Source organism: Brachybacterium horti, assembly GCF_054777615.1.
Window position 1 is genome coordinate 730,333 of the sequence record NZ_BAAHAM010000002.1, and the last position, 186,030, is coordinate 916,362.

A 186,030-nucleotide genomic window follows, 5' to 3' on the forward strand; every position below is an offset into this window, starting at 1 on the left:
CGTCTGGCCGAGGCGCAGACCGAGCGCGGGGTCGCGCATCTCGTCGTCACCGGCGGGACCGTCGGCGTGCGCGCCGCCGGGGCCCTGCCCGCGGCGCTCGAGGCCGCGGGCGTGGACCTCTCGACCCTCCACCTGTGGTGGGGCGACGAGCGCTTCGTCGGCCCGGACGACGACGACCGCAACGCGGTGCAGGTCCGCGAGGGCCTGCTCGAGCCGCTCGAGGCGGCGGGGCTGCCCGAGCGCAACGTGCACCTCGTGCCCTCCACGCAGGACGGCATGTCCCTCGCGGAGGCCGCCGCCTGGTACGGCCAGCAGCTCGACTCCGCGGGCGGCGACGAGCCGTTCCGCACCCGCGGTCGCGCGTTCTTCGACGTGCTGTGGCTCGGGGTCGGTCCGGACGCCCATGTGGCCTCGCTGTTCCCGGGCCACCCGGCGCAGCGGGTCACGAGCGCGAGCGCGATCCCGGTGGAGGACTCCCCCAAGCCCCCGCCGCTGCGGGTGTCGCTCTCCTGGCCCGTGCTGAACTCGGCGCGCCACGTGGCGCTGCTCGTGGCCGGCGCGGAGAAGGCGGAGGCCGTCGTGAAGGCCCATGGCGACATCGACCCGCTGCAGGTGCCGGCGTCCTCGGTGCGCGGGCTCGAGTCGACGACCTGGTTCCTCGACGAGGCGGCCGCCGGGAAGCTCTGACCGCTCCCTGACACGAGAGAGCCCGTCCTCCTGCCGAGCAGGGGGACGGGCTCTTCGTCTACGGTACGGCGCCGCACGCGGCGGGTGGTGCCGGGCGCCGGCGGCCGGGTCAGAGCATGCGCTCGAGGATGCCGAGGCCCACGCAGCACGCGCCCCAGAGGATCGCCACGGTCACCGTGAGGCGGTTGAGGTTGCGCTCCGCGACGCCCGAGGCGCTCGCGGAGGAGGAGACGCCGCCGCCGAACATGTCGGAGAGACCGCCGCCGCGCCCCTTGTGCAGGAGGACGAGCAGCACCAGGAGCAGGCTCGTCACGGCGAGCAGCACCAGGAGGATGGTCTTGATGAGGCTGAGATCCACGAGGGAGTGCACCTTCCACAGGGGTCGGACGTACCGGTCAAGGATACGGCACGGTGCGCGGACGGGCCGGACCCCGCAGGGTCCGGCCCGTCACAGCGTCGAGGTCGCCGGGGCGCCGGCGACCGGGGGAACGATCGCTCAGGCGTCCTGGTACCGGACGATCTTCGCGAACTCGTCCGCCTTGAGCGAGGCGCCGCCCACGAGAGCGCCGTCCACGTCCGGGCGCTGCATGAGCTCGGCGACGTTCGAGGACTTCACCGAGCCGCCGTAGAGGACGCGCACGGCGTCCGCCGCGGTGTCGCCGTGGACGGTCCGGACCCACTCGCGGATCGCGGCGCAGACCTCCTGCGCGTCGTCCGGGGTGGCGACCTCACCGGTGCCGATGGCCCACACGGGCTCGTAGGCGATGACGGTCCTCGCGACCTGCTCGGCGTCGAGGCCCTCGAGGCCGCCCTCGACCTGCGCGAGGGTGAACTCGACCTGCTTGCCGGCCTTGCGCTCGTCGAGCGCCTCGCCCACGCACAGGATCGGCGTGAGGCCCGCCGCGAAGGCGGCCTTCACCTTGGCGTTCGTGATCTGCTCGGTCTCGCCGTGGTACTGGCGGCGCTCCGAGTGGCCGACGGCGACGTAGGTCGCGCCGAGGGCGGTCAGCATCGCACCGGAGATCTCGCCGGTGTAGGCGCCGGACTCGTGCTCGGAGATGTCCTGGGCGCCGTAGGCGATCGGGAGCTTCCCGGCGTCCACGGCGGTCTGCACGGTGCGCAGGTCCACCGCGGGCGGCAGCACGACGGCCTCGACGGCCGAGGTGTCCAGGCCCTTGAGCGCGTCGCCCAGGTCCTCGACGAGGGCGAGGCCCTGCTTCCAGTCGAGGTTCATCTTCCAGTTGCCCGCCATGAGCGGGGTGCGGGTGGTCATGCCTTGCCCTCCTCGAGGATCGCGATGCCCGGCAGCTCCTTGCCCTCGATGAGCTCGAGGCTCGCACCGCCGCCGGTGGAGATGTGCGAGAAACGGTCCTCGGCCACGCCGAGGGTGCGCACGGCCGCGGCGGAGTCGCCGCCGCCGACCACGGTGTAGCCCGGGGCCGAGGCGAGGGACTCCGCGACCGCCGCGGTGCCCTTCGCGAAGGACGGGAACTCGAAGACGCCCATGGGGCCGTTCCAGAACACGGTGGCGGCGTCCGCCATCTTGTCCCCGAACAGCTTCGCGGTCTCCGGGCCGATGTCCATGCCCTCCTGGTCCGCGGGGATCGAGTCCGCGGCGACGACCGTCGGCGTGGCGTCGGCGGAGAACTCGGGGGCCACGACGGTGTCCACCGGGAGGACGAGCTCGACGCCGTTCGCGGCCGCGCGGTCGAGGTACTCCTTGACCACCTCGACCTTCGACTCGTCCAGCAGCGACTTGCCGACCTCGAGGCCCTGGGCCTTCTGGAAGGTGTAGGCCATGCCGCCGCCGATGAGGATGCGGTCGGCCTTGCCCAGCAGGTTGTCGATCACGCCGAGCTTGTCGGCGATCTTCGCGCCGCCGAGGACGACCACGAAGGGTCGCTCCGGCTCGTCGGTCACCTTCCGCAGCGCCTCGACCTCGCGGAGCACGAGCTCGCCGGCCGCGGCCGGGAGCAGCGTCGCGAGCTCGTAGACGGAGGCCTGCTTGCGGTGGACCACGCCGAAGCCGTCGGAGACGAAGGCGTCGCCGAGGGCCGCGAGCTTCTCCGCGAAGGCGAGGCGCTCGGCGTCGTCCTTCGCGGTCTCGCCCGCGTTGAAGCGAAGGTTCTCGAGGACGGCCACGCGGCCCTCCTCGAGCGCGCCGACGGTCGCGGTGGCCGCGTCGCCCACGGTGTCCTCGGCGAAGGCGACCTCCTGGCCGAGCAGCTCGCCCAGGCGGGAGACGACCGGTCGCAGGGAGTACTTCTCCTCCGGCGCGCCCTTGGGGCGGCCTAGGTGGGAGACGACGACGACCTTCGCGCCGGCCTCGACGAGGCGCGTGAGGGTCGGCAGCGCCGCACGGATGCGGCCGTCGTCGGTGATGGTGGTGCCGTCCAGCGGCACGTTGAGGTCGGCGCGCACGATGACGCGCTGGCCGCGCAGGTCACCGAGGGAATCGATGGTCTTCAGCACGAGAGCTCCTCGCAGGGTGGGGTGGACAGGGCGGAGCCCGCCCGGACGCCGGGTCGCCGGGGGCGACTCAGCTCCGGACGGGCTCCGTCGATGATCCGGGGAGGATCAGAGGGACTTGCCGACGAGCTGCGAGAGCTCGACGAGGCGGTTGGAGAAGCCCCACTCGTTGTCGTACCAGGTGAAGACCTTGACGAGGTTGCCGTTGACCTTGGTCAGCTGCGCATCGAAGATCGACGAGTGCGGGTCGCCCTCGATGTCCTTCGAGACGATCGGGTCCTCGGTGTAGCGCAGGATGCCCTTGAGGGGACCCTCGGCGGCCTTCTTGATCGCGGCGTTGATCTCCTCGGCGGTGACCTCGCGGCTCGCCTCGAAGGTCAGGTCGGTGATCGAGCCGGTGGGGACCGGGACGCGCAGGGAGTAGCCGTCCAGCTTGCCCTTGAGCTCCGGCAGCACCAGGGCGACGGCCTTGGCCGCACCGGTGGTGGTGGGGACGATGTTCAGGGCGGCGGCGCGTGCACGGCGCGGGTCCTTGTGGGGACCGTCCTGGAGGACCTGGTCCGAGGTGTACGCGTGGATCGTCGTCATGAGGCCCTTGACGATGCCGAACTCGTCGTTGAGCACCTTCGCCACCGGCGCGAGGCTGTTCGTGGTGCAGGAGGCGTTCGAGACGATGGTGTGCGCGGCGGGGTCGTAGTCGCCCTCGTTCACACCGATGACGAAGGTCGCGTCCTCGTTCTTCGCCGGCGCGGAGATGATGACCTTCTTGGCGCCGGCCTCGAGGTGGGCCTTGGCCTTCTCGGCGTCGGTGAAAATGCCGGTGGACTCGATGACGACGTCCGCGCCGATCTCGCCCCAGGGGATGTTCTTCGGGTCGCGCTCGGCGTACGCCTTGAACGTCAGGTCACCGACGGTGATGGAGTCCTCGTCGTGCGAGACGTCGAACGGCAGGACGCCGCCGATGGAGTCGTACTTGATGAGGTTCGCGAGGGTCGCGTTGTCGGTGAGGTCGTTGACGCCGACGATCTGGATGTCGGCCTCCTGCTTGAGAGCAGCGCGCAGGAAGTTGCGCCCGATGCGACCGAATCCGTTGATTCCGACCTTAATGGTCACGGTTCCTCCTCGTTCCGCAGGGTGTCTGCGGGTGTGGACTGATGGCGCGCACCCCGTCGTACGCTCGAGAGGACGCCGGTTGGGCCGACGACCGCCGTGATCCTATCAATGAGGAGGGTCATCCACATCACTGTCCGTCCGAGGAGCGGGACGGCGTGCACACTCCGTGGGACGGACCGGCGCCCGGGCACCCGGAGCGGGACCTCGGTCCCGCGCCGCCCGGCCTGCGGCGGTGCCGCGGGGCGGCGGGCTCGGGACGCTCAGCGCTCCTGGTCGGGTGAGGGCGGCAGATGCTCCTCGTCCACGCCGTCCTCGGTGCCCGGGATCCCCAGGTCCTCGGCGCGCTTGTCCGCCATCGCGAGCAGTCGGCGGATGCGGCCGGCGACGGCGTCCTTCGTCATCGGCGGTTCCGCGAGCCGTCCCAGCTCCTCGAGGCTCGCCTGCCGGTGCTCCAGGCGCAGGTCCCCCGCCGTGCGCAGGTGCTCGGGGACATCGTCGCCGAGGATCTCGAGCGCGCGCTGGACCCGCTGCCCCGCGGCGACCGCCGCCCGGGCGGAGCGGCGCAGGTTCGCGTCGTCGAAGTTCGCGAGCCGATGCGCCGTCGCCTTCACCTCGCGGCGGGTGCGCCGCTCCTCCCAGACGACGACCGTCTGCTGGGCGCCCATCCGGGCGAGCAGCGCGGAGATCGCGTCGCCGTCGCGCAGCACCACCCGATCAGCGCCCCGCGCCTCCCGGGCCTTCGAGGCCACGCCGAGGCGACGGGCCGCGCCGACCATCGCGAGCGCCACCTCCGGGCCCGGGCAGGACAGCTCGAGCGCGGAGGACCGCCCCGGCTCGGTGAGCGTGCCGCGGGCGAGGAAGGCGCCGCGCCAGGCGGCCTCGGCGTCCACCGCGGCCCCGCCCACGACGGTCGGCGGCATGCCCCGCACGGGACGACCGCCGGCGTCGATGAGACCCGTCTGGCGGGCCAGCTGACCGCCCTCCCGCTCGACGCGGACGATGTAGCGGGTCGAGCGTCGGATGCCTGAGGGCTGCAGCACGCCCAGCTCGGCGCGGTGGCCGTACATCTCCGCGATCGTGCGGTGCAGCCGGCGGGCGACCGCCGCGGAGTCCAGCTCCGCCTCGACCACCACCTGACCTCCGACGAGGTGCAGTCCCCCCGCGAAGCGCAGCATCGCGGCGGCCTCCGCCTTGCGGGCCGAGGGCCGGGTCACCTCCAGGTGGCTCAGCTCCTCCTTGGCGTCAGCGGTCAGCGCCATGGGCGTGCTCCTCGGGATCGGTGGGATCGGACGGTCCGTCGACGTCGCCGTAGACGTCGGCGAAGACGTCACGGTACGCAGCGGCGAGCCGGACGGGATCGTGCTGCGGGGTGCCGTCGCCGGTCGAGACCTGCCGCAGCAGCGTACGGATCCCTCTGGACTCGGCGACGGAGGCCAGCTCGAGGGCGTCCTCGAGCGCGGTCGGGTCCGCGACGAGGGCGTCGAACCGGAGGCCCGGCGCATGATGGAGCAGGACGTCGAGCATGTCGAGGCTCGACATGCCCTCCGACTCCTGCTGCCCCACGGAGAGGTTCGTGGTCACGCACAGCCGGGCGGAGGTGGAGCGCAGCGCCTCGGCGATCTCGGGGATCATGAGGTGCGGCAGCACCGAGGTGTACCAGGAGCCGGGCCCCACGATCACCCAGTGGGCCCGCTCGATGGCCTCGACGACGTCCGCGGGGACGCGGGGGCGCGGCGGGTCCAGCCGCACCTGCTCCACGCGCCCCTCCGCGGTCGCGACCTGCCACTGCCCGCGGATCGTGCGCAGCTCACCGCCCGCTTCACGGACGTCCGCCTCGATGTGGAGCGGGTCCAGGGCCATCGGGAGCACGCGGCCGCGCGCGCCGAGCAGCTCCCCCATCTGGTCGAGCCCCTCGATGGGGTCCTCGAGGATCTGCCACAGGGCGACGATCAGCAGGTTGCCGAGGGCATGGCCGTCGAGCTCCCCGGTCGTCGCGAAGCGGTGCTGGATGACCTCGCCCCAGATGGACCCCCACTCGGAGTCCTCGCACAGCGCCGCGAGGGCCATGCGGAGATCGCCGGGCGGCAGCACGGGCATCTCCGTGCGCAGGCGGCCCGAGGAGCCGCCGTTGTCCGCGACGGTGACGATCGCGGTGATGTCGTCGGCGAGCAGGCGCAGGGCCCTCAGGTTCGCGGCGAGGCCGTGCCCGCCGCCCAGGGCGACCACCCGCAGCGGCTCGCCCTCCCCGCGGCGGCGCCGGGCCGCGCGCGCGGAGGCGGCACGGGAGGAGACGGAGGGGCGCCGGCCCCCGGAGCGGTGCGCGATGCTCATTCGCGCCCCAGGTCCCGGTGCCGGATCCGCACCGCGTGGCCGGCGCGGCGCAGCTCCTCGCCGATCCGCTCGGCGACGGCCACGGAGCGGTGCTTGCCGCCCGTGCAGCCGATCGCGAGGGTCGTGAAGTGCTTGTTCTCCGAGACGTACCCCCGCAGCGCCGGGGTGATCATCTCGAGGTACTTCTCGACGAACTCGCCCGCGTTGGCGTCCCGCAGCACGAAGTCGGAGACCGGCTGGTCGGTGCCGCGCAGGGCGCGCAGCTCGGGCACCCAGTACGGGTTGGGGATGAAGCGCACGTCGCTCACGTGGTCCGCCTCGAGCGGGATGCCGTACTTGAAGCCGAAGGACAGCATGGTCACCGTGAGCCGCGTCTCCGCGCTCGTGCCGAAGGCGGCGCGCATCTTCATCGTCAGCTGGTGGACGTTCAGCGGCGAGGTGTCGATGACCAGGTCCGCCATGCGCCGGTAGGCGGCGAGCATCTCCCGCTCCCGGCGGATGCCTTCGAGCACGCCCTCCTCCCCCTGCAGGGGGTGGGGTCGGCGCACCGAGTCGAAGCGGCGCACGAGGGTGGCCTCGTCGGCCGTGAGGAACACCAGGCGCAGCCGGTGCTGGGACCGGCGCAGCTCGGCGACGACGTCGGAGAGCTCCGCGAAGAAGGGGCCCGAGCGGGGGTCGACGACCACGGCCACGCGGTAGTCCCGGCCCTCCGCCGAGGCATGCAGCTCCACGAGGCGCGGGATCAGCTGCGGGACGATGTTGTAGACGACGTACCAACCCATGTCCTCGAGGGCGTGGGCGGCCGTCTCGCGACCGGATCCGGCGAGGCCGGTGATGATGACGACGTCGCCGCGGGACGCGGGTCCCGCGGGCTCGTCGAGGGCGCCGGGCTCGGCGGTGGCGTCATCGGCGCGATCGGCACGATCAGCGGTCACCGAGGGCTCCTTCGGGGTCGGGGCGGGGATCCTGCGCGTCCCCGCCGGGGCCGGGGTCCAGGATCTCGCCGGTGGCCATGTCGATGCTGAGGCCGATGGCCTCGGGTTCAGCGGCGCCGTCGGCCTCCGCCGGCGCGCTCCCCTGATCGGATCGTAGCGCGGCGCTGATCCTGGCGGCGAGCGCGGGGCCGATGCCGTCGACCTCCTCGAGCTGCTCGGGCTCCGCCTCGCGGATCGCGGAGACGGTGACGAAGCGGTCCAGCAGCGCCCGCCGGCGTGCGGCGCCGAGCCCGGCGATGCCGTCGAGGGCGCTCGCCTGCATGGCCCGGCCGCGCTTGGAGCGGTGATAGGTGATCGCGAAGCGGTGCGCCTCGTCCCGAAGACGCTGCACGAGGAACAGCGCCTCGCTCGTCCGCGGGAGGATCACGGGGTACTCCTCCCCCGGGAGCCAGATCTCCTCGAGGCGCTTCGCGATGCCGGCGAGGGCCACGTCCGTGATGCCGAGATCGTCGAGGGCGCGCTGCGCGGCGGCGACCTGGGGCGGACCGCCGTCCACGAGCAGCAGCGAGGGCGGGTAGGCGAAGCGCCGGGGCGCGCCCTGCTCGTCCACCGCCGGCTCGGGCGGGTCCAGATGGTGCTTCATCCGGCGCAGGATGACGTCGTACATCGACGCGGTGTCGTCCCGGGCGGCGGCGCCCTGGACGGAGTAGCGGCGGTACTCGCTCTTGCGGGGCAGGCCGTCCTCGAAGACGACCTGCGAGCCCACGACGTTGGTGCCCTGCGAGTGGGAGATGTCGTAGCACTCGATGCGCAGCGGCGGCTCGGCGAGGTCGAGCGCCTCGCCGAGGTCCTCGAGCGCCTTGGTGCGGGAGGTGAGGTCCCCCGTGCGCCGCAGCCGGTGCAGGCGCAGCGCCTCCTCGGCGTTCTTCGTGACGGTCGCGAGGAGGTCCTTCTTCTCCCCTCGGCGCGGGACCCGCAGGTCCACACCGGCGCCGAGCATGACGCGCACCTGCTCCACGTCCCGCGGGAGCACGGGGACGAGCACCTCGCGGGGTGCGGAGCCCTCCGCGTAGAGCGTCGTGAGCGCGCGCTCGATGAGGTCCTCGGGCTCGGACTCGTCGAGGATCTCCGCCGTCCATCCGCGCTGGCCGCGGATCCGCCCCCCGCGCACGTGGAACACCTGGACGGAGGCCTCGAGCTCGTCCTGGACGAGGCCAAGCAGGTCCGCGTCGGTCGCGTCGGAGAGGACCACGGAGTTCTTCTCCATGACCTTGTTCAGCGCCTGCAGGTCGTCGCGCAGGGACGCAGCGGTCTCGTAGTCCATCGCAGCGGCGGCCTCCCGCATGCGCCGCTCGATGTCCTTGGTGTAGGCGGCGGTGTTGCCGGCCATGAAGTCGCAGAAGCGCTCGGCGAGCCGGCGGTGGTCCTCCTCCGAGATGTCACCCACGCAGGGCGCCGAGCACTTGCCGATGAATCCGAGCAGGCAGGGCCGGCCCGAGCGCTCGGCGCGGCGGTAGACGCCGGCGCTGCAGGAGCGCACCGGGAACACCCGCAGCATGAGGTCGAGCGTCTCGCGGATCGCCCCCACCTGCGGGTAGGGCCCGAAGGTCCGGTCGCCCTTCGCGCGCGGGCGCCGCGTGATGTGCACCCGGGGGACCTTCTCCCCCATCGTCACGGCGAGGAAGGGGTAGGACTTGTCGTCGCGGAACTTGACGTTGAACCGCGGGTCGTACTCCTTGATCCAGGTGTACTCGAGGGTGAGCGCCTCGACCTCCGTGCCGACGACGGTCCACTCGACCCGCGCGGCCGTCGTGACCATCCGCCGGGTGCGCTCGTGGAGGACCGAGAGGTCCTGGAAGTAGTTGGACAGGCGCTGGCGGAGGTTCTTCGCCTTGCCCACGTAGATCACGCGCTCGTCCGCGTCGCGGAAGCGGTAGACCCCCGGCGAGGTGGGGATGGTCCCCGCCGGGGGACGGTAGGTCGAGGGGTCCGCCACGCGGATCAGCCCCGTCCCGCGCGGCCCGCCCCGAGCATCGGGGCGAGGAAGTGCCCGGTCCAGGAGCCCTCGACCTTCGCGACCTGCTCGGGGGTGCCGGTCGCGACGATCCGGCCGCCGCCGGATCCGCCCTCGGGACCCAGGTCGATGATGTGGTCGGCGCTCTTGATGACGTCGAGGTTGTGCTCGATGACGATGACGGTGTTGCCCTTGTCCACGAGCCCGTTCAGCACCTCGAGCAGCTTGCGCACGTCCTCGAAGTGGAGGCCCGTCGTGGGCTCGTCGAGCACGTAGATCGAGCGCCCGTTGGAGCGCTTGTGCAGCTCCGAGGACAGCTTCACGCGCTGCGCCTCGCCGCCGGAGAGGGTCGTCGCGCTCTGGCCGAGGCGCACGTAGCCGAGGCCCACGTCCACGAGGGTCTGCATCTGGCGGCGGATCGCGGGCACCGCATCGAAGAACTCGAGCGCCTCGGCGATCGACATCTCGAGCACCTCCGCGACGTTCTTGTCCTTGAAGTGCACCTCGAGGGTCTCGCGGTTGTAGCGCTTGCCGTGGCAGACCTCGCACTGGACGTAGACGTCCGGCAGGAAGTTCATCTCGATCTTCAGCGTGCCGTCGCCCGAGCAGGCCTCGCAGCGGCCGCCCTTGACGTTGAAGGAGAAGCGCCCGGCCGTGTAGCCGCGCACCTTGGCCTCGGCGGTCTGCGCGAACAGGGTGCGCACCCGGTCCCAGACGCCCGTGTAGGTCGCGGGGTTCGAGCGGGGCGTGCGGCCGATCGGCGACTGGTCCACGTGCACGACCTTGTCGAGGTGCTCGAGGCCCGTGACGCGCTTGTGCTTGCCGGGCACCACGCGGGCGCGGTTGAGCTCCTTGGCGAGCACCGAGTAGAGGATGTCGTTGACGAGGGAGGACTTCCCCGAGCCGGAGACGCCCGTGACGGCCGTGAGCACGCCGAGCGGGAAGGAGACGTCCTCGCCGCGCAGGTTGTTCGCCGCGGGGGCGACGACCTTCAGCATGCGGCCCTTGTCCACGCGGCGGCGGCTCTCCGGGAGCGGGATCTCGAGATCCCCGGAGAGGTAGCGCCCGGTGAGGCTGCGCGCGTTGCTGCGCAGGTCCTCGACGGTGCCGGAGTGGACGACCTCGCCGCCGTGCTCGCCCGCGAGCGGGCCGATGTCGACGACCCAGTCGGCCGCGTTGAGGGTGTCCTCGTCGTGCTCGACGACGATGAGGGTGTTGCCGAGGTCGCGCAGCCGCGTCAGGGTGCCGATGAGGCGCTCGTTGTCGCGCTGATGCAGGCCGATCGAGGGCTCGTCGAGCACGTAGAGCACGCCCACGAGGCCCGAGCCGATCTGCGTGGCGAGGCGGATGCGCTGGGCCTCGCCGCCGGAGAGGGTGCCGGCCGCGCGGGAGAGCGAGAGGTAGTCCAGGCCCACGTCGAGCAGGAAGCCGAGCCGCGAGCGCACCTCGCGGAGGACCTCGTCGGCGATGGCGGCCTCGCGCACGCCCAGCTCGAGGCCCGTCGCGTAGTCGAGGGCCTCGCGGATCGACAGGTCGCAGACCTCGGCGATCGAGCGGCCGCCCACGGTGACCGCGAGGACCTCGGGGCGCAGGCGGGTGCCGTGGCAGGCGGGGCAGGGCACCTCGCGCATGAACTGCTCGTAGCGGTCCTTGGCCCAGTCGGACTCGGTGTCGGAGTGGCGGCGCTCGAGGAAGTGCATGACGCCCTCGAAGCCGGTGGAGTAGGTGCGCTCGCGGCCGAAGCGGTTGCGGTAGCGCACGTGGACCTCGAAGTCCTTGCCGTGCAGGAGCGCCTCGCGGGCCCGCTCGGGGAGCGCGCGCCACGGCGTGTCCAGGGAGAAGGAGAGCTCCTTGCCGAGCGCCGCCATCATCTCCTGGTGGTGGTCGCTGCTGCCCATGGCCCAGGGGGCGATCGCGCCCTCGGCGAGGGTGAGGTCCTCGTCGGGGATGACGAGCTCGGGGTCCACCTCGAGGCGGGAGCCGAGGCCCGTGCACTCGGGGCAGGCGCCGTAGGGGGCGTTGAAGGAGAAGGTGCGGGGCTCGATGTCGTCGATCTCGATCGGGTGCCCGTTGGGGCACGCGCGCTTCTCGGAGAACTTGCGGGTGCGCTGGGGATCGTCCTCGTCGCGGTCCACGAAGTCGGCGAGCAGCAGCCCCTCCGCGAGGCGCAGCGCGGTCTCCACGGAGTCGGTGAGCCGGCGCCGGGCGTCGGGCTTCGCCGCGAGGCGGTCCACGATCACCTCGATCGTGTGCTTGTACTTCTTGTCGAGGCTGAGGTCATCGTCGAGACGGCGCACCTCGCCGTCGATCCGGGCGCGGGCGTAGCCCTGCGAGCGGAGCGAGCTGAGGAGATCCGCGTGCTCCCCCTTGCGGCCCTGGACGACGGGCGCCATGAGCTGGAAACGGGTGCCGGGCTCGAGCTCGAGCAGGATGTCCACGATCTGCTCGGCGGAGGTCGAGGAGACCCGCTCCCCGCACTTCGGGCAGTGCTGCACGCCGGTGCGGGAGAACAGCAGGCGCAGGTAGTCGTAGATCTCGGTGATCGTGCCGACGGTCGAGCGGGGGTTGCGGTTCGTGGACTTCTGGTCGATCGACACCGCCGGGGAGAGGCCCTCGATGAGGTCCACGCTCGGCTTGTCCATCTGGCCCAGGAACTGGCGCGCGTAGGCGGAGAGCGACTCCACGTAGCGGCGCTGGCCCTCGGCGAAGATGGTGTCGAAGGCCAGGGAGCTCTTGCCGGAGCCGGACAGGCCGGAGAACACCACGAGCTTGTCGCGGGGGATCTCGATGTCGATGTTCTTGAGGTTGTGCTCGCGTGCACCGCGGACGACGAGGGAATCAGTCACCCGCCCATCCTACGAGCGCACCCCCGACTTCGAACAACTGTTCGTCGAGAGGATCACCAGCGTCGACATGCGCGACACTGGTCCCATGACCACCCGCAGCGAGAACAACGACCCCTCGACCCCTCTCCCCCACGGCGCCGATGCGGTCCATGCGCTGGGCCCGCTCACCCTGCGCACCGCCTCCGTGGGCCCGATGGACAACAACGCCTACCTGCTCACCTGCACGGCGACCGGGGAGCAGCTCCTGATCGACGCCGCGGCCGAGCCGGAGCGGCTGCGGGCGCTGATCGCCGAGGGCGCCGGCGCGGCCGACGGCGACGCGGCGGGCGGCGCGTGGCCACGGCTCGACCAGGTGGTCACCACGCACCGTCATCACGATCACATCGGGGCGTTCGCGGAGGTCGTCGTCGCGACCGGCGCCCGCACGGCCGCCGGGGCGGAGGACGCCGACGCGATCCAGGAGCAGACGGGTACGGCGATCGACGTGCCGCTCGCGCACGGCGACCGCGTGCGGGTCGGGGAGGCGGAGCTCGAGGTGATCGCGCTGCGCGGGCACACCCCGGGCTCGATCGCGCTGCTCTGGCGCGGCGGCGAGCACGGCGACCACCTGTTCACGGGCGATTCCCTGTTCCCGGGCGGCGTCGGCAACACCGATCACGACCCGGTGCGCTTCGGGCAGCTCATCGACGACGTCGAGGAGCGGGTCTTCGCCGTGCTCCCCGATGCCACGCGGGTGCACCCCGGGCACGGGGACGGCACCACGCTGGGCGTGGAGCGTCCCTCGCTGCCGCAGTGGCGCGAGCGCGGCTGGTGAGCTGACCCCCGGCGGCGCTCAGGCGCCCCCGGCGCGGCCCGGCTCGTCGGCGTCCTCGCCGTCCTCGACCCGGTCCTCGAGCAGGGTCAGCCCTGTCATGAGGACGCCCGAGAGGACGCCGATGATCAGCCGGGGAGCGGGGGCCCCGCGGCGCCGCAGCGTCTCCTCGACCCAGCGGTCCGCGCGGATCCCCGCGGCGCTCGCCGCGCCGACGAGCCCGCCGAACGCGAGCGGCATGAGCACCACCATCGCCAGCGGCGGGCGGGTCCACGCCTCGAGCTCCTCGGCAGCCCCCGTCGCGGGGTCTGCCTCCGCCTCGACCGGTCGGCCGTCGGCGACCACATCGGTGTCGGCCGGGACGGTCTCCGCGGGGCCCCGCAGCAGCGCCCGCGCCATCACCCCGGCCGTCAGCACGGCCGGACCCCAGACCATCGCCGCGCGGAGGGGGCGCGGCGCGCGATGCAGGGGAAGGGTGCCGAGGGCGGCCGAGGCCACGGCCTGGACCGCGAGATCACGGGGTCGGGAGCGGCGGTTCCGGGTCATGAGTGGTCCTTCCGGGTCAGGGGCCCGGACGGTCGGAGCGCGGACCGGGCCGGTCCCCCACGACGCCAGGCGGCGCCGCTCCCCCACGGCCCCCGACCATGGTCGGCGTCCGGGCGACCCAGGTCGTCGGCGTCCGCCGGGGCTCAGGAGGAGCGCTGGATCGCCTTGAGCTCCTTCTTCATCCCCTGCACCTCGTCGCGGAGCTTCGCCGCCACCTCGAACTGCAGCGACTCCGCCGCCTGGTGCATCTGGGCGGTGAGCTCGTCGATCATCGCCGTCAGCGCGCCGACGGGGTCGTCACCGAGGTCCACCGTGCGGGCCGTGACCGCATCGACCGCCTGCGACCTCGCGCGGTCGCGCTGCACGCGCTCCTTGCCGGAGCGGTAGTCGGTCGCGAGCAGGGTCTCGGTGTCGATGTCCTCGCGGGCGAGCATGTCGGTGACGTCGGCGATCCGCTTGCGCAGCGGGGTCGGGTCGATCCCGTGCTCCTCGTTGTAGGCGATCTGCTTCGCCCGGCGGCGGTTGGTCTCGTCGATCGCCTCCTCCATGGAGTCGGTGATCCTGTCCGCGTACATGTGCACCTGGCCGGAGACGTTGCGGGCCGCACGGCCGATCGTCTGGATGAGCGAGGTGCGCGAGCGGAGGAAGCCCTCCTTGTCCGCGTCGAGGATCGCGACGAGCGAGACCTCCGGCAGGTCCAGGCCCTCGCGGAGCAGGTTGATGCCCACGAGCACGTCGAACTCGCCCGTGCGCAGCGAGCGCAGGAGCTCGACGCGGCGCAGGGTGTCGACGTCGGAATGCAGGTACTGGACCTTCACGCCGTTCTCGAGCAGGTAGTCGGTGAGGTCCTCCGCCATCCGCTTGGTGAGGGTCGTGACGAGCACGCGCTCGTCCTTCTCGACGCGCTCGTGGATCTGCTCGAGGAGGTCGTCGATCTGGCCCTTGACAGGCTTGACGATCACCTCGGGGTCCACGAGGCCCGTGGGGCGGATGATCTGCTCGACGACGCCGTCGGACCGGTCGAGCTCGTACTGCGCCGGGGTCGCGGAGAGGTAGACCGTCTGCCCGGTGCGCTCGGTGAACTCCCCGAAGGTGAGCGGCCGGTTGTCGAGCGCGGAGGGCAGGCGGAACCCGAAGTCCACGAGAGTGCGCTTGCGGGAGCGGTCCCCCTCGTACATCGCGCCGATCTGCGGGACCGTCACGTGCGACTCGTCGATGACGAGCAGGAAGTCCTCCGGGAAGTAGTCCATGAGCGTGTTCGGCGGGGTGCCGGGGCCGCGGCCGTCGAGATGGCGGGAGTAGTTCTCCACACCGTTGGTGGAGCCCGTCTGCCGCAGCATCTCGAGGTCATGGCTCGTGCGCATCCGCAGCCGCTGGGCCTCGAGCAGCTTGTTCTGCCCCTCGAGCTCCTCGAGCCGCTCCTCGAGCTCGGTCTCGATCGTGCCGATCGCGCGGGCGAGGCGCTCCGGGCCGGCGACGTAGTGGGAGGCGGGGAAGATGTGGATGTGGTCCTCCTCGCGGATGACCTCCCCCGTCATCGGGTGCAGCGTGTAGAGCGCGTCGATCTCGTCCCCGAAGAACTCGATGCGGATCGCGAGCTCCTCGTACATCGGGATGATCTCGACGGTGTCGCCGCGCACGCGGAAGGTGCCGCGCTCGAAGGCGACGTCGTTGCGGTCGTACTGCATGTCCACGAAGCGGCGCAGCAGCTCGTCGCGGTCCACCTGGTCGCCCCGGCTCAGCTGCACCATCCGGTCCACGTACTCCTGCGGCGTGCCCAGGCCGTAGATGCAGGAGACGGAGGAGACCACGACGACGTCGCGGCGGGTGAGCAGCGAGTTGGTCGCGCTGTGCCGGAGCCGCTCGACCTCCGCGTTCACCGAGGAGTCCTTCTCGATGTAGGTGTCCGACTGCGGGACGTACGCCTCGGGCTGGTAGTAGTCGTAGTAGGAGACGAAGTACTCGACCGCGTTGTTGGGCAGCAGGTCGCGGAACTCGCTCGCGAGCTGCGCGGCGAGGGTCTTGTTGTGCGCCATCACCAGGGTGGGCCGCTGGAGCTTCTCGATCAGCCAGGCGGTCGTCGCTGACTTGCCGGTGCCGGTCGCGCCGAGCAGCACGACATCCTGCTCGCCGCTCTCGATGCGGCGCGCGAGCTCGTCGATCGCGGCGGGCTGGTCGCCCGAGGGCGTGTACTCGGAGACGACCTCGAAGGGATGCTCGGAACGGACGAGATCGGTGACGGGACGCATGGGTCGAGCCTACGTCGCAGGGCCGACGCGCGGCAGGCCGCAGGCCGGTGTTCCGCCGCCGGCGGACGCCCGTCCCGCGCCCGGTGCGGGCGCGGCTCAGCTCGGGAGCGGCAGGCCGAGCCCCGCGAGCACCGCCTCGAGGGCGTGCAGCGCCCGCCCTCGCAGCACCTGCTCGTCCCCCGTGTTCAGCACCAGACGGTCGGCCCGGCGGATCCGCTCGAGGTCGCTCGCCTGGGCCGCCATGACCGACTCCGCGTAGCCCCGGTCCCGCCCCCGGTCGCGGACCACCCGGTCGATGCGGTCCTCGCGCCGCGCGAGCACGGCGACGACGGCGGCGTAGCGGTCCCCCGCGTCGTGACGCTTCTCGAGCAGCAGCGGGCTGTCGTGCACGACGACCCCCTCCCCCGCCTCGCGCGCCTGCTCCTCCTCCGCGGCGACGGCCTCGTCGACGCGGCCCAGCACGATCGCCTCGAGGTCCGCGCGGGCGTCGGGGTCGGCGAAGACGAGGCGGGCGAGCGCCGCACGGTCCACGGTCCCGGAGTCCTGCCTGTACTCCTCGCCGAAGCGGGCGATCGCCTCCTCGACCCCGGCGCCGGGCACGTCGAGCACCGCCCGGGAGTGCGCGTCGAGGTCGATCACGCGCAGGCCCCGCTCCCGCCAGATCGCGGCGACGCTGGACTTCCCGGCGCCGATGCCGCCCGTCAGGCCGAGACGGACGAGGGACCCCTCGCGGGTGGCGGTGCGCTCCATGGCTCCGATGCTACGGGGCGCGTCCCCCGCCGTCCCACCGGCGGAGTGGTGCCCGGCACCTCTCACCGACGACCACGGGCGCGCCCGCCCCCGGGCGACTACCGTCGGGCCCGTGGATCCTCTGCAGCTCCTGGTCTCCAACGACCTCCTGCGCGCCCTGGACCTGCTCGGCGTGTTCATCATGGGCGTCGCGGCGGGCGCCCTCGCCGCGCGCCTGAACTTCGACGCCGTGGGCTTCGCGATCATCGGGATCGTCGCGGCCCTGGGCGGCGGGATCGTGCGCGACCTCGTGCTGGACTACGGCACGCCCGCGGCGTTCTCCGGTGCCGGCTACCTCACGTGCGCTCTCGCGGGCTCCGCGGTCACCTTCCTGCTCTCCCCCGAGGGCGCCTGGTGGCGCCACCTCGTGACGGTGCTGGACATCATGGCGATGGCGCTGTGGGCCGCGACCGGCACCGCGAAGGCCATCGGCTACGGCCTGGACCCGCTGCCGGCGATCCTGCTCGGCGTGACGAGCGCGGTGGGCGGCGGGGTGATCCGGGACGTGCTCGTGGGGCGGATCCCGGCGATCTTCGGCGGCGGCCCGCTCTACGCGACGGGCGCCCTGCTCACCGCCGTGGGCACGTGGGGCGTCGTGGCGCTGCACGTGCCGGCCACATGGGTGCTCGTCGCGGTCGCCGCAGGGGCCCTGCTCGCCGGGCTCGCCGCCTGGCGGCGCTGGACGCTCCCCGCGCACGGCGGCTGGCAGGTGACGATGTCCGCGGCGCAGATGAAGGCGTTCGTGCGACGGGTGCGGCGCAGCGAGCGGTCCCGCGTCGCCGCGGAGACCGGCACGATCCCCGTGGTCGGCGTCGGCAACGACGACCTCGCGGACGACGTCACGATCGACGACGACGACGCCGCCGCGTTCGAGGACCGGGTGCTCGGCCAGGACGTCGCTCTCGACGGCATCAACCCGTTCCGGGACCCCACCGATCCCGAGCGGCGCTGATCCCGTCCCCGCTCCCCTGTCGGGACCCGGGGCTCAGGGACGCAGCAGGTCCAGGAGACGGGAGACGTCCTCGGCATCCAGCTGACCGGGGGCCGAGGCCTCGCCCGCGCTCGCGAAGGTCGCCGCGCTGCCGAAGGTCTCCGCGGCGACCCGGCTCACCACGCCGAGCGACCCCATGGAGATCGCGAGGTGCGGCCCCGCCGCGTCGGCCGCGACCGTGAGGCTCGCCCCGAGCAGCGCGAGCACGTCCCGCGGATCGCGCGGGGTCACGGCGACCTTGGGGAGGTCCGCTCCGAGCAACCGCTGACCGCGCAGGATCTCGACGATCCGCGCCTCCTCCGGGGTGCCGGCGAAGTCGTGGAAGGAGCCGACGACGGCCACCACGCGCGCACGGGCCGCCTCGGCCACGGCGCGCACGGCGCCCGCGTCCCGCGCGGTCTCCACGTCGACGAGGTCCACGAGCGGCGCGCCGTCCGGGGCGGAGGCCCGGATCGCGCCGATGAGCAGGGCCGCGAGATCCTCGTCGGCGATCTCCCGGTCCCCGCCCTCGGCGCTCGTGCGCAGCGTGAGCAGGAGCGCGCGCTCCTGTCCCAGCGCCTCCCGCACCCCGGGCAGCGCCGCGAGCACGGCCGCCCGGTGCTCGGCGGTGCCGGCCCCACGGGCGAAGCGGTCGGTGCGCCATTCGACGATCCGCGCCGGCACCCGCCGGGCGGCCGCGAGGTGGCCGTGCAGCGCGGCCTCGTCGTCCCCCGCGACGGGCACGATGATCTCGGGCCGTCCGGCGCCGAGCTCGACGCCGCGGACGGTGAGGGTCGGGGAGGACACGGCGGTCAGTCCGCGGTGACGGCCGCGTAGGCGGCGAGCAGGAGGGCCGGGTCCGGACCCTCGAGGCGGCTGACGGTCCCGATGCGGTCCAGGACCACGAAGCGCAGCACGCCCGCGCGGGTCTTCTTGTCCCGCTTCATGGCATCCTCGAGCTTCGGCCACTGGCGGTCGCGGTAGGTCGTCGGCAGTCCGAGGGAGGTGAGCACGGCGCGGTGGCGGTCCACGTCCGCCTCGGAGAGCTTCCCCGCGAGGTGCGAGAGCTCCGCGGCGAACATCATGCCCACCGCGACGGCGGCGCCGTGGCGCCACTGGTAGCGCTCGTTGCGCTCGATCGCATGGCCGAGGGTGTGGCCGTAGTTGAGGATCTCGCGGTTCCCCTGCTCGGTGAGGTCCTCGGAGACCACGCGGGCCTTGATCCGGATCTTGCGCTCGACGACCTCCCGGAAGGCGTCGGAGGTGACGTCGAGGACGGCCTGCGGGTCCTCCTCGATGATCTCGAGGATCCGCTCGTCGGCGATGAAGCCCCCCTTGACCACCTCGGCGAGCCCCGCGGCGACGTCGTTCGCGCCGAGGCCCGCGAGCACGTCGAGGTCCTCGACGACGGCGATCGGGGGGTGGAAGGCGCCCACGAGGTTCTTGCCCTCGGAGGTGTTGATCCCGGTCTTCCCGCCGACGGCGGCGTCGACCATCGCGGCGACCGTGGTGGGCACCTGGAGCACCGCGATGCCCCGCAGCCAGGACGCGGCGACGAAGCCCGCGAGGTCCGTCGCGGCGCCGCCGCCGAGACCGATCACGAGATCCTGGCGGCCGATCTCGGCCTGCCCGCACACGCCCCACAGGAACCCGGCGACCTGGGCGGTCTTCGCCTCCTCGCCGTCGGGGACCTCCGCGGCGAAGGCCTCCCGGCCGGAGCCGACGAGGCTCTCGCGGATCTGCTCGGCGACCTCCCGCAGCGGCGGCTGGTGCACGATGAGCACGCGACGGGTCGCCTCGGGCACGAGCGCCGGGATCTCGGCGAGGAGACCGCGGCCCACGAGCACGTCGTAGCCGCCGGTCGGTGTGGTCACGGGGATCGTGGTGGTGCTCATGCGTTCTCCTCCTCGGCGCCGGGAGCCGACAACCCCAGCGTGCTGATGATCATGCGGGCAACGTGCCCGGGGCTGCCGCGGCCGGCGTCGACCCGGTGCGCGGCGAGGTCGCGGTACACGGGGCCGCGCTCCTCCATGAGGCGCCGCCAGCGCTCGAGCGGGTCGTCCCCCGCGAGCATCGGCCGGCCCGCGCCGCGGCCCAGGCGTCGCGCCGCCGCCTGCTCGTCGATCTCGAGCAGCACCACGGGCCGGCCGCGGAGCCGCTCCCCGGACTCCGGGCGGAGCGGGGCACCGCCGCCCAGGGCGAGCACCCCGGGCCGCTCCTCGAGGGCGCGGGCGAGGACCTCCGCCTCGAGCGCGCGGAACCCCTCCTCCCCACGATCCTCGAAGATCTCCGGGATGCCGCGGCCGGCGGCGGCGACGATCAGCTCGTCGAGATCGGCGAAGGGGACGCCGAGCCGTGCGGCGAGGGAGCGCCCCACGCTCGTCTTCCCCGCCGCCATCGGCCCCATGAGGATGACGAGCGGCCCGGTCACGGGCCCGTCGCTCACGAGGCCGGATCCGGGCGCCGTGCGCTCAGGTGCTCCTGCAGCTCCGCGGTGCCCGCGAGGTGCGCGCGGATCTCCGGGACGCTGTCACCACCGGCCTTCTCGAGGAGGGCGTCGGCGAGGGTCAGCGCGACGACGGCCTCGGCGATCACGGCGGCGGGGGCGACGGCGCACACGTCCGAGCGCTGGTGGTTCGCGGTGGCCTCGCCGCCGGTGGCGACGTCGACGGTGCGCAGCGCGCGCGGGACGGTCGAGATCGGCTTGAGGGCGCCGCGCACGCGGATCACCTGGCCGTTGCTCATGCCGCCCTCGAGACCGCCGGCGCGGTTCGTGACGCGGCCGAAGCCGTCCTCCTGCGGGACGAGGATCTCGTCGTGCGCGGCGGAGCCGCGACGGGCGGCGGTCGCGAATCCGTCGCCGATCTCCACGCCCTTCATCGCCTGGATCGACATGACGGCCTGGGCGAGGCGGCCGTCGAGCTTGCGGTCCCACTGCGTGTGCGAGCCGAGGCCGACGGGCACGCCGTAGGCGAGGACCTCGACGACGCCGCCCAGGGTGTCGCCGTCCTCCTTCGCAGCGTCGACCTCGGCGACCATCGCCGCGGAGGTCTCCGCGTGGAAGCAGCGCAGCGGGTCCTCGTCCAGGCGCGCGGCGTCCTCCGGCGCGGGCAGCGGGGCGTCCTCGGGGACGCGCACGGCGCCCACGGAGAGCGTGTGGGAGACGAGGCGGATGCCCGCGGCCTGCTCGAGGAGGGCGGCGGCGACCCGGCCGGCGACCACGCGCGCGGCGGTCTCGCGGGCGCTCGCGCGCTCGAGCACGGGACGGGCGTCCTCGAAGCCGTACTTGAGCATGCCGGAGAGGTCGGCGTGACCGGGGCGGGGGCGCGTGAGCGGCCGGTTCCGGGCGATCTCCCGCTCGTCGCCGGTGCCGGCGTCCACGACGAGATCCTCGCGCGGCACCGGGTCCGCACTCATGACCTTCTCCCACTTGGGCCACTCGGAGTTCGCGATCTCGATCGCGAGCGGGGAGCCGATCGTGAGCCCGTGGCGGAGACCGCCGTGGATCGTGAGCACGTCCTGCTCGAACTTCTGACGGCTCCCGCGGCCATGGCCGAGGCGACGCCGGGCGAGCGCCGCCCGCAGGTCGTCGCCGGTCAGCTCGATCCCGGCGGGGACGCCGTCGAGCAGGGAGATGAGGGAGGGGCCGTGGGATTCCCCGGCCGTGAGCCAGCGCAGCATGGCCCCGATTCTCTCACGTCGCCGCAGGCCCCGGCCCCCTCGTCCAGAGCGCCGGGGGCGGCACGGCGGCCGGACCCCGGAGCGCCGGGAGCGCTCGTCTCCCCGGCGCCGGGCCCGGACCGGGTCAGTCCTCCCCCAGCTCCTCGGAGATCCCGGGGGTGAGCTGCTCGACGAGCGGGACGACGTCGGCGATGCCGTCCAGCACGACGGTGGGCCGGTAGGGGTACTGCTCGATCTGGTCGGCGCGCGTCGAGCCGGTCATCACGAGGATCGAGCGCATGCCCGCCTCGAGGCCGGACTTCACATCGGTGTCCATCCTGTCGCCGATCATCACCGAGGTCTCCGAGTGCGCCCCGATCCGGTTCAGCGCGGTGCGCATCATGAGCGGGTTCGGCTTGCCCACGTAGTACGGGGAGATCCCCGTCGCGGCGGTGATCATCGCGGCGACGGAGCCGGTGGCCGGCAGCGGGCCCTCGGCGCTCGGCCCGGTCACGTCGGGGTTCGTGGCGATGAACTTCGCGCCCTGGCCCACGAGGCGGATCGCACGGGTGATCGCCTCGAAGGAGTAGGTGCGGGTCTCGCCGAGCACCACGAAGTCGACGTCGGTGTCGGAGAGGATGAAGCCCTCCTGGTGCATGGCGCTCGTGAGCCCGGCCTCGCCGATCACGTAGGCGCTCGCCCCGGGCTCCTGCTCCGCGAGGAAGCGGGCGGTCGCCAGCGCGCTCGTCCAGATCGACTCCTCGGGCAGCTCGATGCCGGCGCGGGAGAGGCGCGCCGCGAGATCACGCGGGGTGAAGATCGAGTTGTTCGTCAGCACGAGGAAGGGCCGACCGCAGCGCTGGAGCTCGGCGATGAACTCTGCCGCGCCGGGGAGGGCGGACTGCTCGTGGACGAGCACGCCGTCCATGTCGGTGAGCCAGCTGTGGATCGGGGACTCGTCGAAACCGGTGTTCATGCCCCTAGTGTGCACGCCCGCGAGGACTCGCGGCGACCTGCCCCTCCCCCGGGACGCGGAACGGCCCGACCCCCTTCCGGGGATCGGGCCGTTCCTCAGGCGCACCCGCCGGAGCGGGCGCTGATCAGAGGATCAGTTGCCGGTGAGCTTCGCGCGGAGCGCCGCCAGCGCCTCGTCGGAGGCGAGGGTGCCCTCGTCCGACGACGCCGACTGGTAGGACGCCTGCGCCGGGGCCGCGGGGGCCGAGGAGGACGAGGAGCTCGAGGCGCTCGCCGCCGGGGCGTTCGCGGACTCCTCGTCAGCCTTGATGGCCTCGGCGACCTGGGCCTTGTGCGCGGTCCAGCGCTCGTAGGCGGCCGCGTACTGGGCCTCCCACTCCTCGCGCTGGGCGTCGTAGCCCTCGAGCCACTCGTTGGTCTCCGGGTCGAAGCCGTCGGGGTACTTGTACTCCCCGTTGGCGTCGTACTCGGCGGCCATGCCGTAGAGCGCGGGATCGAAGGTCGAGTCGTCGCCCTCCGGGTCCACACCCTCGTTGGCCTGCTTGAGGGACAGCGAGATCCGGCGACGCTCGAGGTCGATGTCGATGACCTTGACGAAGACGTCCTGGTCGACGGTGACGACCTGCTCGGGCAGATCCACGTGACGCTGGGCCAGCTCGGAGATGTGCACGAGGCCCTCGATGCCGTCCTCGACGCGGACGAACGCGCCGAAGGGGACCAGCTTGGTGACCTTGCCGGGCACGACCTCGCCGATGGCGTGGGTGCGGGCGAAGAGCTGCCAGGGGTCCTCCTGGGTCGCCTTCAGCGACAGGGAGACGCGCTCGCGGTCCATGTCGACGTCCAGGACCTCGACCTTGACCTTCTGACCGACCTCGACGACCTCGGACGGGTGGTCGATGTGCTTCCAGGACAGCTCGGAGACGTGCACGAGGCCGTCCACGCCGCCCAGGTCGACGAACGCGCCGAAGTTGACGATCGAGGACACGGCGCCCTCGCGGACCTGGCCCTTCTGGAGGGTCTGCAGGAAGTCGGAGCGGACCGCGGACTGGGTCTCCTCCAGGTAGGCGCGGCGCGACAGGACCACGTTGTTGCGGTTCTTGTCGAGCTCGATGATCTTCGCCTCGATCTCCTGGCCGACGTACGGCTGGAGGTCACGGACGCGACGCATCTCGACGAGGGAGGCGGGGAGGAAGCCGCGCAGACCGATGTCGACGATGAGGCCGCCCTTGACGACCTCGATGACGCGACCGGTGACGACGCCCTCGTCTTCCTTGATCTGCTCGATCGTGCCCCAGGCGCGCTCGTACTGGGCGCGCTTCTTGGACAGGATCAGCCGGCCTTCCTTGTCCTCCTTCTGGAGGACGAGGGCCTCGATCTCGTCGCCGACGCCGACGACCTCGCCGGGGTCGACGTCGTGCTTGATGGACAGCTCGCGCGAGGGGATGACGCCCTCGGTCTTGTAGCCGATGTCCAGGAGGACCTCGTCGTGATCGACCTTCACCACGGTGCCCTCGACGATGTCGCCATCGTTGAAGTACTTGATGGTGGCATCGATGGCGGCCATGAGCTCGTCGGCGCCGCCGATGTCGTTGATGGCGATCTGGGGGGTCGTGGTCTCGGTCATGTAGTCAGGAACTCCGTCGGGACAGGAATGAGTAGGTACGGTGGACGTGCAGTGCCCGGTCGGGACCACCCTGATCCGTGCTCGGGCTGAGCCGTGCTCGGGGGTGATCCGTGGGGGCGGATCGATGCGCGAAGGCGCACAGACCCCCATCACCTTACCAGCCGCGCCCGCTCCGTGCGAGGACGCAGCCCTCCCCTGCGAGGATGCGGACTGTGACCTCCTGCACGCGGTCCGGGCCGCCCACGGGATCAGTGGGCGGCGGCGAGCCAGTCCTCGCCCACGCCGATGCCCACCTCGAGCGGCACCGAGAGCGTGTACGCGGAGCCCATCCCCTCGGCGACGAGCTCGCGCAGCTGCTGCTCCTCGCCCTCGGCGACGTCGAGCACGAGCTCGTCGTGCACCTGGAGCAGCACCCGTGAGGTGAGGCCCTCCTCCCGCAGCAGCGCGTCCACCCTCAGCATGGCGAGCTTGATGATGTCCGCCGCGCTGCCCTGGATCGGGGAGTTCAGCGCGACGCGCTCGGCGTTCTCGCGGCGCTGGCGGTTGTCGCTCGTGAGGTCCGGGAGGTAGCGGCGGCGGCCGAGGATCGTCTCGGTGTAGCCGGTCGCGCGGGCCTTCTCGACGCTCTCGCGGAGGTAGTCGCGCACACCGCCGAAGCGCTCGAAGTAGCCGTCGCGCAGCGCCGTCGCCTCGCCCTGGGAGATGCGCAGCTGCCGGGCGAGGCCGAAGGCGGAGAGCCCGTAGGCGAGGCCGTAGCTCACGGCCTTGGTCTTCGAGCGCATGGCGCCGTCGACCTCCTCCGGCTCCACGGAGAACACGCGCGAGGCGACGAAGCGGTGGAGGTCCTCCCCCGAGTTGAAGGCCTCGATGAGCCCCTCGTCCTCGGAGAGGTGGGCCATGATCCGCATCTCGATCTGCGAGTAGTCCGCCGTCATGAGCGAGACGTAGCCGTCGGAGCGGCGGAAGGCCGAGCGGATCCGGCGCCCCTCCTCGGTGCGGGCCGGGATGTTCTGGAGGTTCGGGTTGTTCGAGGAGAGCCGGCCGGTCGCCGCGATGTTCTGGTGGAAGGTCGTGTGGATGCGCGAGTCCGGCGCGATGAACCGCCGCAGGGTATCGATGATCTGCCGCATCTTCGTCACGTCGCGGTGCGCGAGCAGGTCCACCAGGAAGGGGTGCTGCGTCTTGTCGAGGAGGTCCGCGAGGGTCTCCGCGTTCGTGCTGTAGCCCGTCTTCGTGCGGCGCCCCTTGGGCAGGCCCAGGCGCTCGTAGAGCACCTCCTGGAGCTGCTTGGGCGAGCCCAGGTTGATGCGATCGCCGTCGAGGTGGGAGAAGGCCGACTCGGCGACCTCCGCCTGCCGGGTCTCGTGCTCGGCGTCGAGCTCCGCGAGCACCGTGTCCTCGACCGCGATCCCGGTGGCCTCCATGACCCGGATCACCTGGGACAGCGGCAGCTCGAGGTCGTCGTGCAGGGAGGTCGCCCCGCGCTCCTCGAGCTCGGCCCGCAGAAGCTCCGCGAGCCGTCGGACGGCGTCCGCCGTGCGGCCGAGCTGCTCGGCGTCGCGGGCGGCGGCGTCCTCGTCGCCCGCCCCGAGGTCGAGCTCCTGCTGCGCGGCCGCGGTCGTCACCTGGAGGTCCTCCTGGAGGTGGCGCAGCGCGAGCGCGGCGACGTCCACAGGGCGCTGGTCGGGACGGCACAGGAACTCGGCGATCGCGAGGTCCGTCGCCCAGCCGGCGACGGCGAGCCCGCGCCCTGCCAGCTGGTGGGTCGCGAGCTTCGTGTCGTGCGCGGACTTCGGGATGCCGGCGTCCGCGAGCCAGGCGGCGAGGGCCCGCTCGGCGGTGTCGTCCAGGCCGGAGAGGTCGATCACGGCGATCGACTCCTCGGTGGCGAGCGCCAGCTGGTGGGCATCGCCCTCGCCGAGCTCCCAGCGGCCCTCCACGACGAGCGCGGCGCCGCCGGCGAGCTCACCCTCGAGCAGGGCGGGCAGCTCCTCGGAGCCGGGGCGGGAGATCGGCGGCAGCTCGCGTGCGGCCTCAGCGGCCGCGTCGTCCGCGGTGCTCGCGTCGAGCAGCACCGCCGGGAGGTCCTTGCGGATGGTCGGACCGAACGCGAGCTCGTCGAAGACGGCGCTCACGGCCGCGGCGTCGCCGCGGCCCAGCACGCAGCCCTCGAGCGGGGGGAGGTCGAGATCGGTGACAGCGGCGTTCATCCGGCGGTTGCGCTCGACGTCCTCGACGTGGTCGCGCAGGGACTGGCCCGCCTTGCCCTTGATCTCCTCGGCATGCGCGAGGATGCCCGGGAGGTCGCCGTACTGCACGATCCACTTCGCCGCGGTCTTGGGGCCCACGCCCGGCACGCCGGGGAGGTTGTCCGCCTGCTCGCCGACGAGGGCGGCGAGGTCCGGGTAGCGCTCCGGCGGGATGCCGTACTTCTCCTCGACCGCCGCCGGGGTCATGCGCTTCATCTCGGTGACGCCCTTGACGGGCTGGAGCAGGGTGACCCGCTCCCCCACGAGCTGGATCGCGTCGCGGTCGCTCGAGACGATCGAGACCTCGATGCCCTCCGCGGCGTTGCGCGTGGCGAGGGTGGCGATGATGTCGTCCGCCTCGTAGTCCGGCACGGTGTGCCAGGCGACGCCGAGCGCGTCGAGCACCTGCTGGATGAGGCCGATCTGCCCCTTGAACTCCTGTGGGGTCTCGTCGCGGCCGGCCTTGTACTGGTCGTAGATCCGGTCGCGGAAGGTGCCGCCGGGCAGGTCGAAGGCCACGACCACGTGGGTGGGGCGCTCCGACTGGACGACGTTGAAGATCATGCGGGTGAACCCGTAGACGGCGTTCGTCGCCTGCCCGCGGCCGTCGCTGAAGCCGTCCGCCGGCAGCGCGAAGAAGGCGCGGAAGGCCATCGCATGGCCGTCGATGAGGAGGATGCGCCGCTCCTCGGGGTCGGTGGTCCCGGGGACGTCGGTGATGTCGCTCGCGCTCATGGCGAGCATCCTCCCACGCCCGGGCGACATCCGCCCGTCCGCCGCGGCCGGCTCCGCCCGCGCGGGCGGGTCGGTTGTGGCACCCTCGGGACATGGACGAACAGCTCCCCCGCCCTGCCGCCGAACGTGATCCCGGCACCCCGCTCGCCGCGATGCCCGAGGCCCTCCGCACCCAGCTCGAGGAGTCCACGCGCGGCACGCTCGTGGAGCGCCTGGGCATGCGCCTGGTCTCGCTCGGCGCCGACGGCGGCGTCATGACGATGCCGGTCGCGGGGAACACCCAGCCCGCCGGCCTGCTCCACGGCGGCGCCACGATCGCGCTCGCGGAGTCCGTCGCGTCGTTCGCGGCGATCCTGCGGGCCCGCGAGGTGCACGGCGAGGGGGCGCAGGCCGTGGGGACCTCCGTCTCCGCGCTCCACCACCGCTCGGGGAGGTCGGGCGAGGTGCGTGCCGTGTGCACCGTGCGCCACGCCGGCCGGCAGACGGCCAGCTACCTCGTGGACGTGCACGACGAGGCCGGTGCGCTCCTGAGCACGATCACCGTGCAGACCATGCTCCTGCCGCCGCGCTGAGTCGACGGCCCCGGCACCGGCGCCGGCACCGGTCACCACTGCTCAGGCGGGGATCTCGAAGCCCGTCGTGGAAGGCGCCTCGAGCGCCCCGGTCCCGGTGAAGGAGTACGTGCGCAGCTGCCCCGTGCGGGCGTCGCGATCCGCCCCGAGCTCGATCGCGCCGGACCGCCCCTGGTAGGAGACGGTGGTCGTGCCGCCCGCGATCAGCGCGTCGCGCAGCGCCGAGCGGCACGTCCCGTAGTCCTCGCACTCCTCGGCGCCCGTGAGCACCACGGGCACCTGGGCGGCGATCGCCGTGCCCTCCACGGACAGCGCCTGGTACGCGGCGAGGCAGAGGATCACGACCGCGTCGTAGGCCTGCTGGGAGTAGGCGTAGCCGCTCTTCTGGAGGGTCGAGTCCGCATTGAGCATCATGTTCACGTGGACCTCGGTGAGATCGCCGCCGGGCTCGTAGCCGGTGGCGCGGGTCATCGCCTCGGCGACCAGCCCCGCCTCGGACTGGTCCACGGTGCCGCCCGGGGAGAGGCGCACGGGCAGCTGGAGGTCCGAGCGACCGTTCTCCGTCGTGGCGTCCTGGAGGGCGGAGAGCAGCGCCCCGGACTCCGGGCCGCCGTGGACCACGAGCAGGGCGGGCTTCTTCTCGATGATCTGCCCCGCGAGCTTCCCCACGTCGCCGAGCTTCCCCGGCTCGTGGAAGGACTCCAGGACGATCGAGCCGGACATCGGGTCCAGGATCAGCTTCATCTCGTCGCGGAGGCTGTGGCCCTGCGCGGTGTCCTCGGAGACGATCGCGACGGTCCCGGGGCGGCCCCCGCGGTCGCTCGACCCGGACCACGCCTCCTCGGCGTAGAGCCCGGCGATCGCCCGTGTGCTCGGTGCGAGGCGGAACAGCAGGCCCGCGTCCTGCACCGCGTCGTCCCGCACGCTCATCCCCGCCGTCGCGACGTCGATGACCACCATCCCGGCCTCGGCGAACAGCGGCATCGCGGCGACGAGCGCGTCCTCGTCCAGCGAGCTGACGACGGCGGTGACACCCTGCTCCTGCCAGTCGGCGACCACCCCGGCGAGGTCCTCGCCCGCCGTCTCCTGGACGTGGCGCTCCGGACCGGTGACCTCCTGGCCGAAGAGCCCGTCCCAGCGGGCGTCGACGTCCGTGAGCGCCTCCTGCACCGCGAGGGAGATCGCGCGCTCCCACTGCGCGGTGCGTCCGTGGGAGGCGCCGATCGAGGCGATCACGAGCGGGGTCTCCGGCTCGCCGAGGGCGACACCGGTGGGCGGCGGGGTGGTCGCCTGACGGCGACCGCGACCGCGGGAGGGCAGTTGGTCGCAGGCGGAGAACGCCCCGACCCCGAGCGCCCCGATCCCGAGCCCGCGCATGAGGCGGCGACGTGAGATGGCCATGGTCCCCCTGCTCCCCCGCTCCTCGTGGTGCGCCGCTCCCCCCGCGGCACGACGGGAGGGCCGTCCCGCCCTCAGGGTGCGGACGGCCCTCGCGTCACTCCTTGGACTGCCCGCCGAGCTGGTCGACGACCGCGTCGGCGACCTCGCGCATCGTGAGACGACGGTCCATGGACGTCTTCTGGATCCAGCGGAAGGCCTCGGGCTCCGAGAGGCCCATGTTGGTCTGCAGCAGGCCCTTCGCGCGGTCCACGCGCTTGCGGGTCTCGAACCGCTCGCCGAGGTCCGCGATCTCGGACTCGAGCTGCACGATCTGCTGGTAGCGGGAGATCGCGATCTCCACGGCCGGGAGCAGGTCCGCCGGGGTGAAGGGCTTGACCACGTAGGCCATGGCGCCGGCGTCACGGGCCCGCTCGACGAGCTCGGTCTGGGAGAAGGCCGTCAGCATGACGACCGGCGCGAGGTTCTCCTCGCCGATCCTCGCCGCGGCGGTCACGCCGTCGGTCTGCGGCATCTTCACGTCCATGACGACGACGTCGGGGCGCAGCTCGCGGGTCTTCTCCACGGCGCTCTCGCCGTCGCCCACGGCGGCCAGCACCTCGAAGCCCGCCTCGGTCAGGGTCTCGACGATGTCCATGCGGATGAGGCTCTCGTCCTCCGCGACCACCGCCGTGCGGCGGGCGGCCGCGTCCTCGGTGCCGGTCTGCTCCGGGGCGTCGTCGGGAAGCGTGGTGGTGTCGTCGTTCATGTCACCCTGTGTCTCGGGAAAGGGTCCCGCACCTGCCGCGGGAGCGGTGCTCCGCACTGCACGTCGGCAGCGCGCGGCCGCGCTCGGCGGTGCACGGGACGGATGGTCATCGGCGCTATCCTAGTCCAGCCCCGTTTCCGGGGTGGACGAGCCGGATTGGCGGAATGGTAGACGCGGCGCACTCAAAATGCGCTGTCCGTGAGGGCGTGCGGGTTCGAGTCCCGCATCCGGTACCGCGGCGAGGGGCGCCTGCCCCCGCCGAGGACCCGACGACGACGCCCCCGGAGGGCCCTCGCGGGCCCTCCGGGGGCGTCGTCCGTGTCAGTTGTCCAGACCGGAGGCGATGCGGTCCGCCTCGATGCGGGCGGACTCGGTGCCGTCGAGGTCACCGATGCGGTGCACACGCAGCGTGTTCGTCGAGCCGTGGACCCCGGGGGGCGAGCCGGCCGCGACGATGACGAGATCGTTCTTCTGCAGGCCCTTCTGCTCGCGCAGCAGCTCGTCCACGACGGAGACCATCGCGTCGGTGTCCTTCTGCATCGGGACGAGGTGCGTCTCGGTGCCCCAGGACAGCTCGAGCTGACGCGCGACCTCGGGGTACGGGGTCAGCGCGATGAGGGGGATCGTCGGGCGCAGACGCGCCAGACGACGGGCCGTGTCACCGGACTCCGTGAAGGTCACCAGGTACTGCGCGGAGAGCTGGTCGCCGATCTCCGCCGCCGCACGGGTGATGGCGCCGCCGCGGGTGTGCGGGATCGTGCCGAGCGGGAGGATGCGGTCCGCCCCGTTCTCCTCGGTGTTCGTGATGATGCGGGCCATGGTCCGCACCGCCTCGAAGGGGTACTTGCCGACGCTGGTCTCGCCGGAGAGCATGACGGCGTCCGCGCCATCGAGGATGGCGTTGGCGCAGTCGGAGGCCTCGGCGCGGGTGGGGCGCGGGCTCTCGATCATCGACTCGAGCACCTGGGTCGCGACGATGACCGGCTTGGCGTTGCGGCGGGCCAGCTCGATCGCGCGCTTCTGCACGAGCGGGACCTGCTCGAAGGGGAGCTCGACGCCGAGGTCGCCGCGGGCGACCATGATGCCGTCGAAGGCACCCACGATCGAGCGCAGCGCACGCACGGCCTGGGGCTTCTCGATCTTCGCGATGACCGGGACGCGGCGCCCCTCCTCCTGCATGATCCGCAGCACGTCGTCCATGTCGTGCGCATCGCGCACGAAGGACAGCGCGATGAGGTCTGCACCGAGGTTCAGGCCCCAGCGGAGGTCGTCGATGTCCTTCTCGCTCATGGCGGGGACGGACACGGCGACGCCGGGGAGGTTGATGCCCTTGTTGTTGGACACGGGCCCGGGGACCTCGACGACCGTGGTGACGTCGGTGTCGGAGACGTCGGTGACGCGCACCGAGACCTTGCCGTCGTCGATCAGGAGCACGTCGCCGGGGCGGCAGTCGCCCGGGAGGCCCTTGAAGGTCGTCGAGACGCGGTCCCTGGTGCCGACGACGTCGTCGACCGTGATCGTGAAGGTGTCACCCACCTCGAGGAAGTGCGGGCCGTCCTCGAACTTCCCCAGACGGATCTTGGGGCCCTGCAGATCGACGAGGATCGCCACGTTCTGGCCGAGGTCCTCGGCCGCGCGCCGGATGTTCGCGTACACCTGCTCGTGGTCCGCGTGAGAGCCGTGGCTGAGGTTCATCCGGGCGACGTTCATCCCGGACTCGATCAGGGTACGGATCTGCTCATACGTGTTCGTCGCCGGACCGAGTGTGCAGACGATCTTCGCTTTTCGCATGTCAACCCATCTGTTGTTCCTGTAGGGGCCGCGGGCCAAGGCGGAGTGGGGACGCTCCGCCTCGAGGGACGCAGCATCGCGTGATCAGAGCCTAGTCTTTCACACCGTGAGTGCGGTCTCCCCGGCGTGGACAGGCGCCGGGAGGGAGCTCGCGCCCATGAGGTGACGGTCCACCGCGGCGGCCGCGCTGCGACCCTCCGCGATGGCCCAGACGATGAGGCTCTGACCGCGCGCGCAGTCGCCCGCGGTGAAGACGCCGGGGACGCTCGTCTCCCAGCTGTCGTCGTGCTCGATGTTGCCGCGGGAGGTGGTCGCGAGACCGAGCTGCTCGACCAGCCCCTCCTGCTGCGGGCCGGTGAAGCCCATGGCCACGAGGACGAGCGTCGCCGGGAGCACCTGGTCGGTGCCCGGGGTCGGGAGCCGCTTGCCGTCGCGGTACTGGGTCCGCGCCACGCGCAGGCCCGTGACGGCGCCGTCCTCGTCGACCTCGAAGCCGGTCGTGGAGGCGAGGAAGGAGCGGTCGCCGCCCTCCTCGTGCGCGGTCGTCACCTCGAAGAGCACGGGGTGCGTGGGCCACGGGTGCGACTCGTCGCGCTCGACCGGCGGCTGGGTGCCGATCGCGAGCGTGGTCACCGAGCGCGCGCCCTGGCGCAGCGCGGTGCCCAGGCAGTCGGCGCCGGTGTCGCCGCCGCCGATGATGACGACGTCCTTGCCCTCCGCGGAGATCGGCGCCTCGAGCGTGTCCCCCTCCACGAGCCGGTTGGCCTGGGTGAGGTACTCCATCGCCGGGAAGATGCCCGCGGCCTCGCGGCCGGGGACGGGCAGGTCGCGCGGCGCGGAGGAGCCCGTCGCCACGAGCACCGCGTCGAAGCGGCTGCGCAGCTCCTCGACGCTCATCGCGCCCTCGCCGCTGCCGCCCACGTCCACACCCGTGCGGAAGCGCGTGCCCTCGGCCCGAATCTGCTTCAGCCGGCGGTCCACGTGGCGCTTCTCGAGCTTGAACTCCGGGATGCCGTAGCGCAGGAGGCCGCCGATGCGGTCGTCGCGCTCGAGCACCACGACCGAGTGGCCCGCCCGGGTCAGCTGCTGCGCGGCCGCGAGGCCCGCGGGCCCGGAGCCGATCACGGCGACCGAGCGACCCGTCTGGCGGCTCGCCTCGACGGGCTGGACCCAGCCCTCGTCGAAGGCGCGGTCGATGATCGACACCTCGACGTTTTTGATCGTCACCGCGGGCTGGTTGATGCCGAGCACGCAGCTGGACTCGCAGGGCGCGGGGCAGGCGCGACCGGTGAACTCCGGGAAGTTGTTCGTCGCGTGGAGCCGCTCGGCGGCCTCCTGCCAGTCGCCCCGGTACACGAGGTCGTTCCACTCGGGGATGAGGTTGCCCAGCGGGCAGCCCTGGTGGCAGAACGGGATGCCGCAGTTCATGCAGCGTCCGGCCTGCCGGGACACGACGTCGAGGGTGCCCTTTTCGCGGGCCTCGTAGACCTCGCGCCAGTCCATGAGGCGCACGGGGACCGGGCGACGCTCGGGGAGCTCACGCTCGCGGTACCGCAGGAATCCGCGGGGATCAGCCATGGGTGGCCTCCATGATGGTGTTCCAGACTTCGTTCGAATCGGGGTCGATCCCGGCGGCGAGGGCGTCCTCGCGGATGCCGGTGATCTCGAGGAACGCGCGCGGCGCGATCTCGGTGAGGCGCGCGAACAGCTCGTCCTCGTCCGCGAGCAGCGAGGCCGCGCGGTCGGAGCCCGTGCGCCGGGCGTGCTCGCGGATCGCGGAGACCACGAACTCCCGGTGGTCCTCGCGGACCGGGGAGATCTCGAAGGTCGCGGCGTCCGCGGGGTTCAGGTCGTTCTCGTCGAGGTCGAGCACGAAGAGCGTGCCGCCGCTCATGCCCGCGCCGAGGTTGCGGCCGGTGGGACCGAGCACCAGGACGACGCCGCCGGTCATGTACTCGGCGCCGTGGTCGCCGATGCCCTCGACCACGAGCGTCGCGCCGGAGTTGCGCACACCGAAGCGCTCGCCCGCGGCGCCCGCGAGGAACAGCTTCCCGCTCGTGGCGCCGTAGGCGCAGGTGTTGCCCGCGATCGCGGCGGAGGTCAGCGAGCCGGTCGTCCCGCGGCCGTGGCCCACGGCGACGATGCCGCCCGAGAGTCCCTTGCCCACGTAGTCGTTCGTGTCGCCGGTGAGCTCGAGGGTCACGCCCGCCGGGAGGAAGGCGCCGAGGCTCTGGCCGCCGGTGCCGTCGAGGTCGAGCACGATCGCGTCCTCCGCGAGGCCCGCACCGCCCGTGCGGCGGGTGACCTCGTGGCCCAGCAGGGTGCCCGTCGTGCGCTGCACGTTGCGGATGGAGCCGGTGATGCGCACGGACTCCTGCTCCCCCTCGATGACGGGGAGCGCCTGCTCGATCCACGGATGGTCCGCGGCGAGGTCGAGGTGGTGGTCCTGCCCGCGACGGCGGCGCGGGAAGTCGCCCTCCATGATCGTGGGTGCCGCGAGGATCGCCTCGAGGTCGAGCCCGCGGTGCTTGGCGCGGGCGAGCTCGCTGCGGGAGCGGTCGTCCTCGGCGAGGCCCAGCAGGTCGGTGCGGCCCACCGCCTCGTCGAGGGAGCGCAGCCCCAGCGCCGCGAGGTGCTCGCGCACCTGCTCGGCGATGAACTGGAAGAAGGTCACGACGTGGTCGGCGTGCCCGGTGTAGCGGGCGCGCAGCTCGGGGTTCTGGGTCGCGACGCCCACGGGGCACGTGTCCAGGTGGCACACGCGCATCATGACGCAGCCGGAGACGACGAGCGGGGCGGTCGCGAAGCCGTACTCCTCGGCGCCCAGCAGTGCGGCGATGACGACGTCGCGCCCGGTCTTCATCTGACCGTCGACCTGGACGGTGATGCGGTCCCGCAGACCGTTCAGGAGCAGGGTCTGCTGGGTCTCGGCGAGGCCCAGCTCCCAGGGCGTGCCCGCGTGCTTGAGCGAGTTCATCGGGCTCGCGCCGGTGCCGCCGTCGTGCCCCGAGATGAGGACGACGTCCGCATGCGCCTTCGAGACGCCCGTCGCGACCGTGCCCACCCCGAAGCGGGAGACGAGCTTGACGTGGACGCGGGCCGCGGGGTTCGCGGACTTCGCGTCGTGGATCAGCTGGGCGAGGTCCTCGATCGAGTAGATGTCGTGGTGCGGCGGCGGGGAGATGAGACCGATCCCGGGGGTCGAGTGACGGGTCCGCGCGATCCACGGGTAGACCTTCTCCGGCGGGAGCTGGCCGCCCTCGCCGGGCTTCGCGCCCTGCGCGATCTTGATCTGGATGTCCTTGGCGAAGCTGAGGTACTCGCTCGTCACGCCGAAGCGGCCCGAGGCGATCTGCTTGATCGCGCTGCTGCGCTCGGGATCGTGCAGGCGCTCCTGGTCCTCGCCGCCCTCACCGCTGTTGGACATGCCGCCGAGGCGGTTCATCGCGATCGCGAGGGTCTCGTGCGCCTCCTGCGAGATCGAGCCGTAGCTCATCGCACCGGTCATGAAGCGCTTGGTGATCGACTCGACCGGCTCGACCTCCTCGATCGGCACCGGGTTCAGCTGGCCGGTGCGCAGGCGCAGCAGGCCGCGGATGGTCATGAGCCGCTCGTGCTGGTCGTCCACGGCGTCCGTGTACTTCCGGAACTCGTCGTAGCGGCGGCTGCGGGTCGAGTGCTGGAGGCGGAAGACGGTCTCCGGGGTGAACAGGTGCGGCTCGCCCTCGCGACGCCACTGGTACTCGCCGCCCACGGGGAGGCGGCGGTGCGCGAGCTGGTCGCCCTCGACGGGGTACGCGAGCGCGTGGCGCGCCGCGTTCTCCTTCGCGACGACCTCGAGGTCGATGCCGCCGATCCGGGTCGTGGTGCCGGGGAACCAGGTCTCCGCGAAGTCCTCGGCGAGGCCCACGGCCTCGAAGATCTGCGCGCCGCGGTAGGAGGCGACCGTCGCGATGCCCATCTTCGACATGATCTTCAGGACGCCCTTGCCGAGCGCGTAGTTGAGGTTCGCGACGGCCTTCTCCGGGGTCACGTCGCCGAGCACGCCGCGGCGCACGAGGTCCTCGACGCTCTCCATCGCGAGGTACGGGTTCACGGCGCTCGCGCCGTAGCCGATGAGCAGCGCCGCGTGGTGCACCTCGCGCACGTCGCCCGCCTCGACCACGAGCGCGGCGCGGGTGCGGCGACCGGTGCGCACGAGGTGGTGCTGCACGGCCGAGGTCATGAGCAGCGAGGGGATCGGGGCGAGCAGCGCGTTGGCGTCGCGGTCGGTGAGCACGAGGAAGGTCGCGCCCGCGTCGATCGCGGCGACGGCCTCCTCGCAGATCTCGTGGAGCCGCTCCTCGAGCGCCCGCGCTCCGCCGGCCACGTGGTACAGCCCCTTGAGGCGCGCGGCGCGGAAGTCCGCGGTGCCCTCGAGCGTGTGGACGCCGTAGATCGTGGCGAGCTCGTCGTTGTCGATGATCGGGAAGTCGAGCGAGAGCTGGCGCGCGTGCTCCGGCGTCTCGTCGAGCAGGTTGCCCGAGGCGCCGATGGTGATGCCGAGGCTGGTGACGATCTCCTCGCGCAGCGAGTCGAGGGGCGGGTTCGTCACCTGCGCGAACATCTGCGTGAAGTAGTCGAACAGGAGCCGCGGGCGGTCCGAGAGCACCGCGATCGGGGTGTCGGTGCCCATCGCGCCGAGCGGCTCCGCGCCCTTGGCGGCCATGGGGGCGAGCAGCACCCGCAGCTCCTCCTCCGTGTAGCCGAAGGTCTGCTGGCGGCGCACGACCGAGGAGCGGGAGTGGACGATGTGCTCGCGGCGCGGGAGGTCCGCGAGGCGCACCTTCTGCTCGGCGACCCACTGCCCGTAGGGCTGAGCGGTCGCGATCTCGTGCTTGACCTCGTCGCTCGGGACGACCTCGCCGCGCTCGAGGTCCACGAGGAAGATCTCGCCGGGGGCGACGCGGCCGGTGCGGGCGATCCGCTCGCGGGGCACGTCGAGCAGGCCGGTCTCGGAGCCGAGGACGACGAGGTCGTCCTCGGTGATCCAGTAGCGCAGGGGGCGCAGTCCGTTGCGGTCCAGACGGGCGCCCACCTGGGTGCCGTCGGTGAAGACGAGCGAGGCGGGGCCGTCCCACGGCTCCTGGAGCGCCGCGTGGTACTCGTAGAAGGCGCGCAGCTCGGGGTCCATGTGGGGGTCGTTCTCCCACGGCTCCGGCACGAGCATCATGAGCGCGTGCGGGAGGGAGCGGCCCGAGAGGTGGAGCAGCTCGAGGACCTCGTCGAGGCTCGCGGAGTCGGAGGCGCCCTCGCTGTTCACGGGCAGCAGCCGCGAGAAGTCCTCCCCGAACACGTCGGTGGACATGACGCCCTCGGCCGCGCGCACGCGGTTGCGGTTGCCGATGACCGTGTTGATCTCGCCGTTGTGGGCGAGCACGCGGAAGGGGTGCGCGAGCGGCCAGGCGGGGAAGGTGTTCGTCGAGAAGCGCGAGTGGACGACCGCGAGCTCGGTGGTCATCCGCGGGTCGGCGAGGTCCGGGTAGAAGTCCGCGAGCTGCTGCGGGGTGAGCATGCCCTTGTAGACCATGACCCGGGTGGAGAGCGAGGGGAAGTACGCGCCGGTCGTGTGCTCGAACCGGCGGCGCACCGCGAAGGCGGCGCGCTCGAGGGCGAGGCCGGTGCGCTCCCCCGCCGCGTCGACGAGGAAGACCTGCTCGAAGCGGGGCTGGACGGCGGCCGCCGAGGGGCCCACGAGGCCCTCGACGATCGGGACCTCGCGCCGGCCGAGGACGCTCAGGCCCTCCTCCCGGGCGATCGTGTCCAGGGCCGCGAGGGCCTCGCCGCGGGCGGCGTCCTCGCGGGGAAGGAAGCCGATGCCGGCCGCGTAGGCGCCGCGCTCGGGGAGCTCGAGGCCGGAGACCTCGCGGAGGAAGGCGTCGGGCATCTGCAGCAGGATGCCCGCGCCGTCGCCCGTGTTCTCCTCGGCGCCCACGGCGCCGCGGTGGTCGAGGTTGAGCAGGGCGGTGAGCCCGGCCTCGACGATGTCGTGCCCGGGGGTGCCGCGGAGGGTGGCGACCATGGCCACGCCGCAGGAGTCGACCTCGCTCTCGGGCCGGTAGAGGCCCTGCGCGGGAGGGAGGCTGGAGAAGCGGGAGTCGAGGGGGATCATGCGGGACCCTTCAGGGTTCGGCCGACGGCCAGGGCGCGTCGGGAGGGACGGGTTCCGGACGTGGCCTGGCGCCTGCCGCGCGGTGGCGCGGGGGCCCGGTCCTACGATCCGGTGCGGGGCTCGTCCTGGTCGGAGGGCGGGGTGCCGGAGGTGGCGACGGCGGTCTCGTCGGGCCCGTTCCCCGGGTTCTGGGGGGAGAGCTCGAAGGCGCCGTCGGCGGCGACGGTCTCACCGCCGCGGCGACGCCGGCGGACCGTCAGGACGCAGAACATACCCACTGCGACCACGACCATGGCAAGGGCGACCACGGTGTGGATGCGCAGCGGTCCCACCATGAGGACGGGCTCGGTGCGGATCGCGTCGATCCAGGCGCGCCCGGCGGAGTAGATGCCGACGTAGGCCCAGAACACGCGGCCGCCCGCGAGGTGGAGGCGGCGGGAGATCGCGAGCAGGACGATCACGCCGAGGAGGTTCCAGACCTGCTCGTAGAGGAAGGTCGGGTGGTAGCCGCCGGGGGTGCAGCCGGCGATGGTCTCGCCGTTGGTGACGCAGGTGACCTGCCAGGCCCAGGGGAGGTCCGTCGGGGGGCCGTACAGCTCCTGGTTGAACCAGTTGCCGAAGCGGCCGATCGCCTGGGCGACCATCAGCGTGGGGGCGATCGTGTCCGCGAGCGCGGCGAAGGAGACCTTCTTGATCCGCGACATGACGTACACGGCGATCGCGCCGCCGGCCACGCCGCCGTAGATCGCGAGGCCGCCCTGCCAGATGTAGAGCACCGCGACGGGGTTCCCGCCGGGGCCGAAGAACGGCGCCGGGGAGGTGAGGACGTGCCAGACCCGGGCGCCGACGATGCCGGCGATGATCCCCGCGAAGGCGATGTCGAAGAGGTCGTCGCCGTCCCCGCCGCGGGCCACCCAGCGCTTCGTGGCCCACCACAGGGCGACGCCCATCCCCAGCAGGATGCAGATCGCGTAGAAGTGGATCGTCAGCGGTCCGAGGTGGATCGCGGAGATCGGGGAGCTGGGGATCATGGCCGTGCCCCGGCGCCGCGTGCCCGGTCCACGCCGGCGCGGAGGTCGTCGGCGACGGCGGCGAGCGGCGCGAGGTCGCCCTCGGGGCTCTCGATCAGCGCGCGCACGAAGGCGGAGCCGACGATCACGCCGTCGGCGTAGGAGCCCACCTGCGCGGCCTGGGCGCCGTCGGAGACGCCGAGGCCCACGCACACGTTGCGGGCGCCCGCGGCGCGGGTGCGCTCGACGAGGCCCTCGGTCGCGGCGGAGACGCTCGCGCGGGTGCCGGTGACGCCCATCGTGGAGGCGGCGTAGACGAAGCCGCGGCTGTGCCCGGCGACGTAGGCGAGGCGGTCGGCCGGGGAGCTCGGGGCGACGAGGAAGACGCGGTCCACCCCGTGCTCCTCGCTCGCGGCGATCCAGTCGGCGCCCTCGTCGGGGATGAGGTCCGGGGTGATGACCCCCGCGCCGCCGGCGCCGGCGAGGTCCCGGGCGAAGGCGTCCGGGCCGTAGGCCAGGATCGGGTTCCAGTAGGACATGACGAGGATCGCGGCGCCGCGGCCGGAGAGCGCCTCGACGGCCTCGAGCACGTGGCGGGTGCGGGTCCCGGCGGCGAGGGCCGCGCTCGCGGCCTGCTGGATCACGGCGCCGTCCATGACGGGGTCGGAGTAGGGCAGGCCCAGCTCGATCATGTCCGCGCCGTGGTCGATGAGCGTGCGGGCGGCGTCGATCGAGCCCTGCACGGACGGGAAGCCGACGGGCAGGTAGCCGATCAGGGCGGGGCGGCCCTCGGCGCGGGCGGCGTCGATCGCATGGCCGGCGCGCAGCCGGTCGGTGCCGCTCGCGGCGACGGAGCGGGGCGCGGTCATCGCGTGGCCTCCTGGGCAGGGGTGTCGAGGGTGCCGCGGGCGAGCTCGCGCAGGTGCTCGAGATCGCCGGGGACGCCCGGGAAGGTGCCCTGCTCGGCGGGGCGGTCCTGGTCGTCGACGAGGCCGAACCAGCGCGAGGCCGTGTCGACGTCCTTGTCACCGCGGCCGGAGAGGCTCACGAGGATCGTGGACCCCTCCCCCAGCTCGCGGCCCAGCTCGAGCGCTCCCGCGAGGGCGTGGGCGGACTCGACGGCCGGCATGATGCCCTCGGTCATGGAGAGCAGGGCGAAGGCGTCCATCGCGGGTCCGTCGTCGATCGCGCGGTACTCGGCGCGGCCGGTCGCCGCGAGCCAGGCGTGCTCGGGGCCGACGCTCGGGTAGTCGAGCCCCGCGGAGACGGAGTGCGAGGGGATGGTCTGGCCGTCCTCGTCCTGCATGACGAAGCTGCGCGCCCCGTGGAGCACGCCGGGCGTCCCGCCGGTGAGGGTCGCGCTGTGGCGTCCGGTCGCGATCCCGTCGCCGCCTGCCTCGCAGCCGACGAGCCGCACGAGCGGGTCGGTGTCGTCGAGGAAGGCGTGGAAGATGCCCATGGCGTTGGAGCCGCCGCCCACGCACGCGACGACCGCGTCGGGCAGGGCGCCGGTGCGCTCGAGGACCTGGGAGCGGGCCTCCTCGCCGATGATCCGGTGGAAGTCGCGGACCATCGTCGGGAAGGGGTGGGGGCCGGCGACCGTGCCCAGCAGGTAATGGGTGGTCTCCACGTTGGCGACCCAGTCGCGGAAGGCCTCGTTGATGGCGTCCTTGAGCGTGCGGGACCCCTGGGACACGGCGACGACGTCCGCCCCGAGCAGGCGCATCCGGGCGACGTTCAGCGCTTGCCGCTCGGTGTCCTCCTCACCCATGTAGATCGTGCACTCGAGGCCGAACAGGGCCGCGGCGGTCGCGGTCGCGACGCCGTGCTGGCCGGCGCCGGTCTCCGCGATGACGCGGGTCTTGCCCATGCGCCGCGTGAGGAGCGCCTGGCCCAGCACGTTGTTGATCTTGTGGCTGCCGGTGTGGTTGAGGTCCTCGCGCTTGAGCAGGATCCGCGCGCCGCCGGCGAGCCTCGAGAACCGCGGCGCCTCGCTGAGCAGGGAGGGGCGGCCGGTGTACTCGGCGCACAGCCGGCGGTACTCGGCGAGGAACTCCGGGTCCACGAGGGCCTTCTCGTAGACCTCGGTGAGCTCGTCGAGGGCGGGCACGAGCGCCTCGGGCAGGAAGCGCCCGCCGAAGTCGCCGAAGTAGGGGCCGGTGACGGCGCGCAGCGGCGTCGTGGGGCGGGTGAGCTCGGGCAGCACGGGGCCGTCCTGGGGAGCGGTGTCGGTCATCGGCTCTCTCCGTCCTGCTGGGGCCGGCCGCGGCGGGTGACCGCGCGGAAGGCGGCGGCCTCGCGGGCCGGGTCGTCGGTGGTCACGAGGGCCTCGCCCACGAGCACGGCGTCGGCGCCGGCGGCCGCGTAGGCCTCGACGTCCGCGACGCCTGCGACGGCGGACTCGCCGATCGCGAGGGGGCCGGCGGGGATCCGCCGCAGCAGCGCAGCGGCGCGGTCGAGGTTCACGTCGAGGGTGCGCAGGTTGCGGGCGTTGACGCCGACGATGTCGGCGCCGAGGGCGAGGGCGCGCTCGACCTCCTCCTCGGTGTGGGTCTCCACGAGGGCCTGCATGCCGAGGCCCGTGATCTGGTCGTGCAGGTCCCGCAGGAGCGCGTCGTCGAGCGCGGCCACGATGAGCAGCACGAGATCCGCTCCGTGCGCCCGCGCCTCGGTCACCTGGTAGGGGTCCACGACGAAGTCCTTGCGCAGCACGGGCACCTCGACCCGGGCCCGCACGGCGTCGAGGTCCGCGAGGGTGCCGCCGAAGCGGCGCTCCTCCGTGAGCACGCTGATCGCGCTCGCCCCGGCGCCCGCGTAGGCAGCCGCGAGGACGGCGGGCTCGGGGATCTCGGAGAGCGCGCCCTTGGAGGGGCTGCGGCGCTTGACCTCCGCGATCAGACCCATGGTCGTGCCGTCGCCCTCGAGGGAGGCGCGGGCGTCCCGTGCCGGGGCGGTCGCCGCGGCGCGCTCCTCGACCGCGGCGAGGGGGACCTCGGCGCGGCGGGCGGCGAGGTCCTCGCGGACGCCGACGATGATCTCGTCGAGGACGGTTCCGGTGAGGGTCACGGGTGCACTCCTGCAGGGGTCGGGCCGATCACGGCGGGGCCGGATCAGGCGCCGATCAGGGACGTCGGGGCGATGAACCAGAAGGCCGGGATGTTGCGGAGCACCGCGAACACGAGGGCCAGCACGGCGAGGAGGACGACCACGACCTGCGGCGGCGGGCCGAGGGTGCGTCCCTGCACTCGCCGTACCGCCCAGAGTACGAGTCCCCCGGCGACGACGGGCAGGGCGACCACGATGAGGACGTTGTTGCGCAGCGCGAGCAGCGGATCGCCGTCGAGCAGCGCGTGCACGGCGCGGGTGGCGCCGCAGCCGGGGCAGTACAGCCCGGTGAGGTGGTACACCGCGCACAGCGGGACGTCCGTGCGGAAGGGGTCGAACACCTGCTGCACGAGGAGGGCGAGGCCGGCGCCGCCGAGGGCGATGCCGAGCGGGAGCAGGGCGCGGTGCGGGCCGCGGGGGCGCGGGGCCTCCGGCGCGGGGAGGCCGTCCCCGGCCCGCACCGCGGAGCTCACGAGGTGGCGGCCGAGCGGGCGGGGCGCTTCTTCCCGAGGCCGACGACGGACATGACGACGCCGGCGACGACGGAGAGCGCCGCGACGACGATGCCGACGACGAGCAGCGCCGGCATCGCGATGACCATGCCGAGCGCCGCGAGCGTGATGCCGATCACGACGCCGAGGCTGAGCGTCCAGGCTGCGGGGGTCTTGCCCTCGTTGTGCGGCGGGGGCGGCGGCACCGTGTAGGTCTTGGTCATCGTCCAGCTCCGATCGAAGGCGTGGGGTACGGGGTCATTGTGCCACGCCAGCGGGCGGATCCTCGCGGTCCGCGGGGCGTGCGGCGGGTCCTGACGCGGCGCTGTGACGCGGGTCATCGGACGTCGCGGGGACCTGCTCGTCCGCTGCGTCGGCATCGGGGTCGGCGTCGTCGTCCGGGGGCTCGGTGGGGTCCTCGCCCCGGGTGAGGGCGTCCCAGGCGGCGGCCGGGTCCTGCTCCGGGTCCACGACGCGGCGCGGGGCGAGCGTCGCCCGCGAGTAGCGGCTGCTCCCGCGGGGCCAGCGGCCGCCCACGACGAGCACGAGGACGCCCAGCAGGGCGAGCAGCGCGCCGCCGACGATCGCGGCGACGGGCCAGGCGCTCGCGGTCGCGTGCAGCTCGACGCCGGAGATGCCCGTCGCGTCGGCGACCGCACCGGCCGAGGCCGCCGTGGGGTCCCCGAGCATGCCGGCGGCGGCCACGACGGTGCCGATGCCCGAGAGCGCCAGCACGGGGCCGGTCACCCAGCGCACCCAGCGCGAGGAGAGCGAGGTCGCGGCCGCGGCCGCGAGGGCCACGAGCGACAGGGCGAGCACGGCCGGGGCGGCGTCCGCACCGGTCACGGGATAGGTCTGCACGGCCCCGGTGATGTCCGGAGCGGTCGCGGTCGCCCAGCTGGTGCGGGTGCTGCCGGCGACGAGGCCCGCGATCACGAGCCCGCCCAGGACCGCACCCCGACGGCCCGGTCCGCGGCGGCGGCCCGTCGGCCCGTCCGGGGCGCCGGTCGTGCGTGCCCCGACAGCGCTGTCTGCGCTGTCGGTGCGCTCGGGCAGCGGCGCCGGGGTGGTGTCGTCGGCGCTCATGCGGGCCGCAGGGTCTCGGCGGAGGCGACGGCTCGCAGGGCGGCGGCCGCCTTGGACTGGGTCTCGCGATGCTCCATGGTGGGGACCGAGTCCGCCACCACTCCCCCGCCGGCCTGCACGTGCGCGGTGCCGTCCTTGAGCACGGCGGTGCGGATCGCGATCGCCATGTCCATGTCCCCGGCGAAGTCGATGTAGCCGACCGTGCCGCCGTAGACGCCGCGGCGCACCGGCTCGAGCCGGTCGATGATCGCCATCGCGGAGGGCTTCGGGGCACCCGAGAGCGTCCCCGCGGGGAAGGTCGAGCGCAGCGCATCGTAGGCGCGGGCGTCCTCACGGAGACGGCCCGTGACCGTGGAGACGATGTGCTGGATGTGCGAGAACCGCTCGATGTGCATGAAGTCGCGCACCACCACGGTGCCCGGCTCGCAGAAGCGCTGCAGGTCGTTGCGGGAGAGGTCCACGAGCATGAGGTGCTCGGAGCGCTCCTTGGGATCGGCGAGCAGCTCCTCCGCGAGGGCCTGGTCCTCCTCCGGGGTCGCGCCGCGGGGGCGGGAACCGGCGATCGGGTGGGTGGTCGCGGTGCGGCCGCGCACGGTCACGAGCGACTCGGGGCTCGCGCCGACCACGTCGATCGGGGCGCCGTCGGCATCGGTCGTGCGCAGCAGGAACATGTAGGGGCTCGGGTTCATGCGCCGCAGCACCCGGTACACGTCCAGCGGGTCCGTCGCGGTGGGGAGCGAGAACCGCTGCGAGGGCACGACCTGGAAGATCTCGCCGTCGACGATGTCGCGCACCGCCTCCTGCACCGCGGCCTCGTACTCGAGCTGGGCGGTGCGGGACTTCGGCTCGACCTCGCGCACGCCGGTGTAGGAGACCGCGCCGTCGCCGCCCGGACCGCGGAGCTTCCCGCGCAGCGCGTCGAGGCGGGCCACGGCCGCGTCGTAGGCGGCGTCGACGTTGTCCGGGGAGCCGTCGATGTTCAGGGCGTTCGCGACGAGCAGCACGGTCGCGTCGTGCGCATCGTGGACGAGCACGTCCTCGGCGAGCAGCATCGAGAGATCGGGCAGACCGATCTCGTCCGGCGGGGAGTCGGGCAGGCGCTCCCAGTAGCGCACCGCGTCGTAGGCGAGGTAGCCGACCATCCCGCCGGTGAACGGGGGCAGGTGCGGCAGCCGCGCGGCGCGGAAGGCGGAGGTGATCTCCTGCAGCGCCTCGACGGGGGTCCCGCCCTCGGCGAGGCCCGCGGGCACGTCGCCGATCCAGCGGGCGCGGCCGCCGGACTCGGTGAGCACGGCGCGGGCGCGGGCGCCGATGATCGACCAGCGGGAGTCCTCGCCCTCCCCGGCGGACTCCAGCAGGAACGTGCCCCGCGCGTCGGTGCCGCGGGTGATCCGGCGGTACAGGGAGATCGGGGTGTCCTCGTCGGCGAGCAGCCGCAGGGTCACCGGGACGATCCGCTGGCGGGCGGCGAGGGCGCGGAAGGTCTCGCGGTCGGGCTGGACGACGCCGAGGGCGTCCCCCTCGATCCCGCCCACGAGCTCGGGGTAGGACTCGGTGCTCATGCGGTGCGCTCCTCCGGGTGCAGGACCACGGCCTCCAGCTCCCCGCCGTCGAAGCAGGTGTCGGTGTCGCGGTGGCAGGCCGGGCCGATCTGGTCCACCTCGAGCAGCAGCGTGTCGCCGTCGCAGTCCAGGGACGCGGAGCGCACGTACTGGACGTGCCCGCTGGTCTCCCCCTTGACCCACAGCTCCTGGCGGGAGCGGGACCAGTAGGTCGCGCGGCCCGTGGTGAGCGTGCGGTGCAGGGCCTCGTCGTCCATCCAGCCGACCATGAGCACGCGACGGCTGCTCGCGTCCTGGACGACGGCGGTCACGAGCCCCTGCGGGTCACGCTTGAGCCGGGCGGCGAGGGCGGGGTCGAGCCCGGGGGCCGCCGGTGAGGAGGCGGTGGGGGCCGCGGCGTCCGCGGCGCTCACAGGGCGCGCTCCAGCTCGGCGACCCGATCGGTGCGCTCCCAGGTGAACTCGGGCAGCTCGCGGCCGAAGTGGCCGTGCACGGAGGTGCGGGCGTAGATCGGGCGCAGCAGGTCCAGCGCGTCGATGATCGCGGCGGGGCGCAGGTCGAAGACCTTCTCGACGGCGCGGGCGATGAGGTGGTCGGCGACCTTCCCGGTGCCGAAGGTCTCGACGTACAGGCCGACGGGGGCCGCGACGCCGATCGCGTACGCGACCTGCACCTCGCAGCGGTCCGCGAGGCCGGCGGCGACGACGTTCTTCGCGACCCAGCGCATCGCGTACGCGGCGGAGCGGTCGACCTTGCTCGGGTCCTTGCCGGAGAAGGCGCCGCCGCCGTGGCGCGCCATGCCGCCGTAGGTGTCGACGATGATCTTGCGGCCCGTGAGGCCCGCGTCCCCCTTGGGACCGCCGATGACGAAGCGGCCCGAGGGGTTCACGTGGAAGGTGACGTCCTCGACGTCCAGGCCGATGCCCGCGAGCTCCTCGAGCACGGGGGCGATGACGACGCGGCGCAGGCCCGGGTCGAGCTGCTCGCGCACGTCGACGTCGTCGTCGTGCTGGGAGGAGACGACGACGGCCTCGACGCTGCGGGCGACGCCGTCGGCGTCGTAGCCGATCGAGACCTGGGTCTTGCCGTCCGGGCGGAGGAAGGGCAGCACGCCGCTTCGTCGCGCCTCGGAGAGGTTCTCGGAGAGCTTGTGCGCGGCGTGCACGGGCAGCGGCATGAGCTCGGGGGTGTCGTTGCAGGCGTAGCCGAACATGAGGCCCTGGTCCCCCGCGCCGAGGTTCGCGAAGGCCTCCGTGGAGCCGCCGTCGCGGCGCTCCCAGGACTCGTCGACGCCCGCGGCGATGTCGGGGCTCTGCGCACCGATCGAGACCTCGACGCCGCACGAGTCGGCGTCGAAGCCCTTCGCGGAGGAGTCGTAGCCGATCTCGCGGATGACGTCACGCACGATGCGCGCCACGTCGCTGTAGCCGGTGGTGCGCACCTCGCCCGCGACGTGCACGAGTCCGGTGGTCACCATCGTCTCGACGGCGACGCGGGCGCCGGGGTCCTGCGCGAGCATGTCGTCGAGGATGGCGTCGGAGATCTGGTCGCAGATCTTGTCGGGGTGCCCTTCGGTGACCGATTCGGACGTGAAGGTGCGCAGGTCGCTGGACGTCATGCGTCCCAGGGTAGGACAGGCAGGCGCGGGACGAGCGCGTCGAGCACGGCGTGGGCGACCGTGACCTTGCTCCCGCTCGCCTCGCCGCGGATCTCCCCCTGGGCGTCGAGGATCCGCACCGCGTTGTCCTCGGCCCCGAAGACGCCCGTGGAGACGTCGTTGAGGACGAGCAGGTCCGCGCCCTTGCGCCGCGCCTTCTGAGCCCCGAGCTCGAGGGCGGTGCCGCCCTCTCCCCCGGTCTCCGCGGCGAAGCCGACGATCGCCGGCCGCGCCGGGTGGGAGGAGACGGAGCGCACCTCGACGCTGTGACGCAGGATGTCGCGGGTGCGGGCGAGCGCGAGCACGGGCACGGAGTCCGGCTGCGACTCGTCCTTCTTGATCTTGTCCCCGGAGCGCGAGGCCGCGGTGAAGTCCGCGACGGCGGCGGCCATGACGAGGGCGTCCGCGGCGTCGAGACGGGCCTCGACGGCCTCGGCGAGCTCGGCGGCGCTGCCCACGTCCACGCGCTCGGCGCCGGGAGGGGTCTCGAGGTCGACGTTGGCCGCGAGCAGCTGCACCCGAGCACCGCGGGCGAGGGCGGCATGGGCGAGCGCCCAGCCCTGCTTGCCGGAGGAGTGGTTCCCGAGGTAGCGGACGGGATCGAGCTCCTCGCGCGTGCCGCCGGCGGTGACGAGCACGGTGCGCCCGGCGAGGTCGTGGCGCACGGCGCCGTCCTCGGCGCGGGGTGCGGCGAGCACGGCGCGGGCGGCGGCGAGGATCGCCTCGGGCTCGGGCAGGCGGCCCGCGCCGGAGTCCGGGCCCGTCAGGCGGCCCACGGCCGGCTCGAGCACGATCGTCCCGCGCTCGCGCAGCACGGCGACGTTCTCACGGGTGGCGGGGTGCTCCCACATCTCGGTGTGCATCGCCGGGGCGACGACGACCGGCCCGCGGGTCACGAGCAGCGAGGCGGTGAGCATGTCGTCCGCCCGGCCGGCCCGCATCCGAGCGAGCAGATCGGCGGTGGCGGGGGCGACGATCGTCAGATCGGCCTCCTGGCCGTGACGCACGTGCGCGACCTCGTCGACCTGCTCGAAGACGCTCGTGAGCACCGGATGGTGGCTCAGCGCCTCCCAGGTGGCACGGCCCACGAACTCGAGGGACGCGGCGGTGGGGACCACGCGCACCTCGGCCCCTGCGCCGACAAGGCCGCGCACCAGGTGCGCGGCCTTGTACGCGGCGATGCCGCCGCCGATGCCGACCAGGACCCGTGCACCGCTCAGATCGGCGGCGCGTCCCGGAGGTGTCATCTCAGAGCGTGAAGTCCGTGGCCGGCGCCTCGGGGGCGTCGTCGCCGAGGACGAGCGGGGCGGGGGCGTCGGGATCCGGGGCGGCGGCCGCGGCGAGCTCCTCCTCGTCCACCTCGCGGACGGTCAGCAGGCCCTCGTCGATCTCGCGCAGCGCGATCGAGAGGGGCTTCTCCTGGTTCTCGACGTCCACCAGCGGGCCGACGAACTCGAGCAGGCCCTCGGAGAGCTGCGAGTAGTAGGCGTTGATCTGGCGGGCGCGCTGGGACGCGTAGAGCACCAGGGCGTACTTCGAGTCGACGGTCTCCAGGAGACGGTCGATCGGCGGGTTCGTGATGCCCTCGGGCTGGGCGACGGTTCCGGCCACGGAAGTCCCTTCATCGAAAGTGTGCGTGCGACGGTCCAGGATACGCCCTGGAGCAGTCCGAGCGCGAGGCGGTCCGGGGCGGAGGCGGGTGAGACTGCGCACTCCCCCGCCCCGGGCCCGGCCCGGCGCTCCGTGCGGGTGGTCAGCGGCGGACGCCGAGGAGCGCGGCGAGCTCGTCCGCCGCGCGGTCCACCTCGTCGTTGACGATGGTGACGTCGAACTCGCTCTCGGCGGCGAGCTCGACCTTCGCGGTCTCGAGCCGGCGGGCCCGCTCCTCCTCGTCCTCCGTGCCGCGGCCCACGAGCCGCTCCACGAGCGTGTCCCAGTCCGGCGGGGCGAGGAAGACGAAGTGCGCCTCGGGCATGGTCTCCCGCACCTGGCGGGCGCCGGCGAGGTCGATCTCGAGGAGCACGGGCCGTCCGGCCGCGTGCATCTCCTCGACGGGGCCGCGCGGGGTCCCGTACTTGTTGCGGCCGTGGACCACGGCCCACTCGAGCATCTGGCCCTCGTCGACGAGACGGGTGAACTCCTCCTCGCTCACGAAGCGGTAGTGCACGCCGTCGACCTCACCGGGCCGCGGGGCCCGCGTGGTCGCGGAGACGGACAGCCAGATCTCTGGGTAGCGGGCGCGGATCGCGGCGGAGACCGTGCCCTTGCCGACCGCGGTGGGGCCGGCGAGCACCGTCACGGGGGCCGGTGCCGTGGCGGCACCGGCCCCGTCGAGCGGCGTCACTCCGAGAAGTGCGAGACGAGCTTCTCCGCCTGATGGGAGCCGAGGCCCCGGATCTTGCGGGAGGGGGAGATCCCGATCTCCTCCATGATCTGCTGCGCCTTGACCTTGCCGACGCCCGGGAGGGCCTCGAGCAGCGCCGCGACGCGGAGGCGACCGATCACCTCGTTGGTCTCGGCCTCCTCGAGGACCTTCTGGATCTCCTCGCTGCGACGACCGGCGCTGTCCTTGAGGCGGGCCTTGATGGCGGCGCGCTCGCGGCGGGCCTCAGCGGCCTTCTTGAGGGCCTCGGCCCGCTGCTCGGGGGTGAGGGGAGGGAGAGCCACGGTTCTAACCTCTTCTGTCGCTGGTGGTACGCAGGAACCGGAAGGCCCCCGCACGTGGGAAGAGCGTAACCCCATCGACGTGTCGGAGCACACTGATCGCCCGAGGTGTCGCAGATCAGGGGCATGTGCACCCCCGGGCGAGGCCTCCGGGACACCGACGGGGCGGGCCCGGGGAGCGGTGATCCGCCCCGGTCCCGCCCCGTCGCCGCGGCTCAGCTGTAGTCGGCCTGCAGGTCCTTCGCGCGCGCCCGCAGGTCCTCGACCGACGGGCCCGCGGCGAGAAGCCCGCGGGACACCGAGACCAGCACGTGACCTGCGGATTCACCGAAGACGTCGGCGAGCTCCGCGGTGCCCGCGCCCTGGGCGCCGAAGCCCGGGGCGAGGAGCGGCACGCTCGGTGCGGCCGCGTCCAGGCCGAGGCGTCGGTAGGCGTCCCCCACCGTCGCGCCGACCACGAGCCCGACCGAGCCCCAGACGGATCCGTCGCCGCCGCCGCGCTCCTCGGCGTGTCGCGCCACGCCGAGCGCGACGCTCGTGCCGTCGGCCGCGATCGCGTGCTGCACGCCGTGCCCCTCGGGGTTCGAGGTCAGCGCGAGCAGGAACACGCCCTTGCCGTGCTCGAGCGCGAGGTCCACGGCGGGGTCCAGGGACCCGGCACCGAGGAACGGGCTCGCCGTGATGGCATCGGCCTCGAGCGGGGCGCCGGGGCGCAGGTACGCCTCGGCGTAGGCGCCCATCGTGGAGCCGATGTCCCCGCGCTTGACGTCGAGGATCGTGAGGATGCCGCGCTCCCGGGCACCGGCGAGCAGCTCCTCGAGCACCGCCAGACCGCGGGAGCCGTGGCGCTCGTAGAACGCCGACTGCGGCTTGATCGCGGCGACCTGCCCGTCCACGGCGTCGAGCACCGCCCGGGAGAAAGTGGCCAGCCCGGCCGAGGAGTCCGGCAGCTCCCACTGCGCGAGCAGCCCCGCGTGGGGGTCCACGCCGGCGAGCAGCGGGCCGTGCTCCGCGACGGCGGCCTGCAGCCGTGCGCCGAAGCCCACCGGCCCGGTCGCCCCGGCCGTGCTGCTCACGCCGTCACCGTCCGCGCGGCCACGAGTCGCGCGGTGTGCTCCTGGAGGCTGAGCACCGAGAACGGCTCCTCCGGGAGCGCCTCGATCGCCTGCACGGCCGCCTGGAACTCCTGCAGCGTGGTGATGATCGGGACGTCCATGCTCGTCGCCGCCGCACGGATCGCGTAGCCGTCCGCGCGGGCGTCGGAGCCCGAGGGGGTGTTGAGCACGAGCGCGATCTGCTCGGACTCGATCATCTCGATGACGCTGTCGCCCTCGCCGGCCTCGGAGGCCTTGCGCAGGACCCGGCACGGGATGCCGGAACGGCGCAGCACACGGCCTGTGCCCGCGGTGGAGAGGATCTCGAAGCCGAGGGCCGCGAGCCGCGCGACGGGCAGCACCACACCGCGCTTGTCGCCGTCGGCCACGGAGACGAACACCGCCCCGGAGGTGGGCAGGCCCTGGCCGGAGACCGCCAGCTGCGACTTCGCGAAGGCGAGCGGGAAGGTCGTGTCCAGGCCCATCACCTCGCCGGTCGAGCGCATCTCGGGGCCCAGCAGGGAGTCCACCGCGCGGCCCTCGGCGGTGCGGAACCGCTTGAAGGGCAGGACGGCCTCCTTGACCGCGATCGGCGCGTCGTCCGGGAGCGAGGTGCCGTCGCCCTCCGCGGGCAGCACACCCGCGGCCCGCAGCTGCGCGACGCTCTCCCCCGCCATGACGCGGGCGGCGGCCTGGGCGAGCTGAACGCCCGTCGCCTTGGAGACGAAGGGCACCGTGCGGGAGGCGCGCGGGTTCGCCTCGAGGACGTAGAGGATGTCCTGCGCGAGCGCGTACTGCACGTTCAGCAGTCCGCGCACGCCCACACCGCGCGCGATCGCGAGGGTCGACTCGCGGATCCGCTCGAGCACGCCGTCGCCGAGGGTCACCGGGGGCAGGGTGCAGGCCGAGTCGCCCGAGTGGATCCCGGCCTCCTCGATGTGCTCCATGATCCCGCCCATGTAGAGCTCCTCGCCGTCGTACAGGGCGTCGACGTCGATCTCGGTCGCGGTGTCGAGGAAGCGGTCGATGAGGATCGGCGCCTCGGCGCGGCCGCCCGCGGGGAGGTTCCGGCCCACGTAGTCCGTCAGCTGCGCCTCGTCGTAGACGATCTCCATGCCGCGGCCGCCGAGCACGTAGCTGGGGCGCACGAGCACGGGGTACCCCACCTCACGCGCCACCTCGAGCGCATCGCCGAGGCCCCAGGCGGTGCCGTAGGGCGGGGCGGGGAGGGACGCGTCGGCGAGGACGGCGCCGAAGTGGCCGCGGTCCTCGGCGAGGTCGATCGCCGCGGGGCTCGTGCCGATGATCGGCAGGCCCGCGGCCTCGAGCCGGCGTGCGAGGGCGAGCGGGGTCTGGCCGCCGAGCTGCACGATGACCCCGGCGACGGGTCCCACGGCCTTCTCCGCCTCGTAGACCTCGACGACGTCCTCGAAGGTGAGGGGCTCGAAGTAGAGGCGGTCGGCGACGTCGTAGTCCGTCGAGACGGTCTCGGGGTTGCAGTTGACCATGACGGTCTCGAAGCCGCCGCCGGGGAGGTCCCGGTCGCCGAGCGCGAGCACCGCGTGGACGCACGAGTAGTCGAACTCGATGCCCTGGCCGATCCGGTTCGGGCCCGAGCCGAGGATGAGCACGGCCGGCCGCTCGCGCGGCTCGATCTCCGTCTCCTGGTCGTAGCTCGAGTAGTGGTACGGCGTGCTCGAGGCGAACTCGGCGGCGCAGGTGTCCACGGTCTTGAAGACGGGGTTGATGCCGAGCGCCTCGCGCACGCCCTTGACGACGTCGCCGCCCTGGCCGCGCAGCTCGCCGATCTGGTCGTCGGAGAGGCCGTGGCGCTTGGCCAGCCGCATGAGCTCCGCATCGAGCACGGAGGCCGAGCGGATCTCGGCGGCGATCTCCGCGACCAGCAGCATCTGGTCCAGGAACCACGGGTCGATCGCGGTGGCCTCGTGGACCCGCTCGAGCGTCTCGTCGACGTCCACGACGCCCTCCGCGGCGGACCACAGCACGCGGGCCAGCGCACCCAGACGACCGTCGGTGGGGATCCGGGAGGCATCGATGAGCTCGGTGACCTCGGCGGGGCTCGGCGGGCGGCCCGCGTAGGAGACCGCTGCGCCCTTGACGTCCAGGGAGCGCTGCGCCTTGCCGAGCGCCTCGGTGAAGCTGCGGCCCAGGGCCATCGCCTCGCCCACGCTCTTCATGGTCGTGGTGAGCGTCGGGTCCGCCGCGGGGAACTTCTCGAAGGCGAAGCGCGGCACCTTGACGACGACGTAGTCGAGGGTGGGCTCGAAGCTCGCCGGGGTGGTGCCGGTGATGTCGTTGCGGATCTCGTCGAGCGTGTAGCCGATCGCGAGGCGTGCGGCGATCTTCGCGATCGGGAAGCCCGTCGCCTTGGAGGCGAGCGCCGAGGAGCGGGAGACGCGCGGGTTCATCTCGATGACGACCACGCGCCCCGTCGCGGGGTCCACGGCGAACTGGACGTTGCAGCCGCCCGTGTCGACGCCGACCTCGCGGATGATGCCGATGCCGAGGTCGCGGAGCTTCTGCAGCTCGACGTCGGTGAGGGTCAGCGCGGGGGCGACGGTCACCGAGTCGCCGGTGTGCACGCCCACGGGGTCGACGTTCTCGATCGAGCAGATGACCACGCAGTTGTCGGCGCGGTCGCGCATGAGCTCGAGCTCGAACTCCTTCCAGCCGAGGATCGACTCCTCCAGGAGCACCTCGGTGGTCGGCGAGTAGTGCAGGCCGTCGCCGCCGATGCGGCGCAGGTCCGCCTCGTCGTAGGCCATGCCGGAGCCCAGGCCGCCCATGGTGAAGCTCGGGCGCACGACCATCGGGTAGCCGAGCTCGTCGGCGGCCTCGAGCAGGTCCTCGATGCTGTGGCAGATCCGGGAGCGGGCGGACTCCCCGCCCACGCGCTCGACGACGCCCTTGAACAGCTGGCGGTCCTCGGCCTTCTGGATCGCGTCGAGGCTCGCGCCGATCATCTCGACGCCGAACTCCTCCAGGGTGCCGTTCTCGGCGAGGGCGACGGCGGCGTTGAGCGCCGTCTGCCCGCCGAGGGTCGGCAGGATCGCGTCGGGGCGCTCGGCGGCGATGATCGAGCGGATGACGTCGGGGTCGATCGGTTCGACGTAGGTGGCGTCGGCGATCTCCGGGTCGGTCATGATCGTCGCGGGGTTCGAGTTCACGAGGATCACCCGCAGGCCCTCCTCGCGGAGCACGCGGCAGGCCTGGGTGCCGGAGTAGTCGAACTCGGCGGCCTGGCCGATGACGATCGGGCCGGAGCCGATGACGAGGACGGACGAGATGTCGGTGCGGCGGGGCATCAGGACTCCTTGCTCTGGTCGCCGGCGCGGCGGGCGCGCACGAGGTCGACGAGGCGGTCGAAGAGGTACGAGGCGTCGTGGGGTCCCGCGGCGGCCTCGGGGTGGTACTGGACCGAGAAGGCCGGCAGGTCGAGGCAGCGCAGACCCTCGACCACGTCGTCGTTGAGGCCGACGTGGGAGACGACGACCTTCCCGTAGCGGCCGCCGTCGTGGGGGGCGGTGTGCTCGCCCTCGAGCGGGACGTCCACCGCGAAGCCGTGGTTGTGGGCCGTGATCTCGACGGTGCCCGTCTCGCGGTCGAGCACCGGCTGGTTGATGCCGCGGTGCCCGTACTTGAGCTTGTAGGTCTCGAAGCCGAGGGCGCGGCCCAGCAGCTGGTTGCCGAAGCAGATGCCGAAGAACGGCAGCCCGGCGTCGAGCACGCCGCGCAGGAGCTCGACCTGCGCGTCGGCGGTCGCCGGGTCGCCCGGGCCGTTGGAGAAGAAGACGGCGTCCGCGCCGGTGGAGCGGAGCTCCTCGAGGGTCGTCGTCGCGGGCAGCAGGTGCACGCGCAGCCCGCGCTCGAGCATCGCGCGCGGGGTCGCGCCCTTGATGCCGAGGTCCACGGCGGCGACCGTGCCGATCGCCTCGCCCTCGGGCTCGAGCAGCAGCGGCTGGGCGATGGTGACCTCGTCGACGAAGCTCGCACCCTCCATGGAGGGCTGCTCGCGGACCTGCTCGAGCAGGGCCGCCTCGCCCGCGGCGAGGGCGTCGCCGGAGAAGACGCCGCCGCGCAGGGAGCCGGTCTCGCGCAGCACGCGGGTGAGCATGCGGGTGTCGATGCCGGCGATGCCGACGACGCCCTGGCTCTCGAGCAGCTCGTCGAGGGTCTGCTCGGAGCGCCAGTTCGAGGCGACGCGGCTGGCCTCGCGCACGGCGTAGCCGCGCACCCACACCCGGGAGGACTCCATGTCCTGGGCGTTCGCCCCGGTGTTGCCGATGTGCGGGGCGGTCTGCACGACGATCTGACCGGCATAGGAGGGGTCGGTGAGGGTCTCCTGGTAGCCGGTCATGCCGGTGGAGAAGACGACCTCGCCGAGGCGGGAGCCGCGGGCGCCGTAGGCGCTGCCGCGCAGGACGGTGCCGTCCTCGAGGATCAGCAGGGCGGGCTCGGTGCGCGAGGCGCCTCGGCGCTCCCGAGCGGGGGTGGGGGCGGTCATGGGTGCTCCTTCCGGGAGAGCAGCAGGTCGTGGTCGGCGCGCGCGCCGAGTCGGAGGCCGGTGTCGAGGTCCTGGTCGCCGAGGCGCCAGCGGATGACGAGGAGTCCGTCGCCGCCCACGAACTTCCCGGCCATGCCGGGGGCGGAGGCGACGTCGAGGACGGCGGCGGCGGGGATGGTCAGGGACGGGGCTCCCTGACGGAGGATCCGCCAGGAGCCGCCGTCGCCGCGGCTCACGCGCGCCGTGGAGCGTGCGCCGAGGCCGTGGGCGACGACCCGCTCGAGGGGACGGTCGGCGAGGACGGTGTCGACGTAGATCGCGTCGACGGGCCCCACCTCGGTCTCCTCGCCGAGGTCGGCGAGCTCGCTGCGGCGGTCCGGGGCGGGCAGGCCGGCCTGACGCCGGCCTCGCAGACGCCAGCCGAGCACCATGAGGCCGAGCGCCGCGAGGAACACCACCGCGAGCACGAGCACGGGGAGAAGGCGGTCCATCGCGCCTCAGCCCTCGACGAGGGCGCCGTCGCGCACGGTGACGCGGCCGCGGTGGACGGTGAGGCGGTTGCGGCCCGGCAGCTCACGGCCCGTGAACGGGCTGTTCGTGCTGCGCGAGGCGTGCACGGCCGGGTCCACGACGGTCGTGGGGCGCGGGTCCCAGACGAGCACGTTCGCGGGGCTGCCGGCCTCGAGGGGACGCCCCTGGTCCTCGTCGCGGCCGATCCTCGCCGGGGTCTCGGACATGACGCGGGCGACGTCGCGCCAGCTGAGCGCCTCACGGTCCACCATCGTGGACTGCACGATGGACAGCGCGGTCTCGAGGCCGGTCATGCCCATCGCCGCCTGGTCCCATTCGCGGTCCTTGGCGTCGGCGGGGTGCGGGGCGTGGTCGGTCGCGACGATGTCGATCGTGCCGTCGGCGAGGCCCTCGCGGACCGCCTCGACGTCCGCCTGGGTGCGCAGCGGCGGGTTCACCTTGTAGCGGGCGTCGAAGCCGCGCACGGACTCGTCGGTCAGCAGCAGGTGGTGTGGCGTGACCTCGGCGGTCACGGCGATGCCGCGCTGCTTGGCCCAGCGGATGATGTCGACGCTGCCCGCGGTGGACAGGTGGCAGACGTGCAGGCGGGAGCCGACGTGGTGGGCGAGCAGCACGTCGCGGGCGATGACGGACTCCTCGGCGACGGCGGGCCAGCCGGCGAGGCCGAGCTGCGCGGAGACCTCGCCCTCGTGCATCTGGGCGCCCTCGGTGAGGCGCGGGTCCTGCGCGTGCTGGGCGATGACGCCGTCGAAGGACTTCACGTACTCCAGCGCGCGGCGCATGAGGACGGGGTCGTGCACGCACTTCCCGTCGTCGCTGAACACGCGCACGCGGGCCCGGGAGCTCGCCATCGCGTCGAGCTCGGCGAGCCGCTCCCCCGCGAGGCCCACGGTCACCGCGCCGACGGGCCGCACGGTGCACCAGCCGGCGCTCTCGCCCGCGCGGGCGATCTGCTCGACCACGCCCGCGGTGTCCGCGGTGGGGGTCGTGTTGGCCATCGCGTGGACGGCCGTGTAGCCGCCGCGGGCGGCGGCGCGGGTGCCGGTCTCGACGGTCTCCGCCTCCTCGCCGCCCGGCTCCCGCAGGTGCGTGTGGAGGTCGACGAGGCCCGGGAGGACCACGCAGCCGTCCACGTCGATCACCTCGGCGCCCGCGGGCGCCTCGAGGTTTGTGCCGACGGCGGCGATCTCGCCGCCCTCGAGGAGGAGGTCCGCGACGGTCTCGCCGTAGAGCAGACCCCCGTGCAGCAGGAGGGTGGGTGCGGTGGTCATCGGGCGTCCTCCCGGGAGTCGGTGGCGAGCAGGTGGTAGAGCACGGCCATCCGGACGAACACGCCGGAGGAGACCTGCTCGACGATGACGCTGCGGGGGCCGTCGGCCACGTCACCGGCGATCTCGAAGCCGCGGTTCATGGGGCCGGGGTGCATGACGCGCGTGTGCTCGGGAAGCGCCGCGGCGCGGGCGGTGGAGAGGCCGTAGCGGCGCGAGTACTCCCCCGCGGTCGGGAAGAACCCGCCGCCGACCATCCGCTCGCGCTGGACGCGGAGCATCATGACGGCATCCGGGCCCTGCTCGAGCGCCTCGTCGAGGTCGTAGGTGATCTCGCACGGCCAGGCGCTCGCGCCGACGGGGACGAGGGCGGGCGGGGCGACGAGCGTGACGCGTGCGCCGAGCAGGGTCAGCAGGAGCACGTTGGAGCGGGCGACGCGCGAGTGCAGCACGTCGCCGACGATGACGACGTGAGCGCCGTCGAGCCCGGCCTCCGGCTCCCCCGGCCGCAGGTGGCGGCGCAGGGTGAAGGCGTCGAGCAGGGCCTGCGTGGGGTGCTCGTGCGCCCCGTCACCGGCGTTGACGATCGGCTGGTCGATCCAGCCCGCGTGGGCCAGCAGGTGCGCGGCACCCGAGGAGCCGGAGCGGACGACGACGGCGTCCGCCCCCATCGCCTGCAGGGTGAGGGCCGTGTCCTTGAGCGACTCGCCCTTGGAGACGCTCGAGCCCTTCGCGGAGAAGTTGATGACGTCGGCGGAGAGCCGCTTGGCGGCGGCCTCGAAGCTGATCCGGGTGCGCGTGGAGTCCTCGAAGAAGAGGTTCACGACCGTGGTGCCCACGAGGGTGGGCAGCTTGCGGATCGAGCGGGACTGGGTCTGCGCCATGTGCTCGGCGGTCGCGAGGACGGCGATCGCCTCCTCGCGGGAGAGGTCCGCGATCGAGATCATGTGCTTCATCGGGCCTCCTCCTCGCGGGCGGGGCGGGCGAGCACGACCGCGTCCTCGCCGTCGGTCTCGGCGAGCTCGACGTGGACGCGCTCCCCGCGAGAGGTGGGGAGGTTCTTGCCGACGTGGTCCGCGCGGATCGGCAGCTCGCGGTGGCCGCGGTCCACGAGCACCGCGAGGCGCACCGCGGAGGGGCGGCCGATCGCGCCGAGGGCGTCGAGGGCGGCGCGCACGGTGCGGCCGGAGAAGAGGACGTCGTCGACGAGGACGACGGTGCGGCCGTCGATGCCGCCGCGCGGGATGCGGGTGGGGCTCGGTGCCCGGGTGGGATGCTGCCGCAGGTCGTCGCGGTACATCGTCACGTCGAGGGAGCCGGCGAGGTCCTCGACGGGGCGATCGATGCCCTCGGCGGCGAGGATCTGCGCGGCGAGCCGCTCGGCGAGGGGCACGCCGCGGTGCGGGATGCCCAGCAGGACGAGGTCGTCGGCGCCGTGGCCGCTCTCGAGGATCTCGTGCGCGATGCGCACCAGGGCTCGTCGGATCTCCTCGGGTCCCAGGATCCTGACGCGGTCCGGGACGGGGGTCGTGCTCTCGGTCATGTCTCTCCCTTCCACGCCTCACAGGACGTGTCGTTAAAGGGTGGATCGGTCCGTGCGGACCGGGGCCGAGTCTACGCGAGACCCGGCCGGGGCCACGCCGGCGCCCATCCCGTGGGACGGCGCCGGCGGGCCGTGGCGGGCTCAGCCCAGCAGGCCCCGCACGTCGACCAGACGCTGCAGGAGCCCGTTGACGAAGCGGGGCGAGTCGTCTGTGGACAGCGCCTCCGCGATCTTCGTGTACTCGCCGATCACGGGGCCGCGGTCCGCCGCCTCGGTGTCGAAGAGCACCTCCGCGGCGCCGAGGCGCAGGATCGCGCGGTCCACGGCCGGCATGCGGTGCAGCGGCCAGTCGCGCGAGTGGGTCTCGAGCTGGTCGTCGACCTCCTCGGCGTGCTCCGCGTACCCCTCGACGAGCTCGCGGGCCCGCTCCGGGACCGGGGTCTGCGCGGCCGTCACCCGGAGACGCTGCGCGAGCACCTCGAGGACGGGCAGGCGGCGGGCGTCGGCCTCGAAGAGCACGTCGAGCGCACGGATGCGCTGACGGGTCAGGGTGTGCAGCCGGTCCGTGCGGGCCGGGAGGGTGCGCTCGAACTCGATCTCCTCCCCGTCCCGTGCGGGCAGGGGCAGACCCGGCCCCTTGCGCGGGGCCGAGGGGGTGGAGGACGCCGAGGGATCGGTCACTTCACGCGCTCGAGGTAGCTGCCGGAGCGGGTGTCGACCTTGACCTTGTCCCCCTGGTTGAGGAACAGCGGGACCTGGATCTCGCGGCCGGTCTCGAGGGTCGCGGGCTTGGTGCCGCCGTTGGAGCGGTCGCCCTGCAGGCCCGGCTCGGTGAAGCTGATCGTGAGGACCACGGAGGCCGGGAGCTCGACGAACAGCGCCTCGCCCTCGTGGAAGGCGATGATGACGTCCTGTCCCTCGAGCATGAAGTCCTTGGCGTCGCCGACGGTCTCCGCGGTGACGTTGGTCTGCTCCCAGTTGCTGGGGTCCATGAAGACGTACAGCTCGCCGTCGAGGTACGAGTACTGCATGTCGCGGCGGTCGACGGTCGCGGTCTCGACCTTGACACCCGCGTTGAAGGTCTTGTCCACGGTCTTGCCGGACAGGACGTTCTTGAGCTTGGTGCGCACGAAGGCCGGGCCCTTGCCGGGCTTGACGTGCTGGAACTCGGTGACGGTCCAGAGGCCGTTGTCCTGCTTGAGGACCATCCCGTTCTTGAGGTCGTTCGTCGTCGCCATGTGTCTCCTCGGGTTCCCGCCGGGCACGTGGGACCCCGCGGCGATGTGGATGAGTGTCGGCGCCGCCGGGTCGTCCGCGGCTCGCGCGCGATTCAGGATAGCGTGCCGCGGCGCCGCTCCCCCGCGCACGCCGCGACGGTCAGGGCCTCGACGTGAGCTCGATCATGGACAGCAGGCGCACGACGAGCGGCACGGCGGCGCTCTCCTCGCGCCAGCCGCTCGTCTTCACGGCCCGCGAGACCGTCTGCTGGGTGATGCCGAGGAGGGCGGCGAGCTCGCGCTGGGTCGCCCCCGGGTGCTCACGCAGCGCGTGCACGGCGCGCCACTGGCCGCGGTTCCGGGTGGCGATCATCCACCCGACGAGGCGGAGGACCGCCTCGGCATCGGCGGCGGTCGCCTCGTGGCGCGGATCGGCGGCGCGCACGGACAGCGGCACCTGGCCGGTCGCGCGGGAGGCCCGCAGGGCGAGGGTCGCGGCGGCGACGGCGGGGCCGCCCACCGCGCGGGTCTCCTCGGGGAGCGGCTGCTCGACGGGGCCGACACCGATCCCGATCTCCCAGTCGCCGGTCTCCGCGGCGATGCGCACGGCGTCGACGGCCGTCTCCGCGCGGTCCGCGAGGGCGATCGCGGCGCTGCCCACGGTCCGCTCCGGGGCACGGCGCAGGGCGAGCGGGGCGAGCGCCTCCTGGAGGGCGGGCAGCGGGTCGGGACCGCGGTGGCCGCGCGGCGGGGAGAGGACGATGACGAGCATGGCCCGGACGCTACCAGCCGGCGACCGCCGAACAGCGCTTATCCGCTGAGTCCCGAGGGACAGCCGGGATCACCGGATCCCGCCGTCGGCGAGCGCAGGCTCATGCGAGCTGGATGAGCTCCTCGTAGGAGGCGTTCCAGAGGTCCTCGACGGCGTCGGGCATGAGCAGCACGCGCTCCGGGGACAGCGCCTGCACGGCGCCCGGGTCGTGGGAGACCAGGACGACGGCCCCCTCGAAGGCGGCGAGGGCCCCGAGGATCTCCTCGCGGCTCGCCGGGTCGAGGTTGTTCGTCGGCTCGTCGAGCAGGAGCACGTTCGCGCTCGAGACGACGAGGGTCGCGAGCGCCAGGCGGGTCTTCTCGCCGCCGGAGAGCACCTTCGCCGGCTTGTGCACGTCATCGCCCGTGAAGAGGAAGGATCCCAGGATCTTCCGGGCCTCGACCTCGGGCAGGTCGAGGGAGGCCGTCATCATGTTCTCGAGGACCGTGCGCTCCCCGTCGAGGGTCTCGTGCTCCTGCGCGTAGTAGCCCACGCGGAGCCCGTGCCCGGGGATGATCCCGCCCGTGTCCGGCTGGTCCACGCCCGCGAGGATCCGCAGCAGGGTCGTCTTGCCGGCACCGTTGAAGCCGAGGATGACCACGCGCGAGCCGCGGTCGATCGCGAGGTCCACGCCGGTGAAGATCTCGAGGCTGCCGTAGGACTTCGAAAGGTCCTCCGCCATGAGCGGCGTCTTCCCACAGGGGGCGGGCTTGGGGAAGCGCAGGGACGCGACGCGGTCCTTCTGCCGCTCCCCCTCGACGCCGTCGAGCATCCGCTCGGCGCGCTTGAGCATGTTCTGCGCGGCGACGGCCTTGGTGGCCTTCGCGCGCATCTTCTCCGCCTGGGCGGTGAGCGCGCCGGCCTTCTTCTCCGCGTTCTGGCGCTCGCGCCTGCGCCGCTTCTCGTCGTCCTCGCGCTGGCGCAGGTAGTTCTTCCACCCCATGTTGTAGACGTCGATCTGCTGACGGTTCGCGTCGAGGTAGAACACCTTGTTGACGACCTGCTCGACGAGCTGCACGTCGTGGGAGATGACGATGAGACCGCCGCGGTACGTCAGCAGGTACTCCCGCAGCCAGATCACGGAGTCCGCATCGAGGTGGTTCGTGGGCTCGTCGAGGATCATCGTGTCCGCCTGGGAGAACAGGATCCGGGCGAGCTCGACGCGGCGGCGCTGGCCGCCGGAGAGCGTGCCGAGCTCCTGCTCGAGGATCCGGCTGGGCAGGCCCAGGTTCGCCGCCATGCGCTTCGCCTCGGCCTCCGCCGCGTACCCGCCGCGCGAGTCGAGCTCCGCCTCGAGGCGCGGGTAGCGGTCCATCGCCTTCATGCGCTTGGCCTCGCTGAGGTCCATGTCGCCCATCTCGTGCTCGGCCCTGCGCAGGCGCGAGAAGATGTCGTCGAGGCCGCGGGCGGAGAGGATCCGCGCGAGCACCAGCTCCGTGTCCTCGCCCGTGTGCGTGTCCTGCGGGAGGTAGCCGAGCTCGCCGGTGATCTCGACGCTGCCCTCGGTGGGCGCAAGGGTCCCCGAGAGCACCTTGGTGAGGGTCGTCTTGCCGGCGCCGTTGCGGCCCACGAGGCCCACCCGGTCCCCGGCGGTCACCTGGAAGCTGACGTCGCTCATGAGGAGGCGGGCGCCCACCCGGATGGCGAGGTCGTGCACGGTGATCACGGAAGGAGCTCCTCAGGAGGGACGGTCAGGGGGCCGGACGGCCCCGTGAAGTCTAGGTCCGCGGGCGGCGGGAGGTCCCCCGCATATCGCCCGCGGTGCCCAGCGCCACACGGCCGCCGGGTCGCCCCGCGCGGGGTGGCGGATCACAGCACGGTCTCGGCGGACGACGGGGTGCGCCGTTCCCGCCCGCGGCGGGCACCCTCGATGCGAAGCTGGTGCCGGTCCGGCGAGGAGGCCGGGCCACGCGACGAGCGAAGGACGAGGAGCATCTTCATGCGCATCGGCATCCCCCGGGAGATCAAGGACAACGAGAACCGGGTGGGCCTCGCGGCCGCCGGTGTCCACGAGCTCGTGGCGCGCGGCCACGAGGTGCTGGTCGAGGCCGGCGCGGGCGTCGGCGCCCGGATCACCGACGAGGACTACGCGGCCGCAGGAGCGACCATCGTGACCGAGGCGGACGAGGTCTGGGCCCGCGCGGAGATGGTCGTCAAGGTCAAGGAGCCGCTGCCCGCGGAGTACCACCGCCTGCGGCGCGGGCTCGTGCTGTTCACCTACCTGCACCTGGCCGCGGACCGCGCCCTCACCGACGCCCTGATCGACTCGGGCGCGACCGCGATCGCCTATGAGACGGTCCAGCTCCCGGACCGCTCGCTGCCGTTGCTCGCCCCGATGAGCGCGATCGCGGGTCGTCTCGCGACCCAGGTCGCCGCCTACCACCTCATGGCGCCGCTCGGCGGCTCCGGCGTGCTCATGGGCGGCGTGCCCGGCACCTCCGAGGCGAAGGTGACCGTGCTGGGCGGCGGGGTCGTCGGCGAGCAGGCGGCGATGATGGCGCTGGGTCTGCACGCGCAGGTCACCGTGATGGACGTGAACGTCCCGCGGCTCTCCCAGATCGCGACGACGCACGACGGCGGGATCCTCACCCGCTACTCGACCACCCTCGATGTCGCCGCGCAGGTCGCGGAGTCCGACGTCGTCATCGGCTCGGTGCTCATCCCCGGCAAGCGTGCCCCGAAGCTCGTGACCGACGAGATGGTCGCCTCGATGAAGCCCGGCTCCGTGCTCGTCGACGTCGCGATCGACCAGGGCGGCTGCTTCGAGAACTCCCGCCCCACCACCCATGCGGACCCGACCTTCACCGTGCACGACGCGATCTACTACTGCGTCGCGAACATGCCCGGCTCGGTGCCCGTCACGGCGACGGCGGCGCTCACCAACGCGACGCTCCCCTACGTGCTGCGCCTCGCCGGCCAGGGCTGGCAGGACGCGCTGCGCGCCGACGCCGCCCTCGCCGCGGGCCTGCACACCCATGAGGGCGTGCTCACCCACGAGGGCACCGGTGAGGCGCACGGCCTCGACGTCACCGACCCCGCGAACGTCCTCGACTGACCCCGTCCGGCCGGCACCCCGGCGCTGCACGAACGGCCGGGCGACGCCTGCTTCCCATCCGCGGAAGCACACGTCGCTCGACCCCCGCACAGCACGGACCCCCTGTCCCGCACGAGGCGGGGCAGGGGGTCCCGGGGCGAGGTCGATCAGAGGTTGAAGCCGATCGCGCGCAGCTGCTCGCGGCCGTCCTCGGTGATCTTCTCCATGCCCCACGGGGGCATCCACACCCAGTTGATGCGGTGGGTCTCGGTGATCGGGTCGAGCGCCGCGAAGGTCTGCTCCTCGAGCAGATCCGTGAGCGGGCACGCGGCCGAGGTCAGCGTCATGTCGATCACGGCGTTGCCGTCCTCGACGGTGACCCCGTAGACGAGGCCCAGGTCGACGACGTTGATGCCGAGCTCGGGATCGATGACGTCCTTGAGCGCCTCGGTCACCTGCTCGACGGTCACGGTCGCCGTCGGGAGCTGGTCGGTCATGGTGTCCTCCTGATGAGGGGCGGCGGGTTCAGTTCGCGGCCGCGAGGAAGCGGTCGTAGCCCTCGTTCTCGAGGCGCTCGGCGAGCTCCGGTCCGCCCTGCTCGGCGATCCGGCCGTTGACGAAGACGTGCACGAAGTCGGGCTTCACGTAGTTGAGGATGCGCGTGTAGTGCGTGATGAGCATGATGCCCACCTCGGTGTTCTCCTTGGCGCGGTTCACGCCCTCGGAGACGATGCGCAGGGCGTCGACGTCGAGGCCGGAGTCGGTCTCGTCGAGGATCGCGATCGAGGGCTTGAGCAGCTGCATCTGCAGGATCTCGTGGCGCTTCTTCTCGCCGCCCGAGAAGCCCTCGTTGACGTTGCGCTCGGCGAAGACGGGGTCCATGCGGAGGTCGTCCATGGCGCCCTTGACGTCCTTCACCCAGGTGCGCAGCGAGGGGGCCTCGCCGTCGACCGCGGTCTTCGCGGTGCGCAGGAAGTTCGAGACGGTCACGCCGGGGACCTCGACGGGGTACTGCATCGCGAGGAACACGCCGGCGCGAGCACGCTCGTCGACGCTCATCTCGAGGACGTCCTCGCCGTCCAGGGTCACCGAGCCCTCGGTGATCTGGTACTTGGGGTGGCCGGCCAGCGCGTAGGCGAGGGTCGACTTGCCCGAGCCGTTGGGGCCCATGATCGCGTGCGTCTCGCCGCCGCGGATGGTGAGGTCGACGCCCTTGAGGATCTCCTTGGTCCCCTCGGGGGTGTCGACGGTGGCGTGGAGGTTCGTGATCTCCAGGACAGACATGGTGGGTTTCTCCTTGACCGGTATCCCTCGCGGGACGGTGGAAGTGTTCAGGGGTGGGAGGCGTCGCCGGCGGGATCGACGTGGATCGTCCCGGCGGCCTCGTCGATCCGCACGGGCAGCACCCGGACGGGGCGGACGGCGGGGAGCTGGAGCGGGCGGCCGGTGTTCAGATCGAACTGGCTCCCGTGCTTCCAGCACTCGATGGTGCAGCCCTCGACGTCGCCGTCGCTCAGCGCGATCTCGTCGTGCGAGCAGCGGTCCTCGAGGGCGTGGACGCCTCCGGCCTCGTCGCGCACGAGGGCGATCTCAAGCCCTCCTGCGACGACGTCGAGCGCGGTGCCCGGCGCGAGGTCCTCGAGCCGGGCGACCTGCACGAAGCGGTCGGAGACGTCCTGCATCAGTTCATGCTCCGGGTGAGCTCCGCCTCGATGGACTCGAAGAGGTGCTCGCGGATCTCCGGCACGTCGATCTTCTGGATGAGCTCCGCGAAGAAGCCGCGCACCACCAGGCGGCGGGCCTCCTTCTCGGGGATGCCGCGAGCGCGCAGGTAGAACAGCTGCTCGTCGTCGAAGCGTCCGGTGGCGGCGGCGTGGCCGGCGCCCTCGATCTCGCCCGTCTCGATCTCCAGGTTGGGGACGGAGTCGGCGCGCGCGCCCTCGGTGAGCACGAGGTTGCGGTTCAGCTCGTAGGTGCTGGTCCCCTCGGCCTCCTTGCGGATGAGGACGTCGCCCACCCACACGGAGCGGGCCTTCTGCCCCTGCAGCGCGCCCTTGTAGGCGACGTCGGAGGTGCAGTTCGGGGCGGCGTGGTCCACGAAGAGACGGTGCTCGAGGAACTGGTTCTCGTCCGCGAAGTAGAGGCCCAGGTTCTCGAGCTCGCCGCCCGGGGCGGCGAACTCGCCGATCACGTTGACGCGCACGGCGCTGCCGCCGAGCGAGACGACGATGTGCTTGAGCTTCGCGTCGCGGCCGAGCCGTGCATGGTGCGTGGCGACGTGGAGCGCGTCGTCGTCCCAGTCCTGCAGGGAGATGACGGTCATCCGCGAGTTGTCGCCCACGACCATCTCGACGTTCTGCGCGTACTGCGCGGAGCCGGTGTGGTTGAGCACGAAGGTCGCGGTGGAGGACTCCTGGGTCTCCAGCACGATGTGCGCGTTGCCCCGGCGGTCCGCACCGCGGCCGGTGATCTCCGTGCGGAACGGAGCGGCGAGATCCTGGCCGCGGGGGGCGACGAGGTGCAGGGCCTGCTCGGTGCGGGCCGAGGCGATCGCGGCGGTGAGGTCCTCGGGCACGAGGGCGGTGCCGCGGGGGGCCTCGCCCGGGGCGAGGTTGGCGATCTCGGGTGCGCCGTCCGGGAGGGTGACGTCGTACTCGAGGGCGGGGTCGCCCTCGCGGTCGTCGGTCGCCACGTCCTGGAAGAGCGGCGTGAAGCGGCGCAGCGGGGTGAAGCGCCACTCCTCGATCTTCGAGGTGGGCACGGGGTGGTCACCGAGCTCGAACGAGCGCAGCCGCGCGGCGCGGCTGGTCGCCGCGTGCTTCGCGGGGGCGTCGCCGGGCAGGGCCAGGCCCTCCCCCTCGAGCGTCGGGGCCGACGCGCCGAGGCCGTCGATGGTCCCCTGCGCGGCGACGGGCGCGGCGCCGGCGGCGCCGCCCACGATCTCCCCGTCGTGACGCTCCTGGGTGATCTCCGCACCCTCCGTGGTGGACGTGGTCATCAACCGACTGCTCCTTCCATCTGCAGCTCGATCAGGCGGTTCAACTCGAGGGCGTACTCCATCGGGAGCTCGCGCGCGATGGGCTCGATGAACCCGCGCACGATCATCGCCATGGCCTCCGTCTCCTCGAGGCCGCGGCTCATGAGGTAGAACAGCTGCTCCTCGGAGACCTTGGAGACCGTGGCCTCATGACCCATCTGGACGTCGTCGACGCGCACGTCGACGTAGGGGTAGGTGTCCGTGCGGGAGACCGTGTCCACGAGCAGCGCGTCGCACAGCACGGTCGAGGCGGAGTGCTCCGCCCCGGGCATGACCTGCACGAGGCCGCGGTAGGAGGTCCGCCCACCGGCCCGGGAGACCGACTTCGAGACGATCGAGCTCGAGGTGTGCGGCGCCATGTGCACCATCTTCGAGCCGGTGTCCTGGTGCTGGTTCTCGCCCGCGAAGGCGATCGACAGCGTCTCGCCGCGGGCGTGCTCGCCCATCAGCCACACGGCCGGGTACTTCATGGTGACCTTGGAGCCGATGTTGCCGTCGACCCACTCCATGGTGCCGCCCTGCTCCACCGTGGTGCGCTTGGTGACCAGGTTGTACACGTTGTTCGACCAGTTCTGGATCGTCGTGTAGCGGACGCGGGCGTCCTTCTTCACGACGATCTCGACGACGGCGCTGTGCAGCGAGTCCGACTTGTAGATCGGCGCCGTGCAGCCCTCGACGTAGTGCACGTAGGAGCCCTCGTCGGCGATGATCAGGGTCCGCTCGAACTGGCCCATGTTCTCAGTGTTGATGCGGAAGTAGGCCTGGAGCGGGATCTCGACGTGGACGCCCGGGGGGACGTACACGAAGGAGCCGCCGGACCACACCGCGGTGTTCAGCGCGGAGAACTTGTTGTCACCCGAGGGGATGACGGTGCCGAAGTACTCCTCGAAGAGCTCGGGGTAGTCGCGCAGACCCGTGTCGGTGTCCACGAAGATGACGCCCTGCTCCTCGAGGTCCTCACGGATCTGGTGGTAGACGACCTCGGACTCGTACTGGGCGGCGACGCCGGCCACGAGGCGCTGCTTCTCCGCCTCGGGGATGCCGAGGCGGTCGTAGGTCTCGCGGATGTCCGCCGGGAGCTCCTCCCAGCTGGAGGCCTGGCCCTCGGTGGAGCGGACGAAGTACTTGATGGTGTCGAAGTCGATCCCGGAGAGATCGGGGCCCCAGGTGGGCATCGGCTTCTTGTCGAAGATGCCGAGGGCCTTGAGGCGACGCTCGAGCATCCACTCGGGCTCGTCCTTGCGGCGGGAGATGTCGCGGACGACGTCCTCGTCCAGACCACGGCGGGCGCTCGCGCCGGCCGTGTCCTCGTCGTGCCAGCCAAAGGCGTAGTTGCCGATGGAGTCGATGATCTCGTCCTGGCTGAGCTGCTCTGGTGCGCTCGTCATGGTGTCCTTCCCTCGGTGAGCGGAATGTGGGTCGTGCACACGTGGGCGCCCTGGGCGAGGGTCGCCAGGCGCTGGACGGGTGCTCCGATGATGCGCGCGATGATGCGGGTCTCGGCCTCGCACAGCTCCGGATGGTCCGCGGCCACGTCGAGGACGGGGCAGTGACCATGGCAGAGCTGCGCCGTGACGAGCGTACGCGTCCCCGTGCCGGATCGCGCACCGGCGGCGGGGAGGGGGACGTTCAGGGGGCGCACGGTCGTGGCGTAGCCGCGCTCGGTGAGGAGCTCGGCCAGGAGCTCGAGCTTACGGGCGAGGGAGACGTGCTCCCCCGCCGCCTCGCGCTCGGCGGTGCGACGGGCGACCTCGCGCTCCCAGTCCTCGACGCGGCGGTCCGCGAGGCGGGCCACCGCCTCGTCGCCGCCCAGGGCGGAGATCTCCTGGAGGGCGAGGACGGCGAGCTCGTCGTACCCGCCCGGGAGCGCCTCGTGCGCGGACTGCGAGAGCACGAAGGCCTTGCTGGGCCGGCCGCGGCCGCGGTGGGCCACGATGATCTCGTGCTCGGCGATGACGCCGTCGGCCTCGAGGGCCGCGAGGTGCCGCCGGACGGCGGCGCTCGTGAGCCCGAACCGCTCGGCGAGCTGCCGGGCGGTGATGGGTCCGTGGGCGGAGATCGTCTCGATGAGCCGCTCGCGGGTGTCGCGGTGCTCGGCGCCCCGAGCGGGTTCGCAGGGGATGTCGCCAGGCGCTCCTGCGGCGGGCGGGGCTCCGGTGCCCGTGCTGTCGACGGTGCCGGCGCTCGTGCTCATGCGCCCCTCCTTCCGGTGCGTTCGGGTCCCGTGATGACGGGCCTCGCGATGACGGGGACGCGCGGTCGGCGCCGCAGGTCCCGGGACCATCATCGGTCCAAGATTTTACAATGTCCAGCTTGCATATTGTCGACCCCGGACCACCCCATGAGAAGCGTCACCTGCGGGACGATCGGGGGGGTCGACACCCTCGACTGATCGTACGGTTTTCAACTACTCTGGCAGGGTCCGAGCGATGACCCTGCACCGAGGAGACCTCATGAGCACGTCCGACGAGAACGACCAGACGGGCAGCTACGTCCACGCCGGGAAGCCCTTCGACCGCGACATGACCTACATCCCCGACCGCATCACCGTCGATGCGCGTGACGGCTGGCCCGTCGAGGCCGGCCGCTACCGCCTCGCCGTCTCCCGGGCCTGCCCCTGGGCGAACCGCACGATCATCTCGCGCCGCCTGCTGGGCCTCGAGGACGCGATCTCCCTCGCGATCGCCGGCCCCACCCATGACAAGCGCTCGTGGACCTTCGACCTCGACGAGGGCGGGGTGGACCCGGTGCTCGGCTACGAGCGGCTCCAGCAGGCCTACTTCGCCCGCTATCCCGACTACCCGCGCGGCATCACCGTGCCCGCCATGGTCGACGTCCCCACCCGCGCCGTCGTCACCAACGACTTCCAGCAGATCACCCTCGACCTGGCGACCCAGTGGACCGCGCTCCAGCGCGAGGGCGCCCCGGACCTCTACCCCGAGGAGCGTCGCGGCGAGATCGACGAGCTGAACCGATGGATGCTGCACCGCGTCAACAACGGCGTCTACAAGGTGGGCTTCGCCGGCACGCAGGCGGACTACGAGCGCGAGTACCGAGAGCTCTGGGCGGCGCTCGACGAGCTCGAGGACCGCCTCTCCCGCAGCCGCTACCTCATGGGGCCCGCGATCACCGAGGCGGACGTGCGCCTGTTCCCGACCCTCGTGCGCTTCGACCTCGTCTACTACTCCCACTTCAAGGCCAATCGGCAGCCGCTGTTCACGATGCCGAACCTCTGGAACTACACGAAGGACCTGTTCCAGACCCCGGGCTTCGGCGACACGATCGACATCGAGCACATCAAGGAGCACTACTACGCGGTCCAGACGGACATCAACCCCACCCGCGTGGTGCCGCTCGGACCGGACCCGGCACCGCTGATCGAGCCCCACGACCGCGACCGCTTCCCGACCGACACCTGGGGCCCGGGCGGCACCGTCCCGCAGCCGCCGCTCGCCGCGGAGGTCGTCGATCCCGCGCACACGCCGCTGGTCGTCCGAGGGCGCTGAGCGACCCCCGGGACGTCGAGGCGGCTCCCGGGGACGGGGGCCTAGCATGGGCGCCGCCATGGAAGACCACTCCCCCGCCCTCGTCGCCGATTCCCTCGCCGTCTCCTTCGGCGAGGTCCGCGCCCTCGACGGCCTCTCGCTCGCCGCACGGCACGGTGCCGTCACCGCCCTGCTGGGCCCCAACGGCGCCGGCAAGACCACCGCGATCTCCTGCGCGACCGGACTGCTCCGCCCCGGCGGCGGGAGCGTCCGCGTGCTCGGCGCGGACCCCTGGCGCGCCTCCCCGGAGCACCGCGCCAGGGTCGGGGTGATGATCCAGGACGGCGGGCTCACCTCGGGGGCGACCGCCCTGCAGCTGCTGCGCTACGGCGCCGCGCTGCACGCCCACCCGCTCGACGTCGACGAGATCGCCGAGTACCTCGGCATCACCGGGCCCGACGGCTTCGCCCGCACCCTCGTGCGGCGGCTATCGGGCGGCCAGCGCCAGCGCCTCGCCCTCGCGCTCGCGATCATCGGCCGCCCCGAGCTGGTCTTCCTCGACGAGCCCACCGCCGGCATGGACCCGGCGATCCGGCGGCGCGTGCGCACCCTCGTGCGCGGCCTCGCTCGCAAGGGCACGGCGGTCGTGCTCACCACGCACCTCATGGAGGACGTGGTGGGCCTGGCCGACGAGGTCCACGTCATCGCACGGGGGCGCACCGTCGCCTCCGGCACCGTCGACGAGGTCATCGCCTCGCACCGGGACCGCGCGGGTGCGCAGTCGCTCAGTGCCCGCATCGACTCGGTCGACCCGAACCGTCGGGACGCCCTCGAGGAGGACCTCCGCATCGCCGCCGAGCGCCACGGCGCCCGGCTGCGGATCACGGCGGGCGGGGCGGCCGATCTCGAGGCCGTGCTGCTGGACCTCATGGCGCAGGCCGAGCCCGAGCAGGAGACCACCCGATGAGCACGCCCGACCGCACTCCCGACCCCGGTTCCCCGGCCCCCGCCGACGGGGCCACCCCCGCTCCGCGCGGCCGGCGCATCCTCGCCCACGCCGCGCTCGAGGCCCGCACCCTGCTCACCAACGGCGAGCAGCTCATGGTCGCGCTGGCCCTGCCCGCGATGGTGCTGATCGGCCTGCGGCTGCTGCCCGTGGGCCGCATCGACGGCGCCGCCCCGATCGACACCGCGATCGCCGCGACCCTCGCAACCGCCCTCGTCTCGACCGCCTTCACCTCGCAGGCCATCCAGACCGGCTTCGACCGCCGCAACGGGGTGCTGCGCTGGGTCGCGACGACGCCGCTGGGGCGGGACGGCTATCTCGCCGGGAAGATCCTCGCGACGCTCCTCGTGCACGTGCTCCAGGTGCTCGTGCTCGGCACGGTCGCGCTCGTCATGGGTTGGCGCCCGGGGATCGGCGGCCTGCTCGCCGCGGTGCCCGTGTGGGCCCTCGGCACGATCGCCTTCGGCGCGCTGGGTCTGCTGCTCGCGGGGCGTCTGCGCACCGAGGGCGTGCTCGCCGCCTCGAACCTCGTGTTCGTGCTGTTCGTGGTCGCCGGGATCGCCGTCCCCGTCGCACGGTACCCGCGGTTCCTCGGAGGGATCGTCGATCTGCTGCCCTCCGGCGCTCTCGGCGAGCTGCTGCGCGCCTGCCTCGCCCACGGCCCGTTCTCGATCGGCTCGGTCGTCGTGCTTCTCGCCTGGGCCGTGGGCGGGACCGCGGCCGTCGTCCGCTGGTTCCGCTGGACCGACGCCTGAGCGCCGTTGCGCACCCGGACGCTCCAGGCACCCCCGGGCGGCCGGCCGGCATGGGATTGGTCCCATCCCGGCGGCGTCAGCGCCCTCGGACTCCCGTCGTTCGCGGACCGGTCACTAGGATCGGCCGCATGCCCACCGCCGCTGCCCCCGTCGCGGGCGCCGGGACGCGACCCGAGCGCCACGGCCGCCTGACCACCCTGCCCGATCCCCGGTTCGCGGGGCTCGGCGCCGCCGCCCGCTCCCGGATCGTCTCGATCGTCCTGTGGGCGAACCTCGTGTGCCAGATGGGCATCATCCTCACCGGCGGGCTCGTGCGCCTCACCGGCAGCGGACTGGGCTGCTCCACCTGGCCCAGCTGCGAGCCCGGCCAGTTCACCCCGCGGTACACCCCCGAGTCCGGGATCCACCCGTTCATCGAGTTCGGCAACCGCACCATGACCGGCCTGCTCGGCATCGTCGCCGTGCTCGTCCTGGTCGTCAGCTGGCGCTGGATGCGGCACCGCGGCCGGGCGTTCCGCCTGCTCGCGGCCGTGCCCCTGATCGGCACCATCGCCCAGGCGCTCATCGGCGCCCTCGTCGTGTTCCTGCACCTGCACCCGGGCCTCGTGAGCCCCCACTTCCTCATCTCCCCGCTCCTCGTCGTCGCCTCCACGGTGCTCCTCGTGCGCGCCATGGACGACGAGGGGCCGCGCCGTCTCGCCGTGCCGCGCGCCGCCGTGTGGGTCTACGCTCCGCTCGCGGCGGTGGGGTTCGCCGTGCTCGTGCTGGGCACGATCGTCACGGGCACCGGCCCCCACTCCGGGGACAGCGGCGATATCACGCGCCTGCTCATCAACCCCGTCGAGATCGCCCGCGCGCACGCGGCCGCCGTCTGGGTCTTCTGCGCCCTGCTCGTCGTCCTGCTCGTGATCCTGCTGAAGGGGCGCGCGGACCGTGCCCCGCGCCGCGCGGCGATCGCCCTCCTGCTGCTCACCGTCCTGCAGGGCGTCATCGGCTACGTCCAGTACTTCACGGGCCTTCCCGCGGCGGTCGTCTTCCTCCATCTCATCGGGGCCGCGCTCTTCGGCGGCGGCATCGCCTGGGTGGGTGCGGAGCTCGTGACCCGGGGGCCCCTCCCCGCCACGGATCCCGCGGCGCCGGGCGAGCACCCCGAGCCCGTCGCCCCGGAGGGCACGCGGTGATGATCGGGCGTCACCGCCGCTCCTCGACCCAGGAGCTGCCCACGCTCGCGCAGGCGCGGCCCGCGGGCGAGTTCGTCGCCTCCGTGCTCTCGCATCTGCGCACCGTGGTGGAGCCGGGCTGGAACTTGCTCGACGTCGATGCGGAGGCGCACCGCCTGATCCGTGAGGCGGGCGCGAACAGCTGCTACATCGACTACCACCCGGCCTTCGGCGCCTCGCCGTTCGGTCACGTCATCTGCACCTCGGTCAACGAGGGCGTGCTGCACGGCCGCCCCCACGACCGGGTGCTGGCCGACGGCGACCTGCTCTCCCTCGACTTCGCGGTCGAGCTCGAGGGCTGGGTCGCGGACTCCTGCGTCACGGTCCCCGTGGGAACCCCGCGGCCCGAGGACCTGCAGCTGATCCGCGACACCGAGAGCGTCATGTGGGCCGGCATCGACCGGGTCCGCGCCGGCGGCACGGTGGGCGACATCGGCCATGCGGTGATGACGGCCGCGCACGATCTCGGCTACACGATCAACGACCGCTTCGGCGGGCACGGCGTGGGCCGCACGATGCACGAGGCGCCGTTCGTGCCGAACCACGGGACCCCCGGGGAGGGCGTGCGCCTCGTGGCCGGCCAGCTCATCACGGTCGAGCCCTTCCTCGTCCCGACGACCGACCGGCTCGTGGTCGACGAGCGCGACGGCTGGACCCAGCTCTCCGCCGACGGCTCCCGCGGCGCGCACGCCGAGCACACGCTGCAGGTGACCGACGGCGCCCCGGTCGTGCTCACCGCCCGCGCGGACGATCCTGCCCCGCGCTCCTCGCTGGGCTGACCCCCTCGCTGCGCAGGTCAGTCGGGCAGACGGTACAGGGCGGGGTCCCACTCGGCCAGTGAGCGCAGGTAGCCGCCTTGGACGGGATCCGTCCAGCCGTCCTCCCCGGCGTCCTCGAGCACCCAGGTGCCCTCCTCCCACCACTGGTGGTCCAGCGCCGCAGGCCACAGCTCCCGCTCGCGGTCGGTGAGCGTGACGTGCCGCGCGTAGGCGCCGGCCAGCACGTCCCACTCGGCGGGCTCGAGCATGCGCGGCGGCGCGCCGGGCGTCTCGCAGGGGAAGAGCACGAGCGCGAGGGCGAGGTCGAGCAGCCGCGGCTCGACGCCGCCGTTGTCCGGGTCCACGAGCACCGCGCCCTCCGGCCGGAACACGAGGTTCGCGGCCTTCCAGTCGGAGCTGACGCCCGTGCGCGGGAGGTCCGGGTCCGCGGCGCGCAGGGCGGGCCAGGAGCGCTCGAACCAGCGGGCGCCGAGCGCGGTGATCGAGGCGTCCGCCGCGGCGGCGCGCTCCGCGGGCAGGGCGCGGTGCAGGATCTCCCGCAGGGTCACGAGGTCCGCCTCGACCTCGGCGCGCACGGTGCTGGGGTGGGCGTAGCGGCGCAGGCCCTCGAGCGGCACCTCCGCGGCATGGAGGCGTCCGAGCAGGTCGCCGGCGGCGCGGAGCTGCTCCGTCGTGCCGCTGTACCGCTCCCCCTCGATGTACGGGTAGAGCACCCACGTGGCGTCGTCGACCTCCTGCGCATCGACGAGGGGGACGACCACGTCGACCCCGGCGGCGTCGAGCGCCCGCAGCCAGCGGGCCATGGCGGGGGCGGCGCGCGCGGTGCGCTTGAGCACGGCGTCCTCCCCCGCCCGTGTGCGGCAGCGGTGCACCGCGGCGAAGGGGGTCAGGCTCGCGGTCTCGAGCTCGCTGAGGGCGAAGGCCTCGCGGAGACGTGCGAGATCCGCAGGGAGAGTGCTCATGGGCCCCACCCTGTCAGACCGTCACCGACGGGAGCGAGCAGGTTTCCCCGGGCACGGGGCTCCGACGTCCGCGGTCCGCAAACCTGCGGTGCTCAGCCGAGCACGCGACGCAGGCTCGCGGCGATCCCCGCGGCGTCCAGTCCCTGCGCGGTGAGGATCGCGTCGCGCTTGGCGTGGGGCACGAACTCCTGGGCGAGGCCGAGGGTGCGCAGCACCGGCGCCGGCCGGGCCAGGGTGCCCCGAGCGGCGAGGCGCACGGCGAGGGCCGCACCGATGCCGCGCTCGGCGATGCCGTCCTCGAGCGTGACGACGGCGCGGGCGGTGCTCGCGAGGTCGAGCAGCGGTTCACCGAGCGGCAGCGCCTGCACCGGGTCCAGCACGAGGACGTTCGCGCCCTCCTGCTCCGCGGCGACGAGGCGGGCGGCCTCGACGGCTCGGCCCGCGAGGGCGCCGATGCTCACGAGGAGCACGTCGATCGGGGCATCCGGGTCCCCCGCGAGCACGTCGCCCGCGGGGATCGTCGCCGTGGCCGGGAGATCGGGAGGGCAGGCGCCCTTGGGGAAGCGCACGATCGAGGGACCGGAGGTCGCGAGCCCGGAGCGCACGGCCCCCGCGAGCCGCTCGCCGTCCCGCGGCGCCCACAGCGACAGCCCGGGCACCTGCGCGGCGAGGCCCAGGTCCCACACCCCGTGGTGGCTGGGGCCGTCGTCGCCGGTGACGCCCGCGCGGTCGAGGGTGATGAGGACGTCCTCGCCGTGCAGGGCGAGGTCGAGGAGCAGCTGGTCGTGGGCGCGACCGAGGAAGGTCGCGTAGAGGGGGACGACGGGCCGACGGCCGCCCGCCGCGAGGCCGGCGGCGGTGTCCAGCGCCAGCTGCTCGGCGATGCCGACGTCGATCACGCGGTCCGGCATCTCCTCCTGCATCGGGGTGAGCCCCACGGGGTCGACCATCGCCGCGCTGATCGCGAGGACCTTCTCGTCCTCCCGGGCCGCGTCGAGCACGGCCTCGCCGAGGCGCCGGGTCCAGGTGTCCGCGGCGGCGGGGGCGTCGGTCTCGTCGTCGAGGGCGAAGGGGCCGGTGGCGTGCCACTGGTCCACGGCGTCGGACTCGGCGCGGGCGAAGCCGGCGCCCTTGCGGGTGAGCACGTGCACGACGACACCGGGACGGGAGGGGTCCTCCGCGGCGCGCCGCGCCTGGCGCAGGGCGACGGCGAGGGCCTCGTGGTCGTGCCCGTCGACCGGCCCCACGTACGTGAGCCCCAGCGCGGTGAAGAGGTCCGCCCCCGCAGGGACGTCCCCGTCGCGCAGCGCCGCGAGGTGCCGGGCGAGACCGCCGACGGTCGGGGCGTAGGAGCGGGTGTTGTCATTGAGCACGACGACGGTGCGGGAGCCGCGGTCCGCCGCGAGCTCGTTGAGCGCCTCGAGGCCCACCCCGCCGGTGAGGGCGCCGTCGCCGATCACCGCGACGCTCGCGCCGTCCTGCCCGGCGAGTCGGTGGGCGCGGTCCAGGCCGTGGGCCCAGGCGATCGAGCCGGAGGCGTGGGAGTTCTCCACGAGGTCGTGGGCGGACTCTCCGCGGTCGGGGTAGCCGGAGGTGCCGCCCGCGCTGCGCAGGCCGGGGAGGTCCGCGCGTCCGGTGAGCATCTTGTGGACGTAGGCCTGGTGCCCGGTGTCGAAGACGATCGGCTCCTGCGGGGAGACGAACTCGCGGTGCAGGGCGATCGTCAGCTCGACGACGCCGAGGTTCGGGCCGAGGTGCCCGCCCGTGCGGGAGCAGATCTCGAGCAGTCGCCGGCGCAGGGTGCGCGCGAGCCCGGGGAGCTGTTCGGGGTCCAGGTCGCGCAGCGCGGCGGGGTCCGCGGGGATCGCGACCTCCGCGGGGGCGACCTCGGCGTGGGCCGACGGCGCCGTCGGCAGGTCGCTCGGCGCGGCGGTGCGCATCAGCGAGGTGAAGGAGCGCTGCTGGGTGGTGGGCACGCGCGTTCCTCCCAAGGAGGTCGGGGACGGGACCAGGCCAGCGTACGACTCCCTGACCAGGATCGACGGGAGGCATGGTCACATCTGTGCACATCTTCACCGGGGATTCACGGCGTGCGGGAGCCATCTGCAACAGGGTGCAGATCCTGTGCTCAGGGGTGCTCGTATCCCCCGCGCCGGGCCACCACCGCCGCCCCCGAACGACGGCGCCCCGCCCACCCGGAGGTGGACGGGGCGCCGCGCAGAGCGCGGTGATCGTCAGGCGGCGACCAGCGAGCGGAGCACGTACTGCAGGATGCCGCCGTTGCGGAAGTAGTCCGCCTCGCCGGGGGTGTCGATGCGGAGCACCGCGTCGAACTCGACGACGGAGCCGTCCTCCTTGGTGGCCTTCACGGCGACCGTCTTCGGCGTGGTGCCCTCGTTGAGCGCGGTGACGCCGGAGATGTCGAAGGTCTCCGTGCCGTCCAGGCCCAGCGACTCGGCGTTCTGCCCCGCGGGGAACTGCAGCGGGAGCACGCCCATGCCGATGAGGTTGGAGCGGTGGATGCGCTCGTAGCTCTCGGTGATGACGGCCTTGACGCCCAGGAGCTTGGTGCCCTTGGCGGCCCAGTCGCGCGAGGAGCCCGTGCCGTACTCCTTGCCCGCGAGGACCACGAGCGGGATGCCCTGCTCGGCGTAGGCCTGTGCCGCGTCGTAGATGAACTCCTGCTCGCCGGTCAGGAAGTTCTTCGTGTACCCGCCCTCGACGCCGTCGAGGAGCTGGTTCTTGATGCGGATGTTCGCGAAGGTGCCGCGGATCATCACCTCGTGGTTGCCGCGGCGCGAGCCGTAGGAGTTGAAGTCCTTGCGCTCGACGCCGTGCTCGCGCAGGTAGCGACCGGCCGGGGAGTCGGCCTTGATCGAGCCCGCGGGCGAGATGTGGTCGGTCGTCGTGGAGTCGCCGAGCTTGGCGAGCACGCGGGCGCCGGTGATGTCCTCGACCGGGTCCGAGGTGGCGCCCATGCCCTCGAAGTACGGGGGCTTGCGCACGTAGGTGGACTCCTCGTCCCACGCGAAGGTCGCGCCCTCGGGGGTGTCGAGCCCGCGCCAGCGGTCGTCACCGGCGAAGACGTCCTTGTAGTCCTCGGAGAACATCTCCTGCGTGATGTTCTCGCCGATGACCCGCTCGACCTCGGTCGGGTTGGGCCAGATGTCGCGGAGGTAGACGTCGTTGCCGTCCTTGTCCGTGCCCAGCGCGTCGTTCTCGAAGTCGAAGTCCATCGTGCCCGCGAGCGCGTAGGCGATGACCAGCGGCGGCGAGGCCAGGTAGTTCATCTTCACGTCGGGGTTGATGCGGCCCTCGAAGTTGCGGTTGCCCGAGAGCACCGCGGTGACGGCGAGGTCGTTCTCGGCGATCGCCTCGGAGATCTCCGGCGCGAGCGGGCCGGAGTTGCCGATGCAGGTGGTGCAGCCGTAGCCCACGAGGTGGAAGCCGAGCTGCTCGAGGGCGGGCCACAGGCCGGCCTTCGTGTAGTAGTTCGTGACGACCTGCGAGCCGGGGGCCATCGAGGTCTTCACCCAGGGCTTCGCCTCGAGGCCCTTGTCCACGGCGTTCTGCGCGAGCAGGCCGGCGGCCATCATGACCGAGGGGTTCGAGGTGTTGGTGCACGAGGTGATCGAGGCGATCGAGACGATGCCGTGGTCGATCGTGTAGTCCGCGCCCTTCACGGCGGTGGGCTGCGAGGCGCGGCCCGTGACGTGCTGGTGCTCGGGGGCGGGGCCGCCGGACTCGTTGTCGGAGTCGGGGGTGGCCGGGTCGGAGGCCGGGAAGGAGCCGTCGCCGTTGCTCACGGCCGGGTGGCCGGTCGCGTAGGAGGGCAGCACCTCACGGAAGGACTCCTTGGCCTCGGACAGCACGATGCGGTCCTGGGGGCGCTTGGGGCCGGCGATCGAGGGGACGACGGTGGAGAGGTCCAGCTCGAGCGTCACCGAGTACTGCGCCTCGGTGGACGGGTCGTGCCAGAGGCCCTGGCGCTTGGCGTAGGCCTCGACGAGCGCGAGCTGCTCCTCGGAGCGGCCGGTGAGGCGCAGGTAGTCGACGGTCACGTCGTCGATCGGGAAGATCGCACAGGTCGAGCCGAACTCGGGGCTCATGTTGCCGATGGTCGCGCGGTTCGCGAGCGGCACCTGGGCGACGCCCTCGCCGTAGAACTCGACGAACTTGCCGACGACGCCCTGCTGGCGCAGCATCTCGGTGATCGTGAGCACGACGTCGGTCGCGGTCGCGGCGGCGGGAATCTCACCGGTGAGCTTGAAGCCCACGACCTGCGGGATGAGCATGGAGACCGGCTGGCCGAGCATCGCGGCCTCGGCCTCGATGCCGCCCACGCCCCAGCCCAGCACGCCCAGGCCGTTGACCATGGTGGTGTGGGAGTCGGTGCCGACGCACGAGTCGGGGTAGGCGCGCAGCACCCCGTCCACGTCGCGGGTCATGACCGTGCGGGCCAGGTGCTCGATGTTGACCTGGTGGACGATGCCGGTGCCCGGGGGGACGACCTTGAAGTCGTCGAAGGCGGTCTGGCCCCAGCGCAGGAACTGGTAGCGCTCGCGGTTGCGCTCGTACTCGAGCTCCATGTTCTTCTCGAGCGCGTCCAGGCGGCCGGCCACGTCGATCATGACGGAGTGGTCGATGACCATCTCCGCGGGGGCGAGCGGGTTGATGCGCTCGGGGTCGCCGCCGAGGTCCTGCACGGCCTCGCGCATCGTGGCGAGGTCGACGACGCAGGGCACGCCGGTGAAATCCTGCATGATCACGCGGGCCGGGGTGAACTGGATCTCGACGGAGGGATCCGCGGTGGGGTCCCATCCGGCGAGGGCGCGCACGTGCTCGGCGGTGATGTTCGCGCCGTCCTCGGTGCGCAGGAGGTTCTCGAGGAGGATCTTGAGGCTGTAGGGAAGCTTCTCGGCGCCCTCGACGGCGTCGAGGGCGTAGATCTCGTAGTCGGTCTCACCGACGCTGAGATTCTGCTTCGCGGAGAACGAATCGACTGTGCTCACGGGGCACACTCCTTCATGTCGTGGGCGAACTCGTCCATCGTAATCGCGGTCACAGCGTCGCGGAGCGGACTGCACGGACTTCTCCGACGGCGCCGGAATGACGCGGCGATCACGAAGCGAGGGGCCACGGACCAGTTATCTTGACGTCAAGATAACCCTAGCACGCAGGACACTCGTCCGGCGGAGCCTCGCCGCCGTCGCAGCGTGGCGAGGCCGTGAGTTCCGCCGCCAAGGGCATGCTCACCGTATTAGCAAATTCTCGTGTCCCGATATTCGAGTGGGCACGCCGGAGTACGCCTGATCAGCGCAGCGGGCGCTCCAGGACGGTCACCGACTCGACGTGATGGGTGTGCGGGAAGAGGTCGAAGACGCGCAGGTCCACGATGCCCCAGCCCGCCTTCTCCGCGACGGCGAGGTCCCGGGCGAGGGTCGACGGCTCGCAGGAGACGTAGACGATCCGCTCCCGCACGACCTTCGTGAGCAGCTCCATGAGCTCCGCCCCGGCGCCCGAGCGCGGCGGGTCCAGCACGACGACGTCGACGCCGCCCCGGCGCGCCCGCACCCAGTCGGTGACGTCCGCGGTCGCGGTGGAGACCTGCCGGAGGTCCTCCAGGTTCTCCGCCGCGAGCTGCGAGGCGCGACGGTTGCCCTCGACGCTCACGACCGAGCCGTCCTGGCCCACCTGCTCCGCCGCGGCCGCGGCGAACAGCCCGACACCGCCGTAGAGGTCCCACACGCTGCCGCCCCGCGGCGCCGCCAGGTCACCGGAGACGACCTCCGTCAGCAGCTCCGCGGCCCGACGGTGCACCTGCCAGAAGCCCGTCGCCGCGACGGTGAACAGCCGCTCCCCCACGCGCTCGGTGACGGTGCCGTCTCCGCGCAGCGGGGTCAGCCCCTGCGCGGTGCGCACGGCGACGTCGGCGTCCCCCCACGAGTCCGGGATGCTCACCGAGGCGGGGTCCAGCTCCCGGCCGATCAGGACGACCGCGGGCGGGCCCGCCGAGGGCGCGACGACGTCGATCGCCTCGACGCCCTCCGGCGCAGTCCACGAGCCGAGGTCCAGGTCGCGGATCGCCTGGGCGGCGAGAGGGTTCTCCCCCACGGACCGCACCTCGTGCGAGCGCCAGCCGCGCATGCCCACCGCACCGTCGGCGTCCACCGCGAAGCGCACGCGGGTGCGCCATCCCAGTCCGTCCATGTCATGGGTGGCCGGCTCGACCTGGACGTCCTCGATCGGGTAGCTCGTCACCCCGGCGCGCTGGAGCAGCTCCTGCATGACCTCGGAGGCGATGCGGCGCTGCGCAGGGAGGGCGATGTGCGCCCACTCCGCGCCGCCCACGCCGTCCACGCCGGCCTCGGCCCAGACGGAGGGGACACGGTCCACGCCGGCCTCGAGCACGTCGATCGCCTCGGCGCGCCAGAAGCGCGCGTCGGCCGCCTGCTCGGGGTCGTCGAGCAGACGGGCGGTGACGGTCTCCCCGGGAGCGGTGCCGCGGACGAAGACCACACGACCCTCGTGGCGGGCGACGAACGTGCCGCCGGCGGCGGGACGCTCGGCGGTCAGCGAGAGGAGACGGCCCTGCGCGGCGGCGTCCTCGACCGTGCGCTCCGGCTCGGAGTCCGTGGCGTTCATGCGTCCCGCTCCCTTCCCGCGGCGGCACCCGCCGCGGACTCGTTCATGTCCGGGCCAGTCTCCCACCCCGATGATCGCGATGTGGACGCACCTGGCGCCGTGGCGCCGGATCGGGATCGATTCTTTACCCGGCGCGGTGCGCCGCTCCGTCCTGCGATCGTGCCGCCCGGCGCGCGAGCAGCGACCGGTGCATGAGCCAGACCAGATAGGCCACCACGGCGAACAGCGGCAGACCCATGGCGAGCTTGGCCACGCCCATCGCCGCGACCTGTCCCGCGAGCAGCAGCGGGACCTGCACCGCGAGCTTCGCGGCGTACAGACCGGCGAACAGCCAGGTCGCACGGGTGTAGACACGGCGGGCGTCGGGGTCCTGCGCCCAGTCCTCGACCCGTGGGTCGAGCGCGCCCACGACGAGGCCGATGAGCGGACGACGGGCGAGCACCGAGACCACGAGCAGCACGAGGGTCACGACGTTGATCGCGATGCCCGGCGCGTAGAAGTCGGTGCCGTCGCCCGAGCGGAGCGCGAGCACCGCGCCGAGCGCCACCCCGATCAGCCCGCCGAGGACGGTCTGCGGGCTCTGCCGCTGGACGAGCCGCGCCACGAGCGCGACGACCACCACGGCGACCGCGACGACCGCCGCGACGGCCACCGAGCGGGTGACGACGAAGAGCACGACGAACAGGAGCGTGGGCGCGACGGACTCGGCGATCCCGCGCGGACCGCCGACGGCGTCGCGCACCGAGAACTCCTCCTGGCGCAGCACGCCGCCCAGGCCGCGGGCGCGCCGGTCCTCGGCGCCGTCCTGGCGCGGCCCGCCGCCCGGGGCGGATCCGCTCCCCCGCTCCGGGGTGCCGCCGTCGGGGGCGCTCATCCGATCTGGGTGATCTCCGGACCGCGCGCGAGCGGGTCGAGGAGCTCGTCGGGCGCGGCGGAGGTCGGCGCGACGCGCTCCCCCGGCAGGTGCAGGGGGATGAGCTCCTGCGGGGCCATCGCCTCGTGCCCGCGGACCACGACAAGCCGCGAGATCAGCGTCTCGAACTCCTTCGCCTGCGCCGGGTCGCCGAGCGCCTTCCCGGTGAGGATGGCGCGGAGGAACCAACGGGGACCGTCGACGCCCAGGAAACGGGCGGGTCGGTAGCCGGTGCGGCCGTCGGAGCGCTTGACGGGCAGTCGCGTGATGAGCTCGGTGCCGAAGGGGCCGGGGCGGGTCTCCGCCGTGCCGCCCTGCCCGACCACGGAGTCGCGCAGGGAGGTGCGCACCTCGTCCCAGAGCCCGCTGGTCTTCGGCGCCGCGAAGGCCTGGACCTGGAGCGAGGAGCCGCCCAGCACGAGGTTCGCGCCGGTCACGGCGTTCGTGCGCTGGTCCACCTCCATGCGCAGCTCGAGACCGTCGATCCCCGGGACCTGGATGCCGCCGAGGTCGATGCGCTCCTCCTCGGGCGCGTCGGAGGCGTCGTAGGGGCCGTCCTCGAGGTGCGCGGCGCGCCCCTGCTCCTTCTCGGCGTCGGCCGTGTCATCAGCGTCGACAGCATCGACAGCATCGGCCTTCGCGGCGCCGGCAGCGGTCTTTGTGCCGTCCGCGGTCCCGACCCGGGACTCGTCGACGTCCTCGGCGGCCTTCCTGCCGCGGCGGGAGAACAGTCCCATCTCAGGCCACCTCCCCGTCCGTGGCGGGCCCGAAGCCGCCGCTCGACCCGAAGCCGGAGGCCGCCCGCTCGGTGTCGTCGAGCTCCTCGACGGTGCGCAGGACGGGGGCGAGGAAGGGGACCACGACGAGCTGGGCGATCCGGTCGCCGCGTCGCAGCGCGAAGGGCTCGGCGGGATCGGTGTTGTGCAGCGCGACCTTGATCGGCCCGCGGTAGCCGGCGTCGACGACGCCGGGGCCGTTGAGCACGGTGACGCCGTGGCGGGAGGCGAGGCCGGAGCGCGGGCACACGAGGCCCACGGTGCCGGGCGGGAGGGCGACGGCGAGACCCGTGTCCACGAGCGCACGGCCGCCCGGGGCGATCGTGAGGTCCTCGGCGCTCGAGAGGTCCAGGCCGGCGTCGTCCGCGAGGGCGCGGACGGGGGCGACGGCCCCTTCGGCCAGGCGGAGGCGCAGCTCGGGTGCACCCTCCGCGGGGACGGCGCCCGCGGCGGTGGCGGTCGGGGTGGTGGAAGGCATGGGACCCAGGGTAGGCGCTCCGTGCTGAGGAGTGGTCCAGGCTCTGCGTGAGACGATGGGGGCATGTCCGACGCCGCCGAGGGGAGCTCCCCCGCCGCCCCGATCCCCCCTGATCCTGCCGTCCCGTCCTCCCGTACGGGGACCCGGCCGGCCGCCGCTCCCACGGGCGCGCCCCTGCACCGTGAGCGCCTGCTGCCCGGGATCGGCACCTGGATCGTCATCATCGCCGTGGGAGCCATGTGCGGCGTGGTGCTCGTGCCGCTGGGCGCCACGCTCGCGCTGGTCGTCGGGATCGTCGGGATCGTCGTGGCCGTCGTGCTCGGGGTGCTCACCGCTCCCGTGGTCGAGGTGAGCGGCGGGCGCCTGCGCGCGGGACGCGCGCAGATCGAGGTGGAGCTGCTGGGGACTCCCGAGGAGCTCGAGGGCGAGGACTGGCAGCGCACGATGGGCGTCGGCTTCGAGCCCCTCGCCTTCCACCTCACCCGCGGCTGGATCCGCTCGGGTCTGCGCGCCGAGGTGCTCGACGAGGGCGATCCCACGACCGCCTGGGTCGTCTCGACCCGCCGTCCCGAGGATCTCGCGCTCGCCCTGCGCAGCGCCTGAGCCCCGCGAGCCCGGCCGCCGCGCGGCGGCCGCTCTCCCCTGATGCGCCCTCTCCCCTGATGCACCGACGGCGCCCCTCCTCCCGGAGGGGCGCCGTCGGCTCTGTCCCGCGATGCGGGGGTGATGCTCTGCGGATGCGCTCAGGCGGCGCACTCGGTGCAGATGATGAGGGTCCCCTCGACGTGGTCGATCTGGCTGCGGTGCTTCACGAGGAAGCAGCTGGCGCAGGTGAACTCGTCGGCCTGCCGCGGCAGCACGCGGACGGAGAGCTCCTCACCGGAGAGGTCCGCGCCGGGCAGCTCGTAGGAGTCCGCGGCCTCCGCCTCGTCCTCGTCGACCACCGGCGTCGCCGCCTTGTTCGATCGACCCTTGAGCTCCTCGATCGAGTCGTCGTTCGACTCGTCGTCGTTCTTGCGCGGTGCGTCGTAATCTGTGGCCATCTACGGTCCGTTCCTGGTGGTGGTCCGGGGGATGACGGGGGCGAGCTCCGCCGTCCTCCGGGGGTGGATCCTCGGCTGTGCGCAGGCGCCCGTCCCCTGCGGGCCGATGCGCGACACAACGCCGAATGCGGCGGCATTATTGCAGACCGCCCGGCATGCGACAACACGGGTCCCACGCGTCCCCTCCACCGGGCGCGGCGCATCAGTGAGTTCCCTGCGCGACACGCTATGTTCGGCGTCTAGACTCGGTCCACGTTCCGACCAGGCACCGACGGAGAGGACGACGATGCGCGAGCTCGAGCTCGACGGGATCCACGACGACGGGGAGCACCTCATCCTCCTCGACTCCGATGGTGAGCGGTACACCCTGCGCATCGACGAGGCGCTCCGCGCCGCCGTCCGGCGCGACCGACCGGCGCTGGGAATGATCCAGGCGGCCGACGCCGCCCCGCTCAGCCCCCGCCAGATCCAGGGCCTGCTGCGCTCGGGACGCAGCGCCGAGGAGATCGCCGAGCTCGCGGCCATCACCGTCGAGCACGTGCGTCGCTACGAGGGCCCGGTGCTCGCCGAGCGCGAGTGGACCGCGGGCCGTGCCCGCACCTTCCCCGTGGGACGCGGCGGCCCCTCCCTCACCTCCGTGGTCTCCGAGCGGCTCGCCGCCCGTCAGGCCGACGAGGACGTCGCCTGGGACGCCTGGCGCCGCCCGGACGGCACCTGGACCCTCGAGCTGAGCTTCAACGCCGCCGGTCGCACGCGGCAGGCGCACTGGGTCGCCGATCTCGACAACCGCTCCCTCGCCCCCGTCGACGACGAGGCGCGCTGGATCAGCGACGAGGACGCCCCCGTCGAGCCGTCCCGCGGCCGCACCCGTCTGATGGCGGTCAAGAGCTCCGTCTACGACCTCGAGGCCGACGGCTCCTTCGACGAGTCCGCCGGGCCGCGCCGCGGCGCGGCCGAGCGCTCCGCCCATCCGGCCGCCTTCGACGAGGCCGAGCTGGACGCGCTCAACGCCCGGCGCGGGCTGCGGTCGGTGCCGCCGCTCGAGGACGACGACTCCGCCGGCGTGTGGAGCACCCTGGACGAGGACGTGCCGCGGAGCACGCCGTCGCGCGGGATCACCGGTCCGGCCGACAACGCCGACGTCGACGTCGACCGTGGCCTGGACGCCGATCCGGACCTCGACGCGCAGCGGGACCATGCGGGAACGGCCCCCGAGGAGGAGGACCCCTTCTCCGAGGACCTGACGGACGACGCCGCGACCGGCCCCTCCGGCGAGGGCGAGCTCGAGGACGAGGACGGCGCCCCCGCCCCGGAGCCGCTCCAGTACCAGGACACGGTGGACCTCACCCAGGACCTCACCCCGCTCCCCGGCTTCGACGACCCTCGTGACGAGGACGCGGGAGCCACCGAGGACCCGTCGGTCCCTGATGCCCCGGGTGCCGATGGGCACGATGTGGATACCGCGGAGAGCACCGGGAAGCCCGAGCAGAAGAGCGCCCCCGCCCCGAAGAAGGCGTCCAAGCCCGCGAAGAAGGGCCGCGCCTCGATGCCGAGCTGGGACGAGATCGTCTTCGGCGCCAAGCACGACTGAGCGGCTCGACCGCACACCTCGGCAGCGGCTCCGTCCTCACGGGCGGGGCCGCTGTCGTCGTCCTCGGTGCCCGACGTCTCCCGTGAACCGTCGTACCGGGGACCCGGCGCTCAGGCCTCCGTGCGCAGCAGCGGGACGAGCGCCTCGCGCGGCGTGAGCGACCCGTGCACGCCGACCAGCTTCCGTGCGCCCTCGCGGCGGCGGGAGAAGTCGTCGACACCCCAGCGGCCGCGGGCGAGCACGAGGACGTCCGGCACCCGCCCGGCGGCGACGGCGGAGGGCTCGGCGCCCTGCGGACCCAGCAGACCCGAGCCGAGCACCTCGTCGCGGGTGAGCACGAGGGCGCGGTCCTCGAGCAGCTCCGCGAGCCCCGCCGCGAGCAGCGGCGCCTCGTCCCGCTCGCGCACGGCGAGCGCGAGCGCACGGGCCTCCCCCGCGACGGTGCCAGCGAGCCGCTGCAGCGACGGATGGTCGGCGAGGTCCACGGTGTGCGCGGGGTCCGTGTCGACCATGCCGTGGTCCGCGGTGACCGTGACACGGGTGCCCGAGGGCAGGCGCCGCAGGAGGGTGCCGAGCAGGGCGTCCGCCTCGGCGAGCGCCTCGCGCCAGGCGTCGGAGTCCGTGCCGTGGTGGTGCCCCGCATGGTCGACGTCGTCGACGTGCAGGTGCACGAGGCCGTCCGGGCCGGCGCGCCGCACGGCCACGAGGACCGCGTCCGCGCGGTCGTGGCGGCCGTGCCCCTGGAAGTCCCAGCCGCGATAGGCGACGCGGCTGAGATGGGAGCCCTGGTGCTTCGCGGGGGCGACCTGCACGGCGCGGCGGGGGTGCTCCTCGAGCAGCCCGGGCAGCGGCATCCACCGCTGCGGGTCGATCCCGGGCTCACCGGTGATCTGGTTGACGGCGGTGCCCGTCGCGGGATCGATGGCCGTGTAGCCGAGCACCCCGTGCTCGAGCGGCGCCAGGCCCGTGTGCAGCGACACCATGGCGGTCGCCGTGGTGGAGGGGGCGACGGTGCGGATGCGCTCGGTGCTCCCGGCGAGCCGGCGCAGGGTCGGGGTCAGCGCGCGGTGCTCCTCGAGCAGCTCGGCGCCGAGGCCGTCGATCAGCACGACGACGTCGCGCCCGCGGGCGCCGGCCCGGGCCAGCGGGGCGACGACGTCGAGCAGCGCGGGACGGGCGCCCGCCGCGAAGGGCGGCGGCAGCAGGTCGGAGGGCCAGTCGGCGGGCTGCACCGGGCTCAGGAGTCGAGCGCGTCGACAGCGTCGAGCAGCAGACCGTGGAAGGCGAGCGCCTCCTGGACGGCGGCCTCGCCGTCGGCGAGCGCGCTCACCCGCAGGGCGAGGTCCGAGGGGGCGACGGTGCCGCTGAGGCCGTGGTCCACCTGGCAGGACGGGTCGCCGCAGTCCGCGCGCTCGAGGTCGACGCGACGGGTGCCGCCCCAGGTGATGCCGAGCGTCACCTCGGCCTCGCTGCCCCGCACCCTCGTCCCCTCGGTGTCGAAGACCTGGGAGAGCCCGGTGCCGGTGACGCGGCTGAGGCGGATGCGCTCCGTGGTCGCGATGACCTGGCTGGGGTTGAGGTCGTCCGCCGGGTCGTCGTCGAGGTGGCTGATGACGAGGTGGCGGGCGGTCAGCACGAGCACCGTGAGGTGGCGTCGCACCTCCGGGCCGTCGAAGGTGGTCTCCGGCCGCACCAGGTGCCCCAGCACGGGGGCGCCTCGCAGGGACAGGGCGAGCGAGCCGCCGGCCGTCTGCGGGAAGTAGCCCGCGGTCTCGAGGTCCGCGGTCAGGGAGGCGGGGAGCGCGGTCGTCATCCTCCGATTGTCCCATGCGGGAGGGGACGGCGGAGCGGCTCAGCCGGAGCGGCCGCCCAGCAGCGCGCGGCGGGCGCCGTCCGTCCGGTTGGGGGCCGGGGCGAGCTCCGCCCGCGCGCCGACGACGAAGGCGCCCTCCCGCGCGACGACGACCGGGTACAGCTCGAAGGAGGCGAGCTCCGGGACGTCCTCGGCGAGCAGGCCGGTGCGGACCACGACGTCCGCGAGGGCGTCCCTGTCCGCCGGCGGGAGCCCTCGCTCCCCCGAGAGCTTCACGGCGCTCGCGGGGGCGTCCACGAGCTCCCGCGCGGCGCGCTGCGAGAAGGGCGGGATCGCGTAGGCGATGTCCTCGAGCAGGTCCGTCGCGTCCCCGGCCACGGAGAGGGACACCACGGGGCCGAGCGAGGGGTCCTCGACGCTGCGCACGACCATCGGCACGCCCGTGGGGGCCATGGACTGCACCTCGAGCGGCGCGCTCGAGAAGGACAGGTCCTCGCGCATCCGGGCGTGGGCGTGCCGCAGCTGCACGGCGTCGGTGATGTCCAGCCGCACGCCGCCGAGGTCCGCGCGGTGGCGCAGCACCGGGTCGGTGCTCTTGAGCGCGACGGGGTAGCCCACCGTCGAGGCCGCGCGGACGGCCTCCTCGGCGTCCGCGGCGGGGAGCGAGGGCAGCAACGGCAGCCCGTAGGCCGCGAGCAGCGCGCGCGTGGTCTCGAGGTCCAGGGTGACCCGCTCCCCCACCGGCGGCAGGTGCTGCTCGACGATCCTGCGGGCGGCGGCGCGGTCCACGTCCTCCCGCACCGCGAGCTCCTCGCGGTCCGCCGCGGGTCGCTCGGCGGCGGCGAGCATGCCGGCAGCCGCGCGCACGGCGAGCGCGGGGGTCACGTGGACGGGCGGAAGGGCGAGGTCCTCCCGGACCGCCTCGTGCACCTCCTGGAAGCGGCTGCGCTCGGAGACCAGGCAGACGACGAGCGCGACCTCGCTGTGCCGGGCGATGGTCGCCATCTCCCGCAGGGCGCCGAGGTGGTCCCCCGCGAGCGGGTCGATCACCCCGGCGATGATGAGGTCCGCGCGATCGGGACCGGCGACGGCGGTGAGGGCGCGCTGCATGACGCGGGGGTCCGCCGCGAGCGGCACGTTCCGGTCGTCGATGACGATCTGCAGGCCGGCCTCGTCGGCCGCGCCGCGCAGGCTCGCCCCGAGCGCCGCCGTGTTGGAGAGCAGCGCGACCCGCGGCCCCTTGGGGACGCCCTGACGGGAGACGGCGTCGACCACGTCGAGCAGGTGGTCGACCGTCCGCGCCTGGACCACCCCGGAGGAGGCGAGGACCTGGTCGAGCGCGCGCCGCGGGAGAGAGGACTCACGCACGTCGTGACCGGGGGTGCCGCTCACCCGCAGCCCCGGTGGGCGGAGCACGACCACGGGCGTGCTGCGGGTGAGGCGGCGGGCGATCCGGGTGAACTTGCGCGGGTTCCCCATCGTCTCGAGGGCGAGGCCGATGACGTCGATGCGCTCGTCGTCCTCCCAGTGCTGGAGCACGTCGTTGAGGGAGACGTCGGCCCGGTTCCCGACGGCCACGAACTCGTGCACGCCGGTGCCGCGCTCGTCGACCCCCGCGAGGAGCATCGCGCCGAGCGCGCTGGACTGGCCGGCGACGGCGGCGGTGCCCGGCCGCGGGAGGCGCGGGGAGAGCGAGACGCTCAGCGCGTCCTCCCCCGTGCGCAGGACGCCGAGCGAGCCGGGGCCCAGCAGCCGCATGCCGTGGCGTCGGACCTCGGCGACGAGCTCCCGCTGCCGGCGCCGGCCCTCCTCGCTGTCGTCGTGCCCCTCGGTGGGGATGAGCACGCTGCGCACGCCGATCGCGGCGCACTCCTCGATCGCCTCGAGCCAGGACTCGGGGCGCAGGGCGATCACGGCGAGGTCCACGGGTCCGGGGACGTCCGCGATGCGGGGCCGGGCGAGGTGCCCGCGCACCTCGAAGGCGTCACGGGAGACGAGGTGCAGGTCGCCCTGCCATCCCGAGCCCTCGAGCGCGGTGAGGACACGGCCGCCGATCGAGTCGGCGCGCGTGGAGACGCCGACCACGAGCACGGAGGAGGGGTGCAGCAGCCGTTCCATGGCCCGGGCCTCCGCGCGGTGCTCGCGCTCCGCCATGACCTCGAGCGATCGCGCCGTCGGGCCGATGCGGAAGGTGACCATGACCACCCCGTCGTCGAGCACGCGCCGCACGTCGAAGCCGGCGTCCGTGAACACGGAGAGCATGCGGGCGTTCTGCGGGAGGACCTCCGCGGTGAAGACCGAGATCCCCACCTCGCGGGCCGCGGCCGCGAGGTGCTCGAGCAGCACGGAGGCGAGCCCCGTGCCCTGGCTCGCGTCGGAGACGTTGAAGGCGACCTCCGCCTCCTCGGGCGAGGCCCGGTCGTAGCGGCCGACGGCGATGATCTCGTCTCCCCGCTGCACGACGAGCGCGACCCGGTCGTGATGGTCCACGACGGTGAACCGCTCGAGGTCCCGCGGGGAGAGCCGCGGCATGGGGGCGAAGAAGCGCAGGTACCGGGAGCGCTCGGACTGGCGCACGTGGAAGTCCTGGAGGGCGTCGGCGTCCTCCGGGAGGATGGGGCGCAGGTGCGCGGCGGAGCCGTCGCGCAGCGCGATGTCCGCCTCCCAGTGGGCGGGGTACGCCGCCGGCGCCGGTGCGGGGGCGCCGCGGCGCCGCGAGCGTCGTCCCGCGCTCCGCTCCGAGGGGGACGGGAAGGGTCCGTGCCGGTCCGCCATGCCGGGATCCTATCGCCGCGCACGGCCCCGGAGACGGGGACCACGGTCCCGCCCCGGGCCCCGCCTCCCCGTCCCCGTGCCGGTCATGGGCAAGAATGACCCTCATGGCCCGTTCACGCACCACGAAGTCCCCGGCCGACGAGGAGCCGTTCGAGGAGACCGTCGTCGACATCGACGTCACCAGCGAGATGGAGACGTCCTTCCTCGAGTACGCCTACTCGGTGATCTACTCCCGGGCGCTGCCCGACGCGCGCGACGGGCTCAAGCCGGTGCAGCGGCGCATCCTCTACATGATGGCGGAGATGGGCCTGCGCCCGGATCGCGGGCACGTCAAGAGCCAGCGCGTGGTCGGCGAGGTCATGGGCAAGCTCCACCCCCACGGCGACACCGCGATCTACGACGCGCTCGTGCGCATGGCGCAGGACTTCTCGATGCGCCTGCCGCTCGTGGACGGCCACGGCAACTTCGGCTCCCTCGACAACGGCCCCGCCGCGCCCCGGTACACGGAGGCGCGCCTCGCCCGGGCGGCGCAGCTGGTGACGGACTCCCTCGACGAGGACGTCGTGGACCTGGTCCCGAACTACGACAACCAGCTGACCCAGCCGGAGGTGCTCCCGGCCCAGTACCCGAACCTCCTCGTCAACGGCGCCTCGGGGATCGCCGTCGGCATGGCGACGAACATGGCGCCGCACAACCTCGTCGAGACGATCGCCGCGGCCCGCCACCTCATCGCCCATCCCGACGCCTCCCTCGAGGAGCTCATGCGCCTCGTGCCCGGGCCGGACCTGCCCAGCGGCGGCCGGATCACGGGCCTCGACGGGGTCCGCGACGCCTACCGCACGGGCCGCGGCTCGTTCCGCATGCGCGCCACCACGCGCATCGAGAACGTCACGACCCGCCGCAAGGGCATCGTCGTCACCGAGCTGCCCTACCAGGTGGGCCCGGAGAAGGTCGCCGAGAAGCTGCGCGACGCGGTGCAGGCGAAGAAGGTCCAGGGCATCACCGACTACCAGGACCTCACGGACCGCCACCACGGCCTGCGCCTCGTGCTCACGGTGAAGTCCGGCTTCGAGCCCGAGGCGGTGCTCGAGCAGCTCTACCGCTACACGCCGCTCGAGGAGTCCTTCGGCATCAACAACGTGGCGCTCGTGGACGGGCAGCCGCGCACCCTGGGCCTCAAGCAGCTGCTCGAGGTGTTCGTCGACCATCGTCTGCAGGTGGTGCGCCGCCGCACCGAGCACCGTCTGCGCAAGCGCTCCGAGCGCCTCCACCTCGTGGAGGGCCTGCTGCTCGCGCTCGTCGACATCGACGAGGTCATCCAGATCATCCGCACGAGCGACGACGTGGACTCCGCGCGGACGCGGCTCATGCAGGTCTTCGACCTCTCGCAGGTCCAGTCGGAGTACATCCTCGAGCTGCGGCTGCGCCGGCTGACGAAGTTCTCCCAGATCGAGCTCGAGGGTGAACGGGACGAGCTGCTCGCCGAGATCGCGCGCCTCGAGGAGATCCTCGGCTCGGACCAGGTGCTGCGCGCCCTGGTCTCCGACGAGCTCGCCGCGGTCGCCGCCGAGCACGGCACGCCCCGCCGCACCGTGCTGCTCGAGGCCTCCGAGCAGAGCCGCCCCGCGGCCTCCGGCGCCGGGCTCGAGGTGGCCGACGAGCCCTGCACGGTCCTGCTCACCGGCACCGGTCTCGTCGCCCGCACGGCGGGCACCGAGGATCTCGTGCGCGAGGGCGGCCGCGCCTCCCACGACGTCATCGTCTCGCGGGTGGTCACGACGACCCGTGCGACCGCCGGCGTCGCGACGAGCCGCGGCCGGGTGCTGCAGCTCTCCGTCGTGGACCTCCCCTCCCTCGCCCCCACCGCCGGGGCGCCCTCGCTCGCGGGCGGCACGCGCCTCGCGGACCTCGTCGACCTCGAGGACGGCGAGCGGGCGCTCGCGCTCGTGCGCCTCGCGCCGGCGGACCTCGAGCGCGGCGGGGCGATCGCGCTCGGCACCCGGCAGGGGGTCGTCAAGCGGGTCCAGCTGGACTTCCCGCGCTCCGACGGCTTCGAGATCATCTCGCTCAAGGAGGGCGACGAGGTCGTCGGCGTCGTGGACCTCGAGGACGACGCGGACCTCGACCTCGTGCTCATCACCTCCGACGCGCAGCTGCTGCACTTCCCCTCGTCGGGCGTGCGCCCGCAGGGGCGCTCCGCGGGCGGCGTCGCGGGCGTCAAGCTGGGCGCCGGTGCGCGGGTCCTCTCCTTCGGGGTCGTCGACGTCACCGCCCCGGCGGACGTCGTCACCGTCTCCGGCTCCTCGGCGACCCTGCCGCTGCTGCAGACGGGCTCGCTCAAGGTGTCCTCGCTCGCGGAGTTCCCCGCGAAGGGCCGTGCGACCGGCGGTGTCCGCTGCCACCGCTTCCTGCGCGGCGAGGACGTGCTGATCGGCGCCTGGGTCGTGCCGCACCCGGCGCGCGCCTGCTCGGAGGCCGGGCAGCCGATCGACCTGCCCGATCCGCTCGGTCGCCGCGACGGCTCGGGCACCCCGGTCGCGGTCCCGATCGCCGCGGTGGGCTGACCTCCCCCGTGGCTCCCCGCCTCGCCCTCATGGCCTCCCGCGCGACGCGGGAGGAGTCGCTGCACCTCGTGCTCGGCGGCGGCGGGGCGGTCGTGGGCCTCGCCGTGGGGCTCGTGTTCCTGCGCGGCACAGCACCGCTCGCGGGGACCGGGTCGATCGGCCAGGTCGCGGCGCTGTCGGTCTTCGGCTGCGCCGCGGCGACCGCGGCGCTCGTCCTCGCCGTCGTCACGCCGCGGTCGATGCCGTGGTTCGGCGGCGCCCACCGGTGGCGCAGGGCGCTGGACATCGTGGGCCTCGCCCTGGTGTACGGGCTGCTGGGGCTCTTCCTCACGAGCGCGCTGTTCGGCGTGTTCCAGCAGGCGTTCCAGGGCGTGGCCCTGGACCGCATGGCGGGAACCTTCTGGGTGGTCGTGGCGAGCGCGGCGGGAGCCTATGCGACCTCCGCGGCCGCGTCCGCGCTCACCGGTCGCTCCCTCGCGACGCTGCTCGCGGTGTTCCTCACCGCCGGGGTCCTCGCGAGCGCGATGAACGCGACGGACCGGTACTGGTGGGAGCGTTACTTCTCGGAGCTCGGCGAGGGCGGGGACCTCGCGAGCGTCACCTTCAACCTCACGCTGCTCGTCACCGGCGTCGCGCTGCTCACGGTCACCGAGTTCCTCGCCCACGACCTCGACCGCTGGGCCGCCTCCGCCGGGGAGCCGGCCTGGGTGACCGCCGTGGTCCGGACCCTGCTCTCCGCCGTGGGGGTGCTCGTGGCCCTCGTCGCGCTCGTCTCCCGCGACGTGAGCGTCACCTGGCACGACGTCATCGCCCAGACCCTCGTGGTGGTGTTCGGTGCGCTCCTCGTGGTGACCCCGGTGCTGCTGCGCCGGATGCCCGGCGGGCTGCTGCCGGTGACGATCACGGCCTTCGCGCTCCTGGTCTCGATCATCGTGATGTTCGTGGAGGTGCGCTACCTCAACATGACGGCCTTCGAGATGGGTGCCGCCGCGATCGTCTACGTGTGGCTGCTGCTGTTCATCCGCATCGTCTCCGCCGCGGCCGACGGCGCCGAGGAGGCCCGGGCCGAGGACGCGCAGGAGCATCCGCCGACGAACGGCGACGACGCGCTCGCCGCCCCGGATGGGAGCATGGGGCCATGACCACAGCACCCGCAGACATCCCCCTCCCGGCCGGCGTGCGCCGGGGCGAGGACCACGGCGCCGACGCCGTGCTCGTCGACACCCCCGCCGCCCGCGCGGTCCTGCACCTCGACGGCGCCCACCTCACCAGCTGGGCGCCCGCGGGGACCACGGACGTCCTCTGGCTCTCCCCCGACTCGGCGTTCGGGCACGGGGCGGCGATCCGCGGCGGCGTGCCGCTCGTGGGCCCCTGGTTCGGCCCGGGCCGTCATGGCGACCAGGAGGTCAAGCACGGGTGGCTGCGCAACGTCCGATGGACGCTCGAGCGCGCCGAGACCGCCGGTGAGGACGTGGTCCTGCACCTCGTCTCCCCCGCCGATCGCACCGAGCTCTCCGCACGTCTCGTGGTGCGGATCGGTGCGGAGCTCTCGCTGGACCTCACGCTCACCGCGGGCACCGCCCTCGAGGTCGAGGCCGCCCTGCACACCTACCTCGCCGTGTCCGACGTGCGCCGGGTGCGGATCGAGGGCCTCGGCGGCGCCGAGTACCTCGACAACACGCGCGGCCTCGCCGCCGATGTCCTCCCCGCCGGGGACCTCGTGCTCACCGGCTCCACCGACCGGGTCGTGGACCGCGCCGGCGAGGTGCGGATCGTCGACGAGGGAGCGGGCCGCACGATCGTCTCGAGCCCGCGGGGCACCGCGAAGACCGTCGTCTGGAACCCCTGGACCGAGCTCGCGGCCGGCATGGCCGACGTGCCCGACGACTCCTGGCCCGGCTTCCTGTGCGTCGAGCCGGCGGTCGCCAAGGACGCGGCGGTGGAGCTCGCCGCCGGCGACAGCCTCACGATCGGCGTCACCTACACCGTCCTCGGCTGACCCTCCGGGCCCGGCCGGCTCCGGGCCGCCGCCCGCTCCCCTCGCCCCGTCACCGCCGCTCGTCCCGAGCCCGGTGGCGGGGCGTCGTGCTGCCTGCAGGTTTATTCGCTGGACCCGCGCGGATCACCGTGATGGAGTACATCCCATGGAGATCACGACCCCGACCACGACCACGGCCCCCGCGGCCGGTCCGGCCGTCCCGGGCGCGACGATCCCCCGGTCCCTGCGGCAGCCCGCCGCGCGGAAGGCGTTCGGCCCCGGGGGTTCCCGCCCCGGCACGCCGACCGGCACCGCCGCCGTCCGCTGACGGCCCCCCGCCTCCCGTCCTGACCGGGCGGAGGCCCGACAGGGCCCGGTGACGCACCGCGTCCCCGTCCCTCACCGGCGGAGCCCGCTCCGCCCCCTCACCCCTGCGGTCCTGCCGCGCGCCCTCCCCTGCCCGGATCCCTCCCGGTCCGCGGTCAGGTGCTGTCCGCGCACCGGCGAAGGATCGTGACCACCGCCTCAGGAGACCCCAGATGAGCATCCAGCTCGACGTCGACCGCCGTCATCCCCCCACCGACACCACCGATCCGTCCTTCCCCGTCACCGCGCGCCATCCTGCTCCGCTCCACCACCCCGTGTTCGACGAGCGCAGCTTCGCCGAACGCGCGGAGGACGAGCACCGTCCGGCGCCGGGCACCGTGACGGCCCGCCCCCAGGAGCCCGCGCTCCCGGGCGCCCTGCTCCTCGTGCGGAGGCTCCTGCGCCGCCGTTCACCCCAGGAGGTGCTCCGCCACGAGCAGCGACTGAGGGAGCGGGAGCGCAGCCATCAGCGCGCGCTGCTCGCCTCCGGCGTCCTGCACGTGCTGTGACCCCGGCCCCGGACGACCCGGCCCTCGGTCCCTTCGTGGGACCGGGGGCCGTCTCGTCCGTGCTGCCCAGTGCACGGCAGGTCCCGCTGAGGGTCAGCGACGGAGCGTCAGCCGCTGGGCGACGCGGCGAGATCCACGATCACCAGCTCGTGCGGGTTGTTCACGCGCACCGGGAGCATGCCGTCGCCGAGGCCCCGGCTGATCACCATGGTCGTCGTCCCGCTCACGTGCGCGCCCTCGGTGAGCGCGGGGAGCCATCCCTGGTGCGGGGCGTAGAGGCCGCCGATCCCGGGCACACGCACCTGCCCTCCGTGGGCGTGGCCGGAGAGCACGAGGTCCACGTCCTCGCGCACGTAGTGCTCCCGGAGCTCGGGGCGATGGGCGAGCAGCACGACCGGAGCGTCCGTGGGGAGGCGCAGGGAGTCGAGCACCGTGCCCGGGTCCGCGGGGACGACGCCGTCCACCGAGGCGACCCGCGGGTCGTCGATCCCGGCGACGGTCACGGTCGTGCCCCGCACCTCGATCGTGGTCACCTCGTCACGGAGCACCTGCACCCCGGCGCCCGTCATGCCCGTGAGCAGCTCGTCGCGCAGCGGGGAGTCCGCCTCGTGGTTGCCGAGCACCATCGTCGTCGGCGCGATGCCGGCCAGTGAGGACGCGACCTCGAGCGCCCCGGAGAGGTCCCGGGTGCGGCGGTCCACCAGATCTCCGGTGATCGCGACGAGGTCCGGGTGCTGCGCGGCGACGGCCTCCACGAGCGCGGCGCGGGCGGCGCTGTCCCCGCCGCCGTGGAGATCGGAGACGTGGGCGATCCGCAGCGGCCGCTCCCCCGCGGGCCAGGTGCTCGCGGCGACGGCGACCGGGGTGACGACGAGCCTGCGGTTGTCCCACACGAGCCAGGCCGCTCCGAGGGCGAGCGCGAGCAGGAGGGCCAGCACGGCGCGGGCCCCCAGGACACGCCGCCGACTGTGCGGTTCCAGCACGGGTGCGGCGACGTCGAGGGGTGCGAGGACGCCGCCGGAGCCGCTGTCGCCCGGCCCGCCGCCGCTCGGGATGCTCACCGCACGGAGATGCCGTCGGCCGCCATGGCGGCCTTCGCCTCGCCGATCGTCATCGCCCCGAAGTGGAACACGCTCGCCGCGAGGACCGCATCGGCCCCGGCGTGCACGGCGGGGGCGAAGTCCTGGGGCGTGCCCGCCCCGCCGGAGGCGATGAGCGGCACCCCGGTCGCCTCCCGGGCGAGGGTGATGAGCTCGAGGTCGAAGCCGTCCTTCGTGCCGTCGGCGTCCATCGAGTTCAGCAGGATCTCCCCCGCACCCCGCTCGGAGACCTCACGGATCCAGGCGATCGCGTCGATCCCGGTGCCGCGGCGGCCGCCGTGGGTGGTCACCTCGAAGCCGGAGCCCGTGCGCGCACTGCCCTCGGGGGTTTCCTCGGTGACGCGGCGGGCGTCGATCGAGAGCACGAGGACCTGGTTGCCGAAGCGCTCGGCGATCTCCCCCACGAGCGCGGGGCGGGCGATCGCGGCGGTGTTCACCCCGCACTTGTCCGCGCCGGCGCGCAGCAGCTGGTCGACGTCCTCGACGCTGCGCACGCCGCCGCCCACGGTGAGCGGGATGAAGATCTGCTCGGCAGTGCGACGGACCACGTCGATCATGGTCGAGCGGCCGGAGGAGGAGGCCGTGACGTCGAGGAAGGTGAGCTCGTCCGCTCCCTCGAGGTCGTAGCGGGCGGCGAGCTCGACGGGGTCACCGGCATCCCGCAGGTCCTGGAAGTTCACGCCCTTGACGACGCGACCGGCGTCGACGTCGAGGCAGGGGATGACGCGCACGGAGACGCTCATGCGTCGATCCTCTCCCGGTCGAGCTCTTCGGCTCCTTCGATGATGAACTGCTTGCGGGGCGCCACGTCGGAGCCCATGAGCAGCTCGAACATGGAGCTCGCCGCCTCGGCGTCCTCGATGCGGACCCGCCGCAGGGTGCGGTGACGGGGGTCCATGGTGGTGTCCGCGAGCTGGTCGGCGTCCATCTCGCCGAGGCCCTTGTAGCGCTGGATCGGCTCCTTGTAGCGCTTGCCGCGCTTCTCGAGGTTCTTCAGCAGCCGCAGCAGCTCCGCCTCGGAGTAGGTGTAGACGAGCTCGTTCTTCTTGGACCCGCCGTGGACGATCTCGACGCGGTGCAGCGGGGGCACCGCGGCGTAGACCCTCCCCGCCTCCACGAGCGGACGCATGTAGCGGTGGAAGAGCGTGAGCAGGAGGGTCCGGATGTGGGCCCCGTCGACGTCGGCGTCGGTCATCATGATGATCTTGCCGTAGCGGGCCGCGTCGAGATCGAAGGTGCGTCCCGAGCCCGCGCCGATCACCTGGATGATCGCCGCGCACTCGGCGTTCTTGAGCATGTCCGTGATGGACGCCTTCTGGGTGTTGAGGATCTTGCCGCGGATGGGCAGCAGGGCCTGGAACTCCGAGGAGCGGGCGTGCTTCGCGGTGCCGAGCGCGCTGTCGCCCTCGACGATGAACAGCTCGGAGCGCTCGACGTCGGTCGAGCGGCAGTCGGCGAGCTTGGTGGGCATGGTCGAGGACTCCAGGGCGTTCTTGCGCCGCGAGACCTCCTTGTGCATGCGCGCGGCGATGCGGGCGCGCATCTCGGAGACGACCTTGTCGATGACGAGCGCGGCCTGCTCCTTCTCGCCCTTCGCGGTCGAGGTGAGGAAGGCCGTCAGGCGCTCCTCGACGACGCGGCCGACGATCTGGCGGATCGCGGGGGTGCCGAGCACCTCCTTGGTCTGCCCCTCGAACTGCGGCTCGTCGATACGCACGCTCACGACGGCGGTGACGCCGGCGAGGGTGTCGTCCTTCTCGATCTTCTCGTTCTTCGCGTTGAACTTCACGCGCCGCGCCTGGTTCTCGACCTGCTTGCGCATGACCTTCACGAGGGCCTGCTCGAAGCCGGCGACGTGGGTGCCGCCCTTGGGGGTCGCGACGATGTTCACGAAGGAGCGCAGGGTCGTGTCGTAGTCCGCGCCCCAGCGCAGGGCGATGTCCACCTCGCAGCTGCGGGACACCTCCTGGGAGACCATGTGCCCCTTGCTGTCCAGGACGGGGACGGTCTCGGTGTACTCGCCCGTGCCCTGGAGCCGCACGACGTCGGTGATCCGCTGGTCCTGGGCGAGGTAGTCCACGAACTCGGAGATGCCGCCGTCGTAGCGGTAGGTGCGGGTCGCGGGCTGGTCCGGGGACGCCTCGGGGCGGTGGTCGGTGATCGCGATCTCGAGCCCGGGGACGAGGAAGGCGGTCTGGCGAGCGCGGCGGGTGAGGTCGTCGAGGGAGAAGTGGCTGCCCTTGATGAAGATCTGGGGATCCGCCCAGTAGCGCACTCGGGTGCCGGTGACGCCGCGCTTGGCCTTGCCGACGATCCGCAGCTCGGCGGGGCCGTCCGCCGGGGTGAACGGCGCGGTGGGGCTCGGGTCGCCGTCGTCCTCGAAGACGCCCGCCTGGCCGCGCTGGAAGCTCATCGCGTACGTCTTCCCGGCGCGGTCGACCTCGACGTCGAGCCGCGCGGACAGCGCGTTGACGACGCTCGCGCCGACGCCGTGCAGGCCGCCCGAGGCGGCGTACGAGCCGCCGCCGAACTTCCCGCCCGCGTGGAGCTTCGTGTACACGACCTCGACGCCCGTCAGGCCCGTGCGGGGCTCCGTGTCGACGGGGACGCCTCGGCCGGTGTCCCGGACCTCGACGGAGCCGTCGGGGTGCAGCAGCACGCCGATGGAATCGCCGTTGCCGCCGAGGGCCTCGTCCACGGCGTTGTCGAGGATCTCCCACAGGCAGTGCATGAGGCCGCGCGAGTCGGTGGACCCGATGTACATGCCGGGACGCTTGCGGACGGCCTCGAGACCCTCGAGGACCTGGAGGTTGCGGGCGTCGTAGGCGGAGGCCGCGGGACGGGAGGAGGTGGAGGAGCTGGACACCCTGCGATCCTACGGCCGCGAGGCCTCCGGGCCTGGCATTGCCCGCTCCCGCACGCCGTCGGCGTCGCCCACGCAGGCACGACGGGGACCGGGGTCACAGGGTGTTGCGCCCCTGGCGAACCAGGTCACGAGTCCCTCCCCCCCGCGCGGGCCCAGGTGCTACAAAAGGACCCATGAACCTCACTCTCGAAGCCCCCCGCCTGACGGCGAAGGACCGCTGCGATCGCTGCGGTGCCCAGGCGTACGTCAAGGTGGTGCTGCAGGCCGGCGGCGAGCTGCTGTTCTGCGCGCACCACGCCCGCGCCCACGGCGATGCCCTGAAGGACATCGCCTCCGAGGTCATCGACCAGACCGAGCGCCTCCACGCGAAGCCGGAGCCGGTCGAGGACTGATCTCCCGTCCCCTGCGGGACCCGAGCATCCGAGGGCGTCCACCTGATGGTGGGCGCCCTCGTCCCGTCTCCCCTGCTCCAGCCTCAGCCACCGATACGGAACGGCGCCGGCCCCCTTCACAGGGTGCCGGCGCCGTCTCGTGCGACCTGGCCGCGAGGGCCGGGAGCGCGGGGCTCAGTCGAGGTAGTCGCGCAGGACCTGCGAGCGCGAGGGGTGACGGAGCTTGCTCATCGTCTTCGACTCGATCTGACGGATCCGCTCACGGGTCACGCCGTAGACCTTGCCGATCTCGTCGAGGGTCTTGGGCTGACCGTCCTCGAGGCCGAAGCGCATCGAGACCACGCCCGCCTCGCGCTCGGAGAGGGTGTCGAGCACCGAGTGGAGCTGCTCCTGGAGGAGGGTGAAGCTCACGGCGTCCGCGGGGACGACCGCCTCGGAGTCCTCGATGAGGTCGCCGAACTCGCTGTCGCCGTCCTCGCCCAGCGGGGTGTGCAGGGAGATCGGCTCGCGACCGTACTTCTGGACCTCGACGACCTTCTCCGGGGTCATGTCGAGCTCCTTGGCGAGCTCCTCCGGGGTGGGCTCGCGGCCCAGGTCCTGGAGCATCTGGCGCTGCACGCGGGCGAGCTTGTTGATGACCTCGACCATGTGCACCGGGATGCGGATCGTGCGAGCCTGATCGGCCATGGCGCGCGTGATCGCCTGGCGGATCCACCAGGTGGCGTAGGTGGAGAACTTGTAGCCCTTGGCGTAGTCGAACTTCTCGACGGCGCGGATGAGGCCCAGGTTGCCCTCCTGGATGAGGTCCAGGAAGAGCATGCCGCGACCGGTGTAGCGCTTGGCGAGGGACACGACGAGACGGAGGTTCGCCTCGAGCAGGTGGTCCTTCGCGGCGCGGCCGTCCTCGGCGATCATGCCGAGCTCACGGCCCTGCTTGGTCTTGACGATCGACTCGTCGCGCTTGAGCAGCTGCTCGGCGAACAGGCCGGCCTCGATGCGCTCGGCGAGCTCGACCTCCTGCGCGGCGTTCAGCAGCGCGACCTTGCCGATCTGCTTGAGGTAGTCCTTGACCGGGTCCGCGGTCGCACCGGCCGTGACGACCTGCTGCGCGGGGGCATCGTCCTCGGACGCGTTGAACACGAAGCCGCCGCGGTCCTCGACCTTGGCATCGGCGGCGGTGTTCTCCGCCGTGGCCTCGTCGGCCTCCTCGGCCTCGGGCTCCTCGACCTCGGGCTCCTCACCGGAGGCCTTCGCGGCCGCCTTCTTGGCGGTGGCCTTCTTGGCGGCGGGCTTCTTGGCGGTGGTCTTCGCCCCGGCGCGCTTCGCGGCGGTCTTCTTCGCCGCGGTGCCGGCGGCAGGGGTCTCCTCGGCCTGCACATCCACCTCGGTCGTGGTGTCGGCGGTGGTCTCAAGGGTCTTGGAGGAGGTCACAGAGTTCCTTCTTCCGGCGCTGCACCCTGCGGTGCGAGCGCGCTGTGGCGTTCGGTCTTCTCGCGCGGCTGACGGATACCGGCGCCTCACTCCGTCCCGGTCCCCACCGGGTTCATGGCGCACGAAGGCACGGTGCCGTCAAGCCTGGAAAGTATAACGTCTCCGGGCACGGTCTATTCCCGTGGTCCCGAAGCGGCGGGTGCCGGTGGCGCGGGCCTCGGCCGACCGACGGGGACGGCGCCGGCAGGCGCGACGAGCCCGGGGGCGGAGACGCTCAGGAGGCGAGGGCGCCGGACGGGGTCTCGTCCTTGACGGCGAGCACAGGGATGTCGGCGCCGAGCACCACGCGCCGGGCCGCGACACCGAGGTTCAGCTTGCCGATCGGCGACTTCCGCCGCAGTCCGATCACGAGGAGTCGCGCGGAGGACTCCGCGGCGGCGGAGAGCAGGAACTCCCCCACGTCCTCCTGGTCCCCGCTGCGGCGGAGCGACCAGTCCACGTCCTCACCCCCGACCTCGGCGAGCGCGCTTCGCGTCTCCTCCTCCCCGGCGACGGCGGGGCCGTGCTCGGGGTGGTGGTACGTGTGGGAGGCGACGACGAGCTCGTCCCGTCCGCGGCGCGCCTCGCGCACGGCGGCCGCGAGCGCGGCCATCCCCTGGCCGGACGGGGTGAATCCCACGACGATCGTCATGCGTGAACCTCCTGCGGGTGCGCTGCTTGCGGACCGGTCCGCGACGACTCCGCGCCGATCCGGCCCCGCCAGCCTAGCTGGCCAGCAGGCGGGCGATCCACTCGTCCAGATCGGGGTGCGCGAGCAGGAAGGCGTCGTGCCCGACGGGCGAGGAGGCCACGTGCCAGGCGGCGTCCGGGACGTACCGCGCCGTCTCCTCGACGAGGGCGGGCGGGAAGAGCCGGTCGGAGTCGATCGCGATGACGAGCGAGCGCGCCCGCACAGCGGCGAGCGCCGCGGCGGTGCCTCCCCGGCCGCGGCCGACGTCGTGGGTGTTCATCGCCTGGGCCAGCACGAGGTAGGAGTTCGCGTCGAAGCGTCGGGAGAGCTTCGCCGCGTGGTGGTCGAGATAGCTCGTCACCTGGTGGCGGCCCGTGCCGCGGAAGGGGTCCTCCCCCGGCTGCGCCTGGTTCCCGAAGCGCGACTCGAGCTCGGAGGCCGTGCGGTACGTGGTGTGGGCGATCCGGCGGGCGACGCCGAGCCCGCGATGCGGCCCCTCCTCCGCCGGCAGGTCGTAGTAGTCGCCGCCGTGGAAGCCGGCGTCGGCGCGGATCGCGGCGATCTGCGCGCTGTTCCAGGCGATCTGGTCCGCGCTCGCCCGGGCGGAGGAGGCGATGACGGCGAGGCGCTGCACGGACCCGGGGTGGGTGCACGCCCACTCGATCGCCCGCATGCCGCCCATCGACCCGCCGATGACCAGGGCGAGGTCGAGGAGGCCGAGGTGTTCCCACAGCGCCCGCTCCGCGGCCACCTGGTCACGGACGGTCAGCAGGGGGAACCGCGAGCCGTAGGGCCTGCCGTCGGGTGCCGGGCTGCTGGGCCCGGTGCTGCCCTGGCAGCCGCCGAGCACGTTCGGGGCGATGACGAACCAGCGGTCGGTGTCGATCGCCTTCCCGGGGCCGATGAGGTCCTCCCACCAGCCGGGGCTCGGGTGGGACGCGTCCTGGGCGCCGATGACGTGCGAGTCACCGGTGAGCGCGTGCAGGACGAGCACGACGTTGCCGCGGTCCTCGTCGAGCGTCCCCCAGGTCTCGTAGGCCATCGTGACGTCCGCGAGGACGTCGCCGCTCTCGAGGGGGAGATCGCCGATCCCCGCGAAGCTCCGGTGCCCGGGGCCCAGCTCGGGGCGCCACGCGCCGCCGGAGAGTGCGCGGTCGTCCTGCAGGGTCACCGCGGCTGGCCTCCGCTCGCCGATCATGGTCACCGCCTCGCTCTCCTCTCGTCCGGCGCCCTCCTCAGCGCTCCGGCCACCAGGCCGGGCGGATCGGGGTGTCGATCAGGCGCGTCAGCAAGGGTGCCAGAGTGGAGGCGGGATCGTGGATCCGGAGCTCCTCCACGAGATGCCCGGCCGTCGCGCCGCGATGGTTCCACCAGGCCAGGACCGTGAGGGCGATGGTCGCCCCCTTCCACGCCGCCGCAGCGGTCCCGCGATGCTCCGCGTCCCCGGACCCCTGCGCGGCGAGCGCGAGGATCCGCAGCCCCTCGAGCGTCTCGTACCACCTCCCACCTGCACAGACGTCGGGGTGGGGTCGGAGATCCGGGTCGCTCGCGATCGCCTGGAGGAGCTCGTCGCGCGGGACCCGCCCCTCGCGTCCCCGGTCGGCGCAGATCCCGATGACCGCCCAGTGCACGCTGTCCAGGGCGAGTGCGCTGAGCAGCTCCTCGAGGTGTTCACAGTCCGTCACCGAGCCGTCGTGACCTCCCGCCGGGCCGGGGCCGCAGCGGCGCGCGATCGTGTCCCCGCTGCGCTCGAGCAACTGCACGAGGCGCGCGTCCCCGGGGCGTCCGAAGGCGGGCATCCGCTCGCCGCCCAGGCGCAGCGACCGCCCGAGCTCCTCGAGCCCGGGACCTGCGGTCACCGGTGCGACGAGCGACTCCCCGGAGAGGACGGCCCGCACGGCGACGTCCGTCTCCTCGAAGTCCCGGAGCCTCCGGGGAGGGGAGACCAGGACCTCGACGCACGACCCGGAGCGCTCGCCGAGCATCACCTCGACGCCCGTCCCGTCGCCGACCACCCACATCGGGCCGAGGGCGAAGCACGCCTCGTCCCGGGCGGCGCCCAGGAGCAGCGGGCCCAGGAACAGCGCGGCGTCCTCGACGAGGCCGGGGAGCAGGCTCTCCCGGCCGTCGCCGATCACGAGGACCCCCGCGGCGGCGGTGCAGCCCTGCTCCCTCAGCAGGGCCAGCTGGTGGCGCAGCTGGAGCTCGGCATCGGGGACGAGCAGGGTCACCAGGTCGGAGCGGGCGAGCACGGGCGTGCCGCCGTCGCCGGCGTGGCCGACGAGCACGAGGGCGTCGGCGATCGGCTCGCCGAAGGAGAGGCGGATGCCGGCGAGGAGCTCGGCGGGGTCGTGGAGGCGGAGGGCGCGGGGGCCGTCGGCCGCAGGGACGTGGGTGGTCATGTCCCGACCCTGACCGGTGCCGGCCCGGCCCGGGGAGGCACGGCCGACGGTGTGGACGCCGGGACGTTGGGGAGGAAAGGCCCCGGCGGGGCGTGGGAGGATCAAGGGACGCACCGTACGGAGGAACGCCCCGATGACTTCCGCTGGACCCACCGGCACCACGACCGCACCCCAGGCGCTGGACGCGCAGCTCGTCGCCGCGATCGCGCAGAGCCGGGAGCGCACCTTCGCCGCGCACCGCGCCCACCTCGGCGCCGTCGCCCCCGAGGCCGAGGAGCTCGTCGGCGTGGTCGAGGACTACCTCGCAGGCGGCAAGCTGCTGCGCCCGCGCTTCTGCTTCTGGGGCGGGATCGCGGCGCTCGACCGCGCCCCCGACGAGGACGAGGTGTCGCGTCTCGCCGCGCTCGGCACGGCGATCGAGCTCGTCCAGGCCGCCGCTCTCATGCACGACGACGTCATCGACCACTCCCCCACCCGTCGCGGGCGCCCCGCCCTCCACGTCGAGGCGGCGACCTCGCACCGCGAACGGGGCCTGGACGGCTCCGCCGCGGACTTCGGCATCGCGACCGCGATCGTCCTGGGCGATCTCGCGCTCAGCTGGTCCGAGCAGCTCGCCGCCGAGGTCGCGTCCCCGGGCGCGGGCCCCCGTCCCGCCGCCGCCGCGGTCGAGTTCGCGCGCCTGCGCACGGAGGTCATGAGCGGCCAGTACCTCGACGTCCTCCACCAGGCGGGCGGCTTCACGTCCGCTTCCTCGGAGGAGGAGGCCGCGCTCGCCGTGATCCGGTGGAAGACGGTCCCCTACACGGTGCTGCGCCCCGTCCGCGCCGGAGCCGCGCTCATGGGCGCGGGGACGGAGGCGCTCGAGCTGCTGTCGACCTGGGCCGCCGAGATCGGCACCGCCTTCCAGCTGCGCGACGACCTGCTCAGCGTCGTGGGCGACGCCGACGCGACCGGGAAGCCGATCGGCGGTGACGTGGCCGAGGGGAAGCGCACCGTGCTCCTGGCTCGCACGGTGGCCGCGACGGACGCGGCGGGCCGCCGCCTGCTCGAGCGCACCGTCGGGAGGCCCGATGCCGCGGCCGAGGACGTCACGGCGGTGCAGGAGCTCATGGTGCGGACGGGCGCGGTGGACTCTGTCGTGCGTGATGTGCGCGCCGCCGCGGAGCGGGCCCGGTCGATCCTCTCCCGGGCCGCGGAGGGCGGCGAGCTGGGAGCGCTGGGCGTCACCGGGCTGCAGTCGATCGCGGACTCCGCGACCGACGTGGAGTCGATCGGCGGCTGAGCGGGAGCCCCGGCTCCTGGCCGGCCACGGGGCGGCGGGCCGTCAGCGGGCGGTCAGAAGGCGAGCGCCTGCGCGCGCCGGCGCACCTCTCCGCGCTGTCCGGCCCGGAGCTGGTCGATCGGCCGCCCCGGGAGCGTGTCATCCGCCTGGAAGAGCCAGGCCAGCAGCTCGACATCGGAGAAGCCGCCGTCGCGCAGCAGGGTGATCGTCCCGGCGAGGTGCGGTGCGATCTCGCCGTCGACGAGCAGCTCCTCGGGGACCGAGCGGACCACGGGGTCGCCGCGGCGGACGGCGACGAGCTTCCCCTCCTCGATGAGCCGTCGCACCTGGGAGACCTCGACATCGAGGCGCTCGGCGACGTCGGGCAGGGGGAGCCACTGGGTGATGAGGTTCTCGAGGTCGTCCACGTCCTCCAGGGTGCCACAGCGCCGCTCCCGGCGCCTGCCGCGGGCCGTGCGGCCGCACGGGGTGTTCCCGACATCACGGGGCATCCCGGTCGCTCCGCCGCCGTGTCGCACATGATCCTCCCCGGTTGCCCGACCTACAGTGGGCCTCGTGAGCGCGGCGACGTCGACTTCCCCCGGCATCAGCCTGCTCCTCGATGACCGCTACCGGGTCGAGGAGCCGATCGCGCGCGGCGGCATGGCCACCGTGTATCGCGGTCATGACCAGCGCCTCGACCGTGTCGTGGCGCTCAAGATCATGCATCCCCACCTCGCGACCGACGAGAACTTCCGCCGGCGCTTCGGCCGGGAGGCGCGCGCCGCGGCCCGCCTCGCGCACCGCAACGTCGTGGGCGTCTTCGACCAGGGCGAGGACGAGGACCGCATCTACCTCGCGATGGAGCTCGTCGAGGGCGTGACCCTCCGCTCCCGCATCGCCGACCAGGGGCGCCTCACCGTGGGGGATGCGCTCGACGTCACCGCACAGACCCTCCAGGCGCTCGTCGCCGCCCATGCCGCGGGGATCGTGCACCGCGACATCAAGCCCGAGAACATCCTCATCGACCGCGAGGGGACGGTGAAGGTCGCCGACTTCGGGCTGGCGCGCGCGATCGGCACCTCGAACTCGTCCGCGAGCGCGACACTGCTCGGCACGGTCGCGTACATCAGCCCCGAGGTCGTCACGCGCGGGCAGATGGACGAGCGCAGCGATCTGTACTCGCTCGGGGTCGTGCTCTTCGAGATGCTCACCGGCGTGCAGCCCTTCACCGGCGACCAGCCCGTGCACATCGCCTTCCAGCACGTCCACGAGGACATCCCCGCCCCCTCGGGCCGCGTCGAGGGCGTGCCCACCGAGCTCGACTCGCTCATCACCTGGGCGAGCTCGCGCACGGTCGAGCACCGTCCCTCGAGCGCCGCCGAGCTGCTCCGCAGCGTCCAGGACCTGCGCCGGACCCTCCCGGCCGGGGTGCTCGCCACCCGGCCGCGCTCGCTCGAGAACGGACCGGACACCAGCACGGGCGAGGTGCGCCTGGCGACCGCGCGGCTCGACGAGGCGCTCGCGTCCCTGCGCACCGGGCCGCGCCCCTTCGCCGCGGAGGCCCCCGACGTCGACGTGCCCGGGACCGACACCGCCGCCGACGCCGGTCCACGTGCGAGTGCGGCGGTCGGCCCCGAGCCGCTCCCCGATGACGGGGCCGATACCGGCCGGACCGCCCTCCCTCCGGGTGAGGACGGCGACGGGGCGACGACCGGGACCGGGGATGCCGGGGACGACGTCCCCTCCGACGGACACGGCGAGGGCGCGGACGAGCCTCCGCGGACCGTCGTCATGCGTGCACCCCGCGCCCGGCGAGGGCGCCACCTGCCGCTCGCGGCGCGTCGCCGCTCGCGTCCGGCCGCGATGCTCGCGATCGGATCGCTCGTCGCGGCGCTCGGCACCGGCGCCTGGAGCGGTGTCGACTGGTACGCGAACACCGGCCCCGGGGCCGACCGCACGATCCCGGTGCTCGTGGGGACCCAGCTCACCGACGCCGAGCAGGCTCTCGACTCCGCCGATCTCACCGTCCGCACCGTCGAGCGCTACGACGACACGGTCCCCGCCGGCCACGTCATCACCGCGAGCCCCAGCAGCGGGGGCGTCGTGAAGAAGGGGACCGCGGTGGAGCTCGTCGTCTCGCGCGGCGAGCAGGTCTTCGAGGTCCCCGATCTCACGGGGCTCGGCGTGGACGAGGCGCGCGACGCGGCCGAGGCGCAGAACCTCGTGCTCGTCGAGGACGACCCGGAGTACTCCGAGACCGTCGCGAAGGGCGAGATCATCTCCCAGAGCCAGGAGGCGGACTCGCTGCCGAAGGGCGGGGAGGTCCACGTCGTCGTCTCCCAGGGCCGGGTGCCGATCGCGGTGAGCGATCAGACCGGCCGCGGCGCGGACGCCGCCCGCAGCGCGCTCGAGGCGGCCGGGTTCACGGTCACCACCTCGAGCGCCCACTCGAGCAGCGTGCCCAAGGGCTCGGTCGTCTCCCAGTCCCCGGCCTCCGGCACCCTCCACCGTGGGGACACGGTGAACCTCGTGATCTCGCAGGGACCCGAGATGGTCACGGTCCCCGACGTCTTCAAGAAGTCCGAGGCGGATGCGCGCTCGACGCTCGAGGCCGCCGGCCTGAAGGTCTCCGTGGAGCACCCCAAGGGCGACCCCGCCTTCGGCCTCGTCTACCAGCAGTCCGCGACCGCCGGCGACCAGGTCGCCAAGGGCTCCACGGTCACCATCTCGGTCTTCTGAGCCTCCCGCTCCCGGGACGACGCAGGGGCGGTGCGATCCGAGGATCGCACCGCCCCTGCGTGCAGCCGGGCGTCGTGCCGGCTCAGCGTCGGGAGAGCATCTCCGCCACGAGGAAGGCGAGCTCGAGGGACTGCTGGTGGTTCAGACGAGGATCCACGAGCGTCTCGTAGCGCCGCTCGAGACCCGCCTCGTCGATGTGGCCGCTGCCGCCGAGCACCTCGGTCACGTCGTCGCCGGTGAGCTCCATGTGGAGACCGCCCGGGACCGTGCCGAGCGACTGGTGCACCTCGAAGAAGCCCACGACCTCGTCGAGGATGTCCTCGAAGCGGCGGGTCTTGTAGCCGTTGGACGAGGTGATCGTGTTCCCGTGCATCGGGTCGGTGACCCATGCCGGCCGGGCACCCGCGTCGCGGACGCCCTCGACGAGCGCCGGGAGCGCGTCGCGGATCCTGTCGGCGCCCATCCGGGTGATGAAGGTCAGGCGTCCCGGCTCACGGTCGGGATCGAGGCGGTCGATCAGACGCAGCGCGTCGTCGACCGAGGCGTTCGGCCCGAGCTTGACACCGATCGGGTTGCGCAGCTTGGACATGAAGTCCACGTGGGCGCCGTCGAGCTGGCGGGTGCGCTCACCGATCCACAGGAAGTGGCCCGAGCAGCCGTAGATCTCGCCCGTCCGCGAGTCCACGCGGGACAGCGCCTCCTCGTAGTCGAGCAGCAGCGCCTCGTGGGAGGAGAAGAACTCGACGACCTTGAGCGAGTCGAAGTCCGCGCCGATCGCGTCCATGAACCGGATCGCCTTGTCGATCTGACCGGCGAGCTCCTCGTAGCGGTCGTAGCCGGGGCCCGACGTGAAGCCGCGGTTCCACGAGTGCACCTCGCGGAGATCCGCGAACCCGCCGCCCGTGAACGCGCGCAGCAGGTTCAGCGTCGAGGCGCTCGTCGTGTAGGTCTCCCACAGGCGCTGCGGGTCCGGGAGTCGCGACTCCTCCGTGAACGCGTAGGCGTTCACGGCGTCACCGCGGTAGGTCGGCAGGGTGACGCCGTCACGGGTCTCGGTGTCCGAGGAGCGGGGCTTGGCGAACTGGCCCGCCATGCGGCCCATCTTCACCACCGGCACGGACGCGCCGTAGGTGAGCACCGCGGACATCTGCAGGATCGTGCGGATCTTGTTGCGGATCCTGTCCGCGGTGGAGTCCGCGAAGGTCTCCGCGCAGTCCCCGCCCTGGAGCAGGAACGCCTCGCCCTGCGCGGCGGCCGCGAGCCGCGAGCGCAGCACGTCCACCTCACCGGCGAAGACCAGCGGCGGCGCGGAGCGCAGACGGTCGAAGACCTGTGCGCGGGCGTCCTCCGACGGCCACGTCGGCTGCTGGACCCGCGGATACTCGCGCCAGCCCCCGAGCGCAGCGAGGCCGTCGTCGGCCGCCGAGAGCGTGAAGGAGTGGGCGCGGGCAGGGGCATCGGGACTGAACTGGGTCACCCCCACAGGGTACGGGCCCCGCGGAGCTCTCCCGCCCACGGTCCGGGCCTCGGACCGTGGGCGGCCCGGACGTCGGAGGTCCGACCGCGCGGCGAGCGCGCTCAGGGGCGGCGGCCCCCCGGGGAGGTCGCGCTCCCCGCCTCTCGCAGGCGGCGCTTGACGTCACCGGCGTACTCGTCGACCCGCTCCTGCCCGGACATCTCCGCGATGGCGTCCATGACCGCGTCGGTCACGGCGCGGAGCACGACGGCGCTCTCCGCGTCGCCGAGCGATCGGGCGATCGCGGACGCGTCGATCGGCTCCCCCACCAGCACCCGGATCCGCGGGTGACGCCGCGGGAGGAACCGGCGGTCCCGCTGGGCCTCGAAGCTGCCGATCATCGCGACCGGCACGATCGGAGCGTCCACGGCGAGCGCGAGCCGTGCGACGCCCGTCTTGCCGCGGTGCAGCCGGCCGTCCGGGCTGCGCGTCCCCTCCGGGTAGATGCCGAGCACGCCGCCGGACCTCAGCACCGCGAGCCCGGCGCCGATCGCGGCCTCCGAGGCGCTGCCCCCGGCACGGTCCACGGGCATCACCCGGAGCTGGCGCATGATCCAGCCGCCGAGCCGTCCGGCCGCCGAACGGCTCGAGAACATGTCCGACTTGCCGAGGAAGTGGACGGTGCGCTCGATGAGCGCGGGGAGGATGACGGTGTCGGAGTAGGCGCAGTGGTTCGACGCGAGCACGACGGGGCCGGTCGTGGGAATGCGGTCGGCGCCGCGCAGGTCGGGTCGCCACACGACGCGGATCACGGTCCGCACCGGTCCTTTGGCGATGTCGTAGAGCATCCGGTCTCCTCCTGGGGCGGCGGGGTGCTCCCGCGGGCGGTCGGCCCGGGGTCGGGGAAGGGGCCCGTGATGAAGCACGCGGGCGCGGGTGCGACGATGGGCACATGACGTTCAGCGAACTGTCCCGGCCGTGGCGTGCGCGGGGTCACTCTAGCCCCCGCGGCGGGCTGCTCCTGTGCCACGGGTTCACGGGATCGCCGCAGTCGCTTCGGCCCTGGGCGGAGCACCACGCGGAGCGCGGCTGGGAGGTCGAGCTGCCGCTGCTGCCCGGCCACGCCACGCGCTGGCAGGACCTCGCGGGCACCACCTGGCAGGACTGGTACGGCGCCCTGCGGGACGCGGCGCTCGCGCTCTCCGAGGACCACGGCCCGATCGCGATCGGCGGGCTGTCGATGGGCGGCGCGCTGACCCTCGCCCTCGGGGAGGACCCGGAGCTGCGCGGGAGGATCGCGGCGCTCGTCGCCGTGAACCCGGGAATGACCGTGCCCCCGGTCGCCCGCGTCGCAGGGGTGATCGCCCCCGTCGTGCGCTCCGTCGCCCCGATCGGCTCGGACGTCGCCCTGCCCGGCGCCGTGGAGGAGGCCTACGACCGCACGCCCACGCGGGCCGTCGCCCAGCTCCGCCGGCTCTTCGCCCGCACCCGGTCCGGTCTCGGCGCGGTCGAGGTCCCGCTGCTGCTGGCGACCTCGCCGCAGGACCACACCGTCCCGGCGAGCGACAGCGACATCGTGGCGTCCGGCGTGAGCGGCCCCGTCGAGCGCCTGCCGCTCCCCCGCAGCTATCACCTGGCGCCGCTGGACCACGACGCGGAGCTGCTCTTCGCGCGCTCGGCGGCGTTCCTGGACCGGCACGTCCCCGCTCCCGGGCGGCCGACGTGACCGCGCCGCGGGAGGAGCGCCCGGAGGACCGGGACGTCGACGCCGAGTTCTCGCGGATGCTCGCCGACGAGGGGCTCGTGGTGGGCCCCGGCGAGGCGCCCCGCGAGCCGGCCGCGGAGGACTCCGCCCGGCGTGACGAGGACGTGGACCCGTGGGAGGGCGGGACGGACGACGCCCCCGCCGTGACGAGCGAGGCGTCCCGTGCCCGTGCCCGCGCCGCTCACCCCTCGGCGGGCGCGCGCCCCGCTCCCGGGGACCGGGAGGCCGAGGACGAGGAGGAGGCCGCCCTGCTCGGCGACTTCGTGCCGCCGGACCCCGACCTCGAGCCGGCGTCCTCCCCCATGCTGTGGTCCTGGACGGCGCTCGTCGGCGGGCTCGTGCTGCTGCTCGTCGCGACCGTCTCCGCGACCCTGCCGGCCTGGCTCGGCGGTCTCGGCGGGCTGATCGCCGTGGGCGGGCTGATCGCGCTGCTGCTGCAGGTGCCCACCCGCCGGACGGGGGACGACGAGGGGATCGAGCTCTGATCCCCTCGCGCGTCCGTCCCGCGGCGCCTCAGCGGGCGAGGTCCGCCGCTCCGACGATCCCTGCCTCGTTGCCCATCGCGGCGATCGCCCAGGTGGGCATCGGACGGTGCATCCGCGCGGTGACGTCCGCCTCGTAGGCGGCGCGCGCCGGCTCGAGCAGCAGGTCGCCGGCCGCGGCGACGCCGCCGCCCACGACGATCGCCCCGGGGTCCAGCAGCGCCGCGATCGAGGCGACGCCCCGGCCGAGCGCCGTGCCCAGGTCGTGGAGGAGATCCACCGACCCCGGATCCCCCTGCTGCGCGAGGCGCGTGACGAGCGGTCCCGTGATCTCCTCCCGGTCCCCGCCGGCGGCGGCGACGAGCGGTTCCATGACCGGGTCGCCGATCGCCGCCCGGTGCTTCGCCGACCGCACGAGGGCGGTGCCGGAGGTGTACTGCTCGAGGCAGCCGCGGCGGCCGCAGCCGCACCACTGGCCGTCGGGCACGGCGGTCATGTGCGCGATCTCGCCGGCGAATCCGCCGCTGCCCCGCAGCATGCGGCCGTCCAGGACGACGGCACCGCCGAGGCCCGTGCCGACCGTGACCATGAGCATGTGGGCCGCGTCGCGCGCGGCGCCGAAGCGGTACTCCGCCCAGCCGGCCGCGTTCGCGTCGTTCTCGACGACGACGGGCAGGCCGGTGGCGGTCTCGAGGTGCTCCGCGAGCGCCCGGTCGCGCCAGGCGAGGTTCGCGGCGAAGCGCACCACGCGACGGTCGGCGTCCACGAAGCCCGCGGCCCCCACCCCGACGCCCACGACCTCGTGCTGCGCCCGCAGCTCGGTGACGGCGTCCGCCACACCCGCCTCGATGAGCTCGGCATCGGTGGCCGGGGTGCGTCGGGTGGTCGAGGCGATGATGCGTCCGTCCTCGTCGACCACGCCCGCCGCGATCTTCGTGCCGCCGATGTCCACACCGATCGAGAGCATGGCTCCCCTTCCACGTCGTCCAAGTCATCCAGGTCGTCCGGCCGGCTGGCCGCCCACATCGTACGGTGCCCTGCCGTACACTCGCCTCGACCCCCACCAGCGCATCCGGACGCCCGCGCCGCTCGCGGAGCGGGGGCACGACCCGGATCGAAGGAGATTCGATGAAGCAGTACGGCACGGCCGCCCAGCACACCAGCCGCGAGGACGAGAACATCACGGACCTTCTGCTGGGGAGGGTGGCGTCCCACCCCTCGATCCCGGTCTTCGAGCGTCGGGACGACGCCGGGGCCTTCGTGCCGATGTCCGGCCAGGAGTTCCTCGACGAGGTGCGCGCGGTGGCGAAGGGCCTGATGGCCTCCGGGATGCAGGTCGGCGACGCGGTCGCGATCCTCGCCCGGACCTCCTACGAGTGGACCCTCGTGGACTGGGCCACCTGGTGGATCGGCGGCGTCCCCGTGCCGATCTACGAGACCTCCTCCCCCAGCCAGATCCAGTGGATCGCCTCGAACTCCGGGGTGCGCTTCGCGATCGTCGAGCAGGCCCGTCACCGCGAGGACATGGAGTCCGTGCGCGGCGAGCTCCCCGCGCTCGAGCAGATCGGCGTGCTCGAGGACGGCATCCTCGACGTCCTCAAGGAGCGCGGCGCGAAGGTGACCGACGAGGAGCTCGAGGCCCGTCGCACGTCCCAGTCGCTCGCCGACGTCGCCACGATCATCTACACCTCCGGCACGACCGGCCGGCCCAAGGGTGTGGAGCTCACGCACGGCAACTTCGTGGACACCACCCGCAGCGCGGTGACCCTGCTCGGCGACATCGTCCTGCCCCCGGGGTCGCGGATGCTCATGTTCCTCCCGCTCGCGCACGTCTTCGCGCGCCTGCTCACGGTGCTCGCCGTCTCGCACCCGGCGACCACGGCGTTCACCCCGGACACCAAGAACCTGCTGCCGGACCTCGAGGCCTTCCGCCCGACCTTCCTGCTCGCCGTGCCGCGCGTGTTCGAGAAGGTCTACAACGGCGCGGAGGCGAAGGCCGTCGCCGGCGGCAAGGGGAAGATCTTCGCCATGGCCGCGGAGACCGCCATCGCCTGGTCCCGCGCGAAGATGGCCGGATCGGTGCCCGTCACGCTCCGGCTCCGCCACGCCCTGTTCGACCGCCTCGTCTACTCGACGCTGCGCAACGCGATGGGCGGTCAGGTGAGCTGGGCCGTCTCGGGCGGCGCCCCGCTCGGCGAGCGCCTCGCGCACTTCTTCCGCGGCATCGGCGTGACGATCCTCGAGGGCTACGGCCTCACCGAGACCACCGCGCCCGTCGCGGTGAACATGCCCTGGGACGTGAAGCCGGGCACCGTCGGCCCGCCGCTGCCGGGCTCCGCCGTGGCGATCGCCGACAGCGGCGAGATCCTGGTCAAGGGCGTCATGGTGTTCAAGGGCTACCACGACAACCCCGAGGCGACGGCCGAGGCGCTCCAGGACGGCTGGTTCCACACCGGTGACCTCGGCTCCCTCGACGAGGAGGGCTCCCTCTCGATCACCGGGCGCACCAAGGAGCTCATCGTCACCGCGGGCGGCAAGAACGTCTCCCCCGCGCCGCTCGAGGACGTGCTGCGCTCGCACCCGCTGATCAGCCAGTGCATGGTCGTGGGCGATCAGAAGCCGTTCGTCGCCGCCGTCCTCACCCTCGACGAGGAGATGCTGCCGACCTGGCTGCGGAACAACGGGCTCCCGGAGATGACCGTCGCCGAGGCCGCGAAGGACGAGCGCATCCACGCGGAGCTGCAGACGGCCGTGGACCGCGCGAACCAGACCGTCTCGCGGGCCGAGTCGATCCGCGTGTTCGAGGTCATCGACACGGACTTCACCGAGGAGAACGGCTACCTCACGCCCTCGCTGAAGCTCAAGCGGAACATCGTCGTCAAGGACTTCTCCGAGGTCATCGAGGGCATCTACTCCCGGCCCCGCGCCTGAGCGTCCCGGTCCCGACGGGGCCCTGACGGCCGGTGGTCCCCACCCGCTCGTCAGGGCCCCGTCGTAGTCTGCCGCCATGCCCGCCCGCCGCCGACAGATGAGCTTCGAGGACCTCGGCACCCCGCTCGCGGAGGCGACGCTCGTGGTCGTCGACCTCGAGACCACCGGGACGGATCCGAGCACGGACGGCATCACCGAGATCGGCGCGGTGAAGGTGCGCGGAGGGGAGGTGCTCGGGGAGTTCCGCAGCTTCGTGGACCCGCAGCGGCCGATCCCCGCGTATGTGGCGGCGCTGACGGGGATCAGCGACGCGACGGTGCGCGACGCCCCCGTGATCGGGACGGTGCTGCCGATGTTCCTCGACTTCGTGGGGGACGCGGCGCTCGTGGCCCACAACGCCCGCTTCGACGTCGGCTTCCTCACCGCCCATGCCGCCCGGCTCGAGCTCACCTGGCCTCGCCCGACGGTCCTGGACACCCTCGCGCTCGCCCGGACGGTCTTCCGGCGCGACGAGGTGCGCGATCACAAGCTGGGCACCCTCGCGGCGCACGTCGGCGCCTCCGTCACCCCCGATCACCGCGCGCTCTCCGACGCCCGCGCGACCGTGGACGTCCTGCACGCGATCATCGCGCGGCTCGGCCCGGCGGCGGGGACCCTGGAGGACCTCGGATCCGCCCACCGGCGCACGAGCCCCGCGCAGATGCGCAAGAAGCACCTCGCTGAGGGGATCCCGGCGGTTCCGGGGGTCTACTCCTTCGTCGACATCGCGGGGAACGCGCTCTACGTCGGCACCTCCCGCAACCTCCGCTCCCGCGTGCGCACGTACTTCACGGCAGCGGAGACGCGGCGCAAGGTGCTCGACATGCTCCCGCGGGCGGAGCAGGTGCGGATCCTCGAGTGCCGGACCCCCACGGAGGCGTCGGTCCGGGAGCTGCGGATGATCGCCGCGGAGAAGCCCCCGTCGAACCGCCAGGGCCTCACCCCCGAGAAGGCGCTCTGGCTCCGGCTCGGGCCGGGGCGCGAGGGGCTGCGCGCCGCGCGGCTCGCCCGTCCCGAGGAGGACGGCTCCGCGCAGATCGGACCGCTCGTGAGCCGCCACGACCTCGAGCCCCTCAAGGCCCTGCTCACCGATGCGGTCATGGGGCGCGGCCGCGCGCTCGAGCAGCACGGGGCGTCCGGGACTCCCCTCGAGGGCGGTCATCGCGCGCGGATCCGCCGCGCGCTGCTCGAGGACCCCTCCGAGGTCCTCGACCACGTCGCCGGCCGACTGCGGGCGCACGTCGCGGCGGGCCGCTACGAGGAGGCGGAGCGGCTTCGCCGCACGACCCTCACCTATCTCGCCGCCGCGCGGAGGGCATCCCGGCTCCGCGCGATCGGAGCGGTCGACCTCCTCGTGGCGGCGCGGCCGAGCTCGGAGCCGGTGATCGGCGGCCGCGGGTGGGAGCTGCTGGCGGTGCGGAACGGCGCCTTCGCGGCCACCGCGCTCGTCCCGTGGTCCACGGACCCGGTCGCCGCCGCGCAGGAGCTCGCGGCGCGCCGCGACCCCGATCTCCCCGTCCCGGCGCCGATGTGCCAGGGCCATCATCAGGAGGCGGAGATCCTGCTGGGGTGGCTCGAGGGCGAGGGCGTGCGCACAGTGCTCGTCGAGGGCACGTGGCAGCAGCCGGCGCGCGCCCGCTTCGACGCCGAGGCCCTCGCGGAGCGGTTCGCGAGGACCGCTCCCGATCATGACGAGAGCACCGACACCGGAAGGGACGCGGACGAGGAGCCCGACGCGGACTCCGCCGGGGCATAGGGTCGGCACAGCATGCCGTCCTCCCGCGCCCGGGCCGGGAGCGGCCCGTCGTCCCAGGAGGAGCCCCATGATCACCGCCATCGTCTCGATCGTCGTGCAGCCCCAGCGCATCCCGGAGGTGGCCCAGGCCGTCGTCGACATCGACGGGGTCGAGCAGGTCTACTCGGTGACCGGGGACGTGGACCTCATCGCGGTGGTCCGCGTCCGGGCCCACGAGGACCTCGCCGACGTCATCGCGGACCGGCTGGGGAAGGTCGAGGGCATCGTCGACACCTCGACCAACATCGCCTTCCGCACCTACTCCAAGCAGGATCTCGACGCGGCCTTCGACCTCGGCCTCGACGGCTGACCGGAGCGGATTCCCCCTCCGGTCGCCCCGGAGGATCAGCCCTCGGCCTGCGCCCGCTGGGAGGCGCGGGCCCACCGATCGACGAGGTCGGAGGCCCCGCCCGCCTCGAGGGTCGCCTCGGCCTCGGCGAAGGCGGCGGCGAAGCGCTCCTTGAAGCCTCCCTCCGCCGGGAGATCGATCCCGTCATGGGCCTGGATCCCGGCCGCCGCGTTGAGCAGCACCGCGTGACGCACGGCTTCGAGCCTCCCGCTCCGGACCCCGTCGAAGACGTCGCGCGCCACCTGGGCGTTCTCCTCGGCGGTGCCGCCGCGGAGCGCGTCGTGCCCCGCGCGGGGGACGTCGAGCAGCGCGACGGGGTCGAGCACGTGCTCGCGCACCTCTCCCCCGCGCACCTCCCAGACGTCCGACGGGGCGGTGACCGTCAGCTCGTCGAGCCCGTCCTGACCGCGGAAGACGAGCGCCGAGGTCCCCCGTGCCGCGAAGACGCCGGCGACGGTCGGGGCGATGAGGGGATCCGCCACGCCGACGGCGCTCGCCCGGGGGCGTCCGGGGTTGGTGATCGGCCCCAGGATGTTCATGACGGTCGGGATGCCGAGGCCCTTGCGGGCCTCCGCCGCGAAGCGCATCGAGGGATGGAAGACCTGCGCGAAGAGGAAGGTCATACCGATCTCCTCGACGAGCGCCTCCACCTGTGGCACCGGGAGGTCCAGGCGCACGCCGAGGGCCTCGAGGACGTCGGCGGAGCCCGACTTCGAGGTCGAGGCGCGATTGCCGTGCTTGACGACCGTGCGCCCGCTCGCCGCGATGACGACCGAGGCCATCGTCGAGATGTTGACGGTGTGGGCGAGGTCGCCGCCGGTGCCGACGATGTCGATCGCCCGCTCCGGAAGCGAGACGGGCCGCGCGTGGGCGATCATCGCGTCGGCGAGGGCCTCGAGCTCCGTGCTCGTGACCCCCTTGGCCTGGAGCGCGACGAGGAAGCCGGCGAGCTGCACGGGGGTGGCACCGCCGGAGAAGACCTCGTCCATGGCCCAGCCGGCCTCGGCGCCGTCCAGCTCCTCGCGGCGCACGAGACGGCCGATGATCCGGGACCAGGTGATGGGGAGGGCAGGGACAGCGCTCATGGCACGATCCTCCCACCAGGCGGGGCCCGGGTGCGACGGCTCCCACGCCTCGGATCCCCTGTGTCGGGCCACGAGCGGGTGGGATGCTCGTCACGACCCCGACCCCCGGGACGCGGCGCCGCCCCGCGTGCGGCGGGCCCCGGACCAGCAGTGGCCGCCCACCTGGGACGTCGGGCGCGTGTCCCGGTTCGTGACAGGCCGTCAGGAGGGATATGCTGGCGGGGTCCGTCAGGGCGGTGCCCTGCAGTGGGCGCGGGAGTCGTGAGCCGCACCCACCGAATCTGACCGCACGACATAATGGTGACGTGACTACTGCGACCCTGCCTGAGCGCCCTGCCGCCGCTGCCACAGCAGCCGTCGGCCGCCCCAACCCGACGCAGATCGGCACGATCGTCTGGCTCTCGAGCGAGCTGATGTTCTTCGGCGCCCTGTTCGCGATGTTCTTCACGCTGCGATCCTCGGTGCCGGACACGTTCGCGGACGGCCAGGCGAACTTCACCCACGGCTTCGCGCTGCTGAACACCACGATCCTGGTGCTCAGCTCGGTGACCTGCCAGATGGGTGTGTTCATGGCAGAGGGTCGTCTCGGCAAGAAGGTCTTCCCGCCGCGCAAGCGCCGCACCGGCTCGATCTTCAACATCGCCGGCTGGGGTGCGATCGAGTGGTTCGTCCTCACCTTCCTCATGGGCGCCTTCTTCATCTCCGGCCAGGCGTTCGAGTACACGGAGCTCGTCCACAAGGGCGTGACGCTCTCGTCCTCGCCCTTCGCGTCGATCTTCTACCTCGCCACCGGCTTCCACGGGCTGCACGTCCTCGGCGGCCTCGTCACCTTCCTGCTCGTGATGGTGCGCCTGTGGTCCTCGAAGAAGTTCACGCAGCACGAGCAGATCTCCGTCATCTGCCTCTCCTACTACTGGCACTTCGTGGACGTGGTGTGGATCGGCCTGTTCTTCATCGTCTACATGCTCGATCCGATGATGACCGCCATCAGCCCGGATCACATCGTCCCGGTCAGCTTCGACTGGACCATCTTCTGATCCGCGGTCCGGTCGCCCGCCCCACGGTCGCCCGTCCCACCGGCTTCTCCCCTCCCTCCCCCGCTCGTCCCCTCCACGAATCGAGGTTCGAACCGTGAAGGCACTCGCCGCACGTCGCCATCACCCGATGGCGCTACTCGTGATCCTGCTGCTCGCGCTCGTCGCGACCGGCGGGCTGTACGCCGCCTTCCAGCCGCGCACGGCCCAGGCCGAGGCCTACACGCAGGAGGACGTGGACGCCGGCAAGGCGCTGTTCCTCGCGAACTGCGCGACCTGCCACGGCACCAACGCCGAGGGCCTCACCGACGCGGACGGCAACACGCTCGGCCCGTCACTGATCGGTGTGGGCGCCGCCGCCGTCGACTTCCAGGTCGGCACCGGCCGCATGCCCATGGAGAACTCCGGCGCCCAGGCCATGCGCAAGCCCACGCAGATGGACGACGAGCAGACCCGTCAGCTCGCGGCCTACGTCGCCTCCCTCGGCCCCGGTCCGTCGGTGCCGGAGGACGAGTACCTCGACACCGAGCAGGGCGACGCGACCAACGGCGGCGAGATCTTCCGCATCAACTGCGCCATGTGCCACAACGCGGCCGGCGCCGGCGGCGCGCTGACCCGCGGCAAGTTCGCCCCGACCCTCGAGGGCGTCGAGGCGAAGCACATCTACGAGGCCATGGAGACCGGCCCGCAGAACATGCCGGTCTTCAACGACACGAACCTCTCCGCCGAGGACAAGCGTGACGTGGTCACGTACCTCCGCTCCCTCGAGGAGACCGGCTCCCCCGGCGGCATCTCCCTGGGCTCGCTCGGTCCCGTCACCGAGGGCCTCTACGCCTGGACCATCATCCTCGCCCTTCTCCTCGGCACGGCCACGTGGCTGGGGGCGAAGGCCAAGTGAACGAGCACATGAACGACAATCTCGACGGCAGCTCCCCCGCTCGCGGGGTCAGCGCCATCGCCCCGAAGGAGGGCGGCGGGTTCCCGAATCCGGGTCTCGCCCCTCATGTCCACCGCCAGGCCGACTCCGACAAGCGCGCCGAGCGTCGCGCCGAGCGCGTGGTCGCGGGCCTCTTCCTCCTCTCCGTCCTCGGCACCGCGGTGTTCATCGCGGCATACTTCCTCGTGACGCCGACCGGGACGAACATCTTCGCGGAGGAGGGCTCCACCCGCGCGGTGTGGTGGTCGAACCTCATCACGGGCCTCGGCCTCGCGATCGCGGTGTTCTTCATCGGCGCCGCCGCGGTGCACTGGGCCAAGACCCTCATGCCCGACGAGGAGATGGTCGAGGAGCGCCACGCCCTGCGAGGCTCCGACGAGACCCGCCAGGCCGCCGCGTCGATCATCACCGACGGCCTCCAGGAGTCCGGCATCGGCCGCCGCCCGCTGATCGTCACGACGATGGTCGCTGCGCTCGCGGCGCTGCCGATCGCCGTGCTCGCCCCGCTCTCGACGCTGGGCCCGCTCCCGGGGAACAAGCTGCACCACACGTTCTGGAAGGCCGGCATGCGCCTGGCCCGCGACCACGACGGCACCCCCATCCGCGCCGCCGACGTCGCCATGAACTCGATCTTCCACGTCATGCCGGAGGACCTCACCGAGGAGACCGAGCACTTCCTCGAGGAGCGTGCGAAGGCCGCAGCGGTGATCGTCCGCATCGATCCCGCCCTCGGCAAGAACGAGGAGAGCCTCGCCAACGGCCATGAGGGCATCCTGGTCTTCTCGAAGATCTGCACCCACGTCGGCTGCCCGGTGGCCCTCTACGAGCAGCAGACGCACCACATGCTCTGCCCGTGCCACCAGTCCACGTTCGACGTCACGGACGGCGCGAAGGTCATCTTCGGCCCGGCGCACCGCCCGCTCCCCCAGCTCCCGATCGAGGTCGACGCCGAGGGCTACCTCGTGGCCACCGGAGACTTCCCCGAGCCGATCGGTCCCAGCTTCTGGGACATCCACAAGGACAAGTGATCACGTGACGACCACGACTTCTGATTCCCGGACGCAGAGCGCCGGCGAGAAGCCCGGACGCGTGATGAAGCTCGGCGCCGTCGGTGGCGACTGGCTCGACGAGCGCGTCGGCGGCGGCGGCCTGGTGAAGTTCTTCGCGCGGAAGATCTTCCCCGACCACTGGTCCTTCATGTTCGGCGAGGTGGCGCTGTACAGCTTCGTCATCCTGCTGATCTCGGGCACGTTCCTGACGATGTTCTTCGACCCGTCCATGACCGAGGTCGAGTACGACGGGCCGTACGAGGCGCTGCAGGGCGCGCACATGTCGCGCGCCTACGAGTCGACCCTCTACATCTCCTTCGAGCTCAAGGGCGGACTGCTGTTCCGGCAGATGCACCACTGGGCCGCGCTCGTGTTCATGGTCGCGATCTTCGTGCACATGTTCCGCGTGTTCTTCACCGGTGCGTTCCGCAAGCCGCGCGAGCTCAACTGGCTCGTGGGCTTCACCCTCATGGTCCTCGGCATGGTCGCCGGCTTCACCGGCTACTCGCTCCCCGACGACGTGCTCTCCGGCAACGGCCTGCGCGTGGTCGACGGCCTCATGAAGTCGATCCCGATCGTGGGCACCTACATCTCGATGCTGCTGTTCGGCGGCGAGTTCCCGGGCACCAACATCATCCCGCGCTTCTTCACCATGCACATCCTGCTGGTGCCCGCCATGATCCTGGGGCTCATCGCGATCCACCTCGTCATGCTGGTGGCACACAAGCACGCGCACTACCCGGGCCCGGGCCGCACCGACCGCAACGTCGTGGGCTTCCCGCTGTTCCCGGTGTACACCGCGAAGGCCGGCGGCTTCTTCTTCCTCGTCTTCGGCATCATCACCCTGGTCTCCGCCACGACGGCGATCAACGCGATCTGGGTGTACGGGCCCTACGACCCCTCCCCCGTCTCCGCGGGATCCCAGCCCGACTGGTACATGCTCTGGACCGACGGCGGCCTCCGCCTGATCCCGGGCTGGGAGTTCACGATCTTCGGCTACACCGTCTCGCTGAACATCCTGCTCCCGATGGTCATCTACGGCGGCCTTCTCGCCTTCCTCGCGCTCTACCCCTTCATCGAGGCATGGGTGACGGGTGACGACCGCGAGCACCACGTGCTCGACCTGCCGTACAACACGCCGGTCCGCACGGGTCTGGGCGTCGCCTGGATCAGCATCTACCTGATCCTCGCCATGGCCGCGACGAACGACCTCATCGCGCTCAAGCTGCACCTGTCGATCAACGACCTGACGTGGCTGTTCCGGGTCTCGATCTTCGTCGCCCCGGTGCTGCTGTTCTGGATCACGAAGCGCCTGTGCCTCTCGATCCAGCGCCAGAAGCGCAACCTCGTCCTCCACGGCGAGGAGACCTCCCGTGTGGTCCGGACGAAGACCGGGGACATGCTCGAGATCCACGAGCCGCTCGACGAGTTCGAGCGCTGGGTCCTCGTGCAGCATGACGACTTCCGTCCCCTCAAGGCCGGGAACGGCGTCTCGGCGCTGCGCGCCAAGGCGACTTCGTTCTTCTTCAAGGACCGCATCGCCCCCGTCTCCCCCGCCGAGCTGCGGGAGGCCATGGAGCACGCGCACCACGAGAGGCACGTCATCGACGAGGTCACGGACGGCGACTACCGCATCCCTGCGGAGAAGGCGATGCACTGAGCATCCGCCGCCGCTGATCGCCGGAGCCCGGGAGAGCCACTCTCCCGGGCTCCTTCGTGTCCGGGGCGCGACGACGCCGTGCGGCGGGTTCGGGCGCGCTACCCCTTCGCTGCGGCCGGCACGGTGCGGCGCACGAGCCACGCCCACTTCCCGAGCTGACGTATTCGCTCGAAGCCGTGCTCCTCGAACAGCTCCACCGAGGCCTGGAACAGGAATCGCCCGTGGGCGGCCCGTCCGCCGACGATCTCCGGCGTCGACTCGACGACTCCCCCGCCGTCGGCCGCGATGAGGTCGAGCGCCCCCGCGAGACCCGCTCTCGCGATCCCCTCACGGCGATGGCGCGTGTCGGTGGAGAAGCAGGGGATGCGCCAAACGGGCAGCGTCCGGGGCTCCACCTTGGCGGCCCTCTTGTCGATCCCGGGGACCTGATGGTGCGAGATGCCCTCGGCCGTAGCGTGGTGCCCCATGCACCAGCAGCCGCCGAAGACGCCGCCGTTGCGCTCCACGAGCTCGGCGAAGTCGTCCCATGTCGTCGCGTCGAGGGGCCGGACCTCCCAGCGCTCGTCCGTCGGGGTGCTTCCGATCGTGCTCATCGTGAGCCTCTCTGCCATCGCCCGGGAACCGCACCAGGGCGGAGCGATCCTTGCGTTCACGAATCCTCGATGAGCCAGTCTGCACCGATACGACGGGGCTGGGAAGGGGCTGACCGGTCTCCTTCCGGCGCCGACGGGCGACATCATGTCAACAGCCCCTGAAGCGGGTGCATGGCGTGACAGGCTCTGCACGCTGTCCAGAGGGCATGGACGGAACCGCGCTCTGCCCCACTGCCGGGCTGTTCAGCTGGCCGGGTCCTCGCCGAACACGTAGAGCTCCTGCGGGCACCGGCACGCGGCGGCGATGCGCGCGGCCCACAGCTCCGCCTCCGCCCGCGTGGCGAGGTCCAGCACCGTGTAGCCGCCGTCGAGCGGGGCCCGCAGCGGATGCGACCCGTCGTGCCGTGAGCCGTCGGCGTCGATCAGCACGGGCGCCACGCTCTCGTCGATGCCGCCGCCGAACCGGTACGCACCGGCGGCCTTCGCCTCCTCGACGAGCGCGTGGGACGCGTCCACGACCTCCGGGAGCTCCTCGGCGGGGATCTGCATGGCGCGGGACGGGAAGGTGATCAGGTAGAAGGACATGGGGACCTCCGGGAGCTCGCGGCTGCCCGGACCGGGCGCCGTCGAGCGACAGCCTGCCCCGTGGCGGTCGTGCCGTCCAGCATCCCGGGGCCCCGGAACGGCCCTTCAGCGCCCCGGGACGCGGAACGGCCCCGCGTCGCCGGAGCGAAGCGGGGCCGTTCGGAGGATCCGCGCGAGGCGGAGCCAGGTGTCAGTGCGCGTGCTGGCCGCGGGAGAACTCCAGGACCCAGCCGATGACGCCGTACATGGCGAGGATGAGCCCGAAGCTCGAGAGCCACCATCCCACGGCCACGCCGAGGAACACCATCGCCGCACCGAGCGCGGACCACAGGGGCCACCAGCTGTAGGGGGCGAAGCTGCCCTGGACGCCGGCCTCGGCCTCGACCTCGGCGTCGTGGTCGTCATCGGGACGGCCCGGGAAGGACTTCGCCTTGAAGCCGGTGTAGAGCGCGATCATGAACGACATGGCGAAGGCGCCGGGGAGCGCGATCGCGCCCACGGGCTCGATCCCCATCGGCTCGCCGCCGTGCGAGAGCACGCCGTACACGATGCCGACGACGAGGAAGAAGGTCCCGAGGATGTAGAAGATCTTCGACGTGGTGTTCATGGATCAGTTGCTCCTCGGGTTCTGCACGGGCTCCTCGTGCAGCATGTGGTCCTGCGCGGCGACCTCGGGGTGGTGCAGGTCGAAGGCGGGACGCTCGGACCGGATGCGCGGCAGCGAGTGGAAGTTGTGGCGCGGCGGCGGGCAGGAGGTCGCCCACTCGAGGGAGGCGCCGTAGCCCCACGGATCGTCGACCTCGACCTTCTTTCCCTTGAGGTGGGTGAGCACCACGTTCAGGATGAACGGCAGCGTCGACGCGCCGAGGATGAAGGCGCCGACCGTCGAGAGCTGGTTCATCCAGCCGAAGCCGTCCTCCGCGAGGTAGTTCACATAACGACGGGGCGCACCCTCGACACCCAGCCAGTGCTGGACGAGGAACGTCGTGTGGAAGCCGATCATCAGCAGCCAGAAGTGCAGCTTGCCCAGTCCCTCGTGGAGCTTGTAGCCGAACATCTTGGGCCACCAGAAGTAGAAGCCCGCGAACATCTCGAAGGCCACGGTCCCGAAGATCACGTAGTGGAAGTGCGCCACGACGAAGTAGGTGTCGGAGAGGTGGAAGTCGAGCACCGGCGACGAGAGGATCACGCCGGTCAGGCCGCCGAAGGTGAAGGTGGTGAGGAAGCCGAGCGTGAACAGCATCGGCGTCTCGAAGGTGATCGAGCCGCGCCACATCGTGCCCAGCCAGTTGAAGAACTTCACGCCCGTCGGCACGGCGATGAGCATCGTCATGAAGGCGAAGAAGTTCAGCATGACCGCGCCGGTCGTGTACATGTGGTGCGCCCACACGGTCACGGACAGGGCGGCGATCGCGATCGTCGCGCCGACGAGGGTCTTGTAGCCGAACATCGGCTTGCGGCTGAAGGCCGGGATGATCTCCGAGGCGATGCCGAAGAACGGCAGCGCGAGCACGTACACCTCGGGGTGACCGAAGAACCAGAACAGGTGCTGCCAGAGGATGGCGCCGCCGTTCTCCGGGTTGAAGATCTGCGCGTCGAACCGCCTGTCCGCTCCCAGCGCGAGCAGCGCGGCGGCCAGCGGCGGGAAGGCCATCAGCACGAGCACGCCCGTGATGAGGATGTTCCAGGTGAAGATCGGCATCCGGAACATGGTCATGCCGGGCATGCGCATGCAGATGATCGTGGTGATGAAGTTGACCGAGCCCAGGATCGTGCCGAAGCCCTGCAGGGCGAGGCCGAATACCCACAGATCACCGCCGAGGCCCGGGGTGAACGTGGTGTCCGACAGCGGCGCGTAGGCGAACCAGCCGAAGGAGGCGGCGCCCTGCGGGGTGAGGAAGCCGGCGACGGCGATGAGCGAGCCGAACAGGGTCAGCCAGAAGGCGAACATGTTCAAGCGCGGGAACGCCATGTCGACGGCGCCGATCTGCAGCGGCACGAGATAGTTCGCGAAGCCGTTGAACAGCGGGGTGCCGAACATGAGCAGCATGATCGTGCCGTGCATCGTGAACAGCTGGTTGTACTGGTCCTTGGAGACCACGACCTGCAGGCCGGGCTCCCAGAGCTCGGCGCGGATCATGAGCGCGAGGATTCCGCCGAAGCAGAAGAAGGCGAACGCCATCCCCATGTACATGAGGCCGATCATCTTGTGATCGGTCGTGGTGAGCAGGGTGAAGAACTGCTTGCCGAGGCCGGTCTCGGGTGTCTTCCTGAACCGCGCCGGAGCCTCTGCTCCTGGGCGGATCTCGGTCTGGGCGCTCACTTGTCCCCCTCCTGCGTGGTCGTGGTGTCGGCGGTGCGCTGGGTGCGGTCCACGCCCTCGTCGTACTTCTCGCGCATGGACCAGTCGTCCTGGTTGCGGTTGAGGTCGACGCCGAGCTCGCCGGTGTTGCCCTCGGCCTCGAGCTCGTCGAGGTGCGCCTGGAACTCGTCGGCCGGGACCACGACGACGTTGAACAGCATGTCCGAGTGGTACTCGCCGCACAGCTCAGCGCACTTGCCGCGGTAGGTGCCCGAGCGCTCGGGCGTGAGCTGGAAGGTCGTGGTGCGTCCCGGGATCATGTCCTTCTTGTAGAGGAAGTCCACGACCCAGAACGAGTGGATGACGTCGCGGGACTCGAGCTGGAACTCGACGGTCTCACCCTCGGGGAGGTACAGCACGGGGAGCGACTCGGACGCGCCCTCCACGCCGGTCTCGAAGGACTGCACACCGGCGGGCTCGTGCACCTGCTGGCCGTCGGCGGTCTCGTAGTTGAAGTCCCAGCTCCACTGCTTGCCGACAGCGGTGACGGTGACAGCGGGATCCTTGTCGAGCGCCTCGGTCTCGTCGAGGTCGCGCTGGGTGAAGTAGAAGAGCGTGAGCACCATGACGACGGGCAGCAGGGTGAACATGAGCTCGAGCGGCACGTGGTAGCGCAGCTGGATCGGGAAGCCGGTGTCGTTCTTGCGGCGCCGGTAGGCGACGGCGCACCAGATCGTCAGACCCCACACGATGAGGCCGACGACGACCAGGGCCGTCCAGGACCCCACCCAGAGGTTCGTGATGCGCGCCGTCTGGTCGGTGACCTGTCCGTCGCTGTAGCCGGGGAGGAACCCCCGCTGCTGCTTCTCGGTGCAGCCGGCCAGGGCCAGTGCTGCGAGAGCGATGCCGGCGGCCATGCGGCGACTGCGCCGCGCGCGCTGGGGGGCCTGGGGGATCACAAGGATGACCTTCCGCTCGTCGTCCCCGACCGGTTCCGTGGCGCGACCCGCTCGTGGAGGGCGGGACTGCTGCGGGGGCCAGGGCTGGTACTCACATGGGCGGGGACGTGCCCATGGTGCCGCGCCTCGTGGGGACGAGGGCCGAGGTGGACGATCCGCACGACGGCGGCGCGCCCTCCACGTCACGGCACCCCGTCATCATACGTGCTCCGCGCGGGCCCCGGACCACCGGCACGCTGTGGGAACGAGGCTTCACCGGAGGACGGTGTGTCCCTTGCCACCTGCCGCGGTCACCGATGCGCGGCCGCGGCCCTCGCGAGGCCGGGAGCGGGCCGGATGCACGACGGCGGGCGACCCCCGAGGGGGTCGCCCGCCGTCGCGGACCGTCTCGCGGCTCAGGCGAAGGAGTCACCGCAGGCGCAGGAGCTCTGCGCGTTGGGGTTGTCGATCGTGAAGCCCTGCTTCTCGATGGTGTCGGAGAAGTCGATCACCGCACCGGTGAGGTACGGGCTGCTCATCTTGTCCACCACGACCTCGACGCCGTCGAATTCGACCGTGAGGTCGTTGTCCATGAGGCGCTCGTCGAAGTAGAGCTGGTAGATCAGGCCGGAGCAGCCGCCGGGCTGCACAGCGATGCGCAGGCGCAGGTCGTCACGACCCTCCTGCTCGAGCAGGGTGCTCACCTTGCCGGCCGCCTCCGGGGTGAGGGTCACCTGGTGCGCGGCGGTGGGACGCTCGGTCGTCGTGGTCATGCGGTCCTCCTCGGGTGCTGCGGATGGGTCCAGCGTACGCCTCGGGCGCCGCGGATGGTGTATGGCACCGCACGCGTGGACGGCCCGTCCTGCCGCTCGGGCAGGCACTCCCCTTCCCCGGCGGGACCGATCACCACAGCAGCCCGCGGAACGCGGCGACCAGCATGATGGCGACGTAGCCGATGACGACGCCGATCGCGGCTGCCCCGGCGGCCGCGCGGCTGCGACCGCCGAGCACCGCCGAGAGCGCGGCGATCAGCACGAGCGCCACGACGACGGCTCCCCACCATCCCAGCATGTAACCGCCCAGGAAGCCGAGCACGAGTCCCAGCCCGAGCAGCGGCACCGCCGCGGCGCTCACGGGCTCCGGGCGGCGCTCCTCCTCGAGCGGGCTCATCCCTCGGCCTGCGGGAGCGAGCCCGCGCCGAGCAGCAGCAGGGCCTCAGCGAGGCACACCCGGGCGAACTCCCCCAGGTGCAGGGACTCGTCGATCCCGTGGGCGCGGGACTGCGGATCCTCGACACCGGTCACGAGGACGGAGGCCTGCGGGAAGACCTCGAGCAGGTCGGCGATGAAGGGGATCGATCCCCCGAGGCCCGTGTCGACGGCCTCCGTGCCCCAGGCGGCGCCGAGCGCCTGCCGGGCCAGCGCCGTCGCCGGGCTCGCGAGATCCGCGCCGTAGGGACGACCCTGCTCGCCGGGATGCACGGTCACCCGGGCGGTGCGCGGGGTGTGGCGCTCGAGGTGCGCCAGCAGCGCGTCCTGGGCGGCCTGCGGGTCCTGGCCCGAGGGGATGCGCAGGGAGACCTTGGCCCGGGCGACCGGGACGAGGGTGTTGGAGGCCTCGCGCACGGACGGCGCGTCGATGCCGATCACCGAGAGGGCCGGCTTCGTCCACATCCGCGCCGCGATCGACCCGCGGCCGGAGAGCTCGAGACCCTCGGGGACGCCCGCGTCGCGGCGGTAGTCCTCCTCGGGCATCTCGACGGCCGGGTCCGGGGCGTGGACGAGCCCCTCGATCGCGACCTCGCCCTCGTCATCGTGCAGCGTCGCGAGCAGTCGGGCCAGCTGGGTCGGCGCGTCCAGGACGGGACCGCCGAAGATGCCCGAGTGCACGGCGTGCTCGAGGACGCGCACCTCCACCACCGCGTCCACGAGGCCGCGGAGCGAGGCGGTGATCGCGGGGGTGCCGACGGCCCAGTTCGCGGAGTCCGCGACGATGATCAGATCCGCCGCGAGCGCATCGCGGTGCGCCTCGATGAAGGGGCGGAAGGTCGGCGACCCGGCCTCCTCCTCCCCCTCGACGAAGACGGTCACACCGATCCCCTCCGCCGCGAGCTGCTCCCCCACCAGGCGCAGGGCCGTGACATGGGCCATGACCCCGGCCTTGTCGTCCGCCGCGCCGCGGCCGTAGAGCCGGTCACCCCGACGCTCGGGCGCGAAGGGCTCGTTCGACCAGGAGTCGACGTCCCCGGTGGGCTGGACGTCGTGGTGCGCGTAGAGCATGACCGTGGGGCGTCCCGGCGCGGCGGGGAGGCGACCGATCACCGCGGGCGCGCCGTCCTCGACGGCCGTGATCCTCACGTCCGGGAGCCCGGCGTCCTCGAGCAGGGCGGCGACGGCGGACGCGCTGCGCTGCACGGGCTCGCGGTCGTAGCCCGGGAAGGCGATCGAGGGGATGCGGACGAGGTCCTCGAGGTCGGCGACGGAGCGCTCGAGCATCGGCTCCAACCGTGCTCGGAGCTCCTGGACCAGGGCGGGATCGGGGGCCGGGACGGGATGTGCGGAGGAGGTCGTGCTCATGGCTCCCACCGTACCGGCCCCCTGGGAGGCTCCCTGGGGACGCTCCGCCTAGACTGCCGTGGTGAACTCCTCCCAGCCGCCGACCCCCGAGAGCCCCGCATCCCGTGACACGGATGCCGCGCGCACCGCCGCGAAGGGCCGCCCGACCCGCTCCCGCAAGGAGGCGGAGGCCGCCCGTCGCCGGCCTCTCGTCGTCTCCGACCGCAAGGAGGCCCGTCGCCGGGACCGCGAGCGCTCGCGGACCCGTCAGATGGAGGCCCAGCAGGCCCTCGTGACCGGTGACGAGGCGAAGATGCCGCTCCAGCACCGCGGCCCCGAGCGCCGCCGGGTGCGGGACCTGGTGGACACCCGTCACAACGTCGCCGAGTACTTCTTCCCGGTCGCGCTCGTGTTCATGATCGTCGCGCTCGTCCTGCCGCTGATCGACCAGTCGCTCTACCTCGCCATGAGCACCCTGCTCATCGCGCTGCTGTGGGGCGGCATCGCGATCTGCGTGATCGACGCGTTCTTCCTGCGCCGCCGGCTGCGCGCCGCACTCACCGAGGAGTTCGGCGAGGTGAAGCGGGGCCTCGTGGGCTACGGCATCATGCGCGCGATCCAGATCCGCCGCTTCCGCCTGCCCAAGCCCCAGGTCAAGCACGGCGGCGCGCCGGTCGAGCCGAAGCAGCCCCGCGCGAAGCGCTGAGCCCCCGCCCCGGGGTCCGGCAGGCGGTGACAGCGCGAGCCGGACGCCGTGCAGGACAGCGCGACAGCACGAGGGAGGGCCTCGCACCGTACGGTGCGAGGCCCTCCCTCGTGGTGCTCCGGCTCAGGCGTCGGGAGCGCCCTGCGCGGCGTCACCGGCGGTCGCCGGCTGGTCCTTGGGCGACGCCTTGGGCTCGGGCTTCGCGTCGACCCCGGCCTCCTTGCGCTGCTGGGGCGTGATCGCGGCCGGTGCCTGGGTGAGCGGGTCGAAGCCGCCGCCGGACTTCGGGAACGCGATGACATCGCGGATCGAGTCGGTGCCCGCGAGCAGGGCCGCGACGCGGTCCCAGCCGAAGGCGATGCCGCCGTGCGGCGGGGCGCCGAAGGCGAAGGCGTCGAGGAGGAACCCGAACTTCTCCCGGGCCTGCTCCTCGTCGATCCCCATGACGGAGAACACGCGCTCCTGCACGTCCCGCTGGTGGATGCGGATCGAGCCGCCGCCGATCTCGTTGCCGTTGCAGACGATGTCGTACGCATAGGCGAGGGCCTCGCCGGGCTCCTTGTCGAAGCTGTCGAGGAACTCGGGCTTCGGGGAGGTGAAGGCGTGGTGCACGGCGGTCCAGGCGCCGGAGCCCACGGCCACGTCGCCCGCGGCGACCGCGTCGCCGGCGGGCTCGAACATGGGCGCGTCGACGACCCACACGAAGGAGAAGGCGTCGTGGTCGATGAGGCCCAGGCGCTCGGCGATCTCGGCGCGGGCGCCGCCGAGCAGCGCGCGGGACGGCTTGGCCTCGCCCGCGGCGAAGAACACGCAGTCGCCGGGCTTCGCCCCGACCTTCTCCGCGAGCCCGGCCTTCTCCTCCTCGGAGATGTTCTTGGAGACGGGACCCGTGAGGCTGCCGTCCTCCTGGACCAGGACGTAGGCGAGGCCGCGCGCGCCGCGCTGCTTGGCCCACTCCTGCCAGGCGTCGAGCGTGCGACGCGGCTGCGAGGCGCCGCCGGCCATGACGACCGCGCCCACGTACGGGGACTGGAACACGCGGAACGGCGTGTTCGCGAAGTACTCCGTCATCTCGACGATCTCGAGGTCGAAGCGCAGGTCCGGCTTGTCGGAGCCGTAGCGCCGCATCGACTCCTCGTAGGTGATCCGCGGGATCGGCGTGCTGACCTCGTGGCCGGCCGTCCGCCACACGTTCACGAGCAGCTGCTCGGCGAGGGCGATGACGTCCTCCTGGTCCACGAAGCTCATCTCGATGTCGAGCTGGGTGAACTCGGGCTGGCGGTCCGCGCGGAAGTCCTCGTCGCGATAGCAGCGCGCGATCTGGAAGTACTTCTCCATGCCGGAGACCATCAGCAGCTGCTTGAACAGCTGCGGCGACTGCGGGAGCGCGTACCAGGAGCCCGGCGAGAGCCGCGCGGGGACCAGGAAGTCCCGGGCGCCCTCGGGGGTGGAGCGCGTGAGCGTCGGCGTCTCGATCTCGACGAAGCCGTCGTCCAGCAGCGTCTCGCGCGCCGCGCGGTTGATCTGCGAGCGCAGCCGCAGCGCGGCCGCGGGGCCCTGCCGGCGCAGGTCGAGGTACCGGTAGCGCAGACGCGCCTCCTCCCCGACCTCGGTGTGCTCGTCGAGCTGGAAGGGCAGCGGTGCGGAGGTGTTGAGCACCTCGACCTCGGTCGCGGTGACCTCGATCTCACCGGTGGGCAGCTGCGGGTTCTCGTTCCCGGCGGGGCGGCGGTCGACCGTGCCCACGACCTTGAGGACGTACTCGTTGCGCAGGTGCATCGCCTCGTCCTCGCGCACCACGACCTGGGCGACGCCGCTCGCGTCCCGCAGATCGAGGAAGGTCACTCCGCCGTGGTCACGGCGTCGGCCGATCCAGCCGGTCAGGGTGACGGTCTGTCCGATGTGCTCCGTGCGGAGCTCGCCGGCGTGGTGGGTGCGCAGCACGAGGTCGTCCTTCGTTCTTCGGGGCGGCGGGAGCGGGGCTCCGCCGAGCGGTCGGCGTGCCGCGGGGGCACCGGTTCAGAGTACCGCGCAAGGTGAGCGATCTCGCCACGGCGCCCCCTGTCGCGGCGCAAGCGGCGTCCGTAGACTGAACGGGTTCCGACCAGCGGCCCACCTGCGGCATCGCCGGTCCGTCACGGCCCCGAGCGGGCCCGCCTCCTGCGCTTCGATCTGGTGCGGGATACCACCCACCTCCGTCGAAGGACACCATGACCGACGTCTCCCCTGCCCCTGATCACGAGGGCGCCGCCAGCTCCTCCGTCCCCGCCGAGCCCGGCACGGACGAGCAGAGCGCCGCGCAGCCCTCGGCAGAGGCACCGGCCCCGCGCAGCGAGGGCCCCACCTTCGAGGACCTCGACCTGCCGCCGGCGCTCCGCCGCGCGGTCGCGGACCTCGGCTTCGAGCGCCCCTCCCCCATCCAGGCCAAGGCCATTCCCGTGCTGCTCCAGGGTCGCGACGTCATCGGCGTCGCCCAGACCGGCACCGGAAAGACCGCCGCCTTCGGCCTCCCGCTGCTCGCCGCGGTGGATCCGTCCCTCCGCGAGGTCCAGGCCTTCGTGCTCACCCCGACCCGCGAGCTGGCCATGCAGGTGGCCGACGCGATCACCTCGTTCGCCTCGTCGATCGGCGGCCTCGAGGTCGTCGCCGTCTACGGCGGCTCCCCCTACCCGCCCCAGGAGCGCGCGCTGGCCCGCGGCGCCCAGGTCGTCGTCGGCACCCCCGGCCGCGTCATGGACCACATGCGCCGCTCGAGCCTGCGCCTGGACACGGTGCGCTTCGCCGTCCTCGACGAGGCCGACGAGATGCTCCGCATGGGCTTCGCGGAGGACGTCGAGGAGATCCTCGCCAAGGCTCCCGCCTCGCGCCAGGTGGCGCTGTTCTCCGCCACCATGCCGCCCGCGATCCGCAAGGTCGCCGCCGATCACATGACCGATCCTGAGCGGATCAGCATCACCCCGCAGTCCTCGACCGTCTCGAGCGTCCACCAGACCTTCGCCGTCGTGCCCTTCCGTCACCGCACCGGTGCGCTCTCCCGCGTGCTCGCGACCTCCGACGCCGAGGCCGCGATCGTCTTCGTGCGCACCCGCGCCGCCGCCGAGGAGGTGGGCACCGAGCTCGTGGCCCGCGGTCACATCGCGGCGACCATCTCCGGCGACGTGCCGCAGAAGGACCGCGAGAAGATCGTGGAGCGTCTGCGCGACGGCTCCCTGAAGATCCTCGTCGCCACCGACGTCGCCGCCCGCGGCCTCGACGTCGAGAAGATCGGGCTCGTCGTGAACTTCGACGTGCCCCGCGAGCCCGAGGCCTACGTGCACCGCATCGGCCGCACCGGCCGCGCGGGCCGCTCCGGTGAGGCCCTGACCTTCATCGGCGGGCACGAGCGCCGCACGCTGCGCACCATCGAGAAGGCCACCAAGCAGACCCTCGAGGAGGCCGTGATCCCGTCCCCGCGGGACGTCTCGAAGCATCGCCTGGCCACCCTCCTCAAGGAGGTCCCCGCCCGGCAGGAGCGCGGGCGCCTCGAGCTGTACCGCGAGCTGATCGGCGAGTTCGTCGAGAGCCAGGGCATCGACCCGCTCGAGCTGGCCGCCGTCCTCGGCGCGATGACCGTCGGAGACGCCGGCCCCGGCGCGCAGAACGAGGACGAGGAGTTCACCCAGCAGACCGGTCGCCACGACCGCGACGACCGTCGGGACGACCGTCACGGCGACCGTCGCGACGACCGCTCCGGCGGCTCGCGGACCGAGCACGGCTACACCCAGTACCGCATCGGCGTGGGCCACACCCACGGGGCCAAGCCGCCGTCGATCCTCGGCACGATCACCGGCGAGGGCGGTCTGAACGGCAAGGACGTCGGCAAGATCTCGATCTTCGGGAACTTCGCGCTCGTCCAGATCAAGGGCAGCCTCTCCCCGAAGCAGATCGAGGACATCAGTCGTGCGCGCATCGCCGGCCGCGAGCTGCGCATCAGCGAGGACACCGGTCCCCGCGGCGGCGCCGGCGGCGGCCGCGGCGGGCGCGACGACCGTCCCCGTCGTCGCTTCGACGACGACCGCCCGCGCCACCGCGACGGCGATCGCGGGGGATACCGCGGCGGTGCCCGTCGCGACGAGTCCTCGCGCTACGACGCGAAGCGCCACGGTGGTCGCCGGCACGACGGCTGAACCCACCGCCGCGGGGCGGCGGGCGACCGCCGCCCCGTCCCGGCACGCGAGAAGGGCCCGCATCCTCACGGATGCGGGCCCTTCGTCGTGCGATCGGCGCGGCTCTGCGGGCCGGGAACGGATCAGGAGGGCTGCTGCGCCTCGGCGTAGGCCTTGCGGACCTCCTCCATGTCCAGGTTCTTCACCTGGCTGATGAGGTCCTCGAGCGCTGCCTGGGGCAGCGCGCCCGGCTGGGAGAACACGGGGATGCCCTCGCGGTACGCGACCAGGGTGGGGATCGAGGTGACGCCGTAGCGCATCGCGAGCTCCTGCTGGTCCTCGGTGTCGACCTTCGCGAAGGTGACGTCCTGGTGCTCCTCCGACGCCTTGTCGAAGATGGGGGCGAAGCGCTGGCACGGCACGCACCAGCCCGCCCAGAAGTCGATGAGGACGACGCCGTCCTCGACGGTCGTGTCGTGGTTCTCGGTGGTCAGGGTGACGGTAGCCATGGTTCCTCCAACGATCTCGGTGCGGGGATCATTCCCACTCTCGCACACGGTGAGGGTGCTCACCGCCGTGTGTGACGGCGAGTACCCGGGGACGGGTCAGGAGCGGGGTCGGGCCGCCTCGGACGCCGGCAGGATCCGCACGGTGCGGTCCTCCTCGGGCACCTGCCAGGAGCCGGCCGAGGCCGACGCCTGCTCGCCGGTGCGGATGTCCTTGACCTCGTCCTCGGCGCCGTCGGCCCCCGGGAACCAGACGAAGGGGATGCCGCGCCGGTCGGCGTAGCGGATCTGCTTGCCGAGCTTGGCGGCGGTCGGCGCCACCTCGCACGGCACGCCCCGGCCGCGCAGGGTGCGGGCCACTGTCTCGCTCGCCCCGCGGGACGCCTCGTCGGAGACCGCGACGAGCACGCAGGTGGGCACGGGCCGGCTCGGCCGGGCGAGATCCGCGGAGAGCAGCCGGGAGACGAGACGGGACAGACCGATGGACAGGCCCACCCCCGGGTAGCTGTGACGGTTGTCCTCCGCGAGACGGTCGTAGCGGCCGCCCGAGCAGACGGAGCCGAGCGACTCGTGGCCCTCGACGAAGCTCTCGAAGACGGTGCCGGTGTAGTAGTCGAGCCCGCGGGCGATCGAGAGGTCCGCGAGGATCACCCCGGGCACCGCCGCCTCGACGCGCTCGAGCACCGCGGTCAGCTCGGCGATGCCCTCCTCGACCATTTCGCCGGTCCCGCCGAGCGCGCGGACGCGGTCGCCGAAGGACGCGTCACGGGAGCGGATCCCCGCGAAGGCGAGCGCGGCGTCGGCCTGCTCGGCGGTGGCCCCGGCCTCGTCGACGAGGAGGGTGCGCACGGCGTCCTCGCCGATCTTGGGCAGCTTGTCGAGGCTGCGCAGCACCGCCGTGTGGTCCTCGAAGCCGAGGGAGCGGAAGAAGCCCTCGGAGAGCTTGCGGGTGTTGACGTGGATGCTGAAGGCGGGCAGCGGCAGGCGGGAGAGGATCTCCGCCATCACGATCGCCACCTCGGACTCCACGTGCGCGGGGAGGACGTCCTGCCCGATCACGTCGAGATCGGCCTGGTAGAACTCCCGGAAGCGGCCGTCCTGGGGACGCTCGCCGCGCCACACCTTCTGGATCTGGAAGCGCCGGAACGGGAAGGCGAGGTCGTTCTGGTGCTCGAGCACGTAGCGGGCGAGCGGCACCGTGAGGTCGAAGTGCAGACCGAGGGTCCGCGAGGCGTCGGCGGCGGGGTCCTCCTCCTCCGAGGCCTGCAGACGGCGCAGGAGGTAGACCTCCTTGTCGATCTCCCCCTTGCGCAGCAGCTGGTCGAGGGGCTCGACCGCGCGCGTCTCGATGCCGGAGAACCCGTGGAGCTCCGCGACCTCGCGGAACACGTCGATCACGTGCTGCTCCACCTGGCGCTCCGCGGGGAGCCATTCGGGGAAGCCGGACAGAGCGGCGATCTTCGCCATGCGGGTGCACGTCCTTCGAGGGTGAGGGGAGAGCGGGCCGGTCCATTATCCCCTCCTCGGCGTGCGGGCGTCGTCCCGTCCTCCTTGCCCGGGGCTCTGCCCGGTCGGGGCCCGGTGCGTGCGCGGGCAGGGGGCGGGGCGCACGCCTGCTCGCTGTAGAGTTCCGTGACGTGGTTCCCACCCCGCTCCGCGGGAGGGTCCCGCACCGCCCGGCCGCCCTCGTGGCGGCAGTGTCCCGCCGCGCAGCGGATCCGTTCGAAGGAGCTCCATCGTGAGCGAGTCCGAGACTCCCGTCCCCACCTCCCCCGAGCCCGAGGAGACCGCCGCGGCCGACGCCGCCGACGTGGCCGCCCCCGCCGACGACGTCGCCGCCGTCGAGCCCGCCGAGGCCGCCGAGACCCCCTCCGCCCCGGCTCCGGAACCCGCCGCGGACGACGCCTCCCCGGAGGCGTCTGTGAAGGAGGCCGCCGAGCCGGCCGCCGCGGACGCTCCCGCCGCGGATGCTCCCGAGACCGAGGCGCCTGCCGCCGCGGCTCCCGCTCCCGCCCCCTCGCCGCGACCGCGTCCCGGCCGCCCCGGGCCCACGCCGGGGGGCGCGCCCTCCCCCGCCGCGCTCGCCGGGCGCAAGCCCGCCGCCCCGCTGCTGCCGGCCGCGCCCTCGGTCACCGAGTACGACGCCGCCCTCCTCGCCGAGGCGAAGACCTTCGGCTCCGTCACCGAGGACGGCACCGTCACCGTGCAGGACGGCACCCAGGTGCGCACCCTCGGCGAGGCCGGCCAGGCCCAGGGCGTCGACCCCGCCACCGCGCTGGACCCGTTCGCCCGCGCCTACCTCGATCTCGTGGCCTTCCTCGATCTCACGGAGAAGAAGCTCTCCACGACCGGGCACACCCACAACGAGCTCAACCGCCTGCTCGAGAACCTGCGCAAGAACATGAAGGAGCCGCAGGTCGTGGGTGACGTCCCCGCGCTGCGGGCCCGCGCCCACGAGCTCCGCGAGAAGGCGAAGGCGCAGATCGCCGAGCTCGAGAGCGCGCGCACCGCCGCCCGCCAGGAGGCGATCGCCCGACGCACCGCCTTCGTCGAGTCGATCGAGCAGCTCGTCGCCACGCCGCCCGAGCAGATCTCGTGGAAGAGCGCCGGGGAGACCATGCGCCAGATGGTCCCCACCTGGAAGCAGATGCAGAGCGAGGACGTGAACATCGACCGTCCCACCGAGGACGCCCTCTGGAAGCGGCTCTCCGCGGCGCGGTCCACCTTCGACCGCCACCGCAAGCAGTTCTTCTCGCAGCTCGACGAGCGTCACGAGGAGGCCGCGGCCGTCAAGGAGCAGCTCATCGCCCGCGCTGAGGAGATGCAGGACTCCACGGACTGGGGTCCGACGGTCCGCGCCTTCAAGGACCTCATGGCCGAGTGGCGCGCCGCCCCGCGCGGCGGACGCAAGAAGGACGACGCCCAGTGGGCCCGGTTCAAGGCCGCGCAGGACACCTTCTTCGCCGCCCGGAACGCCGATCTCGAGGCCTCCGAGTCGGAGCAGCGCGAGAACCTCGTCGTCAAGGAGGCGCTGCTGGCCGAGGCCGAGCAGATCGACCCGACGAAGGATCTCGACAAGGCGAAGGACGCCCTGCGCTCCGTGCAGGAGCGCTGGGAGGCGGCCGGGAAGGTCCCGCGCGGCGACATGCGTCGGATCGACGACCGTCTGCGCAGCGTCGAGCGCGCCGTGAAGGACGCCGAGGAGGCCGAGTGGCGACGCACCGATCCGCGCACCAAGGCGCGTGTCGAGGGCGCCTCCTCGCAGCTGCACTCCGCGATCGCCGGCTACGAGGAGGACCTCGAGAAGGCGCGCGCGACCGGTGACCCGGCGAAGATCGCGAAGGCGGAGGCCGCCCTCGAGGCCCGCCGCGAGTGGCTCGCCGTCATCGAACGCTCGGCCCGCGACCTCGGCTGACCGCGGCGATCACCGCTGACGAGGACGGCCCGGCCGGTCCTCCCCACGCCCCGCCCGTCCACAAGGACGGGCGGGGCGTTGCCGTGCGGCCTCCGTGCCCCCAGAGTCGGTGCATGCAGAACTCGCCGCCCGCGCCCTTCGGCCCGCCCCCGCCACCGCAGGACGACGGTCTCCCGCCTCCCCGCTCCCCCGGTCCCCGGATGCCGGCCCTGGGTCCCGCCTGCTTCGCCTGGTCCCGCCATGCGGCGGAGCTCGCGGTGCCCGTCTCCCGCGCCCTCGAGCGCTGGGAGGACACCCCCACCACCGCGCGGATGGTCGCCGACGGCTACCTCGTGAGGCTGCTGCCGGGCATCTACGTCCCGCCGGACGTCATCGGCACCGCCGTGGGTCGCGCGCTCGCCGTGGGCAGTGCGCTCGGGACGTCGCTGCGGCCCCATCACGTGCTCGCCGGGGTGACGGCCGCCTGGGTCGTGCTCGGCGGGACGGCGCCCGTCCAGGTCGAGCTCATCTCGACCGCGCACCGGGGACCGATCGCCGGGACGATCCTGCGCGGGTCCCGTGTCGCCATGGACGAGGTGGAGACCGTCGGCGGGGCGCCGCTCACGATCCCCGACCGCACCGCGATGGATCTGCTGCGCTTCTCCCCCGATGCCGAGCGGCTCGCGGCCGTGTCCCGTCTGATCGCCGCGGGGCACGCCTCACCCGAGGGGATCCGCCGCCGGCTCGAGGCGATCACCCACCATCCCGGGTCACGCTCCGCGCAGGAGGCGATGGACCGTGCCTGCGCCCTCGTGCCGGTCACCGACGTGGGCGGGGGCACGCGCGCCGCATGAGGGCGCCCCGCACCGATCGCCCCGGGGCTCAGCCGCGGGTGAGCGGCTCCCCCGCGCCCACGGGCTTGCCGTCCGCGGTGACGCGGTAGACGTCGTAGACGCCCTCCACGCGACGCACCTGGGCGAGCACGGCCTGCAGGTGGCTCGGCTCGGCGAGCTCGAAGGAGAAGAAGGTCGCCGCGAGCCGATCCGCGTTCGACTGCGCCGAGGCGGACTGCAGGTTCACCTGTTGCTCCGAGATCACGAGCGCGAGATCGGTGAGCAGTCGGGGTCGATCCAGCGCCTCGACCTTGATGTGCACCAGGTAGGCCGTGCTGTGACGGCCGGACCAGCTGACCTCCACCATCCGATCGCCCTGCTGCTCGGTCAGCTGGATCGCGTTCGCGCACTCGCGGTGATGCACGGAGACGCCGTTCCCGCGGGTCACGAAGCCCACGATCGGGTCGCCGGGCACCGGGGCGCAGCACTTGGCGAGCTTCACCCAGAGATCCGCATGGCCCTCGACGATGACCCCCTGGTCCGTCTCCGAGGTGTGGCGCTCGGTGCGGGTGCTCGGCTTGGGCCGCACCCAGGTCGGGATCGTCGCCTCGGCGACGTCCTCCTCCGCGCCGTCGGAGCCGCCGAAGGTCGCCCGGAGCTTGTCCACGACGTTCTGCGCACCCGTGTGCCCCTCGCCGATCGACGTGTACAGCGCGTCGACGCTCTGCAGGTTGAGGTCCCCGGCGACAGCGGCGAGCGTCTCGTGGGTGAGCAGGCGCCGCATCGGCAGGTCCTGCCGGCGCAGCGCCTTGGCGAGCTCCTCCCGGCCGCGCTCGAGCGCCTCCTCGCGCCGCTCCTTCGTGAACCACTGGCGGATCTTCGAGCGCGCACGGGGCGAGGTGACGAAACCGAGCCAGTCGCGGCTGGGCCCCGCCTCGGAGGACTTCGAGGTGAACACCTCGACGACGTCGCCCGTGCTCAGCGTCGAGTCCAGGGAGACGAGCCGCCCGTTCACGCGGGCCCCGATCGTCCGGTGCCCCACCTCGGTGTGCACCGCGTACGCGAAGTCCACCGGCGTGGACCCCTGCGGGAGCGCGAGCACGTCCCCCTTCGGGGTGAAGACGTACACCTCCTGAGAGGCGATCTCGAAGCGCAGGGAGTCGAGGAACTCACCGGAGTCGGTGGTCTCCTTCTGCCAGTCCATGAGCTGGCGCAGCCAGGCGCTCTCGCTCGCGACGGGCTTCGCGGCCGCCGCGGCGCCACCCGCCATCGCCTTGTACTTCCAGTGCGCAGCGACGCCGTACTCGGCGCGGCGGTGCATCTCCCAGGTCCGGATCTGGATCTCCACCGGCTTGCCGGTGGGCCCGATGACCGTGGTGTGCAGCGACTGGTAGAGGTTGAACTTCGGCAGCGCGATGTAGTCCTTGAAGCGGCCGGGCACCGGGGACCAGCGCGCGTGCAGCGTACCGAGCACCGCGTAGCAGTCCCGCACCGAGTCCACGAGCACGCGCACGCCCACGAGGTCGTAGATGTCCGCGAAGTCCCGGCCCCGCACGATCATCTTCTGGTAGATCGAGTAGTAGTGCTTCGGGCGGCCCGTCACCTCCGCCTTGATGCGCGCCTTGCGCAGGTCCTCGTGGATCTGCGTGGACACGGTGCGCAGGTACTGCTCGCGGGCGGGGGCGTGCTGCGCGACGAGCGCGACGATCTCCTCGTACACCTTGGGGTAGAGCACCTGGAAGGAGCGGTCCTCGAGCTCCCACTTGATGGTGTTCAGGCCCAGCCGGTGGGCGAGCGGCGCATAGATCTCGAGCGTCTCCTTGGCCTTGCGCTCCGCGGAGGCGGCCGGGACGTACTTCCAGGTGCGGGCGTTGTGGAGGCGGTCCGCGAGCTTGATGAGGAGCACGCGCACGTCGCGGCTCATCGCCACGATCATCTTGCGCACGGTCTCCGCCTGCGCGGCCTCCCCGTAGGTCACCTTGTCGAGTTTGGTGACGCCGTCCACGAGCACCGCGATGACGTCGCCGAAGTCGGAGCGCAGCCGGTCCAGGGAGTAGTCGGTGTCCTCCACCGTGTCGTGCAGCAGCGCCGCGGCGACGACCTCGGAGGGCGAGCCGAGCTCGGCGAGGATCGTCGCGACGGAGACCGGATGCGTGATGTACGGGTCGCCGCTCTTGCGCATCTGACCGCGGTGGGCGGCCTCGGCGACGGTGAAGGCGCGCTGGACGAGCGCGGTGTCCTCCTTGGGACTCACGGAGGCCATCGTGTCGAGCAGGGGCGCGAGCAGCGGATCGACGCTCGGACCGCCGCGACCGCCGAAGAACGACAGCCGGGAGCGGGAGCGCCGCGGGACGGTCGAGGTGCTCCGCCCCGACGGCGACGGGCTCGACGGGGAGGAGGCCGCGCTCGTCCCCGGCCCTCCCGAGCGGGTCGCGCTGACGCCGCCGTCGACCTCGGGGGGCACGGACGTCCCGTCCTGCGGTGATCTGTCCTGCATCGCGCGCCTCCTGACCGTGGCCCGTCAGTCTACGCGCGGGTCATCGCGCCGATGACCGTCGTCCGCCCCGGTCGCCGGGCCGGCCCGCCGCGGGCGCCCGGCCAGGGCCTCCACGGACATCTGGCCGGGGCCTCCACGGGCACCCGTCCGGGGCCGACGGGCCGGTCAGTCGGGGATCGACCAGACGGTCGTGACCGGGACGTCGGCAGGCAGCTTCTCGCGACCGCCGAGCCCCTCGAGCTCGATGAGGAAGGACGCGCCCACGAGCTCGACGTCGAAGCTCCGGGTGAGCTCGATCGTGGCCGCCGCCGTGCCGCCGGTGGCGAGCAGGTCGTCGACCACGAGGGTGCGCGCACCGGCCGGGAGCGACCCCTCGGGGATCTGGACCTCGGCGCTGCCGTACTCGAGGTCGTAGCGGAGGCTCGCCGGTGACCCGGGGAGCTTGCCGGCCTTGCGCACGGGGATGAAGCCCGCGCCCAGCTCATAGGCGAGGGGGGCGCCGAGCACGAAGCCGCGCGCCTCGGTGCCCACCACGTACTCCACGCCCTCGGGGATCATCGCCCGCCAGTGCGCGATGATCTCGCGAAAGGCGCCGGCGTCCCGCAGGAGCGGGGTGATGTCGCGGAACAGGACCCCCGGGGCCGGGAAGTCGGGGTACTCGTCGATGCGGGTCGCGAGGATCTCCGCGAGCCGCGCGGATCCGGGGGCGTCCTGGTGGGTGCTCATCGCTGTCCTCGTCGGGAGTGGGATCGGCCGCTGGGGGTGCTGCGGCGGGGCTGCACCCGGCGGGCGGAGGCGGAGCTCGGGGACGACCCGTCGTCCTCGGAGACCGGCGTGGCATCGTCCTGCGAGGCAGGGTCCTCGGCCGTGAGCTCGTCGACCGCGCCCTCACCGTCGGCGGTCCCGTCGTCGGGGGCCTCGTCGGTCCCCTCCTCGATGCCGGCGCCGTCCTCGGTCCCGTCGGTCGTCGCCCGCTGCTCGGCGGCACGGCGCTCGGCGAGCGTCGTCCGGCGCGCCGGGGCGCCGGGCTCGCGCGGGGAGCGGGAGGTGAGCCGGTGGAGGTCCACGAGCAGCCCCGGGGCGAGGAAGACGGAGGAGTAGGTGCCCACGAGGATGCCCACGAACAGGGCGAGCGAGATGTCCTTGAGGGTGCCGGCTCCCAGCACGAAGGCGCCGATCACGAGGATCGAGCCGACGGGCAGCAGCGCGACGACGGACGTGTTCAGCGAGCGCACGAGGGTCTGGTTCGCGGCGAGCTCCACCCGGTCGGCGTAGTCGGGTCCGTTGAGCACCCTCATCCCCGCGGTGTTCTCGCGCACCTTGTCGAAGACGACGATCGTGTCGTAGAGCGAGTAGCCGAGGATCGTCAGGAAGCCGATCACCGTGCTCGGCGTGATCTCGAAGCCCACCACCCCGTACACGGCCGCGGTGAGCAGCATGTCGTGGATCAGGGCGATCATCGCGGCGCCGGAGGCCCGCAGGTCCCGGAAGTACAGGGCCATGCCGATCGCGACGAGCACCAGGAACACGAGGATGCCGCGGAGCATCTTCTGCGTGATGTCCTGGCTCCAGACCGGGCCGATGTACGAGGTCGAGACCGCGGAGGACTCCACGTCGTAGCCCGCGGCGAGGTCGGCGGCGAGCGAGGAGGTCTGCGACGAGTCCAGCTGCTCAGTCTGCACGCGCACCGTGCTCCCGCCGAGCACCGTCACCTTCGGCTCGGAGTCCGGCACGTGCTCGCGCACGATGTCGCGGGCGGCGGTCTGCGAGGTGTCCTGGACCCCCGAGATCTGGAACTCGGAGCCGCCGGTGAACTCGATCCCGAGATTGGGGCCGCGCAGCACGGCGAGCGTGCCGAGCAGGAGCACCGCGGCGACGCTGATCAGGTACCACAGGCGGCGGCGCCGCACGATCGGCGCGGAGCGGGTGCCGTCGTGGAGGGAGTTGCCCAGCTGGGCCAGGGTCGCGCTCATCGCTCGTCCTCCTGCTCGGTCGCGCCGGGCTCCTCGGCGGACTCGCGCGCGAGCCGCGCCTTCCGCTCGGCGATCGTCTCGCGCCGCTCCTCGGCGTCCCGGAGACGGCCGCGCCCCGCATAGGCGGGCACGGAGCGTCCCAGCACCGCGGGGTCCAGCCCGCTCATCGGATGCCCCTTGCCGAAGAAGCGCGTGCGGGCGAGAGCCTGCAGCATCGGATGGGTGAAGAGGAAGACGACCACGAGGTCCAGCACGGTCGTCACGCCCAGCACGAAGGCGAAGCCGCGCACGCCGCCCGTGGAGAGCACGTACAGCACCACGGCCGCCACGAGGTTGACGGCGTCGGAGGCGAGGATGGTGCGCCGGGCACGGTCCCAGCCGTGGTCGACGGCCGCGACGATCCCGCGGCCCTCACGGATCTCGTCACGGACGCGCTCGAAGTAGACGATGAACGAGTCCGCGGTGAAGGCGATCGCGACGATCAGGCCGGCGACGCCCGCGAGGGAGAGTCGGTACCCGATCTCCGGGAGGTTCGAGAGCACAGTGAGCACCGCGTAGGTGAGCACCGCCATGATCGCGAGGCTCGAGGTGGTGACGATGGCGAGCACGCGGTACTGCAGGAAGGCGTAGAGCACGACGAGCGCGAGACCGATCAGGCCGGCGATGAGGCCCATCGTCAGCTGGTCGGCGCCGAGCGTCGCGGAGATCTGCTGCTCCGAGGCGACGTCGAGCTGGATCGGGAGCGCGCCGAACTTCAGCTGGTCGGCGAGCTGGGACGCCTGGTCCTGGGTGAAGTTGCCCGAGATCGAGGCCTCGCCGCCCGGGGACGGCTCCTCGACCGTGGGCGCGGAGATCACGAGGCCGTCGAGCACGATCGCGAAGGCGCTCGTCGCGCCCTGGCCGTTGTACAGCGCGGAGGTCATGTCCGCGAAGTCCTGGCCGACGGCGTCCGTGAAGCGCATGTTCACGAGGTAGTAGCCGGTCGCCTGGCCGGTCGAGCTGGTCTCCGCGCCGACGCTCGCGTCCTCGACCGCCGAGCCGGGGACGACCTCGGGGCCCAGCAGGTACTTCGCAGAGCCGTCCGGTGCGCACGCCACGATCGGCTCGTCGGACTTCGCCTGGGCGATCCGCTCCTGCTGCGCGGAGGGATCGGTGCAGTCGACGGCGCCGAGCTCGGCCTGGACGTCCGCGTCGAGCTGGTCGAGGGACCAGGCGGCGGGCTCACCGGAATCGGTGCCGGCCTGGTCCGCGAGGGTCTGGTCCGAGGAGAGCGCCCCGGTGAACTGCCCCTGCGCGGGGTCCGCGGGAGCGCTCGAGGTCTCCCCCGTCCCGCTGTCGCCTCCGGCGTCGGAGGCACCGCCGCCATCGGAGGGCAGGGCGCTGCCGTCCCCCTCGGGGGCGACCGCGCCAAGCACCGGTCGGAAGGACATGGCGGCCGTCTGCCGCAGGGCGTCGGACGTCGCCTGGTCCAGCGTGCCCGGCACGTCGATGACGATGTTCGTGCCGCCCTGCACGGAGATCTCGGTCTCCGCGACGCCCATGGCGTTCACGCGCTGGCTGATGATCTGCCGCGCCTGCTCCATGGCGTCGCGGTCGATCGTCGAGCCGTCGGTGGTCTGGGCCTGCAGGATGATCTGCGTGCCGCCCTCGAGGTCGAGGGCGAGCTTGGGGGCGGCGTTCCAGCCGCCCCACTGCACCCCGGCGCCGATCCCACCGCCGAGCAGCAGGATCAGCACCGCGAGCGCCGTGAGGGCTATGCGACGAACGGGCATGGAGCGGGGTTCCTCGGTGTGCGGCGGGAGCCGGGGCGCGCGGGCGCCTCAGGCGTCGCGACGGCCGTCGGTGGTGGTGTCGGTGTCCCGGGCGGTGACGCCGGGGACGGTGCCGTCCTCGACGGGCGCGTCGGAGGCGGTGTCCGCGTCGGTCGCGGTCCCCTCGACGACGGCGTCGTCGTCCTCGGCGGCGGCGGCGGAGTCCTCGGTCGGCGCGACGGCCCCGGCGATCGCCTGGCGGGCCCACTTGGTCTGGGCGCCGTTCTCGGACTCGAGGATCACGACGTCGTCGAACTCCTCGACGATCAGCCCGTAGAAGCCGGAATGGGTGCGGACCTCGTCGCCGACGCCGAGCTGGGCGACCTTCGCCTGCTGCTCGCGCTGGGCCTTGCGCTGACGGCTGGACATGAACATCAGCGGCACGAGCATGACGGCGAAGATGAGCAGGAGGGGCAGGAGATCCACGAAGATCCTCTCGACGGACCGGGCAGCCCGCGCACGTGACGCGGCTCCACCGGCCGCGGACGGCTGACCGGACCACTGTACCCGCCGCTCCCTCCGAGTCCGGTGGGAGTCCCGCCCTCAGGACCCCCGCTCCCGTGCCCCGAGGCGGGCGCGGCTCAGAACCTGCCGAGCATGGGGGCGGCGCCGGAGCCGCCCTGCGGCGCCTCGAGCCCGAGGTGCTCCCAGGCGGCCGTCGCCGCCGCCCGGCCCCGGGGGGTCCGCACGAGGAACCCCTCCCGCACGAGGTACGGCTCGACCATGGTCTCCACGGTCTCCGTCTCCTCGCCCACCGCGACGGCGAGGGTGGACAGCCCCACCGGTCCCCCGGCGAAGCGTCGGCACAGGGCGCTGAGCACCGCACGGTCCAGGCGGTCCAGGCCCCGTTCGTCCACCTCGTACATGGCGAGCGCGGCACGGGCGGCCTCCAGGTCCAGGTCCCCCGTGCCGCGCACCTGCGCCCAGTCGCGCACCCGGCGGAGAAGCCGGTTCGCGATGCGGGGCGTGCCGCGGGAGCGGGAGGCGATCTCCGCGGCGGCCCCGCCCTCGATGTCCACGCCGAGCTCACCCGCGCTGCGGCGCACCACGCGGTGCAGCTCCTCGGCGCGGTAGTAGTCCAGGTGCCCGACGACGCCGAAGCGGTCGCGCAGCGGTGCCGGCAGCAGCCCCGCGCGGGTCGTCGCCCCGACCACCGTGAACGGCGGCAGCTCGAGCGGGATCGAGGTCGCACCGACGCCCTTGCCGACCATCACGTCGACGCGGAAGTCCTCCATCGCGATGTAAAGCATCTCCTCCGCGGGGCGCGCGAGGCGGTGGATCTCGTCGATGAACAGCACCTCGCCCTCCTCGAGGGAGGAGAGGATCGCGGCGAGGTCCCCCGCGTGCTGGACGGCCGGTCCCGAGGTGATGCGCAGCGGGGCGCCGAGCTCCGCGGCGATGATCATCGCAAGGGTGGTCTTTCCGAGCCCGGGAGGGCCCGAGAGCAGCATGTGCTCCGGTGCGCGACCGCGCGCCTGCGCCGCGTCCAGGACGAGCGAGAGCTGCTCCCGCACGACCTCCTGCCCCACGAAGTCCGCGAGCCGGCGCGGCCGGAGGGCCGCCTCGGCCGCCCGCTCGAGCGCGCCGGAGGTCGCGCTCGTGAGCGCGACGCCGTCCCCCTCGGGGGCGTCGGCGGTCGCGTCGATCCCGTCCGCTCCCTCCGCCGTCACCGGGCACCACCGAGCGACTGGAGGGCGGTGCGCAGCAGGGACGCGGGCTCGAGCTCCGTCTCCTCACCGGCCTCGGCGCGCAGGCGCTCCACGGCCCCGGCGGCGGACTTCTCCGGCCAGCCCAGCCCCACGAGCGCCTCGACGACCTGGGCGTCCACGGCGGCGGACGCGGCCGGGGCCGGCGCGCCGACGGGAGCGCCGCCCCCGGGCTCCGCGGCGAGGGCGAGTTTGCCGCCGAGCTCGAGGATCATGCGGCTGGCGACCTTGGGGCCGATGCCCGGGGTGCGGGTGATGCTCTTGACGTCCTGCTCCGCGACGGCGCGCGCGAGGTCCTCCGGGGAGAGCACGGCGAGCACGGACAGCGCGAGGCGCGGCCCGATGCCGCTCACGGACTGCACGACGCGGAAGGCGTCGGCGTCCTGCGCGGACGGGAAGCCGAAGAGCGTCATGGAGTCCTCGCGGACCACGAGCTCGGTGTGCAGCGTGAGCTCGGCGCCGTGGCGGGTCTGCGCGAGGGCGGCGGGCGTGGTGCGGACGAGGTAGCCGACACCATGGACGTCGAGCACGAGGGATTCCAGGCCGATCGAGGCCACGGTCCCGGTCAGGGTTGCGATCACGCGACCACCTTAGAACAGCTGTTCGATCAGAAGCGGGAGGTCGAGGTGTCCCGGGCGCGCCGCGCGGCGCGCTCCGCCTCCGCCCACACGGACTGGGCGCTCGTGCGCGCCCCGCCGCTCGCGTCGCGGCGCACCGGTCCCGGCCCTCGCCACAGCTGGGTGAGCGCGATCGCGACGGCGTCCGCGGCGTCCGCCGGCTGCGGCGCGGCGTCCAGCCGCAGAAGCTTCACGAGCATGGCCTGGATCTGCTTCTTGTCCGCCCGCCCGCTGCCGGTGACGGCGGCCTTCACCTCGGAGGGCGTGTGCAGGGCGATGCGGATGCCGCGCTGGGCGGCGAGCACGATCGCGACCCCCGTGACCTGCGCGGTGCTCATCACCGTCGGGGTGTTCGCCTGGGCGAAGACCCGCTCGATGGCGACGACGTCCGGGGCGTGCTCCTCGATCTTGGCCTCGAGCCCGCGGGAGATCGCGAGCAGGCGCACATCGATCGTGTCCTCCGGGGAGGTCCGCACGACCCCCACGTCCACGAGGGAGGCGCTGCGGCCGGAGCCCGCGTCGATCACTCCGTAGCCGCAGCGCGTGAGCCCGGGGTCCACACCGAGGACGCGCAGGCTCATCTCGCGATCAGTCCTCCGCGTCGAGCTGCGCGGCGACGTCCTCGGGGATGTCGACGTTGGAGTAGACGTTCTGGACGTCGTCGCTGTCCTCGAGCGCGTCGATGAGGCGGAACACCTTCTGCGCTCCCTCGAGGTCCACGGGGGTGCGGAGGTTCGGCACGAACTGCGCCTCGGCGCTGTCGTAGTCGACGCCGGCCTCCTGGAGCGCCGTGCGCACCGCGACCACGTCGCTCGCCTCCGAGAGGATCTCGAAGGTCTCGCCCTCGTCGGTGATCTCCTCGGCGCCCGCGTCCAGGACGATCTCGAGCAGGGAGTCCTCCGTGTTGCCCTCCTTGGGCACCGTGACGACGCCCTTGCGGTTGAACATGTAGGACACCGAGCCGGAGTCCGCCATGTTGCCGCCGTTGCGGGTGAAGGCGAGACGCACCTCGGAGACCGCACGGTTCTTGTTGTCCGTGAGGCACTCGACGAGCAGGGCGACGCCGCCGGGGGCGTAGCCCTCGTACATGAGCGTCTGGTAGTCGACGCCGCCGCCGTCGAGCCCGCCGCCGCGCTTGACGGCGCGGTCGATGTTGTCGTTGGGGACGGAGGACTTCTTCGCCTTCTGGACGGCATCGAAGAGCGTGGGGTTGCCGGCCAGGTCGGGACCGCCCACACGCGCGGCGACCTCGATGTTCTTGATCAGCTTGGCGAAAAGCTTGCCGCGCTTCGCATCGATGGCAGCCTTCTTGTGCTTCGTGGTCGCCCACTTGGAGTGCCCGGACATCGGTCCCCTCTCGAAGGAATCAGCGAGTTCCCGCGCACGGTGAGCCGAGCGCGTGCGGACCCGCGGGTGGTGCGGACCGCCGCACCATCATACGGGCACGGGGGCGGAGGTCCCCGCGCCGCGCACCACCGGCCGCTCGAGGGCGGAGACCTGGCGGCGGTCCACGGTGATCCGCTCGAGCAGCTCGCGCTCGCGCCGGCGCGTGCGCTCGGTGGGACGGCCCTGGAGCACGCCGTGGCGCTCCATGCCCAGCTCGACGGAGGCGAGGATGAGATCGTGCATCGCCATCCGGGCGACGGCGCCGTGGCGCGCGGCCCAGCGCTCGGCGCGGGCGCGGCCCCGCATGGAGATGAGCACCTCGACCTCCGCCGGCGAGAACCAGCCGGCGCGGCCGTACTCGGAGAGCTGGCGGCGCAGGATCCGCTTCTCCCGCAGCCGCAGGAAGAGCACGATCGCGACGAGCAGCAGGAAGATCGGGACCTGCACGGTCAGGTAGTAGCGCAGGAAGCCGGCGAGCGGGTGCTCGGGATCCGGCTCGAGGAAGAAGCTCGAGCCGTTCCAGAGCGCGTGCAGGGACATGCCCAGCGAGAGGCCGCCCAGGCCGAGCCCGAAGTACAGCATGAGCGAGCGGCGCTCGGCCGCGATGCCGAGGCCCAGCCCGCACAGGGCCGTGAAGGAGGCATGGGCGAACGGGGAGAGCAGCCCGCGCAGGAGGAAGGTCTGCCAGAAGACGTCGACGGTGCCGGAGGCCTGCGCCTCGTGGAAGGAGCGGCCGAAGTAGAGGATGTTCTCGGTGAACGCGAAGCCCGCGGCGATGAGCACGGCGTAGACGACGCCGTCGATCGGCCCGCCCAGGAAGCGCCGACCCCAGATCAGCAGCGCCGCGAGGCCCAGGGCCTTCATCGACTCCTCGACGAGCGGCGCCTGCACGGCGGCGCCGAGGAAGCTCTCGGTCGCGGATCCCGCCTCCGCCTCCGGCAGGGCCAGCTCCGTGAAGACGCCGCCGATGACGAAGGTCAGCGCCACCGAGCCGGCAGCGCCCCAGACGAAGGCGTACACGAGCGTGATCCGCGGCTGGGGCGTGTACCGGTCCACCCACCACACGGCGGTGAGCACGATCGTGACGGGCACGAGCGCCGAGGTGAACGCGACCAGGGAGGTCCCGAGCCCGAGCGGGCGGATGACGAAGAACCAGACGGCCGCACCGGTGGCGGCGAGCCCCAGCAGGGAGAGGATCCAGTAGAGGCGCTGCACCCAGGCACGGCGCGGTCGACGCTCCTGGCCCCGGGGCTCGGCGAGGCGACCGGGGCCCTGGGGGTCGACCCGCTGGACGTCGTACCCGTACCCGTCCGACGGCCCCACCGTCGCGGCGCCGGGCCCGACGGGGCCCGGCTGTGGTGCGCGCGGCGGCGCCGGGATCGTGCTCATCGCTCCGGTCTCCTCCCGCGGCGGTGGTGCGGCGCGCCTCCCCCGGCGCGCCCGTCGACCTGTCGCATCGTAGCCCAGCGCCCCGTCCCGCCCGCGGACCGCCCGGCCCTCAGGCGGGCCAGGCCTCGGCGTACATCGCGCGGGTGTCCGCGAGCAGGATCGGCAGCGCCTTGGTGCGGCCGACGATGGGCAGGAAGTTCGCGTCCCCCATCCAGCGCGGGACGACGTGCTGGTGCAGGTGCGCGGCGATGCCCGCCCCCGCGACCTCGCCCTGGTTCATGCCGAGGTTGAACCCGGCGGGCGAGGACACCTCGCGGACAACGCGCATCGCGGTCCGCGTGAGGGCGGCGACCTCCGCGACCTCCGCCTCGGTGAGATCCGTGTAGTCCGCGACATGGCGGTACGGGCACACGAGGAGGTGACCGGTGTTGTACGGGTACAGGTTGAGGATCACGTACGCCACTTCGCCGCGATGGACGATGAGCGCGTCCTCGTCACCGCGGCCCGGCGCGGAGCAGAACGGGCACTGCTCGGCGTCGTCCGGGTCCTCGGGCTTGTCCTTCCCGCCGATGTACGTCATCCGGTGCGGGGTCCACAGGCGCTGCGTGGTGTCGGGGACGCCCGCGAAGCCGCGGGCGTCCTCGACGGTGGGCTCGGGGGCCTCGCTCACACCTGCGCCTTGTCCCGGATCGCGGCGACGATCCGCTCGACGGCCTCGTCGACGGGGATGCCGTTGTCCTGGCTGCCGTCGCGCAGGCGGAAGGAGACCGCGCCCTTCTCCTGGTCCTCGCCGCCGGCGATGAGCAGGTAAGGGACCTTCTCCTTGGTGTGCGTGCGGATCTTCTTCTGCATGCGGTCGTCGGAGTCGTCGACGACGACGCGCACGCCGCGCTCCCGGAGCTTCGTCGCGATCTCCTCGAGGTAGGGCGCGTACTCGGCGGCGACGGGGACGCCGACCACCTGCACCGGGGACAGCCACACGGGGAACGCGCCGGCGTAGTGCTCCAGGAGCACACCGAAGAAGCGCTCGATCGAGCCGAACAGCGCACGGTGGATCATCACGGGCCGCTGGCGGGAGCCGTCGGACGCCGTGTACTCGAGCTCGAACAGCTCGGGCTCGAAGAAGTCGAGCTGGATCGTGGAGAGCTGCCAGGTGCGGCCGATCGCATCCTTCGCCTGCACGGAGATCTTGGGGCCGTAGAAGGCGGCGCCGCCCGGGTCGGGGACCAGCTCGAGCCCGGACGCGGTGGCGACCTCCTCGAGGGTGCGGGTCGCCTCCTCCCAGGTGGCGTCGTCGCCCACGGACTTCTCGGGGTCGCGGGTGGAGAGCTCGAGGTAGAAGTCGTCGAGGCCGTAGTCGCGCAGGAGGTCCAGCACGAAGCCGAGCAGGCTCGTCAGCTCCTCCTTCATCTGCTCGCGGGTGGTGTAGATGTGCGCGTCGTCCTGGGTGAAGCCGCGCGCGCGGGTCAGTCCGTGCACCACGCCGGACTTCTCGTAGCGGTAGACGCTGCCGAACTCGAACAGCCGCAGCGGGAGCTCGCGGTAGGAGCGGCCCCGGGAGCGGTAGACGAGGTTGTGCATCGGGCAGTTCATGGGCTTGAGGTAGTAGTCCTGGCCCTGCTTGGTGACGTTGCCGTCGGCGTCCACCTCCTCGTCCACGTGCATCGGGGGGTACATGCCCTCGGCGTACCACTCGAGGTGGCGGGAGGTCTCGAAGAGGTTCTTCTTCGTGATGTGCGGGGTCGAGACGAAGGAGTAGCCGGCCTCGACGTGACGACGGCGCGAGTAGTCCTCCATCTCCATCTTGATCATGGCGCCCTTGGGGTGGAACACGGGCAGGCCCGAGCCGATCTCGTCCGGGAAGGAGAAGAGGTCCAGCTCGCTGCCCAGGCGGCGGTGGTCGCGGCGCTCGGCCTCGGCGATGCGCTGCTGGTGCGCCTTGAGCTCGTCCTTGGTGGGCCAGGCGGTGCCGTAGACGCGCTGCAGCATCGGGTTCTTCTCGCTGCCGCGCCAGTAGGCGGCGGCCGAGCGGGTGAGCGCGAAGCCGTTGCCGATCAGCTTGGTGGTGGGCAGGTGGGGGCCGCGGCAGAGGTCGGTCCAGACGACCTCGTCACGGCGGTTGACGTTGTCGTACATGGTCAGGCCGCCCGCGCCGACCTCGACGTTCGCGCCCTCGCCGGCGTCGTCGGCGGTGGACTTCAGGCCGATCAGCTCGAGCTTGTAGGGCTCGGCGGCCTCCTCAGCGCGGGCGGCGTCGTCGCTGATCTCACGGCGGACGAAGCGCTGGCCCTCCTTGACGATGCGGCCCATCTCCTTCTCGAGCGCCTTGAGCGACTCGGGGGTGAAGGGCTCGGCGACGTCGAAGTCGTAGTAGAAGCCGTCGGTGATGGGCGGTCCGATGCCGAGCTTCGCCTCGGGGTTGACCTTCTGCACGGCCTGCGCGAGCACGTGGGCGGTGCTGTGGCGCAGGATCGAGAGGCCGTCGGGGCTGGAGATGTCGACACCCTCGACGGCCTGGCCCTCGACAGGCGCCGTGGCGAGGTCGCGCAGCTCGCCGTCGATGCGCAGCGCGACGATCGAGGCGGTGCCCTCGAAGAGCGTGGTGCCCGTGGTCCCCTCCTCGATCCGCTGGGGTGAACCGTCGAGGGTGATGGCGATCTGGGCCACGGGATGCTCCTTGGTGTGCGGGTCGAGCCGGCCGACGATGCCGGCTCCGCGGCCGATGGTATCGGGGAACCGTCTCCGACCACGACCGCGATCCGGGCCGGCGGGGGCGTCACCACGCCCGGGACGGTGAGACCGGGATCACTCCCCCGGGGTGAATCGGTGCACGTCAGACATGCCCCGGACCGGACCGACCTCGCTTTTCGCCGGTTCTGACCGTTTCGGCCGCCGCTATGGTGGCCAGGAACGACATCCCCGAACCCAGGAAGGAGTCGTCCCTCCTCCGGCCGATCCCCGATCGCGGCCGCCCGAGGCGACGTTCCCCATGAGTCAGAACACACAGACGACCAAGGAGCTCCTCGACGATCTCCGCGACGCGGAGCCACGGCGCAGACGGAAGCACACCCAGGGCACCGACCGCATCGTGTTCGGCGTCGCCGCCGTCCTCGCGATCGCCTTCGTGATCTGGGGGCTCGTCTCCCCCGCCGGCCTCGGCGCGGTCGCGGACAGCGCCCTCGCGGGCGTCATCGGCAACTTCGGCTGGCTGTACGTCATCGCCGCCTCCGTCTTCACGATCTTCGTGCTCGTCGTCGCGTTCTCGCGCTTCGGCCGCATCCCGCTGGGCCGTGACGGCGAGGAGCCGCAGTTCAAGACCGCCTCGTGGATCTCCATGATGTTCGCGACCGGCATGGGCATCGGCCTCATCTTCTACGGTGTGGGCGAGCCGCTGTTCTTCTACATGTCCCCGCCGCCGGGCACGGTCGAGGCGCAGACCCCCGAGGCGATGACCACCGCCATGGGCACGACGCTCTTCCACTGGACCCTGTACCCGTGGGCCATGTACGCGATCGTGGGCCTCGGCATGGCCTACGGCACCTACCGCCTGGGCCGCGCCCAGCTGTTCTCCGCGATGTTCGCCTCGATCTTCGGCGAGCGGGTCTCGGAGGGCGTGGGCGGCCGCATCATCAACATCCTCGCGATCCTCGCGACGCTGTTCGGCTCCGCCTGCTCGCTGGGTCTCGGCGCCCTCCAGATCGGCGGCGGCATCACCTCCACGGGCCTCATGGAGAAGGTGACCTCCCCGGTCCTCGTCCTCATCATCGCGGTCCTCACCGCCTGCTTCGTGGCCTCCGCGGTCTCCGGCATCGAGAAGGGCATCCAGCTCCTCTCCAACACCAACATGGTGCTCGCCGTGGTCCTCGCGGTCATCGTCTTCGTGGGCGGCCCGACCCTCTTCATCCTCAACGTCATCCCGAACGCCGTGGGCGGCTTCATCGACCAGCTCCCGCAGATGGCCTCGCGCACCGCGGCCGCCGGTGACGAGTCGCTCGCCGAGTGGATGAGCAGCTGGACCGTCTTCTACTGGGCCTGGTGGGTCTCCTGGTGCCCCTTCGTGGGCCTGTTCATCGGCCGCATCTCCCGCGGCCGCACGATCCGTCAGTTCGTGGTCGGCGTGCTGCTGGTCCCCTCGGTCGTCTCCCTGCTGTGGTTCTCGATCTTCGGCGGCGGTGCGATCGGCATCCAGGAGCGCGCCGAGCGCGCCCAGGACGAGGGCTCGATGCTCTCGAAGGTCGTGGACGGCGTGCCGGACATCAACTTCGACACGATCCTGTTCTCGACGCTCGACGCCCTGCCCGTCCCCGGCGTCGTGACCATCGTCCTCATGGTCCTGGCCGTGGTGCTCGTGGCGATCTTCTTCATCACCGGCGCGGACTCCGCCTCCATCGTCATGGGCGGCCTCTCCGAGCACGGCGCGGAGGAGCCCACCCGCAAGGCGGTCGTCTTCTGGGGCGTCGCCACCGGCGCCGTCGCGGCGATCATGCTGCTGGCCGGCGGTGACGAGCCCGCGGAGGCCCTCAACGGCCTGAAGAACATCACGATCGTGTCCTCGCTGCCGTTCGTCCTGGTCATGCTGCTGCTGTGCGTGGCGATCTGGAAGGACCTCTCGAAGGACCCGCTCATGATCCGCAACCGCCTCGCGCGGCACGTGCTCGAGGACGCGGTCGAGTCCGCGATCGACGAGCACGACGGCGAGCCCTTCGCCCTGCACACGGTCGAGGCCGTGGTCGAGGTGACGCCGGAGGACGCGAAGCGTCTGTCCGACGGCCGCCCGGCGACATCGGCCGGCACCTCCTCGGAGGCGGCGTCGTCCGCGGCCGCGGAGCCGACCGTCGACGAGGGCCCGTCCCCCGAGGACGGCCCCGCGCGGGCCTGACCGCCCCGCTCCGTCGCGAGCCCCGGACCTCCTCGAGGTCCGGGGCTCGTCCCGTCCCGGGGACCCGTCCTAGGGTCAGGTCATGGACGACGCACGGAGATCGGACGACGCACCGCTGCGCGCGGTCATCAACCTCGGCAACGCGGTGCTCGCGCACGGCGACCCGGAGGACCCGCGGGGCGTGAGCGTCGACCTCGCGCGGGAGCTCGCTCGACGCGCCGGCCGCGCGGTGGAGCTGCGGGCGGTGACCGCCGCCCGTGACGCCGTGGAGGCCCTCGAGGCGGGCGCGGCGGATCTCGGCTTCCTCGCCCACGACCCCGAGCGCTCCCGGACGCTCGCCTTCACGGATCCCTACGTGATGATCGAGGGATGCTTCGCCGTCCCGGAGGCCGCACCGCCCGCGGTCGCCGACGAGGCCGACCGCCCGGGACTCCGCATCGGCACCAAGCGGGGCTCCGCGCTGCACCTGCATCTCGCGCGCACGGTCGGCAGCGCCGAGCTGATCCCCCTGCCCGAGCACCCGCTGCCGGGCGAGGACCCGGCGCTCGACGTGATCACGGGGATCCGGGACCCGCTCACGGCCGCGCTCCGGGCGTCCCCGGGCTGGCGCCTGCTCGAGCCCGCGTTCCTGCGGATCCCGCAGTGCGTGGCCGTCCCTGCAGCGACGCCCGCGATGGACCGGGACGCGCTGTCGGGCGCGGTGCGCGAGCTGCTCGCCTCGGGCTTCGTGGCGCGGTCCCTCAGCGCCGACGGCCGACCGCCGGAGCTCGCGGCCCCTCCCGCCCGCTGCGCCGGGACACGGACGAGCCCCCGGCCGGGATGACTCCCGGCCGGGGGCTCGTGTCGGTGGGCGATACTGGGATCGAACCAGTGACCTCTTCCGTGTCAGGGAAGCGCGCTACCGCTGCGCCAATCGCCCGCTCCGCGTCCCGGGGGGACGCGGTGGAGGTGGGTACGGGATTCGAACCCGTGTACACGGCTTTGCAGGCCGTTGCCTCGCCTCTCGGCCAACCCACCACGGGGTGCGGTGCACCCTCGATACGGAGACGGCGCGTCCGACGATTCGTCGGGCGCGCCGTCCCTGTGGAGCGGACGACGGGACTCGAACCCGCGACCCTCACCTTGGCAAGGTGATGCTCTACCAACTGAGCCACGTCCGCAGTGCGGGATCCACAGGGATCCTGCGTGGGCGATACTGGGATCGAACCAGTGACCTCTTCCGTGTGAAGGAAGCGCGCTACCCCTGCGCCAATCGCCCTCGGGGGCCTGCTCTCTCGAGCGGACCTGGAACAGCCTACACGCTCTCCGACGAGGTCCGGACCAGATCCGATGTGACCTACGTCGTCACGGCGTCCCTCCCCCTCACCGCTCCCGTCGGGCCCCGACGGGCACCCGAGGGCAGGCCGCCGGCTCCGCAGGGACGGCGCGGGCGCCGCACAGGCAGGACGACGGCGCGGGACGGTGACCTCGGCCACGACGGGGCCCCTCGGTTTGCCTCGACCCGCAGGTCGGTCTAATGTTGCTCTTCGTCGGCCTGGCCGATGTGCGGACGTGGCTCAGTTGGTAGAGCATCACCTTGCCAAGGTGAGGGTCGCGGGTTCGAGTCCCGTCGTCCGCTCCATCCCTCCCCCGCGCCCCAGGGCGCACCGGGCGATTGGCGCAGCGGTAGCGCGCTTCCCTGACACGGAAGAGGTCACTGGTTCGATCCCAGTATCGCCCACCATCCGAAGGCCCCGGCTCACGCCGGGGCCTTCGTCGTCCCCGGGCCTCCCCGCGCCGCCCCCGGTCACGACTCGGCCGCGGAACCGACCGGGAGTGCGGCTCACGGGAGTTCCCCGGTCGCTTGCCGCTAGCCTGTGCCCATGCAGATCTGGCCCGGTCAGTCGTATCCCCTGGGAGCCACGTTCGACGGCTCCGGCACCAACTTCGCCCTGTTCTCGGAGGCCGCCGAGCGCGTGGAGCTGTGCCTGCTCGACGATGCGGGCGCCGAGACCCGCATCGAGCTCACCGAGGTCGACGCCTTCGTCTGGCACGTCTACCTGCCCGCGGTGCAGCCCGGGCAGCGCTACGGGTACCGCGTGCACGGCCCCTTCGACCCCGCGGCCGGACTGCGCTGCGATCCCAGCAAGCTCCTGCTGGACCCGTACGCGAAGGCGATCTCGGGGATGGCCAGCAACCATCCCTCGCTGTACAGCTACGACTTCGAGGACCACGAGGCGCGCAACACGGAGGACTCCGCGGCGCACACGATGCACTCGGTCGTCGTCTCCCCCTACTTCGACTGGGGTAGCGACCACTCCCCCGCCCACGAGTACCACGACACCGTGATCTACGAGGCGCACGTCAAGGGCCTGACGATGCTCCACCCCGACGTCGACGAGTCGATCCGCGGCACCTACGTCGCCATGGGGCACCCCGCGATCATCGAGCACCTCACCGAGCTCGGGGTCACCGCCGTCGAGCTCATGCCCGTTCACCAGTTCGTGCAGGACGGCCACCTCGTCGAGAAGGGGATGCGCAACTACTGGGGCTACAACACCATCGGCTTCTTCGCGCCCCACAACGAGTACGCCTACGCCGGGGACCGGGGCCAGCAGGTCCAGGAGTTCAAGACCATGGTCAAGAACCTCCATGCGGCCGGCATCGAGGTCATCCTCGACGTGGTCTACAACCACACCGCCGAGGGCAACCACATGGGCCCCACGCTGTCCTTCCGCGGCATCGACAACGCGTCCTACTACCGCCTCGTGGAGGAGGACAGGGCGCACTACTACGACACCACCGGCACCGGGAACTCGCTGCTCATGCGCACCCCGCACGTGCTGCAGCTGATCATGGACTCGCTGCGCTACTGGGTCACCGAGATGCATGTGGACGGCTTCCGCTTCGATCTCGCCTCGACCCTCGCCCGGGAGCTGCACGAGGTGGACCGGCTCTCCGCCTTCTTCGACATCATCCAGCAGGACCCGGTGATCTCCCAGGTCAAGCTCATCGCGGAGCCCTGGGACCTCGGCGAGGGCGGCTACCAGGTGGGCGGCTTCCCGCCGCTGTGGTCGGAGTGGAACGGCCGATTCCGCGACACGGTGCGCGACTTCCACCGCTCCGAGCCGGGCATGATCGGCGAGTTCTCCTCGCGCCTGGCCGGCAGCTCGGACCTCTACCAGCACACCGGGCGCACCCCCATCGCCTCGATCAACTTCGTCACCGCCCACGACGGCTTCACGCTGCGCGACCTGGTCTCCTACAACGAGCGCCACAACGAGGCCAACGGCGAGGGCGGCAACGACGGCGAGTCCCACAACCGCTCCTGGAACTCGGGTGCGGAGGGGCCGACGGACGACCGCTCGGTGCTCGACCTCCGCCTGCGCCGCGCGAAGAACCTCATGGCGACGCTGCTCGTCAGCCAGGGGGTCCCGATGATCCTCCACGGCGACGAGATGGGCCGCACGCAGGGCGGCAACAACAACACCTACTGCCAGGACGACGAGATCTCCTGGATGCACTGGGAGCTCGAGCCGGACCAGATGGACATGCTCTGGTTCACGCAGCGCATGATCGCCCTGCGCCGCGAGCACCCGATCTTCCGCCGCCGGCGGTTCCTGCAGGGCGTGGTGCGCGAGGGCTCCGCCTCGAGCCTCCCCGACGTGGAGTGGATCGGCACCGACGGCGCCCCCATGACGGACGAGGACTGGAACGCCGCGGAGAACAAGTGCCTCACGGTGTTCCTCAACGGCTCGGCGATCCCGGAGCCGGACGCCCGCGGCGCCCAGATCGTCGACGACTCCGCCCTCCTGCTGTTCAACGCCTCCGGGAACGGGGTCGAGTTCACGCTCCCCGGCGAGGACCACGGCCCCGTGTGGACCACCGTGCTGGGCACCGACGGCGAGGACGAGGTGGACGCCGAGCTGGCGGCGGGGACCACGATCACGCGCCCCGCGCACTCGATGCTGCTGCTCATGCGGCCGGCGATCGAGGACCCCGCCGGCGAGGACCAGGGCTGAGACCACCCGCACCGCTGAGGAGCGCTCCCCGGCACCGGGCCGGGGAGCCGCCGGACCATCGATCACCCGGAGGCACATCGTGAGCACCGCCCATCGCACCGGAGCCGTCCCCGCCGTGGACCGTCCGGCACCGCCCACGTCCACCTACCGCCTGCAGCTGCACGCGGGGTTCACGGCCGACGATGCCGCCGCGCTCGTCCCCTACCTCGCGCGGCTCGGCGTGGGCCACGTGTTCTGCTCCCCCGTGCTGCAGGCCGCCCCGGGGTCGATGCACGGCTACGACGTCGTCGACCACCGTCGCGTCTCGGAGGACATCGGCGGGGAGGAGGCGCTGCGCCGGCTCGCGGCCGCCGCCCACGACCACGGCATGGGGCTGATCGTCGACGTGGTCCCCAACCACATGGCGATCCCCACACCGATCTGGCACAACCACGCGCTGTGGTCCGTGCTGCGCGACGGCCCCGCCTCCCCCTTCGCCGACTGGTTCGACCTCGACCCCGCCGGGCAGGGGATCCTCGTGCCCGTGCTCGGGCGGCCCATCGGCTCCGTGCTCGCCGACGGCGAGCTCTCCGTCGGGACCGCGATGGTCCCGCAGGGCGACGGCACCGCCCGCGAGGAGCAGGTGCTCCGCTATTTCGACCACGTCCTGCCGCTCGCGGCGGGCACCGAGCACCTGGGCCTCGCCGATCTCCTCGAACGCCAGTGGTACCGCCTCGCCTACTGGAAGGTCGCGGACGACGAGCTGAACTACCGGCGCTTCTTCGACGTGGACACCCTCGCCGCCATCCGGGTCGAGCTGCCCGAGGTCTTCGAGGCCACGCACGCGACGCTGCTGCGGCTGCAGGGCGAGGGAGTGATCGACGGCTACCGCATCGACCACCCCGACGGCCTCGCGGACCCCCGTGGTTACCTCCGTGACCTCGAGGCGGCGAGCGGGGCCGCCTGGACCGTCGTGGAGAAGATCCTCGAGGGCGAGGAGACCCTGCCCGGGGACATGCCGTGCGACGGGACGACGGGCTACGACGCCCTGTGGCGGGTGGGCGGGCTGTTCCACGACCCGCGCGGTGCGCTCGGGCTCACCCAGCTCTGGCAGCGGATGACCGGCGACCAGCGCAGCTTCGACCAGATCGCGGAGGAGTCGACCCGGCTCGTGGTGTCCACGAGCCTGTGGGCGGAGATCGAACGGCTCACCTCCCTCATCCACCGGATCTGCCAGGAGGACATCCGCCTGCGCGACACGACCCGGCGCAACCTCCAGAAGGTCGTCGTCGCGCTGCTCGGCTCGATGGACCGCTATCGCGCGTACATCGTGCCCGGGGAGCCCGCGCCGGGCGCCGAGCGGGCCGTGGTCGAGCACGCCGCCGCGCGGGCACGGCTCGCGCTCGGGGAGGACGAGGACGTCGTCGCGGCGCTCGAGCTGGTCGTCGCCCTGGTGTGCGGCGACGAGGTGGGCAGCGCGGGACGCACGGCGAGCGCCGACCGGGCCGAGGTGGTGGTGCGCTTCGCGCAGACCTGCGGGCCCGTCCACGCGAAGGCGCACGAGGACACCGCCTTCTACCGCTATCCGCGCTTCCTGCCCGTCACGGAGGTCGGCGCGGACCCGGACCGGATCGGGGTGGAGCCGGACGACCTCCACGACCACGCCCTGATGATGGTCCGCACCCGCCCGGACTCGATGACCACGCTGTCCACCCATGACACGAAGCGCAGCGAGGACGTGCGCGCACGGCTCGCCGTGCTCACGGAGGCGCCGCTCGACTGGGCCGTGACGGTGCAGGCGCTCGAGCAGGCGACCGCCGGATCGCGCGGCGACCGGGTCGACGGCGCGATCGCGCTGCTGCTGTGGCAGGTGCTCGCGGCGTGCTGGGACCTGCCCGGGGCGGACGCCCCGCGGATCACCGAGGAGCGCCTCACCGGCTACCTCGAGAAGGCGATGCGCGAGGCGAAGACCCGCACCAGCTGGACCGAGCCGGATCCCGCCTACGAGCAGGAGGTCCAGGACCTCGCGCGGGCGGCGCTCGCCTCCCCCGAGGTGGACGCCGTCCTCTCCGACTGGACCCGCCGCACCCTGCCCGCCCAGCGGGCGGCGATCCTGGGCCAGAAGCTCGTGCAGCTCACGATGCCGGGCGTGCCGGACGTCTACCAGGGCAACGAGACCGTGGACCTGTCCCTGGTGGATCCCGACAACCGTCGTCCCGTCGACCATGCGGCCCATGCGGCGCGACTCGAGCGGATGATCGAGGGCGCCGGAGCCGACGGCGTGGGCGACGAGAAGCTCTGGCTCACGCACCGCGCGCTGGGCCTGCGCCGGGAGCGGCCGGAGCTCTTCGCCGGCCGCCACGCCGCCTACCGCCCGCTGCCGACCACCACCTCCCACGCCGTCGCCTTCGGCCGCGCCGTCGACGAGGGACCCCTCGAGGCGGTCACGGTCGCCACGCGCCTCGCGCACGGTCTCGCCCAGCGCGGCGGCTGGGGCGATGCGCGGCTCTCCCTGCCCGAGGGCCGCTGGCGGGATCTGCTCACCGGGCGGGACGTCGAGGGCGGCCTCGTGCCGCTGCGGGAGCTGCTCGAGGAGCTGCCCGTCGCCCTGCTGGTCCGCGAGGCGGAGGGGGCGGGACGATGACCCGCACGCCGCCGCCCGTCTCCCACGATCTCACCGGTGGCCACGCGGTCTGGGCACCGTCGGCCGAGCACGTCGAGATCCGCCGCGACGGTGAGGTCTCGTCCCTGCGACGGGACGAGCGGGGCTGGCACACGCTGCCGGACTCCCCTGCCCACCCCGGCGAGCGCTACGCCTTCCGGCTGGACGGGGACGGACCGTGGATCCCCGATCCGCGTTCGCTGTCCCAGCCCGACGGCGTCCACGGCGAGAGCGAGGTCGTCGACCTCGCGGCGCTCCGCTCGCTCGCCGCGGAGGGCTCCCCCTGGGAGGGTCGCCCGCTGCGGGGCCGTGTCCTGTACGAGCTGCACCTGGGGACCTTCACCCCCGGGCCGGACGGCCGCGGCGGCACCCTGGACTCCGCGATCGGGCGTCTGGACGAGCTCGTGGAGCTCGGGGTGGACGCGGTCGAGCTCATGCCGCTCGCGGCCTTCCCCGGGGACCGCGGCTGGGGCTACGACGGGGTGGGGCTGTATGCGGTCCACGCCGCGTACGGGGGGCCCGGGGCCCTCGCCCGCTTCGTCGCCGCCGCGCACCGGCGCGGGATCGCCGTGCTGCTCGACGTGGTGTTCAACCACCTGGGGCCCGCCGGGAACTACCTCGGCCTGCAGGGTCCCTACTTCACCGATCGCCACCACACGCCCTGGGGAGAGGCCGTGAACCTCGACCAGCCGGGGTCGGCGGAGGTCCGGGCGTTCCTGATCGGCGCCGCCCACCAGTGGCTCGTGGGGATGGGTCTGGACGGACTGCGGCTGGACGCCGTGCACGAGCTGCACGACGACTCCGCGCTCCCCTTCCTCGCCGAGCTCGCGCTCGCCGTGGAGGGCTGGGAGCGCGAGACCGGCCGACCGCTGCTCCTGATCGCCGAGTCCGACCGCAACGACCCGGCGACCGTGACCCCGGTCGCCGGCGGCGGCCTCGGCATGGACATGCAGTGGGCGGACGACGTCCACCACGGCGTCCACGCCTGGATCACCGGGGAGCGGGAGGGCTACTACGGGGACTTCGGCTCCGCCGAGGTGCTCGCGACGGTCCTGACGCGGGTGTTCCTCCACGACGGCGGCTACTCGAGCTTCCGCGGTCAGGACTGGGGCGCCCCCGTCGACCCGGCCTCGGCGGACTACGACGCCCACTCCTTCGTCACCTTCCTCCAGGACCACGACCAGGTGGGCAACCGCGCCGCCGGGGACCGCATCCACCACGGACTGGACCCGCGGCGCCATGCCGCGGCGGCCGCGCTGATCCTCCTGGGACCGGGCACCCCGATGCTCTTCCAGGGCGAGGAGTGGGCCGCCTCGACCCCCTTCGCCTATGTCACCGACCACGACGAGGAGCTGGGACGCCTCGTCACCGCGGGTCGCACCGAGGAGTTCTCTCGGATGGGCTGGGCGGAGGAGGTCCCCGACCCGCAGGACCGCGCCACCTTCACCGCCTCGATCCTGCGCTGGGAGGAGCGCTCCCGGGACGAGCACGCGCGCATGCTCGCCTGGTACCGCACGCTGATCGGCCTGCGCCGCGACCTGCCCGCCCTGCGCGACCCCGATCTGCGGGCGACGAGCGTCGACGTGCTCGCCGAGGAGACCGTGCTCCTGCGCCGCGGCGACGTCGCCGTGCTCGCGCATCGGGGGGAGGGCCGGGCGACGCTCCCCGTCGCGGGCGAGGTGCTCGCCCGCTTCGGCGCGCCGCTCCGCGGGGCCGACGGGGCCGACGGCGGCGGCGTGACGGGCCTGGACGGCCCGGGAGTCCTCGTGGCGCGCACCGTCTGACCCGCCGACCCCCGGGGTCCCGGGCCCGGCTCAGCGCCCCGCGGGCTCCTCGGCGAGCGCGAGCCCGTCGTGGGCGAGCGAGGCGAGCCGCGAGAGCGAGCGGTAGTACTTCTTGCGGTAACCGCTGCGCAGCAGCTCCTCGGTGAACAGGGTCGGCACCACGGCGGCGTCGTCCTCCGCGGAGAGCAGCATCGGCACCTCGCGGTCGTAGAGCCGGTCCACGAGCACGACGAAGCGCAGCGCATGGTGGTGGTGGCTGAGCACGCGCAGCCCGGTCACATGCGCCGCGGTCACCTCGTCGATGAGGGCGCCGTAGCGGGAGGGATGCAGGGTCGCGAGGTGGTCGAGCAGGCCCTCGAAGGAGTCGAGGGTCGCTCCCTCCTGCGCGGCGGCGTGCTCGCGCACCCGCTCGGTGGGGAGCGCCGAGATCTCCCGGATCCCGTCCCGGCGCCGGTAGTCCTCGCCGTCGATGCGCATGACGTCGAAGCGCTCGGACATGGAGCGGATCTCGCGCAGGAAGTCCTGGGCGGCGAAGCGTCCCTCTCCGAGCGCCTCCGGCAGGGTGTTCGAGGTCGCCGCGACGGCGACGCCCCGGTCGGAGAGCTCACGGATCAGGCGGGTCATGAGCAGCGTGTCGCCGGGGTCGTCGAGCTCGAACTCGTCGATGCACACGAGGACGCTCTCGCGCAGCAGGTCCACGGCCCGCTGGAAGCCGAGCGCCCCCACGAGGTCCGTGTACTCCACGAAGGTCCCGTAGACCCGCTTGCCGGGCACGGCGTGGAAGAGCGACGTCAGCAGGTGGGTCTTGCCCACGCCGAAGCCGCCGTCGAGGTAGATGCCGCGCGCCTCGGTGCTCTGCCGGCGCAGCCGCGAGAGCAGACCGGCCTTCCGCGGACGGGAGAGCTCCGCGGCGAAGGCCGTGATCCGCTCCTTGGTCTGCTGCTGGGAGGGGTGCTCGGGGTCCGGGCGATAGGTCTCCAGCCTCGCCTGCGCGAACCGGGGCGGCGGCACCAGGTCCGCGAGGAGGCGGTCCAGGGTGGGCTCGGGGCGGCGGTCGGCGAGGGCAGCGGTCACGCGGGCCAGTGTAGGGGCGCGCGGGACCTGTCCCGGTCCACGGGGAAGTGCGGGATGATCGGGGCATGAGCTCCCTGCAGCTGGTCCGGCGCGACGGCGCCCTCCTCCCCCGCCCCCTCCGGATCGACGACGACGCCGCCGGGGCGCGCGCGCTCGCCGAGCTGTACGCGCCGCCCGCCGGCCGCACGAGCGTGCGCGCCATGATGAACACGACGATCGACGGCTCCGTGACCGGGGCCGACGGCACGAGCGGCCCGCTGCGCAATCCCGACGACTCGCTCGTCTTCGGCGTGCTGCGCGCCCTCGCTGACGTCGTGCTCGTGGGCGCGGGGACCGTGCGGGCCGAGGACTACACCCACCCGGCAGAGGACGCGCACCTCGCCGGCGAGGACCTCCGACCGGGCGGTGCGCGCACCCCCGTGCTCGCCGTGCTCTCCACGACCGGTGAGCTGCCGGAGGGTCTGGACGAGCACTGGCCGCTGCTGCTGCTCACCCCGGCGACGGGCCTCGACGCCGCCCGGGAGCGGTCGGGGCTCCCGGCCGAGCAGGTGCTCCCCGCCGCCGGCGCGGTCGAGGCGCTCGACGTGCTCGCCGGGCGCGGGCTCCTCGCGATCCAGGCGGAGGGCGGGCCCGGCACCCTGGGCACGCTCGCCGCCGCGGGACGGCTCGACGAGCTGTGCTTCTCGGTCACGGCGCGCACGGTGGGAGGGACCTCCCCGCACGTGATCGACGGGGCGCCCCGTGATCAGCGCTGGACGCTGGACTCGCTGCTGCTCGGCGAGGAGGCGATGATCCCGCGCTGGCGGCGACGGGGCTGATCCCGCCTTCCGGGACCGCTCAGACCCGCGTGCCGACCGACTGCGGCAGCGGCGGCGAGGCGGGGTCCCGCAGCGGGAGCTCGAGCGCGCCGACGTCGACCCCGAGATCGAGCGTGTCCACGAGGAACTCGGCGAGGATCCGCTCCCAGCGGCCGGGGTCCCGGTTCCACTCGCGGGTGTGGGACGCGCCCTCGAAGGGCTCGAAGCGCACGAGGTCCGGGAGCAGCGCGGCGAGCCGGCGGCTGGGGGCCGGCGGCACCGTCGCGTCGTCCAGCGCATGGAAGAGCAGCGTGGGATGGCGCAGGGTGCGGCCGTAGAAGTCGGGGGTCATCTCGGCGAGTGCGAGCGGCTCGTGGAGGCGCACGATGCGCGCGCCCCGGTTCGAGGTCATCATCCACAGCGCGAGCCTGCGCATGGGGCGGGGGGCCTTGAGCGCCGTCGCGTGGTAGATGAGGATGTCCTGCCAGTCCACGGCCGGGGAGTCGAGCACGAGCGCCGCGATCGCCTCGCGGTGCGCGGAGCGCACGGAGGTGCGCAGGACGATGCCGCCGCCCATCGAGAAGCCCATGAGCACGATGCGCCGGGCACCGTTCGCGAGCGCGTACTCGATCGCCGCCTCGGTGTCCTCCCACTCGTCCGAGCCGAGGTGGTACATGCTGTCGGCGGAGGCCGGGCCGCCGGCGTCGTTGCGGTAGGTGATCGCGAGCGTCGTGAGCCCCAGGCGGTGCAGGAGCGGGATGCTGCGCAGCGCCTCGCCGCGGGTCGAGCCGTGGCCGTGCACGAAGATCGCCCAGGTGTCGGCGTTGCCCGGGGCGGAGCCCGCCGCCTCGTCCGGTCGCACCAGCCACGCCGGCATGTACCCGACCGGCGAGTCGACCTGGACGTCCTCGGTGGACAGGCCGTGGGCCGTCCACGGTGTGCCGGCCCAGAAGAAGCCGTTGACGTTGGTGCGGGCGACCTGGAGCGGGGCGTCCGTGTCCCTCGCGAGCACGGGACGGGCGACGGTGCGCGGCGTCGGGCGTCCCTCCACGGGACCCAGCCGGAGGTGCACGCCGCCCCCGCCCTGGCGCAGGGCGAGGTACCCGGCCCGGCGCGACTCCGAGGACTCGTCGAGGTGGACACGGTCCGGGAAGACGGCGCGGACCGCGAGATCGGGCCGCTGGCGGATCCCCATCTGGGGCACGAGCGGGAGGCGCGCCATGACCCGCGCGCCGAGGGCGAGCAGTCCGGCGCTGAGGGCGAAGGCCCCGGCGGCCCCGATCCCTCCGACGACGGCGGCGTCCGCCCACCGGATCTGCGGGAGCAGGGAGGTGCGGTGCTCCTGGGGGGCCTGCTCGCGGTGACGGAGGGTGGTCCCGGAGGTGTCGCGGCTCATGCCCAGCAGTCTAGACATCGGCCTAGGATCGAGTCAGGGCGCCCGCTGGGAGCGATCGGCCCCGACCTGCACGTCCTCGACCTCGTGCGCACGGCCGGTCCCGCTCCCCCGGAGCCGCCCCACGGCGCTCCCACCGCCCGCCGCGACCGCTTCCCGCAGATCGGAGGACCCCGTGTCCCACCAGCCCATCGGATCCCGTCCCTATCCCGTGGCCATCAGCCAGGAGGAGTGGCGCGAGCGCCTCGGCCCCGCCGCGTACCAGGTGCTGCGCGAGGGCGCCACGGAGCGCCCCTTCACCGGCGAGTACGAGGAGGTCCGCGAGGCCGGCACCTACGCCTGCCGCGCCTGCGGCGCCGAGCTGTTCACCGCCGAGACCCAGTTCGACGCGCACTGCGGATGGCCCGCCTTCTACGCCCCCACGGACTCCGACGCCGTCGAGCTCCTCGAGGACAGGTCGCTGGGCATGCGGCGCGTCGAGGTGCGCTGCGCCCGCTGCGGCTCGCACCTGGGCCACGTCTTCGAGGGCGAGGGCTTCCCCACCCCGACGGACGAGCGGTACTGCATCAACTCGGTGAGCCTCGTCCACTCCGACGACGCCGCCGGCGCCTGAGCCGCATCGGTGCCGGGACCGCGCCTCCACGCCGGGCCCGGCGCCGCTCCCGTGACCGCCAGCAGGACCGCGGGAGCCGGTTCCCCGGCGGGCGGCGCGCCTGCGCCGTGCGCCCGGTGCGTCCGGATACGCTCCCACGCGTGTCCGTGCATCGATTCCGTCCCGGCGACGACGCCTTCCGCTCCGCCGTCGCGGCGATGACCGCCACCGCGCTGCGCCCCGAGCTGGAATGGCGGGAGATCCCCGCCCCCTCCCGCATGGCGCCCTCCGCGTGGGCGGCGACCGCGGAGATCGTGGTCCACGACGAGGAGCTCGCGAGCGGGCGCCTGGTCATCCTCCACGACCCCGAGGGCCAGGAGGCCTGGGACGGCACGGTGCGCATGGTCGCGCTGGTGCAGGCGCAGCTCGAGCCCGAGTTCGCGATCGAGTCGATGCTCGGCGACGTCGCCTGGTCCTGGGTGACCGAGTCCCTCGAGCTGCACGAGGCCGAGTCCCGAGAGCTGGGCTGCACGGCGACCCGCGTGGTCTCGCAGTCCTACGGCTCCCTCGCCTCGCGCCCCTCGACGGTCGACGTCGAGATGCGGGTCTCGTGGACTCCCGTCGGCGAGGACCTCGCCCCGCACTTCGACGCCTGGACCGCGATGCTCGCCGCCGCGGGAGGCCTGCCGCCCGCCCCGGCGCGCGTCGCCCCGATCGCCCCGAGCCACCGGGCGCGCGCACCCCGCACCCCGGGCTCCCCCAGCACCGCCCCCTCCCCAGGAGAATGATGACCGGTCCCGTCCGCGACCAGACCACCCCGGACCCCGCGGCCGAGGACGCCGAGCGCCCCGCCCCGACCCCGCTCACCGCGCCGCGAGACGGGCTGGTGCCCGTCATCGACCGGATCCAGCCGCTCCTCGCCTGGTGCGAGGCCGCGGCGAGCGCGCCCGACGAGCCCGTCGCGGTGGACGCCGAGCGCGCCTCGAGCTACCGCTACAGCTCGCGCGCCTATCTGGTCCAGCTGCGCACCGAGGCCGCGGGCACGGCGCTCATCGACCCCCTCGCCTTCACGATGCCCTCGACCCTCCCCACGCTCCTCGCGGAGCGCGAATGGGTCCTCCACGCGGCGGGCCAGGACCTCCCGAGCCTCGCCGAGCTGGGACTGCGCCCCGGCTCCCTCTTCGACACCGAGCTCGCCGCCCGCCTGCTGGGCATGGAGCGCGTGGGCCTGGGTGCGGTCGTCGAGGACACCCTCGGTCTCTCGCTGGCCAAGGAGCACTCCGCCGCGGACTGGTCCAAGCGTCCGCTCCCGGAGAGCTGGCTCGTCTACGCGGCGCTCGACGTCGAGGTCCTCGTCGAGGTGCGGGACGTGCTCGCGGCGCGCCTGCGCGAGGCGGGCAAGGAGCAGTGGGCCCGCGAGGAGTTCGCCCACGAGGCGACCCGGGAGCAGGGCCCCACCCGCTCCTCGACCTGGCGGGGCCTGCACGGCATCGGCGGGCTGCGATCGGCCAAGCAGCTCGCGGCGGCGCGCGCCATGTGGGAGCGTCGCGACGAGATCGCCTCCCGCGAGGACCTCTCCCCCCACCGCGTCATCAAGGACCGCGATATCGTCGCGGCGGCCAAGGAGTCGCCCCGCGGCCGTGAGGCCTTCGACCGCTCGCTGCCCGCGCCGCTGCGCAAGAAGGACACCTGGTGGAAGGCGGCCCGCTCGGGCCTCGACCTCCCCGCCGCGCACCTGCCCGACCGCTCCGAGGCGTCCTATCCCCCGCCCCACAAGCTGTGGTCGAAGAAGTACCCCGAGGTCTGGGAGCGGTACCAGCTGCTGCGCACGGCCGTCGGCGAGCGGGCGGAGGAGCTGCACGTGCCCACCGAGAACCTCCTCCAGCCGGGGGTGCTGCGCACCTGGACCTGGGAGCACGAGACGCCGGGCGACGTCGCCCAGGTCGAGGAGGAGCTGTTCGCCCTCGGGGCGCGGCCGTGGCAGGTCGAGCTGGCCGCGCCGGTGATCCGAGGGGCGCTCGTCGAGCGGGCCTGAGCCCGCCCCGGGCTCACCGCCCGGGGCGCTCCATGAAGGGGGCGTCGGCCGGACGCAGGGCGGTGCCCGTCGTCCGGGCCGCCTGCAGGGCGAGCAGCGCCGAGACGGTCGTGCCGTTCGTGATGCGGCCCTCGAGCACGGCGGTGACCGCCTCTGCGAGCGGCACCCAGCGCGTGACGATCTCCGCCTCCTCGTGGGTGCGCTCGTACTCCTGCTCGCTCGCCCGGACGCCGTCGGCGAGGTAGACCCGGATGACCTCGTCGTTGCCGCCGGGGCTGGGACGCAGGTCCACCAGGGTGGCCAGGGACAGCGGCTCAGTGCCGGTCTCCTCGGCGAGCTCGCGGGCGGCCGCCCGATGCGGCGCCTCGCCGTCGAGGTCGAGCAGGCCGGCCGGGATCTCCCAGAGCTCGTGGCCCACGGGGTGGCGATACTGACGGATCATGAGCACACGGTCGGCGTCGTCCACCGCGAGCACGGCCACGGCACCGGTGTGCCACACGTACTCGCGGTCGAAGCGGACGCCCGGTGCGAAGTCGATCGTGTCGCGCACCAGGTCCCAGACCATGCCGTCGTGCAGCACGCGCCGCTCGGCGACGGGTCGGGGGGCGGGTAGGTCCCGCAGCTCCTGCGGGACCTGCCCCTCGTGCTGGTCAGGCATCCTCGGCGTCCGCCGCGGCGTCGTCGATCTCGACGACCGGGTCCACCTCGACCGGGTCGACCTCGAGCAGACGGGTGGCCTTCTGGGCGTCGATCGCCGCGCCGACGAGACCCGCGAACAGCGGGTGCGCCTTGGTGGGGCGGGACTTCAGCTCCGGGTGGGCCTGCGTGCCGATGTAGTACGGGTGCTCCTCGACGGGCAGCTCCACGAACTCCACGAGCGAGCGGTCCGCGGAGACGCCGGAGATCCGCAGGCCGGCCTTCTCGATCTCCTCGCGGAAGCCGTTGTTGACCTCGTAGCGGTGGCGGTGGCGCTCGGCGACCCGGGTGGAGCCGTAGACGGTCGCCGCGAGCGAGCCCTCGGTGAGCTGGTGGTCGTAGGAGCCCAGGCGCATGGTGCCGCCCAGGTCGCCCTCGCCGGAGACGATGTCCTGCTGCTCCGCCATCGTCGCGATGACCGGGTGGGCGGTCGTCGGGTCGAACTCGGAGGAGTGGGCGTCGGCCCAGCCGAGCTCCGTGCGGGCGTACTCGATGACCATGCACTGCATGCCCAGGCACAGGCCCAGGGCGGGGATGCCGTGGGTGCGGGCGTGGCGCAGGGCGCCGACCTTCCCGTCGACGCCGCGCACGCCGAACCCGCCGGGGACGACGATCGCGTCGACGCCCTTGAGCGCCGCGGCGGCGCCCTCGGCGGTCGCGCAGGAGTCGGACTCGACCCAGCGGATCGCGACCTTGGCGCTGTGGTGGAAGCCGCCCGCGCGCACCGCCTCGGTCACCGAGAGGTAGGCGTCGGGGAGGTCGACGTACTTGCCCACCAGCGCCACCTCGACGAAGTGCAGGGGGTGGTGGACGCGCTGGAGCAGGGAGTCCCACTGCGACCAGTCCACGTCGTGGCTGAGCAGGTCGAGACGGCGGATCGCGTAGGCGTCGAGGCCCTCGTCGTGGATGACGTGGGGGATGTCGTAGATCGAGGGGGCGTCCGCGCAGGTGACGACCGCGTCGATGTCGACGTCGCACATGGAGGAGATCTTCGCCTTGACCGAGGTGGGCAGCTGGCGGTCCGCGCGCAGCACGATCGCGTCGGGCTGGATGCCGATCGAGCGCAGCGCGGCGACCGAGTGCTGGGTGGGCTTGGTCTTCAGCTCCTGGGAGGGACCGATGAACGGCACGAGCGAGACGTGCACGAAGAACACGTTCTCGCGGCCCAGGTCCTGGCGCACCTGGCGGGCGGCCTCGAGGAACGGCTGGGACTCGATGTCGCCGACGGTGCCGCCGATCTCGGTGATGATGACGTCCACGCCCTCACCGGCCTGCGCGCGCATCGACTCCTTGATCGCGTTCGTGATGTGCGGGATGACCTGGACGGTGTCGCCGAGGTACTCGCCGCGCCGCTCCTTGGCGATGACGTTCGAGTAGACCTGGCCCGTGGTCACGTTCGCGTTCGCGCCGAGGTTCTCGTCGAGGAAGCGCTCGTAGTGGCCGATGTCGAGATCGGTCTCGGCGCCGTCCTCGGTCACGAAGACCTCGCCGTGCTGGAACGGGTTCATGGTGCCCGGGTCCACGTTGAGGTACGGGTCGAGCTTCTGCATCTTCACCGCGAGGCCGCGGGAGCGCAGGAGCATGCCGAGCGAGGAGGCGGTCAGGCCCTTCCCGAGGCTGGAGACGACACCCCCGGTCACGAAGATGTGCTTGGAGGTGCCGGGATTCCGGAACGGCTTCGTCGAGGCGCTCTGGCCGATCCTGGGGATCGGTCCGGTACCGGTTCGGGGGGTGTTCACGCTGGTATCTGCCACGAACTGTCAACCTACCATCGGGGATCGCGGGGGGCCAGGACGTCGAGGAGCTGGTCGGTCATGTCACGTGCTCCGGGGAGGGAGCGGGCCCGCTGTCGCGAGGCCTGCTCCCGGTGGCGGCGGACCGCCGGGTCGAGATGCTCCAGGATCGCAGACGCGAGGGCCGGAGCGTCGCCCACGGGCACGAGTGTCGCGGCCTCCTGCGTCACCCAGCGGGTCCCGCCCGCATCCGTCGCGATGATCGCGCGGCCGGCGCGGAGGGCCTCCTGGAGCGCCACCGGCTGCCCCTCCCAGCGCGCCGCGGAGACCACGAGGTCCGCGCGGGCGAGCAGCGCGGGGACGTCCTCACGGCGTCCCAGCAGCTCGACCGGCAGGCGCTCCGCGGCGATCCGCTCGGCGAGCGCCTGCCGCAGCGGCCCGTCGCCGGCGATCCCGACGCGCACCCGCCCCCGGGTGCCGGGATCGCGTTCGAGCGCCGCGACGGCGTCCAGGAGGTCCGGGAGCCCCTTCTGCGGAGCGAGGCGGGCGATGACGAGCACGTCGAGCGGACGGGCGGCGTCAGCAGGCTCAGCAGGACGGGCCGGATCGACAGGATCGATGGAACCCGACAGACCTGCCGGAGCCGGGACGACGGCGTGGAGCACCTCGCGCGCCCCGGCGCGGGCTGCCTGCTCGGCGAGATCCGGGGAGACGGCGAGGACGACGTCGGCGCGGCTCGTGAGGATCCGCAGCAGCACCGCCCCCGCGGCGCGCACGGCCGTGCCGCCGACGGTGCGGTTGTGCAGGGTCACGACGAGCCGCACCGGTGCCGCGCCGCGCGCCGGTCCCAGGGAGCGCACGGCGAGCGCCGAGAGGGCGCCGGCCCGCAGCCCGTGCGCGTGCACGGCGATCGGCCCGGTCGATCGGAGCGCGGTCACCTCCCGGCGCAGACCGCGCAGCGCGGCGCCGTCGGCGCGCGGGGAGGGACGCTCCCCGATCACCGCCGCCGAGGCGTGGACCTCGGCGCCGGCCGCCTCGAGCGCGGCGTGCTCCTGGTCCACGTGCGCGGCGAGCCCGCCGCTCGCCCGCGGGCGCACGAGCAGCACCCGGAGGCTCATGCGGACGTGTCCTCGTCGGTGCGCTCCCCCACGCCCGTCGCCGTCGCCGCGAGCGGTTCCTCGCCGCCGCGGCGCCGCAGGCGGCGCATCACCGAGCGGGCGAGCAGCGGATCCCCCAGGGCGAGCAGCGGGGCCGCGACCAGGGCGGAGACCAGCGCGGCGAGCACCCCCGACGCGACCGCGCCGAGCGTCCCGGTGCTCGCGGTCACCAGCGCCTTGGCGACGAGGAGGCCGGGCACCGAGGCGACGACCATCGCGAGCGGCGCCACGATCGCCATGCGGCGCAGCTGCGGGATCTGGCCCCCGGGGGCGACGAGGTCGCTCACCCGTCCCAGGCCCACGAGGGCGGAGAGCGCCATGCCGCCGGCGATCGCGAGGCCGAAGGCCGTGGCGGCCATGGCGCTCGTGCGCCCCGGGGAGGGCAGCACGAGGATCACGATGAGGAGCGCCGCGACCACCCAGCCCGCGGAGCCCACGAGGAGCGCGTCGCGGGCGCGCAGCGCGGCCGAGAGCACACGCGTGCACTGGGTGGCCACGGCGAAGCCGGGCAGCCCCAGGGCGAGGGCGGCTGTCGCGGAGCCGACGCCGCCGGCGCCGGCGCGGTCCACGAGCCGGAAGAACTGCTCGAGCGCGGGGGCGGCGGCGATGAGCGCCGCGGCGCCGAGCACCGAGGCCGCGATGACGGAGCGGAGCCCGGCGGTCGTGGCGCGGGCGAAGCCGATCGTGTCCCCCACCAGGCGCAGCTCCGACAGCTGCGGGAACCCGGCGGTGACCAGCGGCACCACGAGGATGGCGAAGGGCAGCAGGTACAGCGCCTGGGCGTACTGGAAGACCGGCAGCGTGCCCGTGCCGCCGGCGCGCATCGCGAGCACCATCACGAGTGCGATGACGGCCTGCTGGGCGCCCACGGCCCCGAGACCGGCGGCGCCGAGCCGCAGGGCGCGACGCCCGGTCCCCTCGGGCATGCGCAGCGTGGGGCGCAGTCGCAGTCCCGAGCGGTGGGCGGCCACGGCGACGGGGACGGACATCGCGGCGACGCCGGCCGTCGTCCCCCAGCCGAGCCAGGCGGCGGCGCCCGAGGAGATCGTGGTGGAGGTCGCGACGGCGGGGACCAGCAGCGCGTAGACCCGGTAGGCGCCCATCACCACGAGCGAGGAGATGAGCGGCATCATCGCCGGCCAGAAGAACCGCCGGCGCGCCTGCAGGTAGGCGCCGAGCACCACGGCGACGGCGTACAGCGGGAGCTGCACCGAGAAGATCCGCAGCAGGCGTGCCCCGAGCGCCACGCCGGAGGCGCCGGTGCCGTCGGTCGCGAGCAGGTACCCCGCGATGGGGGTCGCGAACAGGGAGACCAGGACAGCGACCGGGACGGTCAGCAGCAGCGCCCATCCCAGCAGCGCCGAGATGATCGCGTCCGCCCGGCGGGCGCCGTCGGCCCGCTCCGCGGCGACAGCGTCGCTCTCCGCGGCGGCCGGACGGTCGCGCTCGGGGACCAGCCCCGCGACGAGCGGCACGACGACGGCGGCGAGCGCGCCGCCTGCGACGACCTCGAAGAGCACGTTGGGCAGGAGGTTCGCGGTCGAGTACGCGGTGCCCACGTCCCCGGCGCCGACGCTCGCCCCGAACACGAGGTAGCGCACGAACCCGGCGATGCGCGCGGCGAGGGTGACGACGAGGATGATCCCCGCGCCGCGCAGGACGGTCCGGCCGAGTGAGGCCGCCCCGGGCCCGACGCCCTTCGCGGGCTCGGCCGCGTGCGGCGCAGGCGCGGCGTTCATCGGGTCCCCTCGTCGCCCGGCAGCGGGCGGCGCCCCCAGCGGTCGATCCGGCGCAGCGGCACCGTGCGATCGATGACCGCGCTGAAGCTGACCTTCTCGCTCGCCGCGGTGAGCGCGACGATGCCGGCGAGCAGGGCCACGCGCGCAGGCGCGGGCAGACGGCGGGCGGCGGCGGCCCCCGTGGCGGCGCCGAGGGCGTTGGCCCCGGCGTCGCCGAGCATGCCGCGCTCCCCCAGGTCCGCCGGCAGCGCGGCGAGCCCCGGCAGCAGCGCGGCGAGGGCCAGCGCGGCGCCGCTGCGCTCGCGGTCATCCCGCTCCGCGCCGTCGCGAGCGGGCACGGCCGCCAGCAGCGCGGCGGCGGGGAGCACCACCTTGAGCGCCCGTCCCGGGCGGAGGTCGAGCAGGTTGACGAGGTTCGCGGATCCTGCGGCGATGCCCGCGTCGACGATCAGCCCCACCGGCCGGCGGGGCCCCGGTGCGAGCAGCGCCCCGATGCCGGCGACCACGGGGATGCCGATCGCCTTCGCGGCGCCCGTGGTGAGGCGCCCGCGGCGCAGCGCCCCGAGATGGCCGCGCAGGCCCTTCTCGACGGGCAGCCCGGCGCGGCGACGTCGCGGCTCGATGAGGTCGTCGGCGAGGCCGAGCGCCCCGATGGCGCCGATCACGAGGGCGTCCGGGCGCCCGGCGCGGAGGGAGAGCAGGGTCGTCGCGCCGACGACGGCCGCGCCCTCGGCGAGAGTCACGGTGCGGCCCGCGTAGTTCGTGCGTTCGAGCTCCGCGCGGAGCGATCCCCCGGTCATCCCTCTCCCCCGCCGTCGGAGGCGCCGGCGCCCGTGCCGAGCCCCTGCGTCTCCGGGAGCTGCGGGAGGCGGGCGTCCGCGTCGGTCGTGGTGCCGTAGGCGCCGGATCCGCCGCGGGTCTGCTCGACGAGCGCGAGGACGGCGAGGACGGGGCCGTCGGCCTCCTGGAGCCGGTCGGTCGTCGAGAGCGTCGTGAAGCGGGAGTCGCCGCGCACGGTGCGGAGGATGCCGGTGGAGGCGTCGTTCGCGGGGGTGACGGCGGCGACGACGGCTGGGACGCCGTCCTCGACCAGCCGGGCGAGCAGGGCCGACTGTGCGGCGAGCTGTCCCTGGGCGCGCTCGGTCGCGGTGGTCTCGTCGTCCGCCTCGACGGTGAACTCGGCCGGGTCCGCGCTCGCGTAGACGACGGCGTCGACCGTGCCGGGGACGCCGTCGGCGAGGGTCACCAGCTGGTGGTCCTGGAGCACCTTCCAGAGCTGCTCGCGCTGCGTGTCGGTGAGCCCTGCGGGGTCGTCGGCGGAGAGCAGGGTGACCACGAGGGTCGCGAGCCGCTCCGAGGAGGTCGGTGCGGTGGCGTCGTCCGCCCCCTGGCTGATCAGCGCTCCGGGGGCGATCTCCTCGACGTCCGCCACGGCCTCGTCCCGGGCGTCGCCCTCGGCGGGGTCCCAGAGCGTCGCGCCGAGGGCGACCGGGGAGGTGGTCCCGGCGCCCGCGTCCTCGAGCAGCGTGCCGAGCGCCGAGACGGAGCTGCGGGTGGAGTCGTCGTCGGTGATGACGGCGACGTCCTGGCCGGCGAGGGCGCCGGAGACGATCTGGGGTCCCACGCCGCTGATGAACGAGGCGAGCTGGTCGTTGCTCGCCTCGAGCTCGTCGACCTGGCCGCGCAGGGTGTCCTGCTCGGTGCGGAGCTGCTCGACCTGACCGGAGAGCTGGTCCCCGAGGGTGTCGCGCAGCGGCCCCGCTCCCAGCACGATCCCCACCGCGAGGGCGAGGAACACGGAGATCAGCGAGACGAGGTGATAACGGAAGTCGATCACGGGATCGGTTCCCTCCTACGGCCCGGCGGGCCGGGGCTCGAACAGCACGGTGAAGGCGGACAGCAGCCCGTCCAGGCGGGCGCCGACGATCTGGAACAGCGCCTGGCCTCCCTCGGTGGACCAGAGGGCGGCGCCCAGGGCGACGAGGCCCGCGAGGGCGAGCAGCACGAGCTGCAGGGTGGAGATGCGCTGGCGGTACAGCCGGGAGACGCCCTTCGCGTCGACCAGCTTGGACCCGATCCGCAGCCGCGTGAGGAAGGTGGAGCTCATCCCGGCGCGCCCCTTGTCCAGGAACTCCTCGAGGGTGCCGTGGGTGCCGACGGCGACGATCACGCTCGCGCCCTTCTCGTCGGCCATGAGCATGGCGATGTCCTCGCTCGTGCCGGAGGCGGCGAACACGACGGCGCGGTCCTCGAGGCCGAGCTCGCTCAGCCGCTCGAGGCCGGGAGCGCGGCCGTCGCGGTAGGCGTGGACGACGAGCTCCGCCCCGGAGCGCAGGGCCCGATCGGAGACGGAGTCCATGTCGCCGATGATCATGTCGGGGCGCAGGCCGCTGTCGAGGACCGCGTCGGCGCCGCCGTCGACGCCGATGAGCACGGGCCGGTTCTCGCGGATGAAGGGCCGGAGGGTCGCGAGGTCCTCCTTGTAGTGGTAGCCGCGCACGACGATCAGCACCGAGCGGCCGTGCAGGGGGGTGCGCACGTCCGGGGCGCCCACGCCGTCCAGCAGCAGGTCCCGCTCACGGAGCATGTACTCCATCGTGTTCTCCGCGAACAGCTCGAGCTGCTCGGAGAGCCCCTCGCGGGCCGCCTCCTGGGCGGCGGCGACGGTCGCCTCGTCCTGGGCCTCGCCGCGGAGGACCACCTCGCCGTCCCGGTGCACGGCGCCGTTCTCGATCGTGATCGCGTCGCCGTCCCGGAGGGTCTCGAAGAGGGCGGGGCCGACGGCGTCGACGAGCACGATGCCCGCCTCGACGAGGATCCGGGGGCCCGCGTTGGGGTAACGCCCCGAGGTGGAGGCCGCGGCGTTGATCACCGCGGCGGGACGACGCTCGACGAGGGCCTCCGCGGCGACGCGGTCGATGTCCTCGTGGTCGATGACGGCGATGTCGCCGGCCTCGAGGCGCTGGGTGAGGTCCTTCGTGCGGCGGCCGAGCCGCGCCGTGCCCGAGACGGCGGGGCTCATCGGGCTCCCGCCCGGGCGTCGTCGAGGAGCTCCTCGGCGTGGGCGAGCGCGAGGTCGGAGTGGTCGTCGCCCGCGAGCATGCGGGCGAGCTCACGGATCCGCTCGCCGCGGTCGAGGACCTCGACGGTCGAGCTCGTGGCGCCCTCCGCGGAGGACTTCACGATCTGCAGGTGGGTGCTCGCATGCGCCGCGACCTGCGGGAGATGGGTGACGACGATGACCTGGGCGTGACGGGCGAGCTGCTGGAGGCGCTGGCCGACGGCGAGCGCGGCCCGGCCGCCGATCCCGGCATCGATCTCGTCGAAGACGAAGACGGGGGCGGCCGTGCGGTCCTCGCGCGAGGAGGCGAGCGCCACCTCGAGAGCGAGCATGACACGGGAGAGCTCACCGCCGGAGGCCGCGCTGCCCACGGGGCGGGGCGTCGCGCCGGGGTGCGGGGCGAGCAGGATCGCGACGGCATCGCGGCCGTGGGAGCGGTGGGCCTGCTCCGTGACCTCGACCGTGAGGGCGGCGTCCGGCATCTCGAGGAGACGCAGCTCCTCCTGGACGGCGGCGGAGAGCTCCGCCGCGGCGGCCGTGCGCGCCGCGGTCAGCTCGGTCGCGGCGTCGTCGAGCTCGCTCTCGAGCCGGGTGAGCCGCTCGGAGAGCGAGGCGCGCTCGGCCTCGGCCCCCTCGAAGCGGTCGAGGTCCACGGCGGCGGTGCGGGACGTCTCCAGCAGCGCGGTGACGTCCTCGGCGGGGCCGTCGGGGCCAGGCAGGAGGGCGCCGAGATCCCGCACGAGGGCGGTGAGCTCGGCGAGCCGCTCGTTCGCGGCGTCGACCCGCCCGGGGGATGCGTCGATCCCCTCCGCGTACAGGGACAGCTCCGAGGCGAGGTCGGAGATCTCGATGCGGAGCGCGTCGAGGCGCTCGAGCATCGGTTCGAGCGTGCGATCGGTGCGGGCCGCGCGGCCCACGGCCTCCGCGGCGATGTCGACGAGGGCGCCGGCCGAGGGGCCGTCGTCGCCGACGAGGGCGTCGGCGGCGGTCGCGCCGGCCCCGCGCAGCTCCTCGGCGCTCCCGAGCCGCTCGAGCTCGGCGCGCAGCTCGTCGTCCTCCCCCGGCTGCGGGTCGGTCGCCTCGATGCGCTCGAGGGCCTCCTGGAGCCGGGCGCCGCGGCGCTCGCGGTCGGCGAGCAGCTCGTCGAGCTCGGTGAGGCGGGCGCGGGCGGCGGAGCGCTCGGCCCAGGCGGCGCGGTGGCGCTCGAGCAGCGGCCCGAGCGTGCCGGACGCGAAGCGGTCCAGCGCCTCGCGCTGTGCATCGGGGTCGCGGAGACGCTGCTGGTCGGACTGGCCGTGGACGGTCACGGCGCTGCCCACGAGATCGGCGAGGGTGCCGATGGGGACGGGGACCCCGCCGAGCTGCGCGCGGGAGCGGCCGTCACGGGTCACGCGGCGCACCACGAGCACCTCGCCGTCCTCGTCCTCGGCGCCGAGCTCGTCGAGCGCCGCGGCGAGACGCTCGTGGCCGGCGAGGGCGAGGGTGCCGTCGACGGTCGAGGCGACCTCGGTGCGGCCGCGGTCGAGCCGGGCGCCGAGCAGCATGGTGAGACCGGTGACGATCATCGTCTTGCCGGCGCCGGTCTCACCGGTCAGGGCGGTGAAGCCGGGTCCGAACTCGAGGGTGGCGTCGTCGATCACGCCGATGTGGCGGATGCGGAGGGTGGACAGCACGCGGCGACCCCGGGTCAGACCTGCCGGCCCACGCGGCCGCGCCAGCCCACGACGGGAAGCTGGAACTTCTCCACGAGGCGGTCGGCGAAGGGGGTGTTCTTCAGGCGCACCAGTCGCACGGAGCGTGGGGAGAGCCGGCCCTCGATGCGCGTCCCCGCATGGATGTCGACCACGCGGCGGCCGTCGAGGGTGAGCACGCCGTCGTCACGGTTGTCGATCGTCATCTCGATCGCGGCCTCGGAGGAGCGGCCCAGCACGAGAGGGCGCGCGAACAGGGCGTGGGCGGCGAGCGGGACGAGCAGGAAGGCATCCACCTCGGGCCAGACGATCGGTCCGCCGGCGCTGAAGCCGTAGGCGGTGGAGCCTGTGGGGCTGGACAGGAGCACGCCGTCACAGCCGAAGGAGGAGACGGGGCGGCCGTCGATCTCGATGACCACGTAGATCATCTTCTGGCGGTCCGCCTTCTCGAGGCTCGCGTCGTTCAGCGCCCAGTCGGTGTGCAGGACGTGGTCGGCGGAGTCGCGCACGACGATGTCGAGCGTCGCGCGCTCCTCGATCTCGTAATCGACGTCCAGGAGCCGTCGCACGGTCGTGGAGAGCTCGGCGACCTCGCTCTCGGCGAGGAAGCCGACGTGCCCGAGGTTCACGCCGTGCACGGGGACCCCCGCCTCGCGGACCACCTCGAGGGCGCGCAGGATGGTCCCGTCGCCGCCGAGGACGATCCCGAGCTCGACCATGTCCGCCGCGGAGACGGCGTCGACGACGTCGACCTCCTCGGAGTCGAGGATGTCGAGCAGGGTCGGCGGCAGCGCGCTCGCGGGCGCGGAGCGGATCTCGTCGTACTGCTCGTCGATGATCACGGCGCGGACCCCGCGGTTGCCGAGCTCGGCGAGGACGGTGAGCATCGCGGTGAGCGCGGAGGCGCGCCCGGAGTGCACGTAGAGGAGGAACCGTCTCATGCTCGTGGGTCCTCCTGGGTGTGCTGCGGGGGCTGATGGCCGGCCGGGCGCCGGGGACCACGGCTCCTCGCGGAGCGGTCCTCGCCGTGCACGGCGTCCCCGATCATGTCATAGGCCTCGGCGTCGAGCCCGCAGGTCGCGCCGGTGCGGCGCAGGTGCAGGAAGTACTCACGGTTGCCGTCCTGCCCGGGGAGGGCGCTCGTGCGGGCCGCGAGCGGTCGCAGCCCTGTGAGCGCGGCCTCACGGGCCACATCGAGCACGGCCTGCTCGCGCGCGGCGGGGTCGCTGACCACGCCCGTGCGCGGGAGCGCCTCCCGCCCCACCTCGAACTGCGGCTTGACCATGAGCAGCAGGTCCCCTCCCTCGCGCACCGCCCCGGCGAGGGCGGCGACGACGGTGCGCAGGGAGATGAAGGAGAGATCGGCGACCACGAGGTCGACCTCCCCGCCGATCAGACCGGGGGTGAGGTCGCGGACGCTCGTCCCGTCCATGACGATCACGCGGTCGTCCGCGCGGACGTGGTCGGCGAGCTGGTCGTGGCCGATGTCCACGGCGACAACGGTCGCGGCCCCGCGTCGCAGCAGCACGTCGCTGAAGCCGCCCGTGGAGGCCCCGGCGTCGAGGCAGCGCAGACCCGCCGGGTCCACTCCGGACTCCTCGAGCGCATGGAGCAGCTTGTGGGCGGCGCGCGAGGCGTACTCGACGCCGTCGGGCACGTCGACGACGGTCAGCTCGGCCCCGGCGGGCACCTGCTGGGAGACCTTGGTCGCCGGCGTCCCGCCGATCCGCGCGCGCCCCTCCTCGACGATGCGCCGGGCGTGGGTGCGGGAGCGAGCGAGGCCGGCCGCGAGGAGCGCCCGGTCCAGCCGCTCCCCGCTCACCGCGGGATCGGGCCGAGGACGGTCCCCCGCGCATCCAGGAGGCGGCCCGTCCAGGCGCGGTCGGCGGAGTGCACGGCGAGCAGGGCGAGCACGGCCCGCTGCTGGCGGTCGTCGGCGATGTCGCCGTGGTCCAGGCGGATGTCCCCCTGATCCGTCCAGGTCGCGCCGACGGCGCCGCAGCGCGCGTGGTCGCCCTCGACGACGGGCAGGGCGAACGGGGCGCCGAGGCGCTCGAGGTCCGGCAGCACGTGGGTGGGCCGACGCACCGGATGGGCGCGCAGGGCGTCCTCGAGGCCGTCGACGCCGGTGAGCACGAGCAGCGCGTCGATGCCGGCCCGGTTCGCGCCCTCGATGTCGGTGTCCAGGCGGTCACCGATCACGAGCGGCCGACGCGCGCCGACCTGCTGCGCGGCGACGGTGAACATGCCCGGCTCGGGTTTGCCGGCGACGAGCGGCTCCGCCCCGGTCGCATGGCGGAGCGCCGCGACGAGAGAGCCGTTGCCGGGGGCGAGGCCGCGCTCGGTGGGGAGCGTCGCGTCGACGTTGGTGGCCATCCAGACGGCCCCGCGGCGGATCGCGTAGGCGCCCTCGGCGAGGCGGGACCAGCCGAGGTCCGGGCTCCAGCCCTGGATGACGGCGGCGACGTCCTCACGGTCCTCCTCCACGGGGACCATGCCTGCGGCCTCGACCTCGGCCGCGAGGCTCGGCCCGCCGACGACCAGGACCGTCGCGCCGGCGGGGACACGATCGGCGAGCAGTCGCGCGGCCACCTGGGGGGAGGTCACGAACTCCTCGGCCCGGGCGGGGATGCCGACCACGCCGAGGTGGTCGGCGGCCTGCTGGGGTGTGCGGGAGGCGTTGTTCGTCGCGAAGACGACGGAGTGTGCCGCGGCGCGCACGGCCTCGACGGCGTCCCCGGCGTGGGGGATCTGGCGGGCACCGTGCATCAGGGTGCCGTCGAGGTCGAAGAGGAAGGCGTCGTACTGCTCGAGCAGGGAGAGGTCCGGCCTGCGGATCACCGGGCCCCCTCAGCCTGCTCGGCCTGCTCCGCCTCGACCTCGGGGTTCGTCTCCGACCCGGCGTCAGGCGACGTCGCGTCGTCGCCGTCGCTGGAGACCGCGGTCTCCGTGTCGGTCCCGTCCTCCGGATCCTCGTCGGCCTCGGGCTCATGGGGCGCGTCGGCATCGGAGTCGGCGTCGTCGGCAGCTTCAGCGCCGTCGGACTCGACCTCATCGATGTCCTCGGACTCGACGGCACCGGCGTCGGCCTCAGCCGGCTCTACGTCCTCCGCCTCGACCTCGGCCTCGGCACGCTCGTGCTCCTCGGCCTCCGCGTCGAAGGCGTCGAGGACGGAGATCTGCTCGTCGTCCTCCCAGGAGGGCTCGGGGGCGACCTCCGGGGCCGGACGGCCCAGGCGCTCCCCCGCATCGGTCAGCCCCTCCGTATCCGCATCGGCGGCGAGGACAAGCCAGCGGTGGGCCTCGTCCCCGCGGCCCGCGAGCTCGAGGAGATCCGCGTAGGCGACCCAGAGCCGCACCTGCCAGCGACCGTTGACCTTGTGGCGCAGCGCGGGGATGTCGAGCGTGCGCAGTGCCGTCTCGACGTCGCCGGTGTCCGCGTAGGCACCGGCAACGACGATCATCAGCTCGATCGACGCATCGACGCCGAGACCCGCGGCCTCGTCGGAGGCGGCGATGTCGAGGGCCCGCTCGGGCCGGCCCTGGCCGCGCTCGGCGTCCGCGATCATCGGGAGCACATCGGTGCGGCCGGTGATGCGGAGCGAGGTGCGGAGCTCGCGCACGGCCGTGCTGTAGTCGCCGGCCCGGTAGGCCAGGATGCCGTTCATCTCGCGGACGACGCCGACGCGACCGCCCAGACGGGCGGCGAAGCGGGCGTGCTCCTGCGAGACCTCCGGCGCGACCTCCTCGAGCGCGAAGGCGGCGACGAGGTGCTGGGAGACGCGCTCCGCGGTCTCCTTGCTCAGGCCGCGCAGCTCGCCGCGGATCTCCTTGTCGAGTTCCGCGCCGGTGATGCCCTCGGGGATCTCCGGCTCCACGGGGCGCTGCGCACGCGCCTCCTGCCCCGGACGGGACGAGCGCGAGCCGCCGGACCACGATCCGCGGTCCTCCCGCGAGACGTGCCCGTCGCGGGACGGGCGCCGGCCGCGATCGTCATCACGGCGACCACCGCGGTGCTCCCAGGACCCACGGCGATCGTCGCCGCGGCGCGGCGAACGCTCGTCGCGCTCCTGACGGCTACCGTGCTCACGCCACGGTCCACGATCTCCGCGTCCCTGCTGCCCGCGACGGTCGTCGCCGCGGAACGGCCGGTCACCGTCACGACGGGGCCGGTCGTCACCACGGAAGGGTCGATCGCCGTCACGACGGGGCCGGTCGTCACCACGGAAGGGTCGATCGCCGTCACGACGGGGCCGGTCGTCACCACGGAAGGGTCGATCGCCGTCACGACGGGGGCGGTCGTCGCCACGGAAGGGACGGTCACCGTCACGACGCGGACGGTCATTGCTGCCGAAGGGACGATCGCCATTACGACGGGGGCGGTCGCTACCGCGGAACGGACGGTCCCCCTCACGACGGGGGCGGTCACCCTCACGGCGCTGGCGGTCGTCGCCGCGGAACGGACGGTCCCCGTCCCTGCGCGGACGATCGTTGTTCCCGTAGGAACGAGCACCGTCCCGGTGCGGGCGGTCCCCTCCGCGGAACGGACGATCCCCGTCGCGACGAGGCCGATCGGAGCCTCGGTACCCGCGGTCGGAGTCTCGGCGGTCCTGGCCCGAGGGACGACGTCCGCGATCCCCGTCGCGGCGCTGCCGGTCCCGGGCTCCCTGCGACGAACCGCGGGCCTCCCGGCGCTGCTGGCCGTCCCCGCGGTCGCCTTCATTCCTGCTGTGCTCAGCCACGCGACCGTCCCTCTTCAGTTGATGAATCCGCGCCCCCACTGTAGGGGACCCCGCAGACCCGACGCGTGGGTAACCCTGCCTCCCGTGACTGCTCTCACCAGGGTGTGACGGGCCGTGACGACGCCGGTCACAGCCCCTCGTCTCAGCGCGGGTACGGCACCCGCGCGGCATGGTCAGCAGTCATCACGGCTCTGCGACCGCGGTCCGCAGCGCCGCGACAGCCCACTCCCCCGCAGTCGGGGCGTCCCCGCGAGAGGAGGCAGATAGGCGGGACGCGGCGGGCGCGCGCGAGGACGAGAAGGCTCATCGGACCCTCGAACCGGCGCCTCCGATCAGCCGGCGGCGCCACCTGTGAGGCGCCGACCCATGCCACAGCGCGGCCCTGGAGGAGTACCGTCACCCTGCCGCGGGAATCCGATACGAGCGCGGCTCTGGGATGGGGCATGAAAAAAAGGGAAGGGCGGGGACGGCGAGACACTCTCACGAGCACCCCAGCGACGTCCTCCACCCTTCCCGATGAAGATGTCCGGCGGCGACCTACTCTCCCACACCCTCCCGAGTGCAGTACCATCGGCGCAATCGAGCTTAGCTTCCGGGTTCGGAATGGAACCGGGCGT

General features: G+C 73.0%; 158 protein-coding genes, 7 tRNA genes and 1 rRNA gene (1 of these 166 only partly in view). 46 read left to right on the plus strand and 120 right to left on the minus strand.

Annotated elements, in window-relative coordinates:
- A protein-coding gene (pgl, locus tag ACYVAP_RS08570; RefSeq protein ID WP_498860330.1) for a 6-phosphogluconolactonase crosses the window boundary here: on the plus strand, positions 1 to 687 show its 3' end. The gene continues 1,023 nt to the left of window position 1, outside the view; 687 of the gene's 1,710 nt are visible here — the last part of the coding sequence; the start codon falls outside the window, past its left edge; it ends in the stop codon at positions 685 to 687.
- Between the two features lie 109 nt (positions 688 to 796).
- Here the strand turns inward: pgl and secG are convergent, their stop codons facing one another.
- The 9 genes from secG to uvrA all read right to left on the minus strand — a co-directional run bounded on the left by secG (position 797) and on the right by uvrA (position 12,395).
- On the minus strand, positions 797 to 1,045 hold the full coding sequence (gene secG, locus ACYVAP_RS08575) for a preprotein translocase subunit SecG (RefSeq protein ID WP_137770849.1): 249 nt from the start codon (positions 1,043 to 1,045) through the stop codon (positions 797 to 799).
- Between the two features lie 138 nt (positions 1,046 to 1,183).
- Complete coding sequence (gene tpiA / locus ACYVAP_RS08580; protein WP_498860331.1) at positions 1,184 to 1,960, minus strand: triose-phosphate isomerase family protein; 777 nt, start codon at positions 1,958 to 1,960, stop codon at positions 1,184 to 1,186.
- Positions 1,957 to 3,159 (minus strand): phosphoglycerate kinase, encoded by a 1,203-nt coding sequence (locus ACYVAP_RS08585; RefSeq protein WP_264450273.1) that lies wholly within the window; start codon positions 3,157 to 3,159, stop codon positions 1,957 to 1,959. Before ACYVAP_RS08585 ends, tpiA begins: the two co-directional genes overlap by 4 nt.
- Before the next feature lie 105 nt (positions 3,160 to 3,264).
- Positions 3,265 to 4,269 carry a type I glyceraldehyde-3-phosphate dehydrogenase gene (gene gap / locus ACYVAP_RS08590; RefSeq protein WP_137770852.1) on the minus strand — a complete coding sequence of 335 codons (1,005 nt, stop codon included), beginning with the start codon at positions 4,267 to 4,269 and terminating at the stop codon, positions 3,265 to 3,267.
- A gap of 260 nt (positions 4,270 to 4,529) precedes the next feature.
- On the minus strand, positions 4,530 to 5,528 hold the full coding sequence (whiA, locus tag ACYVAP_RS08595) for a DNA-binding protein WhiA (protein ID WP_264450274.1): 999 nt from the start codon (positions 5,526 to 5,528) through the stop codon (positions 4,530 to 4,532).
- On the minus strand, positions 5,512 to 6,600 hold the full coding sequence (locus ACYVAP_RS08600) for a gluconeogenesis factor YvcK family protein (protein WP_498860332.1): 1,089 nt from the start codon (positions 6,598 to 6,600) through the stop codon (positions 5,512 to 5,514). The genes whiA and ACYVAP_RS08600 overlap by 17 nt, the downstream gene beginning before the upstream one ends.
- A complete protein-coding gene (gene rapZ, locus ACYVAP_RS08605) occupies positions 6,597 to 7,439 on the minus strand; it encodes an RNase adapter RapZ (protein ID WP_498860441.1) in 843 nt (280 codons plus the stop codon). Before rapZ ends, ACYVAP_RS08600 begins: the two co-directional genes overlap by 4 nt.
- A gap of 85 nt (positions 7,440 to 7,524) precedes the next feature.
- Positions 7,525 to 9,531 carry an excinuclease ABC subunit UvrC gene (gene uvrC / locus ACYVAP_RS08610; RefSeq protein WP_498860333.1) on the minus strand — a complete coding sequence of 669 codons (2,007 nt, stop codon included), beginning with the start codon at positions 9,529 to 9,531 and terminating at the stop codon, positions 7,525 to 7,527.
- Positions 9,532 to 9,536: 5 nt separating this feature from the next.
- Positions 9,537 to 12,395 (minus strand): excinuclease ABC subunit UvrA, encoded by a 2,859-nt coding sequence (uvrA, locus tag ACYVAP_RS08615; RefSeq protein ID WP_498860334.1) that lies wholly within the window; start codon positions 12,393 to 12,395, stop codon positions 9,537 to 9,539.
- An 85-nt stretch (positions 12,396 to 12,480) separates the two neighbouring features.
- On the opposite strand from uvrA, the gene ACYVAP_RS08620 reads away from it, so the two are divergent.
- The gene (locus tag ACYVAP_RS08620) at positions 12,481 to 13,209 is read left to right on the plus strand and encodes an MBL fold metallo-hydrolase (protein WP_498860335.1); all 729 of its coding nucleotides are present in this window, start codon (positions 12,481 to 12,483) and stop codon (positions 13,207 to 13,209) included.
- Positions 13,210 to 13,227: 18 nt separating this feature from the next.
- Here the strand turns inward: ACYVAP_RS08620 and ACYVAP_RS08625 are convergent, their stop codons facing one another.
- The 3 genes from ACYVAP_RS08625 to coaE form a co-directional block, all read right to left on the minus strand.
- Positions 13,228 to 13,752, minus strand: coding sequence for a hypothetical protein (locus ACYVAP_RS08625; RefSeq protein WP_498860336.1), 525 nt, complete (start codon positions 13,750 to 13,752; stop codon positions 13,228 to 13,230).
- 143 nt (positions 13,753 to 13,895) lie between these two features.
- Entirely contained in the window at positions 13,896 to 16,001 is a 2,106-nt protein-coding gene (gene uvrB, locus ACYVAP_RS08630) for an excinuclease ABC subunit UvrB (RefSeq protein WP_137770860.1), read from the minus strand.
- Positions 16,002 to 16,097: 96 nt separating this feature from the next.
- A complete protein-coding gene (gene coaE, locus ACYVAP_RS08635; protein WP_498860337.1) occupies positions 16,098 to 16,751 on the minus strand; it encodes a dephospho-CoA kinase in 654 nt (217 codons plus the stop codon).
- Between the two features lie 112 nt (positions 16,752 to 16,863).
- On the opposite strand from coaE, the gene ACYVAP_RS08640 reads away from it, so the two are divergent.
- Positions 16,864 to 17,742: a trimeric intracellular cation channel family protein gene (locus ACYVAP_RS08640; protein ID WP_498860338.1), complete on the plus strand. Its 879-nt coding sequence runs from the start codon at positions 16,864 to 16,866 to the stop codon at positions 17,740 to 17,742.
- A gap of 33 nt (positions 17,743 to 17,775) precedes the next feature.
- Here ACYVAP_RS08640 and aroD read toward each other — a convergent pair whose 3' ends face one another.
- The 7 genes from aroD to polA form a co-directional block, all read right to left on the minus strand.
- Positions 17,776 to 18,567, minus strand: a complete 792-nt coding sequence (aroD, locus tag ACYVAP_RS08645) for a beta/alpha barrel domain-containing protein (RefSeq protein ID WP_498860339.1) — start codon at positions 18,565 to 18,567, stop codon at positions 17,776 to 17,778.
- A 5-nt stretch (positions 18,568 to 18,572) separates the two neighbouring features.
- A complete protein-coding gene (gene aroB, locus ACYVAP_RS08650; RefSeq protein WP_137770864.1) occupies positions 18,573 to 19,655 on the minus strand; it encodes a 3-dehydroquinate synthase in 1,083 nt (360 codons plus the stop codon).
- Entirely contained in the window at positions 19,652 to 20,206 is a 555-nt protein-coding gene (locus ACYVAP_RS08655; RefSeq protein ID WP_498860340.1) for a shikimate kinase, read from the minus strand. Before ACYVAP_RS08655 ends, aroB begins: the two co-directional genes overlap by 4 nt.
- Positions 20,203 to 21,441, minus strand: a complete 1,239-nt coding sequence (aroC, locus tag ACYVAP_RS08660; RefSeq protein ID WP_498860341.1) for a chorismate synthase — start codon at positions 21,439 to 21,441, stop codon at positions 20,203 to 20,205. Before aroC ends, ACYVAP_RS08655 begins: the two co-directional genes overlap by 4 nt.
- A gap of 124 nt (positions 21,442 to 21,565) precedes the next feature.
- A complete protein-coding gene (locus ACYVAP_RS08665; protein ID WP_259359990.1) occupies positions 21,566 to 22,396 on the minus strand; it encodes an HAD-IIA family hydrolase in 831 nt (276 codons plus the stop codon).
- Positions 22,397 to 22,528: 132 nt separating this feature from the next.
- The gene (rpsA, locus tag ACYVAP_RS08670) at positions 22,529 to 24,019 is read right to left on the minus strand and encodes a 30S ribosomal protein S1 (protein ID WP_264449104.1); all 1,491 of its coding nucleotides are present in this window, start codon (positions 24,017 to 24,019) and stop codon (positions 22,529 to 22,531) included.
- 248 nt (positions 24,020 to 24,267) lie between these two features.
- Positions 24,268 to 27,003, minus strand: coding sequence for a DNA polymerase I (gene polA, locus ACYVAP_RS08675; protein WP_498860342.1), 2,736 nt, complete (start codon positions 27,001 to 27,003; stop codon positions 24,268 to 24,270).
- Positions 27,004 to 27,095: 92 nt separating this feature from the next.
- Here polA and ACYVAP_RS08680 point away from each other — a divergent pair, with 92 nt between their 5' ends.
- Positions 27,096 to 27,575 carry a hotdog fold thioesterase gene (locus tag ACYVAP_RS08680; protein ID WP_413541862.1) on the plus strand — a complete coding sequence of 160 codons (480 nt, stop codon included), beginning with the start codon at positions 27,096 to 27,098 and terminating at the stop codon, positions 27,573 to 27,575.
- A gap of 42 nt (positions 27,576 to 27,617) precedes the next feature.
- Here the strand turns inward: ACYVAP_RS08680 and ACYVAP_RS08685 are convergent, their stop codons facing one another.
- Positions 27,618 to 28,976, minus strand: coding sequence for an ABC transporter substrate-binding protein (locus ACYVAP_RS08685; protein ID WP_498860343.1), 1,359 nt, complete (start codon positions 28,974 to 28,976; stop codon positions 27,618 to 27,620).
- 94 nt (positions 28,977 to 29,070) lie between these two features.
- Positions 29,071 to 29,721, minus strand: a complete 651-nt coding sequence (locus tag ACYVAP_RS08690) for an ANTAR domain-containing response regulator (RefSeq protein WP_259359995.1) — start codon at positions 29,719 to 29,721, stop codon at positions 29,071 to 29,073.
- A 150-nt stretch (positions 29,722 to 29,871) separates the two neighbouring features.
- Here ACYVAP_RS08690 and ACYVAP_RS08695 point away from each other — a divergent pair.
- Positions 29,872 to 29,954: transfer RNA gene (locus ACYVAP_RS08695), tRNA-Leu, on the plus strand.
- A gap of 88 nt (positions 29,955 to 30,042) precedes the next feature.
- Here ACYVAP_RS08695 and pyk read toward each other — a convergent pair.
- The 28 genes from pyk to ACYVAP_RS08835 all read right to left on the minus strand — a co-directional run bounded on the left by pyk (position 30,043) and on the right by ACYVAP_RS08835 (position 61,893).
- Complete coding sequence (pyk, locus tag ACYVAP_RS08700; RefSeq protein WP_498860344.1) at positions 30,043 to 31,512, minus strand: pyruvate kinase; 1,470 nt, start codon at positions 31,510 to 31,512, stop codon at positions 30,043 to 30,045.
- A gap of 99 nt (positions 31,513 to 31,611) precedes the next feature.
- The gene (locus ACYVAP_RS08705) at positions 31,612 to 33,090 is read right to left on the minus strand and encodes a glutamate synthase subunit beta (RefSeq protein ID WP_498860345.1); all 1,479 of its coding nucleotides are present in this window, start codon (positions 33,088 to 33,090) and stop codon (positions 31,612 to 31,614) included.
- On the minus strand, positions 33,083 to 37,663 hold the full coding sequence (gltB, locus tag ACYVAP_RS08710; protein ID WP_498860346.1) for a glutamate synthase family protein: 4,581 nt from the start codon (positions 37,661 to 37,663) through the stop codon (positions 33,083 to 33,085). The genes ACYVAP_RS08705 and gltB overlap by 8 nt, the downstream gene beginning before the upstream one ends.
- 101 nt (positions 37,664 to 37,764) lie before the next feature.
- On the minus strand, positions 37,765 to 38,694 hold the full coding sequence (gene lgt, locus ACYVAP_RS08715) for a prolipoprotein diacylglyceryl transferase (RefSeq protein ID WP_498860347.1): 930 nt from the start codon (positions 38,692 to 38,694) through the stop codon (positions 37,765 to 37,767).
- On the minus strand, positions 38,691 to 39,542 hold the full coding sequence (gene trpA / locus ACYVAP_RS08720; protein WP_137770876.1) for a tryptophan synthase subunit alpha: 852 nt from the start codon (positions 39,540 to 39,542) through the stop codon (positions 38,691 to 38,693). Before trpA ends, lgt begins: the two co-directional genes overlap by 4 nt.
- Entirely contained in the window at positions 39,539 to 40,909 is a 1,371-nt protein-coding gene (gene trpB, locus ACYVAP_RS08725) for a tryptophan synthase subunit beta (RefSeq protein WP_137770877.1), read from the minus strand. The genes trpA and trpB overlap by 4 nt, the downstream gene beginning before the upstream one ends.
- On the minus strand, positions 40,906 to 41,739 hold the full coding sequence (gene trpC / locus ACYVAP_RS08730; protein ID WP_498860348.1) for an indole-3-glycerol phosphate synthase TrpC: 834 nt from the start codon (positions 41,737 to 41,739) through the stop codon (positions 40,906 to 40,908). Before trpC ends, trpB begins: the two co-directional genes overlap by 4 nt.
- A gap of 44 nt (positions 41,740 to 41,783) precedes the next feature.
- Positions 41,784 to 42,251, minus strand: coding sequence for a DUF2752 domain-containing protein (locus ACYVAP_RS08735; protein WP_498860349.1), 468 nt, complete (start codon positions 42,249 to 42,251; stop codon positions 41,784 to 41,786).
- Positions 42,248 to 42,493, minus strand: coding sequence for an HGxxPAAW family protein (locus tag ACYVAP_RS08740; protein WP_264449116.1), 246 nt, complete (start codon positions 42,491 to 42,493; stop codon positions 42,248 to 42,250). The genes ACYVAP_RS08735 and ACYVAP_RS08740 overlap by 4 nt, the downstream gene beginning before the upstream one ends.
- A gap of 34 nt (positions 42,494 to 42,527) precedes the next feature.
- Positions 42,528 to 43,355 carry a Trp biosynthesis-associated membrane protein gene (locus tag ACYVAP_RS08745; RefSeq protein ID WP_264449117.1) on the minus strand — a complete coding sequence of 276 codons (828 nt, stop codon included), beginning with the start codon at positions 43,353 to 43,355 and terminating at the stop codon, positions 42,528 to 42,530.
- On the minus strand, positions 43,352 to 44,917 hold the full coding sequence (locus ACYVAP_RS08750) for a chorismate-binding protein (protein ID WP_498860350.1): 1,566 nt from the start codon (positions 44,915 to 44,917) through the stop codon (positions 43,352 to 43,354). The genes ACYVAP_RS08745 and ACYVAP_RS08750 overlap by 4 nt, the downstream gene beginning before the upstream one ends.
- Positions 44,914 to 45,330 (minus strand): phosphoribosyl-AMP cyclohydrolase, encoded by a 417-nt coding sequence (hisI, locus tag ACYVAP_RS08755; protein WP_137770882.1) that lies wholly within the window; start codon positions 45,328 to 45,330, stop codon positions 44,914 to 44,916. Before hisI ends, ACYVAP_RS08750 begins: the two co-directional genes overlap by 4 nt.
- Entirely contained in the window at positions 45,327 to 46,535 is a 1,209-nt protein-coding gene (metK, locus tag ACYVAP_RS08760; RefSeq protein ID WP_264449120.1) for a methionine adenosyltransferase, read from the minus strand. The genes hisI and metK overlap by 4 nt, the downstream gene beginning before the upstream one ends.
- Positions 46,532 to 47,821: a bifunctional phosphopantothenoylcysteine decarboxylase/phosphopantothenate synthase gene (coaBC, locus tag ACYVAP_RS08765; RefSeq protein ID WP_498860351.1), complete on the minus strand. Its 1,290-nt coding sequence runs from the start codon at positions 47,819 to 47,821 to the stop codon at positions 46,532 to 46,534. Before coaBC ends, metK begins: the two co-directional genes overlap by 4 nt.
- Position 47,822: 1 nt before the next feature.
- A complete protein-coding gene (rpoZ, locus tag ACYVAP_RS08770) occupies positions 47,823 to 48,185 on the minus strand; it encodes a DNA-directed RNA polymerase subunit omega (RefSeq protein ID WP_498860352.1) in 363 nt (120 codons plus the stop codon).
- 142 nt (positions 48,186 to 48,327) lie between these two features.
- On the minus strand, positions 48,328 to 48,918 hold the full coding sequence (gmk, locus tag ACYVAP_RS08775; protein WP_498860353.1) for a guanylate kinase: 591 nt from the start codon (positions 48,916 to 48,918) through the stop codon (positions 48,328 to 48,330).
- Positions 48,915 to 49,241, minus strand: a complete 327-nt coding sequence (gene mihF / locus ACYVAP_RS08780) for an integration host factor, actinobacterial type (protein ID WP_137770887.1) — start codon at positions 49,239 to 49,241, stop codon at positions 48,915 to 48,917. Before mihF ends, gmk begins: the two co-directional genes overlap by 4 nt.
- A 212-nt stretch (positions 49,242 to 49,453) precedes the next feature.
- Positions 49,454 to 50,314, minus strand: a complete 861-nt coding sequence (gene pyrF, locus ACYVAP_RS08785) for a beta/alpha barrel domain-containing protein (protein WP_498860354.1) — start codon at positions 50,312 to 50,314, stop codon at positions 49,454 to 49,456.
- Positions 50,311 to 53,658, minus strand: coding sequence for a carbamoyl phosphate synthase large subunit (carB, locus tag ACYVAP_RS08790; RefSeq protein ID WP_498860355.1), 3,348 nt, complete (start codon positions 53,656 to 53,658; stop codon positions 50,311 to 50,313). Before carB ends, pyrF begins: the two co-directional genes overlap by 4 nt.
- Entirely contained in the window at positions 53,658 to 54,857 is a 1,200-nt protein-coding gene (carA, locus tag ACYVAP_RS08795; RefSeq protein ID WP_498860356.1) for a carbamoyl-phosphate synthase small subunit, read from the minus strand. Before carA ends, carB begins: the two co-directional genes overlap by 1 nt.
- The gene (locus ACYVAP_RS08800; RefSeq protein ID WP_264449128.1) at positions 54,854 to 55,348 is read right to left on the minus strand and encodes a PH-like domain-containing protein; all 495 of its coding nucleotides are present in this window, start codon (positions 55,346 to 55,348) and stop codon (positions 54,854 to 54,856) included. Before ACYVAP_RS08800 ends, carA begins: the two co-directional genes overlap by 4 nt.
- 6 nt (positions 55,349 to 55,354) lie before the next feature.
- The gene (locus tag ACYVAP_RS08805) at positions 55,355 to 56,659 is read right to left on the minus strand and encodes a dihydroorotase (protein ID WP_498860357.1); all 1,305 of its coding nucleotides are present in this window, start codon (positions 56,657 to 56,659) and stop codon (positions 55,355 to 55,357) included.
- On the minus strand, positions 56,656 to 57,612 hold the full coding sequence (locus ACYVAP_RS08810; RefSeq protein WP_462590771.1) for an aspartate carbamoyltransferase catalytic subunit: 957 nt from the start codon (positions 57,610 to 57,612) through the stop codon (positions 56,656 to 56,658). Before ACYVAP_RS08810 ends, ACYVAP_RS08805 begins: the two co-directional genes overlap by 4 nt.
- Entirely contained in the window at positions 57,609 to 58,199 is a 591-nt protein-coding gene (gene pyrR, locus ACYVAP_RS08815; protein ID WP_264449131.1) for a bifunctional pyr operon transcriptional regulator/uracil phosphoribosyltransferase PyrR, read from the minus strand. Before pyrR ends, ACYVAP_RS08810 begins: the two co-directional genes overlap by 4 nt.
- Before the next feature lie 141 nt (positions 58,200 to 58,340).
- Positions 58,341 to 58,880, minus strand: a complete 540-nt coding sequence (nusB, locus tag ACYVAP_RS08820) for a transcription antitermination protein NusB (protein WP_498860358.1) — start codon at positions 58,878 to 58,880, stop codon at positions 58,341 to 58,343.
- Positions 58,877 to 59,437 carry an elongation factor P gene (gene efp, locus ACYVAP_RS08825; RefSeq protein ID WP_137770896.1) on the minus strand — a complete coding sequence of 187 codons (561 nt, stop codon included), beginning with the start codon at positions 59,435 to 59,437 and terminating at the stop codon, positions 58,877 to 58,879. The genes nusB and efp overlap by 4 nt, the downstream gene beginning before the upstream one ends.
- Before the next feature lie 139 nt (positions 59,438 to 59,576).
- Positions 59,577 to 60,188, minus strand: a complete 612-nt coding sequence (locus tag ACYVAP_RS08830; RefSeq protein ID WP_498860359.1) for a MarR family transcriptional regulator — start codon at positions 60,186 to 60,188, stop codon at positions 59,577 to 59,579.
- Between the two features lie 100 nt (positions 60,189 to 60,288).
- Entirely contained in the window at positions 60,289 to 61,893 is a 1,605-nt protein-coding gene (locus ACYVAP_RS08835) for an ABC-F family ATP-binding cassette domain-containing protein (RefSeq protein WP_498860360.1), read from the minus strand.
- A 273-nt stretch (positions 61,894 to 62,166) separates the two neighbouring features.
- Between ACYVAP_RS08835 and ald the strand changes: the two genes are divergently transcribed.
- On the plus strand, positions 62,167 to 63,282 hold the full coding sequence (gene ald / locus ACYVAP_RS08840) for an alanine dehydrogenase (RefSeq protein ID WP_498860361.1): 1,116 nt from the start codon (positions 62,167 to 62,169) through the stop codon (positions 63,280 to 63,282).
- Positions 63,283 to 63,428: 146 nt separating this feature from the next.
- Here the strand turns inward: ald and ACYVAP_RS08845 are convergent, their stop codons facing one another.
- Genes ACYVAP_RS08845 through ACYVAP_RS08870 form a run of 6 tightly spaced genes read right to left on the minus strand, consistent with a single transcriptional unit; the run spans position 63,429 to position 68,492 of the window.
- Positions 63,429 to 63,758, minus strand: coding sequence for a metal-sulfur cluster assembly factor (locus ACYVAP_RS08845; RefSeq protein ID WP_137770900.1), 330 nt, complete (start codon positions 63,756 to 63,758; stop codon positions 63,429 to 63,431).
- A gap of 28 nt (positions 63,759 to 63,786) precedes the next feature.
- Positions 63,787 to 64,545, minus strand: coding sequence for a Fe-S cluster assembly ATPase SufC (gene sufC, locus ACYVAP_RS08850; RefSeq protein WP_137770901.1), 759 nt, complete (start codon positions 64,543 to 64,545; stop codon positions 63,787 to 63,789).
- Positions 64,546 to 64,592: 47 nt separating this feature from the next.
- Positions 64,593 to 64,943, minus strand: a complete 351-nt coding sequence (locus ACYVAP_RS08855) for a non-heme iron oxygenase ferredoxin subunit (protein WP_264449139.1) — start codon at positions 64,941 to 64,943, stop codon at positions 64,593 to 64,595.
- Entirely contained in the window at positions 64,943 to 66,259 is a 1,317-nt protein-coding gene (sufD, locus tag ACYVAP_RS08860) for a Fe-S cluster assembly protein SufD (protein WP_264449140.1), read from the minus strand. Before sufD ends, ACYVAP_RS08855 begins: the two co-directional genes overlap by 1 nt.
- The gene (sufB, locus tag ACYVAP_RS08865) at positions 66,259 to 67,686 is read right to left on the minus strand and encodes a Fe-S cluster assembly protein SufB (RefSeq protein ID WP_264449141.1); all 1,428 of its coding nucleotides are present in this window, start codon (positions 67,684 to 67,686) and stop codon (positions 66,259 to 66,261) included. The genes sufD and sufB overlap by 1 nt, the downstream gene beginning before the upstream one ends.
- Positions 67,683 to 68,492 (minus strand): helix-turn-helix transcriptional regulator, encoded by an 810-nt coding sequence (locus tag ACYVAP_RS08870; protein ID WP_264449142.1) that lies wholly within the window; start codon positions 68,490 to 68,492, stop codon positions 67,683 to 67,685. Before ACYVAP_RS08870 ends, sufB begins: the two co-directional genes overlap by 4 nt.
- A 259-nt stretch (positions 68,493 to 68,751) precedes the next feature.
- On the opposite strand from ACYVAP_RS08870, the gene ACYVAP_RS08875 reads away from it, so the two are divergent.
- From ACYVAP_RS08875 to map, 5 genes are all read left to right on the plus strand, one after another.
- A complete protein-coding gene (locus ACYVAP_RS08875; protein ID WP_498860362.1) occupies positions 68,752 to 69,804 on the plus strand; it encodes a glutathione S-transferase family protein in 1,053 nt (350 codons plus the stop codon).
- A gap of 58 nt (positions 69,805 to 69,862) precedes the next feature.
- Positions 69,863 to 70,750 (plus strand): ABC transporter ATP-binding protein, encoded by an 888-nt coding sequence (locus tag ACYVAP_RS08880; protein WP_498860363.1) that lies wholly within the window; start codon positions 69,863 to 69,865, stop codon positions 70,748 to 70,750.
- Entirely contained in the window at positions 70,747 to 71,544 is a 798-nt protein-coding gene (locus ACYVAP_RS08885; RefSeq protein WP_498860364.1) for an ABC-2 transporter permease, read from the plus strand. The genes ACYVAP_RS08880 and ACYVAP_RS08885 overlap by 4 nt, the downstream gene beginning before the upstream one ends.
- A 128-nt stretch (positions 71,545 to 71,672) precedes the next feature.
- Complete coding sequence (locus ACYVAP_RS08890; RefSeq protein WP_498860365.1) at positions 71,673 to 72,725, plus strand: COX15/CtaA family protein; 1,053 nt, start codon at positions 71,673 to 71,675, stop codon at positions 72,723 to 72,725.
- A complete protein-coding gene (gene map, locus ACYVAP_RS08895; protein WP_498860366.1) occupies positions 72,722 to 73,543 on the plus strand; it encodes a type I methionyl aminopeptidase in 822 nt (273 codons plus the stop codon). The genes ACYVAP_RS08890 and map overlap by 4 nt, the downstream gene beginning before the upstream one ends.
- A 17-nt stretch (positions 73,544 to 73,560) precedes the next feature.
- On the opposite strand, the gene ACYVAP_RS08900 is transcribed toward map, so the two are convergent.
- The 7 genes from ACYVAP_RS08900 to dut form a co-directional block, all read right to left on the minus strand.
- Positions 73,561 to 74,505, minus strand: a complete 945-nt coding sequence (locus ACYVAP_RS08900) for a phosphotransferase (protein WP_103384843.1) — start codon at positions 74,503 to 74,505, stop codon at positions 73,561 to 73,563.
- A 92-nt stretch (positions 74,506 to 74,597) separates the two neighbouring features.
- On the minus strand, positions 74,598 to 76,481 hold the full coding sequence (locus ACYVAP_RS08905; protein ID WP_498860367.1) for a 1-deoxy-D-xylulose-5-phosphate synthase: 1,884 nt from the start codon (positions 76,479 to 76,481) through the stop codon (positions 74,598 to 74,600).
- Between the two features lie 258 nt (positions 76,482 to 76,739).
- Positions 76,740 to 79,517: an aconitate hydratase gene (gene acnA, locus ACYVAP_RS08910; protein ID WP_498860368.1), complete on the minus strand. Its 2,778-nt coding sequence runs from the start codon at positions 79,515 to 79,517 to the stop codon at positions 76,740 to 76,742.
- Positions 79,518 to 79,818: 301 nt separating this feature from the next.
- A complete protein-coding gene (locus tag ACYVAP_RS08915; protein WP_137770913.1) occupies positions 79,819 to 81,150 on the minus strand; it encodes a class I SAM-dependent RNA methyltransferase in 1,332 nt (443 codons plus the stop codon).
- Positions 81,151 to 81,274: 124 nt separating this feature from the next.
- On the minus strand, positions 81,275 to 82,024 hold the full coding sequence (locus ACYVAP_RS08920) for a DUF3159 domain-containing protein (protein ID WP_498860369.1): 750 nt from the start codon (positions 82,022 to 82,024) through the stop codon (positions 81,275 to 81,277).
- Positions 82,021 to 82,800: a DUF3710 domain-containing protein gene (locus ACYVAP_RS08925; protein ID WP_498860370.1), complete on the minus strand. Its 780-nt coding sequence runs from the start codon at positions 82,798 to 82,800 to the stop codon at positions 82,021 to 82,023. Before ACYVAP_RS08925 ends, ACYVAP_RS08920 begins: the two co-directional genes overlap by 4 nt.
- Before the next feature lies 1 nt (position 82,801).
- Positions 82,802 to 83,317: a dUTP diphosphatase gene (gene dut, locus ACYVAP_RS08930; RefSeq protein WP_498860371.1), complete on the minus strand. Its 516-nt coding sequence runs from the start codon at positions 83,315 to 83,317 to the stop codon at positions 82,802 to 82,804.
- 63 nt (positions 83,318 to 83,380) lie between these two features.
- Here dut and ACYVAP_RS08935 point away from each other — a divergent pair, with 63 nt between their 5' ends.
- Positions 83,381 to 83,920 carry a DUF3093 domain-containing protein gene (locus ACYVAP_RS08935; RefSeq protein WP_498860372.1) on the plus strand — a complete coding sequence of 180 codons (540 nt, stop codon included), beginning with the start codon at positions 83,381 to 83,383 and terminating at the stop codon, positions 83,918 to 83,920.
- A gap of 140 nt (positions 83,921 to 84,060) precedes the next feature.
- Here ACYVAP_RS08935 and ACYVAP_RS08940 read toward each other — a convergent pair whose 3' ends face one another.
- Entirely contained in the window at positions 84,061 to 84,360 is a 300-nt protein-coding gene (locus ACYVAP_RS08940; protein ID WP_137770918.1) for a DUF4193 domain-containing protein, read from the minus strand.
- A 286-nt stretch (positions 84,361 to 84,646) separates the two neighbouring features.
- On the opposite strand from ACYVAP_RS08940, the gene sepH reads away from it, so the two are divergent.
- Positions 84,647 to 85,951: a DUF3071 domain-containing protein gene (gene sepH / locus ACYVAP_RS08945; protein ID WP_498860373.1), complete on the plus strand. Its 1,305-nt coding sequence runs from the start codon at positions 84,647 to 84,649 to the stop codon at positions 85,949 to 85,951.
- A gap of 110 nt (positions 85,952 to 86,061) precedes the next feature.
- On the opposite strand, the gene ACYVAP_RS08950 is transcribed toward sepH, so the two are convergent.
- From ACYVAP_RS08950 to ACYVAP_RS08960, 3 genes are read right to left on the minus strand one after another with little or no spacing between them, the layout of a single operon-like run.
- Positions 86,062 to 87,183, minus strand: a complete 1,122-nt coding sequence (locus ACYVAP_RS08950) for an alkaline phosphatase family protein (RefSeq protein WP_264449157.1) — start codon at positions 87,181 to 87,183, stop codon at positions 86,062 to 86,064.
- A 5-nt stretch (positions 87,184 to 87,188) separates the two neighbouring features.
- Positions 87,189 to 87,764, minus strand: coding sequence for a DUF5998 family protein (locus ACYVAP_RS08955; RefSeq protein ID WP_498860374.1), 576 nt, complete (start codon positions 87,762 to 87,764; stop codon positions 87,189 to 87,191).
- Between the two features lie 39 nt (positions 87,765 to 87,803).
- A complete protein-coding gene (locus tag ACYVAP_RS08960) occupies positions 87,804 to 90,539 on the minus strand; it encodes a bifunctional acetate--CoA ligase family protein/GNAT family N-acetyltransferase (RefSeq protein ID WP_498860375.1) in 2,736 nt (911 codons plus the stop codon).
- A 104-nt stretch (positions 90,540 to 90,643) separates the two neighbouring features.
- Between ACYVAP_RS08960 and ACYVAP_RS08965 the strand changes: the two genes are divergently transcribed.
- From ACYVAP_RS08965 to ACYVAP_RS08985, 5 genes are all read left to right on the plus strand, one after another.
- Positions 90,644 to 93,103: a DNA gyrase/topoisomerase IV subunit A gene (locus tag ACYVAP_RS08965; RefSeq protein ID WP_498860376.1), complete on the plus strand. Its 2,460-nt coding sequence runs from the start codon at positions 90,644 to 90,646 to the stop codon at positions 93,101 to 93,103.
- 8 nt (positions 93,104 to 93,111) lie between these two features.
- Entirely contained in the window at positions 93,112 to 94,245 is a 1,134-nt protein-coding gene (locus ACYVAP_RS08970; RefSeq protein ID WP_498860377.1) for a hypothetical protein, read from the plus strand.
- On the plus strand, positions 94,242 to 95,102 hold the full coding sequence (locus tag ACYVAP_RS08975; RefSeq protein ID WP_498860378.1) for a D-hexose-6-phosphate mutarotase: 861 nt from the start codon (positions 94,242 to 94,244) through the stop codon (positions 95,100 to 95,102). Before ACYVAP_RS08970 ends, ACYVAP_RS08975 begins: the two co-directional genes overlap by 4 nt.
- A gap of 145 nt (positions 95,103 to 95,247) precedes the next feature.
- Positions 95,248 to 95,409 carry a hypothetical protein gene (locus ACYVAP_RS08980; protein ID WP_498860379.1) on the plus strand — a complete coding sequence of 54 codons (162 nt, stop codon included), beginning with the start codon at positions 95,248 to 95,250 and terminating at the stop codon, positions 95,407 to 95,409.
- A gap of 211 nt (positions 95,410 to 95,620) precedes the next feature.
- A complete protein-coding gene (locus ACYVAP_RS08985; RefSeq protein ID WP_498860380.1) occupies positions 95,621 to 95,956 on the plus strand; it encodes a hypothetical protein in 336 nt (111 codons plus the stop codon).
- Between the two features lie 107 nt (positions 95,957 to 96,063).
- Here ACYVAP_RS08985 and ACYVAP_RS08990 read toward each other — a convergent pair whose 3' ends face one another.
- Genes ACYVAP_RS08990 through ACYVAP_RS09000 form a run of 3 tightly spaced genes read right to left on the minus strand, consistent with a single transcriptional unit; the run spans position 96,064 to position 99,922 of the window.
- Entirely contained in the window at positions 96,064 to 97,017 is a 954-nt protein-coding gene (locus tag ACYVAP_RS08990; RefSeq protein WP_498860381.1) for a metallophosphoesterase, read from the minus strand.
- On the minus strand, positions 97,014 to 97,799 hold the full coding sequence (hisF, locus tag ACYVAP_RS08995) for an imidazole glycerol phosphate synthase subunit HisF (RefSeq protein ID WP_498860382.1): 786 nt from the start codon (positions 97,797 to 97,799) through the stop codon (positions 97,014 to 97,016). The genes ACYVAP_RS08990 and hisF overlap by 4 nt, the downstream gene beginning before the upstream one ends.
- Positions 97,796 to 99,922, minus strand: coding sequence for a DNA gyrase/topoisomerase IV subunit B (locus tag ACYVAP_RS09000; protein WP_498860383.1), 2,127 nt, complete (start codon positions 99,920 to 99,922; stop codon positions 97,796 to 97,798). The genes hisF and ACYVAP_RS09000 overlap by 4 nt, the downstream gene beginning before the upstream one ends.
- Before the next feature lie 173 nt (positions 99,923 to 100,095).
- Between ACYVAP_RS09000 and ACYVAP_RS09005 the strand changes: the two genes are divergently transcribed.
- Positions 100,096 to 100,314 carry a DUF7455 domain-containing protein gene (locus tag ACYVAP_RS09005; RefSeq protein WP_498860384.1) on the plus strand — a complete coding sequence of 73 codons (219 nt, stop codon included), beginning with the start codon at positions 100,096 to 100,098 and terminating at the stop codon, positions 100,312 to 100,314.
- A gap of 174 nt (positions 100,315 to 100,488) precedes the next feature.
- Here the strand turns inward: ACYVAP_RS09005 and ACYVAP_RS09010 are convergent, their stop codons facing one another.
- From ACYVAP_RS09010 to ACYVAP_RS09025, 4 genes are all read right to left on the minus strand, one after another.
- Positions 100,489 to 101,835, minus strand: coding sequence for an RNA polymerase sigma factor (locus tag ACYVAP_RS09010; RefSeq protein WP_498860385.1), 1,347 nt, complete (start codon positions 101,833 to 101,835; stop codon positions 100,489 to 100,491).
- 184 nt (positions 101,836 to 102,019) lie between these two features.
- Positions 102,020 to 102,436, minus strand: a complete 417-nt coding sequence (locus ACYVAP_RS09015; protein ID WP_498860386.1) for a universal stress protein — start codon at positions 102,434 to 102,436, stop codon at positions 102,020 to 102,022.
- Between the two features lie 73 nt (positions 102,437 to 102,509).
- Complete coding sequence (gene metX / locus ACYVAP_RS09020) at positions 102,510 to 103,673, minus strand: homoserine O-acetyltransferase MetX (protein ID WP_498860442.1); 1,164 nt, start codon at positions 103,671 to 103,673, stop codon at positions 102,510 to 102,512.
- A gap of 37 nt (positions 103,674 to 103,710) precedes the next feature.
- A complete protein-coding gene (locus ACYVAP_RS09025) occupies positions 103,711 to 104,877 on the minus strand; it encodes a hypothetical protein (protein WP_498860387.1) in 1,167 nt (388 codons plus the stop codon).
- Between the two features lie 133 nt (positions 104,878 to 105,010).
- On the opposite strand from ACYVAP_RS09025, the gene ACYVAP_RS09030 reads away from it, so the two are divergent.
- Positions 105,011 to 106,159 (plus strand): polyprenyl synthetase family protein, encoded by a 1,149-nt coding sequence (locus ACYVAP_RS09030; protein WP_498860388.1) that lies wholly within the window; start codon positions 105,011 to 105,013, stop codon positions 106,157 to 106,159.
- 53 nt (positions 106,160 to 106,212) lie between these two features.
- Here the strand turns inward: ACYVAP_RS09030 and ACYVAP_RS09035 are convergent, their stop codons facing one another.
- The gene (locus ACYVAP_RS09035) at positions 106,213 to 106,566 is read right to left on the minus strand and encodes an Rv2175c family DNA-binding protein (protein ID WP_343904777.1); all 354 of its coding nucleotides are present in this window, start codon (positions 106,564 to 106,566) and stop codon (positions 106,213 to 106,215) included.
- Between the two features lie 148 nt (positions 106,567 to 106,714).
- On the opposite strand from ACYVAP_RS09035, the gene ACYVAP_RS09040 reads away from it, so the two are divergent.
- A complete protein-coding gene (locus tag ACYVAP_RS09040; protein WP_498860389.1) occupies positions 106,715 to 108,880 on the plus strand; it encodes a PASTA domain-containing protein in 2,166 nt (721 codons plus the stop codon).
- 82 nt (positions 108,881 to 108,962) lie between these two features.
- Here the strand turns inward: ACYVAP_RS09040 and ACYVAP_RS09045 are convergent, their stop codons facing one another.
- Together ACYVAP_RS09045 and ACYVAP_RS09050 are read right to left on the minus strand one after the other, a co-directional pair.
- Positions 108,963 to 110,357, minus strand: a complete 1,395-nt coding sequence (locus ACYVAP_RS09045; RefSeq protein ID WP_168198099.1) for a class II 3-deoxy-7-phosphoheptulonate synthase — start codon at positions 110,355 to 110,357, stop codon at positions 108,963 to 108,965.
- 101 nt (positions 110,358 to 110,458) lie between these two features.
- Complete coding sequence (locus ACYVAP_RS09050; RefSeq protein WP_498860390.1) at positions 110,459 to 111,184, minus strand: lysophospholipid acyltransferase family protein; 726 nt, start codon at positions 111,182 to 111,184, stop codon at positions 110,459 to 110,461.
- Between the two features lie 104 nt (positions 111,185 to 111,288).
- Here ACYVAP_RS09050 and ACYVAP_RS09055 point away from each other — a divergent pair, with 104 nt between their 5' ends.
- Together ACYVAP_RS09055 and ACYVAP_RS09060 are read left to right on the plus strand one after the other, a co-directional pair.
- Positions 111,289 to 112,062, plus strand: coding sequence for an alpha/beta hydrolase (locus ACYVAP_RS09055; protein WP_343904772.1), 774 nt, complete (start codon positions 111,289 to 111,291; stop codon positions 112,060 to 112,062).
- Positions 112,059 to 112,586, plus strand: a complete 528-nt coding sequence (locus tag ACYVAP_RS09060) for a hypothetical protein (RefSeq protein ID WP_498860391.1) — start codon at positions 112,059 to 112,061, stop codon at positions 112,584 to 112,586. The genes ACYVAP_RS09055 and ACYVAP_RS09060 overlap by 4 nt, the downstream gene beginning before the upstream one ends.
- Positions 112,587 to 112,614: 28 nt before the next feature.
- Here ACYVAP_RS09060 and ACYVAP_RS09065 read toward each other — a convergent pair whose 3' ends face one another.
- Positions 112,615 to 113,550, minus strand: coding sequence for an ROK family glucokinase (locus ACYVAP_RS09065; RefSeq protein ID WP_137770938.1), 936 nt, complete (start codon positions 113,548 to 113,550; stop codon positions 112,615 to 112,617).
- 161 nt (positions 113,551 to 113,711) lie between these two features.
- Between ACYVAP_RS09065 and ACYVAP_RS09070 the strand changes: the two genes are divergently transcribed.
- From ACYVAP_RS09070 to ACYVAP_RS09080, 3 genes are all read left to right on the plus strand, one after another.
- Positions 113,712 to 115,514, plus strand: a complete 1,803-nt coding sequence (locus ACYVAP_RS09070; RefSeq protein ID WP_498860392.1) for an AMP-dependent synthetase/ligase — start codon at positions 113,712 to 113,714, stop codon at positions 115,512 to 115,514.
- A 76-nt stretch (positions 115,515 to 115,590) separates the two neighbouring features.
- Positions 115,591 to 117,309, plus strand: a complete 1,719-nt coding sequence (locus ACYVAP_RS09075) for a DEDD exonuclease domain-containing protein (protein WP_498860393.1) — start codon at positions 115,591 to 115,593, stop codon at positions 117,307 to 117,309.
- Positions 117,310 to 117,376: 67 nt separating this feature from the next.
- On the plus strand, positions 117,377 to 117,658 hold the full coding sequence (locus ACYVAP_RS09080) for an Lrp/AsnC family transcriptional regulator (protein ID WP_137770941.1): 282 nt from the start codon (positions 117,377 to 117,379) through the stop codon (positions 117,656 to 117,658).
- A gap of 35 nt (positions 117,659 to 117,693) precedes the next feature.
- On the opposite strand, the gene trpD is transcribed toward ACYVAP_RS09080, so the two are convergent.
- Positions 117,694 to 118,782 (minus strand): anthranilate phosphoribosyltransferase, encoded by a 1,089-nt coding sequence (gene trpD / locus ACYVAP_RS09085; protein ID WP_498860394.1) that lies wholly within the window; start codon positions 118,780 to 118,782, stop codon positions 117,694 to 117,696.
- 305 nt (positions 118,783 to 119,087) lie between these two features.
- Between trpD and ctaE the strand changes: the two genes are divergently transcribed.
- From ctaE to qcrB, 4 genes are all read left to right on the plus strand, one after another.
- Positions 119,088 to 119,819, plus strand: coding sequence for an aa3-type cytochrome oxidase subunit III (gene ctaE / locus ACYVAP_RS09090; protein ID WP_264449189.1), 732 nt, complete (start codon positions 119,088 to 119,090; stop codon positions 119,817 to 119,819).
- A gap of 94 nt (positions 119,820 to 119,913) precedes the next feature.
- Complete coding sequence (gene qcrC / locus ACYVAP_RS09095; protein ID WP_264449190.1) at positions 119,914 to 120,714, plus strand: cytochrome bc1 complex diheme cytochrome c subunit; 801 nt, start codon at positions 119,914 to 119,916, stop codon at positions 120,712 to 120,714.
- Positions 120,715 to 120,722: 8 nt separating this feature from the next.
- Positions 120,723 to 121,781 (plus strand): cytochrome bc1 complex Rieske iron-sulfur subunit, encoded by a 1,059-nt coding sequence (gene qcrA / locus ACYVAP_RS09100; RefSeq protein WP_264449191.1) that lies wholly within the window; start codon positions 120,723 to 120,725, stop codon positions 121,779 to 121,781.
- Between the two features lie 4 nt (positions 121,782 to 121,785).
- Positions 121,786 to 123,462: a cytochrome bc1 complex cytochrome b subunit gene (gene qcrB, locus ACYVAP_RS09105; protein ID WP_264449192.1), complete on the plus strand. Its 1,677-nt coding sequence runs from the start codon at positions 121,786 to 121,788 to the stop codon at positions 123,460 to 123,462.
- Positions 123,463 to 123,560: 98 nt separating this feature from the next.
- Here qcrB and ACYVAP_RS09110 read toward each other — a convergent pair whose 3' ends face one another.
- The 8 genes from ACYVAP_RS09110 to ACYVAP_RS09145 all read right to left on the minus strand — a co-directional run bounded on the left by ACYVAP_RS09110 (position 123,561) and on the right by ACYVAP_RS09145 (position 130,456).
- Positions 123,561 to 124,055 (minus strand): GNAT family N-acetyltransferase, encoded by a 495-nt coding sequence (locus tag ACYVAP_RS09110; protein WP_498860395.1) that lies wholly within the window; start codon positions 124,053 to 124,055, stop codon positions 123,561 to 123,563.
- 243 nt (positions 124,056 to 124,298) lie between these two features.
- Positions 124,299 to 124,640: a YciI family protein gene (locus tag ACYVAP_RS09115; protein ID WP_498860396.1), complete on the minus strand. Its 342-nt coding sequence runs from the start codon at positions 124,638 to 124,640 to the stop codon at positions 124,299 to 124,301.
- A 190-nt stretch (positions 124,641 to 124,830) separates the two neighbouring features.
- Entirely contained in the window at positions 124,831 to 125,247 is a 417-nt protein-coding gene (locus ACYVAP_RS09120; RefSeq protein WP_498860397.1) for a cytochrome c oxidase subunit 4, read from the minus strand.
- Positions 125,248 to 125,250: 3 nt separating this feature from the next.
- Complete coding sequence (gene ctaD, locus ACYVAP_RS09125; RefSeq protein ID WP_264449196.1) at positions 125,251 to 126,963, minus strand: aa3-type cytochrome oxidase subunit I; 1,713 nt, start codon at positions 126,961 to 126,963, stop codon at positions 125,251 to 125,253.
- Complete coding sequence (gene ctaC, locus ACYVAP_RS09130; protein ID WP_264449198.1) at positions 126,960 to 127,901, minus strand: aa3-type cytochrome oxidase subunit II; 942 nt, start codon at positions 127,899 to 127,901, stop codon at positions 126,960 to 126,962. Before ctaC ends, ctaD begins: the two co-directional genes overlap by 4 nt.
- A 395-nt stretch (positions 127,902 to 128,296) precedes the next feature.
- Positions 128,297 to 128,653: an iron-sulfur cluster insertion protein ErpA gene (gene erpA, locus ACYVAP_RS09135; protein ID WP_264449199.1), complete on the minus strand. Its 357-nt coding sequence runs from the start codon at positions 128,651 to 128,653 to the stop codon at positions 128,297 to 128,299.
- A 130-nt stretch (positions 128,654 to 128,783) separates the two neighbouring features.
- Positions 128,784 to 129,050, minus strand: coding sequence for a hypothetical protein (locus ACYVAP_RS09140; RefSeq protein WP_264449201.1), 267 nt, complete (start codon positions 129,048 to 129,050; stop codon positions 128,784 to 128,786).
- The gene (locus tag ACYVAP_RS09145) at positions 129,047 to 130,456 is read right to left on the minus strand and encodes a dipeptidase (RefSeq protein WP_264449203.1); all 1,410 of its coding nucleotides are present in this window, start codon (positions 130,454 to 130,456) and stop codon (positions 129,047 to 129,049) included. Before ACYVAP_RS09145 ends, ACYVAP_RS09140 begins: the two co-directional genes overlap by 4 nt.
- A gap of 61 nt (positions 130,457 to 130,517) precedes the next feature.
- Here ACYVAP_RS09145 and ACYVAP_RS09150 point away from each other — a divergent pair, with 61 nt between their 5' ends.
- Entirely contained in the window at positions 130,518 to 131,141 is a 624-nt protein-coding gene (locus ACYVAP_RS09150) for a DUF3043 domain-containing protein (RefSeq protein ID WP_264449204.1), read from the plus strand.
- Between the two features lie 123 nt (positions 131,142 to 131,264).
- On the opposite strand, the gene aspS is transcribed toward ACYVAP_RS09150, so the two are convergent.
- Entirely contained in the window at positions 131,265 to 133,085 is a 1,821-nt protein-coding gene (gene aspS / locus ACYVAP_RS09155; RefSeq protein ID WP_264449205.1) for an aspartate--tRNA ligase, read from the minus strand.
- 266 nt (positions 133,086 to 133,351) lie between these two features.
- Between aspS and ACYVAP_RS09160 the strand changes: the two genes are divergently transcribed.
- Positions 133,352 to 135,307: a DEAD/DEAH box helicase gene (locus ACYVAP_RS09160; protein ID WP_264449206.1), complete on the plus strand. Its 1,956-nt coding sequence runs from the start codon at positions 133,352 to 133,354 to the stop codon at positions 135,305 to 135,307.
- A 122-nt stretch (positions 135,308 to 135,429) separates the two neighbouring features.
- Here the strand turns inward: ACYVAP_RS09160 and trxA are convergent, their stop codons facing one another.
- Positions 135,430 to 135,795 (minus strand): thioredoxin, encoded by a 366-nt coding sequence (trxA, locus tag ACYVAP_RS09165; RefSeq protein WP_264449208.1) that lies wholly within the window; start codon positions 135,793 to 135,795, stop codon positions 135,430 to 135,432.
- A gap of 96 nt (positions 135,796 to 135,891) precedes the next feature.
- Positions 135,892 to 137,259, minus strand: a complete 1,368-nt coding sequence (hisS, locus tag ACYVAP_RS09170; protein WP_498860398.1) for a histidine--tRNA ligase — start codon at positions 137,257 to 137,259, stop codon at positions 135,892 to 135,894.
- 271 nt (positions 137,260 to 137,530) lie between these two features.
- Between hisS and ACYVAP_RS09175 the strand changes: the two genes are divergently transcribed.
- Together ACYVAP_RS09175 and ACYVAP_RS09180 are read left to right on the plus strand one after the other, a co-directional pair.
- The gene (locus ACYVAP_RS09175; RefSeq protein WP_498860399.1) at positions 137,531 to 139,207 is read left to right on the plus strand and encodes a DUF349 domain-containing protein; all 1,677 of its coding nucleotides are present in this window, start codon (positions 137,531 to 137,533) and stop codon (positions 139,205 to 139,207) included.
- 113 nt (positions 139,208 to 139,320) lie between these two features.
- Positions 139,321 to 140,040 (plus strand): hypothetical protein, encoded by a 720-nt coding sequence (locus ACYVAP_RS09180; protein WP_498860400.1) that lies wholly within the window; start codon positions 139,321 to 139,323, stop codon positions 140,038 to 140,040.
- A gap of 28 nt (positions 140,041 to 140,068) precedes the next feature.
- On the opposite strand, the gene ACYVAP_RS09185 is transcribed toward ACYVAP_RS09180, so the two are convergent.
- The 12 genes from ACYVAP_RS09185 to thrS form a co-directional block, all read right to left on the minus strand.
- A complete protein-coding gene (locus ACYVAP_RS09185; RefSeq protein WP_498860401.1) occupies positions 140,069 to 142,516 on the minus strand; it encodes a RelA/SpoT family protein in 2,448 nt (815 codons plus the stop codon).
- Between the two features lie 165 nt (positions 142,517 to 142,681).
- Positions 142,682 to 143,242, minus strand: a complete 561-nt coding sequence (locus ACYVAP_RS09190) for a purine phosphoribosyltransferase family protein (protein WP_498860402.1) — start codon at positions 143,240 to 143,242, stop codon at positions 142,682 to 142,684.
- Entirely contained in the window at positions 143,239 to 144,489 is a 1,251-nt protein-coding gene (gene secF / locus ACYVAP_RS09195; protein ID WP_498860403.1) for a protein translocase subunit SecF, read from the minus strand. Before secF ends, ACYVAP_RS09190 begins: the two co-directional genes overlap by 4 nt.
- Entirely contained in the window at positions 144,486 to 146,261 is a 1,776-nt protein-coding gene (gene secD, locus ACYVAP_RS09200; protein WP_498860404.1) for a preprotein translocase subunit SecD, read from the minus strand. The genes secF and secD overlap by 4 nt, the downstream gene beginning before the upstream one ends.
- 48 nt (positions 146,262 to 146,309) lie before the next feature.
- Positions 146,310 to 146,726, minus strand: coding sequence for a preprotein translocase subunit YajC (gene yajC / locus ACYVAP_RS09205; protein ID WP_498860405.1), 417 nt, complete (start codon positions 146,724 to 146,726; stop codon positions 146,310 to 146,312).
- A gap of 155 nt (positions 146,727 to 146,881) precedes the next feature.
- Positions 146,882 to 147,970, minus strand: coding sequence for a Holliday junction branch migration DNA helicase RuvB (ruvB, locus tag ACYVAP_RS09210; RefSeq protein WP_498860406.1), 1,089 nt, complete (start codon positions 147,968 to 147,970; stop codon positions 146,882 to 146,884).
- A complete protein-coding gene (gene ruvA / locus ACYVAP_RS09215) occupies positions 147,967 to 148,587 on the minus strand; it encodes a Holliday junction branch migration protein RuvA (protein ID WP_498860407.1) in 621 nt (206 codons plus the stop codon). Before ruvA ends, ruvB begins: the two co-directional genes overlap by 4 nt.
- A 26-nt stretch (positions 148,588 to 148,613) precedes the next feature.
- Positions 148,614 to 149,204, minus strand: a complete 591-nt coding sequence (gene ruvC, locus ACYVAP_RS09220) for a crossover junction endodeoxyribonuclease RuvC (protein ID WP_137770967.1) — start codon at positions 149,202 to 149,204, stop codon at positions 148,614 to 148,616.
- A gap of 7 nt (positions 149,205 to 149,211) precedes the next feature.
- Positions 149,212 to 149,970, minus strand: a complete 759-nt coding sequence (locus tag ACYVAP_RS09225) for a YebC/PmpR family DNA-binding transcriptional regulator (RefSeq protein ID WP_137770968.1) — start codon at positions 149,968 to 149,970, stop codon at positions 149,212 to 149,214.
- A gap of 87 nt (positions 149,971 to 150,057) precedes the next feature.
- The gene (locus ACYVAP_RS09230; protein ID WP_498860408.1) at positions 150,058 to 151,398 is read right to left on the minus strand and encodes a PrsW family intramembrane metalloprotease; all 1,341 of its coding nucleotides are present in this window, start codon (positions 151,396 to 151,398) and stop codon (positions 150,058 to 150,060) included.
- 109 nt (positions 151,399 to 151,507) lie between these two features.
- Entirely contained in the window at positions 151,508 to 152,068 is a 561-nt protein-coding gene (locus ACYVAP_RS09235) for an HIT family protein (RefSeq protein ID WP_498860409.1), read from the minus strand.
- The gene (gene thrS / locus ACYVAP_RS09240; RefSeq protein ID WP_498860410.1) at positions 152,065 to 154,065 is read right to left on the minus strand and encodes a threonine--tRNA ligase; all 2,001 of its coding nucleotides are present in this window, start codon (positions 154,063 to 154,065) and stop codon (positions 152,065 to 152,067) included. The genes ACYVAP_RS09235 and thrS overlap by 4 nt, the downstream gene beginning before the upstream one ends.
- Positions 154,066 to 154,387: 322 nt before the next feature.
- Between thrS and ACYVAP_RS09245 the strand changes: the two genes are divergently transcribed.
- Both ACYVAP_RS09245 and ACYVAP_RS09250 read left to right on the plus strand, forming a co-directional pair.
- Positions 154,388 to 156,277: a BCCT family transporter gene (locus ACYVAP_RS09245; RefSeq protein WP_498860411.1), complete on the plus strand. Its 1,890-nt coding sequence runs from the start codon at positions 154,388 to 154,390 to the stop codon at positions 156,275 to 156,277.
- Positions 156,278 to 156,359: 82 nt separating this feature from the next.
- Positions 156,360 to 157,100, plus strand: coding sequence for a type 2 periplasmic-binding domain-containing protein (locus ACYVAP_RS09250; RefSeq protein ID WP_498860412.1), 741 nt, complete (start codon positions 156,360 to 156,362; stop codon positions 157,098 to 157,100).
- 24 nt (positions 157,101 to 157,124) lie between these two features.
- Here ACYVAP_RS09250 and ACYVAP_RS09255 read toward each other — a convergent pair.
- From ACYVAP_RS09255 to ACYVAP_RS09270, 4 genes are all read right to left on the minus strand, one after another.
- Positions 157,125 to 157,196 (minus strand) — tRNA-Val (locus ACYVAP_RS09255).
- A gap of 24 nt (positions 157,197 to 157,220) precedes the next feature.
- Positions 157,221 to 157,294, minus strand: a tRNA-Cys gene (locus ACYVAP_RS09260).
- 67 nt (positions 157,295 to 157,361) lie between these two features.
- Positions 157,362 to 157,437 (minus strand) — tRNA-Gly (locus ACYVAP_RS09265).
- Between the two features lie 26 nt (positions 157,438 to 157,463).
- Positions 157,464 to 157,535, minus strand: a tRNA-Val gene (locus ACYVAP_RS09270).
- Between the two features lie 287 nt (positions 157,536 to 157,822).
- Between ACYVAP_RS09270 and ACYVAP_RS09275 the strand changes: the two genes are divergently transcribed.
- The 5 genes from ACYVAP_RS09275 (at position 157,823) to treZ (ending at position 164,703) form a co-directional block, all read left to right on the plus strand.
- Positions 157,823 to 157,898 (plus strand) — tRNA-Gly (locus ACYVAP_RS09275).
- 27 nt (positions 157,899 to 157,925) lie between these two features.
- Positions 157,926 to 158,000, plus strand: a tRNA-Val gene (locus ACYVAP_RS09280).
- Between the two features lie 139 nt (positions 158,001 to 158,139).
- The gene (gene glgX / locus ACYVAP_RS09285; RefSeq protein ID WP_498860413.1) at positions 158,140 to 160,278 is read left to right on the plus strand and encodes a glycogen debranching protein; all 2,139 of its coding nucleotides are present in this window, start codon (positions 158,140 to 158,142) and stop codon (positions 160,276 to 160,278) included.
- A 79-nt stretch (positions 160,279 to 160,357) separates the two neighbouring features.
- Positions 160,358 to 162,901 (plus strand): malto-oligosyltrehalose synthase, encoded by a 2,544-nt coding sequence (treY, locus tag ACYVAP_RS09290; protein ID WP_498860414.1) that lies wholly within the window; start codon positions 160,358 to 160,360, stop codon positions 162,899 to 162,901.
- Positions 162,898 to 164,703: an alpha-amylase family protein gene (gene treZ, locus ACYVAP_RS09295; protein WP_498860415.1), complete on the plus strand. Its 1,806-nt coding sequence runs from the start codon at positions 162,898 to 162,900 to the stop codon at positions 164,701 to 164,703. The genes treY and treZ overlap by 4 nt, the downstream gene beginning before the upstream one ends.
- A gap of 30 nt (positions 164,704 to 164,733) precedes the next feature.
- Here treZ and zapE read toward each other — a convergent pair whose 3' ends face one another.
- Positions 164,734 to 165,777, minus strand: coding sequence for a cell division protein ZapE family protein (zapE, locus tag ACYVAP_RS09300; protein WP_498860416.1), 1,044 nt, complete (start codon positions 165,775 to 165,777; stop codon positions 164,734 to 164,736).
- Positions 165,778 to 165,842: 65 nt separating this feature from the next.
- Between zapE and ACYVAP_RS09305 the strand changes: the two genes are divergently transcribed.
- Positions 165,843 to 166,595, plus strand: a complete 753-nt coding sequence (locus ACYVAP_RS09305; RefSeq protein ID WP_498860417.1) for a dihydrofolate reductase family protein — start codon at positions 165,843 to 165,845, stop codon at positions 166,593 to 166,595.
- 19 nt (positions 166,596 to 166,614) lie between these two features.
- Here ACYVAP_RS09305 and ACYVAP_RS09310 read toward each other — a convergent pair whose 3' ends face one another.
- Positions 166,615 to 167,970 carry an alpha/beta hydrolase family protein gene (locus ACYVAP_RS09310; RefSeq protein ID WP_498860418.1) on the minus strand — a complete coding sequence of 452 codons (1,356 nt, stop codon included), beginning with the start codon at positions 167,968 to 167,970 and terminating at the stop codon, positions 166,615 to 166,617.
- A gap of 172 nt (positions 167,971 to 168,142) precedes the next feature.
- On the opposite strand from ACYVAP_RS09310, the gene msrB reads away from it, so the two are divergent.
- From msrB to ACYVAP_RS09325, 3 genes are all read left to right on the plus strand, one after another.
- On the plus strand, positions 168,143 to 168,580 hold the full coding sequence (gene msrB / locus ACYVAP_RS09315) for a peptide-methionine (R)-S-oxide reductase (protein ID WP_498860419.1): 438 nt from the start codon (positions 168,143 to 168,145) through the stop codon (positions 168,578 to 168,580).
- Positions 168,581 to 168,720: 140 nt separating this feature from the next.
- Positions 168,721 to 169,347, plus strand: a complete 627-nt coding sequence (locus ACYVAP_RS09320) for a DUF3000 domain-containing protein (RefSeq protein ID WP_498860420.1) — start codon at positions 168,721 to 168,723, stop codon at positions 169,345 to 169,347.
- Positions 169,347 to 170,594, plus strand: a complete 1,248-nt coding sequence (locus ACYVAP_RS09325) for an HRDC domain-containing protein (RefSeq protein ID WP_498860421.1) — start codon at positions 169,347 to 169,349, stop codon at positions 170,592 to 170,594. The genes ACYVAP_RS09320 and ACYVAP_RS09325 overlap by 1 nt, the downstream gene beginning before the upstream one ends.
- A 13-nt stretch (positions 170,595 to 170,607) precedes the next feature.
- Here the strand turns inward: ACYVAP_RS09325 and ACYVAP_RS09330 are convergent, their stop codons facing one another.
- From ACYVAP_RS09330 to ACYVAP_RS09385, 12 genes are all read right to left on the minus strand, one after another.
- Positions 170,608 to 171,252, minus strand: a complete 645-nt coding sequence (locus tag ACYVAP_RS09330) for an NUDIX hydrolase (RefSeq protein ID WP_498860422.1) — start codon at positions 171,250 to 171,252, stop codon at positions 170,608 to 170,610.
- A complete protein-coding gene (gene pyrG, locus ACYVAP_RS09335) occupies positions 171,245 to 172,990 on the minus strand; it encodes a CTP synthase (protein WP_498860443.1) in 1,746 nt (581 codons plus the stop codon). The genes ACYVAP_RS09330 and pyrG overlap by 8 nt, the downstream gene beginning before the upstream one ends.
- A 65-nt stretch (positions 172,991 to 173,055) precedes the next feature.
- Positions 173,056 to 174,141, minus strand: coding sequence for a glycosyltransferase family protein (locus ACYVAP_RS09340; protein ID WP_498860423.1), 1,086 nt, complete (start codon positions 174,139 to 174,141; stop codon positions 173,056 to 173,058).
- Positions 174,138 to 175,919, minus strand: a complete 1,782-nt coding sequence (murJ, locus tag ACYVAP_RS09345; RefSeq protein WP_264451634.1) for a murein biosynthesis integral membrane protein MurJ — start codon at positions 175,917 to 175,919, stop codon at positions 174,138 to 174,140. The genes ACYVAP_RS09340 and murJ overlap by 4 nt, the downstream gene beginning before the upstream one ends.
- Positions 175,916 to 176,719 (minus strand): hypothetical protein, encoded by an 804-nt coding sequence (locus tag ACYVAP_RS09350; RefSeq protein WP_498860424.1) that lies wholly within the window; start codon positions 176,717 to 176,719, stop codon positions 175,916 to 175,918. Before ACYVAP_RS09350 ends, murJ begins: the two co-directional genes overlap by 4 nt.
- The gene (locus ACYVAP_RS09355; RefSeq protein WP_498860425.1) at positions 176,716 to 177,756 is read right to left on the minus strand and encodes a copper transporter; all 1,041 of its coding nucleotides are present in this window, start codon (positions 177,754 to 177,756) and stop codon (positions 176,716 to 176,718) included. Before ACYVAP_RS09355 ends, ACYVAP_RS09350 begins: the two co-directional genes overlap by 4 nt.
- Before the next feature lie 15 nt (positions 177,757 to 177,771).
- Positions 177,772 to 178,941 carry a putative cytokinetic ring protein SteA gene (gene steA, locus ACYVAP_RS09360; RefSeq protein ID WP_498860426.1) on the minus strand — a complete coding sequence of 390 codons (1,170 nt, stop codon included), beginning with the start codon at positions 178,939 to 178,941 and terminating at the stop codon, positions 177,772 to 177,774.
- Entirely contained in the window at positions 178,938 to 180,653 is a 1,716-nt protein-coding gene (gene recN / locus ACYVAP_RS09365) for a DNA repair protein RecN (RefSeq protein ID WP_498860427.1), read from the minus strand. The genes steA and recN overlap by 4 nt, the downstream gene beginning before the upstream one ends.
- Before the next feature lie 14 nt (positions 180,654 to 180,667).
- Positions 180,668 to 181,612: a diacylglycerol kinase catalytic domain-containing protein gene (locus ACYVAP_RS09370; RefSeq protein WP_498860428.1), complete on the minus strand. Its 945-nt coding sequence runs from the start codon at positions 181,610 to 181,612 to the stop codon at positions 180,668 to 180,670.
- Positions 181,609 to 182,493 carry a TlyA family RNA methyltransferase gene (locus ACYVAP_RS09375; protein ID WP_498860429.1) on the minus strand — a complete coding sequence of 295 codons (885 nt, stop codon included), beginning with the start codon at positions 182,491 to 182,493 and terminating at the stop codon, positions 181,609 to 181,611. Before ACYVAP_RS09375 ends, ACYVAP_RS09370 begins: the two co-directional genes overlap by 4 nt.
- Entirely contained in the window at positions 182,490 to 183,512 is a 1,023-nt protein-coding gene (locus tag ACYVAP_RS09380) for an HAD family hydrolase (protein ID WP_498860430.1), read from the minus strand. Before ACYVAP_RS09380 ends, ACYVAP_RS09375 begins: the two co-directional genes overlap by 4 nt.
- Entirely contained in the window at positions 183,509 to 184,549 is a 1,041-nt protein-coding gene (locus ACYVAP_RS09385; RefSeq protein ID WP_498860431.1) for a hypothetical protein, read from the minus strand. Before ACYVAP_RS09385 ends, ACYVAP_RS09380 begins: the two co-directional genes overlap by 4 nt.
- Before the next feature lie 81 nt (positions 184,550 to 184,630).
- Between ACYVAP_RS09385 and ACYVAP_RS09390 the strand changes: the two genes are divergently transcribed.
- Positions 184,631 to 185,521 carry a hypothetical protein gene (locus ACYVAP_RS09390; RefSeq protein WP_498860432.1) on the plus strand — a complete coding sequence of 297 codons (891 nt, stop codon included), beginning with the start codon at positions 184,631 to 184,633 and terminating at the stop codon, positions 185,519 to 185,521.
- A 416-nt stretch (positions 185,522 to 185,937) separates the two neighbouring features.
- On the opposite strand, the gene rrf is transcribed toward ACYVAP_RS09390, so the two are convergent.
- A 5S ribosomal RNA gene (gene rrf, locus ACYVAP_RS09395) occupies positions 185,938 to 186,030 on the minus strand; the annotation flags it as partial.

Excerpts from the sequence above, each read along its gene's own strand:
- tpiA (WP_498860331.1), bottom strand. The coding sequence starts at position 1,960 with ATGACCACCCGCACCCCGCTCATGGCGGGCAACTGGAAGATGAACCTC.
- whiA (WP_264450274.1), bottom strand. The coding sequence starts at position 5,528 with ATGGCGCTGACCGCTGACGCCAAGGAGGAGCTGAGCCACCTGGAGGTG.
- ACYVAP_RS08600 (WP_498860332.1), bottom strand. The coding sequence starts at position 6,600 with ATGAGCATCGCGCACCGCTCCGGGGGCCGGCGCCCCTCCGTCTCCTCC.
- ACYVAP_RS08620 (WP_498860335.1), top strand. The coding sequence starts at position 12,481 with ATGACCACCCGCAGCGAGAACAACGACCCCTCGACCCCTCTCCCCCAC.
- ACYVAP_RS08625 (WP_498860336.1), bottom strand. The coding sequence starts at position 13,752 with ATGACCCGGAACCGCCGCTCCCGACCCCGTGATCTCGCGGTCCAGGCC.
- uvrB (WP_137770860.1), bottom strand. The coding sequence starts at position 16,001 with ATGCGTCCCGTCACCGATCTCGTCCGTTCCGAGCATCCCTTCGAGGTC.
- coaE (WP_498860337.1), bottom strand. The coding sequence starts at position 16,751 with ATGGAGCGCACCGCCACCCGCGAGGGGTCCCTCGTCCGTCTCGGCCTG.
- aroB (WP_137770864.1), bottom strand. The coding sequence starts at position 19,655 with ATGAGCACCACCACGATCCCCGTGACCACACCGACCGGCGGCTACGAC.
- aroC (WP_498860341.1), bottom strand. The coding sequence starts at position 21,441 with ATGCTGCGCTGGCTCACGGCCGGGGAATCCCACGGCCCCTCCCTCATC.
- ACYVAP_RS08665 (WP_259359990.1), bottom strand. The coding sequence starts at position 22,396 with ATGAACACCGGTTTCGACGAGTCCCCGATCCACAGCTGGCTCACCGAC.
- rpsA (WP_264449104.1), bottom strand. The coding sequence starts at position 24,019 with ATGACCGAGACCACGACCCCCCAGATCGCCATCAACGACATCGGCGGC.
- polA (WP_498860342.1), bottom strand. The coding sequence starts at position 27,003 with ATGAGCGCGAGCGACATCACCGACGTCCCCGGGACCACCGACCCCGAG.
- ACYVAP_RS08680 (WP_413541862.1), top strand. The coding sequence starts at position 27,096 with ATGGACGAACAGCTCCCCCGCCCTGCCGCCGAACGTGATCCCGGCACC.
- ACYVAP_RS08685 (WP_498860343.1), bottom strand. The coding sequence starts at position 28,976 with ATGGCCATCTCACGTCGCCGCCTCATGCGCGGGCTCGGGATCGGGGCG.
- ACYVAP_RS08690 (WP_259359995.1), bottom strand. The coding sequence starts at position 29,721 with ATGAACGACGACACCACCACGCTTCCCGACGACGCCCCGGAGCAGACC.
- pyk (WP_498860344.1), bottom strand. The coding sequence starts at position 31,512 with ATGCGAAAAGCGAAGATCGTCTGCACACTCGGTCCGGCGACGAACACG.
- ACYVAP_RS08705 (WP_498860345.1), bottom strand. The coding sequence starts at position 33,090 with ATGGCTGATCCCCGCGGATTCCTGCGGTACCGCGAGCGTGAGCTCCCC.
- gltB (WP_498860346.1), bottom strand. The coding sequence starts at position 37,663 with ATGATCCCCCTCGACTCCCGCTTCTCCAGCCTCCCTCCCGCGCAGGGC.
- lgt (WP_498860347.1), bottom strand. The coding sequence starts at position 38,694 with ATGATCCCCAGCTCCCCGATCTCCGCGATCCACCTCGGACCGCTGACG.
- trpA (WP_137770876.1), bottom strand. The coding sequence starts at position 39,542 with ATGACCGCGCCCCGCTCCGTCGCCGCGAGCGGCACCGACCGGCTGCGC.
- trpB (WP_137770877.1), bottom strand. The coding sequence starts at position 40,909 with ATGACCGACACCGCTCCCCAGGACGGCCCCGTGCTGCCCGAGCTCACC.
- ACYVAP_RS08740 (WP_264449116.1), bottom strand. The coding sequence starts at position 42,493 with ATGACCAAGACCTACACGGTGCCGCCGCCCCCGCCGCACAACGAGGGC.
- ACYVAP_RS08745 (WP_264449117.1), bottom strand. The coding sequence starts at position 43,355 with ATGAGCGCCGACGACACCACCCCGGCGCCGCTGCCCGAGCGCACCGAC.
- ACYVAP_RS08750 (WP_498860350.1), bottom strand. The coding sequence starts at position 44,917 with ATGAGCACCGAGTCCTACCCCGAGCTCGTGGGCGGGATCGAGGGGGAC.
- metK (WP_264449120.1), bottom strand. The coding sequence starts at position 46,535 with ATGACGTCCAGCGACCTGCGCACCTTCACGTCCGAATCGGTCACCGAA.
- coaBC (WP_498860351.1), bottom strand. The coding sequence starts at position 47,821 with ATGACACCTCCGGGACGCGCCGCCGATCTGAGCGGTGCACGGGTCCTG.
- carB (WP_498860355.1), bottom strand. The coding sequence starts at position 53,658 with ATGCCCCGCCGCACCGACATCTCGTCCGTCCTCGTCATCGGCTCCGGC.
- carA (WP_498860356.1), bottom strand. The coding sequence starts at position 54,857 with ATGACCGCCCCCACCCCCGCTCGGGAGCGCCGAGGCGCCTCGCGCACC.
- ACYVAP_RS08800 (WP_264449128.1), bottom strand. The coding sequence starts at position 55,348 with ATGGACCGCCTTCTCCCCGTGCTCGTGCTCGCGGTGGTGTTCCTCGCG.
- ACYVAP_RS08805 (WP_498860357.1), bottom strand. The coding sequence starts at position 56,659 with ATGACCACCGCACCCACCCTCCTGCTGCACGGGGGTCTGCTCTACGGC.
- ACYVAP_RS08810 (WP_462590771.1), bottom strand. The coding sequence starts at position 57,612 with ATGAAGCACATGATCTCGATCGCGGACCTCTCCCGCGAGGAGGCGATC.
- pyrR (WP_264449131.1), bottom strand. The coding sequence starts at position 58,199 with ATGACCGAGAGCACGACCCCCGTCCCGGACCGCGTCAGGATCCTGGGA.
- efp (WP_137770896.1), bottom strand. The coding sequence starts at position 59,437 with ATGGCGACGACGAACGACCTCAAGAACGGGATGGTCCTCAAGCAGGAC.
- ACYVAP_RS08830 (WP_498860359.1), bottom strand. The coding sequence starts at position 60,188 with ATGCTCGTCATCGTCCTCTCCCCGCCGCGCGGCCACCGCGGTCCCGAC.
- ald (WP_498860361.1), top strand. The coding sequence starts at position 62,167 with ATGCGCATCGGCATCCCCCGGGAGATCAAGGACAACGAGAACCGGGTG.
- ACYVAP_RS08845 (WP_137770900.1), bottom strand. The coding sequence starts at position 63,758 with ATGACCGACCAGCTCCCGACGGCGACCGTGACCGTCGAGCAGGTGACC.
- sufC (WP_137770901.1), bottom strand. The coding sequence starts at position 64,545 with ATGTCTGTCCTGGAGATCACGAACCTCCACGCCACCGTCGACACCCCC.
- ACYVAP_RS08855 (WP_264449139.1), bottom strand. The coding sequence starts at position 64,943 with ATGCAGGACGTCTCCGACCGCTTCGTGCAGGTCGCCCGGCTCGAGGAC.
- sufD (WP_264449140.1), bottom strand. The coding sequence starts at position 66,259 with ATGACCACGTCCACCACGGAGGGTGCGGAGATCACCCAGGAGCGTCAC.
- sufB (WP_264449141.1), bottom strand. The coding sequence starts at position 67,686 with ATGACGAGCGCACCAGAGCAGCTCAGCCAGGACGAGATCATCGACTCC.
- ACYVAP_RS08870 (WP_264449142.1), bottom strand. The coding sequence starts at position 68,492 with ATGAGCACGAGCGCCGGCACCGTCGACAGCACGGGCACCGGAGCCCCG.
- ACYVAP_RS08875 (WP_498860362.1), top strand. The coding sequence starts at position 68,752 with ATGAGCACGTCCGACGAGAACGACCAGACGGGCAGCTACGTCCACGCC.
- ACYVAP_RS08880 (WP_498860363.1), top strand. The coding sequence starts at position 69,863 with ATGGAAGACCACTCCCCCGCCCTCGTCGCCGATTCCCTCGCCGTCTCC.
- ACYVAP_RS08885 (WP_498860364.1), top strand. The coding sequence starts at position 70,747 with ATGAGCACGCCCGACCGCACTCCCGACCCCGGTTCCCCGGCCCCCGCC.
- ACYVAP_RS08890 (WP_498860365.1), top strand. The coding sequence starts at position 71,673 with ATGCCCACCGCCGCTGCCCCCGTCGCGGGCGCCGGGACGCGACCCGAG.
- ACYVAP_RS08900 (WP_103384843.1), bottom strand. The coding sequence starts at position 74,505 with ATGAGCACTCTCCCTGCGGATCTCGCACGTCTCCGCGAGGCCTTCGCC.
- ACYVAP_RS08915 (WP_137770913.1), bottom strand. The coding sequence starts at position 81,150 with ATGAACGCCACGGACTCCGAGCCGGAGCGCACGGTCGAGGACGCCGCC.
- ACYVAP_RS08920 (WP_498860369.1), bottom strand. The coding sequence starts at position 82,024 with ATGAGCGCCCCCGACGGCGGCACCCCGGAGCGGGGGAGCGGATCCGCC.
- ACYVAP_RS08925 (WP_498860370.1), bottom strand. The coding sequence starts at position 82,800 with ATGGGACTGTTCTCCCGCCGCGGCAGGAAGGCCGCCGAGGACGTCGAC.
- dut (WP_498860371.1), bottom strand. The coding sequence starts at position 83,317 with ATGCCTTCCACCACCCCGACCGCCACCGCCGCGGGCGCCGTCCCCGCG.
- ACYVAP_RS08935 (WP_498860372.1), top strand. The coding sequence starts at position 83,381 with ATGTCCGACGCCGCCGAGGGGAGCTCCCCCGCCGCCCCGATCCCCCCT.
- ACYVAP_RS08940 (WP_137770918.1), bottom strand. The coding sequence starts at position 84,360 with ATGGCCACAGATTACGACGCACCGCGCAAGAACGACGACGAGTCGAAC.
- sepH (WP_498860373.1), top strand. The coding sequence starts at position 84,647 with ATGCGCGAGCTCGAGCTCGACGGGATCCACGACGACGGGGAGCACCTC.
- ACYVAP_RS08955 (WP_498860374.1), bottom strand. The coding sequence starts at position 87,764 with ATGACGACCGCGCTCCCCGCCTCCCTGACCGCGGACCTCGAGACCGCG.
- ACYVAP_RS08960 (WP_498860375.1), bottom strand. The coding sequence starts at position 90,539 with ATGGCGGACCGGCACGGACCCTTCCCGTCCCCCTCGGAGCGGAGCGCG.
- ACYVAP_RS08965 (WP_498860376.1), top strand. The coding sequence starts at position 90,644 with ATGGCCCGTTCACGCACCACGAAGTCCCCGGCCGACGAGGAGCCGTTC.
- ACYVAP_RS08975 (WP_498860378.1), top strand. The coding sequence starts at position 94,242 with ATGACCACAGCACCCGCAGACATCCCCCTCCCGGCCGGCGTGCGCCGG.
- ACYVAP_RS08980 (WP_498860379.1), top strand. The coding sequence starts at position 95,248 with ATGGAGATCACGACCCCGACCACGACCACGGCCCCCGCGGCCGGTCCG.
- ACYVAP_RS08985 (WP_498860380.1), top strand. The coding sequence starts at position 95,621 with ATGAGCATCCAGCTCGACGTCGACCGCCGTCATCCCCCCACCGACACC.
- hisF (WP_498860382.1), bottom strand. The coding sequence starts at position 97,799 with ATGAGCGTCTCCGTGCGCGTCATCCCCTGCCTCGACGTCGACGCCGGT.
- ACYVAP_RS09005 (WP_498860384.1), top strand. The coding sequence starts at position 100,096 with ATGAACCTCACTCTCGAAGCCCCCCGCCTGACGGCGAAGGACCGCTGC.
- ACYVAP_RS09015 (WP_498860386.1), bottom strand. The coding sequence starts at position 102,436 with ATGACGATCGTCGTGGGATTCACCCCGTCCGGCCAGGGGATGGCCGCG.
- metX (WP_498860442.1), bottom strand. The coding sequence starts at position 103,673 with ATGATCGGCGAGCGGAGGCCAGCCGCGGTGACCCTGCAGGACGACCGC.
- ACYVAP_RS09025 (WP_498860387.1), bottom strand. The coding sequence starts at position 104,877 with ATGACCACCCACGTCCCTGCGGCCGACGGCCCCCGCGCCCTCCGCCTC.
- ACYVAP_RS09030 (WP_498860388.1), top strand. The coding sequence starts at position 105,011 with ATGACTTCCGCTGGACCCACCGGCACCACGACCGCACCCCAGGCGCTG.
- ACYVAP_RS09050 (WP_498860390.1), bottom strand. The coding sequence starts at position 111,184 with ATGCTCTACGACATCGCCAAAGGACCGGTGCGGACCGTGATCCGCGTC.
- ACYVAP_RS09055 (WP_343904772.1), top strand. The coding sequence starts at position 111,289 with ATGACGTTCAGCGAACTGTCCCGGCCGTGGCGTGCGCGGGGTCACTCT.
- ACYVAP_RS09065 (WP_137770938.1), bottom strand. The coding sequence starts at position 113,550 with ATGCTCTCGATCGGTGTGGACATCGGCGGCACGAAGATCGCGGCGGGC.
- ACYVAP_RS09070 (WP_498860392.1), top strand. The coding sequence starts at position 113,712 with ATGAAGCAGTACGGCACGGCCGCCCAGCACACCAGCCGCGAGGACGAG.
- ACYVAP_RS09075 (WP_498860393.1), top strand. The coding sequence starts at position 115,591 with ATGCCCGCCCGCCGCCGACAGATGAGCTTCGAGGACCTCGGCACCCCG.
- ACYVAP_RS09080 (WP_137770941.1), top strand. The coding sequence starts at position 117,377 with ATGATCACCGCCATCGTCTCGATCGTCGTGCAGCCCCAGCGCATCCCG.
- trpD (WP_498860394.1), bottom strand. The coding sequence starts at position 118,782 with ATGAGCGCTGTCCCTGCCCTCCCCATCACCTGGTCCCGGATCATCGGC.
- qcrA (WP_264449191.1), top strand. The coding sequence starts at position 120,723 with ATGAACGACAATCTCGACGGCAGCTCCCCCGCTCGCGGGGTCAGCGCC.
- ACYVAP_RS09110 (WP_498860395.1), bottom strand. The coding sequence starts at position 124,055 with ATGAGCACGATCGGAAGCACCCCGACGGACGAGCGCTGGGAGGTCCGG.
- ACYVAP_RS09115 (WP_498860396.1), bottom strand. The coding sequence starts at position 124,640 with ATGTCCTTCTACCTGATCACCTTCCCGTCCCGCGCCATGCAGATCCCC.
- ACYVAP_RS09120 (WP_498860397.1), bottom strand. The coding sequence starts at position 125,247 with ATGAACACCACGTCGAAGATCTTCTACATCCTCGGGACCTTCTTCCTC.
- erpA (WP_264449199.1), bottom strand. The coding sequence starts at position 128,653 with ATGACCACGACGACCGAGCGTCCCACCGCCGCGCACCAGGTGACCCTC.
- ACYVAP_RS09140 (WP_264449201.1), bottom strand. The coding sequence starts at position 129,050 with ATGAGCCCGCTCGAGGAGGAGCGCCGCCCGGAGCCCGTGAGCGCCGCG.
- ACYVAP_RS09145 (WP_264449203.1), bottom strand. The coding sequence starts at position 130,456 with ATGAGCACGACCTCCTCCGCACATCCCGTCCCGGCCCCCGATCCCGCC.
- ACYVAP_RS09160 (WP_264449206.1), top strand. The coding sequence starts at position 133,352 with ATGACCGACGTCTCCCCTGCCCCTGATCACGAGGGCGCCGCCAGCTCC.
- trxA (WP_264449208.1), bottom strand. The coding sequence starts at position 135,795 with ATGGCTACCGTCACCCTGACCACCGAGAACCACGACACGACCGTCGAG.
- hisS (WP_498860398.1), bottom strand. The coding sequence starts at position 137,259 with ATGGCGAAGATCGCCGCTCTGTCCGGCTTCCCCGAATGGCTCCCCGCG.
- ACYVAP_RS09180 (WP_498860400.1), top strand. The coding sequence starts at position 139,321 with ATGCAGAACTCGCCGCCCGCGCCCTTCGGCCCGCCCCCGCCACCGCAG.
- ACYVAP_RS09185 (WP_498860401.1), bottom strand. The coding sequence starts at position 142,516 with ATGCAGGACAGATCACCGCAGGACGGGACGTCCGTGCCCCCCGAGGTC.
- ACYVAP_RS09190 (WP_498860402.1), bottom strand. The coding sequence starts at position 143,242 with ATGAGCACCCACCAGGACGCCCCCGGATCCGCGCGGCTCGCGGAGATC.
- secF (WP_498860403.1), bottom strand. The coding sequence starts at position 144,489 with ATGAGCGCGACCCTGGCCCAGCTGGGCAACTCCCTCCACGACGGCACC.
- secD (WP_498860404.1), bottom strand. The coding sequence starts at position 146,261 with ATGCCCGTTCGTCGCATAGCCCTCACGGCGCTCGCGGTGCTGATCCTG.
- ruvC (WP_137770967.1), bottom strand. The coding sequence starts at position 149,204 with ATGAGCCTGCGCGTCCTCGGTGTGGACCCCGGGCTCACGCGCTGCGGC.
- ACYVAP_RS09225 (WP_137770968.1), bottom strand. The coding sequence starts at position 149,970 with ATGTCCGGGCACTCCAAGTGGGCGACCACGAAGCACAAGAAGGCTGCC.
- ACYVAP_RS09230 (WP_498860408.1), bottom strand. The coding sequence starts at position 151,398 with ATGAGCACGATCCCGGCGCCGCCGCGCGCACCACAGCCGGGCCCCGTC.
- ACYVAP_RS09245 (WP_498860411.1), top strand. The coding sequence starts at position 154,388 with ATGAGTCAGAACACACAGACGACCAAGGAGCTCCTCGACGATCTCCGC.
- ACYVAP_RS09250 (WP_498860412.1), top strand. The coding sequence starts at position 156,360 with ATGGACGACGCACGGAGATCGGACGACGCACCGCTGCGCGCGGTCATC.
- glgX (WP_498860413.1), top strand. The coding sequence starts at position 158,140 with ATGCAGATCTGGCCCGGTCAGTCGTATCCCCTGGGAGCCACGTTCGAC.
- treZ (WP_498860415.1), top strand. The coding sequence starts at position 162,898 with ATGACCCGCACGCCGCCGCCCGTCTCCCACGATCTCACCGGTGGCCAC.
- ACYVAP_RS09305 (WP_498860417.1), top strand. The coding sequence starts at position 165,843 with ATGAGCTCCCTGCAGCTGGTCCGGCGCGACGGCGCCCTCCTCCCCCGC.
- ACYVAP_RS09310 (WP_498860418.1), bottom strand. The coding sequence starts at position 167,970 with ATGAGCCGCGACACCTCCGGGACCACCCTCCGTCACCGCGAGCAGGCC.
- ACYVAP_RS09325 (WP_498860421.1), top strand. The coding sequence starts at position 169,347 with ATGACCGGTCCCGTCCGCGACCAGACCACCCCGGACCCCGCGGCCGAG.
- ACYVAP_RS09330 (WP_498860422.1), bottom strand. The coding sequence starts at position 171,252 with ATGCCTGACCAGCACGAGGGGCAGGTCCCGCAGGAGCTGCGGGACCTA.
- ACYVAP_RS09340 (WP_498860423.1), bottom strand. The coding sequence starts at position 174,141 with ATGAGCCTCCGGGTGCTGCTCGTGCGCCCGCGGGCGAGCGGCGGGCTC.
- murJ (WP_264451634.1), bottom strand. The coding sequence starts at position 175,919 with ATGAACGCCGCGCCTGCGCCGCACGCGGCCGAGCCCGCGAAGGGCGTC.
- ACYVAP_RS09350 (WP_498860424.1), bottom strand. The coding sequence starts at position 176,719 with ATGACCGGGGGATCGCTCCGCGCGGAGCTCGAACGCACGAACTACGCG.
- steA (WP_498860426.1), bottom strand. The coding sequence starts at position 178,941 with ATGAGCCCCGCCGTCTCGGGCACGGCGCGGCTCGGCCGCCGCACGAAG.
- ACYVAP_RS09370 (WP_498860428.1), bottom strand. The coding sequence starts at position 181,612 with ATGAGACGGTTCCTCCTCTACGTGCACTCCGGGCGCGCCTCCGCGCTC.